The following is a 230,686-nucleotide window of genomic DNA, read 5'->3' on the forward strand; positions in this document are numbered from 1 at the left end:
TCGACACCGACAAGGACATGGCGGGGTTCCGCACCAAGTACCAGGCCTATATCGCCGCGCAATTGAAAAATGCCGGTATTGCCGATGCGGACGACAAAGCCAAAGCAGTCTTCGATCTGGAAACCAAGATCGCCAAGGCGCAGGAAAGCCTGGTCGACAGCGAGGACGTGCACAAGGCCAACAATCCCTGGTCGCTCGCCGATTTCGCCAGCAAGGCGCCCGGCCTGGACTGGGCCGCCTATTTCAAGGCCGCAGGGCTGGATACGCAGAAGCAGATCGTGGTCTGGCAGCCCGCCGCCATCACCGCCGAATCGGCGCTGGTGGCCAGCGAGCCGTTGGAGACCTGGAAGGCTTTCCTGACCTTCCACACCATCAACCATGTCGCCAACCTGCTGCCCAAGGCCTATGCCGACGCCAGCTTCGAGTTCTATGGCCACACGCTGCAGGGCACGCCGACGCAGAGCGAGCGCTGGAAACTTGCGCTTGGCGCGGTGAATCGAGACTTGGGCGATGCGGTCGGCCAGCTCTACGTGAAGCAATACTTTCCCGCGTCGTCCAAGGCCGAAGTGCAGCAGATGGTGAGCAATATCCTGGCCGCGTTCGACAGCCGCGTCGACCAGCTGACCTGGATGACGCCGGCGACCAAGGCCAAGGCCAAAGCCAAGATCGCCACCACCCATGTCGGCGTGGGCTATCCGGAAACCTGGCGCAATTACGCCGATCTCATCATCAAGGCCGACGACCCGGTCGGCAATCGTTTGCGCGCCGAGGCGCACGAATACCAGCACCAGAAGGCAAAACTCGGCGCGCCGGTCGATCGCAACGAATGGTGGATGACGCCGCAGACCGTAAACGCGGTGAACCTGCCGCTGCAGAATGCGCTGAACTTCCCGGCCGCGATTCTCGAGGCGCCGTTCTTCGACCCCAAGGCCGATCCTGCCGCCAACTACGGCTCCATCGGCGCCGTGATCGGCCACGAGATCAGCCACAGCTTCGACAATACCGGCGCCGAGTTCGACGCCAGCGGCAAGCTGGCCAACTGGTGGACGCCAGCCGACCAGGCGCACTTCAAGGCCGCCACGCAGAAGCTGGTGGCGCAGTACAACGCCTACGAGGCGCTGCCCGGCCTGCACATCAACGGCCAGCAGACGCTGGGCGAGAACATCGCCGACGTCTCCGGCCTTACCGTGGCCTATCTCGCGTATCACAAGTCGCTTGGCGGCAAGCCCGCGCCGGTGATGGACGGGCTCACCGGCGACCAGCGTTTCTTCCTCGCCTTCGCGCAGTCGTGGCGGGAAAAGACGCGCGATGCGGCGATGCGCGCGCAGGTGATTTCCGACGGCCACGCGCCCGGCAACTTCCGCGCACAGACGGTGCGCAATCTCGACGCCTGGTATGACGCGTTCTCGCCGAAGCCGGGCGAGAAGCTTTACTTAGCGCCGGATGATCGCGTGCGCATCTGGTAATACGGCGTGTGCAACCGTGCCTCGTCGCCGCGAAGGTCGGTTGCACACCAGCTTGAACGCACCAACCGCCGAGGACTCGCCATGGGACGCTTCGTCATCGTTGCCTACACGCCCAAACCCGGCAAGGAAGAGCCGCTGCTTGCCGCGGTGAAAAAGCATCTAGATGTACTGGCGGCGGAGGAGTTGATCACGGACCGCCCGGGCTACGTTATGCGTGCGGTCGACGGAGGCCATTGCACAAGCACATACCAATGCGGCGGTAGGCGCGCTATGGGCCGAGTTCGGCGCGGCCTGCGATCACACGCCGCTGGCGCAGCTGAAAGAATCGCAGCAGATGTTTGCCGAATTCGATGCCACAGCGCTTTGACCTTCGGCCATGCTGCAGCGTGGCGCGTCCGGCGAGCTGTGCGTGCTAACGTTTGAGCGCAAACGCCGAATCGACATGCCTCCCGAGGGAGATCGTCCGATGTCCGCCAGATTATTTCTCGCCGTCCTGCTGATGCTCTCGATGGGCGCAATGCACGCGCAAACGCCGTCACCGAATTCTTCCAAACCCTCCAGTCCTGCCGCGCTAACCCCGCAGCAGAAATCGCTGCAGGCTATGGTGGACAGGGCGGGGCCCCAGCTGATCAAGGTGGCCACGGAAGTTGCCGAGCTGGTTGATCAAAACAAGGCCGGCGATGTCTGGGACCACGCCTCCGACATTGCCAAGGCCATCGTGACACGTGACGTTTTTGTCACCCAGGTGGGCGCCGCCCGGGCTTCGATCGGCGCGCTGAAATCGCGCAAGCTCGATACCGTGACCAGCTCTGTCTACAATGGCCAGGGCACGTCCGGTAACGGGCCCATTGTTCCCGCCGGCACCTATATCAACGTCGTTTTCGCCACGCAATTCGCCGGCAGCCCGAAGACCGTGCACGAGCTGGTGTCGTTCCATCTCGATCCCGATCAGCACTGGCGCGTGACGGGCTACACCCTGCACTGAGTCATCAAGAAAGACTAGGCGATGCCCAGCCCGTCGATGCCGGCAATGTGCGCGGCGTCGAAACCGGCCAGCTCCGTAAAACGGCGCCCGCGCTCGGCGTAATCCCTGAACTGATCGAAGCTCGGCGCGCCGGGAGAAAGCAGGATCACGCCGCTAGCGTCGGCACGCGCTTTCGCTTCAACGATCGCGGCGTGCAGATCGTCGACGCGCACCACGGGGCAAGGCACGGCCGCCTCGTTCAACAGCGCCTCGATGCGTGGGCCGTTAGCGCCCATGCAGACGATGGCATGCGGCGGCGACTTTGCCACCGCGACCGCAAACTCCGTCCAATCGACGCCGCGATCGTAGCCGCCGACCAGCACGGTCACCGGTTGGCCGTGCACGCTCTCCAGCGCCGCGAGCGTCGCCTGCGGCGTGGTGCTGATGGAATCGTTGATCCACTGAAACGCGTCGCGTTCGCCGAGCGGCTGCAGGCGATGCGGCAGCGGACGAAAGCTCGCCAGTGATGGCGCGGCCGCAACAGCGTCCATCCCGACGTCCCCCAGCGCGGCCAGTGCAGCGCAGGCGTTCAACGCATTGTGTAGACCGGGCGCGGCGAGCTGCGCGAAGGGAAACACGTCATCAGTGCCGCGACGAATGAAACCGTCTGCGACGTGCCAGCCGGACGGCTGCCCGAACAGCAACCGATGCGGATGGTCCCGCGTGCGCTCCATCAGGATCGGCTGCAGCGCATTGACCAACAGCTGGCGTGATGCCGCCGCCAGCCGCAGTTTGTCGGTGACGTACTGCTCGCGCGAGCCGTGCCAGTCCAGATGCTCTTCGTAAAGGCTGGTGATGACGCCGAGCTCCAGCGCACCGGCTTCGCCGGTCTGGAAACTCGACAGCTCGATCACCCACAGGTCCGCTGACTGCCCGCGCAGTTCGAGCAGCGGCAAACCGATATTGCCGGCCAGCGCGGTGCGCACGCCCAGCGATCGCGCGAGGTGCGCGATCATCGCGCTGGTGGTGCTCTTGCCCTTGGTGCCGGTGACGGCAATTACCCGCGCGGACGGATTTTCTGCAAACCACAGCGCCGTGCCCGAAGTGAACTGCGTGCCCTGCGCTTTCGCCGCGAGAATGGCCGGCTTGTAGGCCGAGATACCGGGCGATTTGACGACCACGTCATGGCCGGCCAGATCGGATGCGTCCGGTTCCTTGGCGTGCACGACCAGCGCGCTATCGAAACGGCGCGCGGCGTCGATTTCCGATTCCGTGCAATACAGCGTCAGCGGCAGATCCGGCAGCTGCTCGCGTACGGCCGCGATCGTCGCCCTGCCCTCGCGACCGAAACCCCAGACCGCGACGTGCCGATCGGCCAGCTCGGCAATACGCATCAGCCGATGGTCGCCAGCGCCAGCTGCAGGCGCACCGGCACGCGATGCTCCGCGTCCGGCTGCAGCCACGGCTCCAGCGCCAGCTGCGCCGGATCGAGCTGCGGCAGGATCTCACCGCGGAAGCGCGCGACCAGCGCATCCTCCTGCCACTCCGGTCGCTGGCTCAGGGCGAACATGGCGGCCCGCGCTTCGGCACCTTCACCGACGCATTCGAACGGCTTGTGGTCCTGGTATTCCATCAGCGCATCGAAACCCGCGGACTGCGTTTCATCGTCGAGCAGATTGCGCCCGAAGATGCCGAGCAGGCGCGGCTTGGACAGGAACGGCGCCAGCGCCAGAAACACGAAATGGCATTTCGGGCAGTGCCCGCACCAGCGATCGGCCGGCTTGGGGCCAAGCAGTTTGAAGTTGCGGTTGCAGCTGGAAAACGTGTCGAAGTAAGGCGTGAGCCTGGCGAAGGCGCGGGTGATCGCCAGCTCCGAATACGGGCGCAGCAGCGAGCAGTAATCCAGATCGGCCGCCACGTGCGTATGCAGCCAGTCGCCCAGCAGCTGCTCGAACGCGTAGCCCTTGCTCCACTGGTGGTTCACCTGCAGGCCGTCGTATTCCAGCGTAGCGACCGAGGCCGAACGCTCGTTGGCGAAGGCAATCGAATCGTAGCCGTACAGAACGGCCGCCACCGCGAGGATCGCCGAGTTCACCGCCGTCACCGGAATGTGCCCGTTCCACGCGCCGAGCCGGTTCAGCTCGAACAGCCCGGGCGCCAGCTCGCGCTGGATATTGAGCATCGGCAAACCGGTGCGCTCGGCGCAGGCGGCGATCAAGGGCGAATTGCCGACCCATACGGCGGTCGCGTCGCCGCCGACGGCCTTGATCGCCTCGACCGCCACCAGCGAATCCTTGCCGCCGCCGATCGGCACCAGGGTGCGCTTGGGCAGACCCAACGATGGCGCGGCAGATGGCGCGGAACCGCCGCGCGGAAAAGCTATCCGCCCGTGTAAATCCAGGCCGTTGCGATACGCGAACTCCGCCAGACCATGCAGATACAGCGCGTCGAGCACATTGGCCGTCGCGTCATCCGAGGGACCCGCCGCCACTTCAATCGTTGGCGGCACGCCGGCCTTGTAGTAGCTGACGCCGGCGATTAGATGCAGCATCTTCAAGGCAGCATCGAAGGCTTGTTGGCGCTGAGGCGACCATGTCCCCTCACCTCCGAAGGGCGTTAGCTTCGGAAAATAGATTTTCTCGATCAGCTCGGCGCCGTCGTCGAATGCATAGACCAGCTCGACCACGCCATCGGCGTAGGCGTGACGAACAAAGCGAAACACCTGGGTCAGGCGCGGTTGGATGGTCATCGTCACTCTTCAATCTCCGCCGCTGCCTGCCCCCTCTCCACGTCGGGGAGAGGGCTGGGGTGAGGGGCCGGGCTGGCCAAAGTAGTCAAAATCACCTCAAGCACGCTTTCGGTATCCGTCAGCACATCATTGTTCCAGAAACGCAGAAGGTTGTAGCCCATGATCTTCAGTTGCCGCGTGCGGCGCTCGTCGTATTCCATCTGCCCAAGATGCTGCCCGCCGTCCAGCTCGACAATCAGCATTGCCTCCGTGCATACGAAATCGGCGATGTAACAGCCGATTTGATGTTGTCGGCGGAATTTGAATCCCTGCAGCTGTCGATTGCGGAGATAGCGCCACAACCTTTGCTCCGCATCCGTCATTGTTGCGCGCAGCTCGCGCGCTCGGTCCACGTTGAGGCATTTCATCCCTGAAGCGCTCCGTTTGCCAGTTGGTAATCACTCGCGAGGTTGGCCCCTCACCTCAGTCCTCTCCCCAACGGGGAGAGGAGGTAATCAGTCCAGAATGATTTCTTCTGCCGTACCGCGCAGATTGTACGGTGAAGACATCACCTGGCCGTAGGCGCCGGTGGTGGCGATCAGCACCACGTCGCCCTCGTGGCTCTCCGGCAGGCGGCGGTCGCTGCCGAGCACGTCGCCGGATTCGCAGATCGGGCCGACCACCTGATACATCGCCGTCGCCGGTTCGTTGAAGCGCGTGAGGTTGACGATCTCGTGCCAGGCGTCGTACAGCGCGGGCCGGATCAGGTTGTGCATGCCGGCATCCACGCCGAGATAGCGCCAGCTGCCCTTGCCCTTGAGCTGGGTAACCTTGGCCAGCAGCACGCCCGCCTCGGCCACGAGGAAGCGGCCGGGTTCCATCCACAGCTGATAGCGCGGATACAGTCGCTTGACCTCGGCCAGCGCCTCGCCCACGGCGTCCAGATCCAGCGGCAGCTCGCCGGGATGCGACGGTACGCCAAGCCCGCCGCCGATATTGAGAAACTCCACGCTGGGAATGCGCTCGGCCAGGCTGGCCAGCTGCGCATACACCTCGGCCCAATGATTGGGTTCGAGCACGCCCGAACCCAGATGCGCGTGCAGCCCGACGATGCGCGCGTGGCGCGCGGTGGCCAGATGCACGAAGGCATCGAGCTGATCCAGCGGCAGGCCGAACTTGCTGGTGCTGCCGCCGGTGCGCACCTTGTCGTGGTGACCGGAGCCGCGGCCAAGATCGATGCGCAGGCTGATGTCGTGGCCGTCGAAGGTTTCGACCCAGTGCTCCATCGGGTGCAGCGAATCGAGCGTCACCATCACACCGGCCTCGAGCGCGTCGCGATAGTCGCTGCGCGGGGCGAAGTTGGGGGTGAACAACCGGGGCGTCGCGGCCGGCACGGTGTCGGCGACGCGCGCCAGTTCGCCGGGCGATACGCACTCCAGCCCCAGCCCTTCGTCGGCCAGCGCGCGCAGGATCGCCGGATGCGAGTTGGCCTTGATCGCGTAGAACAAGCGATCCACCGGCAGCTTGGCCTTCAGCGCGCGGGCGCGCTCGCGGATGGTGCCCAGGTGATACACGTAGCGCGGGCTGCGCTGCCCGGCGAGCTGCATCAGCTTCTTGCGTTCGTTGAGCCACCAGGCCTCATCGTGCGGGGCCGTTTCGGCACCGTAGATGCCTTCCCACGTCGGGCCGAACAGATCGGCATCGTCGGTGCGCATGGCACCGGCGCGCACCAGCTGCTCGTGCAGCTGCGGCAGCATGCCGTCGACGACGTTTTCATCGACCACAAAGGTCAAATTGAGGTTGTTCGACGACTGCGAAATCATGTGCACCCGGTGCTGGCCGAACTCGGCCATCACCGGGTTGAGCCGGTGCAGCATCGAACGCATGCCACGCCCGACCATCGTTACTGCGGCGCAGGGCGCGATGACCTTGACCCGACAGACTTTCGCCAGATCGGTGGCCAGCGCGGCCAGCACGTCGGAGTCGAGCAGGTTTTCGGTCGGGTCCAGCGATACGGTGACGTTGGTTTCGGCCGAGCCGATCAGATCCACCGACAGGCCGTGCTGCTTGAACTGGTTGAACACGTCGGCCAGAAAGCCGACCTGCTGCCACATGCCGACCGACTCCATCGACACCAGGGTGATGCCCTTGCGCGTGCTGATCGCCTTGATGCTCGGCGCCTCCTCGCGCAGCTCCGGGCCGATGCGCGTACCGGTCAGCTCCGGTCGGTTGGTGTCCTTGATCAGCAGCGGCACACGCGGCAGCCGCAGCGGCGACAGGCAGCGCGGATGCAGCACCTTGGCGCCGGTGGTGGCGATTTCCTGGGCTTCCTCGTAGTCGAGCCGGCGCAGCAGGCGCGCGCCCGGCACCTGGCGTGGATTCGCGGTAAACATGCCGGCCACGTCGGTCCATATCTCGACCCGCAGCGCCTTCAGCAGCGCGCCGAAATACGAGGCCGAGGTATCCGAGCCGCCGCGACCGAGCAGCACCGTGCGACCACCCTTGTTCGACGCATCGTCCGGATCGACGCCCTCGCGCGCAATGAAACCCTGGGTGATGAACACCTCGCCGCGCGCGGCCAGATGCGCCGACAGCACCGGATCGGGCTGCGAATCGACGATGGCCGACAGCAGACGCGTGCGCTCGTTCTGGTTCGGCAGCGTGAATGCCTCCAGGCATTCGCGCGCGTCCAGCCACTCGGTCGTCAGGCCATTGGCGCTGAGAAACGCCGCGCCCAGCGCGCTGGACATCAGCTCGCCATGCGCCTGCACCTGAGCCTGCCAGGCCAGGTCGCCGTTGCCGTGCGCCGCCAGCCCTTCCAGGTCGTGCAGCCGCGCTGCCAGCGTCTCCGGCAGTGCCAGCTGCATATGCCCCAGCAGCTCATGATGCCGCTGCGCGATGGCCTGCGCCGACAGCAGGCGAAGGTCCGCCGCGGTCTGCGCGCACATCTGTTTCAGCGCATCGGTGATGCCGGTCAGCGCAGATACCACCACCAGCACGCGCGCACCTTCGGCGCGGCGGCTGGCGACCAGCTCGAGGATGTTCTGCCAGCGCGGCAGCGTCGCCACGCTGGTGCCGCCGAACTTCATCACGATCCACGGGGCGCCCGCGGGCAGAGGTGCAAGAGGGTTCTGGCTCACGGTCTTTGATTGTCGGCGATGGGAAAGGTCATCTCACCAGTGTTGCGCTGCACAGGAAAAATGGCAATGGTTTCGATGCAATGGATGTTTAGACGTTTAGACATCCAAAGATGAATGACGCGAAAATGCCGGCAGATCGTTAGGCCACGACCACCGGAATGCGCCCGATCTTCGCCTGCCACTCTTTGGGTCCGGTCTGATGCACCGAGGTGCCGAGCGAATCGACCGCCACCGTCACCGGCATGTCCTGCACGGTGAACTCGTAGATCGCCTCCATGCCCAGGTCGGCAAAGCCGACCACGCGCGATGCCTTGATCGCCTTGGCGACGAGATACGCGGCGCCGCCCACGGCCATCAAGTACACCGAGCGGTGTTTCTTGATCGCCTCGATCGCCGCCGGACCGCGCTCGGCCTTGCCCACCATGCCGAGCAGGCCGGTTTGCGCCAGCACCTGCTCGGTGAACTTGTCCATGCGCGTAGCTGTAGTCGGACCGGCCGGTCCGACCACTTCGTCGCGCACCGGATCGACCGGGCCCACGTAGTAGATGAAGCGACCCTTGAAGTCGACCGGCAGCGGCTCGCCCTTGTTCAGCATTTCGACCATGCGCTTGTGCGCGGCGTCGCGACCGGTGAGCAGCTTGCCGTTGAGCAGCAGCACTTCACCCGGCCTGAAGCTGGCCACGTCTTCCGGCGTCACCGTATCGAGATCGACCCGGCGCGCGTTGGTCGGGTTGTAGGTGAGCTTGGGCCAGTCCTCCAGCGACGGCGGATCGAGTGCGACCGGGCCGGAGCCGTCGAGCACGAAATGCGCGTGGCGCGTGGCCGCGCAGTTCGGAATCAGTGCTACCGGCAGGTTGGCCGCATGCGTCGGGTAATCCTTGACCTTGATGTCGAGCACGGTGGTGAGGCCGCCCAGGCCCTGCGCGCCGATGCCCAGCGCGTTGACCTTGTCGTAAAGCTCGATACGCAGTTCTTCCGCGCGATTGCTCGGGCCGCGGGCGATCAGCTCCTGGATGTCGATCGGGTCCATCAGCGACTCCTTCGCCATCAGCATCGCCTTCTCGGCCGTGCCGCCGATGCCGATGCCGAGCATGCCGGGCGGGCACCAGCCGGCACCCATGGTCGGCACGGTCTTGAGCACCCAGTCGACGATCGAGTCGGAGGGGTTGAGCATGGCAAATTTCGACTTCGCTTCGGAGCCGCCGCCCTTGGCCGCCACGATCACGTCGAGCTTGTCGCCGGGCACGATGCTGACGTTGATCACCGCGGGTGTATTGTCCTTCGTATTGGTGCGCTTGCCGGCCGGGTCGGCCAGAATGCTGGCGCGCAGCGTGTTATCCGGATCGTTATAGGCGCGGCGCACGCCCTCGTTGATCATGTCGTCCAGCGACATCGTCGCATCCCACTGCACGTTCATGCCGACCTTGACGAACACCGTCACGATGCCGGTGTCCTGGCACAGCGGCCGATGCCCTTCCGCGGCCATGCGCGAGTTGATCAGGATCTGCGCCATCGCATCCTTGGCGGCCGGGCTCTCCTCGCGCTCATACGCGGCGGCGAGTCCTTTGATGTAGTCGACCGGGTGGTAATAGCTGATGTACTGCAACGCATCGGCAACGGACTGGATCAGATCGGCTTGCTTGATGATGGTCATGAGGCGACTTTTGAGGAAAGGCCGTGCGGGTCGGCGTGAAGGGGAAAAGTGTCGTGCATCGCCTTGATCGGCCGCGCACCACCCGCCTATTGTGCCGCAAGCGGCCGGCGCGATTCTGACTGGACGATGGCCCCCGCGAGGCGCTTGCCAGCGAGGGCGAGCAAGTGCCATGGTTTCGGGCCTTTCCAGCGCAAGCCATCGCCATGACCCGTCGTTTCCACTACGTCCAGCTCGACGTCTTCGCCAGCCGGCTCTTCGACGGCAACCCCCTTGCCGTGGTGATCGATGCCGACGACCTGGATACCGACACCATGCAGCGCATCGCGCGCTGGACCAACCTCTCCGAAACCGCGTTCCTGCTGAAACCGACCCAGCCGCAGGCGGATTACCGCGTGCGCATTTTCACCACCCGGCAGGAGCTGCCGTTCGCCGGCCACCCTAGCGTCGGTAGCGCGTATGTCGCCATCGCGGCAGGCAAGGTGACCGAAGGCAAGCGCTCGCTGTTGCAGGAATGTGCCGCGGGCCTGCTGCCGGTGCGGGTCGATGGCGAAGGCGATGCGCGCGTCATCCACGTGCAGGCGCCGGCGGCGACGATCGAGCGCTGCGACGACGCCTTTGTCGAAGAAGTGGCGAAGGCGCTGCACACACCTTTGGATGGCGCACGCATGCGCAGGGTCGACAACGGCCCGGTCTGGCTCGTCTGCGATCTTGGCGAAGCGGGCGTAGTGAGGACGCTCAATCCAAACTTTCCCACCATCGCGTCGATCTGCGAAAACGCGCCTGCGGTCGGCGTCTGCGTATTCGGACGCGAGGACGATGGCACCACTGCGATCGCCGTGCGCGCCTTTTGCCCGGCCGACGGCATGCCCGAAGACCCCGTCACCGGCAGCGCCAACGCGGCCATCGCCGCCTACCTGCAGGAAACCGGCGGACTCAAGATTTATGGCCCTCGCTATCTCGCCAGCCAGGGCCGCGAAGTGGGCCGCAACGGCATCGTCGAAGTCAGCGTCGATGTCGCCACATCATCAATCACTATCGGCGGCGCCTGCGCCATCGGCGTGCGCGGCGAGTTGCTGCTGACTTAGCCGATCCGGCACCAGCCACCATAAAAAACAACGGCCGCTTGTGCGGCCGTTGCTGCAGATCACGAACAGGGTGTCTCAGAAGCGGTATTCGGCGAAGCCGGAAAACACGCCGATGCTCCCGTTGCCCTTCACGTTGTCGCTGTTGATGCGTGCGTGGTAACCGTCGTACGCCGCGCCCAGGCTGAAATGCTCGTTGAAATCGTAGCCCACCACCGCACCGAGGTAACCGCCGTTGCCGTGGAAGCGCTCCGAGCCATAGTTGGCGACGTCAACGCTCTCGGAGGAGTGAAAGAGGCCACCGCGCCCTTCGACAAACATGTGATTCTGGAATTTGTACTTGAGGTTCAGACCGACAAGCGATCCGCTCGCCTTGACGCTTACCTTTTCGCTCAAGCCAGGCAAATCCGACGTCAACTGCGTCGAGGCCGTACCGAGATCAACGTAGCCGACTTCCACGCCAAAATCGACGACATCACTCTGCCACACGTAGCCGCCACGAATGGAGCCGCTGGTGTCGGTGTTATTGGTCAGGTCACCCTCGTGATACGTCGACTGGCCCAGATTGCCATTGATGAAAAACGCCCCCGGATCGGCCGCCAGAGCGCTGCCCGAGGCAGCCGCTATCGCGCCAGCAACGGCGATCGATAAAATATGCTTCTTCATGTTTTCCCCTGTGTTGGTGCTTCCCTCCCGCTGCCTCATGCATGCGGGCTCCGCATTTTTGCAAAGTCGGACGCGATAGGGAATCGCGCAAGAACATGCGATGGCTATTGCGCGTCGCGCGATGATGCGGCGACCATGCGGAATCACCTTCGAGGAAGCGCAAGTCCATGTCCACCGCCGAACCCGGTTACCAGCGCAGCCTGCGCCCGTGGGATGCCGCCCTGATCGTGGTCGGCGGCATTATCGGCGGCGGCATTTTTCTCACGCCGGGCATCGTTGCCCAGCGCACTAACTCAGGGCTCACGCTTCTGCTGCTGTGGGTGGGCGCTGGCTTGCTCACCCTGATAGGCGCGCTTTGCTATGCCGAGCTGGGTGCGAGACGCCCGCATGCGGGCGGCAGCTATGTGTATCTGCGCGAAGCCTTCGGGCCGCTGGCCGGGTTTCTGTTCGGCTGGACCATGCTGCTGGTCATTTATTCCGGCTCCACCGCTTTCGTGGCGAAGATTTTCGCCAGTTACGCCAGCACGCTTTTCGGCCTATCCACAGCGTGGGCGATGCCGCTAACCGTCGGTGCGCTGGTGTTTGTGGCGGGGCTGAATCTGTTCGGGCTCAAGCTGGGCGCGCGGATCCAGAACCTTTTTGCGCTGCTGAAGCTGCTGGCCGTGGCCGTACTGGTGGTGTGCGGGCTGTTTCTCGCCGGCGCCGGACATGGGAAGATTTTGGCCGTCGACCCCGCACATCACGGCACCGGCTTCATGAGCGCGGCGCTGCCGGTGCTGTTCGCGTATTCGGGCTTTACCTACCTCAACAACCTCGCGGGCGAAGTACGCGATCCGCAGCGCACGCTGCCGCGCGCCCTGATGCTTGGCATGCTCTTGGTCATTGCAGCCTACGTGCTGGTCAACGTGGCCTACCTCGCGGCGCTGGGCCACGCCGGGCTCGCGGCCAGCCAGGCGCCGGCGGCTGACGTAATGCAGATGGTCTTCGGTTCGTTCGGTGCCAGGCTCATTGCGCTGGGCGTGGCCATTTCGGCGCTGGGTTTCTGCAACATCACCCTGGTGGCCGGCGCCCGCGTGCTGCAGGTGATGGGCGAGGATGGCCTGTTTTTCCGATCAGTGGCGCGGCTGCACCCGCGCTACAAAACGCCGAATATCGCCCTGCTGATCCTGATCGGCTGGTCGATCCTGCTGGCGGTGACAGGCAGCTACAGCCAGTTGCTCGATTACGCCACGTTCGGCGACTGGCTGGCCTGCGCCGTGGGCGTGGCGACACTTTTCTGGTATCGCCGCCATGACGATGCGGCCATCCGCTTTCGCGTACCGGGTTACCCGCTGCTGCCGCTGGTGTTTGTCGCGATCATCGCCTGCGTGGTGTTTGCCACCATGCGCGACAACCCGGTCAATGCCGGGATCGGGCTGATCATCATCGCTGCGGGCGTGCCGGTGTATTTCGTCTGGCGTCGCGTGTTCGGCGGCACGCCTTGATGCTCGCCACAAGCGACGCAAACGTTTCGGCTCGATGCCTCGATGCTTGCCGTGCGCGGCAGCGCCTGTTCAGCGGAACAAGCCGCCGAGATGCGACAATGCCCGCACAGCTTTCGAGGAGATTTTGAATGGCGCTTGCGCAAGCCCAGGCACTGCCGGCCACGGAAACCATTGTGCCGGACACGATCCGTGACGGCATCGACCTGCAGATCAACGGCGAGCACTACCGCCACAGCGGCGATCCGCAGATGCCATTGCTGTGGTATCTGCGCGACGTGCTTCGGTTGACCGGCACCAAATACGGCGGCGAGCACGGCGAGAACGGTGCCGACCTGATCCTGCTCAGGGGCAAGGCGACCTCGGCCATTTCTGTGAGCGTGGCCAAGGCGGCCAACGCGGAGATAGTCACCATCGAAGGGCTTGCCGCCAACGACGGCACCCTGCACCCGGTGCAGCAGGCTTTTATCGACGAGGACGCGATCGGCTGCGGCTACTGCACGCCCGGCTGGATCATCGCCTCGGTCGATCTGCTCAAGCGCAAGAAGCAGCCCAGTGACGACGACATCGATACCCTGCCCAACGTCTGCCGCTGCGGCTGCCAGACCCGCGTGCGCCGTGCGATCAAGCGCGTGGCCGCCGGCAAGGCGGGCCAGCCATGAGCGACGCGAATCGCGGCATACAGCTCTCGCGCCGGCGCTTCCTGCAGGTGCTGGCCGGCACCGCCGGCGCACTGGTCATAGGCATCCGCGCGGCCGAGGCCGCCGATACCAACGCGCCGCTGCCGCCGTCGCTGCTGGGCGACACCTTCTACGGCATCGGCGCTTATGTGCGCATCGATGCCGATGGCAACGTGCTGATCGGCGTGCGCGATCCGGACACCGGCACCGGCGTTGCGACCTCGCTGCCGCGCATCATCGCCGACGAGCTCGACGCCGACTGGAATCGCGTCAGCGTGGTCTCACTGGGTCTGGGCGTCACCGACAACAACGGCCAGCCCAGCTGGATTTACGGCCGTCAGCTCGGCGGTACCGGTGGATCCATTTCGGCGGCGTGGGCCGACCTGCGTCAGGCCGGTGCGGTGGCCCGCTGGCTGCTGCTGCAGGCGGCCGCGCGTCGCCTTGGCGTGCCGGCCGACCGCCTGCGCTGCGAATCGGGCACGGTGATCGCGCTGGACGGCCGCCGCTTTACCTACGGCAGCCTGGTCGAGGATGCGAGCAAGATCGACATGCCCACCAGCGTGCCGCCGCTGAAAACCGCCGAGCGCTATCAGCTGATCGGCAACCCCGCGGGCGACGTCGATGCGCGCGAAATCGTCACCGGCCAGACGCGCTTTGCGATCGATCAGCAGTACGGTGACACGCTCACCGCCGTCGTGGTGCACTGCCCGTGGCCGGACGGCACGCTGGACGGCATCGACTTCACCGATACGCTGGCCGTCAAAGGCGTGCGCAAGGTGCTGCAGCTCAGTCCCGAGGCAGGCCAGCAGGCCGGTACCACGCTCAGCGCCACCGCCGTGGTGGTGCTTGCCGAAGACACCTGGTCGGCGCTCAAGGGCCGCCAGAAGCTCAAGCTGAAATGGAAGCCGGGCGCGAGCAACAGTGAAAGCAGCGACGCGCTGGAGCAGCAGGCCGGCGCCGTGCTTGCCGGCAAGACCGACCCGACCACTCGCGTGCGCAACGACGGCGACTACGACGCGGCCAGTAAAAAGGCCGCGCGCCGACTCGAGGCCACGTATTTCCAGCCGTGGCTGGCACACGCCACCGCCGAGCCGATGAACTGCCTGGTTCGCGTGGAAAAAAACAAGGCGACCCTGGTCGTGCCGACGCAGGCGCCGCAGAAAGCCTGGGCGGTGGTGCACCGAATTACCGGCCTTTCGCCGGATCAGATCGAAATCGGCGTGCCGCGGGTCGGCGGCGGCTACGGTCGCCGGCTCGATCACGACTACCTGGCCGAGGCGGTGATGCTGGCCAGCAACAAGGACATCGATACCTCGGTGCGCTTGATCTGGACGCACGATCAGGACCTCGCGCACGACTACTACCGCTCTGGCAGCGTGCACCAGCTCAGCGTGATCATCGATCGCAAGCGTCAGATCACCGGCTGGTATCAGCGCATGGTCAGCGCCTCCGCCCTGGTCAACCGCGGCGTGCCGGACAGCCGCCTGTGGACCTCCGAGGTGGACGTCGACCAGCTGCCCGCGGCGCTGGTACCCAACTATCGCAGCGACTGGTACGCGCAGACCTCGGCCATACCGCGAGGCCCATCGCGCAGCATGCCGCACCTCAGCAACGCGTTCGCGGTGGAGAGCTTCATCGACGAAATCGCGCACAGCATGAAGGAGGATCCGCTCGACACGCACCTGCGCCTGCTCGGCGAGGCGCGCGAGCTGCCGCTGAGCGGCGGTGGCACCTTCGATACCGGCCGCTTGATTAACGTGCTAAAGCTGGTGGCCGACCGCATCGAATGGAAAAACTGGCTGCACAGCGTCAACGGGCTTGGCATCGCCTGCTGGCACTTCAACGGTGCCTACGTGGCGCACGCGATCGAGGTGGCGGCCCAGGATCAGAAGCTCAGCATCCAGCGCGTCGTGTGCGCCGTGGACGTCGGGCGCATAATCAATCCGCTGGGCCTGGAGGGCCAGGTCGCCGGCGCCACGCTGGACGCGCTGTCCACCGCGCTGAATCTGTCGATCACCTTCAAGGATGGTCAGGTCCAGCAACATGGCGGCAAGGATTACCCGCTGGCCAGCATGGCCCAGCTGCCCGATACCGTGGAAGTGATCACCGTTCCCGGCGACCGCGATCCGGCCGGCGCCAGCTTCCTCGCCATGCCGACGGCAGCGCCGGCGCTCGCTAATGCAGTGTTCCGCGCCACCGCTGTGCGGATTCGACGTCTGCCGCTGACCCGCGAGCTGTCGCGCTTATCGTAAACACCTTCCTCTCATGAAATGAGATAAATGGCCGTCTTTACGGCCATTTATTTTTTACGTAGGAACCGAACATCTCTTTCAGGACTTTTCAGACCGGACATCAGCCATTCGAACCGGTCGCTCCATGAAAATGCGCTCTGGCGTTTCGTGAACCACGCGGAAACCGTGCCTGGCATACAGCGCCTGAGCGCGTGTATTGACTCGCAGCACCCGCAAACGCACCGGCACGCCGCGTCTGTCCGCCTCCTGCAAAACATGCGCAATAACCGCCGCTCCGATGCCCAGCCCACGGAAAGCCGACAGCAGATATAGCTTTGCCAGCCAGACGTGATCGGGCAGCTGCTCCACAGCGACCAAGCCGGCAACCGCGTTCCCGACCTCGATAAGCCTGTGCGTTTCAGGTGTGTAATTGTGCTGGTGCTTCTGACGCTGCCCGCGCTCATCCCAGCGGCCCCAGGTCTGTTCCACGTAAGCGCGCATGGCATCTCTGGTGATCTCGTACGTACGCCCAAGATCATCCCGCGTCGCATCACGCAGTTGGAATGGCTGCATGCGTAAACCTCGATTGCTACGGTCAGTGCATGCACAGATTATCGCCGCGGGCAGGTTCAACAACGCGGCAAATCCATGCCATAAGCATTGCGCCATGTCGGCGTTGACACTGCCCTTGTGTGAAACCAGAATGGTTCCACTTTGGTTGGATACGACTATGCCCACAACGCTCACGCTGAAAAACATCCCCGACGCGGTTTATGAGCGCTTGAAGCGCTCCGCGGAAACCCATCGTCGCAGCATGAACAGCGAAGCCATCGTGTGCCTGGAGGCGATGTTGATTGGCAAGACAGCGTCCGCCGATCGCCTCGCGCGCGCGCGCGAACTGCGCAGCGCGCTCACCAAGGGAAAATTCCGAGCTCGCGACATAGACGCAATGAAACGGGACAGCCGCCCATGATCGTTGTGGACTCCAACGTGCTGGCCTACCTGTATTTGCCAGGCGAACACAGCGCAGCCGCTGACGCACTGCTGGAAAGCGATTCGGAATGGGCCGCACCCATTCTTTGGCGCAGCGAGTTCCGCAACGTTCTGGCCGGTTACATGCGGCGCAAAGCGCTCGACTTCCATCAGGCCTGCGCGTTGCAGAGCGAAGCTGAAAATCTGCTGCAAGGCAACGAGTTCGAGGTCGACTCGCTCGCCGTACTTGAATTGGTCCGCGACAGCGACTGCTCGGCTTACGACTGCGAGTTCATTGCACTGGCGAACAAACTCGATACAAAGCTTGTGACCATGGACAAAAAACTGCTGCGTGCATTCCCGAAAGTCGCTATCGCACTGGTGGCGGGCTGACGCCATATCCACACGCGGCGGATATTTGAACGTGGGTCAACCGCGGACGCGCGTGAGAGCTGTTACTCGAGCTTCGCGAAACGATCGCGTCTTGCTGAGTGACGTTACCCGTGCCAACTCAGCACGTGAATCGGAACACACACAGACAATGCTTCGGAATGCCCGGCGAATCCCTGCTCAATGAAACTGATCGCTCGCCGGTACCCACGAACCTGACGATGATGACGTCGCGGGATGGGCCAGCTTCACCGGCAGGATGATCGACTCGCAGCCCGGCGGCGGCGGTCCTCCGCTGACGCGGGCGGTGGCGCATTCTGCGCTGTTGTCGAGCTTGAGCGGCGCCGCCTTGGCGACCTGCGCCGTGCTGGCTGCGGGCGCGGGCGGCACCAGCGGATTGGCCGGCGCCAGATGCATCCGGTCGTAGACCTTGTCCGCCACGGGCGCGGGCGGCGGATCGCCATTGCCGCAGTTCAACAGCGCCATCGGCAGCAGCGGCGAGAGCGCGCATTTGATGCGCACGCCCCGGGGAAGATGAAAGGTATGCGTCGCCGTGGTTTTCTCGACCGCGTGGCGCAAGGCGGTGTCGACCGAGCTTTCGCCGGGCGGCGTCCAGTCCTTGTCGAAACGGGTGGGCTTGTAGCCGATGTTGGGCGCACGGTGATCCATGATGGTGGTATCGCCGTGCGGCAACACCTGCACGTAGCTGCCCACGTCGCCCTGCTTGGCACCCTGCTCGGCACCGGCCTGGGAAATCGTACCTGTCGGTCCGGTGCCGGTATCGGCTTTGCCTGCGCCGTTATTCTTGCCGTTGGCCTGGCTCGCGCTGGCCGCACCGTGCCCCTGCGTCGACGAGGGTTTTGCCCCCTGCTCTCCCTGGGAGTCCGTCGCGCTGGCTACACCGTTGATCTCGCCGGGCGTTGCGGTGTCACTGCCTTGCGGCGTGGCATTGGGCGCGGTGCTGACATCGCGGTCGCTGCTGCTCTGGCTGGTGCTGGCATCGGGCCGCGCGCTGGTGGACTTGGTGTCAGCCGAATCTGCGGCGACTGACGGACTGGCAGCGTCCGCCTTGCTCGACGAGGGCGCCGCCTGACTGGCGCTGGATGACTGAACGGATGCGGATGCCGGAACGGAAGGCGTCGGCTGCGCACTGAGATCAGGTTTGGGTATGGACGTCTGGACGGCCGAAACCGCTGCCCTGTCGGCCACATTGATCTTCACCGTCGGCGCGACGGACACCACGTTGGGACGGGCGGTGGGCGACACCGGCACCGCCTCCAGCTGGGCTTCGGCCGGCTCCACCGCGGGCGCCTGCACCTGCGGCAGCTCGCGCGGCGCGGCCGGAGCCGCCACGCTCACCGACGCCTTGAGATTGACCGTGGGCGCGGGCTGGGCAGGCAGCGGGATGGCCTGAAGCTCGGGCGCCGGTGGCGCCGCGGGAGTTTCCGCGCGGACGGGCGCCACGCTTGGCGGCACGTTGGCCGGCGGTTCGACGCTGGTCAGTGCGATAGTCGGCTTTTCCACCGCAGGCATGGCCTGAGGCGGCACGTCCGGCAGTGCCTGCGAGGCCGGCGGTGGCATGGGCTGATTGCCCTCGGCCTGCGGTGCACGCACGGGTTCAGGCTGAAACCTTGGCGGCACCGGCGCGTGCAGCGTCGGGGTGGCCAGGACCACAGTGGGCGGCAGACCGGCTACCGGAATCGGCTGCAGCTGTGGCGTGGGCGCCGGCTTGGGCATGCTGACCGGCGGCTTCGGCGCGGCCACTCGTTTGGCCGTCGGCGAATGGCTGACTGTGGCTTTCGCCACGACGGGCGGCGCGGTGGGCGGGCTGGCCTGCGCGAGCGTCATGGTCGACGGCTCGCTGCTGGGCGAGCTGATGCTGGCAAGCTGCTTCGACGCCGATGTGGCCCGGCCTTTGTGTCGAGGCCCCTTTTCTTTCGGCGGGGTGCCGCGGATCGGCGGCGGTGGTGGCGGTTCGGGCGCATCGATCAGACGCACGTGCAGGGCCACGACCTTGGGCTCCGGAATCAGCCGGCCGTCGTCAACCGGCCCGAGTATGAAAACCAGTAGAAAGACGATGTGCAGCAGGACCGCGCCGACGATGCCGATAATGCGGCGCCAGCTTTCGCGTGGCTCCTGGCGCGTCAGCCGACGACGGGAAATCACCCGGGTAGACGTCGCCAGCGGCGATTCCATCAGGATCCGCGCGGGGCGATTGGTGGAATCACCGGCGGCGGCGGGATCGATGGGCGGCAGGGACATGGCCGCCAGTGTAGCGGTGGCCCCGGGTTTCGCCGATACCCGCTGATTCAGCCTACGGCTTGCCCGCGGCAGTCTTGGCAGCAGCCTCTGCTTTTTCCGCATCAACCGCGCGATTGGGCGTATCCACCGGGCAGCCGTGTTCCAGCGGCTTGTTCGCGCGATACATCGCGATGCATGCCTCCAGTGTGGGTGGCGTGGGCGGATGCGGGTCTTTGCCGAACTGCTGCGAGGGCGCCATGCTCAGGCGCTCGTCGCCGTCTTTCTTCGACGGCGGCGGTGGCGGATCGCCGCCGCAACCGCCGGCCAGCATCGCCACCGAAACGGCGCAGTGGATATGCACCCCGCCGGGCAGAGTGAAAGTCTTTTTGACCGTGGTGGCATCGACCGCTTTTTGCAGAGCGCTGTCCACCGTGCTGGTCTTGTGCCAGTACTTGTCGAAGCGCGTCGGCGCGTATTTGATCGGCGTGCCGTGCTGCATCACCTTGTCGCCGTCCGTCGGCAGCCGCTGGACGTAATCCGGCTCAGCGCTGGGCGGCGCACTGGCGGCCGATGCGGGCAGCAAGGGCTGGCCATTCTTGTCGAACAACGTGGGCGGCGGCGCGTCGTCCGGCTTGGTCGCGGGCAGCTGCACGGTCATCGCATCTTTCGACGGCGGCTCCGGTTTGACCACCGGGCGCGGACGTGTGGCTGCCACCTTCGGCGGCGGTGAGCTACGCAGCGGCGAGGGTGGCGGCGGTAACGGTGCCGCCACCGGTTGATCGCGAGGGATAAAGCGGATTTCGATGGCGCCGGCACTCGGCGCCGCGGCGGCGAGGGGCGACATGTCCGGGCGCATCTGCCGCCAGACGAACCAGGCGAAGAACCCGTGCAGCACCAGGGCGGCCAGGATGGACAGCCACAACCAGCCGCGATCGCGCGTCGAGCGGCGCCGCGGCAGCGCACGCAGCATCGCGCTGGTGGACTCATCCAGCGGCACCAGCCCGCGAGCGGGCTGGTCGGTACGTGATGCCCCACGGGGCGAATCGAACTGCGGCGGATGGGTAATGACGGCGTCTCGTGGCGGAGTCAACGGCGAAGCATGCCGCATGACGCTTGAACCTAGCGGGACCGATGCATCTTCTACGCGGAGTGTTCCGCCCAGGGCAGACCTCGAACTGCGCTGGCGGTTCCGCCTGTCGACTGTGATTCAGCCGACGACAGCCGAGCAGGTCGCGTTCATCAACGACATTGGCGGGGCCGGATCAACCGAAAGCGGCCTTGTCGCAGGACGCTTGCCAGCCGCTGTCGTGTAATCGGGCTGCGGTGATCTCTGGCATGACAAACAGGGCAGCTGCGTTCCCGTTGGATCGATAAGGCGACAGGTTCCAGGCCTTCTGGACGGCCAAATGAAAAGCGCCGCACCCGTGGGTGCGGCGGTAAGGTCATCTTCGGATCGACAGGAGCGACCGCAGTAGCTACGCTGCAATCGCCTCGATCAACGTCTTGGTAAAGGCCGGAATGTCGTCCGGCTTGCGGCTGGTGATGAGGTTGCCATCGTGCACGACCTCGCTGTCCTGCCACTTGGCGCCGGCGTTCTCCAGGTCCGTCTGCAGCGACGGCCACGAAGTGATGTTGCGGCCTTTGACCAGCTCGGCATTGATCAGCGTCCACGGACCGTGGCAGATGGCGGCAATCGGCTTGTTGGCTGCACCAAAGGCCTTGATCAGCGCGATGGCCTTGGTGTCCAGGCGAAGCTTGTCCGGATTGATGACGCCGCCCGGCAAGACCAGCGCGTCGTAGTCACTGGCCTGCGCCTGCTCGAGCGCCTTGTCGACCTTGACCGAATCACCCCAGTCCTTCTTGTCCCAGCCCTTGATCTGCTTGGCGCCATCCGGTGCGATGACGTGAACCGTCGCACCCGCCTCTTCCAGCAGGCGCTTGGGCTCCTGCAACTCGCTCTGCTCGAAGCCGTCGGTGGCGAGTACCGCGATGTGGCGGCCGTTCAAATTCTGCTTGCTCATGACGCTCTCCGTGGGGACGAACATCTACTATGTATGAGAGCGCATGCGCACCGCGTGTCGGTAGCGTCTGCAGCGCGTGAGCTCGCGTCACGAGGTGCAGCGGGCTGAATGCGGGGGCTTGAATCAGGCCTGCTTGGTTTTTGATTTCAACAAAGTACCCGTGCACTTCGGCGAGCCGCACAGGCATTTCCAGAGCTTTTTCAGCCGCGCCGTATGCGGCACTTCCAGCACGATGCCGTAATCGTAGGTGAGCTCCTCACCGGGCTTGATGCGTCGAATGGTTTCAATCTTTACCTTGTCGCGGCGCGGATTGCCGCTTGGGCTCTCCTCCACCACCGCGCGGCAGTTGGGCTCGCAGCTGTGATTGATCCAGCGCGCGCCGTTGCCGTTCTGGTTGGCGTCGATGATGTACTCGTCGTTGAGCGTAAACAGGAACGTGTGGCCGGTTTCGCCGCCGTCGCCGTAGAGCTCGTCGGCTTCGTCGTTGGTCAGCAGCTTGCCCTTGTACTCGATCACTTCCTCGCCCTTGGCCAGCGGCTCCACGGCGAACACGCCGTTGCCGTGAATAGGGGAGCGACGGGCGACGATGCGACGGGTCATGTGAGGCTGCCGGTATGAGTGGAAAAGTCGATGATGCCTGCTGCATCGCGCCATGGGAACCGGTCCGGCGCTTTTCCCGTGCGTCAAAACGTTCGCCGGGCCGTCACCGCACTTTTGCGACTTCCTGCTAATATTCAAACAATCGTTTGAGATGATTTCCATGCATCGACTGCTGCGCGGTTCTCTAGTGTTTTTTCTGACGGCTGGGCTGGTTGCCTGCGGGCCGCCAAAGAAGAGCGTGTTTCCGCCGACCGTCAGCGTGCAGCAGCTGAAGGTGCTGCCGGACGGCGAGTGGCAGCTCACTGTGCGCATCCAGAACAACAGTTACGGTGAGATGGATTTCACCTCGCTGGACGGACAGCTGCAGATTTCCGAGCTGATCCCTGTTCGACTGCACGGCACGTTCGAGCTGGATATTCCCGCGCTCACCGGAGATGTGACCACGCTGACCATTCTGCCGACCGCACCGATGTCGAAGGCGCTCCAGGCAGTGAGCGCCAAGGGCAGTGCCGGATCGTTGGGCTACCGCATCAGCGGCAGCTCCAGCGCCAAGCCAGAACAGGAAAAGCAGGCGCGCGATTTCGACTTCAGCGGCAGCGATTCGCTGTCGCCGACGCCCGGCATACCCAACACCTACCGCTGATCGCCTCCACAGACATGCAAGCCAACTTTCTGCACGACGAACCTTCGACCAAGGAATTCCCATGACCGCTTACAAAGCTCCCCTCGACGACCTGCGCTTCACCCTCTTCGACGTGCTGGACGCCGAGAAAACGTTGACCAGCCTGAGCGGCGGCGAAGCGCACAGCCGCGACCTGTTCGACGCCGTGCTGGAAGAAGCCGGCCGTTTCAGCGAGCAGTTGCTGGCGCCAACCAACTGGCCCGCCGACACCGAGGGCTGCCACTTCGACAAGGCCACCCACACGGTGACCACGCCGAAGGGCTTCAAGGAGGCGTTCAAGCAGTTCGCCGACGGCGGCTGGACCGGCCTGACCAACCCCGAGGCCTACGGCGGCCAGGCGCTGCCGGCCGTGCTGGGCACCGCCACCACCGAAATCTTCCAGTCGGGCAACCTGGCCTGGAGCCTGTACCCGCTGCTGTCCGAGGGTTCGACCCACGCGATGGAAATGCACGGTGAGGAATGGCAGCGCCAGCTATACATGAAGCCGATCGTCGAAGGCCGCTGGACCGGCACCATGTGCCTGACCGAGCCGCAGGCCGGCTCCGATCTGGGCATGATCAAGACCCGCGCGGAACCGGCGGGCAAGTCGGGCGAGCACGACCTGTACAAGATCAGCGGCACCAAGATCTTCATCAGCGCCGGCGAACACGACCTCACCGAAAACATCGTGCATCTGGTGCTGGCCCGCCTGCCCGACGCGCCGGCCGGCAGCCGCGGCATCTCGATGTTCATCGTGCCCAAGGTGAAGGTCAACGCGGACGGCTCGCTCGGCGAGCGCAACACCGTGACCGCCGGCTCGATCGAGCACAAGATGGGCATCCACGCCTGCTCCACCTGCGTGATGAACTTCGACAATGCGGAAGGCTTTCTGATCGGCAAGCCGCACAAGGGCCTGGCCGCGATGTTCACCATGATGAATGCCGCGCGCCTGTCGGTCGGCGTGCAGGGCTTGGCACTTGCCGAGCGCGCGCTGCAGAACAGCCTCAACTACGCCCGTGAACGCCTGCAGTCGCGCGCGCTGTCCGGCGCCAAGTTCCCCGACAAGGTCGCCGACAACCTGCTGGTCCAGCCGGACGTGCGCCGCATGCTGCTTACCCAGCGCGCCTTCGTGGAGGGTTCGCGCGCGCTGCTGCTTTACACGGCGCTGCAGACCGACATCGAAGCCCGCGCCACCGACGAGGCCGCGCGCAAGAAGGCCGGCGAGCTGGTCGCGTTCCTGATTCCGATTGCCAAGGGTGTGGTTACCGAGCTGGCGCAGGAGTGCACCAAGGAGGCCCTGCAGGTGTATGGCGGCCACGGTTTCATCGCCGAGAACGGCATGGAGCAGTTCGTCCGCGATGCCCGCATCATCACCTTGTACGAAGGCACCACCGGCATCCAGGCCGCCGACCTGCTGGGCCGCAAGATTCTCCAGCTGCAGGGCGTGGGCCTGAAGCATTTCCTGGAAGAGATCAGCACGTTCTGCCATGCGCAGAAGGGCAACGAGGCGCTGCGCTCGCTGATCGGTCCGCTCGCCACCTTCACCAAGCAGTGGGGCGACCTGACCATGAAGCTGGCGCAGAACATCCAGGCCAACCCGGAAGAGCTCGGCGCCGCGGCAAACGACTACCTGTACTACTCTGGCTACGTCGCGATCGCCTACCTGCTGGCCAAGGGCGTGGCCGCGGCCGAAGCCGGCACGCAGTCCGAAGCGTTCAAGCAGGCCAAGCGCGATACCGCGAGCTTCTACTTCGCCCGCCTGCTGCCGCGCTGCCTGATGCATCAGGCGGCGATCGAGGCCGGCATCGCGACGGTGCCTGAAATCGCCTGAGTCGTCTCGATACAAAAAGTGAAAATTGAAAGAGCCCGGGTTCATGCCCGGGCTTTTTCATGCGCGATGTTCTGCCCGGAGGGATCGCAAGGCTCCCATCACTTGCCACCGCGACATGCGGTTACTCTAGAGGAGCTATCCAACGGGGAGTCATCATGAAGTCGAGTCGTGCCGTCGTCGCGTGGCGCGGGCTGAGGCCTGCGCTGTTCACCGTGCTGCTCACGCTGAGCGGCGCCTTGCTGGCCGCGGATCCGCCTGCCGCCAAATACCCCAACTATCCCAGCGAAACGCCGGCCAACTTCAAGCCCGTCACCGACGGCTACGACTACGTGCGGCGCGAGGTGATGATTCCGATGCGCGACGGCGTGAAGCTGCATACGATCATCCTGGTGCCCCGCGTGCTGACCACCGCCGGCGCCGCGCATGCCGGCATGCTGCTGACGCGCACGCCGTACGACGCCAAGGCGCTGACCACGCACGTTCCCAGCGGACACCTCGGCCCGATGCTGCAAGGCTACGACAACGCGACCGACGTGATTATCGAAGACGGCTATATCCGCGTGGTGCAGGACATCCGCGGCAAGTACGGGTCCGAAGGCGATAACGTGATGAACCGCCCCGTGCGCGGACCGCAGAACCCGACACCGGTCGATGACGCCACCGATACCTACGACACCATCGACTGGCTGGTGAAGCACGTGCCCGAGTCCAACGGCAAGGTCGGCACGCTCGGCATTTCCTACGACGGCTTCGAGCCGCTGATGGCGTTGATCCATCCGCATCCCGCGTTGAAGGTATCGGTGCCGATGAACCCGATGGTCGACGGCTGGATGGGCGACGACTGGTTCCACAACGGCGCGTTCCGCCAGCAGAACATGAGCTACATATACGAGCAGATCGGCAGTCGCGACAACAGCATCAAGTGGGCGAGCAGCTATCACGACGAGTACGACCTGTTCATGCAGGCCGGCTCGGCCGGCGAGCTGGGCCGCCAGTACGGCATGACCCAGCTCGGCTTCTGGAACAAGGTCCTGGCGCACCCCGCCTATGACGCGTTCTGGAGCGATCAGGCGGTCGACAAGGTGCTGGCCACGCTGCCGCTGAAGGTGCCGGTGATGCTGGTGCACAGCCTGTGGGATCAGGAAGACAGCTACGGCGCGCTGGCCGTCTATCGCGCGATCAAGCCCAATGACAGCAGCGGCGACATGGTCAAGCTGGTGATGGGTCCATGGCACCACGGCCAGGAGATCGAACAGGCGAGTTCACTGGGCGCGATCAGCTTCGACAGCGACACCGGCAAGTATTTTCGCGAGCACATCCTGCGGCCGTATCTGGCGCAGTACCTGAAGGACGGCGAGCCCAAGGCCGATCTCGCCCCGGTCACCGCGTTCGAAACCGGCACCAATCAGTGGCGCCGCCTCGACCGCTGGCCGCTAGCCTGCGAAAGCGGCTGCCCGACGAAAAGCCGGGCACTGTATCTGGAGCCGGGGCTGAAACTCGGCTTCAGCGCGCCTGCTGCCGGCGCGCCCTACGACGAGTATGTGTCCGATCCCGCGCACCCCGTGCCGTTCCGGGCGCGGCCGATCCAGCCGGTCGGCTACGACCCCGGCCAGACCTGGTCGCAGTGGCTGGTTGACGACCAGCGCGAAGCCTCGGGCCGCACCGACGTGCTGACTTTCACCGGCGACGTGCTCACCGCGCCGGTGAAAATCAGCGGCGTGCCCGAGGTGCATCTGGCCGCCTCCACCAGCGGCACCGACAGCGACTGGGTGGTCAAGCTGATCGACGTATATCCCGATCAGGTGGCCGACCGACCCGACCTGGGCGGTTATCAGCTGGCGGTGGCAATGGATATTTTCCGCGGCCGCTACCGCGAAAGCTTTGTCACGCCGAAAGCCCTTGTCGCCAACCAGCCGTTGGCCTATCGATTTGCCCTGCCCGCAACCAACCACGTGTTCCTGCCCGGCCATCGCATCATGGTGCAGGTCCAGTCGAGCTGGTTTCCGCTGTACGACCGTAACCCGCAGACCTTCGTACCGAGCATCTTCGAGGCCAGACCCGCGGACTACCAGAAGGCCACCCAGCGGATTTACCACTCGCCGGAGCAGGCCAGCTATATCGCGCTGCCGGTTATCGGAGGCTAGACCCGACTCCCGCCAGGCATCGCAACGGCCGATCCAACAAAAAGCCCGGGACTGCATAGCCCGGGCTCCTGGTGTGTCCACTTCTGGTGTGACCAAGCGTGACCATTTCGAACCTACGCGTCACAAATGGTCATCACGGCGTTGCGGGGCGGAAACGTTGTAGGAACGGGTCGATGCGGGAGCTGCTCACTCCCGACGATGACCGTCCTCCGCCGATGATGCTTCGCTCAGGCTTGTGCCTTGAAGCTGCTGATCTGCATGTATTGGCGGATGAGTTCCTCATGCGCGCTGTCGAGCGCCAGAAGCTCATTGGCCATGGCGGCCTGAGTGGCGGCAGCGCTCTGTTCGGCGGAAACCTTGGCGGCAGACGAAGTCGCTTCGGCTCGTGGAGCCTGCGGCGCCGGCGCACTGAACTTGGCCAGTTCGGCCTCAAGCAGATAGGTGATGTCGTAGGCTGATTCGCTCATGCCAGAGGCAATGCAATAGGCTTGCCAACCTCCGGGGATTGACTGTGCAGGCACTTTTTTCGCCTGAACACCCGCCAATATCAATGCCGCCGGCCTGCCGAGCCTTCCGCCGGTCTGCCTCAGGGTGTAGAAAAGAGCACGCAATCCCCTGAACTCTCGCACTGATGACCGAGCCAAACCTGCTGATCCGTCTTGCCGAAGACGACGACGACTTCATTCTTTCGCTGGTGCCGCGCTTCGTGGATTTCACGCTACCGCCGTGGCGGCGACGGCACGAATGCATCGAGGGCATCCGCAGCGACCTGCTGAAACATCTGGAGGATCAGCCGGCGAACAGCTATCTGTTCGTGGCCGAGAATGCCGACGGCGAGCGGGTCGGCTTTATCCATCTTCAGCGCACCGCGGATTTTTTTACCGGACGCAGCAATTGCCACATCTCCGATCTGGCGGTAGCACCGCAGCACGAGCGTCTTGGCGTGGGCAAGGCCTTGCTGGCGCATGCCGAGAGATGGGCCCGCGAGCACCATTGCCAGCTGGTGACGCTCGCCGTATTCCCCGGTAACGAGGGCGCTCGGGCGCTTTACGAAGCCAGCGGCTACGCGCTGGACCTGCTGCGGCTGGCCAAACCGGTGCGCTAAAAAAAGACGCAGCGCCGTTGGCGCTGCGTCTGCCGCTTGGAACCCAACCCAATTAGTTTCGGGTATCGCTGGCAGGGGCCTCGGCCAGCTCGCGCTGTTCGAGTCGACGCGCCAAGCGGTCGATGTTCGACAGCGACATCAGGTGCGCGTAAATCCAGCCGAACACGCCTTCCTTCGCAAACTGGTGTGCCGTCGCCTCGTCCAGCGTGCGCAGCTTTTCCTCGTTGACTACGAACAGGCCGTTGAGGTTGATCGAGCGGCTGTCCGGGCTGTCCGGCGCGCCGCGGGTGAGGCGGATATTGCGCGGGATCAGCAGGTCATGCTTGTTGAGCTGCTCCATGAACCAGCGCGTACGCGCGATGTTCTGCTGGAACTCGCCCAGAAAGCCGACCGCCTGGGTCAGCATCTCGGTATCGGTGCCGTCTTCCTTGAACAGCCGCTCGCCTTCGGACTTGTTGAAGCCGGCGTAGTCCTCATCGAGGAAAACGGTCAGCTCATCGCCGGGCTGGCCCTCCGGCTTCTCGGCCAGTACGAACGGATACCGGCGGATAAAGGCGGGGACATACGTATCGGCAGCCCAGTGGCCCTCGGCGTCGATGTACAAATTTTCGTCCTGACGCAAGCCGAGCAACGCTACCGGTCCGGCGTCCTTTGCATCGTTGCCGGCGAACACGATCAGCAGATCGCGCGCGGCAATGAAGAATTCGGTGCCGGTGAGGGGCACCGAGTGTGCCTTGGCAGCGAACTTCAGGTTCGGTACGCCCTTCAGGCGCAGATCCTTGTGGTCAATACGATTGAGCGGAACGGGACGCTCGTAAAAAAGGACTTCAGCCACGTTGACTACCTCTGCCCCGCCAGGCCGGGGTCGCCACCGAAGCGTCCCCTCCCATAACCCGGCGCCGGGTGATTGTTGATTGGTCACTATATCAGCGCCGCCGCGGGTGGGCGACTTGCCGCAGCAGGGAATGCCGAGTGCATCGCCGCCGCACAATGGCGGCAAGGCCTGCCCCCAGGGCATGGCTCCGCCCGCTAGCATGCGAATTGCAATGAAAGTGTTCTATGCTGCTGGAAACGACGCATCCTGCATTGTGTAACGCTTTCTGACGCTTTGGCCGAAGGACGATCTGCATGCTTATGGAAGTCCCGCTGACAGATGTGCCCAACCGGGCCGACATCCACGCGACCCGCGTGCTGTCGCTCGATGCCACCGGGCGCATCCTTGACTGGATCAGCTGGCAGGAGGCTGTGTGCCTCTACGTGCGCAACGCAGTGGCCTGGACCCTCGGCGACCCCTGCCTCACCGTCCATGGCGGCATCAACCGCCTGCACGGCGAACAGAGCGTGATGCATCTGCATCCGATCATCGCCAGCACCGGCCACTGCCGCGATCACGCGATCGACCCCGCGCCCGCCCTGACCAATACCGCCCTGTTCGCCCGTGACCGGCACCTGTGCCTTTACTGCGGCAACCACTTCACCCGCGGCGAACTCACGCGCGATCACGTGCTGCCGATTTCCAAGCACGGCGCCGACGTGTGGGAAAACGTGGTCAGCGCCTGCCTGCACTGCAACCTGAAAAAGAGCAACCGCACGCCCCAGCAGGCCAACATGCCACTGCTGGCGGTGCCCTACCGGCCCAGCTGGGTCGAGCATCTGATCCTGTCCAACCGCAACATCCTGGCTGATCAGATGGAGTTTCTGGTCAATCACCTGCCGCGAAACCGTCGCGCCGCGCACGGCTGAGCGTGGCACTGCGTCAGGTTGCAGCGCGCCGCCGACGCAGCGGACAGCACAGCCTCATACACCTCCACTGGGCGATGGCAAACCGGACTTCGCGGTGCGGCGTCGGGAACCGCTTCCGATGGTGCCCGAGGCAATTGGCCGCGTTGGTCCCGCGACCCGGCGATTGCACGGCAGCATGCTGATGGGAACGGCAAGCCGTCGTGCCTGTCTTGTGCGCCAATGAAAAGGCGCTCAAATCGAACGGGTGGTCGAGGCCGTCGGAGATTACAGCCGGGTGATTGCAGTAATGACTCAGGGAATGATTGCCATGTCTCGTATAACGGCAGGTCGCCAAGCCCGGCAGCGCGTTGCCACGAAGCTGCACCGAAGCGTGGGGATTCGCGCTTTCAGCGCCGGCACGCACCTATCAGCGATGAGCCCACGCGCCGATCGCGGCTTCGCCGGGACGAGCGAGAACACTAAATCCAGGCCTGGGCCGTCAGGCGTCGGTGACGGCGTCAATCCCCGCACGGTCACCGTGACCGCGCATAGCTGTGCGCTGAAACCCATTCCCTCTGTGACGCCGTCGCGCAGGTGGGGCATGGATAGGCCGGTGGACTTCTGAAAAAGCCGATGCTCCCGCCGCGCTATCAGGTCCTGCTGATCTACTCGCTGCTCCAGGCAATGATGCAGTTCGAGTGGCTGCGATTTGCGCCAATCACCAGCGAGATCGCGATCCACTATCGGGTATCGCAGAGCGCCATCGGCACGCTGTCGCTGGTGTTTCCCCTGCTTTTCATTCCGCTGGCGTTGCCGGCAGGTGCCTTGCTCGATCGTGTGTCGGTGCGCACGTCGCTGCGCATCGGCGCAGTGGGCATGGCACTGGCGGCCTGGCTGCGCGTCGTCCAGCCGCACTATCACTACCTGCTTGCCGGTCAGGTGGCCTTTGCACTGTTGCAGCCGCTCGTGATGGCCCTGATCGCGCGACTGGGCCTGATCTGGTTTGACGAGGGTGAGCGCCTGCGCGCCACCGAAATCCCCAGCATGGCGATGTTTGCCGGCCTGGGCCTGGCTTTCGTGCTGGTGCCGATGATCGGGTATGAAACGCTGTGGCTGGATGCATGGGTGCTCACTGCGGTGGCAGCCCTCACGTGGCTTGTGGTGCCCGCCGATCCGCGCACGACGGCAGCGCCGGGCCCACGGCCGTCGTGGCGATCGGCCATGCGGGCCATGCTGCGCACGCCGGCCTTCCTGATCATCACCGCGTATTTTTTTCTGGCGAACGGCTACTTCAACGCCATTTCCACCTGGCTGGAATCGATCCTGCACCGGCATGGCATTGACCCGCAAACCTCAGGCATCGTGGCCTTGTGCATGCTGGTCAGCGGCATCGTGGGCATGGCGCTGATCGAACGCGTCTCGCACTGGCTCAGCCTGCGCACGCTGCTGCTGGTGGCTTCAGTGGGCTCGATCGGCGTCACCGTGGCGCTGTTTGTCAGCGGTTCGGCCGGCCTGCTGTGTGTTGCCGGCGTCGCGCTGGGCGCAACGCTTTTGGCGCCCCTGCCCTTGCTGATCCAGGCTGCGGCGAACATCACCAGTGAGGAGCATGCCGGCACCGCGGTGAGCGTGTTCTGGTTGACAGGTAACGCCGGCGCCGCTGTTTTCATTGCCGCTCTTGCGCCGATCGCCGACGCCGGGCAGTGGGCCGTGGGCTGTTTTCTGCTGATCGGCATGCTGATGCTGCAGGGCGTGCTGGCGTTTGTTTTCAAGCCGGCTGAAAAAGCCGCGACAGGCTGATCGGATTTCGTCCGGCGACGGGAATCGCTGCGGCCAGATCAGGTGTCTGGACTGTCGTCGCCCACGAGCGACGATTCAGGTGCGCGGCGTCTCATGGCACCGGGCGCCTCGCCCAGCCAGCGCTTGAAGGCACGGCGGAACGCGCGCGCATCGCTAAAGCCCAGTCGCCGGCCGGCTTCGGCAACCGTGAGGCCTTCGTCGCGCAACAGATGCCGCGCCTGCTCGGCGAGCAGACGCTCGCTCAGCGCGTGAAACGATGTGCCCGCCTCACTGAGCCGCCTCCGCAGCGTGCGCGGGCTCAAGTCCAGCGCTTCGGACACGTTTTCCAGCGACATCACCGCGCTGCCGGCCTGTTTGAGCACATGCTCGACGGCCGCCACAGCATTGGGGGTTTGATGGCTGCGTGCACGCTCCTCCAGCAGGCTGCGCAGTTGGGCGGCCGCCACCGTCGAATGGCTGGCCAACGGTAGTTCAAGCCATGCGCGCGGGAGAAGTATGCGGTTGTGCGGCTGTCCGAAATGCGCTGGGCATTGGAATATTTCCGCATAACGCGGGGCATGTGCCGGCGGCGGGTAAGTCAGGTCGATCGCTTCGAATCGATAACTGTCGCCGAGCAGAATATGGATCAATACGATGAGGCTGGCGAACAGCTCCTCGATGACGCAGATATGCACCATCGGGTCGTGCAGACGCGGCGTGGCAATGAGCACGGCCAGGTCGCCCTGAAGTTGGTAACTCACGTCGACCAGCCCGCCGCCCTGACGCTGGTAGCGCACGCCGATGTCGATCGCCTCACCGAAGGTGCGCGCTGCGGTCATGGCGTAGCCGGGCAGGCCGAAGTGACTGATGTTCTGCCGGCGCCCCAGCTCCAGGCCAAGATCGCTGCGCCCGGTCAACTGCATGGCACGACGGAACAATCGCCAGGCCTGTCGGTTTGAAATCAGTTCGCCGGCGCACATGTCGGCCACCGTGACCCCCACGTCGGCGCACAACCGCTCGGGCGCAATGCCGAGCTCGGCCACAAGATCGATCAACTCCGCCAGTGCCAGCGGGGCGATCTCCGGTGTGAACTGATCGGCAGCGAGCTTTGTGCGCGGCAAGGCAGTTTGGATGGTGGCCGTGATGGTCCCCATTGTACCGCGCCCCCCGGATTATGCTGAAACGGCAAGGCGCGCTGCAGCGGTTGCCGTCACGCGGGCGGCGGTTGAGCACGGAACAACGACGGCATTCGCTCCGACTGACGAGGGACCGGCCATGAACAGATTAGGCATTGCCGGGAGCACCTGCCTGCTCCTGATTGGCTCGGCTCTGGCACAGGGCGCCAACGCAGCGCTGCCGCCACTGGCGCGCTGCGTGATGAAAAGCCCGCGCCTGCACATCGGCAGCACGCCGACACTCACGATCAACGGCGTGACCTACACCACCAGCCATCAGCCCGATGCCCCAGTCCGATCGAACTACCGATCAGCCATCCCGGTCCGCAAGAAGCACCGCAGCCTTATAGGGGGATCAGTCACTCATTTCAGATCGTCGGCACACCTGCGGATTGTCCGTAGCGCATCGTGCGCCGGCTTGACGGCCCACAGCGCGCTGCCCCACGTCGGCGTGTCCGGCAGAGCGGCGTTCGCGTGACGTTCGCCTCCTGCATCAGTCAGGGTCGGCTGCCAGTGCCTCCTCCACGTTGTCTAACTCACTGCGCCCCTTATCGGCCAGCCGGCAGTAGTGACGGCGGATTCGGGCGAGGGTTTCGTCGTCGAGTTCTTCCAGATTGAGCAGCGCGTTGTGCGCACGGCTGCTGCGGATCAGCTCGTCCAGCTTGATCTGCACGGCAGCACCGTCGCGGTTCTGGGTGTTCTGGATCAGAAACACCATCAGGAACGTGATGATAGTGGTCCCGGTATTGATGACCAGCTGCCAGGTATTGCCAAAGTGGAACACGGGCCCAGTTCCGGCCCAGATCAGCACGATCATTACCGCGGCGAGAAACGTGGCGGGTTTGCCCGCCGCAGACGAGGTACCTGCGGCAAAACGGCGGAACATTGACGAGGCGCTCATGCAATAGTCCTTAAAAAGTGGAGGAAGCCCGCCAGCCGGGCGTCCGCAGCCATGGGCGCACTGGCCGGAGGCCACACGATAGCGCCCGCCCGGCCGTTTGCCGCGCCTTGCCCTTGCCCCGCCCCGCCGCTGGACCAACAATACGCAGATGACCGAGCTTTCGCGCTACCCCCACCTCGACACCATCGACACGCCTGTCGATCTGCGCCGCGTATCCGACGATCAGCTGCCGGCTGTGGCCGACGAGCTTCGCCAGTATCTAATCGAGGCGGTCGCCAGCTCCGGCGGGCACTTCGGCGCCGGGCTAGGCGTGGTCGAGCTCACCGTGGCGTTGCATTACGTGTTCAACACGCCGGTCGACCGCCTGGTCTGGGACGTCGGCCACCAGTGCTATCCGCACAAGATCCTCACCGGCCGCCGCAGCCGCATCACCACGATCAAGAAGAAGGACGGCCTGGCGCCGTTCCCGCGGCGCGAGGAAAGCGAGTACGACACCTTTGGCGTCGGCCACTCGTCCACGTCCATTTCCGCGGCCCTGGGCATGGCCATCGCGGCGCAGCGCAAGGGTGACAACCGCAAGGTCGTCGCGGTGATCGGCGATGGCGCGATGACGGCCGGCATGGCCTTCGAGGCGCTGAACCACGGCGGCGACGTCGAGCCGAACATGCTGGTGGTGTTCAACGACAACGGTATGTCGATCAGCGAGAACGTCGGCGCGCTGACCAAGATGATGGCGCGCGCGATGGCCAGCCAGACGCTGAACACCTGGCGCGAGCGGGCCAAGCGGGCGATACCGAAACAGTCGTTCTTCGGCCGCTGGTTCAAGCGCTGGGAGGAGCACGCCAAGGGCATGTTCGTGCCCAGCACGCTGTTCGAGGAGCTGGGCTTTCATTACACCGGCCCCATCGACGGCCACAACCTGCCGCAGCTGCTGCACGCGCTGCGCACGGTAAAGAATCTACCCGGCCCGCAGCTGCTGCACGTGATCACTACCAAGGGCAAGGGCTACGCGCCCGCCGAGCAGGCACAGATCGAATACCACGCGGTCGGCCCGTTTGACCCGCAGGCCGGGCTGGCCAAAAAATCTACGCCGGCCAAACCGACCTATACCGACATTTTCGGCGACTGGCTGTGCGACATGGCGGCCAGCGACGATCGCCTGCTGGGCATTACTCCGGCGATGCGCGAGGGTTCGGGCCTGGTGCGCTTCTCCAAGGAATATCCGCAGCGCTATTTCGACGTGGCCATCGCCGAGCAGCACGCGGTAACGCTGGCGGCCGGCATGGCCTGCGAGGGCGCCAAGCCGGTCGTGGCGATTTACTCCACCTTCCTGCAGCGCGCTTACGATCAGGCGATCCATGACGTGGCGCTGCAAAATCTGGACGTGACCTTTGCGATTGATCGCGCTGGCGTGGTGGGCCCGGATGGCGCCACGCACTCCGGCACCTTCGACCTGTCCTTTCTGCGCTGCCTGCCGAACATGGTGATCATGGCGCCGGCCGATGAAAACGAGTGCCGCATGATGCTCAGCACCGGTTTTCAGTACGCGGGACCGGCGGCGATTCGCTACCCGCGCGGCAATGGGCCGGGCGCCGCCATCCACAAAAACCTGGACACGCTGCCGATCGGCAAAGCCGAACTGCGCCGGCGCGGGCACGGTATCGCCCTGCTGAGCTTCGGCACCATGCTGGCGCCCGCCGCCACCATTGCCGCCGAACTCGACGCCACCCTGGTCAACATGCGCTTCGTAAAACCGCTGGACGAGGCGATGCTGCTGGAATTGGCCAAAACCCACGATGCCTTCGTCACGATAGAAGACAACGCCGTCGCCGGCGGCGCCGGCTCGGGCGTGGCCGAGTGTCTGGCCGCGCACGGCATCGTCAAACCGATCCTGCATCTCGGCCTTCCGGACGTCTATCTGGAGCACGGCAGTCGCGAGGAAGTGCTGACCATGGCCGGACTCGACCTGCCCAGTATCCGCCACGCCATCAAGGCCCGCTTTCCGCAGCTGACGACAATCGCCAGCGCGGGCTGAGCCGTCACGTTCAACTTGAAGCCACGCCGATGCGCGCGGCTTTTATCAAACGCGCCCGCCGCTGACGCGGTCACGCTGTTCCAGATCCTGCGCGGTAAACACCTTGATGTAGCCCGCCGCTTCCAGCAGCTTGCGTACGGCTTCGCCCTGATGCCAGCCGTGTTCGAGCAGCAGCCAGCCGCCGGGCTCCAGATGCGCGAGCGCGTCAGTAATGATGCGGCGAATATCGTTCAGGCCGTCCCTGCCCGAGACCAGCGCACTCGCCGGCTCGAAGCGCAGATCGCCGCGCGCGAGATGCGGATCGTTGGCTTCGATATACGGCGGATTGGAAACGATCAGCGCGAACCGCTGAAAGATCAGCGGCGTCAGCCAGTCCCCCTGAACAAAGTCGATATTGGCGATGCGCAGGCGTCTGGCATTGTTGATCGCTACCGCCAGCGCGGCGGCGCTGGCGTCCGTGGCCGTGACGCCAGCCTGCGGCCGCGCGCTGGCAATCGCCAATGCAATCGCACCGCTGCCAGTGCCCAAATCCGCCACCTGTGCGGTCGTGCCGCGCGGCAGGCGTTCCAGCGCCAGCTCGACCAGCAGCTCCGTTTCGGGGCGGGGAATCAGCGTGTCCGGCGTGACCTCGAGATCCAGCGACCAGAAACCCTGGCGGCCGGTGATGTACGCCACCGGCTCGCCCTTGACCCGCCGCTCGACCAGCGCGGCATACACCGTCTGGACGTCTATATCCACCTCATCATCGGCATGCGAAATAAACCAGCTGCGCGACTTTCCCAGCGCGTGCAGCAGCAATATCTCGGCATCAATGCTCTCGTCGAGACGATGCATGGCGTCGGTGAGCACGCTGCGCACATCGGACATTCGGTGACTCCTCGTTCACGACAAAATGATGATCACTGCAAGCTTACGCACTCCCGCTGCGGCATCGGTAAATCACAGAGCGCGATGCGCCCCAACCTGTTCAAATGAACCGCATGTGCCTGAGCTTCGCACGCCATCGGCAGCCAGATCCGCCAAGACCCCGCCGATTCTTGGAGTCGAGAAACCGGGCAGCCCACTTTGACTGCCGATTTACTCGGCGTCCGCATCGCTCGAAATCCCGAGTCATACACACAGTGTAAGGGCTACACGAGTGGTATACGGGGCGCGCTGCATCCTGCGACGCCGCGCTCACGTATTTATGTCCACACCGAAAGAGACCACCTGCAAGAACCTGCGGCAAGAGCGGTGATCGACTTCAATGAAGCAAGGAAAACGCATGCCGTTTGACAAAGAGGCGCCGCCACCACGCCCGCTCCGCGCGAGCTTTCTTACAGCGATTTTGCTGGCGCTCGGCGCCGGACTGCTGGCCGGGTGCCAGGCGACCTTCTTCGCCGGGCTCAACGCGACCAGCCGGCACGGCGACGTGGTCATCGACCACGACGTGACGTTCGATCCGGAACATGGCCTGGCCATGGATATCTACCGCCTGCCGCATACCGAGCATGCGCCGGTGGTGGTGTATTTCTACGGCGGCAGCTGGAAATCCGGCAAGCGCCAGTGGTATCGCTTTGTCGGCGAGGCGCTGGCCAAACGCGGCATGGTGGTAATGATTCCGGACTACCGGCTGTGGCCGAAAGTGAAACTGGATGGCTTCATGCAGGACGGCGCCCGCGCCGTCGCATGGACGCATGCGCACTCCGGCGAATATGGCGGCGACAGCAATGAGCTGTTCGTGATGGGTCACTCCGCCGGCGCGCATATCGCCGCCTTGCTGGCTACCGACGATGAGTGGCTGGCCGCCGACGGCATGCACGCGAAGCAGCTGGCGGGCTTTATCGGCCTGGCCGGACCGTACGATTTCCTGCCGCTGAAGGATCCGGATTTCGTCGACATGTTTGGCCCCACGCACGAGGCGCAGCTGCGCTCGCAGCCAGTGCATTTCGTCAACGGCGACGAGCCGCCGATGCTGCTGATGCAGGGCACCACGGACAAGATCGTGTGGCCGCGCAATACGCTTTCGCTGGCAGCAGCGATGCGGCGCGAACACGAACCGGTGGAGGTAAAACTCTATCCGGACATTGGCCATTTCGCGCTGCTTTTTTCGCTCTCCGAACAGTTCCGCGGCAAGGCGCCGGCGCTGAACGACACGGTGGATTTCATCCATGCGCAGGTGACGCAGCGGCGTCAGGCGTCAGCACCGACAGCACGCTAAAACGGAACGTCACCATAAAAAACGCCGGGCGTCGAAGCCCGGCGTTTTTGTTTGCGGCGGCCAGTCTCAGCCGAATATCCGAGCGATCAACGCAGAATGGAGGCCGGATCCTGTTTGGCCTTGAGCGCGCTGCAGAGCTGGATCGATTCACTGGTCTGCGCCAGGCCGCGGTCGATGCCTGCCGCGTCGTTCAAGCGCGGCTTGAAGAAGGCCTGCAGACGATCCACCTCGGCGGTCGAACAACCGCCGCCAGCAGCAAAGCGTGGCAGGGCCCCGCCGGCGAAGCTGCCCGTGCGCGCCAGAATCTGCGGGTAGTGCGCGGTAAACCAGGACCACAGCGCATCACGCTGTGCCTGCGTATCGCGACCACCGCGCACCAGCGACGCCATCTCGCCGACCTTGACCGGTTTGCTCAGGGCAAAGTCGCGCACTTCGTTGGTGAGCGCAGGGTCTTCCACGCTGGCCAGACCGGCCAGCATGCTGTTGCGCAGCGCGGCGTCGCTGGTCTGCGGCAGTTCGGCGATCAGCGCGTCGACCACCGGCTTGCCCTTTTCCTGCACGGCCACACCCAGCGCGTCACCGAGCAGATCGGGATCGGCCGCACTGAGATTCAGACGTCCATTCGGCTGACGCTTGAGCGCCGCCTCGCCCTGCTTCAGCAGCTCGGCGCGTACTTCGGGCAGCTTGTACTGCAGTCCCAGCGCGCCGGCCAGGGCGCTGCGCAGCAGCGCATCGTCACCGGGCTCGCCGTCCTTGCGCTGGTAGCCGAGCTGCTGCAGGCGCGGCAGGTAGGCGTCTTTCACCCATGCGGCGAGCTTGCTGCGCTGGGCATCGGTGCTGGCTTCGTTGCGGTAAATCCATTCGACCTGGTCAAGCGGCGCGGTCGCTACCACCAGAATCTTCGACGAGGTCAGCGGCTTCAGCGCGGCCAGTGCGTCGCCGGCGTCGATGTCACCGTGCTGGAAGCTGGCATCGACGGCATCGGCATAGGCCAGCTGCTCGGCGTCGCTGAGCTGGGCCACGTGGGCGGTGAGATCGGCGAACTCTTTCTTGCCCAGGCTGAAGCGGTAGTAGCCGCTGGCATTGGCGTTGGGCATGATCCAGGTCGGCTGGCTGGCGCCCGGCAGCACCATGCTGCCGCTGGCCTTGGCGAGCACGTCACAGCTCACCTTGCTGCCATCGGCAGTACCGTAGCGCACGCATACCGGAATGCCCCACACGCGCTTGCTATCGCCGGTGCTGCCGACCGGCAGGAAGCGGCTCTGGCTGAGTTTCAGCACGGTCTTGCCGCCCTGCTGCTCCAGCGATGTCTGCACATACGGCACGCCGGACTGGTCGAGGAAGCTGTTGAAGGCCTGTTTGAAATCGTTGCCCTTGCCGGCAGCCGCGGCGATCGAGGACACCAGATCGTTCGCCACCGCGTTGCCGAACTTGTGCTTCTGGATATACGCCTGCATGCCCTTCTGAAACGTCTTTTCGCCGACGTAGTTTTCGAACATGCCGATGACGCTGGCGCCCTTCTGATAGGTGATGCCGTCGAAGGCGGTTTCGATGTCGCCATTGCCGGTGATCGGCTGGCGAATCTTGCGCGCGCTGACCAGGCTGTCGTTGGCCATGGCGCCCTGCGCGCCGGTCACGCGATCAAGATCGGCGCGGTACTCGGGATGCACCTGCTCGGTCACCTTCTGCTGCATCCAGGTCGCAAACGCTTCGTTGAGCCAGATGTCGTTCCACCATTCCATCGTCACCGTATCGCCGGTCCACTGGTGCGCCAGCTCGTGCGCCGTGACGTTGAACGAACCGCGCACATTGCGCGCCGGCGAGTCCTTGTCGAGCAGCAGCAGCCAGTCGCGGAACGTCACCAGGCCGGCGTTCTCCATCGCGCCGGCGGCAAAGTCCGGCGCAGCCAGCACGTCGAGCTTGTCCCACGGGTAGCCGAAGCCGTAATAGTTTTCCAGCGCGTGGATGATGCTCGGCGTTTCGCCCAGCACGTGCTGCATGCGGTGCGCCTCGCCATCGGAGGCGATACCGCGCAGCGGCAGTGGCGTGGTGCGGTAGGCATCCGGCGAAATGTCCGGCGCGGTGGCGATGCTCCATGGGCCGACGCCGAAGGCGACCAGATAGGTCGGCAGCGGCAGCGTCGGCGCAAAGTCCAGCGTCTTCCAGCCGGCCTCGGCCTTGGTTTCCTTCACCTGCTGGGTGTTGGCGACCGCGGTGTCCTTGTCGGGAATCGTGAGGCTGATGGTGAACGGCGTCTTGAAGCCCGGCTCGTCGAACCCCGGAAAGGCGAAGCGCGCGCTGATCGGCTCCATCTGCGTCATCGCATACGGCTGGCCCTTGGCCGACACCTTGTACAGGCCCTGCAGCTGCGCGTTGAGCGGCGCGGTGTATTCAAACGCCAGCGTCAGCGTCTGCGGCTTCAGCGTGCTGCCGAAATCCACGCGCGCCACGCCGGCCTTCGCATCGGCCACGGTGTAGGTGCCAGCGTGCGCGGCGCCCGCTGCGTCGGTGATGGTGACCTTGGATACCTTCAACTCGGCGCCGTCCAGCCACAGGTGATCGGAGGCCTTGGAGAGCTTGACGGTGATTTTGGTGATGCCGGAAAAATCCTCTTGCGCAGGATCGACCTTGAACGACAGCGCATACGACTGCGGCACGGCCCACTGCGGCAAGCGGCCCCGCGGCACCTGATCGGTCGTGGCGGCAAACGCGGCGGCACAGCAGCTGGCCAAGGCCGTGAGCAGAAGAGGACGGACAAAACGACGCATGGAAGACCCCGATACCGAAAGAGTGAACCTCCACGCTAAGCGGCGCATGACTTTCGACACAGTGCCAGAAGGCATGCCCAGGCAAACGCGCGCGCACAAAAACCCCGGCCATCGCTGACCGGGGTCGTCGTTGTTACCCAACTCGATGCGGCATCGCCGCGACGAATCAACCCGCCACGTCGGCCTGCTCCAGCGCCACGGCCACCGCGTGGATCACCGCAGCGATGCGCGCGGTGCTCTGAATCGGCTGCGCCGACAGGCCGTGCTTGCGCAGCGTCTTCTCGTGCGACTCCAGGCACATGCCGCAGCCGTTGACGGCCGACACGGCCAGCGAGGCCAGCTCGAAGTCGATCTTGTCACCACCCGGGTTGGCCATCGCATTCATGCGCAGGTTGGCGCGCAGCGTGCCGTATTCGGCATCGCCGACCAGGTGGATGAAGCGGTAGTAGATGTTGTTCATGCCCATGATCGACGCGGCCACGCGCGCGCCTTTGAGCTCGTCTTCGCTGGCGTGCTGCGCGGCCAGTTCGTTGATCGCGGCGGTCAGCGGCTTGTAGCGCGACGCAATCGCCGAGGCCAGGGCGATCACCGCGATCTGCTTCTGGGTCAGGCCGGGCGCGCCGCCCTCGGTCAGCACCGACTCGAGGTTCAGGCGCAAGTCCTTGGCATAGTCGGGCAGCTGGCTTTTCAGATCGGCAAGACTCATGGAACACCTCGGTAGAATTCGGGAATAACAAACAAAATTTTGGGCACGCGGGGAGAGTCCATGGATGGACTCGTTTTGAGGAGCGAGGAAAAAAAACCGGCGGCGAAGCAAACGTCGCCGCCGGTGGTGTAACCCGCGCGTCAGCGGGGGAGGGACAAACTCTGGCGCGCGGGGTGTTGCGAGCAAATCACTGTCAACGCGAGAGCGCTATTAGGCAACGTGCAGGGTCTCTTCACCCTTGCTCCAGTTGCACGGGCACAGCTCGTCGGTCTGCAGCGCGTCCAGCACGCGCAGCACTTCCTGCGGGTTACGGCCGACCGAACCGTCGGTGACATAGACAAAGCGGATGATGCCGTCCGGATCGACCAGGAACGTGGCGCGCTGGGCCACGCCGTCGTCGCCCAAGATGCCCAGGGCCGAGGTCAGGTCTTTCTTGATGTCGGCCAGCATCGGGAACGGCAGGTCGCGCAGATCCTTGTGGTCCTTGCGCCAGGCCAGATGCACGAACTCACTGTCCGTGCTGGCGGCCAGCACCTGGCAGTCGCGGTCGGCGAACTGGCTGTTCAGGTCGCCGAAACCCTTGATCTCGGTCGGGCAGACGAAGGTGAAGTCCTTCGGGTAAAAGAACACCAGCAACCACTTGCCCTTGTAGGTGCCATTGTCGATCGGAGCGAACGCCTTCTCGACGCTCTCGGTGGAGACGGTCGCGAGAAGGTTGAACTGCGGGAACTTGTCGCCGATGGTCAGCATGGTTTTTCTCCAATGGTGGGGTGTGGCAGATTGACGCCCTGCAAAATGGTTGGTCAGTTTCTGAACAACCGCAACGTTTGCAGCGTGTCGCGATGCACCATCGTACGCAGCCGGGGCAGATTGTTCAAATTGATGGTTTACATCACAATCATAGGCACCAACTATCACGGCAACTGACTCTGCTCATGAATCTGCGTGACCTGCACTATCTCGTCGCCCTGGCCGAACACCGCCATTTCGGCCGTGCCGCGGAGGCCAGTTTCGTCAGCCAGCCGACCCTGTCGACCCAGATCAAGAAGCTGGAAGAAGAGCTCGGCGTGACCCTGGTCGAGCGCATGCCGCGCAAGGTGCTGCTCACCGAAACCGGTCGGGAAATCGCGCGCCGCGCACGCATGGTGCTGGCCGAGGTCGACGAGATCAAGGCCACCGCGCAACGCACCCGCGATCCGGAAGCCGGCACGCTGCGGCTGGGCATCTTCCCTACCCTCGGGCCCTACCTGCTGCCGCACGTCATTCCGCTGCTGCGTGATCGCTTCCCGCGGCTGGAACTGCTGCTGACGGAAGGCAAAACCGAGAACATCATCCACATGCTGCGTGACGGCTCGCTCGACGCCGGCATCCTGGCGCTGCCGCTGCACGAGGATTCGCTGCACACGGAGTTCCTGTTTGAAGAACCCTTCGTGCTGGCCGTGCCGAACAACCATGCGCTGGTGAAGCAGAAAGGCCGGCTCAAGCTGTCCGACCTGGCCGCCGAGCGGCTGCTGCTGCTTGAGGACGGCCACTGCCTGCGCGATCAGGCGCTGGAAGTGTGTCAGCTCGCCGGCGCCGGCGAAAAAACCGGTTTCCGCGCCACCAGCCTGGAAACCCTGCGCCAGATGGTGGCTGCCAACGTGGGCATCACCTTGCTGCCCACGCTGGCGACCAAACCGCCGATGGCGCGCACCGACAACGTGCATCTGATCGAATTCGCAGGGCATCCGCCGAGCCGGCGTATCGCGATGGTGTGGCGCAAGAGTGCGTCGATGACGGGCTTTCTCACGCGCCTGGCCAAGGTGTTCCAGGAGCTGCCGGCCGGTCTGTTCGTGCCGGGTATCGAGGCAGCCAGACGGGCAAAGCAGGCCAAGGGCTGATTTCGCCAGACCATGGCGAGCGATAAAGCCGCTCGATAAACCTGTTGATAAGCTCGTCGCGTTTCACCACATCATCGGACCAACCCACACAGGCTTAGCGCGTCATGCGTCGACTACTGATCGCCCTGCTGGTGCTGCTGGTCGGCTGGGGCGCCCTGTCCCACTGGCGACATCGCGCGGTCGTGCCGCCGACCGGCGTGCTGGCGCCCGATAGTCCGCAGCAGGATGACTTCGGCGCCGGCGCGCCGGTGCTGCAGAAGGGCGACGTCACCCTCACCACGCGCGCGCATTTCGTGGTGACCGCGCGTGTGCTTTCCCGCGAAGACTATTCGTGGGGCGCCGATGCCAAGCTGATCCCCGAAGACCTCGCGCTGGGCTGGGGCCGCATGTCGGACAGCGCCGTGCTGGCGAACATCAAGATCACCCAGTCCGATCGCTTCTACTACTGGCGCGTGGAGCAGTTTCCGATTCCCCGCCGCGAGATCGAAACCTCCAGCGCCAACATGCACATGATCCCGGCCGATGCCGGCGTCAAATACGAACTCGAACACGTGCGCGTCGGCCAGGTGGTGCACTTCGAAGGTTTCCTGGTCGACGCCAGCCGTCCGGACGGCTGGCGCTGGAAAACCTCGATGACGAGAGACGATGTGGGCGCTGGCGCCTGCGAGCTGGTGTACGTGGAACAGTTCGCCGTAGTGAGGCCGTAGCTTTCATCGGGCAATTTTGTCCGGCTTGATTCGACAGCCGTCAGTAGCGCAACAGGCTGTGCAGAGGTGAATCGCCCGGCCAGCGGCTTCGCCCGTCCATTGCACCAAGCTCGATCAGCACGCTGGCGCCCGCCACCTCCCCGCCCAGCCGCTGAATCAACGCATGCGCCGCCGCCAGCGTGCCGCCGGTCGCCAGCACGTCGTCGACGAGCAGCGCGCGCTGTCCGGGCTGGAGTACGCCGGTGCTCGCTTCAAGCCGATCGCTGCCGTACTCCAGCTGATAATCCACCGTCATCACCGGCGGCGGCAGCTTGCCGGGTTTGCGCAGCGGCACAAAGCCGGCGCCCAGCTTCTGCGCCAGCCCCACGCCAAAGATGAAACCGCGCGCCTCGATGCCGCAGACCGCCTGCACGTTCTGGTCTGCCCATGGCTCGGCCAGCGCGCTGATGCAGCGGGCAAAGGCGCGGGCGTCGGCCAGCAGCGGCGTGATATCGCGAAAGGTGACTCCCGCTACGGGAAAGTCCGGAACGGCGCGGATCAAAGAGACGATATCGTTCATGGCCTACGGCTTGCTACGCGCTGGCGCGGTTCGATGCTGGAATGGATTGGAGTGCGGCCTAATTGGAGCGTTAACAGAACACAACCAGCGGATCGTCCGGCGCATCCTCCTGCGCCTCCATCGCCAGCCGGGCCTCGCTGAGCTGCGCCTCCACTTCGCGGACAATGTCGCTGGCCGCCGGCAGGCTCGATTCGGGCACCATCACGGCGATGTAATCCATCGCCGGCAGCTGGCCGACGGCACCGGTCAGGTATTCGCCAGCGATGAACGCCGGAATGCCCTCAGCCTCCAGCGCATCTTTCACCAGATGGGCGTCAAATAGATTATCGGCGCGGTAAATGATGTGCATGACTTGCAAGCTAACTCCCGCACGCGCGATCGGCAAGCGATGCCGCGACTGCGCTGCGCGGCCGCTTTCTGCGCCCGGCGGCGGTGACAGGGTAAACTGGCACGTTTCCGCTATTGCCCGCGAGTTTTTGCACGATGTCGACCGAAAACCTTACCGTCGAACCTGTCATCCCGGCCACATCGAACGGGACGCCGGCCGTGCAGCAAAATTTCATCCGGCAGATCGTGCGCGACGACCTCGCCTCGGGCAAGCACCGCGCCATCCACACGCGCTTTCCGCCGGAGCCGAACGGCTATCTGCATATCGGCCACGCCAAGGCAATCTGTCTGAATTTCGGCATCGCCGGCGAGTTCAAGGGCTGGTGCAATCTGCGCCTGGACGATACCAACCCCGGCAAGGAAGACCCCGAATTCGTCGAAGGCATCAAGGACGACGTGCGCTGGCTCGGCTTCGAGTGGCACGACCTGCGCCACGCCTCGGACTATTTCGAGGTGATGTACCGCTCCGCCCTGAAGCTGATCGAGGACGGCAAGGCGTACGTCGATGATCTCAATGCCGAGGACATGCGCGAGTATCGCGGCACGCTAACCACCGCCGGGCGCAACTCGCCCTATCGCGAGCGCAGCGTCGAGGAAAATCTGGACCTGTTCCGGCGCATGCGCGCGGGCGAATTCGCCGACGGCAGCAAGACGCTGCGCGCGAAGATCGACATGGCCTCCGGCAACATGAACATGCGTGACCCGGCGATCTACCGCATCCGCAAGATCACCCACCAGAACACCGGCGACGCGTGGCCGATCTATCCGATGTACGACTACGCGCACTGCCTGTCCGACGCGCTGGAAGGCATCACCCACTCGCTGTGCACGCTGGAGTTCGAGGATCATCGACCGCTGTACGACTGGTTTGTCGACAGCGTCGATCTGCCGAACCATCCCGAACTGTGGAAGTCGCTGCTCGACGCGGGCGTGCGCACACAGCCGGCCAAGCCCCGGCAGATCGAATTTTCGCGGCTCAACCTCAGCTACTGCATCACCAGCAAGCGCAAGCTGGCCCAGCTGGTTGCGGAAAACTTCGTCGACGGCTGGGACGATCCGCGCATGAACACGCTGCGCGGCCTGCGTCGTCGCGGCTTTACGCCAGCCGGGCTGCGCCTGCTGATCGAGCGCGTGGGCGTGAGTAAGCAGAACAGCGTGATCGACTATGCGATTCTGGAGAACTGCATCCGCGAAGACCTCGACGTCACCGCGGCGCGGCGCATGGCCGTGCTTGATCCGATCAAGCTGGTGATCACCAACCTGCCCGCCGATCACGAAGAGACGCTGCGCTTTGCCAATCATCCGAAGGACGAAAGTTTCGGTCAGCGCGACGTGCCCTTTTCGCCCGCGCTGTGGATCGAACGCGAGGATTTCGCCGAAATTCCGCCAAAGGGCTTTCATCGCCTGAAGCCCGACGGCGAGGTGCGCCTGCGCGGCGTCGGCATCATCAAGTGCGAACAGATGATCAAGGACGCCGACGGCAACGTGATCGAGCTGCGTTGCACGCTCGATCCGGAAACGCGCCACGGCATGGCCGGCGCCGATCGCAAGGTGAAGGGCACGATCCACTGGGTCAGCGCCAAGCACGCCGTCGCCGCAGAAGTGCGCATCTACGATCGCCAGTTCAACGTCGCCGCGCCCGAAAGCGAAGAGGATGGCAAGACCTGGCTCGAGCACATCAACCCGCAGGCCAAGCGCGTGGTGCACGCGTGGCTGGAACCGGCGGCGGCGAACGTGGCGCCGGAGCAGCGCTTCCAGTTCGAGCGACTAGGCTATTTTGTCGCCGATCGCGTTGACCACCAGCCGGCGAAGCCGGTATTCAACCGCACTGTCACACTGCGTGATACCTGGGCGAGGCAAGCTGGCCAGTAGACGGACAGGAAGAGGAAGGGACCGCGATGCTGCCACTGCAGATCCATCTGACCTTGCCACCCTGGATGGGCGATATCGTCGATATTGGCCGGACTTACCTCAGTGATGAGGAACGCGTCGGGCTGGCGATCGAACTATCGCGGCGCAACGTGGCCGAGCAAAGCGGCGGCCCGTTCGGCGCGGCGGTTTTCGATGCAGCAAATGGACGTTTGATCGCCATCGGCGTCAATCGCGTCGTGGTGCAGAGTTGTTCGGTCGCGCATGCGGAAATCATGGCGCTGATGGTCGCGCAGCAGCGCCTGACGCAGCACCGCCTGAACCAGAACGGCGGCTGCTACGTGCTGGCGACCAGCGCTCAGCCGTGCTGCCAGTGCTACGGCGCCACCGTGTGGGCCGGCATCGACGAACTGCTGATCGGCGCCCGCGCCGACGACGTCGAGGAACTCACCGACTTTGACGAAGGCCCGCTGCCTAACGACTGGATCGGCGAGCTGGAACGCCGCGGCATCGCCGTGCGCCGCGATATTCTGCGCGACAAGGCGCGTGCGGTCCTGGCCGACTACGGCGCCCGCGGTACGCCGTATTGAATCGCCTGCGCGCCTCGCTGCCGCTGGTCCTGCTGATACTGGCCGGCATCGTACTGTTCGCCTCGGGCGCGCTCGACCGGTTCACGCCGCAGCAGCTGGTGGCGCATCAGGTGCAGATTCATGCCCACATCGCGGCACATCCGTGGCTGAGCCGGCTGGTCTTTGTCGGCCTGCTGACGCTGACCACCTGCACCGGCATTCCCGGCACCATCATCGTGATCCTCGCCGGCGGTTTCGCCTTCGGCGTGGTCGAGGGCACGCTGTGTTCGTCCGTCGCGCTCACACTGGGCTCGCTGGTTCTCTTCCTTGCCAGCCGCTATGCCTTTGGCAGCGGCAGTCGCAGGCCGCCGGTGATCGTGGCCAGACTCCATCACGGCTTCGAACGTCACCCCGTGAGTTACACGCTGTTCCTGCGCTTTCTGCCGATCCTGCCGTTCGGTCCGGTCACCGTCGGACTCGCCTGGCTGCGCTGCCCGCTGTGGCTGTTTATCGGCGCGACCTGGCTGGGCGGCACCATCACGCTGATCTTCGAAACCTCGATCGGCGCCGGCATCGGCACGGTGCTCAGCCAGAGCTCCAGCTTCAGCATGGATCTTTTCATGCATCGCGAAGTACTGCTGCCGTCGGGCGCTCTGGCGCTGCTGGCGCTGCTGCCGCTGCTGATCGAGCGGATCACGCGGCGCTATCGCAAAACTGACAACTCCGCAGACTGAAGCTGCGCTGCCAGACGACCCCGGTATGTCGCAGGCCGATTCAGCACCGTTTTCGCTTAGGACTATTTCGCATTGACACGATGAGCGACGGCAAGCTAATAAAAGTCGGGAGGGAATGATGACGTTTGCCTGCTCTCAGAGAGTGCTGACAGAGCGATGGCATGGATATGGCGCAAAACCCGTTCAGTTCACGGAGGGAGACCGGCATGCTTAAGGGGATGGGGACACGATGGCAGCAGCATTTGCTCGTTGCTCTGCTCCTCTGCGGGGCGTACCTGACAGTGCGCCATCTTTCGCTGATCTATTTCGCCCACTGGATGCCACAGGCCGGAATCTGGCTAGCCGGCGTGTTGCTGCTGCCCCGGCGTTTCTGGCCAACCTTGTTGGTGGCGAATGTCACGGCACTGATTCCAGGCGCCTATGCCTGTTTCGACCAATACGGCTGGGGCGGATCATTGCTACATCTCATTCCGATATCGGCGTTTGCCATGGCGGTGGCATGGCCGCTGCGCATGCGTCTGCCTGGCGCCGTGTCCGGCAAGTGGGTGCTCGAATCGGTCACGGCCAGGCATATGGTGACCTTGCTGGGGCGCATCCTCGGCTTTGCCTTGCTGACAGCCGCCGACGGCACGTGGCAATACGCCTTGACGTTCCTGCCGGGGCAGAACGGCCCCGCCCTGATCCGTCTGTGGGCGCCGCGCTTTGTCCTGGGAAATTATCTCGGCTGTCTGACGGTCGTGCCGCTGGCGCTGGCCATTCACCAAGCCATTCGCCAGGCGGATTCCTGGAGTGCTCTGCTCAGGCAAATGGGCCGCAGCCGCCTGCTGCTCGAGGGCGTTGTCTTGGGCTTGTCCTGTGTCGGGCTGTTGACGGCTATAGGCGCGGGCGTTGCGGGCGACATGTGGCGGCAAGCCGCACGCATGGCGCTGTTTTTGCCCGTGGCGTGGATGGCCGTGCGCTACGGCTGGCAGGGCGCGGCGGTGGGCGGAACTGCGGCGAGCATCGGAATCATGCTGAGCATGCCCGCACAGTACGATCCCGGGATCATCAACGCCCAGAACTTCATGTCGATTTTTCTCTCGGTGCTGCTGCCTCTGGGGGCGAAGATCAACTCGCTCAATGAGCAGGAACAGAAGCTGGTGACCGACCATACACAAGTCCGGCAGGCCGCACAGCGCGAAATCCATCAGGGCGAACTGCGCCTGCGCCGGGGCATGGAAATGCAGGGGCATGCCAACGAGTACATGCAGGAGGGCTATGACCGCCTGTTGGAACGCGTCCGCGACGTGCTTCCCGAAAAAGAGCTGCACTACTTTCGCACGCTGCTGGTTCTGGTCCGGCGCTTCTCGTCCTCGGTGCAGGAAAGCTTTCTTCCCGCGCCCTGGAAATGGCCGCGCCTGGGTTTGCTGACGGCGCTCCGGGCCGGTGCAATCGCCGATGCCATGGAAGAATATGGGGTCACCTTCGATAACCACGTATCGGAGCGGGTTGCCCTGCTGACGCCGGGGGCGCAGTGGACGCTTTACCGTCTGGCTTGCGAAGCGGTGGCTTACACGTTGATGCAATCGCCTGCCACGCCGTGTATTCGTCTCCACGTCCGCGTGGGCATGGTGGGGCCAATGCGCGATATTCCCTGGGCCATGCTGACCGTGGTCGGCGAACCCGAGCCGCCAGCGGCGCCGCCCCTGCTGATCGCGTTACCCCAAAGCAGCCATCTGCTCTTGTCACGACTCGGCGCCATGGGCCTGGACCTTGCCGGCATGCGAGATCGTGCCAGCCTCTACCAGGGCAGGTTGCGCTCCAACAGGCGGCAGCAGCGCGTCAGCGTGTCGTTGCTGGATACGCCGGACATCAAGCCAGATGCCTTGCGCGCCGAAGATAAAAAACGACGCGCGCTCTACGCGGCGTAAGACGGAAAGGCCGCCGCTTGCAAAGCGACAGCGGGATAGAATCCTTCGATACCTAATTGGTTGCATGTGAATTACCCAACAGAGGTGACACCATGATTCGAAACCATGCACAGTGTGCATCATTGCTGGTGGGATTGATCGCCGGCATCGTGGCATTGCCTGCCATGGCACAGCCGCAGACCGCTCCCAGCCAGCCACCGCCAAGTCTGGGCCAGTCGTGGCCGCAGATGGCGAATGTCAGCGCTGCGCCAGGCTGGCGCGTCTACGCATTCGTGCGGGACAAGGTCAAATACATCCAGGTCAATGATCTGGTCGGCACAGTGCGTGCGACGCTGGCCACTGCTGACGGCTATTTTCTCGTGCTCCCGCTCGGTGCCGATGCCCAGCGCGTGTCCACCCCGACAAAACCGCTTGCCGCCGCACTCGACAGTAGCGCGCCAGCCGTCACCGTGTACCAGGATAAGGATGTGCAGCTGACGGCTCGCTACCAGAGCGATGGCAGCACCGTATGGACGGCCATTGCCAAGACATCGCCGAAGGCAACGACCACCCACGCGGCGCCTCCGGCGACCCCTCTGGACTGCCCTCCATGCGGCGCTAGCGGTCAGTGATACCTGACCGATATCTCATCCCCTCATCAGCATAGCCCTCGTGGAACAGGCCAAGTGCTTATCGCACATGGCCAGTTCCATTGCGGCATCCGCCGTTGCGTTTCGCAAAGCAGCAACTCGCCGGAGCCGACCGGGCAAGGTTCACCGTTTCCATTGACCCTGCCCGGCAAAACCGCGCTGGTGAAAAACGGGGAAAGCCGCGCCTGAGGCGAATGCACCACGGAAATACCACCACATGCCGTGCACGCCGCTGGAATACGGTGACGTTTTTTGCCACCACAAAAATGGCAAAACCCACTAGGTACCGGGCTCTGCAGCTGATGCTGAGGCTTGCCTGTTGATATGGTGGGTCGTCCGGGATTCGAACCCGGGACCAATAGATTAAAAGTCTACTGCTCTACCAACTGAGCTAACGACCCGACTAGCGAAAGCCAGCCCGCAATTTTACGGGCTGGGGCGCGTGGGCACAAGCAGACAGACGGTCACACGTAGCGCGTGGGATCGGACAGGCCGGCATCGCGGAAACCCTGCGCGCGCAACCGGCAGGCGTCGCAATGACCGCAGGCTCGACCCTCGCTGTCGGCGTTATAGCAGCTCACCGTCGCGGAAAAATCGATACCGAGGCGCTGACCTTCGCGTGCGATATCGGCCTTCCCCATGCGCATCAACGGCGCATGGATGCGGATGCCCGCGCCTTCGACACCGGCCTTGGTCGCCACATTGGCCAGCGTTTCGAAGGCTTCGATAAAAGCGGGACGACAGTCCGGATAGCCGGAATAATCCACCGCGTTGACGCCGCACCAGATGTCGCTTGAGCCGAGCACCTCGGCCCAGCCCAGCGCGATCGACAGCATGATGGTGTTGCGCGCCGGCACATACGTTACCGGGATATCGGTGTTATCCACGGTGTCCAGCGGCACGTCGATATCGGCGGTCAGCGCGGAGCCACCGATGCTGCGCAAATCCACCGTAACCGTTTTGTGCTCCACCGCGCCAAGCATGCTCGACACGCGCGCGGAGGCAGCTAGCTCGGAGCTGTGACGCTGCCCATAGGCCACACTGAGGGCGTGCACCTGATAGCCCTGCTCGCGCGCCAGCGCGATGGTGACCGCCGAGTCCATGCCACCTGAGACCAGCACGACGGCGCGAGGTAAAGATTTTTCTGACATGAGATGTTCCACACGAAGTCGACCGGTCACCGGCCATAAACGCCACCGGCAGCACAGGCCGGCGCGGGGCTTCCTTTCACTTGCGGCAACATGGCCACAGCGCGGATTTTCTTGAAGCGTGCGGCCACGGATGGCCGCCTGTCGATGTCGATCGTCTCTCTCATGAGCGACGCACAGTCATTTGCCAGCCGCGTCGTCCCATAGCAGCTTGTGCAGCTGCAGCTGGAACCGCACCGGCAGCTTGTCTTCGATGATCCACTCGGCCAGCTCGCGCGGCTCCACTGCACCGTGCACGGGCGAAAATAGCACCATGCAGCGCTGCGCCAGTGCGTGCTCCTCCAGCATCGCGCGCGACCATTCGTAGTCGGTGCGGCTAGCTATCACGATCTTGATTTGATCGTGCGGCAGCAGGTGACCGAGGTTCGACCAGAGATTGCGTCCGCTCTCGCCGGAATCGGGTGCCTTCAGATCCATGACCTTGCGCACGCGCGGATCGACCGGCGCAACATCGATTGCGCCGGAGGTTTCCAGCGACACGTCGTAGCCGGCGTCGCAGAGCTTTTTCAGAAGGATCAGGCAGCGCTTCTGCGACAGCGGCTCACCGCCGGTAACGCAGACATGCCTCACGTCATGCTTGGCGACCTCGACGAGAATGTCGTCGATCGCCCGCCAGTTGCCACCATAAAACGAATATTCGGTATCGCACCACACGCAGCGCAGGGGACAGCCGGTAAGACGGACGAACACCGTGCGCCAGCCGATCGCGTCGGCCTCGCCCTGGATCGAGTGGAAAATTTCCGTGATGCGCAATCGCTCGGCGACGGGCGAGGCTGGCGTAGCGGAAACCAAGCGAGCATTTTCAGCACGCACTGCCACCGCCTCAGTTGGCCGAGGACTGCTGGATCTGGCGCAGCCGCTCCTTGGCCAGGCTCGCCGCCTTGGAGCCGGGATACTTGCTGCCCACCGCGGTAAGCGTGGCCTTGGCCTGCGGCACCTGCTTCAGCTCGATCTGACAGTAGCCAAGCTTGAGCAGGGCGTCCGGCGCTTTTTCGCTCTGCGGAAACTGGCTCAGCAGATGCTGGAACGCCTCGACGGCCACCGGATAATTCATCGTGGCGTAGTACGACTCGCCGAGCCAGTAGAAGGCGTTGGGCGTCAGTGCATCGCTGGGGTATTTTTGGATGAATCCACGGAAATCGCGCGAAGCCGACACGTAGTCGCCCGCGCGGATCGCCTTGAAGGCGACATCGTAAGCAGCCGCCGCACCAGGATCAGCCGCGGCAGGGCTGGCGGCGGCGCCGGCCGGCGCGATCGCAGCGGCGGCCGGTGGCGCAACCGCCGGTGGATTATTCTGGGGTGGTGCGGGTGGCTCGTTGGCCGGCGGCTTGGCGGCATTGGCGCCCGCACCGTTGCTTTCGAGCCGGCTCAGACGCGCATCGATATCGCCGTACTGGGCCTTGTTTTTGTCGTCGAGCTGCTGCTGGCTGTGCTGCAGCTCCTCGATCTGACCCTGCAGCTGCTGCACCTGGGCCTGCAGTTGCTGCATCTGGTTGACCATGCCGATGCCGCCCTGGTCCTTGTTTTGTGCCTGCTGCTCCAGTCGCGTGACGCGGTCGGCCAGACTCAGACGCGAGTCCTGCGCGGTAACCGCGGACGCAAAAAACATGGCGGACGCTAACGCGCCCGCCATGCTTGTTCTGGCTGCAAAGCTGATAGCCAGTTTCTTCTTCATGCGTGCTGATTACTCGGCGGTGTAGACGATCTCGACGCGACGATTCTTGCTCCAGCAATCCTCGTTGTGTTCGCGGCAGACCGGCTTCTCTTTGCCGTTGCTGATCACGTTGATCTGGCTGGCCGAACCGCCGGCAGCCGTCAGCGCATCGGAGACAGCCTTGCCGCGACGCTCGCCGAGGCCGAGATTGTACTCACGCGTGCCGCGCTCGTCGGTGTTGCCTTCCAGACGCATCTGCGAGGTCGGACGATCCTGCAGGTACTTGGCGTGGCAGGCCACGATCTGCTGGAACTCCGGCTTGATCTCGGTCTGGTTGAAGTCGAAGTACACCACGCGCTGGCGCAGGCAGGCGTCGCTCTCCAGATCGCCGAGCTTGTACTTGCCGGCGCCGGTGTCGGGCTGAGTCATGGCGCCGTTGTCGACGGGAGCCGGCTGAGCGGTCGGCTTCACAGCTTTCTTGGAGCAGGCGGCCGCGCTGACGCAAAGCAGGGCGACCAGGGCAATACGTACGGTGTTATTCATGGTGACATTCCTTAACGGTTGAGTTTCCGACAACGATGACGATGAGGTAACGGGACAGCGACGCCGGTGGGCCGGCTGTTATTTTGACACTACTGTAAACGTGATTGTGCATCATCCTGATCAACCACGCGATACAACCGCGACACAGTAAAGTATCGCGGCCTCAATGAAACGTTCGCAGCGCCTCGGCCCCTTCCCTGGCAGAACGACACCGGCGCGTGATCGCAGCCGGTATCACTCAGATATCAACGCTGACGGTACGGCCCCCAGGCGGGTTCACGCACATCGCCGTCGGCCAGCACCAGCCGCTGGCGAACGTTGCCATCTGCCGACACGGAATACAGTACACCGCGGGTCCCCTCGGTGGCGGCATACAGCAGCATGCTGGCATTGGGTGCAAAGCTCGGCGATTCGTCATACGGCCCCGGAGACACAAAGTGCACCTGGCCGCCGAGAGTCTGATCCGCGATGGCAATACGATACACGTTGCCATTGCCCTGCACCATCGCTATCTGCTTGCCGTCGTAACTTACCGAGACGTTCTGGTTGTTCTGACCCTGGAAGCTGATGCGCGTAGCCGTGCCGCCGCTGGCCGGTACCTGATAGATCTGCGGGCGACCCGAGCGATCGGAGGTGAAGTAGATCGTCTGACCGTCAGGCGACCAGACCGGCTGCGTATTGATGGCGAGATTGTCGGAGGTCACCCGGGTTTCCTGACGGGTGGCCATGTTCAGCACATAAATGTTCAAGTTGCCGGTGAACGACAGCGCCACGGCCAGCTTGCTGCCGTCGGGCGACCAGGCTGGCGCACCGTTGATTCCCTTGGGATGCGATTCCACCAGCTGGCGCGCGCCAGTGGTGATGTCCTGTACGTAAATGTTGGAGTTGCCGCTTTCAAACGATACGTAGGCGATTTTCTTGCCATCCGGCGACCACGCCGGCGACAGCAGCGACTCTTTCGAACGCGCGACCACCTGCGGGTTGAAGCCGTCGGAATCGGCGACCAGCAGCGAGTAGCTCGTGTTGTTACCCAGGCCGACGGCCGTGATGTAGGCGATACGGGTCCAGAAGGCCCCGCGCACGCCGGTGATCTTTTCGTAGATCGCATCAGCGATCTGGTGCGCGACGTTACGCAGGTCGCCGACGGGCGCCGGCTGCATCGACTGCGACAGCAGGCTTTGCTGCTTGTTCACGTCCCACAGCTCGTACTCGACCTGGACCATGCCGTTGCCGGCGTCCTTGAGGCGGCCGACCACGATGTAGTCCTGCTTGAGCAGGCGCCAGGTGGCGAACTTGATGTCCGAGCCTTGCGACGGCAGCTCGACGATGTTGGCCTTGTCGAGCGCGCGGAACTTGCCCGAACGGTTGAAATCGTTATGGATAACGTCGGCCACGTCGGTCGGCGGCTGCGCACCTCCCTGCAGGGCGAAGGGCACCACGGTGATCGGGGTGGCCGTCTTGACGCCGCCGACGATGTCAATCTTCAGAGACTGCTGCGCATTAGCGGACGTAGCGAAGATCGCCACGAAGGCCAGCAGGATGAAGGCGAAGCTTGAGCTGAGTTTGCGCATGGGCTTGATCATTGCGGCCTGAAGGTGAAGGTAAGGTTGCGACGGAACACGCTTTCGAAGCCTTTGTAAGGCAAGGTCTTGGTACGAAGGACCGCATTTTCGACCGAACGTTTGCCGGCGTCGTCATACGGACAGTTGGCTGCGGCGGTGGCGCTGATCACGTCGCCGCCCGGAGATTGCACGATATTGACGTCACACGGCGCCGCCGCGATGTTATCCGGCCGCAGCCAGTTCGGCGTGACCGCATTCTGAATGGCGGCCGCATACGCGCTGCTGAGATCGGTGTGATCGCTGTTATTGCCACTCTGCAGCTGGTCGGCCTTGGGCAAATCCGGCTGGCTCTGGTCGCTGGCCAGATCCTCCATCTGCTGCTTGGCCTGCTTCGCCTTGCTGTCGAGCTTTTTGGTCTGGTCGGCCGCCGCATCCATCTTTTTGAACAGCTCGTCGACCTTCTTCTGCTCTTCCTGCTTTTTCTTGACCGCCTGCGCGTCGAGCTCGGACTGACGCTGCTGCTCTTTTTCTTCCTGCAGCTTTTTTGCGTCGTCGGCTTTCTGCAGCGCGTTCTCGACCACTTTCTCCTGATCCACCGTATCCGGATGCTCCGGCGGCGGCGGCAGGGTCTTGATCTTGGGCTCGTCCGGCTTGGGCGGAGTCGGTGGCGGAGGTGGCGTCGTCGGCGGTGGCGGGACCGTGTCTGGCACCTTGGTCTTCACGGTTTTCGGCGGCGGGCTGCCGGTGGGGCCCATCAGCATGGCCTCGATCACCTGCCCCTGCAGATTGAGCGGCGGTGTACAGGTGATCGGATTCATCCACGCGGGCAGGCCCAGCGAAGTGATGAAATTTTCGAAGCTCGAGCACGGCAGCGTCGCGAGAAACAGAAACGCGACGATACCGACGTGCAGGATGGCGGAAAGTATGACCGCCTTCGGCGTGCCCTTACTTTCGTCCATTCGTCCCGCCCGACCCCGGCTGGCTCATGAGGCCGATCTTGGTCACGCCAGCCTGCTGCAGAATCGGCAGGATCACGTAGACCTTGCCGTAGATGGCATTCTTGTCGCCAGCCAGCACGACCTGCAGATCCGGATTGGCCTGCTGAAACGCGGTGATCTTGGTGGTGAATTCCTGCACGCTGACCGGATCGGCCTTGCCGTCGCCGACCTTGAGGAAAATCTGCCCGTTCTGATCCACCGACACGACCAGCGGATCCTTGATGTCCTTCAGCGACTTGGCGTTGCTCTCAGGCAACTGCACCGGCACGCCGAGGCTCTTCATCATCGGCGTGGTCACCATGAAGATGATCAAGAGCACCAGCATCACGTCGATGTACGGCACGACGTTGATCTCGGACTTCAGCTTGTAGCGTTTGCGACGCTGGGAAATGGCCATGAATGCTGCTCCGCTCAGACCGTGTCGTCGGTCTGGATCTGCCGCTGCAGCACGGAGGAAAACTCTTCCTGGAACACTTCGTAATGCGAGGCCACGCGCTCGACCTTGGTGGCGAAGCGGTTGTACGCCCACTGCGCAGGAATGGCGGCGAACAGGCCCATGGCGGTGGCGATCAGCGCTTCGGAAATGTGCGGAGCGACCACGGCGATGGTCACATCCTTCATTTCCCCCAGGCCCTGGAACGCACCCATGATGCCCCACACCGTTCCGAACAGGCCCACGTAGGGGCTGATCGAACCGACGTTGGCCAGAAACTCCAGATTGCGCTCGAGCAGGCCAATCTCCTTGGTGCCGGTGACGCGCATGGCGCGCTCGGAGCTCTCGACGATGGTACGCACGTCGTGCGTCTTGCGCTGGCGCTGGCGCGCGAATTCGCGAAAGCCCGACTCGAAGATGTTTTCGATGCCGCCGGCGCCGCCGCGATTGCTGACCTCGCGAAACAGCTGGGCCAGATCGCCGCCGGACCAGAAGCGCTCCTCGAAGGCCTCGGCGTTTTCCATCGCCGCCTTGGTCTGCGAATGCTTGCGGATGATGATCACCCACGACATGAAGGAAAACACCACCAGCACCAGCAGCACCAGCAGGACTGGAATGCTGGAATTCGCAACCAGGGTAAAAATATTCAGTCCACCGTTCATTGCTTGAGGGTTCTCCGCCGGTCGGCTTGATTGAGGTAAAACCTAGGTTATCGGGATGCACGCCCACGTCGATCGGATGGCTTCCCATCACGCGGGCTTTTATCGGCTGGTTCGGCAGGCAACCGCCGAGCCAGCGTCTGGAATTCAGGCAATGGAACCGGCGGGAAAAAGATCTGCCGGGATTTGCGCCGGCCGCATGCGCTCGAGGTCGACACAGGCGGCCCGAACCGTGGCTCGGATCAGGCAAGTGCCGTCACCGCGCAGCACGGTCTGCGCAAACAGGATACTGGCTGCGCGCCGCTCTTTGACGTCTACCGTTACCGACAGTTCATCATCCAGCAGGGCGGGCCGGACGAAATCGATCTGCATGTCCTTCACCATGAAGCCCAAACCGGTCGCCTTGCGTAGCACCGACTGGTCGATGCCGATGGCCCGCAGCCATTCGCTGCGGGCGCGCTCGAGAAAGCGCACGTAGCTGGCGTGGTAGACCACGCCGCCGGCGTCGGTGTCCTCCCAGTACACGCGCACCGGCCAGTGAAAGGGCAGCAGCGAATCAGACATCGCCGGCATCCGCCTGAAAAAGATCGGCCGGCAGCACCGCGCGCGGCGGCGGCGCCAGCCCCAGATGACGCCAGCCCTTGGCGCTCACCATGCGACCGCGCGCCGTGCGGATCAGATAGCCCTGCTGGATCAGATACGGCTCGACCACGTCTTCCAGCGTGCCGCGGTCCTCGCTCAGCGCTGCGGCCAGCGATTCGACACCGACAGGACCGCCGTCGAAGTTCTCGACGATCAGGCTGAGCAGGCGCCGATCGAGTTCATCGAAGCCTTCCGGGTCGATCTTCAGCATGTCCAGTGCGGCCTTTGCCGCTGCGAGAGTGATCTCGCCTTCCGCCCGCACTTCGGCGTAGTCGCGCACGCGCCGCAGCAGGCGGTTGGCGATACGCGGCGTGCCGCGCGAGCGCCGGGCGATTTCGGTCGCGCCCTCAGGGGCGCAGACAATGCCCAGAATGCGCGCGGCACGCCGCACGATCTGAGTGAGTTCGTCGGTGGAATAGAACTCCAGCCGCTGCACGATGCCGAACCGATCGCGCAATGGCGCAGTGAGCATGCCGGCGCGGGTCGTGGCACCAATCAGCGTGAACGGCGGCAGATCGAGCTTGATCGAGCGCGCGGCCGGACCTTCGCCGATCATGATGTCGATCTGGAAATCTTCCATCGCCGGATAGAGCACTTCTTCCACCACCGGCGACAGGCGATGGATTTCGTCGACGAACAGCACGTCGTTCGCTTCGAGATTCGTCAGCAGCGCGGCCAGGTCGCCGGCGCGCTCCAGCACCGGGCCGGAAGTGGAGCGCACGTTGACGCCCAGCTCATTCGCAATCACATGGCTCAGCGTGGTCTTGCCCAGACCCGGCGGCCCGAAGATCAGCACGTGATCCAGCGCGCCGCCGCGCTTGCGCGCCGCCTCGATATAGATCGACAGCTGCTCGCGCACCGCCTGCTGGCCGAGATATTCGGCGAGTCGCCGCGGACGAATGGTGGCTTCGAGAGCCGCGTCGTCCAGCTGTGCGGCTGCGGTAATGATGCGCGCTTCGGTCATGCGGAAATTATGGCAGGCAGGAACGGGGAACGGGGAACGGGGAACGGGGAACGGGGAACGGGGAACGGGGAGAGCGTAAAGGCCAAAAGCAAAACAGCGACACAACCCATTCCGCCGCAGACGCATTCAAAGGCGGAACGGCTGATGTTCCCCGTTGACTCGCGGCTTCGCCGCGCGCCCTTCGGGCCGCCTTTGGCGTTCGCGCTGCGCGCGTCCCAACTCCCGTTCCCGGCTTTAGCTAGATCTCCACCTGCGCGCCCAGCTCGATCAGCCGGTTGCCCGGAATCTGGAAGAACGCCGTCGCCGGCAGCGCATTGCGCGCCATGAACACGAACAGCTTGTCGCGCCACAGCGCCATGCCGGGTCGACGCTGATCGGCGACGATGTTTTCGCGCGAGAGGAAGAACGTGGTGTCCATCATGTCGAACTGCAGTCCTTCCCGGCTGCAATCCATCAGTGCCTGGGGAATGTTCGGGTACTCAGCGAAACCGAAATGCAGCTCCAGCCCGTAGAAATCGTCGCCCAAGGTGAGCAGGTTGATTCGCTCGGACCTTTCGGCCACGGGCGTTTCCAGCATTTCCACCGTCAGCAGCACGTTGCGCTCGTGCAGCACCTTGTTGTGCTTGAGGTTATGCAAAAGCGCGCTGGGCACCGAATTTTGGTTACCGGTAAGAAATACCGCCGTGCCCGGCACGCGCAGCGGCGGATGCTGGCTGATGTTTTCGATGAAGGGCTTCAACGCAAGGCCCGACTGCTTGATTTCGCGCAGAACCAGCTCGCGGCCCCGCCGCCAGGTGGTCATCATGGCGAAAACCACCACGCCCAGGGCCAGCGGAAACCAGCCGCCGTATTCGATCTTGATCAGGTTGGCGCTGAAGAACGACAGGTCGATCACCAGAAACAGCGCACCCACGCCGATCACGGTGGCCAGGTTCCAGCGCCACTGATAGCGCGCGACCACCAGGGCGAGCAGCGAAGTAATGGCCATAGTGCCCGTCACTGCGATGCCGTAGGCGGCGCTGAGGTTATCCGACGAGCGGAAGCCCAGCACCGCCAGCATCACCATGATCAGGAGGAAGTAGTTCACCCACGGCACGAAGACCTGACCGGACATCTCGTTCGAGGTGTGCACGACCGCCATGCGCGGCGAGTAGCCCAGCGACATCGCCTCGCGCGTCATCGAGAACGCGCCGGAAATCACCGCCTGCGATGCGATCACGGTGGCCATGCAGGCCAGTATGATCATCGGCACCTTCAACAGGTCCGGCACCAGGCGAAAAAACGGACTGTCGATCGTGCTGGGATCGGCCAGCAGCATCGCACCCTGGCCGAAGTAATTCAGCAACAGCGCTGGCAGCACGAAACTGAACCAGGCGAAGCGGATCGGCTGTTTGCCGAAGTGGCCCATATCGGCGTACAGCGCCTCACCACCGGTGATGGCCAGAACCACGCCGCCCAGCGCGAGGAAGCCCTGAAAACCGTGGTGATGAAAAAACCACACGGCGTGGCGCGGATCGACCGCCAGCAATACGTGGGGGTTGAGTATGATCATGCGCAAACCGAACAGCGCGATCACCACGAACCAGATCACCATGATCGGTCCGAACAGTTTGCCCACCCGTTCGGTTCCGCTGCGCTGGATAGCGAATAGGCCCAGCAGAATAACCAGCGTGATCGGTACGACCCAGTGCGCCAGATTGGGCGCAACCACTTTCAGACCTTCCACAGCGGAAAGAACGGAAATGGCCGGCGTAATCACGCCATCGCCATAAAACAGCGACGCGCCGAAAATACCCAGAATCGCCAAGACCCATCGCAGGTTGGGCCGATCGCGCACGCTGCGCTGGGCCAGTGCCATCAGCGCCATGATGCCGCCCTCGCCCTTATTGTCGGCACGCATGATGAAGACCACGTACTTCAGCGATATCACCAGAATCTGCGCCCAGAAAATCAGCGACAGGACGCCGAAGATCGCTTCTGGCGTCGGCTTCATGCCGTCATGCGTGAGCGTGACCTGCAAGGTGTAAAGCGGGCTGGTGCCGATATCGCCGTAAACCACGCCGATCGCGCCCAGTGCGAGCACGGCGAGCCGGCGACGCATATCGGTCGTGCCGTCGCCCTGCGGTATGGCCTGAGTCACGGAATCAACCTCCCAATGCGGCGCGCAGCGCCTTGCGAATAATGGCCTCGGCGGTGTCGCCGTCGGCTGCCACTTTTTGTACCAGCCGCGTCACCTCGGCCGGCTTGTAACCGAGCTGCTGCAGCGCTACTGTGGCCTCGCCAGCCGCATCGAGCGGCGCGTCGGCGCCATTCACGCGCGTACCGGGAATGCTGGTGAGTCCGTCGACGCGATCGCGCAGCTCGATCACGATGCGTTCGGCGGTTTTCTTGCCGATGCCCGGAATCTTGGTCAGCGCCACCACGTCGCCGGTTTGCACCAGTCGCGCGAAATGTTCGGTGGACACGCCGGACAGCACCGCCAGCGCAATCTTGGCGCCGATGCCGCTGACCTTCTGCAGGCTGCGGAACAACGCCCGCTCGGACTCGTGCATGAAACCGTATAACGCCACGCTGTCTTCCTTGACCGCGTAATGCGTGAGCAGGGTCACTTCCTTGCCGGTGGCCGGCAGGTCGTAGATGGTCGACATCGGCGCTTCCAGCTCGTAGCCGACGCCGCCAACCTCGATCATCAGCCATGGCGGCTGTTTGGATATCAGAATGCCGCGAAGACGACCGATCATCGCCGGCGGGTCTCGCTGATCGCTACATCGCCGATCGTAATCTCAGTGACCACATTGGAGAATTTCATCGGCGCCGTCTCCAGGCCGTGCGTGGAATGCCGACGCGAGCGAGACTGGACCGCGTATGCGCGTGCGTCACGGCGATCGCCAGCGCGTCAGCCGCATCCGCCTGCAGCGGCCCCTTGATTCCCAGCAAAATACCGATCATGTGCTGCACCTGAGTCTTGTCGCTGCGACCGCCGCCCACGATGGACTTTTTGACTTCCGTTGCCGCGTATTCGTGCACTTCAATGTCGCGGCTGACCACCGCGCAAATCGCCGCCCCACGAGCCTGCCCCAGCTTCAGCGCCGAGTCCGGATTGCGCGCCATGAACACGCGCTCGATGCCGCACTCGGCCGGCCGATGCGTGGCGATGATGTCACACAGTTCGTCAAAGATGCGTTTCAGCCGCAGCGGAAACGTCGCCTCGCCCGCGACAGCCAGCGCACCGTGAAAGACGTGGCTGAGCTTGCCGGTGTCGTCGACATCGATGATGCCCACACCGGTGCGCTGGCTGCCCGGATCGATGCCGATGATGCGTGTCATGACGGGCGGCTCACGGAGACTGAAAGGACATCATGATCAAGCCTGTCGCGGCGGCGGGAGCGTCCCGCCGACAGCCGCTTACGGATGAGCCTCGGCCGGCAGCAGTGCGTTGTGATAAACGTCGTGCACGTCGTCCAGTTCTTCCAGCCAGTCGATCAGATCGAGCAGCGTCTCCTGCGCTTCGGCAGGCACGGCGCTGCGATTGGCCGGCCGCATCACCACCTCGGCGCGCGCCGGCGTCAGCCCTGCTGCAGCGAGCGCCTGCTGCACGGCGTCGAGGCTGTCCGGCGTGCAGAGCACGCTGCTTTCGCCCGCCTCGTTCACGACGTCGTCGGCGCCCGCTTCCAGCGCGGCTTCGAGAACCTTTTCTTCCAGCGCCTCGTCGCCGGCGGTATCGAACACCAGCTCACCGCAGCGGTGGAACTGGAACGCCACCGAGCCGCTGGTGCCCAGATTGCCGCCGTGCTTGGTCAGCGCGTGACGCACGTCGGCGACCGTGCGCACCGGGTTGTCGGTGACGCAGTCGATGATGAAGGCGACGCCGGCCGGGCCGTAGCCCTCGTAGCGCATCTCGTGCATTTCGGCGCCGCCGTCGGCACCGGAGCCACGCTTGATCGCGCGGTCGATGGTGTCGCGGGTCATGTTGGCCGACAGCGCCTTGTCCACCGCCGAACGCAAGCGGGCGTTTTCGGCCGGGTCGGCGACGCCGGCGCGCGTGGCCACGGTGATCTCGCGGATCAGCTTGGTAAACACCTTGGCGCGCTTGGCGTCTTCGACGCTCTTACGACCTTCGATGGACGGACCTCTACCCATGACGATTCCTGCGCTGCGCGGATGAACGAGCCGGTGATTTTAACGCACTCGTGAGGCAAGACGGCAAAAGCTGTTTCCGGACCGTTGCTGCAGCTCAAACCAAAGGGAGGGAATCGGCTTGCTGCGGCAGGGCTGCCGCCGGCGCGAAAGAGCCCTGACGCAGAAAGCGGCCCGTATGCAGCGCCACATCGGTCGAGAAAAGCAGGCCGGTGTGGCTGGTATCCACCACACAATGATCGGCGAGGCCGGGCAGCCGGGTTTCCTCTACCGCCACCGTGCCGTCATGCTCGCCCTCGATATTGGCCAGCACCGCGCCCAGACCGATCGGCGTGCGGCCGGCGATCATGCCGACCTCGCGCGGCCCGTCCCAGCGGCCAAACCCCTGCTCCAGCAGTTCGCGATTGTGCCCAAGCAGCACCTCGCCGCCGCGGCCCCAGCGGGCGAACCCGCGCGCGGCAGCGCTACCCATCAGGGGCGAACCGAGGCAGACGATGCGGCCCGCCGGCAGCTGACCTTCTTCCTGGCAGACCTGCAGCGCCAGCAGTCCACCCAGGCTGTGTCCGACCAGATGCACCGACACCGAATCCTCGCCGAGCAACTGCATGCGCTTGAGCAATCGACCGAGAATGCGCTCCTGCGAATTGGCCACGCTCATGTAGTCAAAACGATGAACGCGAAAACCCTGCTCGATCATCCGCCGATGCAGCATGGCCAGCGCGAAACCGCGCATCCACAGGCCGTGCAGCAAAATGACATGTTCGGTCATGAGTCAGGGATCGATAAACAACGGAAAAACAGCCGGGGAAGAGTTACCCCGCAGTACGAAACCTGATTGTGCCCGCCGCGCCGATGGCCGATGTCAACGGGTTGTGCAAACGCCATCGACGCCCCTGCATCGGCATCGATGGCATCACTACCAGCAACGCTCAGCTTATCGGGTCGGCGGCCACGCGCACATGCAGCTCCTTCAGCTGCGCGTCGCTGACCATGGACGGCGCATCGGTCATCAAATCCTGCGCGCTGGTGGTCTTGGGGAAGGCGATCACATCGCGAATGGACTCGGTGCCGGCCATCAGCGCGGCAATGCGGTCGATGCCGAAAGCCAGGCCACCGTGCGGCGGCGCGCCGAACTTCAACGCCTTCAGCAAAAAGCCGAACTTCATCTCGGCCTCTTCCGCGCCAATGCCGAGCAGCTCGAACACCGCGCTCTGCATGTCCGGGCGATGGATACGGATCGAGCCACCGCCGATCTCGTTGCCGTTGAGCACCATGTCGTAGCCGCGGCTCACCGCCGTCGCCGCGTTGGCGCGCAGATCGCCGATGTCGTCGACCTTGGGCGCGGTGAACGGGTGATGCAGGGCCACGTAGCGCTTCGCCTCGTCGTCGTATTCGAACATCGGAAAATCGGTGACCCACAGCGGCTTCCAGCTGTCGTCGACCAGGCCGCGGTCCTTGGCAACCTTCAGGCGCAAGGCGCCCATGAAATCGGTAACGGTTTTCCAGCTGCCGGCGCCGAAAAACAGCAGGTCGCCGCTCTGTGCGCCGGTGGCCTTGAGCACGTTTTCCAGCGCGGCGTCGTCGAGGAACTTCGCCACCGGCGAGTTGATGCCCTCACGGCCCTTGGCCAGATCGTCGATGCGCAACCAGGCCAGGCCTTTGGCGCCGTAGCGCGCAACGTATTCGCTGAGCTGGTCGATTTCCCTGCGTGTCAGCGTGCTGCCGCCGGGCACGCGCAGCGCCGCCACGCGGCCGCCGACATCGTTGGCCGGCTCGGCAAAGACCTTGAACTCGACATGTTTCACCGCGTCCGCAATATCGACCAGCTCCAGCGCAATGCGCAGGTCGGGCTTGTCCGAACCGAACCGACGCATCGCCTCGGCCCAGGTCATGCGCGGAAACGCGGCGTCGAGTTCCACGCCCTGCACTTCGCGGAAGACGTGACGAATGAGTTCTTCGACGAAATCCTGCACGTCCTTCTCTTCAACGAAGGCGAACTCCAGGTCGAGCTGGGTGAATTCGGGCTGGCGATCGGCGCGCAGATCCTCGTCGCGGAAGCAGCGCGCAATCTGATAATAACGGTCGAAGCCCGCCATCATGAGAATCTGCTTGAACAGCTGCGGCGACTGCGGCAGCGCGTAGAACTGGCCCGGATGCACGCGGCTGGGTACCAGATAGTCGCGCGCGCCCTCCGGCGTGGCCTTGGTCAAAATCGGCGTTTCCACATCCTGGAAGCCGCGCTCGTCGAGATACCGGCGCAGCGACTGCACCAGCTTGATCCGCTTGCGCATCATCGCCTGCATCTCGGGGCGGCGCAGATCCAGGTAGCGATACGTCAGGCGCATCTCCTCGTTCGGGTTTTCGTGCAGCGCAAACGGCAAATCTTTCGCGGCGTTGAGCACTTCCACCGTCTCGGCCAGCAGTTCGACCGTGCCAGTTTTCAGTTTGTCGTTGACCGACAGACGTCGGCGCAGCTTGCCGGTGACGCGCAGGCAGTACTCGTTGCCAATATCGCCAGCCACGGCAAAAGCCGCCGCATTGTCGCGCTCGATCACCACCTGGGCCAGGCCCTCGTGGTCGCGCAGATCGACGAACGCGACGTGGCTCTGCAGGCGCAGCGTGTTGACCCAGCCGCAAAGCGTGACCGTCTGGCCGATCAGCGACTCGTCGATGAGGCCGCAGTAGTGGGTACGCATGCGCTTGAAACTCCGGACCGCGAAGCGGTTGAATCAGGTGGAAAAGACCGCCAATCTTATCACCGCAGCGGCCTGCCCGGCACGCCGGCCGCTGCCAACCGCCTCATTCAGCGCTGCCGCCGGAAGGTGTCGACGGCGATGACGCCGGTGCGGGCGCGGCGGGCGCAGGTGCCGCGGCAGTAGCGCCTTTCTCGGCAGACTCCGGCTTGGTGCTGGAGGCGCTGACGCCCTCACTCTTGCTGTCGGCAAGGTTGCGTTTCTTGTCGCTGTCAGATTTGAAATCCGTCTCGTACCAGCCGCTGCCGGCCAATCTAAACGTCGGTGCACTGACGCGCCGTTTGAGCTGCGGAGCGCCGCAGCTGGGGCAGATCGTCGGGTCGTCGTCCGACAGTTTCTGCAGGCGATCGAAGCGATGCCCGCAGCTGGCGCACTCGAACTCGTAAATAGGCATCCGGAAAACTCCAACTTCAAGTCGGCGTATGACCGACAGCGCGCCATTATCAGCCCGATCGGCCGAATTTCAACGTCATCTGCGCAACGTCATCGCGACCGGCCCTCCGCCAGCGGCTAGGCGAGCCCCTGTTTGATCCTCGCGACGCGTCTCGCACAGGCGTATGGCTGCATCCTGCTTCAGGCATCTAGACGTCCATTTGGTGTCATCAGTAAGCCAACGTCGGCTGCCTTCGCCCTGAATCACGGTCGTCGTCTAGGGGCCGACGCTGCCGCGGTCATGACCTGTGAACCGCCCAACCCGGCGATCGCTTCAAATTGTTGCAAAACAACATAAGGCAGAAATGGTGCCTTGCGATAGTTTCATGTGTAAGCATTTGTTTTTCATTGGTAAATGCGAAGTGTTTCAGCAATTGTAAATATGTGTGAATTATTTGTTGCGCACCGCATCATTTTCACTTACGGTCGAGGTCAGCGCTGCAGAAGCGTGTTGTCGTGTTGGGGATTGCTATTACTAGCTAGCGAAACTGGGGAGATTTTTACTATGGCAAAACTTCGTCGCAATCGACTGGCCAGCGCGCTCCTTCCGTTGCTTGGGATGAGCCTGTTCAGCACCGCACTTTTCGCACAAGACACTTCCAGCGGCACGCCACCGGAAAGCGCCGCGCCCGCTGCGCCAAAGGACACCAAGCAGCTGCAGCAGGTCGTGGTGACCGGCACCCGTCAGTCCACCCGCACGGTGGCCGACTCGCTGGCGCCGATCGACGTGCTGACGCCCGCCGACCTGACTGCCAGCGGCAGCACGGACCTGGCCAGCGCCATGGCGACGCTCCTGCCCTCGCTGGACTTTCCGCGGCCTGCGATCAATGACGGCAACGACGCGGTGCGCCCGGCCACGCTGCGCGGCCTGTCGCCGGATGACGTGCTGGTGCTGGTGGATGGCAAGCGCTATCACACCACCAGCCTAGTCAATTACAACTCCTCGGTCGGTCGTGGCTCGGCGCCGGTGGATCTGAACTCCATTCCGATTTCCGCGATCGACCACATCGAGGTGCTGCGCGACGGCGCGGCCGCCCAGTACGGTTCGGACGCTATCGCAGGCGTGATCAATATCGTGCTGAAGCACGGCAGCGCACCGGGCAAGAACGATATCAGCATCAACGGCGGCATCATGGACAAGGGTGACGGCGCGCAGAACGGCGTGTCGGGCTCGGTCGGCATTCCGCTCAGCGGGCCGCAGGGCAGCGCGCCGGGCTGGGCACGTATCGCCTGGAACTACCAGGACACGATGAACACCAACCGCGCCGAAAACACCGACCGGTCCAGCAATCTCAATCCGACCAACACCAATGCCGCGGGCATTCCCTACGAGCGCTACGGCGATCCGGCCGTAAAGACCTACCAGGCGCTGCTCAACTTCGGCTACGACCTCACCCCCGACGTGCAGCTCTACGGCTACCTCAATGGCAGCCGTCGCGAGGTCAACTCCAACGGCTACTACCGCGCTGGCGGCAGCGAGGAATTTCCCAGCTACCGCAACGTGGCGGCCATCTATCCCAACGGCTTTCTGCCCCACATCGTCAATCCGACCAACGACACCGCTGCCGTCCTGGGCGTCAAGGGCAAGACTGAAGGTGGGTGGAACTGGGATGTTTCAGGCGATTACGGCCGCAATGATCTAACCTTCGATATCGAAAACAGCCTCAACGCCAACCTCTACCACTCGCTGGGCTACACGCCGACCAGCTTCAACGCCGGGGCCTTCCATACCGAGCAGAGCGTCTTCAACGTCGACATCAGCAAGGACATGAACTGGGGCTTCCTGCCGAACCCGGTGACGCTGGCGTTCGGCGGCGAATACCGCAAGGACAAGTACACCATCGACGCCGGCGACCCGGACTCGTACTATTTCAATCCCGATACGCTCGCACCGGACGGCAGCGTCTACGCCGGTGGCTCACAGGTGTTTCCCGGGCTCTCGCCAGCCGTGGCGGGCAGCTTCAGCCGGCATAGCGAAGCGGCCTATGTCGATATGGAAACGGACCTGACCAGCAAGCTGTCCGCCGGCGTGGCGGCACGCTACGAGGATTACAGCGACGCCGGCTCCACCCGTTCGGGCAAGATATCGCTGCGCTATCAGCTCACCGACACCTTCGCGCTGCGCGGTACGGCGTCAAACGGCTTCCGCGCGCCGTCACTGGCACAGCAGAACTACGAGTCGGTCGTCACCCTGATTCAAAACGGGCAGCTGGCACAGATCGGCACCTACCGTCCGTCGGATCCTGTCGCCATTGCCCTCGGCGCCAAGCCGCTGAAACCCGAGAAATCGACCAATTACGGCCTCGGCGGAGTCTGGCAGCCCACCAACGATTTCAGCGCCACGCTGGATCTCTACCAGATCCGCATCTACGACCAGATCCTGTATTCGGACCAGATTCCGGTGGACCTTGCCGGCAGTCAGGTCACAGGTGCCCAGTTCTTCGTCAACGGCGCCACCTCACGCACCCGAGGCGCCGATCTTATCGGCAACTACCGCATCGACCTGGAGGCCTACGGCAAGCTCAACCTCACGGTCAGCGGCAACTACAACAGCACCAAGATCTTGGAGGTGAGCTCGCCGAACTTCGGACGCGACAGCCAGGGCCTGCTGACCGACGCCACGCCGCGTACCAAGTTCGTGATTGCCGGAGACTGGGCAATCGCCGACTTCAACCTGCACGCCAACGTGACCCGCTATGGCTCGGTCACGCGACTGGGTGACGATGCGAACGGCGACGAGGACCAGACCTTCTCCGCGCGCTGGCTGCTGGACATGTCGGCCAGCTACAACTGGCAGGCCTGGACCTTCACTGTAGGTGGCGACAACCTCACCAATCAGTACCCAACCAAGGCCGCCCTCAACAACGTATACGAAGATCGCGCCGACGGCCTGCAGTATTCCTCGCTGTCGCCGTTCGGTTTCAACGGACGTTACTGGTACGCCAAGGTGAATTACCGCTTCTGATGGCCAACACTGCTCAGGAATCCCGGCGGCAACGCCGGGATTTTTTTGCCTTCACGTTCCTTTCGGTTATCTGTCCCGCCAACCGGTAATGCCCGACACACACCCACAGAATGTATCGGCTCTTGGCGCAGAAATGCGCGCGTCGATGCATAACCTGAAGTTTTATCCTCATGCATGTTTGGACATATAGACGTCCATCGTTGATTGACCGCTTGTTCATTCGTCGTTAACCTGCATTTTCTACTCCAAAAAACAGGTTCAGTGACAGTAATGATCAGCAAGCGTCAAAGCCGTTTTCTACCGGCGTATCTACCTGCCATCATCGCGCTGTCGCTTGCAAATGCAGCAACAGCGCAAGACACCACGCCAGCAAAGGCACCGGCCAAGACCAAAGATCTCAGCGCCGTCATCGTGACCGGCACGCGGTCGGACAGCCGCACCGAAAGCAGCTCGCTCACGCCGATCGACGTCGTCTCGGCCAAAGTGCTGCAGCAGACCGGCACCAATGACTTGCCCACGGCGCTCGCGCGCGTGATCCCGTCGCTGAATTTTCCACGACCTTCGGCGGCCGATACGGCCGACAGCCAGCGCCCGGCCCAGCTGCGCGGCCTGTCGCCGGATCAGGTGCTGGTGCTGGTGAACGGCAAGCGTTGGCATCCGGGCGCGATTCTGCTCAACAACGGCGTCATCGGACGCGGCTCGCAGTCGGTCGATCTCAACACCATTCCGCTCTCGGCCATCGATCACATCGAGGTGCTGCGCGACGGCGCGTCGGCCCAGTACGGCTCCGACGCCATCGCGGGCGTGATCAACATCATTCTCAAGAAAGGCGCCAAGGGCGGCGATGTCGAGGTTACCGGCGGCCAGTATTCGGCAGGCGACGGCCGGCAGTGGCAGGGTTCGGCCGATTTCGGCATACCGCTCGCCGGCGACAAGGGCTGGCTGCGCCTATCCGTGCAGAGTGGCAATGAGGACTACACCAACCGCGCCGGCCCGGACAATCGCCCGGGCTACCCGGCCCTCGGCGTGAACTATCGCCAGGGCGATCCCGCAGTGCATGACACCAACGTGCTGCTCAATACGCAATACGACATCACTCCGAACGTGCAGTTTTATGCATTTGGCCATTTCGGCCGCCGTCAGAGCACGTCACCCGCGTTTTTCCGTTACGGCAACAACGCTCCGACCGCACCGTCCTATCCAGCGTTGATTGGACAGCTCTATCCGAACGGCTTTCTGCCCCTTGAACACGCCGATTCCACCGACCAGTCGCTGGTCACCGGACTGCGCGGCACACTCGACGGCTGGCGCTGGGACTTGAGCGGCAATTTCGGCCGCAACCGGGTTTCCTATCAGACCCAAAACAGCCTCAACTACGCCTACCTGCACGACTTCGGCAGCACGCCCACGACGTTCGACGACGGCATTCTTACTGCCGCCCAGGAAGCCGTTGACCTTGACATCGCCAAGGATCTTTCGCCCAGCTGGCTGCCCAACCCGGTCACGGTGGCCTTTGGCGTCGAATACCTGCGCCAGACCTACGGCATCGACGCGGGCTCGCTGCCGTCGTGGTATGTCGGCACCTCCGGCGTATCCGGCGGCGCGCAGGGTTTCGCCGGCTGGCAGCCGGCCAACGCGGTAAACGCGTCACGGCAGGACGTGGCCGAATACCTCGATCTGGAAACCAATCTGACCGATCGCCTCGGCGTCTCTGCCGCCGTGCGGCACGAGCATTACAACGACTTCGGCAACACCACCTCGGGCTCGCTGGCCGGTCGCTTCGATTTCACCGACCGCTTCGCGCTGCGCGCTAGCGCCTCGACCGGCTTCCGCGCGCCGTCGCTGGGGCAGCAATATTTCTCGCAGATATCGTCGCTGTTCTTTGCCGACGGCAACTCGGCCGGCCTGCCCGCCGGCATCTACAACTCGGGCCTGGTGCCGGTGAATAGCCCGATCGCACGATTGCTCGGCGCACAGCCGCTGAAGCCGGAGAAGTCCGAAAACTTCACCTTCGGCGCGGTGTGGAACCCCACCGACGCGCTGACGCTCAGCGCGGATATCTACCAGATCGATATCCAGAACCGTATTGCGCTATCCGGCGCGATCTCGACGACGAAACCGTCCGTCGTGAGTTACCTGACCGCCAACGGCATCACCGACCTCAACTACAGCAGCCTGAACTACTTCACCAACGCGGCCGATACCCGCACGCGCGGCGTCGACTTCGTCGGCACCTATCTGGCCGATTTCGGCACGGCGGGAACGCTCTCGACCACGCTCAGCGCCAACTACAACCAGAACAAAGTCACCCAGGTCAAAGCCAACCCGGCGGTGCTGGAAAATCTAGGCGTCAATTTCGTGCGCCTGAACCGGCAGGACATCGAGGGTTATCTGGCCAACTCGACGCCGCGCAGCAAACTGATCCTCAGCGAGCTGTACACCGACGGCAACTGGAGCGTCAACGCGACCCTGACCCGTTACGGCAGCTATACCAACTACGTCAGCAACCTGACCAGTTACAACATCGCCAACGGCGTGGTCGATCAGACCTTTTCGCCAAAGTGGTTGCTGGATCTGGCGGTGAACTACCGCTTGAACAACTGGACCTTTACGGTGGGCGCGGACGACGCGCTGGACACCTATCCGGACCGCAATATCGCCAACAACAGCAATCACGGCACGCTGCCCTACTCGACCTTCTCGCCGTTCGGTTACAACGGCGCGTATGTCTACGGCAAGGTTCGCTACAGCTGGTAACGGCAACATCGTTCATAAAAAATCCCGGCGTTGCAGCCGGGATTTTTTTGTCCGCACGTTGTGTCGATAGCCAACAGTCAGCGAGAGTGAAACGCCAGCGCGCCGCTTTCGACGTCCACGCCGATGGTCGAACCGATAGGATAGCGCCCCTCCAGAATCTGCTTGGCCAGCGGATTTTCCAGCTGCTGCTGGATCGCCCGCTTCAGCGGCCGCGCGCCGTAGACCGGATCGAAACCGACGTTGCCCAACAACACCAGCGCATCGTCGCTGACTTCCAGCTTGAGCTGACGCTCGGCCAGGCGCTTTTCCAGATACACCAACTGGATGCGGGCGATGGCGCCGATCTGCTTTTTATCCAGCGGCCGGAACACTACCAGCTCGTCGAGCCGGTTGATGAACTCCGGCCGAAAGTGCGCCTGCACCACGCCCAGCACCGAGGCCTTCATCTGCGTGTACTGCTCTTCGCTGTCCAGATTGCCGCCGTTGTCGGACATGTCCTGGATCACGTTGGAGCCGAGGTTCGAGGTCATCACGATCACGGTGTTGCGGAAGTCCACCGTGCGGCCCTGACCATCGGTAAGGCGGCCGTCATCCAGCACCTGCAGCAGCACGTTGAACACATCGGTGTGCGCCTTCTCCACCTCGTCCAGCAAGATCACGCTGTACGGGCGACGGCGTACCGCCTCGGTGAGATAGCCGCCTTCCTCGTAGCCCACATAACCGGGCGGCGCGCCGATCAGCCGGCTGACCGAGTGCTTTTCCATGAACTCGCTCATGTCGATGCGCACCATCGCATCGGTGGTGTCGAACATGAACTCGGCCAGCGCCTTGCACAGCTCGGTCTTGCCCACGCCGGTGGGGCCGAGAAACAGGAACGAGCCGCTCGGCCGATTCGGATCGGACAGCCCCGCGCGCGCGCGGCGGATCGCGTCGGACACGGCGCGAACAGCCTCGTCCTGACCAACCACGCGGCGATGCAGATCGTCTTCCATGTGCAGCAGCTTTTCGCGCTCGCCTTCGAGCATCTTGCTGACCGGAATGCCGGTCCAGCGCGCCACGACCTCGGCGATCTCTTCGGCGGTGACCTTGTCCTGCAGCAGCTTGAAATCCTGCGTCTCGGCGGCCTGCGCAGCGGCGAGCTGCTTTTCCAGCTCGGGCAGTTTGCCGTACTGGATTTCGCTCATCCTTGCGTAGTCCTGCTGCCGCTGCGCCGCGTCGAGTTCCTGCCGCGCCTGCTCGATTTGTTCCTTCACGCGGGTCACGCCCTGCAGCGCGGCCTTCTCGGATTTCCAGATCTCGTTGAGGTCGGAAAACTCGCGCTCGAGCTTGTCGACATCGGTTTCCAGATCGGCCAGCCGCTGCTTCGACTCGCTGTCTTTTTCCTTCTTCAGCATCTCGCGCTGGATCTTCAGCTGGATCAGCCGGCGCTCCAGCCGGTCGAGCTCTTCGGGCTTGGAGTCGATCTCCATGCGGATGCGTGACGCCGCCTCGTCCATCAGGTCGATCGCCTTGTCCGGCAGCTGGCGGTCGGCGATATAGCGATGCGACAGCGTGGCCGCGGCAACGATCGCCGGATCGGTGATCTCCACGCCGTGATGCACGGCATAGCGCTCCTTCAGCCCGCGCAGGATCGCAATGGTGTCCTCGACGCTGGGTTCGCCCACAAAAACCTTCTGGAAGCGGCGCTCCAGCGCGGCGTCCTTCTCGATGTATTTGCGGTACTCGTCCAGCGTGGTGGCACCGATGCAGTGCAGCTCGCCACGCGCCAGTGCAGGCTTAAGCATGTTGCCCGCGTCCATCGCGCCGTCGGCCTTGCCCGCGCCGACCACGGTGTGCAACTCGTCGATAAACAGGATCACCCGGCCTTCCTGCTTGGCCAGATCGCTGAGCACGGCTTTGAGCCGTTCTTCGAACTCGCCGCGGAATTTCGCGCCGGCGATCAGCGCGCCCATGTCGAGCGACAGCACGCGGCGATTCTTCAGGCCTTCGGGCACTTCGCCGTTGACGATGCGCTGGGCCAGACCTTCGACGATGGCGGTCTTGCCCACGCCGGGCTCGCCGATCAATACGGGGTTGTTTTTGGTGCGCCGCTGCAGCACCTGGATGGTGCGGCGAATCTCCTCGTCGCGACCGATCACCGGATCGAGCTTGCCGCTTTCGGCGCGCTCGGTGAGGTCGATGCAGTATTTCTCCAGCGCCTGGCGCTGCTCCTCGGCATTTTCACTCTGCACTTTTTCGCCGCCGCGCAGCTTGTCGATTGCCGCTTCCAGATTCGGCTTGGTCGCGCCGGCCGCCTTCAGCGCCGCGCCGAGCTCGCCCTTGTCCTCCAGCGCCGCCAGCACAAACAGTTCGCTGGCGATGAACTGATCGCCACGCTGCTGCGCCAGCTTGTCGGTGAGATTGAGCAAGCGGGTCAGCTCGTTGCCGGCGTGGATATTGCCTTCCTGACCGCTGACTTTCGGCAGCCTCTCGAGCAATTCGTTGACGCGCTGCTGCAGCGCCGGCACGTTGACCTGTGCCTGCGTCAGCAGCGGCCCGGTCGAGCCGCCCTGCTGATTGAGCAGCGCGGCCATGACGTGCGCCGGCTCCATCATGTTGTTGTCGCGGCCCACGGCCAGCGACTGCGCGTCGGCCAGCGCCTGCTGGAAACGCGAGGTGAGTTTGTCCATTCGCATTGACGTACCCTCGGTGGATTTGGCGGACGGGCAATCAGTCAGCCGGCCGGCCACTGCTTGCAAGATGCGGACGGCGCTTGGTGAATCAAGACGCGATCACCGTATTCCCGCCGCCCGATGCATCGAAATTGATCGGGATCAAAGATATCTTTCACATAGAAATTGCTACGGTGCAGCAATGGACACACAAGCCACCCACGCCGACCTGATGGAACAGACGCCGCTGCCTGCGCCTGCGCTGCCTTCGCATGACGCGCGCTGGGCGCTGTTTCTGGACGTAGACGGCACGCTGCTGGACTTTCAGGACGATCCGCGCAGCGTCAGGGTCAGTGATGAATTGCTGGGCCGGCTGCACGCTTTGCACGAGGCGCTGGACGGCGCGCTGGCGCTGGTCAGCGGCCGCGAACTGGACGATCTGGACAGGCTGTTTGGAAACCCGCGCTGGGCGGCGACTGGCCTGCATGGGCTGGAACTGCGTCGCGCCGACGGCAGTTTCCGACGGTTGACGGTGGACAGCGATCAGCAACAGCGCATGCGGAAGGCCACTGAGGCGCTGGCCGCGCGCTACGAGGGCGTGGAACGCGAGGACAAGCAGATGGCCGTGGCGCTGCACTGCCGGCGCGCGCCGCAGCAGTTCATGTCGCTGCGCGATGCTGCGCTCGAGCTGATTGCCGAACTTCCCGGCTACGAACTGCAGCCCGGCAATCTCGTCATCGAATTCAAGCCCACCGGCATGGACAAGGGGCGCGCGGTCAGCGAACTCATGGCCAGTGTACCGTTCGCCGGCCGGCTGCCGGTGTATCTGGGTGACGACCTGACCGACGAGCACGCGTTCGCCAGCGTGCAGAAAAAAGGCGGCATCAGCGTATTGACCGGGCCACCCCGCCCATCGCACGCATCGTTCTCATTGCCAGGCCCGGCTGCGGTGGAGATCTGGCTGGCTCGCGTGCTTGACGCACTCTCGCAAGGAACCCCTCCCCCATGACCAACAACCCGCCGAAAGCCCTGCCCGCCAGCCTTGAACTCGGCGTCATCGGTAACGGCAGCATCGCGGCGCTGATTGACGCGCGCGGCAGCATCGTCTGGTGCTGCATGCCGCGCTTCGACGCCGACGCCAGCTTCTGCAAGCTGCTCTCGCCGAAGATCGACGGCGGCGAGTGGGCGATCGAACTGGAAGATTTCGAACGGGCCGAACAGCAGTACGTACCGAATACGGCGGTGCTGATCACGCGGCTTTTCGACAAGCACGGCGGCGCCATCGAGATCGTCGACTTTGCCCCGCGCAACCGCTCACTCGGCCGCGTTTATCACCCGGTGATGCTGGCACGAAAGGTGAGCCCGCTCAGCGGATCGCCGCGCATTCGCATCAAGCTGCAGCCGCTGTGCGACTACGGCGCGCAGCCGGCAGCAACCACTTCTGGCAGCAACCATATCCGCTACATCCTCAGCGAGGTCACCCAGCGGCTGACCAGCGACGTGGCCACCCCGCTGATCGAACGCAGCCTGCCCTTCAGCCTGGATCGCCCGGCGCATTTTGTTTTCGGCCCCGATGAAACCCTGAGCGAAAGTCCGGCGGATTTCATTCACCGCGCGCTGGAACGCACGCAGGCGTACTGGCGCGACTGGGTCCGCAGCCTGTCGATTCCGTACGAGTGGCAGGATGCGGTGATCCGCGCCGCCATCACCCTGAAGCTGTGCCAGTACGAGGCCACCGGTGCGATTGTGGCGGCGCTCACCACGTCCATCCCCGAAGCGCCGGACACCTCGCGCAACTGGGACTACCGCTACTGCTGGCTGCGCGACTCGGCCTTCACCGTGCGCACGCTCAACCGGCTCGGCGTCACCAGCACCATGGAGGATTACATCCGCTACGTGTTCAACCTGGCGGTAGTGGAAGGCGACGATGAAGTTGGCCCGGTCTTCGGCATTACCTTCGAGCGCGAGCTGCACGAGCGCCAGGTCGAAGGGTTGGCTGGCTATCGCGGCATGGGTCCGGTGCGCGTGGGCAACGACGCGTGGCAGCAGCGGCAGAACGACGCCTACGGCTCCGTCGTGCTGTCGTCGGCGCAGCTGTTTTTCGATCGCCGCATCGAACACCGCGGCGATGCCATCATGTTCAAACGGCTCGAGCGGATGGGCGCCCTGGCCTTGCGTATGGCCGAACAGACGGATGCCGGACTGTGGGAATTTCGCGGCCGCGCCTCCGTACATACCTACTCGGCGGCAATGTGCTGGGCCGCCTGCGATCGGCTGGCGCATATCGCCACCGAACTCGGGTTGGACGACCGCGCGCGCTATTGGCATCGCGAAGCGCTGGCGCTGCATGCGCGTATCGAGGAACGCGCGTGGAATGAAAAGCTCGGCTGTTTCGTCGATGCGTATGACGGCGAAAATCTTGACGCCAGCCTGCTGCTGCTGGCGAACATCGGATTCATCGAAGCCAGCGATCCGCGCTTCATCGCCACGGTGGATGCCATCGGCGCCGCGCTGGGCCGCGGCAATTACCTGTTTCGCTATATCGCGCCGGACGATTTCGGCACGCCGGAAACCGCCTTCAACATCTGCACGTTCTGGTATATCGAGGCGCTGGCTGCCACCGGGCGGGAGGAAAAGGCGCGCGCCATGTTCGAAAACATGCTGAGCAAGCGCAACGCGCTGGGCCTGCTGTCGGAAGATCTCGCGCCTGACAGCGGCGAACACTGGGGCAACTACCCGCAGACCTATTCGCTGGTCGGCATGATCCAGGCCGCGATGCGACTCTCGCGCCGATGGGAGGAAGCCCTGTGAGCGAAGAAAAAAGGCCCGGCCGTCTCGTCGTCATATCCAACCGCATCGCGCTGCCGGGCGAGACCTCCACCGGCGGTCTGGCGTCCGCCATGCAGGCTGCGCTGAAGGAGCACGGCGGACTGTGGTTTGGCTGGAGCGGCAAGGTCTCGACCGAAGAAAAGCTCCACCGGATCAGTCACGAATCCATCGACTACGCCACCTTCGACCTTTCGCGCCAGGATCACGACGAATTCTACGCGGGGTTTGCCAACCGCACGCTGTGGCCGCTGCTGCATTACCGGCTGGACATGGTCGACTACCAGCGCAGTCATCTGGACGGCTATATGCGCACCAACGCGCTGTTCGCCGATCACCTGGTCAAGCTGCTGAAGCCGGACGATATCGTCTGGGTACACGACTATCACCTGATTCCGGTCGCCTCGATGCTGCGCGAGCGCGGCGTCAAGAACCGGATCGGCTTTTTCCTGCACACGCCGCTGCCGCCGGCCGCGCTGCTGATCGTGTTGCCGAAGCATCGCGCGCTGCTGGAGACGCTGGCCAGCTACGACCTCATTGGCCTGCAGACGGCCCGTGACCTGCGCGCGCTCGAGGACTACTTCGTCCATGAGATAGGTGGCAGCATGCGCACCGGCGGGCGGTTGCGCGCCGCGGACGGGCGCAGTTTTCGTGCCGGCGTGTTCCCCATCAGCATCGATACCGCGCTGGTCGCCCAGACCGCCAGCAAGGCCGAGTCGCTCGATGAAATCAAGCAGCTGCACAGCAGTCTGGCCGATCGCGCGCTGATCATCGGCGTGGACCGTCTGGACTATTCCAAAGGCCTGCCCGAACGCTTTCTGGGTTATGCGCACCTGCTCGAACGCGCGCCCGAACTGCATCGGCAGATCACCTTTCTGCAGATCGCGCCGACCTCTCGCGGCGTGGTACCCCAGTACCAGCAGATTCGTCGCGATCTGGAGCGCAGTGCGGGCCACATCAACGGCATGTACGCGGCGCCCGACTGGGTGCCGATCCGCTACGTCAATCAGTCCTTCCCGCATAGCGTGCTCACCGGCTACTACCGCAACGCGCGGGTCGGATTCGTTACGCCGCTGCGTGACGGCATGAACCTGGTGGCGAAGGAATACGTCGCCAGCCAGGACCCGAAAGATCCCGGCGTGCTGGTGCTGTCACGATTCGCCGGCGCCGCGTTCGAACTGCCCGAAGCTCTGCTGATCAACCCGGCCGACACGGCCGAGGTTGCCGACGCGCTGGACCGCGCCCTGAAAATGCCGCTGAAGGAACGCAAGCGCCGCTGGCGCGCGATGATGGATGTGCTCGAAAAGCACGACCTCACCGCCTGGCGCAACAGCTTCCTCACGGCGCTGAAGGAGATCCACGCCAAAACCGCCGACGCCCAGACCTGAAATCACGCTTGCTCGGGCGCCAGCCAGATCAGGCTGGCGAATCTGCCGCTGCGCTCACCGTGGCGCCGGTAGGAATAGAAGCGCGGGTCGGTAAATGTATCGAAGCCGCCGCCGTAGATAGGCGACACGCCGGCAGCCGCGAGCCGAAGCCGCGCCAGCGCGGCCAGATCGCACAGCCAATGGCCGGGACGCGTCGGCGCGAAGCATGCCGCGGCAGCCGCGTCGAAACCGACGAAGGCGGCACGAACCTCTTCGCCCACTTCATACGACGACGCCCCGATGCATGGCCCCAGCCAGGCAAGAATGTTTTCTGGCGCAGCGCGCAGCGCGCTCAGGGTTTCTTCCAGCACGCCATTCAACAGGCCGCGCCAGCCGGCGTGGGCGGCGGCAATTTCGCGACCGTCCGCCGTGCAGAAAAGTACCGGCAGGCAGTCCGCCGTGAGAATCGCCAGCACCGTCCCCGGCAGGTGCGACACGGCCGCGTCCGCCTCCGGCTCCTCCGCGCTGGGCAGCGGCCCGAGTTCCGCCACCGTGGTGCCGTGCACCTGACGCAGCCAGCGCGGCGCGGCCGGCAGCGCCAACGCCTGCTGCAAGCCGCCGCGATTGGCCTGCACCACGTCGACCGCGTCGCCGCTGCGCAGGCCGAGGTTCAGCCGATCAAACGGCGCAGTCGACACCCCCGGACCGAGCCGCGTGGTGACCACTGTCCGCACCGCCGACGGCGCCGGCCAGTCCGGAAACACCCAACTATCCGTCCTAGAAATACCGTTTACGATCATGGGCTCAATAATCGTCGGCGCCATGGGCGATGTGATCGGCCCGCAGTGCCTCGATAAGCATCAGTTGATCGGCCGGGCGCTCGGCGCTGAACGACAGCGATTCTTCCGTGACCGGATGCACGAACGAAAGCCGCTCGGCGTGCAGGGCCTGCCGGCGAAAGCCGCGAAGTACGGCAATGAGCTCGGGCGACGCGCCCTTGGGCAGCTTCAGGCCGCCGCCGTACAGCGGATCCCCCAACAGCGGGTGGTTGATATGCGCCATGTGCACGCGGATCTGGTGCGTGCGGCCGGTCTCCAGCTGACACTGCAGCAGGCTGTGGGCGCGGAAGCGCTCGCGCAGGCGGTAATGCGTGACCGCGTGCTTGCCATCCTCCTCGTCGCGCACGGACTGCCGCAAACGGTCGCCCATGTGTCGGCCGATCGGCGCATCGACGGTGCCGCCGGACACCATCGTGCCCAGCACCACCGCCTCGTACTGGCGCTCCACTTCGTGCCGGGACAGCAGATCGACCAGCGCGGTGCAGGTTGGCAGGGTCCTGGCCACCACCATCAGGCCGGAGGTGTCCTTGTCCAGCCGGTGCACGATGCCGCCGCGCGGCAGCTCGGCCAGCCGGGGATCGTGGTGCAGCAGCGCGTTCAGCAGAGTGCCGGCCGGGTTGCCCGCACCCGGGTGCACCACCAGGCCGGCCGGTTTGTTCAGCACCAGCAGGTGCTCGTCCTCGTACACGATCTCCAGCGCAATCGCCTCCGGCTCGCTGGTGACCTCGGCCTCCAGCTCTACCAGCAGCCGCACCTGCTCGCCGCCACGCAGCAGTTGCCGGGGCGGCGCCTGTACGCCGTCCAGGGTCACCGCGCCGGATTTGATCCAGCCGCTGAGCCGCGAACGGGAGTAATCGGGGAACATCTCGGCCAGCGCCTGGTCGAACCTGCGTCCCGCGGCAGCCAGGGGAACGCCGGCCTCGTGCCGTATGGTGGTCATGGCCTTCCCCACGGGCTGTGGCCGGTTTCGGCTATCATGCCTCTTCGATCAAACATCTGAATTCTTTTCCCATGCGTGTAATGAAGCTGCCGATGTCCCAATTGCGTGTTTTCAAGGTGCTGGTCGTGCTCGCCTTCGCGGTGTCGATGAGCGCGTGCTCATTGTTCCATCATAAGCGCGACACGCTCGATACCATGCCGGTGGATGCGCTTTACAACACCGCGCACGACTCGATGGAGAACTCCGACTATACGGCGGCGGTCAAAGCCTACCAGCGCCTGATCGCGCGTTTCCCGTCCGGTCCGTACACCGAACAGTCCCAGATCGATCTGGCCTATGCGCAGTACAAGGACAACCAGCCTGACGACGCTTACTCGACGATCAACCGGTTCATCAAGACCTATCCGGCCAACAAGCACATCGATTATGCCTACTACCTGCGCGGCCTGATCAATTTTGATCGCACCAGCGGCATCATCGAGCGCTATGTCTATCGGGAAGCCGGACAGGCGCGCCGTGATCAGGGCTACAACCTGCAGGCGTTCGACGATTTTTCCGAGGTGACCCGCCGCTATCCCGACAGCGCCTACGCGGCCGACGCGCGCCAGCGCATGATCTACCTGCGCAACAGCCTGGCGCAGTTCGAAATCGACGTGGCCGAGTTCTATCTGCGCAACAAAGCCTATATCGCTGCGGCTGACCGCTCGCAGTATGTAATCGAGCATTACCAGCAGGCGCCGGAAACCGGCGACGCGCTGGCGATCCTCACCCGCAGCTATCTGGCGCTCGATCACAAGGAGCTGGCCGAGCAGACTCGCCAGGTGCTGGCGCTGAACTATCCGAACCACCCCTATCTGAAAGACCCCAAGTGGCCGCATGCGCCCTCGACGCTGCGCAAGATGGTGCCGTTCTCCGGCCACTATTGAGCTCCCCGTGGGGCCTGACGTGAAAAAGCCGGCGATCGATCGCCGGCTTTTTTGTTGCTTTCGTTTCGCTGGTGCGCTCAGCGCCAGCCTGATGTGATCGGATAACGCCGCTCGCGGCCAAATGCCCGCATGGTCACGCGCGGACCGGGCGCGGACTGACGCCGTTTGAACTCGTTGGCCAGCACCAGCCGCGCGACGCGGCGCACGGTGTCGGCATTAAAACCAGCCGCGACGATGTCCGCCTGCGACTGCTCGCCTTCGATAAATCGCTCGAGAATCGCATCGAGCTCGTCGTAAGGCGGGAGCGAATCCTGATCGGTCTGATCCTCGCGCAGCTCGGCCGATGGCGGGCGTTCGATCACGGCCATGGGGATGAACCCCGCGCCATCGGGCTGGGTGTTGCGCCAGCGCGACAGCTTGTAGACCTCGGTCTTGTAGACGTCCTTGAGTGGCGCGTAGGCGCCGCACATGTCGCCGTAAAGCGTGGCGTAGCCGACCGCCATCTCGCTCTTGTTGCCGGTGGCCAGCAGCAAGCGGCCGTGCTTGTTCGACAGCGCCATCAGCATCACGCCGCGGGTGCGCGACTGCAGGTTTTCTTCCGTCGTATCCGCCGGCTTGCCGGCGAACGCTGGCGTCAGCGCATCGATGAACGACGCATAGGTCGGCTCGATCGATATCACGTGATAGTCGACGCCCAGCAGCTGCGCCTGCGCGCGCGCGCCGTCCAGCGACAGCTGCGAGGTGTAGCGCATCGGCATCATCACCGCCGTCACGCGATCGGCGCCCAGCGCATCCACCGCCAGCGCCAGGGTCAGCGCCGAATCGATACCGCCGGACAGGCCCAGCAGCACGCCGCCGAAGCCGTTCTTGTCGATGTAGTCGCGAATGCCGCGCACCAGCGCCGCATAGAGAATCGCCTCGTGCGACGTATCGGTGGCCTGCGGCCAGTCTTCAGCGACCAGGGTGCGCGTTTGGGCATCGAACTGCGCCCATAGCAGCGCCTCGGCGAACGCCGGCGCGCGGGCCGCGATGCGGCCGTCGCCGTTCACCAGCAGCGAAGCGCCGTCGTAGACCACCTCGTCCTGGCCGCCCATCACGTTGACGTAGGCAATCGCGCAGCCGGTTTCCAGCGCTCGCGCCGTCAGAACGGCTTCGCGGGTCGACTGCTTGGCGTCATCCCAGGGCGAGGCGTTGATCACGACAATCAACTCGGCACCGGCCGCCGCCGCCTTCGCCGCCGGCTCGGGCATCCAGACGTCTTCGCAGATCAGCAGACCCACGCGCACGCCGTCGATGGTCACCACCACGCTTTCGTGGCCGGGGCGGAAATAGCGCTTGTCGTCGAATACGCCGTAATTGGGCAGCGCCTGCTTGTGCGCGGTGACTTCGACGGCCCCTTCGCGCAGCAGGCTGGCCGCGTTGAATACCTCGCCCTCGCTGTGCGGATGGCCAACGATCACCGCGGTGCCCGCGGTCGCGGCGGCCAGAGATTGCAGTTCGCTCTCGCAGGCCGCCAGGAAGCTGGGCCGCAGCAACAGATCCTCGGGCGGATAACCGCTCAGCGACAGCTCGGGAAACGCGATCAGCGCCGCATCCTGCGCCTGCGCTTCATTGATAAGCCTGCGCATGCGTTTCGCATTGGCGGCCACCGCGCCGACCGAAAAATCGAATTGCGCCAGCGCGAAGCGTAAGGTGGTCATGCCCAGAAGATCCAACGTCGAATGCCAGAGACGCATGATAACCGAGCGCCGCAACGCCACGGCGCCGCTTCTCAGCCAAAAAGACCCAGCAGCGCGGCCCCCAGTAGGAGCATCAGTGCCGCGACGAGGGCGTCCAGCAGTCGCCAGGCCAGCGCGCTGCGAAACCACGGCAGCAGCAAACGCGCGCCGAATCCCAGCGCGGTGAACCACGCCGCGCTCGCCGTTGCCGCACCGCCGGCAAACCACCAGCGCGCGGCACCTGCATAACGTGTCGATACCGAACCGAGCAGCACCACGGTATCGAGATAGACGTGCGGATTGAGCAGGGTGAAGCCCAGGCAGGCCAGCGCCACACGCCAGCGGTCGCCATCGATATCCCCGCCCGTCGGCTGAAGTCCGGAGGTGCCGCGGCAGGCACGCCACGCGGCCAGCAAGCCGTAGCCGAACAGGAAGATCGCGCCGATATAGCGCAGCCATTGCAGCAGGCCCATATGGTGCTGCACCACCAGCCCCATGCCCGCCACGCCCAGCAGGATGAGCGACATATCCGACAGCGTGCAGATCGCCACCACCAGGCCGACATGGCGTCGCTGCAGCCCCTTCCGCAGCACGAACGCATTCTGTGCGCCGATGGCGATGATCAGGCTTGCGCCGGTGCCGAGACCGGCAAGATACGCTGCGGAGGACATGGTGATTTCCCTTGGACGAACCGCAATCTGGCGCAACGCGTATCATCAGTAAAGCTGAATATTCTTCATCAGTATTAGATTTACTTAATTTGGCGAAAACGCCTAAGCGCTTATTGAAGGTAATGTTGTGACCCTACTGAATCCCCAGCTCACCGCGTTCGCCGCCGTACTTGCCGAAGGCAGTTTCGAGGCCGCCGCCCGGCGACTGTCGCTGACGCCCTCCGCCATCTCGCAGCGGATCAAGGCGCTGGAAGATCGCCTGGGCCAGGTGCTGATACTGCGCCGCCTGCCGTGCCGGGGCACGCCCGCTGGCCAACGATTGCTGCGCACCGTGCAACAGATGCAATTGTTGGAAGCCGAAACGCTGGGCGAGTTTGCCGCGGCCGATCCGGCGAACCGCGCGGCTTCGACCATGGCGATTGCAGTGAACGCCGACTCGCTGGCCAGCTGGCTGCTGCCGGCGCTGGCCGAACTGCATACGCAGCGCGGCATGCTGTTCGATATCCGGACGGAAGACCAGGACCACTCGGCCGACCTCTTGCGCGACGGCTCGGTGCTGGGTGCAATAACGGCCGACGCCAGACCCGTGCAAGGCTGCGCGGTGAAAAAGCTCGGCGTGATGCGTTATCTGCCGATCGCCGCGCCGACCTTTGTCGAAAAGTATTTCGGCGATGGCCTGAATACTGCGGGGCTGGGCCACGCACCCATGCTGATATTCAACCGTCGCGATGCGCTGCAGACGCGATTCATGCGCAGCGTCACGCGTGCAAAGCTGGCGCCGCCCGTCCATTACATTCCCTCATCAACCGCATTCATCGAAGCGGCAGCGCTCGGTCTCGGCTGGGCGATGGCGCCCGCGGCCATGCTGCGCGCTCCGCTTGCCAGCGGCGCTGTGCAAACGCTGGCGCCCGGACGCTGGCTCGACGTGCCGATGTACTGGCAGCACTGGACGATCCGCTCGCCGGCACTCGCCCAGCTCACCGATGCGCTGCTGCGCGCGGCCGCCAGCGGCCTGCAACTTTCCAGAGCAACGAAGCAGCGGCACTGAATCGTATCGAGCAAACGCACATTCCCTGTCCACAAAAAGGCCGCGGCATGACCGCGGCCTTTCGTGTCGCCAAACAGCGGCGACTGTTTCTGCGTCGACTTACTTCGACATCAGCTTGGCGAGCGTCTTGCCCAGATCGGCAGGCGACTTCACCGTGGTGACGCCGGCCTTCTCGAGCGCGGCAAACTTCGCCGCGGCCGTGCCCTTGCCGCCGGAGATGATCGCGCCGGCGTGGCCCATGCGCTTGCCGGCCGGAGCGGACGCACCGGCGATGAACGACACCACCGGCTTGGTCACGTATTCGCCGATGAACTCGGCCGCGTCTTCCTCGGCCGAGCCGCCGATCTCGCCGACCATGATGATGCCTTCGGTCTGCGGGTCGTCCTGAAACAGCTTCAGGCAGTCGATGAAGTTCAAGCCGTTGATCGGATCGCCACCGATGCCGATGCAGGTGGACTGGCCCAGGCCTTCGTTGGTGGTCTGGAACACGGCTTCATAGGTCAGCGTGCCGGAGCGCGACACGATGCCGACCTTGCCCGGCTTGTGGATATGGCCCGGCATGATGCCGATCTTGCATTCGCCCGGGGTGATGATGCCGGGGCAGTTCGGCCCGATCAGCACGATTTCCGGATGCTGCGCCAGCACGTTCTTGACGCGCAGCATGTCCAGCACGGGGATGCCTTCGGTGATCGCCACGATCACCTTGATGCCGGCGTCGATCGCCTCGAGGATCGAGTCGGCCGCGAACGGCGGCGGCACGAAGATCACCGACGCATCGGCACCGGTTTCCAGCACGGCTTCATCGACCGAGTTGAAGACCGGCAGACCAATGTGCTCGGAACCGCCCTTGCCCGGGGTCACGCCACCGACGACCTTGGTGCCGTAATCGATCGCCTGCTCGGCGTGGAAGGTGCCCTGCTGGCCGGTGAAGCCCTGCACGATGACCTTGGTGTTTTTGTTGACGAGAACGCTCATGCTTGCATGTCTCCCTTAGGCCTTGGCCGCAGCCACGGCCTTTTGCGCCGCGTCGTTGAGATCGTCGGCCGGCGTGATCGCCAGTCCGGAATTGGCCAGCAGTTCGCGGCCCTTCTCGACATTCGTGCCCTGCAGGCGAACGATGACGGGGATCTTCAGGCCCACTTCCTTCACCGCGGCGATGATGCCTTCGGCAATCAGGTCGCAGCGCACGATGCCGCCGAAGATGTTGACCAGGATGGCGGTGACCTTGTCCGAAGAAAGGATCAGCTTGAACGCCTCGGTCACGCGCTCCTTGGTCGCGCCGCCGCCGACGTCGAGGAAGTTGGCCGGCTCGCCGCCCGCCAGCTTGATCACATCCATCGTGGCCATGGCCAGACCCGCGCCGTTGACCATGCAGCCGATGGAGCCGTCCATCGTCACGTAGTTGAGGTTGTTCTGCACGGCGGCCGCTTCGGCCGCGTCTTCCTGGGTCAGATCGCGCATGGCGCCCAGATCCGGATGACGGAATTCGGCGTTGTCGTCCGAGTCGACCTTGCCGTCGAGCGCGGCCAGCGTGCCGTCTTCGAGCACGGCGAGCGGGTTGAGCTCGACCAGGGCCAGATCCTTTTCGTTGAACAGCTTGTAAAGGCCCAGCATGATCTTGGTCAGCTGGTTGACCTGCTTGCCGTTGAGGTCCATCGCAAAACCCAGCTGACGGCACTGGTACGGCTGCAGGCCTTCGACGAAATCGACCACGATCGTGTGGATGTCTTCCGGCGTTTCCTTGGCGACCTGCTCGATGTCCACGCCGCCGTGCTTGGAGGCGATGAAGGACACCGACTTGCTGTCACGGTCGACCAGGATCGACAGATACAGTTCCTTGGCGATATTGGTCGCATCGGTCACCAGCACCAGGTTCACGGGCAGCGCGCGGCCGGCGGACTGGTAGGTTTCCATGCGGGTGCCGAGCATGCCTTTGGCTGCAGCGCGGACGTCGTCAAAGCTCTTGCAGAACTTGACGCCGCCGGCCTTGCCGCGGCCGCCTGCGTGGATCTGCGCCTTGACCATCCACTGCGAACCGCCAAGATGCTTGGCAGCGTCGACAGCGGCGTCGGGGGAATTGGCAACCTTGCCCGGCGGCACGGCAATACCGTACTGCGCGAACAACTCTTTGGCTTGGTACTCGTGGAAATTCATTCGATACCTCGAGCGAACGGAGAAACATAAAGGCCGCACGCAAAACCGCGCGTGGGTCGGGAGGGTCGGATGGCGGAGCATCGCGCTGGCGAGATGCGGGCTGCAGACTCGTCAGCGGGGGGAAACCGCGCTATTCGGCCGCCTATTTTCACGGAAGCGGGCGGCAATGGAAAGAGCCGGCGCACCCGGAGCGCTCCGCGCCGCCGTTTGAAACGCCTGTCGGCCGCCGCTGCAGCAAGCGCGCGCGGCTGCGATCTCGCCTCTATACTCGCGCAAACCACCGCCGAGCATGCCCGCACGTGTCCAGCGCTCCATCCGTGATGACCAGCCACACCGGCAACCAGGCCGTCCGCCACGAGCTGACCTTTCTCAACGTGTTCCGTGTCATCCAGGCGCTGGTCTACGTCGGCCTGGCCTTTACGCCGATGGGGCTGGGTTGGCCGCAGCTCGGCTCGCTCAATTTCGCCGGCTACGTGGTCACGCTTTATCTGCTGTTTGCGCTGCTGTCGCTGGCGCTCAACCGCCGCAGCATGGGCTTTGTGACGCTGGCGGTATCCGCTGCACTGGTGGTGGATATCGCCGCCGCCGTGCTGGCCATCTCGGCGATGAACGACACGCGCATCGGCATCTCGATGATGCTGGCGGTCAACCTGTGCGCCGGCGCGCTGATCCTGCCGCTGCGACTGTCGAGTTTCTTCGCTGCATTGGCCACAGTGGGCATTCTTGGGCACACCTTTCTGCAGGCGGCTCACGGCGGGCCCGGCGATCGCGACCTGCTCGAATCGGCGCTTTTCTGCCTGGCCTACTTCGCCGCCACCACGCTCTGCCACGTGCTCGGCCGCCAGCTGCGCGCCACCGAGGCGCTGGCCGAGCAGCGCAGCAGCGACCTGGCCAATATGGCCCAGGTCAACGAGCTGATCATCCGGCGCATGAAGACCGGCGTGCTGCTGGTCGACGATGCCAACCGCATTCATCAGATCAACGAATCGGCCTGGATGCTGCTGGGCAACCCCGGCGCCGATCAGCGCGATCTGGGCCAGCTGGCGCCCGAGCTGTCGCGGCGCCTGTATCACTGGATGACCTCGGGCAAGCTCGACGAAACCGCCACCCAGCTGGCCGACGGCGTGCCCGAAGTGGTGCCACGCTTCAGCCGGCTGGCGCCGAACGACGATTCGCACGTGCTGATTTTTCTCGACGATACCTCGCTGCTATCGCGCCGTGCCGAAGAGCTTACGCTGACCTCGCTGGGCCGGCTGTCCGCGTCGATCGCGCACGAGATCCGCAACCCGCTCGCGGCGATACGCTATTCGGCGCAGTTGCTGGCCGAATCCAAGAGCATGGACCAGACCGATCAGCGCATGGTCGAGATCATCAACAACCACTGCATCCGGCTCAACGAGATCATCGAAAACATCCTGCAGCTGTCACGCCGCGAGCGCTCGCGGCCGGAGACACTGGACCTGGGCAACTGGGCGCAGCATTTCGTGGCCGAATACAGCGAAGGCAACGACCTGGGCGCGGACTCGCTGCGCGTGGTCGCCACGACCGGTGCGCCGGTAGCGGCGGTGGCCGATCCGCAGCAGCTGCAGCAGGTGGTGTGGAATCTGGTGCAGAACGCGCTGCGCTACGGCCGCCTGCCCGGCGAGCCCGCACGGGTGATGGTGGTCGCGCGCCAGGGCGAGCACGGCGTGCCGATTCTGGAAGTGATCGATCGCGGTCCGGGCATCGCGCCCAAGGTCGCGGCGCAGATTTTCGAGCCGTTCTACACCACCAACGAGTACGGCACCGGCCTGGGCCTCTACCTCGCACGGCAGATGAGCGAGGCGAACCAGGCCGCGCTGGAATACGTGCGCGTCGCCGGCGGCGGCAGCTGCTTTCGATTGATCCTGACACCGGCGAGCGGCGCGAAATAATCGCTTGAACAGCGGCGCTCCGCGATTGTGCGTCAGACCCGATCGGGTCGCGTGATCAGGTCGAACGCACAATCAAGGTAACTGGCAAGGTCTCCGAGCTGGCCGACTGCCCGTTGATCAGGGCAAGCACCTTGCGCGCCAGCAGCGTGCCGCCTTCCTGCCAGTCCTGCCGCACCGAGCTGAGCGGCGGCATGAAGCTCGCGCCCATCGGCATGTCGTCATAGCCGACGACCGAGACATCGCCAGGCACCGAATGACCCAGCTCCATTGTCGCGCGTATCGCGCCCATCGCCAGCAGATCGCTGCAGGCAAAAATCGCATCGAAAGTGACGCCGCGAGCGTTGAGTGAATGCACCGCGTCCATGCCCGAGTCGGGCGTGAACTCGTCGCGGCGCATCAGCAGCGGCTTGATGCCATGCAGGGCCAGCGCATCGACGAACCCGTTCAGCCGCTCGAAGATTTCCGGATGACTGGGGTTGCCGATAAACACCGGATGCTGCCTGCCCATCGCCACGAAGTGATCGGCCACGATGGCGCCGCCCAGCCGATTGTCGCCACCGACCACGATCTGCGTATCGCCCTTGCTACGCGAGCCCCACACCACCATCGGCAAACCGAGCTTGTCGAAGCGCCGCACCGCGTCCTGATGGACGCCCTGGCCTAGCAGGATCAGACCATCGGCGGCCTGCACCGCTGCCGCCGTGGCGCCCTGACGCGTGGTCAGCAGCACGCTGTATCCTGCCGCGGTGAGCTCCTGCGAAATACCGCCGAGCAGGACCAGCGGATAGGGGTCGAACATCGTGCGGTCGATCGACGGCTTCATTTCCACGATCACCGCCACCGTATGACTGCGGCGCAGGCGCAGATTGCGTGCGCTGACGTTGAGCTTGTAGCCATGCTCGCGCGCCAGCGCCTGAATCTGCTCGCGCGTTTTCAGGGTGACCAGCGGGCTGTCGCTGAGGGCGCGCGACACGGTGATCTTCGACACGCCGGCCAGCTGCGCCAGATCGGCCATGGTCAGGCTCATCGAACCCAGCGGATCCGGCTGCTTCTTGCCCGTGCGGCTCAAGTCTCCTCCCCCCCGATCTGTGCTCGGCATCGCCTATCGTCGCCCGTTTTGAAAGCTCATGGGTTACCCGCGCCGATTGGCCCATTCGATGGCGCGACGCAACAATGCCTTGCAGTTTGGCTACTTGCGATGCGTTCGTCCATCGGGACGCTGCACGGCAGGTACCTGCGATGAGAACTTGCCTGTCGCGGCATCTAATTCCCCTGCCGCTAGCCCTTGTGTGCCAACGGTTAAGCAAATGATAACGATATCTTGATAACGATATCATTTGCTGGCAAGCTCGCCGCCACTTGACGAAAGACCCTGCGTCTTGGTCGTAGAAAAGTGCCTTCATCGAAAGTCAGCACGAGCTTGTCTGCATGCAAGTAGCAACACAGGGGAAACCATCTGAGCTGGCCGATTTCGACGGATCTTCCGTTGATCCGTGGCAGCTCGTGCGCCGCGGCAGCAACCCCGCGGACTTTGCGCAGGAGGAAAGCCTGTTCGCGCTGGCCAACGGCGCGCTCGGCGTGCGCGGCGGACTCGAGGAATACCCCAGCGCGAGCCAGGGCAGCTTTCTCGCCGCCGTGTGGGAGCGTTCGCCGATCGACTACCACGAGCGCTTTACCGGCTATGCCCGCACCACCGATACGCGCGTGCCGGTTGCCGATGCCACCGGCATTCGCCTGCAGCTGGGCAATGCGCCGGTGCGGCTGGGAGAGGGCGAGTGGCTGGGCTTCGAACGCGTGCTCGATCTGCGCAGCGGCTGCTACCGGCGCGAGCTGAGCTGGCGTTCACCCACCGGCGCGACGCTGGAAATCACCGCCCAGCGCATCGTGGCACTGGACGAGCCCAGCCTGTTGGCCATGCGATATCAGGTGAAGTCGGTCGACTACACCGGGCCGATCGCCCTGGAGTCGACCATCAACACCGCGCACGGCGCCGCCCGCCAGGGTGACGATCCACGCATTGGCGCGCAGCTGCACGGCGGCCTGCAGACGATCGACGCACAGGCAGGCGATGTGCTGAGCTGGGTGAGTCAGCAAACGGCGAACAGCCGCATCCGCGTGGCCTGCGGCCAGCAGCATCAGCTAACGGACGACGGCCTGCGCTTTCAGCACGCGTCATCGGCTGCCGACGGCGTGTCGCAGACGTTCACCGGCATGCTGCTGCCGGGCCAGAGCGTGACGCTGGAAAAATACGTCGCCTATGCCTGGTCGTTGCCGGTGGATAACGAGTCGAACCCGAATCTGACCGGCGAGATCGAGCGCACGCTGAAAGAGAATGTGACCCTGGGCTACGACGCCCTGCTGTCGCGTCAGACCCGCAAGCTGGAACAGTTCTGGCGCGACGCCGATCTGGCGGTGAGCGATGCCCAGATCGAACAGGCGCTGCGCTTCAACCTGTTCCACCTGTACCAGTCCAGCGGGCGCGACGGCCACAGCAGCACGGCGGCAAAGGGTCTCACCGGCGAAGGTTACGAAGGTCACTATTTCTGGGACGCCGAAGCCTTCATGCTGCCCGCGCTGGTATCCACGGCGCCGCAGCTGGCGCGCAGCATGCTGACGTACCGCTACGAAACGCTCGACCGCGCCCGCCTCCATGCGCGCGAGCTGGATCATCCGTGCGGTGCGCTTTATGCCTGGCGCACCATCAGCGGCGACGAATGCTCGTCGTACTTTCCCGGCGGCTCGGCGCAGTACCACATCAATGCCGACATCGCGTGGGCGATACGCCTGTATCTCGATGCCACCGGTGACGAGGCTTTCCTGCTGGCGCAGGGGGCGGAAATGCTGTTCGAAACCGCGCGCATCTGGCTCGACATCGGCCATTTCAGCGCCCGTCACGACGGCGCGTTCTGTATCCACGAAGTCACCGGTCCGGACGAGTATTCCGCGCTGGTCGACAACAACCACTACACCAACCGCATGGCGCAGCGGCACCTGCACGATGCGGCCGCCGTTGCCGCGCAGCTGGCGGCAGCGCATCCGACCGAGTACGCCGCGCTGGCCGGCCGCATCGCGCTGACTACCGATGAGACCGCGCTGTGGCAGCGCGCCGCCGACGCGATGTATCTGCCAGTGGATGCCCGATTGCACATCTTTCCGCAGGACGACGGTTTTCTCGACAAGCCGCGCCTGCCCGCAGCGATTGCCGATGCACCAAACGACAAGCCGCTGCTGCTGCGCCTGCACCCCATGAGCATCTACCGCCATCAGGTGTGCAAGCAGGCCGACACCGTACTGGCGCTGATGCTGGCCGGCGAGGGCATCGACGCGGCTGCCAAACGGCGCAACTTCGACTATTACGAAAGCGTCACCATGCATGACTCGACGCTGTCGGCGTCCACCTTCGCGGTGATGGCGGCCGAGGTTGGGCATGCCGACAAGGCGTACCAGTATTTTCTCGACACCTTGCGTGTCGATCTCGACGATCTGCACGGCAACGCCGCGCACGGCATCCACATGGCGGCGATGGCCGGCAGCTGGCTGGGGCTCGTCTGGGGCTTCGGCGGGTTTCGCGTGCGCGGCGGCGAACCATCGCTCGCGCCGCAATTGCCACAGGCATGGAGCAGCTATCGCTTCGGTCTGCGCTGGCGCGAGGCGCATCTGCGCGTCGAGGTGAGTCGCGATGGCGTGTCCTATTCGCTCACCCAGGGGAGCATCCTCACGTTTCTGCACGGCGGCGTTCGGCAACAGCTGCATGCCGGGCAGTCGCTTCGCCTTGCCTGCGTGGATGCAGCAACCGCGAGCTGCACGTTTCCGCGACCGCTGAAAGCCGTGATCTTCGATCTCGATGGCGTCATCGCCGATACGGCCGTGGTGCATGACGCGGCCTGGAAACAGCTGGCCGATGAGATCGGCATCGCGTTTGACGATAGCGTTGGCGAGCGCCTGAAGGGCGTTGACCGGCTCGCCTCGCTCGACATCATTCTGGAGCGCGCCACGCGGCAGTACAGCCTGGATGAAAAGCTCGAACTGGCCGCACGCAAGAACGATTACTACCGCGAACAGATTCAACATTTCGGGCCGGAAAACCTGCTGCCGGGCGCGCGCGCCGCGATCGCCTCGGTAAAAGCTGCAGGCCTGAAAACGGCGCTGGCTTCGGCGAGCAAGAACGCGCCGCTGCTGCTGGAGCGCCTGGGCATCGCCGAATTGTTCGACTACGTGGTCGATGCCAATCGGATCGCTCGCTCCAAGCCCGATCCGGAAATTTTTCTCGCTGCGGCAAGCGCGCTCGGTGTGGCACCGAACGAATGCCTTGGCGTGGAGGACGCTGTGGCTGGCATCGCCAGCATTCATGCCGCGGGGATGGCGGCGGTGGGAATCGGACGCGCAGACGCGCTGCCCGAGGCGCATGTGGTGTTGCCCGATGTCGCTGCCTTCGACATCGGCCGTTTTGCAGACATCTAAAAAGCAAGCTGGCGTGCCCCCTCACTGTCGACGGGGCGCGATCAAAACCAAAGTGATGGGGAGAGATGAAATGACAAGCACCAAGCGCAACCGGCCACTGGCCATGCTCGTACTGTCGGCGACCATTGCCGGCATTCTGATGTCCGCCGCGGCCAGTGCGCAGACCAGCGCGCCCGCGCAAGACGCTACGCCTGCACCGGCATCGGCTTCGGCCAAGAAAAACGCCGCCGGCACCGATGCAAAAACGACCAAGAACCTTGATCAGGTTGTCGTCACCGGCTCGGCCACCGGCGTCAAGAAGATCGACGCCAGCTACACGATCACGACAGCCAACGCCGAACAGATCAGGGAGGCCAACCCGAAAAGCACGGCCGATCTCCTGAAGATATCGCCGGGACTCTGGCCCGAATCCACCGGCGGCCAGACTGGCGCGAACATCGAAATCGCCGGTTTCCCGGGCGGCGGCGATGCGCCGTTCAATACGGTGCAGCTGATGGGTTCGCCGCTGTACGGCATGCCCTCGCTGTCGTTCTTCGAACAGACGTCCATCTTCCGCCTCGATGACACCATCGAGCGGGTGGAAATCGTGCAGGGCGGTCCGTCGGTCGTGTTTGCTGACGGCCAGATCGGCGCGACGGAAAACTTCATCCTCAAGCAGGGCACCGAGGTACCGTCCGGCAGCATCGGCGTCACCTACGGCTCGGAAGACCTAAAGCGCGTGGACGGCTTTTACGGCTTCAAGATCGCCGACAACTGGTACGGCAGCGTGGGCGGTTTCTACCGCGACTCCTCCGGCGTGCGCGATCCACAGTTTGCCGCCGACAAGGGCGGTCAGCTGACCGGCACGCTGACCCACGATTCGGACAATGGCTCGTTCACCCTGTATGCGCGCAGCCTGGACGACAAGAACCAGTTCATCACGCCGATCCCGCTGCTGCAGAGCGGCAGCGATCACTTCAGCGCCTACCCCGGCTTCGATCCGCTGACCGACACCTACAACAGCAAGTACCTGCAGCACGTGTTCCTCGCCGCCTATCCCAACGGCGGCTCGAACGCGAACCTCGCCAACGGGCGCGGCGCCAAGATGAACTTCTTCGGCGCGAACTTCGACTATGACCTGGGCAACGGCATCACGCTGAGCGACAAGTTTCTGTTCGACGAAGGCGACGTCAACACCAACGCGCTGTTCTCCGGCTCGAACCCGGCCTCGCTCAACGACGAGCTCTACAACGTGCCGGCCAGCCAGAACGGCCTGCTGCTGCCGGCCGGCTCGACCTATACGGCAACCTATGCGGGCCCCGGTGGCGGCGGCCCGGTCAGCGCGAATCAGAGCGTGATCCAGCAGGGCTGGTGGTATATCCACAAACACCTGCGCAACATGAACAACGATTTCCGCCTCAGCAAGGAAATCTTCGACGGCAACACGCTAACCGCCGGCGTCTACCTGGCGCATTACACCGACGATGACGCCTGGGCGCTGGGCAACCAGATGCTGATGACGAACACGCCGAACGCGCGGCCGATCGCGGTGAGCTATCAGCTCAACGGCAAGACGTATTACGTGACCGATCCACAGGGCTTCAGCAACCTCAACGGCAATTACGACATCACCGAACAGGGCGTTTCCAACAACAAGGCGTTTTACCTGTCCGACTCCTGGCATCTGGATCGCTGGCTCTTCGACGCGTCGGCGCGTCTGGAGAATCAGGAGTCGACGCTCAACGTCTGTAACCTGAGCCCAAAAAATCTGGACGGCAACAACTACACGCTGTATGACAATACCGTCCCCGTCTGCAACGGAACTTACGCGCACACGGCTTACGACAAGACCCATACCTCGTGGACGGTCGGCGCCAACTACGAGCTGGCCGACAACATGAGCCTGTACGTGCGTGCCAACAAGGGCGTGCATTTCGGCGACTTCGACAATGCGCTGCGCGGCAACACCACGGGCAATACCGCCCCGCTGCAAAAGATCCAGAACTTCGAAGGTGGTTTCAAATACCAGTCGCCGCTGTTCTACGCCGACATCAGCGTCTATCACAAGCAGTTCAACGGCCTGACCTATCAGCCGACCACTGCCTCGGGTACGCCGATCGGCCCACAGGCGCTGTACGGCTCCGACTCCAAGGGCGTGAACTTCATCGGCTCGGTCACGCCGGTCGAGAACCTGAAGCTGTCGCTGGTGGCCAACTACCTTGATGGCCACTACACGCACAACAACTCCTGCCTGTCGTACACGAACACGGTAACCGGCCAGACTGGTTGCGCGTTCATCGACGGCGTGCAGCTGCAGCGTCAGCCGAAAGTGCATTACGCGTTTACGCCGAGCTACCGCATTCCGTTCGGCTGGGGCGATGTCACCACCTTCGTGACCTACACCCACGTCGGTGCGCACACGCAGGATGTTTCCGGCCTGCAGCAGCTGGGCAGCTACAACACGCTGGACTTTGGCATCGTCGCCAATGTCGAGCAGAACTGGCAGCTGCGACTGCAGGGCACCAACATCACCAACGAGCTGGGCCTGACCGAGAGCAATTCACGCATCTTCGGCACCGGCGTAGCTGGCGGCGTGATTCTGGCCCGTCCGCTGGAAGGTCGTGAAGTCAACTTTCAGGCGAAATACAGCTTCTGATCGAAGCGGCCGGCGTTGATGCGGCTGCGATAAAAGAGCTGAGTTAGTGCGAAAAGCGTGGTCCGACTCTCACCCCAAGGCGGGTCGGACCACGCCATGACCGTTTCGCTGAAAACGAACCAAGAGAGTGCCGTGAACCGATACCGCATGATCGCCGCGCTGGTGTTGATCTACATGATCTTCGCGATTCTGCTCAACAGCGTAGGCACGGTGATATTGCAGTCGATCGCCACGTTCGGCATCGACAAGCCCGAAGCCAGTTCGCTGGAGCGCTACAAGGATTTGTCGATCGCGCTGACCTCGTTCCTGGTGGCCTCGTTCATTCCGCTGGCCGGCTACAAGCGCTCGATGATGCTGGCACTGGTCATCGTCGGCGGCGCCTGTCTGCTGATGCCGCTCTATCCCACCTTTCTCACCACACGGCTGCTGTTCGCCTGCGTGGGCATTTCCTTTGCGCTGGCCAAGGTCGGCGTGTATTCGTCGATTGGCCTGCTCACCGCCGACAGGACCGCGCATTCGCGGCTGACCAATTTCATCGAAGGCATGTTCATGGTCGGCGTGCTGGCCGGCAACTGGATCTTCAGCGGCTTTGTCGACCGCGCGCATCCGGGTAACCCGGTGTGGTTCAACGTTTATTGGGTGCTGGCAACGCTGTGCGCCCTGGTGATCGTGCTGCTGGCCAGCAGCCGCCTGGACGAGAGCGCGGCGCACTCGCATGGGCACAACAATTCGCTCGCCGACTCGTTGATGGAAATGTTCCGGCTGTTCGTACGGCCGCTGGTGTACGTGTTTCTGGCATCCGCCTTTCTCTACGTGCTGATCGAGCAGAGCTTTGGCACATGGCTGCCGACCTTCAACAACGAAATACTGAAACTGCCCAATGCCATGAGTATCCAGTTTGCCAGCATCCTGGCCGGCATGACCGCGCTTGGGCGCATCGTTGCCGGCATCGTGCTCAAGCGCGTGCGCTGGTACACGCTGCTCAATGTCTGCGTGATCGGCATGGGCGTGCTCGTGATCATCGTGCTGCCGCTGGCCCGTGGCGTGGTGGCGCGAGCGGACGTAGGCTGGTTCGACGCGCCGACCGCGGCCTATCTGATTCCCCTACTCGGCCTGCTGATGGCGCCGATTTATCCGGTGATCAATTCAGTAGCGCTGAGCTCATTGCCCAAGCCCATGCATGCGGCCATGACCGGGCTGATCGTGGTTTTCTCGGCGCTTGGCGGCACGCTGGGCTCGTACATCACGGCGCGGGTCTTCGCCAGCTTCGACGGCATCCACGCCTTTTATTTTTCGCTGGTGCCGATGGGTCTGGTCCTGATCACGCTTTTCTTTTTCAAACGCGAGACGGACCGCGCCGGCGGTGCCGCGCCGATCACGCTGAACCTGGCCGGCAAATAATCGTGCGATTGCATGCGCGCCTCAACGCCGCGCCAGCGACTGCGGCCCCATACATACATACGGAAATACCATGACGCTAGCTCATCGACTGCTGTCCCTTCTGATCGTGGCGCCGGCTTTGGCGGCTCCGGCAGCGCACGCCGCGACCGACCCCAGCTTCGTCCTGAGCGCCACCTCGAAGAATTTCGACAACTACTTTCCCAGCTACTTGGCCAACGGCTATTTCTCGACGATGACCTCGGTGCGCGGCACCGAAGGCAATCTCGCGTACATGGTCGCCTTCATGGATTACGCCAAGGACGATATCGCACGACCAGCAGCGATACCCGGGTGGAGCGGCATCGATTACAGCACTGGCAAATCGAGCGCCGGCGAGTTCTGGCTCAATCGCACCCTGCTGAGCGAAAAAGCCTTCGGCGACTACCAGCAGACGCTGGACATGCATGACGGCACCTTGACCACGCGCTACCGCTATACCGACGACGGCGGCAAATCCACGCACATCGCCATCACCACCTTTGTCAGCCAGGCGGACACGCATCTGGCGGCCACGCGCATCAGCGTCACGCCGGAATTCGACGGCACGGTGCAGCTTTCCTTTCCGCTGAATATTTGGGCGCCGCACCAGCCCCGCTTTCCGATCGGAAAGATGACTGGCGACGAGATGCTGGCCGCGGTCGCCGCCAACAACATGTCGGTGACCGAGCCGGTCAACTATCGCACCGCCGACCGCGCGCCGGTCTGGTACCACGGCGACACCGGCGTAACGAACGAGAACGGCAGCACGAAAGATCTTGTCCTGCAGCTCGATGGCAAGGCCGAGCAGGGTCTGCGCATGGCCGAGGCGGCTGCGATCGAATTGCCCAAGGGCATCGAGCCTAGCGCCATCACGCTCGACAAAAGCACCTATCAGCTGGCGCTGAATCTGAAGGTGCCGGTAAAGAAAGGCCAGACCTATACCTTCACCAAATACGTGGCGATGTCGCGCGAGAGCTGGGGCGGCGATGCGGCGGTTACCGCCGCGCTGGCGAAAAAAGCGCGCCGCTCGGGCTTCGACAAGTTGCTCGCCGACCACCAATCCGCCTGGCACGCGCTGTGGCAGTCGGACATCGTGATCGATGGCGACACGAAGGTGCAGCAGGCCGTGCATTCGGATCTCTATTACCTGCTGTCCAACTCCACCACCGGCACGGCATGGCCGATGGGCGCCTGCGCGCTGACGCCGAACTACGCAGGCCACGCGTTCTGGGATTCCGATTCTTGGGTGTTCCCCGCGCTGCTGCTGCTGCATCCGGAGCGGGCCAAGCCGATCGTGATGTTCCGTCACCGCACGATGCAGCCTGCGCGCGAGCGCGCCGCGCAATACGGCGTCAAGGGCACGATGTATCCGTGGGAGGCCGATCCGGAAACCGGCAAGGACTACACGCCGCACTTCGCCTATGGGGTGTTCCGCGAGGTGCACGTCAACGCCGACATCGCCATCGCGCAATGGCAGTACTACCTGGCCAGCGGCGATAACGCGTGGCTGAAGGCGAACGGCTGGCCGGTGATCAAGGCGATTGCCGATTTCTGGGTCAGTCGAGTCACTTACGACAAGGCCAGCGACCGCTACGAAATCCTGCACGTCACGTCGCCCGATGAAGCCTACGACGACGTGCCGAACGACTCGTTCACCAACGCCGCCGCGCGTAAAGCGCTGAATATCGCAACCGCGGCTGCGCTCAAGGTCGGCGCGACGCCCGATCCGCAGTGGGCCGATATCGCGAAAAAAATGTATGTCCCGTTTGACGCGAAGGCGCAGCGTCACCTCGACTTCGATGCCTCGGTGCCGCACGACAAGATCACCTGGATGGGCTCGTCGCTGGCGTGGCTGATGTATCCCAATCTCGATCTGCCGATGTCGGCGGATATCCGCAAAAACGACTTCGCCTTCCAGCTGGACGAGCTGAAAGTGCACGGCAACGACCCCAACGAAATGATGATGGTGATGCTGGCCACCGCCGCCGCCGAGGTGGGCGACGGCAAGACGGCCGGCGAGTGGCTGCAGCGCAACCTGGTCGGCTTTCTCAAGGCGCCCTACAACGTGCGCAGCGAGACCGCCTCGAACAACGCCGGCTACATTCTCGCCACCTCGGCCGGCTTTGTGCAGAGTCTGGTGTACGGACTCAGCGGCCTGCGCATAGACGATAGCGGCCTCAGCGAAGCCTATCCCCCAGCGCTCCCGCCGACCTGGCGATCGATGACGCTGAAGCACATCAGCTTTCGCGGCAAGCTTTACGACGTCACGGTCGATCGCGATGCGGCAGGCAAGGCCCGGCTCACCCGCAAGGCGCTATGACGATCTTCATCATCGCTCGCGCAACCTGCTCTCGCATCGCCGGTGCGGCATTTTCGCATGGCGTTCGGAACAGCTACGGTTGATGGATCCCTTGTCGCCCGCGCTGCTCGAATCCATGCGCCGCGTCGGCGCACTGCTGCTGTCGGGTGACCTGCGCGCCGCGCACGATCAGCTCGCCGAGCTGGTCGCGCAGCATCCCGAGACGGTCGAGCCGCTGCGTCTGCTGGCCGGAACCAAGCAGGCGCTGGGTGATATCGACACCGCCGAAACCCTGCTACGCCAGGCGCTGGCCATGGACCCGCATTGGGCACCAACGCTGGCCACGCTGGGCGAACTGCTGCTCAGCCGCGGCCGCGGCGATGAGGCCGAGCCGCTGCTGCGCCGTGCCGCGCAGCGCATGCCGCACGCCGCGGTGGCGCTGGCGCGCTATTACAACGACGCGCAGCGCGCTAGCGAAGCCCTCGCTGTAATCACGCTATTTTTCAAGGACGAACGCACCGAAGTCGAACTGGTCATGCAGCACGTCACAGCGCTGGCAGCGCTTGGCCGCCACGACGAGGCGATCGCGTTCTACCGTCAACGGTCCGAGCGATTCCCCAACGATGCTGCCGCCACACACGCGCTGGCCATCGCGCTGGATGCCGCGAATCGGCATGCGGAGGCCGAGCGAGTGACCCATTCCGCGCTGGCCCGGGGACATCAAACGGCCGCGGCGTACTTCACCCATGCGCGCAGCCTTATCGGCCTGGGCGAGTTCGATCGCGCCGAAGCGGCGCTACGCGATTGCCTACAGCGAAATCCGCGCCTCGTAGAGGCCCAGAACCATCTGGCCCGACTGGTGTGGATGCGCACCGGCGACACCGCCCAGACCACCGCCGTGCTTGATCGTGCGCTGCAAGCCTTTGCCGACGACGACGCGCTGCGCGCCACCAAGGCAGCGATTCTGCAGGGCGCCGGTGATGCGCGCGGCGCTTATGCCTGTCTGGCAGATCAGGCCGCGAATAAAAATGCAGCGCCCGCGCTGCTGGTGCGTGCAGGCCTGGCGGCAATGGAATTCGACCCGGCGGCTTCGCTGGCGCTCGCCGAGCGCGCGCTGCGCGCGTCACCAGCCAACGAAGCCGCAAAAAATCTTCGCGTGGCGTCGCTGCTCGGCGTGGGTGACGCACGCGTAGCGCTGGCCCAGGCCGAAGAACTTTTGTCGCACACGCCGGACGACCAATATCTCATCGCGCTGCAAACGACGGCATGGCGCCTGCTCGACGATCCCCGCTACGGCGAGCTGTGCGACTACGCGCAGCTCGTCGTTCCACAGCCATTGCAGGCGCCAGCACCATGGGCTGACATGGCCAGTTTTCTGACCGACGTCAAACGCAGCCTCGAACGGCTGCATCCGGCGAACGGACATCCGCTGCTGTTTCAGTCGCTGCGCCACGGCACCGAAACGACCGACGATCTGGCGCGCAGCAGCGACCCGACGATCCAGGCGCTGTTCGCAGCCTTCGACGCACCGATACGTCAATACCTCGTACATATCGGCCAGGGCCACGACCCGATGCGCCGTCGCAACCGCGGCAGCTACCGATTCAACGGCGGCTGGTCGGTGCGGCTGCGCGCGTCGGGCTTCCACAACAATCACGTGCATCCCCGCGGCTGGATCTCGTCCGCCTGCTATATCGACCTGCCCGACGGCATCGCCACGGCATCCACGCCGGAAGGCTGCCTGGTGTTCGGTGCACCGGGCATCGCGACGACTCCGCCGTTAGCCGCCGAACACGTACTGCGACCCGAGGTCGGCATGCTGGTGCTGTTCCCTTCCTACCTGTGGCACGGCACCGTGCCGTTCACCGGCGATCGCACGCGTCTGACGGTGGCCTTCGACGTGTTGCCCGATGCCGGCGAGAAAGGCGCATGACTTCGATACGGCAATTGATCAGCGTGATCACGCTGGCCGCACTGTCCATAGCCGCGCCTTCGTTTGCGGCGACGGACCCGAGCTTTCTGCTGAACGCTGGCTCGAACGATTTCGCCAGGTACTTTCCCGGCCAGTTGGCCAACGGCTACTTCTCGACCATGACCGCGCCGCGCGGCACTGAAGGCAACCTCGCCTACATGGTCGCCTTGATGGATTACACCAGCGACGACTTTTCGCGGCCCGCCGCCATTCCGGGCTGGACCGAGATCGACTACAGCACGGGCAACTCCAGCGCCGGCCATTTCTGGATGAATCAGGTCGCGCTGGCGCCTTCGGTATTCCAGAACTACCGGCAGGTGCTGAATCTGCACGACGCCACGCTGACGACGCGCTATCGCTATATCGATCACAGCCGCGCCACCGACGTCGCCGTGACGACCTTCGTCAGCCAGGCGTCGCCACACTTGGCGGCCACCCAGCTTTCGATCACGCCGGATTTCGACGGCGTGATCGAGCTGTCCTTTGCGCTCAATACCTGGGCGCCGTATCAGCCACGCATGCCGCTGGGCAGGCTGACCGGCGAGCAGATGCAGGAGGCGGTCGCATCGCACAATATGAAGCTGGAGCCGATCGCACCGGCCACCTCCGATCGCGCGGCATTCTGGTATCACGGCGACACCCACGTGCTGACCAGTCACGGTGACGCGACGGATCGGACACTTTCTCTGGATGGCCGCGCGGAACAAGGCCTGCGCATGGCCGAGGCCGCGGCGATAAGCCTGCCGGATCAGCTGAAGCCGATCGACGCCACGTTCTATAAGAGCGACTATCGGCTCGCGTTGAACCTGCGCGTCAGGGTGACCCGGGGCCAGACTTATACGTTTACCAAATATGTCGCCGCATCACGCGAGCAATGGGGCGGCAACGCACAGGATGACCTTGCACTGGCGCGCGCGGCACGCACGCAAGGATTCGACGCGCTGCTCAGCGCGCATCAGGCGGCGTGGCGCAGGCTCTGGCAAACGGACGTCCAGATCGACAGCGATCCGAAGGCGCAGCAGATCGTGCATTCGGACCTCTATTACCTGCTGTCCAATTCCACCGCCGACACCGCGTGGCCGATCGGTGCCTGCGCGATGACGCCGGGTTACGCGGGGCACGCGTTCTGGGACAGCGATTCGTGGGTGTTTCCCGCCCTGTTGCTGCTGCATCCGCAGCGCGCCAAGTCGCTGGTGATGTTCCGCGACCGCGCGCTGCCTGCCGCAAAGCAGCGCGCGCGCGAACGCGGGCTGCAGGGCGCGATGTATCCATGGGAAGCCGATCCCGAGAACGGCACCGAACAGACGCCTTATTTCGCGCATGTGCTGGGTGAGCGCGAGATCCATGTCAACGCCGATATTGCCATCGCGCAATGGCAGTACTATCTGGCCAGCGGCGACGAGGTGTGGCTAAAACAGCACGGCTGGCCGGTGATCCGCGAGATCGCCAAATTCTGGTCCAGCCGCGCAACCTACAACGCGAAAAAACAGCGCTACGAAATCCTGCACGTCACCTCGGTCGACGAGGATTACAACGACGTGCCGAACGACACCTTCACCAACGCCTCGGCCGCGAAGGCGCTCAACATCGCCACGGCAGCGGCGGCGATCGTGCGCGAGACGCCCGACCCGCGCTGGTCGGATATCGCGGCGCGCATGCTGATTCCGTTTTCCACCAAGGAAGGACATCACCTCGACTTCGACGAAAGCGTGCCGCACGACATGGACTCGTGGGGCGGCAGCTCGCTGCCGATGCTGTCATATCCCTCGCTCGACTTTCCGATGACGCAGGCATTGCGACAGCGTGACTACGACTACGCGCTGAGCCCCATCACCCGCTCGCATCGCGACCCCAACAGCATGGGTCTGGCACCCACGTCGATTGCCGCCGCGACGCTGGGCGATGCGGCCGGCGCCAGCGAATGGTTCGAGCGGAATATAACGGCCGACGTGATCAAGCCGCCGTTCAACGTGCGCACCGAAACCGCCACCAACAACACCGGCTATTTCCTCACCGCAAGCGCGGGCTTGCTGCAGAACATCGTTTACGGGTTCAGCGGCCTGCGTATTGACCAGGCGGGCCTGGTCGAGGCCTATGCGCCCGTGCTGCCATCGTCATGGAAATCGCTGACGCTGAAGCACGTTCGCTTTCGCGGCATCACCTACGACATCACCATCGATCGCGATGCCACCGGCAAAACCCGGCTTACGCGAACGGTTCGCTGAAAAAACGATTTCGCATGCCATAAAACGACGAGGAAATGCACGATGAAACGGATCCGCCTGCACACTTTGTCCATCGCGACACTTGCCTTCCTGTACAGCGCTGCGGCGCTTGCTGATACGCCGCCCGCCATCGACAAGAGCGGCACCGCGACGGGACCCGCGTTCACCATTCCCTACTCAAGCTACGCCTCGCCGGAAGCAGCGGCCATGTTTCAGCAGGTGCTGGCGGACGGCAAGAAAACGCCTTCGCTGACGCTCGGCATCGAGGCGAGCCGCACGTTCTACGGCAGGATCAACACCGACCGCGCCAACCGCATGCAGAAGATCTACCCGGTGACAACGCATGCCGAAACCATCGGCGGCGTGCCGACCGATGTCGTGCTGCCAGCAGGTGGAGTAGCCGTGGCGCAGAAACACCGCGTGTTGATCAACCTGCACGGCGGCGCCTTTCTATGGGGTGCGCACAGCGGTGGGCTGGTGGAATCGATTCCGATAGCAAGCCTGGGCAGGATCAAGGTTGTCACGGTCGATTATCGCGAAGGCCCGGAGCACGTTTTTCCCGCCGCCAGCGAGGATGTGGCGGCTGTTTACCGCGCCCTGCTGAAGCAATACCCGGCGAAAAACATCGGCATCTACGGCTGCTCGGCCGGCGGCGTGCTGACGGGTGAAGCCGTGGCGTGGATCATTTCGAAGAAGCTGCCGGTGCCGGGCGCCATTGGCACGTTCTGCGGTTCGGTCGCGGAGTTCAGCGGCGACTCGACTTACGTTGCGCCCATACTCAATGGTCAGGCCGTGCCCACCACGCCCTTGAAAATTGCCGGCCTGCCCTACTTCGCCGGCGCCAAAGCGGACGATCCGCTGGTCTTTCCGGCGAACTCGCCCGATCTGCTCGCGAAGTTTCCGCCGACCCTGCTGATTACCGGCACGCGCGATTTCGCCATGAGCACGGAGATCCAGAGCCAGCGCCTGCTGGCCGCCGCAGGCGTCGACGCCGAGCTGCACGTGTGGGACGGCATGTGGCACTCGTTCTTCTCCGATCCGGAGATGCCCGAGTCGAAAGAGGCCTATGCCGTGATGGTGAACTTCTTCGATCGCCATCTGGGCCATTAACCCATGAGGGCGGACGGCTTTCCGATGGCGAAGTCCCTCACTGAACCGGAAAGCCTCGACGCCGGGCTTTGCCCAGCAACGCCTGGACGGGTATTCTCTGACCAACCTATTGCAGTACGGCGCACCATGAGCTTACAGACCGTTCTGGTCATCGATGACGAACGCGACATCCGCGAACTGTTGACCATCACCCTGGGTCGGATGGATTTGCAAGTGGATGCTGTAGGCACGGTGGCCGATGCGCGCCGCGCCCTTTCCGAGAGAACCTATGACCTGTGCTTCACCGACATGCGCCTGCCCGACGGTGATGGCCAGGAAATCATCGAACTGATTTCGAGCACATCGCCGGACACGCCGGTGGCGATGATCACAGCCTACGGCAACGTGGACGCGGCGGTGAATGCGCTCAAGGCCGGCGCCTTCGATTTCGTCTCCAAGCCGGTCGATATCCAGATGCTGCGTGGCCTGGTGCGCACGGCGCTGAAGCTGGCCGAAGAAAAGCGCAACGGCGGCGGCGACGCGAAAACCGGCGATTCCAGCGACCGCCTGATCGGCGACTCGCCGGCGATGCAGCAGGTGCGCGCCACCATCGGCAAGCTCGCGCGCAATCAGGCGCCGGTATACATCGCCGGCGAATCCGGCGTGGGCAAGGAGCTGGTGGCCCGGCTCATCCACGAGCAGGGGCCGCGCGCCAGCGGTCCGTTCGTGCCGGTCAACTGCGGCGCGATTCCGTCCGAGCTGATGGAGAGCGAATTCTTCGGCCATCGCAAGGGCAGCTTCACCGGCGCCAGCAGCGACAAGGAAGGCCTGTTTCAGGCCGCGCAGGGCGGCACGCTGTTCCTCGACGAAGTGGCCGAACTGCCGCTGCACATGCAGGTGAAGCTGCTGCGCGCGATCCAGGAAAAAGCCGTGCGCCCGATCGGTGGCCGCGACGAGATTCCGGTCGATACGCGCATTCTCTCGGCCACGCACAAGAACCTCGGCCAGCTGGTCGAACAGGGCCAGTTCCGGCAGGATCTTTTCTATCGCATCAACGTGATCGAACTGCGCGTGCCGCCGCTGCGCGAACGCCGGGGCGACGTGCCGCTGCTGTCGGCCTTTATTCTCAAGGCGCTCGCTGGCAAGAGCGGCGAACCGGTCGGGCAACTGCTGCCGGCGGCGAAGCAGGCGCTGGAGGCGTACGAGTTTCCCGGCAACGTGCGCGAACTGGAAAACATCCTCGAGCGCGCGATGGCCATGTGCGACGGCAACAGCATCGATGCCGACGACCTGATGCTGCCGCAGCGCGGGCCGCGCTCCTCGTTTCAGGAGGGCACGCCAGCGATGGGCGGCGTCCAGGCTCCGCCGCCAGCCGCACCGCAGGCCGCCGACAACGGGGGCCTGGACGACTACATCAGCAACCTTGAGCGCACCGCGATCATCAAGGCGCTGGAGGAGTCGCGCTACAACAAGACGGCCGCCGCCAGAAAGCTCGGCATCACCTTTCGCGCGTTGCGCTACAAGCTGAAAAAGCTCGGCATCGACTGACACGTTGCTGCGGCGAGCAGACGTGCCGAAGCCGGATGCGCCATTCGGCTAATTTTCGCCGCCCGCCGCCAGCAGGGCCTTGCGCAGCGTCTTCAGCAGCAGCGGCGTGGTGATCGGCTTGTTGATCACGTAAAGGTGGTCGAACGGCGGCAGCTCGTGCAGATCGGGCGGCGCCTCGGGACGGCCGAGCAGGATAACCGCCCCGCAGTAGCCGTGCTCGGTCAGCGCGGCCAGCGTGCGCACACCGGTGTAGAGGTTCATGTCGGCATCGAGCACCACCAGATCCGGCAGGCCGCAGGCTTCGATCCACTGCAAGGCGGCGGTGCCGCTCTGGCTGGCGTGGGCTTCGTAGCCGTAGGAGTCGAGCGTGTCGACCATCAGCGAGAGCTGGCCGGCCTCTTCGACCACGACCAGCACGCGCTCGCCGGAGCCTTCCAGGCTGTCCTTGCTGCCACCCTGCTCGCTGTCGGCCGCCAGTTCCTCCAGCGGAATATACAGATCGAACCGCGTGCCCTTGCCCGGCTCGCTGTTGACGCGCATCACGCCACCGTGGGTGCTGATGATGCGCTTGCACGACAGCAGGCCGAGGCCGGTGCCGGTTTCCTTGGTCGTGAAAAACGGTTCGAACAGCCGCTCGAGCACGTCCTGGCTCATGCCGGCACCGCTGTCGATCACGCTCATGCGCAGGTAGCGGCCATGGCGCGGATGCTCCTCCGGCAAAAAGAAGTCCGGCGGCAGATGGATCTGCGCGGTTTCGATGCGCAGGTTGCCGCCGTCAGGCATGGCCTGGATCGCGTTGAGGCAGAGGTTGAGCAGGCACTGCTGCAGCTCGGTATGGTTGCCCTCGAACGACAGCTCGGGATCCTCGATCGCCAGCTCCATCGCCACCGAGCGCGGCACGCTGCCCTGCAGGAGCAGGTCGAGGGCGTTGAGCAGGGCGCCCAGGCGCACCTCTTCGGCGCGCCGCGCGCCACGCGCGAACGACAGCATGGACTGCACCATGTCCAGCCCGCGCTTGCCGCAGTCGCGCACGAGCTTGCCCAGCCGCGCCAGCCGCGGGTCGTCCTGGTAATCCTGCAGGCTGTCGCCGGCCAGCAGCAGCGGCTGCAGCAGGTTGCGCAAGTCGTGGCTGAGGCCACCGGCCAGCATGGCCAGGCTTTCGAAGCGCTGCGCGCGAATCAGTTCGGCTTCGGCGCGGCGGCTGGCGCGGCGCGCGTCGGCTTCGGCCAGCGCACGACGCACGGCGCTGGCCAGCCGTGCCGGGTTCTGCTTGAGAATGTAATCGGTGGCGCCGTTGCGCAGCGCCTCGATGGCCGCCTCTTCGCCGAGGGTGGCGGAGACGAAGATAAACGGCAGATCCTCGTCGCGCTGGCGCAGCAGGTCCAGCGCATGCTGGCCGGAAAAGCCCGGCATGCTCAGATCGGACAGCACGATGTCCGGCTTGAATTCGTCAAGCGCGGCCACGAAACGTGGCGCGTCGTCGACCAGGCGCACCTCGTAGGCGATGCTGTCTTCATCGAGCTGCGCGAGCACGAGCTCGGCGTCGAGCGCGCTGTCCTCGACTTGCAGCACGCGGATGCTTGGCGTGGGTTGAATCTGCCGGTTTGGCATGGAGGGTTCCAGGAAACGGGTTCAGCGTGACCAGAAACTGTGCGGCCGGGAGGCTTGAAAACCGGCGTCACAACAATGTTCGGGGCCTTTCGGAAAAATTTTCGCCAGCGACTCACTTTCCGCGACAGGGCTTTCCAGGCCCTTGGTTTGCAGACTAAACCACGTTCTCGGCACGGCTTGCTCGCACCGGGGCCTCTCCGACCTCACTCTTTTTCCGGCGGCTGATTCAGCACCGCCCAGAACTGGCCGAGCGTGCGCACCGCGTCGAAAAACTGGTCGACGTCGACCGGCTTGATCACATAGGCATTGGCACCGAGGTCCCAGCTGCGGGCCAGGTCGCTCTCTTCGCGCGAGGACGAGAGAATCACTACCGGGATACGCCGCAGGCGTTCGTCGGCGCGCATCTGGGTGAGCACGTCCAGCCCGTTCATGCGCGGCATCTTGATGTCCAGCAGCACGACGGCCGGGTCACCGTCCTGACGCCCGGCGTAGGCGCCTCGACAGTGGAGATAATCGAGGCAATCGACGCCATCTTCGACGTGAACCACCGGGTTGGCCAAATGCGCGCCGTGCAGCGCGTCGAGCGCCATCTCGGCATCGGCGGGGCTGTCTTCAACCAGCAGGATGGTACGCAGGTCACGCTTGTTCATACGCGGGTCTCATTCGTTGAAGCCGAAGCCCCGGCCAGATCGGTGGCCGGTAGCGAAAAATGGAAGTTGGCACCCTTGTCCAGCTCGGCATCGGCCCAGACCCGGCCACCATGACGGCTGATGATGCGCCGCACGTTGGCCAGACCGATACCGTTGCCGACAAACTCGGACGCGCGATGCAGGCGCTGGAACACGCCGAACAGCTTGTCCGCATACTGCATGTCGAAACCCGCGCCATTGTCGGCCACGGTGAATTCGTAATCCCCATTGGTGCCCTGCTGCACCGTTACCTTGATGGTGGCGATGTCGCGCTGCGCAGTGTACTTCACTGCGTTGCCAAGCAGATTCTGCCAGACCGTGCGCAGCATGTTCTCGTCGCCGATCACCATCGGCAACGGCGACAGGTCCCACACGATGCGCCGATCCTGCACGCCGGACTCGACGATCGCGCGCGATTCCTCCACCACGGTCTGCATGTCCACCGCCTGCAGCCTGAGTGCGCCGCGACCCAGCCGCGAAAACACCAGCAGGTCGTCGATCAGCAGGGCCATGCGCTGCGCGGAGCTGGAGATCACCTCGATATAGTGCGCGGCCTTCTCGTCGACGTGCTCGCCAAGATGATGTTCGAGCTTGCGCGCGAAGCCGGAAATATGCCTCAGGGGCGCACGCAGATCGTGCGACACGGAGTAGCTGAAGGCCTCCAGCTCGCGGTTGACGTCGGAGATCTGGCTGACCTTGCCTTCGAGCTGGCGGTTGAGCTCGCTGACTTTCTGCTCGACCAGGGCCCGGGCGGTGATGTCGCTCACCGTCAGCAGCAGCGTCGGTGCATCCGTCTCCTGCTGCTGCAGCCGGCGTGCGTTGACCACCACGTGCCGGTCGTCGCCGTCGACCGTGTGCTGGGTCATGTCGTAATCCCACAGCTCGCGGTCGCGCAGCAGCACGTCGCGCAACCGCTGCTGGAGCACGCTGTCGTTCCAGGCGCCGTGACCGATCTCGGCCAGGGGCTGAGCCTGCTGCTCGCCATCCATCTGGTACAGCTCGCTGAAGGCGGTATTGACCAGCAGCGCGTTCAACTTGTCGTCGAAGAGCGCGATGGGCTCGCGCACGGCGTGCAGGATCTGCTGCGAACGCTTCACCGCGCTGCTCTCGCGCGTCTCGGCCACCAGACGCCGGCCGATCTGGCGCTCCGATGCCACCACGATGATGGCCAGCAGCAGGAGCTGCGCCAGCGCCGTCACCGCCAGCACCAGCTTGCCGGTGGTCGCCTCATGGCTGGCCGCCGCCTGCCGCGCGCCGAGCAGGGAATCCTCGTTTTTCACAATGGACAAAATGGTGGGATTGATCTTGAACAGATCGCCGGCGTCACGCAGCGATTGCCGTCCGCCGGCGAGGTCGGCGTGCTCGATCCGTGCGGTCGCCTGATTCATCAGGGTGACGCGGCCGTTGATGCTGCTTTCGAGCGTGCCGACCAGGATCTGCTGATCGGGATTGTCGCGGGTCATGTCGCGCAGCTGCGCCAGCAGGCCCTTCACGCTGTCTCTGGCGCGATCCACGCGCTCCTGCGTGACGCTGGTGCCGTCGCCCGCCAGCATGCGATAGGCCGCCGCCTCGCTGTCACGAACCAGGTAGGCAATCTCGTAAGTGGCGGCCTTGACGGCATTGGAGTGGGCGACCCAGGCCGTGGTCTGCTGGGTTTCGCGCAGATTGTTCAACGTCACCAGATACGGCAGCCCGACGATGATGAAAATGGCGACCAGCAGGCCTGCGATCCGCCAGCTGACGATATCTCTGGCTTTCATGTGAGTCGCATCATCAGTCGATATTTCAGGTCAGGCGATCACGGCATTTTGGCATGTTTTCGCCGAACGCCAAGCGGCGGCCGGCACGCCCGGCGCAACCGTCCCGATTTCCGTATCCATCCAGTCAACGGCCGTACCTGCTGGTTGCCGACGGCCGCGCCGCGGCGGTCGTTCCCCAGCTCGTGTTCGGCTGCGCCTGCATGCTGAAATGCAGCTCGCCGCCGGCCAGCAGCTCGGCGTGGTGCAGGTAGACCCGCTCCAGCGGCTTGCCGTTAAGGGTCACGGCGCCTACGTAAGGGTGGGCGTCGTCCAGCGGATCGGCGCTCACCGTGAAGGTATGCCCGTTGCTGAAGTGGATGGCCGCCCGCGCCACGAACGGCCGCCCGATCGCGTACTCGTCGCTGGCCGGGGTCACCGGATAAAAGCCCAGCGCGGTGAAGATGTACCAGGCCGACATCTGGCCCAGGTCGTCGTTGCCGGTCAGCCCGTCGGGCCGCGGCGCGTACTGCGTATCCATGATCTGCTTGAGCCGCGACTGGGTTTTCCACGGTTCGCCGGCATAGTCATAGAGGTAGGCGATGTGGTGGCTGGGCTCGTTGCCGTGCGCGTACCAGCCGATCAGGCCGGTGATGTCCTCCACATTCTTGAAGCGCTGCGGATCGACCTTGGCGTCGAACAGCTGATCGAGTTTGGCGATGAACTTGGCGTTACCACCGCCCGCGGCGATGAGGCCGGCGACATCCTGCGGCACGTACCACGAGTACTGCCACGCGTTGCCTTCGGTGTAGTCGGTGCCGTAACCGGCGGCTTCGGGATCGAACGGCGTGTGGAAACTGCCGTCGCTGAGCCGGGCGCGCATGAAACCGGTTTTCGGATCCCACGCGTTGCGCCAGTTGGTGGCACGCTTGCCGAAGGTCGCCGCGATGTCGCGCTTGCCCATGGCCTTGGCCATCTGCGCCAGCGACCAGTCGTCGTAGGCGTATTCCTGGGTTTTCGAGGCTGCTTCGGGCTCCTTGTCGATCGGCACGTAGCCGAGCTTCATGTAGTCGCCCAGGTCGCCGTAGGGCGCGTAGGTCGCGCTGGCCACCATCGCTTTCATCGCCGCGTTGGCGTCAAAGCCGCGGATGCCCTTGATGTACGCGTCGGCGATCACCGGCAGCGCGTGGTAGCCGATCATGCACCACGTCTCCAGACCCTGATACGCCCACACCGGCAGGATGCCGAACGGGCTGGCCTCGCGCGCGGCGATCAGCGAGCGGATGAAATCCGTACTGTGCGCGGGGTCGAGCATCACCATCAGCGGCTGCTGCGCACGAAAGACGTCCCACAGCGACCAGCTGGAATAAAAGTTGAAGTCGCCCTTGGCGTCGTGCGCGCGATGCACGGCGTGATCCGGCCCGCGGAACTCGCCGTTGACGTCCATGCTCAGCGTGGGCGAGAGCATGGCGTGATACAGCGCGGTGTAGAACAGCGTGGTCGAGGCCCTGGAGCCATCGACATCGATCACCGCGAGCGCCTTGTTCCAGGCGGCGGTCGCCTCGGCGCGACGGGCGTCGAAATCCCAGCCGGCGCCGTCCTGGTCGAGATTGGCCACGGCGTTGGTTTCGCTGACCGTGGAGATCGCCACCTTCACTTCCAGCGGCTGCTTGATCTGGCCGAAATCGAACGAGGCGACCAGCGCGCGGCCGTTCTGCGCGTCCTTGTCCTGCGGCTGATTGCCGGGTCCGGCGAAGCCCTTGTAGACCGTGTCGGTCTCGCGGTTGTAGAGCTCGCGCGAGGTCATCGGCTGCGAGAAACGCATGGCAAAACACAGCTCGCGCCCGGGCGCCCAGCCGCGCGTGGTGCGGCAGCCGGTGACCGTGCCGTCGCTCTGCACGCGCAGGTGCGCCCACAGCACCTTGCCGGGGTAGTCGTAGATGCTCGGGCGCAGGTCGAGCAATACATGCGCCGGTTTGTCCGCGGGAAACGTGTAGCGATGCCAGCCGATCCGCTGCCCGGCGGTCAATTCGGCGCGCACGCCGTAGTCGGCCAGCGTCACCGCGTAGTAACCGGCCTGCTCGACCTCGGTGTCGTGCGAAAAGCGCGAGCGGTAGCCGCTGCCTGGCTGGGCCGCATCGCCCGGATCAAGCTTCACGTCGCCGGCGATCGGCATCACCAGCACATCGCCCAGATCCGAGTGGCCCGAACCGGAAAAGTGCGTGTGCGAGAAGCCCATGATGGTCGGGTCGTTGTACTGATAACCCGCCGCCCATTTATAGGCGTGCTTGAAGTCCGGCATCGCCGTGTCCGGACTTAGCTGGATCATGCCGAACGGCACCGTGGCGCCCGGGAACGTGTGGCCATCGCCGCCGGTTCCGATGCGCGGATCGACGGCGGCGGCATGGCCGCCCTGCGGAGCCTGGGCTTGCGCCGGGAGGACGGCGGCGGCCGAGACCAGCAGCGCCGAGCCGATCAACCGGGACAACACAGTGCGCGAACACAAGACCATTTCAACCTCGAACCGGGGAGTCGGAAGATCAGCAGACTTCGCACGCTAGCATCCAGCACCCGGCAGGTGCATGCTGCGTCGCGGCGTGTTTAACTGCGTCGATAAGTTACCTTTGGATCGTTCCAAATCTGCATCGACGCCCTCGCAGAGTACCGTGTCCAGCCACCCACCGATCCATCGCAAAGTCACGCTTAACGATATTGCCGCCGGCTGCGCCCTGTCGCGCGCCACGGTATCGCTGGTGCTGCGCGGCAGTCCGCTGGTCAATCGCGAAACGCGGGCGCGGGTCGAACGGGAGCTGCGCCTGCAGGGCTACGTCTACAACCGCGCGGCGGCCAATCTGCGCCGGCGCACCTCGACCAGCATCGCGCTGGTGCTGAACGATCTGGCCAATCCCTTCTTCGCGGAATTTGCCGCGGGTGTGGACGAAGCGCTCGCTGCCGCAGGCTATGTCACCCTGCTCGGCTGCACCGGCGAGTCGGCCAGCCGCGAACAGGCCGTGCTCAGCTCGCTGCTGGAACACGGCCCGGCCGGCATCATCCTGTCGCCGGCCGAGCACAGCAACGCGCAGGACGTGCTCGCGGCCATCGGTCCGCTGTCGCCGCTGCTGCTGTTCAATCGCGAGCTTGGCGGTGTGGCCCCCGAAAAGGCGCGCTGGGATCAGCTGACACTGGACAACCAGCGCGGTGCCCGGCTGGCGACCGAGCACCTGATCGAGCGCGGCCATCGGCGTATCGCCTTTTTCGGCGGTCACCACGACTCCAGCTCGTGCAGCCAGCGGCGCGCCGGCTTCGTCGAAGCGATGCAGGCCGCCCATTTGCCAGTGGAACCGGCATGGCAGATCGAATGCGCGCCGACCCGCCTCGACGCGGCGCACCGCACGGCCGCGCTGTTTGCCGGTGACGCCGCGCCTACGGCCGCCGTGTGCTACAACGATGCGGTCGCCCTGGGCCTGATGCTCGGCCTCAACCAGCTCGGCTTGCGCCCGGGCAAGGATTTCGCCTTGACCGGATTCGACGATATTGCCGAGGCCGCGCTGGGCATGCCGCCGCTCACCACCTTGTCGACCGCCCCGCACGAGCGCGGCATGCAGGCCGCACAGCTGATGCTGCAGCGCCTGCACGAACCGCACACGCCCAATCGCCAAACTATCGCACCGGTAAAACTGGTGATCCGCGCCAGCAGCTGTCCGCCGCCTGCTTTCTGAATCCCCCAGATCGACTCACGCAAAACCCACTCAAGGACTTCCCATGGCTCCAAACATCCCGCCCACGGCCGCCGCATCGGGCCCCAGCAAGGGCAATCGCTACACCGATTACCCGATGGCGCTCGGCGTGCTCACCACGATCTTTTTCATGTGGGGCTTCCTGACCTGCCTCAACGACATTCTGATCCCGCATCTGAAGTCGATCTTCCAGCTCAACTACGCGCAGGCAATCCTGGTCCAGTTCACCTTTTTCGGCGCGTACTTTCTGATGGCGCTGCCCTCCGGCAAGCTTGTCGCCGCGCTGGGCTACAAGAAAGGCATCGTTGCCGGCCTGGCCATCGCCGGCATCGGCGCGCTGGGCTTCTGGCCGGCCGCGGCGCTGCATTCGTATAACGCCTTTCTTGGCGCGCTGTTCGTGCTGGCGACCGGCATCACGGTGCTGCAGGTCGCGGCCAACCCCTACGTGGCGCTGCTCGGGCCGGAAAGAACCAGCTCCAGCCGCCTGACCCTGGCACAGGCGCTGAACTCGCTGGGCACCACGCTGGCACCGCTGTTCGGCGGCCTGCTGATCCTGTCCAACGTGGTCAAGACGCCGGATGAGCTGGCCAAGCTCGCGCCGGCGCAGCAGCTGATCTACCAGACCCAGCAGGCGCAGGCCGTGCAGATGCCGTACGTCGGCCTGGCCATCGTGCTGTTTCTGCTGGCCGTCTTCGTCTGGCTGTTCCGCCTGCCCACGCTGGAAGAAACCACCGAAAAGCCGGGCGCCACCACCAAGCACACGCTGATGGAAGCGCTGCGCCATCCGCACGTGCTGTTCGGCGTGCTGGGCATCTTCTTCTACGTGGGCGCCGAAGTTTCCATCGGCAGCTTCCTGGTCAACTATCTGGCGATGCCGGACATCGGTCACATGACCGAGCAGCAGGCCACGCATTACGTGTCCTTGTACTGGGGTGGCGCGATGGTCGGCCGCTTCATCGGCTCGGCGCTGATGGCGAAAGTGCTGCCGCGCACGCTGCTGTCGATCTTCGCCGCGATCAACGCGCTGCTGGTACTCACCACCATGCTCACCAGCGGCGACGTGGCGGTTTACAGCATCGTGGCGATCGGCCTGTTCAACTCGATCATGTTCCCCACCATCTTCGCGCTGGGCATCGAGCGTCTCGGCACGCTGACCAGCAAGGCATCCAGCCTGCTGATCATGGCCATCGTCGGTGGCGCGCTGATTCCCTACGTGCAGGGCGTGTTTGCCGACCATATCGGCCTGCAGCACGCGTTCTTTCTGCCGCTGCTCTGCTACGCCTACATTCTGTTTTACGGCGTAAGCGGTTCGAAGGTTCGCACCATCAAGTAAATGACCCATCCGAACGAGGCGCCCCGGCGCCTCGTTTTTTTTCGCCCCGTTTTTTTTCAAAACTCAAGAATTCAAGACCGTGACCATGCAACCCATACTGTGTTTTGGCGAAGCGCTGATCGACTTTCATGCGCAGGGCAGCGACGAGCGCGGATTCGCGCAGCAGTTCGTGCCCTTTGCCGGCGGCGCCCCGGCCAACGTGGCGGTCGCCGTGGCGCGACTCGGCGGCGACGCGCGCTTCGCCGGCATGCTGGGCCAGGATCGCTTCGGCGACTTTCTGCTCGACCGCCTGCAGCACGAAGGCGTCGGCACGCAGGACGTGGCGCGGACCGATGAGGCGAATACCGCGCTGGCCTTCGTCACGCACGATGCCGAGGGCGAGCGCAGCTTCAGCTTTTACCGGCCGCCGTCGGCCGACCTGCTGTTTCGTGCCGCGCATTTCAGCAAGACCACCTTTAACGACGTCGCGATCTTCCACATCTGCTCGAACAGCCTGACCGACCCCGATCTCGCCGAAGCCACCTACGAAGGCATGCGCCGCGCGCGCGCGGCAGGTGCGCTGGTGAGCTTCGACATGAATCTTCGCCCGGCCCTGTGGCCGCAAGGCAGCGAGCCGCACGCCGCCTTGTGGACGGCACTGCATCTGGCCGACGTGGTGAAACTCAGCAAGGAAGAATTTGCCTACATCGCCGCTGACGGCGAAGACGCGGCGCTCGAGGCGCTATGGAAAGGCCGCGCCACCTTGCTGATCGTGACCGACGGCCATCAGCCGATGCGCTGGTTTCATCCAGACATGGACGGCGAGCTGCCGTGCTATTCGGTGCCGATGGTCGATGCCACGGCGGCGGGCGACGCCTTTGTCGGTGGCCTGCTGTATCAGCTCGCCACGCTCGAAGGCCAAGGCGTCGAACGCCTGCAGCCGCTGCTCACGTCGCTGCCGCATCTGCATGCGGTGCTGCGCTACGCCGCCGCCTGCGGCGCGATCGCCGTTGGTCGCCAGGGCTCGTTTACCGCGATGCCGACCGATGCCGAAACCCGACATTTCATGGAGACCCACGCATGAGTTCCGACGCCACCCGCGGCACGCCCGATTTCCGCTCCGCCGATTTTCTACGCAAGCATATCGCCCACACCATGGCGTTCTACCATCCGCACGCGATCGATCCGGCCGGCGGCTTTTTTCAATACTTCAAGGACGACGGCACGATCTACGATCGCAGTCACCGCCATCTGGTCAGCAGCACGCGCTTCGTTTTCAACTACGCGATGGCCGCGATGGAATTCGCCGAAGACGCTGCGCTGGCGAAGGAGTACATGGATGCCACCCATCACGGCCTGCGCTACCTGCGCGACGTGCATCGCAACCCGAAAACCGGCGGCTACACCTGGACCATCCGCAACGGTCAGCCGGAGGATCGCACCAACCACGCCTACGGCGTGGCCTTCGTGCTGCTCGCCTACTCGACGGCGCTAAAGGCCGGCATCGGCGAGGCCGCCGCGTGGATGGACGAAACCTGGCAGCTGCTCGAGCAGCGCTTCTGGGATGCCGAAGCCGGCCTCTATCGCGACGAAGCCGACGCCGACTGGAACTTCAGCAGCTATCGCGGCCAGAACGCCAACATGCACATGTGCGAAGCGATGCTCGCGGCGTACCAGGCCAGCGACGATCCGCGCTATCTCGAGCGCGCGCTGACGCTGGCCGATCACATGACGCGCCGGCAGGCGGCCAAGGCCGATGGCCTGGTGTGGGAGCATTACGACAGCGAGTGGAACGTCGACTGGGATTACCACCGCGACAATCCGAAGGACCTTTTCCGCCCCTGGGGCTATCAGCCCGGCCATCAGACCGAATGGGCCAAGCTGCTGATGATCATGGAGCCGCTGCTGCTCGAACGCGGCCGCGAGGAGAACTGGCTGCTGCCCACTGCCATGCATCTGTTCGACACCGCGCTGGCGCGCGCGTGGGATGAAACCAACGGCGGCATCGCCTACGGCTTCGCACCGGACGGCAGCGTCTGCGACGGCGACAAATACTTCTGGGTGCAGGCCGAATCACTGGCCGCCGCAGCTCTGCTGCACGCGCGCACCGGCCTGGCCGCCTATGACGATTGGTACGGAAAAATTTGGGCCTACGCATGGGAGCATTTCGTCGACCACACTTATGGCGCGTGGTATCGCATCCTTACCGTCGACAACCAGAAGATCGACGACGAAAAAAGCCCGGCCGGCAAGACCGACTATCACACCATGGGCGCGTGCTATGAGGTGCTGGCGCTCATCGAGTCCGGCGGCATGCCGTGAGCCAGGCCATGCACAAAACCCGCATACCTATATTGGATCCAAGGCTAGTCGCTGCCGGCTTCGCCCTGCTGATGCTGCCCGCGATCGGCGCATCTTCTGCGGCGGCAGCCGATAAATCATCCGCCTCGCGGTTCGATCCGTCGCAGACGTTCGCGCCTTACGCCTACCCGCAGCCGGCCAACGCCTTTCGCTCCGCCAGCGGCATGCCGGGGCCGCTGTTCTGGCAAAACCGCGCGGACTATACGATCAAAGCCACGCTCGATCCGATCAGTCGAAAACTCAGCGGCAGCGAAGTCGTCGCCTACACCAACCATAGCCCCGACGCGCTCGACGTGCTGTGGCTGCAGGTGGAACAGAACCGCTATCGCAAGGACGCGCGCGGTGCCTTCAGCGCGCAATTCCCGACCGAGTTCACCGACGGCGAACATATCGAGTCGGTGCAGGTCGAAGACGGCACCGGCAAGCTACAGAACGCGACCTGGTTCATTTCCGATACCCGCATGCAGGTGCGTTTGCCGACGGCTTTGAAAGCCGAAGACGGCCAAGTGCGATTACACATTCGCTGGAGCTACACCGTGCCCGGCGAGTTCGGCGGACGCACCGATGTCAACGCCAGCAGGAACGGCGACATCTTTGAAATGGCGCAGTGGTATCCACGGCTCTGCGTCTACGACGACCTGCGTGGATGGGACACCGCGCCGTACCTCAACAGCGAGTTCTATCTGGAATACGGCGACTTCGATTATTCGGTCACCGTGCCGTGGGACATGATTGTGACCGGCTCGGGCGAACTGCTCAATCCCGCCGACGTGCTCACCGCCACCGAGCAGCAGCGGCTGGAGCAGGCGCGGCATAGCGATACTACTGTGATGATCCGCACGCCCGAGGAAGTGACCCAGCCGTCCAGCCGTCCAAAGCGCAGCGGCACCCTGACCTGGCATTTCCGCATGCAGAACAGCCGCGATGTGGCGTTCGGCGCATCGAAGGCCTATGTCTGGGACGCCGCGCGCATCAACCTGCCGGCCGGAAAGACCGCGCTGGCGATGTCGCTGTATCCGGTGGAAAGCGCCGGCGATAAAGGCTGGGGCCGCGCCACCGAATATCTGAAGGCTGCCACCGAATATTTCTCGGCACAGTGGTTTCCCTACCCGTGGCCGGTGGCCGTCAACGAAGCCGGCACCGCCGGCGGCATGGAATATCCCGGCATCACCTTCGACGACAAGACCACCACCGGCGGCGACCTGCACGCGCTGATCGCGCACGAGATCGGCCACAGCTGGTTCCCGATGATCGTGGGCAGCAACGAGCGCCGCGATGCGTGGATGGATGAAGGCTTCAACACTTTCATCGACGTCTACGAATCCGACCACTTCAACCACGGCGAATTCGCGCCCAAGCGCGACGGCGAATACGCGCCCGGCAAAGGCACGCCGGCCGACCAGATGGCTATCGTACTAGCCGATACGAACGCGCCTCCGCTGCTCATCGGCGCCGATATGGTGCCCGAGAAATACCGCCATCCGATCAGCTATTTCAAGGGCGCCTTTGGCCTCACCCTGTTGCGCGAACAAATCATCGGACCGGAGCGCTTCGACCCTGCGTTCCGCCGCTATATCGCTACCTGGGCTTATAAGCATCCCAGCCCGTCGGACTTTTTCCGTTTCATGGAAAGCGAAACCGGCGAAGATCTCGGCTGGTTCTGGAACGCCTGGTACCAGCACAACTGGCAGCTGGATCTGGCGGTGCAAAAAGCCGCCTATACCGGCGGCGATTTCCACAAAGGGCTCGACGTTACCGTGGTCAATCTCGATCAGCTGGTGCTGCCGGCCACACTCGAAGTGCTCTACGACGATGGCAGCAGGCAGGATGTGCGCGTGCCGTGGGAAACCTGGCAGCAGCACCGCACATATCTGATCCATGTCGACGGGGCGCGCAGGGTCAAGTCGATCACCATCGATCCCGCACATGTGCTGCCAGATCACAACCGAAGCAACAACGTTCTCACGATGAAATGAGAGGGCCAGACGCATCCAAATGCCGAATGCGACGCGACCTCACGGGCCAATTTTGGTAGCAACTCGCCGCCCCTCAGGAATGTAAATATGACGAAATTACCGCCGTTGATTTTGAACACTCTTTGGCAACACTGGCTCATGAACATTACGCGCGACGAGGCCCATCGCTTCGATTAAGGCGTATGGTGTTTTGACGTGTTTTTTTGAAAGGATCGTATCGAGTACCACCGCACCAACGCGCGCCTTCGCGTCCCGCGAGCGCTTACGTCTTCCTAAAATAATGAGGTTGGACAGCCATGTTGAAAAACACCTTTCTACGTCCTCGCGTCGTGTCGCTCGTCGGATCCTTAGCATTGATCACCGCCGTCGGCGTATCCGTTACGGCGTGTACCAATACCGGCACGCCAGATTCCGCCGCCAATTCAACCTCTGCCGATACACAGCAGACGGTCAAGGCGTCGAGCGGCCCGGCCTGTTCGCTGGCGGATTACCACGGCAGCAAGATCGACCTGAAGGATGCCGTCGTGGGTTTCTCGCAATCGGAGAAGGAAGACAACCCCTTTCGCATCGCCGAAACCAAGTCGATCAGCGACGAAGCGGCCAAGATCGGCGTGAAGCGGCTTATCAAGACCAACGCGCAGTCGACGCTGTCCAAACAGATTTCCGACATCCAGGATCTCATTTCGCAGGGCGCGCAGGTTCTCATCGTGGCACCGCTCAACTCCGACGGACTGGAGCCAGCCCTTTCGGTCGCCCGCGCGAAAAATATTCCCGTGCTCACCATCGATCGCCAGCTCAACGCCACCGCCTGCAAGGACTATGTCACGTTCCTCGGCTCGGACTTCGTCGAGCAGGGCAAGCGCGCCGCGGATCAGCTGATCGCGGGCACCGGCGGCAAGGGCAATGTCGCCATCCTGCTGGGCGCATCCGGTAACGGCGTGACGACCGGGCGCACCAAGGGCTTTGTCGACGAAATGGCCGCCAAGGCACCGGCCATCAAGATCGTGGCGCAGCAGACCGCCAATTTCGAGCGTTCGACCGCCCAGTCGGTGACCGAACAGCTGCTGCAGGCGCATCCGGATATTTCGGTCATCTACGCCGAAAACGATGAGATGGGACTGGGCGCACAGGCCGCGATCATCGCCGCCGGCAAGAGCCCTGGTAAGGATATCCAGATCTACTCCATCGACGGCACCCGCAACGCCGTGTCGCAGATCATCACCGGCGCCTACAACGGCGTGATCGAGTCCAACCCGCGCTTCGGGCCGCTGGCGTTCTCGACGCTCAAGACCTTTCTTTCCGGATCGCCGGTCAGCGAGAACATCGTTATCGAAGATACCCAGTACGACGCGTCGAACGCGGCCAAGAAAGTCGATTCGGCATTCTGAGAACACGCGCGCTCGCAGCAAGCGCTTCTGCATCTGGCCTCAGATGACGAAGCGCCCGGCTGCGACTTTCGGCTGTTGTCCGACGCCGACGCAATGCGGGAGAGACAAGCATGATAAGGACTGAGTCAGCACCGTGTTCCACCACGCCGGTGCTCGAAGCTCGCGGCGTCACGAAGCGATTCGCCGGCGTGACTGCGCTCAATTCCGTGGACTTCGCCGTGGCTGCCGGCGAAAGTCTCGCGCTGATGGGCGAAAACGGCGCCGGAAAATCCACCTTGATCAAGGTGCTGACCGGCGTCTATCAGCCGGACGACGGCGAGCTGCTGCTCGGCGGCTCGCTGGCAAGGTTCGCCCGACCGCTCGACGCCCAGCGCGTTGGCGTCTCGACGATCTACCAGGAAGTCAACCTGATTCCGCTGATGTCGGTCGCGCAGAATATTTTTCTCGGACGCGAACCGCGCAACCGCTTCGGGCTTATCGACTTCAGCAAGATGTTTGCCGCCGCCCGCGCGTTGCTCGACGTCTACGGTATCGACGTTGACGTTCGCAAACCGCTGCGCAGCCTCGCGTTGGGCGTGCAGCAGATGGTGGCGCTCGCCCGCTCGGTTAGCATCAACGCGCGCATCGTGATCATGGACGAACCCACCTCGTCGCTGGAAGCCCGCGAGGTCGAGACGCTTTTCTCCGTCGTATCCCTGCTGCGCGAGCAGGGCGTCGCGATCGTCTACGTGAGTCATCGCATGGACGAGATCTATCGCGTCGCCGAACGCGTCGTCATCCTGCGCGACGGATCGGTCGTGCACGTCGGCGAGCTGGCCGATATGCCGCGGGTCGAGCTCGTTTCGCTCATGCTCGGTCGTTCGGTCGAAAAGGTCCGACGCAGCGGCAGCACGACCTTCGGTGCAAATCACGCGAGCGCGGCTGAGCCGGTGCTCGTGGCGGAGGATCTCAGTCGCCAGCACCAGATCGAGGGCGTGAGCGTGCAGATTCGTTCGGGCGAAGTCGTGGGGCTGGGCGGACTGCTCGGGTCCGGGCGGTCCGAAACACTCAAGGCGATCGCCGGCGTGATGCAGCTCGATCGCGGTCAGGTGAGCGTGGACGGCAAGCCGGTGCGAAGCGGGTCGGTGCCGGCCGCGATCCGCGCCGGCATCGTCATGCTGCCGGAGGATCGCAAGGTGGAAGGCATCGTGCCGAACCTGTCCGTGCGCGACAACATCGTCCTCGCAGCGCTGCCTCGCCTGTCCCGCGCCGGCTTTTCGTCGCGGCGCAATCAGGACGCCGTGGTGGACGTTTTCATGAAGAGGCTGCATATCAAGGCCTCGTCGCCCGACCAGATCGTGTCGGAACTTTCCGGCGGCAATCAGCAGAAAGTGATGATCGCACGCTGGCTCGCCATGAGCCCCAAGGTCTTACTTCTGGACGAACCGACCCGCGGCATCGACGTGGGCGCCAAGGCGGAAGTGCAGGCGCTTATCGACGAGCTCGCCAGAGAGGGCCTCGCCATCGTGCTGGTGTCCTCGGAAGTCGAGGAAATGGTCGAGGGCTCGGACCGCATCGTCGTTCTGCGCGACGGAGCGATCGAGACCGAACTGCGCGATGCCGATGTTGACGAAACACATCTGCTCGCGGCGCTGGTCGGAGCGAACGCATGACCGAGGCGACCATGACCATGGCACTGCCGAAGGGCGAGGCGCTGCTCGGCCTCCTGCAACGATACGGCGTGTACATCGCCATCGTTCTCCTGCTGCTGTTCAACCTCGTATTCACGCCGAACTTCTTCAACCTCGGAAACTTCCGCACCCAGTTCGTTCAGGTCGTACCCGTGCTGATCGTGGCGCTCGGCATGGCGCTGGTTATCGGCACCGAAGGCATCGACCTTTCCGTCGGCGGCGTGATGGCGCTCGCCGCGGCGATCATGCCGCTGTATATCGGTTACGGACTGATACCCGTGGTGGTGATCGCGATGCTGGTCGGCGCCGTGGTCGGCGTGATCAACGGATCGCTGGTAGCCTTCGTCGGCGTTCAGCCCATCGTAGCGACGCTGTCGCTGATGGTCGCCGGGCGCGGCGCGGCATTACTGATCGCGCACGAGCAGATGGTGTCGATCATGGATCCAAATATCCTTGCGGTCGGACGTGGATCGACTGCCGGTATGCCGTATAGCGTGCTTATCGCCCTCGTTGCCGTTCTACTGGTGGCCGTGCTCGTTCATCGCACAACCTTTGGCAAACAGCTGATTGCGATCGGCGGAAATCGTCGCGCGGCGGAGCTGTCCGGGCTGCCCGTCCGGCGCATCCTGCTGCTGGTCTACGTTCTCTGTGCGGTGCTGGCGGCGATTGCGGGCGTCATCGGCACGGCACGATTGGGCGCTTCCGTACCCTCGACGCTGGGCAACCTGATCGAACTGTCGGCGATTACCGCCGTCGTGGTCGGCGGGACGCCGCTGAGTGGCGGCCAGGTCAAGGTGATCGGCACGGTGGCCGGTGCGCTGCTGCTGCAGTTCATCAGCGCCACGCTGAATCAGCACAACGTACCAGACGCCTATTCGCAGATCACCCAGGCGCTGATCATTCTTTTAGCCGTCTATATTCAGCGCGCAAGGGTGGTCGTCCGATGAGCGTCGTTATGGAAAAAACCGTCAAGCCGGCCGCCGACCAGCGTGCAAGACGCGAGCGTATCGCCGGCATGCTGCAGAGCTACGGCGCTGCGGTGGCGCTGCTTATTCTTATCGTGGTTGGTGCGTTTTCCTTCCCGAGCTTTCTCAGCTTCAGCAACCTCAGCAATATTCTTACGCAGTCGTCGTTCCCGCTGATCGTGGCTATCGGCATGACGTTCGTGATTCTCACCGGCGGCATCGATCTATCGGTCGGCTCGGTGTTCGCGCTCGGTGGCGTGCTGGCGGCCGAGGGGTCCGGCTTCGGCTTTGCAGGCGCGATCGTCCTGCCGCTCGCGGTCTGCGGCGCAATCGGGCTGTTTCAGGGGCTGCTGGTGGCGTACGCGAAAATGGCGCCGTTCATCGTCACGCTGGCTGGATTGCTCGCCGTTCGTGGACTGGTGCTTGCCATTACCTCTGGTGGCGCTACCACGCCTCTGGTCAAAAGCGCAGCGTTCTCCGCCGTCGGTCAAAACGGCCTGTTCGGCATCCACTGGACGGCGGTCATCGCCATCGTCGCCGTGATCCTCGGCACCGTCGCGCTTACTCACACCCGCGCCGGCCAGTCGATCTTCGCCGTCGGCGGCTCGGAGAGCGCATCGACGTTCATGGGTCTACCCGTGGCGCGGGTCAAACTCAGCGTCTACGTGGTGAGCGGACTGTGCGCGGGGTTGGCCGGCGCGCTGAACGCCGGCTACTCGTCGTCGGGCGTGCCCACGGTCGGGGTCGGCCTTGAGCTCAGCGCGATCTCCGCCGTCGTCATCGGTGGCACGCTGCTCGTCGGCGGGCGCGGCAGCCTGGCCGGTACGCTCGCGGGCGTACTTTTGCTCAGCGTCATCCAGAACATGATCAACCAGGTCGGTTCGCTCAACTCGTCGGTGCAGGCGGTGGTTTCCGGCGTGTTTCTGGCGATCGTCGTCGTCATTCAGACGGTGCTAGCAAGATCGCAGCGGCTGTAGATCGGCGCTCGGCCACGACTATGCCGGCGATACGGAACGCCTCCCATCGAGACAAGCCGTGATCCCGTACCGACGGCCCGCGCAGGCATGAAAAAAGTCCGCCTTTCGGCGTAATGCTGTTCACTTAAGCATTGCATCGTAGCCAAGGCGTCCCAAGAATCCGGCCTTCACCTATTGAAGGCCGGATTTTTTGTGTCCCTGCAAAGTGTTCTGTTTGATATCGATGAGCTGCACTCGTTCTCTGATCTGAGTACCTTCGCGCAGCACATTCCTGTCGAGTGGGTAGCCTCGGCGCTGGACCTTTCCTCCTCGGCCACAATTCGCCGCCGGCGTTTACCGTTGGATCAGGTGCTGTGGCTGGTGCTGGGCATGGCACTGTTTCGTAACGAGCCGATCTCGGAGGTGGCTCGTCGGCTGAACATCTGCGCACAAGGCTTGGCCAGCGACAGTCTGTTGGCGCGCAGTGGCGTCTCTCAGGCGCGTCAGCGCCTTGGCGCCGAGCCGCTGCAATGCCTGTTCCGTCAGACCGGCGAGTGCTGGGGCAAGGAGCGCTATCCCGGCGATGACTGGCACGGCTTGCAGGTGCTGGCCGCCGATGGCGCGGTGTTGCGCACCCCGGACACCCCGGCATTGCGTGAACACTTCGGCTCGGGCAATACCGGCACCGATCGCCAGACACCGTTCCCGATGATGCGACTGGTCGCCCTGATGAATGTCCGTTCGCACGTCATGCTGGATGCCCAGCTTAGTCCTTATCGGCGCAGCGAAATTCGCTTGGCCGATGAGTTCATCGACCGCATACCGGACCGCTCAATCACCCTGTTGGACAAGGGCTTCTGGAGCGCTGACCTGCTGCTGCGTCTGGCCGGTGGCGGCCAACAACGGCATTGGCTGATTCCTGCTCGCAAAAATCTGGTGTGCGAGACACGGGAGACTTACCACGCCGATGATCAGTGGGTGCAGATGAAGGTCTCGCCGCAGGCACGCAAACGTAACCCCGAACTGCCTGCGGTCTGGGAAGTGCGAGCCGTGAGCTACATGCACAAGGGACAGCGAAGAACGGTCTACACCTCGCTGCCAGCCGAGCACTACTCCAGCGAAGCCGTTGCACAGTTGTATCGGGAGCGCTGGGAAATCGAGTTAGGCTTCCGGGACATCAAGAGCTCCCTGCAACACAACGCCGTCACGCTGCGCAGCAAGACCGTCGCGTTGATCTATCAGGAAGTCTGGGGTTTGCTCCTGGGCTACAACGTGATCCGTCGCGAGGCCAGTCAGGCCGCCGTGGCGCACGGCCAAGAGCCAGCCCGAGTGCGCTTCAAGTTCGCCTATCAATACATCGCCGCCCAACTCATTGTCATGGCGGCAGCGCAACCTCTATCACGCACCGGAGCGCGACTGGCTGAACTCAGGGCCGGAATCGGCAACCTGTTTCTGGATAGACGACCTCGGCCTTCCAGGCCGAGGTCCGTCAAAATATCCAAGACTCGCTACCCCGTGAATCGAAAGGCTGCTCCGCTTAAGTGAACAGCATTACGCCTTTCGGCGGACTTTTTTTATGCGATCCACGAGAAAATCGGACGGCCGATCAGAACGGTATATCGTCGTCATCAAAGCTGCTGTTGCCGGCCGGTGCCGACGGCGCAGGCGCGCGTTGGCCGTAGTCGTCACCGCCGCGATCGCCGCCGCGCGAGGAACCGCCGCCGCCGCTGCGCTGACCGCCCGAGCTCAACGGACGCTCGCGCTGACCCCCGCCGCTGCCGCCACCACCGCCTTCCATGCCGCCGAGCATCTGCATTTCGCTGGCGATCACGTCGGTGCTGTAGCGCTCGACGCCGGCCTTGTCCGTGTACTTGTCGGTGCGCAGCGAACCTTCGATATAGACCTGACGGCCCTTCTTCAGATAATCACCGGCGATCTCGGCCAGGCGACCGAACAGCTTTACCCGGTGCCACTCCGTGCGCTCCTGCTTTTCGCCCGACTGCTTGTCAGTCCACGACTCGGAGGTGGCGATGTTGATCGTGGTGATCGCGGTGCCGCTGCCGGTATGGCGCATTTCCGGATCACCGCCGAGGTTGCCGACCAGAATGACTTTGTTGACGCCACGTGCCATATCACTAACCTCGCTGTGCGTGGCCGACGCCCGGGCGTCGACCGCTGTCGATAATTGCCGGCTGCGCACAATTTCTGCGCGTCCGACGGCCTCCCATCATAGCTGTCTGCGGCCGTTTTCGGCATTCAGCATGCGCCACGGATGCATCCGCGCGCTGCGGCACCCCGTAACTAAGCCCTGTGACTCTCTGCGGCGGGCAAGCATGCCTGCCCGCCGCAAACCCACCAGCTACGGGAGATAACCCTTGACGATGCCCTTTCATCGCCGCGCTTGTACGCTTGGACTGACGCTCAGCCTGGTGGCGACGGCCGTCGCCGCAGGCAGCAGTCCTGCGGGATCCGATGCGATCCACTACGTCGAAGCCAAGGCATCCGCCTCGGACGGCCACATGATGTACACCGAATCCCACTGGATCTACAGCGACGGCGGCAACCCCTCGCGCCTGGTGCTGTATCGCTGCCCCGATGGCAGACCGTTCGCCCGCAAGACCCTGCACGATGACGGCAGCGCCCAGGCGCCCAATTTCGAGCTGGACGATGGCCGAACCGGCTATCAGGAGGGCGTGCGCAACAACGGCGCCAGGCGCGAGGTTTTCGTGCGCGACAGCACGAACGCCAAGGAGCGCATGGCCACGCTGGACACCTCGCCCATGCCGGTGATCGACGCCGGCTTCGACGCCTATATCCGCGCGCACTGGGACACGATGAGCAAGGACGGCGACACGCTGCCGTTTCTGGTGCCCAGCCGCCTCGGCACGCTCAGCTTTCGGGTCAAGCGCCAGGCCGATACCCGGATCGAAGGCCACGCCGCGCGCCAGTACCGATTGAGCCTGGACAGCGTGATCGGCTTCGCCCTGCCGCATCTGGACGTGGCCTACGATGCCAAGACGCATGAACTGCTGAGCTTCGACGGTATTGCCAATATCCGCAGCAGCAGCGGCAAGAACGTCAGCGCCAAAATCCTGTTCGATCCGTCGAAAAACAAGGACGTTGCGCGCGCCGACCTGGACGCGGCCGCCAAAGCGCCGCTGGACGGGCAGTGCAAGATTCCGTGAGAGCTGGACGTAGCAACGTTGAGCGTAGGTTGGGCTGAGCGCAAGCGATGCCCAACATGGGTTACCAAGTGACGTTGGGCTTCGCTTTCGCTCAGCCCAACCTATGTCACACCTTTCGCCACATCAGCTCCAGCTATCGTCACCGCTGTCATCAAATGAGCCACCGCCGCTGCTGTCGTCCCAGCTGTCGTCGTTATTTCCCATATCGATCGGCTGGTCGCGCAGCTGGTCAAAGGCCTGATCCTGCGGATCGGGCGCGTTCGGCGCGAAGTTGTTGCCGGACTGGAAATCGCCGCGCTCTTCTTCCTCGCGACGTTCGTGATTTTCGTACGCGTTGACCGCGGCCGCGCCGAGCACGCCACCGGCGAGTCCACCGAGAATGCTGCCGCCCACACCCAAGCCGCCCTGCGGACCCGGCTGATAGCCCGGCGGTGGATATGGCCCGTTGCCGTACGGATTTTGCGGGCCGGGCGCGCCATAGCCCTGCTGGCCATAACCCTGATTGCCGTAACCCGGATTGTTCATTACACCCTGCTGGCGGCGACGGAACCAGCCAAACAGCAGCACCACGATCACCGCGCCGATCACCCACGGCCAGATGCTGCCGCTGGAGCGCGGCTGGACTGCCGCGGGCTGCTCAGCCGCATAAGGGGCTTCACGCGCACTCGTCACCGGACGGCGTACGCCCGTCGACGGCGCCAGGGTCTGGTTCAACTCGGCCTGGAAACGGTTGAACTTTGCCGGGTCGGTAAAGCTGATCTTCGGATCGATCGTCTTGGCCTGAGCGGCCTCTTTCTGCGCGTCACCGATATTGCCCTCATGCGCAAGCACCTGGGCCAGCAGGTAGTGCGCCTTGGCGCTCTGCGGATGCTCGTTAATCGCCTGGCGCAAATCCTGTTCGGCCAGCGTGTAATTCCCCTGCTGGATGGCCGCCTCCACTTCCTTCGGACCATCGGCGGCGAAGGCCGATCCGCTGACCAGAAGCACCAACAGTCCTGTCAACAAAAGCTTTTTCACGCGTTTCTCCGATGGCACGACCTTGCGGCCGACGGTTGATAAATCGGGCCGATTCGGCCGGAGCGCAAGGCTAGCATTGCGCCGTCGTTTCGCCGTCAAGGCCACGAGACGCCGCGGGCGGCGGTTCATACTCGCGTCAACCTTCGATGCATCCGTCTGCCGCGGGCAAAAATACGTGGCCCTACGCCGCGTGACGATATCGATGTAACGATCGGTGTAACGGGCAATCAAGCCGCATGAGGCGGCGCGCCAGAGGTGCCCCGGCCGGCGTCAACAAGGCTGCGCAGCGCTCTGGCAATGGACCGACGACTGCCTTACATTCTTGCCCTGAGGCATAGACATCCAGAGGACCAGCCATGGGCGTGACCGGACCCGTAGATCCCGACTTGGCCAACACCCCGCCCGAAGTCAGCCACTCGCCAACGGGCATGCACCATCCGCTGCATGGCGAACTCAATAGCGAAGAAACCGCCTACCAGGATGAGCTCCAACACGACTCGGCGCTGCGCGACTCGGTGCTGCGCACGCCGCGATAGGCTCCGCCAAGGTAGCTCTGCGCTCGCCGCCCAGGAGACCGCTGCACAGACCCTGCGTGACGTGCCTAAGCGTCGATTGGCAGCACGGCGATCGGACGCCTGGTCAGTGGCGACATGATCGCCGTATAGGTCACGTCGTCGCGCTGGAGCGGCAGCGCCAGCAGCGTCTGCGAAGGTTGCCCCGCCTGCAGCCGGCGAAGATAGGCTCGCTGGGAATCTGTGGCGTTCTTCAGCGATGACAGAGGCTTGGCGTGCTTCATCACCGCATCGATCGCCTGATCGTAAGCCACGTAGTATTGCGGAAGCCGATCGATATCCTTGCCGGTCTGCATGACCTGGAGTGCAAAATCTCCAGACGAAACGTCTTTCGGCGGCAGCGCGCCCACCAGTACCGGGCCCGTCAGCGAACGCTTGCGGAACTCGGGCCTGTCGCCCTTGGCAAGATCCGCGTCGCTGAGCTGCTGGGCCGAGACCATCACCAGCCGATCCACTTCGGCCACGATGAATACCGGCCGCGCATCGGTAATGACGTGCACGCCGTAGGCCAGGGCGACGGTCTGCAGCACGCCGATAACGGTCAAATCCAGCCGCAGCAATTTGCGCGCCTTTTGGCGATTCACCACCAGCAGGGTCAAGAGCGGCCCAATGCTGATGTCGACACCCATCAGCAGCAATATCAGCCGGTTCGCTCCCGCGGCGGAAAAGTACGGCGAGGGGAACCACATGAAGTAGAGCCAGGCCAGCATCAGCACCGTCAAAACGACGCTTATCGACAGATGAACGGCAGCGGCTTTCCAGCGATTCATAGGACGAAGGAGACTCGACGCGGGCGCACGAAATATACGACGCCTGATCAAGAAATGCTTGCACTCGCGCCACGCGGCCATGCATTTTCAAACAAGAAAATGCCGGCGCGGGGCCGGCGTTTTCTCAGGGAAGGCCTAGAAAGAGTTACCGCCCAATTTCACGCAGCGGCTTGCCCGCCATTAGTTTGGTCTCGATCTGCTCCAGCGTCACGCCTTTGGTCTCCGGCACGAGCCAGAAGGTGAGGCCGATGAAGATGACGTTGAGCCCGGCGTAAAGCCAGAACGTGTTGGCATTGCCGATGCCGTTGAGCAGGCTGAGGAAGGTCAGACCGACGATGTAGTTGCCGACCCAGTTGGTGAAGGTGGACGCGCCGATGCCGAAGTCGCGGCCCTTCAGCGGCTGCACTTCCGAGCACAGCGTCCAGATCAGCGGACCGGCCGACATCGCGAAGCCGACGATGAAGAGAAGCAGCATGCCGACCGTGAAGTACTGCTCTCCCTTGCCGTTGATGCCCATATGCATCATCGCGCCAACCACGCCCAGGCCAAGCGCCATCACCACGAAACCCGCATAGAGCATCGGCTTGCGGCCGACTCGATCGACGAAGCCGATCGCAATGAAGGTGGCCAGCACGTTGGTCAGGCCGACGATGGCGGTAAACCACAGCTGCGCGTGGGTGTCGTAACCCATGGTCTGGAAGATCTTCGGCGCGTAGTACATCACCACGTTCATGCCCGTGAACTGCTGCATCAGCTGCAGCAGTATGCCCAGGCCGACCGAGCGCCGAAAATTCTTGTTCTGCTGAAACAGATGCCAGCCGAGCTGCGGCTGCTTCAGCTGTTCTTCGATGTCAGCGATCTCGTGATTGACGATACCGTCGTCACCGCGCAGACGCTTGAGCACCTTGATGGCATCGGGCTTGCGGCCGCGCATCATCAGCCAGCGCGGGCTATCGGGCAAAAACAGCACGCCGAAAAGAAACAGCACGCCCGGAATGGCGATAATGCCGAGCATCCAGCGCCAGGCGCCTGCGCTGCTGAAGGCCAGGTCGGAAAGAAACGCCACCAGGATGCCGGTGGTGATCATCAGCTGATAAAGCGAAATCATCGAACCGCGAATTTTCTCCGGCGCGACTTCCGCCAGATACAGCGGCGCCGTAAAGGTCGCTATGCCGATCGCGAGACCGAGCACGATGCGCGCAAGAATCAGCGTCATCGGCGACCAGGCGAACGCGCACAACAGCGAGCCAAGCACGAACAACACCGCGCCGGCGATCAGCGATTTTTTTCGACCCAGTGCCGAGGACATCCACGCGGCACCGAGCGCGCCGATGGCCGCGCCCAGCATCATGGCGCTGACGATCCACTCCACGGTGTGGTCGTTGATATTGAAATCTTTCTGGATGAACTGGGTGGCGCCGGAAATCACGCCGATATCCAGACCGAACATCAGGCCGGCGAGAGCGGCCAGGATGCAGGTAAAAATAACCGTCGTTCGGGCGACGGCTTGCGGTGACTCAGAAGTATTCATGATTTTATTCCTGAAGAGGAAAGCGGATGGGGACGCCGGGTCGAATGGCCGCAAAGCCAATCATCCAGCGTCATCCGTCACGATTCGGTGTACCGGCAAAGCGCGACTCGCGCAGGCCGGTGATGCCGACGTCGTAGGCGAAGAGGTAGCCGGCCTGAGGATCGGCGGCAAGTTGTTCGGGCGTGAGGTCTTCGCTGGCGCTGGTGACAAATAGCGTGTCCAGCTTTGCGCCACCTAACGCCGGCTTGGTCGTGTGCATGGCCGGCAGCGCAATGATGCGATCTTCGCAGCCGTCGGGCAGATAACGCACCACGCGGCCCATACCCCACTGCGCGTTCCATAGCGCACCCTCGGCATCCACCGTGGAGCCGTCGGGCACGCCGCTCATGCCGGTGAGGTCGACGAGCAGGCGCGGCTCGCCCAGCGTGTCGCCGTAGTCGCAGCAATAGATTTTGCGCGTCGGCGAATCGCAGAAATACATGCGATCGCCGGCCGGGCTAAAGGCAATGCTGTTGCTGATCGCCACGTCCGGCAGCGGCAGCCGCTCCAGGCTCAGATCGCGGTTGAGCCGATAGAAGCCGCCGACGGCCTGCTTGCCGCCCTGCGCCGGCTCGTGCAGCGTGCCGAACACGAAGCGACCCTGCCGATCGCAGACGCCGTCGTTGCTGCGCGTCGGCAGTTCTTTTTCCACCGCGTGCAGCTCAATCAGTTCACGCGTGTCGGGATGGAAGAAAGCCAGCCGCGAAGCCAGCGCAAGTAGCAACCAGCCGTCGGCTTCGCACAGGGCGAACGAGGCGAGCCGCTCGGGCATGTCCCAATGCAGCACCCGGCCGTCGTCAGGATGCAGACGCCAGAGCTTGCGCCCGCCGATATCGGTCCACCACAGCGCCTGCAGGCGGTCGTCCCACAGCACGCCTTCGCCCAGCTCGTGCGGCACGGCGTGTGCAACGGTCGGCGATGCGCTCATACCCAACCTCCATCGACAATGAAATCCTGGCCGGTGCACATACGGCTGTCGTCGGCCGCGAGAAACAGCGCCGCGCGCGCCACATCGGAAGGTTCCAGATGTCCGGGCAGGCACTGGCCGCGCTTGATCGAGGCTTCGCCCTCGGCATCGAGCCACAGCGAGAGTTGCTTCTCGGTGATCACCCAGCCTGGCACCAGACAGTTGATGCGTATGTGCTGCGCGCCGAGCTCGCGCGCCATCCCGTTGACGAAACCGCGCACCGCGGCCTTGGCCATCGCATACAGCGGGAAAGCGCCGTTTTTTCTAATCCAGCTGATGGAACCCATGCAGATGATCGAGCCACCGCCCAGCTGCTGCATGTCCGCCATTACCGCCTTGGTCACAAACACCTGATGCCGCAGATTGACGGCAATATTGCGCTCGAAGAACGCCTCATCCACGTCGTCGAGGGCATGGCGGCTGTCATTCGCCGCGTTGTTGATGAGCACCGAGAACGGACCCACCGCGCTACGCAAAGTGTCGATGCTTCGCGCCAGCGCATCGAGGTCGGTGATATCGCCATGCTGGAACACCGGCGTGTGCGCTACCTCTGCGAGCGACTCGATCAGCGTAGCCGCCGATGCGTCATCGATATCGATAAAGCCGACCCGCGCGCCCTGCCGTGCGAAGTGCTCGACCAAGGAGGCGCCGATGCCGCTGGCGCCGCCGGTAATGAGCACGCTGCGATCGGCGAGGCTGGGATAGTTGGCAAAACGTGCCGTCATGATCGGTTGTCCATAAAACGAAGAGGTCGTACGGCGCCAGCTATGCTCACCACTCCGCCACGCTGCCATCAGCGTGCCGCCAGATCGGGTTGCGCCAGCGATGGCCGACCGCCGCGCGCTCGATCACGTAGGCCTCGTTGACCTTGATGCCGAGGCCGGGGCCACCGGGAATGGTGACGTAGCCGTTCTCGTAGGCGAACACGCTGCGATCGGCCACGTAGTCGAGCAGGTCGTTGGCCGCGTTGTAATGGATGCCCAGGCTCTGTTCCTGGATAAAGGCGTTGTGACAGACGGCGTCGAGCTGCAGGTTCGCCGCCAGCGCGATCGGGCCGAGCGGACAATGCAGGGCCAGCGCCACGTCGTAGGCTTCGGCCATCGCGGCGATCTTGCGCGTTTCGGTGATGCCGCCCGCATGCGAGGGGTCGGGCTGGATGATGTCGACGCCGCCGCGCTCCAGCACGCGTTTGAAATCCCAGCGCGAATACAGCCGTTCGCCGAGCGCGATCGGCGCCGGCGAAATGGCGGCCAGCTCGGGGATGCATTCGAGGTATTCCGACAGCACCGGCTCCTCGATAAACATCAGCTTGTACGGCGCCAGCTCGCGCATCAGCACCTTGGCCATCGGCTTGTGCACGCGGCCGTGGAAGTCGACGCCCAGGCCGATGTTCGGGCCCACCGCATCGCGCACCGCCTGGACGTTGGCCAGCACCTTGTCGACCTTGTCGTGCGAGTCGATGTACTGCATTTCCTCGGTGCCATTCATCTTGACCGCGGTGAACCCGCGGCCCACCGCATCGCTGGCCGCGCGCGCGGTGTCGGCCGGACGATCACCGCCGATCCACGAATACACGCGGATGCGATCGCGTACCGGACCACCCAACAAGGTATGCACCGGTACGCCGAGATGCTTGCCCTTGATGTCCCACAGCGCCTGGTCGATGCCGGCGATCGCGCTCATCAGAATCGGACCGCCGCGATAAAAGCCGCCGCGATACATCACGCTCCACAGATCCTCGATGCGGCCGGGGTCTTTGCCGATCAGGTAATCGGACAGCTCTTCCACGGCGGCAGCGACCGTCAGCGCGCGCCCTTCCACCACCGGCTCGCCCCAGCCGACGATGCCGCTGTCCGTCTCGATTTTCAGAAACAGCCAGCGCGGCGGTACGAGATAGGTTTTCAGGCCGGTGATTTTCATGCCGCGTGCTTCTTCGCCTCGACCCACGCCTGGGCGAACTTCTTTGCCCGCTCACCGGTTTCCGCCGCGCTGCGGCCGGGCGCATACAGCGCCGAGCCGATGCCGAAGCCGCGCACTCCGGCGGCCACGTATGGCCCCATGTTTTCCGGCGTGATGCCGCCGACCGGCAGCAGGGCGAGATCCTTGGGCAGCACCGCCCGCCAGGCCTTCACCACCGTCGGGCTGATGTGCTCGGCGGCGAAAATTTTCAGCGCATCGGCGCCGGCATGGATCGCGGCGAACGCTTCCGTCGGCGTGGCGATGCCGGGAATGCAGAACAGGCCGTGACGCTTGGCCTCGGCAATCACCTCCACATCGCCATGCGGCATCACGATGAGCTGGCCGCCGGCGGCCACCACCTGACCCACCTGCGCCTTGCTCAAGACGGTGCCTGCACCGACCAGCGCGCGATGGCCAAAGGCCTCGGCCATCAATCCGATGCTGCGCATCGGATCGGGTGAATTGAGCGGCACCTCGAGGATGCGAAAGCCTGCATCGAGCACGGCATTGCCGACATCGACAGCCTCTTCCGGGGTGAGGCCGCGCAATATCGCTACCAGCGGCAGCGGTTCGAACCAGGGATCGATCATGGGGCAACTCCTGCAGAAGAATGGGACGTGGTGAATCCAAGCAGGCCCGCCGCACGCGCCAGCCACCAGAGTCCGGCAGCGGCGGTGTCGTCGACGGCGGGAGCCAGCGCGATGGAAAATTCGGCCGCGGCCAGGCGATAGCGGGCGCACAGCGCCGCGTCGCCGATCAGCCACAGTGGCTGGTCGGTGGGCATGCGCTGGTCGGCGCGCATGGAACGGAATTCCTCGCCGATCAGCAGGCCGGAGAGATAGTCGGGAATGGAGGCGGGCTGCAGATCGCCATCGAGCATGCGCGCTCGCGTGGTAAATAGACGGCTGAGTGCACCGGCGGCGCCGCTGTCGCGCGCCTGCCGCACGCCGTCGAGAAAGGCGTCGGCGTCATCGACCACCGCCGAGGCATCGACACCGGCCGCAAGAATGGAATGCTGCCGCAGCAGCGCAAACAGCTCGCCGGTCATCAGCGTGCAGAAGTCGACCACCCGGCCCTGGCTTAGCGACGCCCACTTGCTATGCGTGCCGGGCAGCAGCACCATCGCGTCCGCGGCCACCGAATGGAGAGCCATGAGGCCGACAATCTGGGTTTCCTCACCGCGCATCACATCCGGGCCGCGCGGATTGCGCAGGCCCGGCACAATCGTCAGGCCGTCGGCGGTATCCAGCGCGTCGGCCAGCTGATCGCCGCCGGCAGGCAGGTCGAGATAGCCCACTTCCCGCCAGCCGCTGCGGCTACCGATCATGCCGGATGCGATTCGCGTCAGCGGCGGCCAACCCTGGGTGACGGCATCGAGCGCTCCAGCAAAACCGCTGTCCGGCAGCTGCCGGATGCCCCAAGGCTTTCGCCGCGTCTCCAGCACCGTACCGTCGGCGTCCACCAACATGGCGCGCAGGCTCGACGTGCCCCAGTCCAGTGCGATCAGCCCGCTCATGCAATACCTCCCGTGTGTTGAAGGTGGCGCCGCGAGTCGTCGACCATTTTCTGCATGGCCGTGCGCGCCTGTAGGGCGCTGCGCTTGCGGATCGCGTCGTAGACCTTGAAATGCTGCGGCAGCGAATACTTGAAATCGTCCGAGGCGCGCGCCGAGAGCAGAAAGAATCCGTGCAGGGCCGTGGCAATGACGTTGAACAGCGAGCTCATCAGCTCATTATTCGCCGCGTTCAGTACGGCACTGTGAAATTCCGCGTCGGCTTTGGCCCATGCGTCCCGATCACCCGCCTGCGCCATGGCTTGGTAGGCCGCAGCTATGGTGGCCAGCTGGCCACGATCACGCTTTTTGGCGGCGGCCGCCGCGGCAGCCGGCTCGATGATTTCCCGCATCTCGACCAGCTCGGCAATAAAGGCCCGGGTCGGCATGGTGGCGAAGCGCCAGCCCAGCACGTCGGCATCGAGCTGATGCCAGAACCGCCGTTCGCGCACGCGCGCCCCGGTTTTCTGGCGGCTTTCGATCAGGCCTTTGGCGCCGAGCACCTTCATCGCTTCGCGCAGCGCGGAGCGGCTGACAACCAGTTGGCCGGCCAGCAGCTCCTCGCTGGGCAGCGCGTCACCCGGCGCCAGCCAACCGCCTACGATCAATCGCCCCAGCTGGTCAACGACCTGCCGGTGAACCTTGGGCTGCGACGCGTCTGGGGGCATGGCGCTGGATCAAATCTATTTGTAGGACAATATAGTTTTAGCACAATCGGTGGGCCAAAAGCTTGCGGCCGCGGCAATCGCCGGAAGACAAGCCGCTTGGTGCGCAGGGTGGACAAGCGCGTCCCATTCGATCGATCAGCTCTTTTTTCCCGAAAAATGTTCCATCGCGGCAGTCGGCGCTTGACAGCTAGACCATGGAGTAAGATTATCCAACTAGAAAGCTTAACTTAGTAGTTTATCTTTTTATCTGAGGTAACCGCATGGGCGCTCCGCTGCATACGGACGAGCCTGCCAGCGCACTGGCGCTGGCCAGCGAAATACGCATCGTGATCGGCCGCCTGAATCGGCGGCTGCGCGAACAGGCGCACTCCAGCGATCTCACCGCTTCACAAAAATCGGTGCTGCTGCATCTGGAACGCGAGGGCTCGGCGACAGTGACCGCGCTGGCAAAGGCCGACGGCGTACGCCCGCAGTCGATGGGCGCCACGGTCTCGTCGCTGCAGGCTGCGGGCCTGATTGCCAGCGCGCCGCATCCCACCGACGGCCGACAGACCGTTCTTTCGCTAACCGCGAGCTGCCGAAAAATGATCAACGCGTCTCGCGCGGCGCGGGAGGACTGGCTCTACCGCGCCATCAGCAGCAAGCTCGCGGCCAAGGAGCAAGCGAGGCTCGCCCAAGGTATCGCTTTGCTCAAAAGGCTGAGCGAGGAATAGACGCACATCTGCGCGCGCACGGTAGGTTGGGCACCGGTGCGCTCAGCTCAACCTACGCCGCATTCGCCATGCAAGATTTCCAAGGAGAACCCCCATGCCGCTCACCACGCTGGACAAGCACACCGCGCTGATCGTGATCGATCTGCAAAAAGGCATCGTCGGCCTGCCTACCGCGCATCCGATCGACGACGTAATCGGCAACGCTTGCCGCCTGATTGAGGCGTTTCGCCAGCGTGATCTGCCGGTGGTGCTGGTCAACGTCACGGGCGTTTCGCCCGGTCGCGTCGAACAATCGCGGCTGCGCGGCGAGTTCCCGCCCGGCTGGGCCGACCTCATTCCCCAGCTCAATCCGCAGCCGCAGGATCACCTGGTGACCAAGCGGACTCGCGGTGCATTCACCGGCACCGATCTGGACGCTTATTTGAAAGAACGCGGCGTTACGCAGGTCGTGGTGGTCGGTGTCGCCACCAGCGCGGGCGTCGAGTCCACCGCGCGCCACGCGTATGAGAACGGCTTCAACGTTACGCTGCCGGTCGATGCGATGACCGACCTGAGCCTGGAAGACCACACCCACAGCATCGCGCGCATTTTTCCGCGGATTGCCGAAACCGGCAGCACGCAGGATGTGATTGATCTGCTTGAGAGGAGGGCATGACCGTGGCCTGGCCCCCCTATATCGCCTGGTTCTTCGGCGGCGCCTTTCTCGCCAACGCCGTCCCGCATTTTGTCAGCGGCATGCTGGGCCGCGCCTTCCAGAGCCCGTTTGCCAAGCCGTCCGGCCGGGGACTGTCTTCGTCCACGGTGAACGTGCTGTGGGGCTTTTTGAATCTGGTCGTCAGCTATCTGTTGCTGTGTCATGTCGGCGAGTTCGACCTGCGCGCCGCCGACGACGCCTCGGCGCTCGGCCTGGGCATGCTTCTGATGGGCGTGATGATGGCGCGCCACTTCGGGCGCTTTCATGGCGGCAATACGCCGGTCGCCAGGTAAGTTTGCATGAAGGGCACGTTTCGCTCGCTAAGCAATCCCAACTATCGGCTGTGGGCCGGCGGTGCGATCGTGTCCAACGTCGGCACCTGGATGCAGCGCACCGCGCAGGACTGGATCGTGCTGACCCAGCTGACCCACCACAACGCGACCGCGGTCGGCATCGTGATGGGTTTGCAGTTCGGGCCGCAGCTGCTGATGCTGCCCTTCAGCGGTTTTGCGGCCGACCATTTGGACCGACGCAAGCTGCTGCTGGCGACGCAGGCCTCGATGGGCCTGCTGGCGCTTTGCCTGGGTCTACTCACCGTCACGGGGCTGGTGCAGCTGTGGCACGTATACGTATTCGCCTTCCTGCTCGGCTGTGCCGCCGCTTTTGATGCGCCGGCGCGACAAACCTTTGTATCCGAACTGGTGGGCGAGGCGGATTTGTCCAACGCCGTGGGCTTGAACTCCACCTCGTTCAACGCGGCGCGCATGATCGGGCCGGCGGTCGCCGGTTTGCTGATCGCCGGAGTCGGCACGGGCTGGGTGTTTTTGATCAATGCCTTCTCGTACGCCGCCGTGATCCTTTCGCTGTGCCTGATTCGTGTGGACAAGCTGCATCGCGGCGAACGCGCGGTGCGCAAGCGCGGCAGCCTGATCGAAGGGTTCCGCTATGTGTGGCAGCGGCCCGATCTGAAATCCGTGCTGTGCATGCTGCTGTTCGTCGGCACCTTCGGGCTGAACTTTCCGATCTTCATCTCCACCATGTCGGTGACTGCGTTTCACGCCGGCGCCAGCGAATACGGATTGCTGACGTCGATCATGGCGATCGGCTCGGTCGCCGGCGCCCTGCTCGCTGCACAGCGCGCCAAGGCGCACGTTGCCCTGGTCTTTGTCGCCTCCGCCGTTTTTGGATTTGGCCTGGCGCTGGCCGCCGTCATGCCCAACTACTGGTCGTTCGGCGCGGCTCTGGTGATCATCGGCATCGCCGCGCAGACCTTTACGACCACCGTGATCAGCACGGTGCAGCTGTCCACCGCGCCGGCGATGCGCGGCCGGGTGATGGCGATCGTCATGGCCATCGCCCTGGGGGGCACGCCGATCGGTGCACCCATCGTGGGTTGGGTAGCGGATACTTTTGGTCCGCGCTGGGCGCTGGTCGTCGGCGCCGCGGCTGGATTAGCAGCTGCCGCGGTCGGCCTGCGTTACCTCCGCAAATATCGGCAGCTGAGCGTGCGGCTCGACCGTGGCCGAGTCCGCTTCAGCGTGGACAACGGCGCAGCGTTGAGCGACTCGCTGTAAAACATGTTCAGGCGGTACGGCGAGCCCGCGGATAACTTCGGTGCAAAGGTGGATGTCGCCCATTCGTGAGCACTGCGGAAGCCTGGGCGAACTACTCCAGCCACGGCCACTTGGCGAACGGCACAGCGTTACCTATCATCGGGCAGCGCCGGCGGGCGGGCGCTTCGGCGTGAGCTGTGGCGGATCTCTAAAAGCGGTATGACCGCGCAGGGGCAAATCCAAGCTTGATTGTCGATCAGCGGGCTATTACCGGCGGCACGATCAGATGGCCGCTCTACTCGACCGCGCGGTGCGTTCATCTACGGCGAGAGGAATACCTGATAGAACTGCCGCCGCGATTGGCGCGGGGCAAGCAATAGACGAATGCATTCTCCCTACGCATAGGCAGGTTCCGACAGTGAAATTTGCGCCCACACCTAGGCACCTCATTACTGCGCTTGTTGCCATACTTTTGACGCTGACGGCGTGCTCCTCGGTGCGCAGCAACTACGTCAAAAAAACGTCTACCGCGTTGCCACCGGCGGTGGTGACACCGCGAGCCAGAAATATCGCAGCTCAGACCGACGATCACCCCACTGAATCCGGATTTCGCCTGCTGACCCAAAGCGAAAATGCGTTGATGAGCCGCATTACGCTGGCGGATCACGCGCAGCGTTCGATCGATCTGCAGTACTACGTATTCAATAATGACGCGACGGGTCGGCTGGTCATGCAGCACCTGCTCGCAGCGGCCGTTCGTGGCGTACGTGTGCGCCTGTTAATCGACGACATCAACCTGCACGACGAAATCGATGTACTGAATGCACTCAATAAGCATCCAAACATCAAAGTACGCTTGTTCAATCCGTTCATGACGCGCGACCCATCGACCGCATCCAAGGCGTTGCAGTTCGTTATGGACGCGCGCCGGCTCAACCGGCGCATGCACAACAAGTCATTCATCGTGGACAACAATGTGGCGGTGGTCGGCGGCCGTAACATCGGCGACGGCTATTTCTCCGTCAGCAAAGATCTGCATTTTCGCGATCTCGACCTGATCGCCATCGGGCCAGTTGTGCGCGAAGCATCGGATGCTTTCGATGCCTACTGGAATTGCGATGCGGCCTATCCGGTGACAGCATTCAAGGGCAAGCGTGCGACGCATTACGATCTGGCGAAGTTGCGAATCGACCTGACGCACGACGAACGCACGTTTGCGCAGTCGGATTATGCGCAGGCCGCGCTGGACAAACTCCCGGATGGCCCCTTGGCCGACCGTCCTGGAGCCTGGATGTGGGGCGATGCCAAGCTCGTAGCGGACGACCCGCAGAAAGTGACCGAAGAAAGCAGTAGCGGAGCACTGCGCATCGGGCCGCAGGTCAAGGCGATGACGGCACAGGCACAGCAAAGCGTGCTGCTTATCTCGCCCTATTTCGTACCCGGCGAGCAGGGCGCGCAGTACATCACCGATATGGCCCGTCGACATATCGCGGTAAAAGTGCTCACCAACTCGCTGGCGTCCACCGATGAACCAGCGGTGCATGTTGGCTATTCGCGCTATCGACGTCAGTTGCTGGCTAGCGGCGTGCAGATTTTTGAACTGCGGCCTGACCCGCATGCCAAACAAAAAACAACTGCGCGTGGACGATCGTCGGGTGTCAGCCTTCACGCCAAGGCGATCGTAGTCGACCAGAAGCAGGTCTTCATCGGCTCGATGAATCTCGATCAGCGGTCAAAAAATTTGAACACCGAGATGGGCATCATCGTGCAGTGCCCGGCCCTTGCTGCCGCAGTCACGCAGTTTTTTGACAAGGCCACGCAACCGAAGAACGCCTACGCGGTTGCCCTGGTCGGCCACGACGAGGCACACGCGGGGACGCTGCAGTGGACCGCCAGCGATGGCGACAGCATCGAAACCTTCCACCGCGATCCGGACGTCACATTGAAGCGCAGAGTAGAAGTGGTTTTTCTGAGATTGCTGCCCATCGAAAGCTTGCTCTGAATCCGGTGGTGAATACCCCGCATCCATGCGATATGCGAAGGCGATCGCTTAGACGAAAAGATCCTGCTGGATACGCCCATCCAATGACGACCAAATAGGGTCTGGAAACTCGCATATCGGAATTAAATCGTGACGAGCAAAGAGTCCATCAAGATGCGCTTTGCACCCACGGGCGTTCTACGAGCATCGATCAATCTGGGCAACCCGATACTCGCCAGCCGCGATCCGGCGACGGGAAAACCCCTCGGGGTTTCGATCGATCTGGCGATGGCCTTGGGGCGGCGTCTCGGCGTCGATGTCGAATGGGTCACCTTCGATACGGCGGGAAGATCCGTACAGGCCGTCGCCGACGAGAATGCCGATATCGGTTTCTTCGCCATCGATCCGGCGCGTGGCGAAAAGATCGCGTTCACTGCGGCCTACGTGCTGATTGAGGGCTTTTACCTGGTCCGCAACGCGTCACTCATAAAAACCAACGCAGATGTGGACAGACCGGAACATCACGTCGTCGTTGGCCAGGGTAGCGCCTACGATCTTTACCTCAGCCGCGAGCTCAAGCACGCGCAGATCGTCCGTGCACCGAGCTCACCGACCGTCGTCAGAACATTTCTCGCGCAGCAGCTCGAGGTCGCTGCCGGCGTCAAACAGCAGCTGGTGCAGCAGGCCGCTGGAGAAACGGGACTGCGCTTGTTGCCCGAGCGCTTTATGGTGATCCAGCAGGCGATGGGTATGCCCAAGAGCCGCGGCGATGAAGCCGCGCTGTTTCTGAGCCAGTTCGTCGAAGAGATGAAAGCCTCAGGCTTTGTCGCCGATGCGCTGGCCCGACACGGCATTCGCGGCGCGTCGGTGGCGCCGCCTTTCGAATAAATACCTCGCGCCTGGGGAGGTTGGGATGAACGTCAGCGAATCCCAACATCGCGGCTTGGACATGTTGGGATTCGCTTGCGCTCATCCCAACGTACTAACTGCCAGAGCGCTTTGGTGATCAAGCAGGCTCCCGGGCGCGCCCAGGAGCCTCGGCAAGGAAGCCGCCGTGTTTTTTGCTACAGTTCGCCGAAGAGATGAAAACCGCGGGCTTTATTGCCAATGCGCTGGCCCCTCCCGGCATCCGCGGCGCATCGGTGACGCCGCCTTGGTAGCTTGGGATGAGCGTTAGCGAATCCCAACATCGCGGCGCCAGCATGTTGGGATTCGCATGCGCTCATCCCAACCTACCAAGAGGCCTAACCCAGGCCATCGGCCTTGTTGCTCAGCCGGCGCCGAGAAAGCGGTAGCCGACGCCGGGCTCGGTTTTCAGCCAGCGCGGCGCGGCGGCATCGTCACCGAGCTTCTGGCGCAGCTTGCCCAGCACGATGCGCAGGTAGTGGGTGTCCTGCACGTGGGTGGCGCCCCACAGTTCGCGCAGCAGCTGCTGCTGGGTGACGACGCGCCCGGCGTGGCGCAGCAGCAGCGCCAGCACGGCGTACTCCTTGCGCGTCAGCGACAAGAGCGCACCGTCCAGATGCACTTCCCGCCGCGCCAGATCGATGCTGAGATGCCCGTCGTCGTAACGCTGCTGGGTCGCCGGCTCACCGGGGCGACTGCGCAGCAGCACGCGCAGTCGCGCCATCAGCTCCTGGATGCCGAAGGGCTTGGTCACGTAGTCGTTGGCGCCACCGTCCAGCGCGCGCACTTTTTCCTTTTCGGCATCGCGCACCGTCAGCATCATCACCGGCACCTGCGTCCACTGACGCAGCTCGGCCAGCACGTCGTGGCCCTCGCGATCGGGCAGGCCGATATCGAGAATCACCAGATCGGGCGACTGCGTCACTGCCAGCGCCAGCCCTTCCGCCGCGTTGGCCGCGAGAAACACCTCGTAACCTTCCGCGCGCAGGCCGATATCGAGGAAGCGCCGGATCTGCGCCTCGTCGTCGATCACAAGAATGCGTGGAGAAGCCGAGGTCATGGCAGATCGATCGTCATAAGGTCATGGCAAGGTTCGTCGTTTGAATCCGCTGGCGAGCCAGCGTCACGGCTCCGAGCCCGGCGGCGCCGGCAGCGGCAGACTGATACGGATGGTGGTGCCGATCCCATCGCCTGGCAAGGCCTCGACGCTGCCGCCGTGCGCGCCGATCATGCCGCGGCAAATGGCCAATCCAAGGCCGGTGCCCTGCGGCGCGCGATCGCCGCGCGAGACGGAATAAAACATATCGAAGATCTGCGCGCGCTCGGCCTCGGGAATACCGGGGCCGCGGTCGCTGACGTCGATCAGCAGGCGCTCGTCCTTGGTCTGCACGGTAACGCGCACGGCTTCATCGGCGGGCGAGAAGCGCGCCGCGTTCTCCAGAATGTTGAACAGCGCCTGCTCGATCAGCGCCGGGTGCACGTACAGCAGAATCGGCTCGTGCGGTGTCACGGTTTCCACGCGCAGATCGGGAAACAGCTTGCGCAGGCGCGTGATAGCGGCCGCGATGATCTCGCTGCTGTCGGTCCAGTCGCGGCTGAGCTTGAGCGTGCCGTGGCCCAGCCGGGTCATATCGAGCAGGTTCTGAATATAACGATCCAGCCGCTGGCCTTCACCGAGGATCGATTGCAGCAACTCGGTGCGTTCTTCCTGCGGCAGCTTGGCCTCATAGCTGATCAGCGTGCCCGCGGCGCCGATCATCGAGGCCAGCGGCGAGCGCAGATCGTGCGAGACGGAGGACAGCAGCGCGTTGCGCAGGCGCTCGGTTTCACCCTGCACGCGGGCACCTTCCAGCTCGTCGGACAACCGTGCGCGCTCCAGCGCCTGGCCGATATCCTGCGCCATCGCCAGCGCCAGGCTGCGGCGGTCGGCGTCGGGTTCGCCCTCTTCCGGATCGAAGCGCAGGCCGATTACGCCAAGCTGCCGGGTATCGCTGCCAAGGGGAAGCACCCAGCACGGCGCGGCGTTCAAGGTGTCGGTAAAGCGGCCCGCCTGCTCGCCGTGGCGATCGCTCCAATCCGCCGCGGCCATGTCCTGCGCCGTGAATGCGCGCTCGCCGGGCGCGCTGGCGACGACGCGCAGCACCTGCTCGGAGTCGCGCGCCAGCATCGAAGCCTCGCAGTGAAGCACGCGCGCCATGGCCTTGCTGCCGACATCGCGGATGCCATTGGCGTCGGTGCTGGTACTCAGCTGTTGGCCCAGCGTGAGCAGTGCCCGGGTTTGCGCATGCGCGGAGCGCAGCGATTCCACCTGGCTGGCCAGCCGCGTTGCCAGCCGGCTGCACACCAGGGCCGCCACAAGGAACAGCGTAACGGCAAGCACGTCGTCGAAATTGGCGATTTCCAGCGTGTAACGCGGTGGCGCGAAGAAAAAGTTGTAGCCCAGAAAACACAGAATCGCCGTATAGACGGCCACTGTCATACGCGTTCGAACCGCCACTACCTGCACAGCCGTAAGAAAGATCAGCGACAGATTGGCGACGGACAGATAGCGGTCGGCGATGAACGAAAGCCCGAAGGCCACGAAGGTCGCCAGCGTGGCGTACACGTATTCGCCGCGGCTGCCGCGATCGCGCGGCAAGCGCAGCCGACGGCGCGCCTTGGCGCGTTCGGCCGGCGTGGCGATGATGGTCAGCTCCATATGCGCGCCGCGGCGCAGCAGCATCTGGGTCAGCGAGCGGCCCAGCATGCGGGCGAACGGACGCTCGCGCGTTCGCCCGAGAATGATCTGACCCACGCCCTCGCGGTCCGCGTGTGCCAGCAGCTCATCGGCTATCGAGTGGCCGCGCAGGATGATGGTCTCGCCACCGAGCCGACGCGCCAGCCGCATCGCCGCATCGCGCTGCTCGCGCCGCGCCGGATCCAGCCGCGTGCCGGTGTCGACGTAGGCCACGCTCCACGGCGCACCGCGGCGCTCGGCGATGCGCCGCGCGACACGCACCAGATAGTCGCTTTGCGCATGGCCGTCGATCGCCGCGAGCACGCGCCGACGCACGGTCATGGCGCTGCCGCGCGCCAGCATGTGCTCGCGCAGGTCGCTGTCGACGTGATCGGCGATCGTGCCCAGAGCCAGTTCGCGCAGCGCGGCCAGATTCGTCGGCGAGAAGAAGGCATTGAGCGCTGCCGCCGCCGTTTCCGGCACGTAGACCTTGCCCTGCTTCAGCCGTGCGATCAGCTCGCGCGGCGGGAGGTCGATCAAGACGATGTCGCGCGCGTGATCCAGAAAGGCATCGGGCACGGTTTCGCGCACGGTGATGCCGGTGATGCGCTGCACCTGATCGTTGAGGCTCTCCAGATGCTGCACGTTGAGCGCGGTGTAGACTTCGATGCCGGCGTCGAGCAGCTCGGCGATATCCTGCCAGCGGCGCTCGTGGCGGCCGCCCGGCAGATTGCGATGGGCCAGCTCATCGACCAGCAGCACGGCCGGCTTGCGCGCCAGCGCGGCGTCGAGATCGAACTCGCTGAAGTCGCGCTCATGGTAGCGAACGGGCCGCCGCGGCAGCACCTCCATGCCTTCGAGCAACGCGGCGGTTTCTGCGCGGCCGTGGGTTTCGACCAGACCCACCACCACGTCGACGCCCTGGCGTTTCAGCTCGCGCGCGGCGGAAAGCATGGCGTAGGTTTTGCCGACGCCGGGCGCGGCACCGAGAAAAATCTTAAGCCGGTGGCTTTGCTCTTCGTGCGCGGTATTGAGCAGCGCATCGGCACGGGCTTCGCGGGAAGGTTCGGTCATGCGGCGCAACTCCGGTCCAGGGCGTCCCGACCTAGGTCAGGTTCTCCGCACGACCGGTTGCCGGCCTGCGCTATGAAGCATGGTAGCCCCCGCGTCATGAAAACCAATGCCGTCACGCGCGGATCAATAAAAATCGAAAACAAAAAACTGCGAGACGAAAGCCCGCCTCTCGGCTTGCGTCTTGCAGCATTCCCCAAGACCGGTTTCGGATCGACCGATCCACCAAGAGCCCTCAACCGCCGTGCGGCGCGTCCAGCGCGAGGTTGAGCTTGAGCACGTTCACGCGCGGCTCGCCGAGTATGCCCAGCGTACGGCCGCTGGTGTACTCATCGACGAGCGCCTGCACCTGCGACACGCTCAACTTGCGCGCCTGTGCCACGCGGGCAAGCTGGTACTGCGCCGCGGCCGGCGAAATTTCCGGATCCAGACCGCTGGCCGACGCGGTGATCAGATCCACCGGCACCGGCGCCTTGTTACCGGGATCGACCGCATGCAGCGCATCGATGCGCTGCTTGATCGCGTCGATCAGCGCCGGATTGGTCGGACCGGTGTTCGAACCGCTGGACGAGGCCGCGTTGTTCGGGTTCGGCGACGTGGCCGACGGCCGACCCCAGAAGTACTTCGCATCGGTGAACGACTGGCCGATCAACGCCGAGCCGACCGGCTTGCCGTTCTTCTCGATCAGGCTGCCGTTAGCCTGCCCGGGAAACATCACCTGCGCCAACCCGGTGGCGAGCAGCGGATACGCGATGCCGGTGATAACCGTCATCAGCAGCAGCATGACGATGGATTGACGCAGTAATTTGGCCATGATGTTTCTCAGTAGTGAAGAATGGCGTCGAGCAGCGCCGTGGTCTGGTAGTTTTTCTTGCCGTTGTTATAGGCAGGAAAATCGTACGCGTGCTCGTAGCGGAATTCCGGCCGAATTTCGACGTCCGGCGTGACCCAGTGCGTCAGCCCGATCGTGTGGCTGGAATAACGCGTGGCAAAACCCGTGCGCTGCCCCTGCTCGTCGTTGTAGAACTCGTTGCGAATCGAGATCATGTTGCTCGGGTTCAACTCGATGTTGAAATAGTTGACGATGCCGAACGCCGGGTTGTGCCCGAGCGGGAAGTTAGGCGCCTCGCCCAGCGGGTAACCCGGCTCGCCTAACGGCGCATGCGCCTGCGACGGATCGGTGGCGAGCGACTGATTGCGCACGAACATGCGGTACGCCTCGGTCAGCATGTGCACGTTCGGCGAGAAGCGATGCCCCCAGGTGAGCACGAATTCCTGCAGGTTGTTGTAACTCTGGTTGCTGTGGTTGTACGACTCCACGCAGGGGTAAAGCATGTCGTCGTTTGACTTTGAAACCCAGCGAACGCAGGCCTGCGCGCTCAGTCGGCTGGTGTCATCCCAGATGGCGGAATCATCGCCACCATGAACGCCCAGCTGCACGGTCCACTGATCGTTGAGCTTGGTCGTCGTGATGATGCCCATATTCGTATACGCATCGACCGTGTAGAGAATCGAATGCGTCAGCAGGTAATTGTTCGGCGAGAACTGCGCCTCGATATCCGGCAGCGACAGGTAACGACCAGCCGTGATCACCATGCCCTGTGCCACCCAGGGAATGTACAGATCGACATACCCGATCATCGGGTCATTGCCGTAGACAAGCCCGCCCTGCGGACCGTTGGAATTGGGGTGGTTCAGCAGCTGATCGCTGGTGACGCCCTTCATCGTGGTGTAGTGGTAGTCGTAGCCGTACAGATCGTCAAAGTGAAAGCCCCAGTCGATGTGATCGGTCTGCACCGTATCGGGTAGTCGCTCGATCCGAAACAATGCCTGCTGGAATTCCACCCGGTTCGGCCGCGTGGCATAGGACAGCGGATAGTTGGTGAAGCTCGATGAGCTGAGGTTCATCGACGGATTGATCCAGCCATACATTTCGATGCGGTTCTTCTGCATCCAGTGACCGAAACCGGTGCACGCCAGGGCTTTTTCCAGCGGGTACTGCGAGTTGGTATCCGGCACACCGATCGGGTTGTCGACGCCGCCAAGCTGCCACTCGCTCGACGGGAAGGGCGGCGAGCTGAAAGGCGCATCCATACCGCGCCGGGCCGGCGACGCGGCGTTCGGATCGGCTGGCTCGGCATCCTCGCGGTAGGCGGCCACAAAACGGCTCAAAAATCCGGCCGAACAATCGCTGCTCGATACCTTGGCCGTCGCCGGCGCGGACATGGCCGACTGCGAATCCGAAGTGAGCGCTGCGCCGGCCGAGGCGTCGACCGTGGCCATGGCCTGACCGACCGGCATTATCGCCATGAGGATCGCGCCGGAAAGAAGTGTCTTGTACTGCATAAATGTCAAAGCCCCTGCAACTGCGGTCCGTGCCGGACCAGACTGGTGGTGAAATAAGTGAATGGTTAAGTGTGTCGCGGTAAGTTCTTTTGATCAGATGCCGGCGTAACCGCCGAGCTCGTAGTCGTCGTTGACCGCGCTGAGCGGATTCACGCTCACGACCGCTGGCTTGGCCAGATCAATTCGCGTGCCCGAGGGCAGTGCGATAACAACTTCGCAGTCCGAATCATTGGCCGACAGGCGCAGCTCCATATCAGGATGGGTTGCGTCGGGTAGCGAGACAGAAAGCTTCAGGGTTTGCATCGACAGACTCCAGGGAGAAGGAAGTCGTCATGTCAACTCAGGCATGACGGTGAAAATGAATCAGGCCGGCTACGCTCAGGCAAATCCGCAAACGACGAGCAGCATGTCGATGATCTTGATGCCGATGAACGGCACCACGATGCCGCCCAGGCCGTAGACCAGCAGATTGCGACGCAGCAGCGCCCCTGCGCCCAGCGCGCGGTACTTCACGCCCTTCAGCGCCAGCGGAATCAAAAAGATGATGATCAGCGCGTTGAAGATCACCGCCGACAGAATCGCGCTCTGCGGCGTGGCCAGATGCATCACGTTCAGCGCGTTGAGCGCGGGATACGTGGTGGCAAACGCCGCCGGAATGATCGCGAAATACTTGGCGATATCGTTGGAGATCGAGAACGTGGTCAGCGCGCCGCGGGTGATCAGCATCTGCTTGCCGATCGCCACCACTTCGATCAGCTTGGTCGGGTTCGAATCCAGGTCGACCATGTTGCCGGCTTCCTTCGCCGCCTGCGTGCCGGTGTTCATCGCCACTGCAACGTCGGCCTGAGCCAGCGCAGGGGCATCGTTGGTGCCGTCGCCGCACATCGCGACCAGGCGGTTTTCAGCCTGCATGTCGCGGATCAGCTTCAGCTTCGCTTCGGGCGTGGCTTCGGCGAGGAAATCATCGACGCCGGCTTCGGCCGCAATCGCCGCGGCCGTCAGCGGATTGTCGCCGGTGATCATGATGGTCTTGATGCCCATCTTGCGCATCTCGGCGAAGCGCTCCTTGATGCCGACCTTGACGATGTCCTTGAGCTCGATCACACCGAGCGCGCGCGCACCTTCAGTGACGATCAGCGGCGTGGCACCGCGACGGGCGATGTCCTCGGCCATGCGCTTGACCAGCGGCGGCAGGTGGCTGCTCTGCGCTTCCAGGTGACGCTCGACCGCATCCAGCGCGCCCTTGCGGATCTGGCGCGAGCCAATGTCGACACCGCTCATGCGGGTCTGCGCGGTAAACGGCACGAACTGCGCTTCACCCTCGGCCAGCTGCGGTTCGCTCAGACCATGCTTGTCCTTGGCCAGCACGATCACGCTGCGACCTTCAGGCGTTTCATCGGCCAGCGAGGCGAGCTGCGCCGCTTCAGCCACGACGTGATCGGCAATACCCGGCGCCGGATGAAACTGCACGGCCTGACGGTTGCCCAGCGTGATGGTGCCGGTCTTGTCCAGCAGCAGCACGTCCACGTCGCCGGCGGCTTCCACGGCGCGACCCGACGTGGCGATGACGTTGGCGCGAATCATCCGGTCCATGCCGGCAATGCCGATGGCCGACAGCAGCGCGCCAATGGTGGTGGGAATCAGACAGACCAGCAGCGCGATCAGCACCGTCAGCGTGATCGGATGGCCGGCGCCGGCTACTTTGACGCTGTAGATCGAATACGGCAGCAGCGTGGAGCACGCAAGCAGAAAGATCAGCGTGAACTTGGCCAGCAGAATCGTCAGCGCGATTTCGTTCGGCGTCTTGCGGCGCTTGGAGCCTTCCACCATCGCGATCATGCGGTCGAGAAAGCTCTCGCCCGGGTTGCTGGTGATGCGCACCACTACCCAGTCGGACAGCACCTTGGTGCCGCCGGTAACGGCGCTGCGGTCGCCGCCGGATTCGCGGATCACCGGCGCAGACTCGCCCGTGATCGCGCTTTCGTCGACGCTGGCAGCGCCCACCACCACTTCGCCGTCGCCGGGAATTTGCTCGCCCGCCATCACCATCACAAAGTTGCCGGTGCGCAGTTCGCTCGATGGCGTCATGGTGATCGCGGCGTTGCGATCGGCGCTGGCGAGCTTGTTGGCGAGTACGTCCTTGCGCGAGCTGCGCAGCGCGTCGGCCTGGGCCTTGCCGCGGCCTTCGGCCAGCGCTTCGGCAAAGTTGGCAAACAGCAGGGTGAACCACAGCCACAGGCTGACCCAGAAGATGAAGGCGGTCGGCGCCTCGCCGTGGCCGGCCAGCGCCTGCACCCACAGCAGCGTGGTCAGCACGCTGCAGACGAACACCACAAACATCACCGGGTTGCGGAACTGCAGCCGCGGCGACAGCTTGCGGAACGAATCACCGAGCGCGGCAATCACCAGCGCGCGGTTGAAGTTGCTGACGGGCGCGTTGCCCATCGTTTCAGTATGCGAAGTCATGCAATCAGTGTCCCGATAAGATCGATGGCGAGTGCATCAGTGGGCGGACATCAGGTATTCGGCGATCGGCCCCAGGGCCAGCGCCGGCAGAAAGGTCAGCGCGCCGATCACGATCACCACGCAGGCCAGCAGCGTGACGAACAGCGGCGTATGCGTCGGCAAGGTGCCGGCCGTGGCGGGCACGTGACGCTTGGCGGCCAGGGCACCGGCCATCGCCAGCATCGCAATGATCAGCGGGAAGCGCGCGAGGAACATGCAGATGCCGAGCAGCACGTTCCAGAAAGGAGTGTTGGCCGACAAACCACCGAACGCGCTGCCGTTGTTGTTGGAGGCCGAGCTCACCGCGTAAAGCATTTCGGTGAAGCCATGCGCGCCGGGGTTGGCCACACCGGCAAAGCCAGCCGGCACCATCACCGCAATCGCCGTGCCGATCACCACCAGGGCGCACGGCAGCAGTACGGCGAGGCTGGCCATTTTCATTTCGTAGGCCTCGATCTTCTTGCCGAGGTATTCCGGCGTGCGGCCGACCATGAGCCCGGCGATGAATACCGCGACCACCGCGAAGGCAAGCATGCCGTACAGGCCGCAGCCGACGCCGCCGAAGATCACCTCGCCCAGCTGGATCAGCCACATCGGAATCAGGCCGCCCAGCGGGGTGAACGAATCATGCATCGAGTTGACCGAGCCGTTCGACGCCGCCGTGGTTGCCGTAGCCCACAGGGTGGAATTGACGATGCCGAAGCGCGTCTCCTTGCCTTCCATATTGCCGCCGGCCTGCAGCGCAGAGGCCGTCTGGTCGACATGCAGCGCGTTGAAGGCCGGGTTGCCCGCCTGTTCGGCCGACGTGCAGGCAATCAGCAGCGGCACAAAGATCACCAGCATCACCGCCAGCAGTGCCCAGCCCTGGCGTTTGTCTTTCACCAGCTCGCCAAAGGTGTAGCAGAGTGCGGCGGGAATCAGCAGGATCGACAGCAGCTCGAGGAAATTGCTGAAGGGTGTGGGGTTTTCGTACGGATGCGCCGAGTTGACGTTGAAGAAGCCGCCGCCGTTCGTGCCGAGTTGCTTGATCGCGATCTGCGAGGCGGCCGGGCCCATCGGCAGGGTCTGCGTCGACACTTCGGTCGGTTTCATCACCGGGTTGCCGGCCTTGTCTTTCACCGCGGCGCCAGACGCGTCCAGCACCGGTTCGCTGACCGTGGTGGTCTGCACCACCGGCACGTCGACGTAGGACTTGAAGTTCTGCACCACGCCCTGCGACACCAGCAGCAGCGTCAGGATCAGCGACAGCGGCAGCAGGATGTACAGCGTGCTGCGCGTCATGTCGACCCAGAAATTGCCCAGGCCCAGCGCGCTGCGGCGGCTGAAGCCGCGGATGATCGCGATCAGCACTGCGATACCCGTGGCGGCCGACAGGAAGTTCTGCACTGCCAGACCGAGCATCTGGGTGAAGTAGCTCATCGTCGACTCGCCGCCGTAGCCCTGCCAGTTGGTATTGCTGGCAAAACTGATCGCGGTGTTGAGGGCGGAGTCGGGCGAGACGGCCGCAAAGTGCTGCGGGTTCAGCGGCAGCCACTGCTGCAGCCGCTGCAGTGCGTAGACCACCAGCAGACCGAGGATATTGAACACGAGCACGGCCAGCGCATAGCGCTTCCAGCCCATGTCTTCATCCTGTTGAATGCCGCACAGCCGATAGATCAGCCGCTCCGCACTGCCGCCGAAACGCGTGAGGCGATTGGGGGTGTCGGAAAACACGCTGGCCATGTAGCCACCCAGCGGCTTGACCAGCAACAGCAGAATGACCAGGAAAAACCCGATCTGGATAAAGTCATTTGTGGTCATTCGAACCACTCCGGCTTGAGAAGGGCCACGCAGAGGTAGCCGGTCAGCGCCACAGCGATCAGCCCGGCGAGGACATAGAGGACATTCATAAGAAGGGACTCAGTAACATTGCTGAAGAAGCCGTGTCGATCGAGGCAGCGGCGGATGCTTTTGGCGGGGTGCCCGCCAATCACGATTACTTGCGCGGACTCAGTCGATCGCAAATCAGCAACAAGCCCAGGGTGGCTGCGCACAGCACGATCAGCAGCAGGAGGTAGATGAAATCCATCGGCGCAGGCTCGGTAAAGTAAGGAGCGCACTGTAGGAATTGCCGCATAACAAAGGGGTATCGATTCGGCGCCAGGGCGTAAACAAGCCGTAAAGTTTTCGCAAGAGGCTGCTGGGCAGGGCTCGCCGGCGCTCGCGGCGTCGTGTCACGGCGTAATTACCTGTCGCACCCTATAATTACCGCACACGCCGATTTGAAGCCTTAACTCGATGCCAGCCGACGCCAGCCGCCCCGCCGACTTCACCCAAGTGCGCGCTCTCGCCGCTGGCGACATGCAGCGGGTCGACGCACTGATTCGTCAGCGGCTGTCGTCCGACGTGGTGCTGATCAACCAGATCGCCGACCACATCATCGCCAGCGGCGGCAAGCGCCTGCGTCCCATGCTGCACGTGCTGGCCGCCGGTGCTGCCGGCTACCGCGGCGACCAGCACACCAAGCTGGCGGCGATCATCGAATTCATCCACACCTCGACCCTGCTGCACGATGACGTGGTGGACGAATCGGACCTGCGCCGCGGCCGCAAGACCGCCAATGCGCTATGGGGCAACGCCGCCAGCGTGCTGGTCGGCGATTTTCTGTATTCGCGCTCGTTCCAGCTGATGGTGGAACTGGACGACATGCGGATCATGCGTATCCTGGCCGACACCACCAACACCATCGCCGAAGGCGAGGTGCTGCAGCTGCTGAACATCGGCAACGCCGATGTCAACGAGTCGGCGTACCTGGCGGTGATCGAGCGCAAGACCGCGGTGCTGTTTGCCGCCGCCACCGAGCTGGGCGGCATCCTCGGCGGCCTGCCGGAAAACCAGATCGCCGCACTGCGCGAGTACGGCATGCAGCTCGGCTACGCCTTCCAGATCGCCGACGACCTGCTCGACTACGTCTCCGACGCCGATACCCTGGGCAAAAACATCGGCGACGACCTGGCCGAAGGCAAACCCACGCTGCCGGTGATCTACGCGCTGGAAAAATCCAGTCCCGAGCAGGCGCAGTCGCTGCGCCACGCGATCGAGCACGGCGGGCTGGATTCATTGGACCGGATCATCGCCGCCATCCGTGACTCCGGCGCACTGGACCGCACGCATCAACGCGCGGTTTTTCATGCGGACGCCGCGCGCGCCGCTCTCAAGTTTCTGCCGCATTCCGAGCATCGCGATGCGCTGCTGGCGCTGGCCGCCTACGCGGTCGAGCGCTCGCATTGATCGCATGTGCGGACCCGGATTGCCGGCCATGCCATCGGCGTTATCGACATCGCAAACACCATCGCGCCGGAAATTTCCAAGGACCCTCGTCCATTGAAGCAGACTTCACTATTTGAGCCCTCCAGCGGTTCGGACGACACCAGTCTTGCTCTGATCGTTCGCGCGCCCACCCTGAACCGCGCGCAGAAGCAGTTCAACAAGCTGCTCCGCGAGATTGCGCAGCAGGAACAGGCGTTGCAGCGTTGGCAGGACTACCTTCCGCGCTATCGGCAACGGGTCGAGGCAGAGTTCTGGCCGCTGCGTGATCGCGAACGGGAGTGCCGTATCGCGCTGGTGCGCCTGCTCGATCACGCGATCACGACCAAGCGACTGTCCGCTACATACAAGGCGACGGCGAGCGATTTGTTGATGGAGATCGTCGACAGCCTGCTCGCAAACGGCGACGAGCCCGAGCTGATCGCCCTGCACGACAAATACAGCGCCACCAGCCATGCCGATCTCGTGAACGAAGAACGCGAAGAGCTGCAGGCGGCCGTCGACGAGATCTTCGGCGACGAATCCGCCCCCGATCTCGACCAGACATCGCCGGAGGAATTTGCCGCGCGCATGGCCGAAAAAATGGCCGAGCAGGAGCAAGCCGAGCGGGCGCGCGCCGGCGCGCACAAGCCGCGTCGAAAAAGTACCAAGGCTAACGCCAAGGCGGAACTGCTGGAGCAAACGGCGCTCGATGCGAGCCAGGCGTTGCGCGAGGTGTACCGCAAGCTGGTGCGCGAGTTGCATCCGGACCGCGAAACCGATCCGGCCGAGCGCCTGCACAAAACCGATCTGATGAAACAGGCCAATCAGGCGTATGCCGCGCGCAACCTGCCGGTCTTGCTGCAATTGCAATTGCGGCTGGAGCAGATAGATCCGACGCAGCTAGCCGAGCTCACGGACGAGAGGTTGCTTCATTTCAACCACGTATTGAAGGATCAGCTGCACAGCTTGCGCCGGGAGATTGACGACATCGTTGCGCCGTTTTCGGCAAGCATCGTTGGCGTGCGGCCAGCCGATCTGCAGCCCGCGCATGTCGAAAGCGCGCTGGATGAGGACCGCGCCGAACTGGAAAGGCAGTTGCATGCCGCGGAAAACGACTTGCATCGTTTGGCCGATGTAGCTGCGTTGAAGCGCGAGCTCAAGCAATATCGCGCCGCGGCTGCTCAGGAAACCCTCGACGAGATGATCCAGGACATGCTGCTTGCAGAGCTCCTTCAGTCAGGCCCCAAGCCCGGGCGCAAGGTCGGAGCCAGGAAACCCAAGGCCAAGCCAAAATCCAAGGTAAAGCCCAAGCACTGACGACCGCTGCACGTGGACTGACGCAGCGGCTCGCTCTGCTGCCCTCAATCAATCGTGATCCAGCAAAACATACTTGCGGCAATGTTCGAGATAGCCGCGCTCGTGTTCGGCGACCAGGTCGACCACGCTGGACCATAGCCAGGACGGCGCATCCAGGGTCTTGGAGCGGTTGCGCTGAAGCTCCTTGCGCCAGGCGCCGCGGGTTTTTGCATCCATCTGCCGGCAGTGGGCGTGGCCGACCACGCTGGCCAGGAAGCGTGCTGCCTTGATGGCTTCGTCGCGATCGAGATGCTCGATCTCCAGCTTCAGATCCTGTGGCAGCAGTTCGCGAATGATCACCGGCGTGTCCAGCAGCGTGGCGCTGCGCATGCGATCGCCCAGCGCCGGCGACAGATGCCGCGCACCTTCGACCACACGCCGCGCCTGATCACGCGGCATCACGGCGCCGGCCGCATGCGGGGCGGCAGCCTTGTTGGCCTGCTTGATGTCGATCAGGCAAAGGTCGTCGCCGTTGACCTCGCCACCGTCGACATCCAGCAGCACCGCGTAACGCAGTTTGCCCAGCGAGCTGCAGCCCTTGCGCCAGTAAGCCGCGTCAATCACCTTGACGCGTGAGCCGTCGGTGCGATGGTTTATCTGTGTCACCAGCTCATCCAGCGCCGGCGTGCTGAAGAGCTCCTCAATCGCCCGGCGCTCGTCTTTCGCCAGCGGCCAGAAGCGCTTGCCCAGCGGGATCACCGGCTTGGGATCGTCGATGCGTTCGCGCGCCAGCTGCTTCCAGGTGCGCTTCATCGCCTTTTTCATCACCAGCTTCACCGCCTGCGGCTTTTCCGGATGCGGCTCGTCGGTTTCGGGGAAGGCCGATTCGTAGCCTTCCATCAAGGTCTCGATCATGCGCACGGTGGTGATACCCGGCAGATCCGAGCCGCGCGCAGCGGTAGCGAGGGACAGGCCAAGCCGGATGAGATCGTGCGCGGGGTTGCCGATCACAGTCTGATCCAGATCGCGTATCTGCACCTGCACGCGGCCCTCGGTATCGGCCAGCGGCCCGAGATTGCCGAGGTGGCAGTCGCCGCAAATCCAGATGGCCGGACCCTGCGGAATCGACCAGCTGTGGTTCGCTTCCAGCCACTGGTAAAAGCGCACGGTGGCGCCGCGCACGTACGCGTGCGCGGATGCCGCCATCTTGGCGTTCTGCAGCGCGCGCAATACCGCTGCGCGATCGTCGACTGTTACCGCACCCTTGCTGGCTTTCATCAATGCTTCCGGAAAATCGACTCGACCGTCGATGGGTTGAACAAATCAGGGCTGCTTTGCGAACGACTCGCGCAGCCAGTCATGCATCAGCCGATAGCTGCGCTGAGCGACTTTTTCGTCGTAGCGGCAGCCGTCCGAGTTCTCGCCTTTCTCGGTAAAACAGTGCACCGCGTGACCGATCACCACGAACTGCCAGTCGGCCGGGCTGCCGCGCATCTCGTCCATGAACTTGTCCGCATCCGGCATGGTGCTCTTGTCGTCCGCGCCGTTCATGGCCAGCACGCGCGCCTTGATGTTCTTCGCCAGCGCGGGGTTGTCGGTGGTCAGGCCGCCGTGGAACGACACGACCGCTTTGACATCAGCGCCGCTGCGCGCCAGATCGAGCACGGCCGAACCACCGAAGCAGAAGCCGATGGCGGCCAGACTATTCAGATCGATCGGCGCACTGCCCGCCTGCGCCTTCAGCTGCGCCAGCGCTTCGTCGATGCGCTTGCGCATGAGCTCGCGATTGCCGTACAGCGGCTTGACCGCGGCCATCGCCTGATCGGCGTTGCCCTGCGTGGGCCGAACGTTCGCGCCGTACATGTCGGTGAGCAGAATCACGTAATCCTTGCCGGCAATCATCTCGGCCTTCTGGATGGCCACATCGTTGATGCCGTACCAGTTCGGCACCATCACCAGGCCCGGGCGCTTGGCTTTGGCCGCATCGTCATACACCAGCACGCTGTGGAAACGCGTGCCGTCCTGCGTCCATTCGACCGGCTTGTTGACCATCCTGGCCTGGGTCGCCGTGGCGACGGTGCAAAGAACGAGCGCGCAGCAAAGTCGAACGAGTCGCATGACGAAATCCTCGATACGTTAATGGAATAAGTGTGTCGCAAGTAGAGCGGTCGTCGCAGGCCCCGTGCGGATCAGATCCCCGCCGCGTGATCGGCTATCCGGCGCTTGATCGGTGAGAGACGATCGAGCAGCCGTACCCCAAACCCTCGCGCCGCGACCAGCGGCGCCGACTGCCACGCATAGATACGTGCCAGCGCGTCAAGGCCGAGTGCATCGAGCGTATCGGCGCTGCGGCGGCGGCGCGCGTATTGCCGCAGCACGTGTCCGGCACCGATATCCCGACCGGCGCTGCGGCCGGCGACAAGCGTGTCGCGCAGCTCGGCAACGTCGCGCAGGCCTAGATTGACGCCCTGCCCCGCCAGCGGATGCACGGCGTGCGCCGCATCGCCCAGCAGCACGAAGCGTTCGGCCTGGTAACTCCGGGCCAGCTGCAGCTTCAGCGGGAAAGCGGCGCGGGCGGACGTTGCCGTGATCCGGCCCAGCCGGAAATCGCTGGCGATACCCAGTTCGCCGAGAAACGCGTCGTCATCCAGCGCCAGCACGCGTCGCGCTTCGTCCTCCGGCAGCGACCACACCAGCGAACTGCGGCCGTCGGCCAGCGGCAGCAGGGCCAGCGGACCGGTCGGCAGGAAGCGCTGCCACGCGGTGTTCTCATGCGGCCGCTCGGTCTGCAGATGCGCGACGACGGCGCTCTGTTCGTAATCGCGGCCGCGCGTGGCGATGCCGGCCAGCTGGCGCAGCGGCGAGGCCGCGCCGTCGGCAGCGACCAGCAGACCCGCGCTGAGCGATTCGCCGTCGGCCAGTTCAAGCTGGATGCGATCCCCGCGCGCCTCGAAGGCCTGCACCTGCGCCGGACACAGCAGCTGGACGCCGCACAAGGATGTGCCAGTGCCGCGAGCGCAGGATGCGCTGGAGCGGCCGCCGGCGGATTCCAAGGCCTGCCACAGCGTCCATTGCACCAGAGCGTTTTCGACGATGTAACCGAGCTGCTGGCGGCCTTCGCTGGCGGCGTCGAAGGAAATCGACGCCCCGCTCTCGGCGTCCCATACGTGCATATGCGCATACGCACAGCCACGCGCGTCGCGAATGGACGTCCAGACGTCCAGATCGTCGAGCAGCTTGATCGACGATGCCGCGAGGCCGACCACGCGCAGATCGACCTCGTCATTCACCTGCCACGGTTCCGGCGCACGCGCCTCGATCAGCGCGGTGGCAAAACCGGCGCGAGCCAGGCTCAACGCAGCGGCCGCGCCGACCATGCCGCCACCAACCACGGCCACATCGAGTGCCGGCGGTCGGCGTCGGGTTGAAAGATCCGGTGAAGAAGCGTTCATGGCAGTCGCTCCAGCACTGCAAGCGGCGGCTCGCCGCGAAAACCCATGCCGCGCCGGGCCATCGCATCGCGCAGCGGCGGCAGGCGGTCGAATGCCAGCAGCGCCAGCGAGCGCAGCGGTGCGATCAGCGGCTGCGGCAGGCAGGCCAGGCGCACCAGGCTATGGCTCATCGCGATGGTGCCGTCGCGATCCGGCGCGCGGCGAGCTGCATAGTTGGCGAGCAAGTCCGCCGAACCTGGATCGTTTGATGGTGCAACCAGCTCGGCCAGCGTCAGCGCATCGCGCAGGCCGAGGTTGAAGCCCTGCGCGCCGATCGGATGCACGGTCTGCGCGGCGTTGCCTACCAGCACAGCGCGCGGCGCGCTCAGCGATTGCGCGGTCAGCGCGCGAATCGCATACGGGTGGCGCTTGCCCGGCCGGCTGAGCCGACCCAGCCGCCAGCCGAAGCGCCGCTGGGCGAAATCGATAAAGCCTGCGTCATCCAGTGATGCAATGGCGTCGGCTTCTTCTGCTGCCACGGTAATGACAAGCCCGCAGCGGCGCTCGGCCAGCGGCAGGACGGCAACCGGACCACTGTCGGCAAACCGCTCGTACGCGCGGTTGCGGTGCTCACGCTCGGGCGTAATCGTGCAGACGAACAAGGTCTGCGCGTAATCGTGCCGCTCGGCGTCGATGCCCAGTCGGGCGCGCACAAAGGAGTCCGTACCGTCGGCACCGACCAGGAGCGATGTCTCGATGACCTGCACGCCCTCGGCCGTCTTGATGTCGGCACGCCAGCCGTCGGCTAGCGGCTCCAGCGCTACCAGGCTGGCCGGGGCAAGTCGCGTGAGCTGCGTGCACTCGTCCAGCCGGCGCAGCAGCGCGGCACCGAGTTCGCGCGCGGGCAAGGTCCAGCCCAGGGCATCGACGCCCTGGCGGTCCGCATCGATGCGCGCGCTGCCGAATTCGCCGGATCGGCTGACGTGAATGTGCTCGATCGGGTTGGCGCGCGCCGCGGCGTGTCGCCACACCCCGATGGCGTCCAGCCCGTTGACGGTGGCCCGGGCCAGGGCGAGATTGCGCTCGTCGTAGCTGGGCTGCGCGTCGGTGCGCGGCGCCGCGGCCTCGATAAGCGTGGCGGCAACGCCCGCCGCATCCAGCGCAATGGCCAGACTGGCGCCGACCAGTCCGCCGCCGATGATCAGCACGGCAGTTCGACTGCAGGAAGAAGACTGGGTGGCATTCATCTGGCGATGATACCCGTTCGACCGGACCGGATCGCGGCCGGTGGGCTAGACTATCGGTCTGACCTGACCCGCATGAAACGATCTCACGGAGCAACGCATGGCCAAGACGCACACCCAACGCCTGGGCATTTTGCTCGCCCTTGCCCTGGTGATGGCGGCCACCCGCATACATCATTCCTTTCTGCATCACTTTGACGCACTGCCGGACGCGTCGTGGGGGGTGTTTTTCCTGGCCGGCCTCTGGCTGCGCGGTTCGGCACGCTGGGCCTTCCCGTTATTGATGCTTGAGGCAGTGCTGGTCGACTACGCCGTCATTACGAATCAGGGTATGGATTTCTGGAGCCACTACTGCGTGTCGGTGGCGTACTGGTTCCTGATTCCGTCGTATTTCAGCCTGTGGCTGGGCGGCAGCCTGCTGGCGAAACATCAACGCGGCCTGAGTGTTGCCACCCTTGGCATGGCCGCAGTGGCGCTGCTGGTCAGCGTCTCGGTGTGCTATCTGATTTCCAACGGCAGCTTCTACTGGCTCAGCGCCAGCGTGCCGGCCGCCGCGCGCAGCCTCGGCGGCTGGCTGGAGAATCTCGGCGACTGGTACCTGCCCTTCCTTGAAACCACCGCCGCATGGGTGGCCATGGGCGCCGTGATGCACGTGCTGGCCGTTCAGCTGTCGCGCATGCGCCAGCGCGGCGCGCTGCTGCGCTGACATGGGTAACCGGCTTTCCAAGATCTACACCCGCACCGGCGATGACGGCACGACCGGCCTTGGCGACGGCTCGCGCGTGGCGAAGGATTCGCTGCGCGTTACCGCCTACGGCACGGTCGACGAACTCAACAGCACCATCGGCATGGTGCTGGCCTGCGAAGGCATCGACGACGCGGTGCGCGAAACGCTGACCCAGGTGCAGCACGAGCTGTTCGATCTGGGCGGCGAGCTGTGCATACCCGGCATGGCGATGATCGACGATGCCGATATCGAACAGCTGGAAACCGTGCTGGACGGCCTCAACGAGCCCCTGCCCGCACTGAAGGATTTCATCCTGCCCGGCGGCGGCATGGCGGCGGCCACCTGCCACCTGGCGCGCACGGTCTGTCGGCGCGCCGAGCGCGACGTGGTGGCGCTGTCGCACGTCGAAGACGTTCGTCCGCAGGCATCGCGCTACCTGAACCGGTTATCCGATCTGCTGTTTGTGCTCTGCCGCGTGCTGGCCCGCGCCAGCGGTCACGGCGAGGTGCTGTGGCAGCACGAGCGGCGCCGCAAACCCGCCGCTGCGAAATAACCCGACCTCGAAACCTCCGGGCGCCACGCCATGCTCCAGCTCTATACCCACGCCGACTGCCTGCTGCACGATCCGGGTGCCGGCCACGCCGAGCGTCCGGCGCGACTGTCGGCCGTGCTGCACGCGCTGGATCTGGACCGCTACGCCGCGCTCGACCGCATCGAGGCGCCGCTGGCCACGCGCGAACAGCTGCTGCGGGCGCACAGCGCCGAGTACCTCGACAGCATTTTTGCCAGTGCACCGAAGGAAGGCGCGCACCGGCTCGACGAAGATACGGTGATGTCGCCCGGCTCGCTCGATGCCGCCCTGCGCGCTGCCGGAGCCGTGGTAGCGGCGGTGGATGCGGTGATGAGCGGACACCACGGGCAGCGTGCATTCTGTGCCGTGCGCCCGCCCGGCCATCACGCCACCCGCGATCGGGCGATGGGCTTCTGCCTGTTCAACAGCGTCGCGGTGGCCGCCGCGCACGCCATGTCGGCATACGGCCTCAAGCGCGTGGCGATCGCCGATTTCGACGTGCATCACGGCAACGGCACCCAGGCCATATTCCAGGCGGACAAGCGCGTGCTGTTCGCCTCCAGCCATCAGTCACCGCTGTACCCGGGCACCGGCTTCGAGAGCGAGCAGGGCGTGGGCAATATCGTCAACGGCACGCTCTCGCCAGGCGACGGCTCGCACGAATTCCGCGAGCTGTGGAACGACCTGCTGCTGCCGCGGATGAACGCGTTCAAGCCTCAGCTGGTGCTGGTGTCGGCCGGCTTCGACGCGCACAGCAGCGATCCGCTGGCCGATATCCGGCTCGGCCAGGACGATTACGTGTGGATCACCGAACAACTGGTGGCTATCGCCCGCCGCCACGCGGATGGCCGGCTGGTGTCCACGCTGGAAGGTGGCTACGACCTGGCCGCACTGGCGGCCAGCGCATCGGCCCACGTCGCAGCGCTGATGGAGTAGGCGCCACCGCAGGTTTCGCCGCCGGCAACCACCGAATCAAACCCCTGCGGGCGGCGCAAGAAGGCACCAGCGGGATCGGCCCCGGTCCACATGCCACCCTCACCTAGCTGAATCCGGCAGCGCGAGGGTCATGTATGCCTGCCGTACACGCGGTCTTTCTGTTAGCTTAACGAGCCTTCGAAGCCGACAGACTTTGCCCGTGACGCATAAGCTCCCTCCGCGCCGCCTTCTGGCCGTCGCCGCCGCACTCGCCCTGATCGGTAACCACGCCGAGGCCAAGGATCAGGCTCGCCCGAAATCGTCGCTGGACGGGTCGGAGACGGTGTGCCCGCTGGGCACCTTCACTTGCGCACCGCGGCCATATAACTACGCGATCTGCCGGCCGAACGCGCTGCTGGATTTCTACGATCCGACGCTTGGCAAGGACCCGTCGGTTCGCAACAGCAGCAAGACCTATGTGAAATCCGACCACGTCGACAGCTCCAACCAGACCGTCTATCACCTGGAAGGCAACGTGATGCTGCAGCGCGCCGACCAGAAGCTGCAGGCGGACACGATCGACTACAACGACGGCACGACTGACTACGATGCGCGCGGCAACGTGCGCTACCAGGAAGCCAGCCAGCTAATTGCCGGCAGCCACATGCGCGGCAACAACAACGACAGTCGCGGCATCGCCGACAACGTGCACTACCAGATGCTCGAGGAGCGCGGCAACGGCGTCGCCAAGCAGGGTCAGATGTTCGACGACATGCACACGCGCTATTCGATGGCCACCTATTCCACCTGTGACGTCGGGCACCATGTCTGGGAGTTCCGCGGCAAGTCGATCACGATGGACAAGGTCAACGGCGTCGGCACCGCGCGCAATGCGACCATGCGTGTGGGCAATTTTCCGTTCATCTATCTGCCGTACTTCACCTTTCCGATCGATCACCGGCGCAAGAGCGGCTTTCTCGATCCGATGCTGGGAAACACCAGCCGCTCCGGCTTCGAGATCAGCACACCGTACTATTTCAATCTTGCGCCGAACTACGACGCCACGCTGGACCCGCGCTACTACGGCTCGCGCGGTCCGATGCTGGCCGGCGAGTTCCGCTACCTGCTGCCCGGCGACCATGCCAGCAACGGCCAGCTCAACGTCGAGTACGTGCCCAACGACAACGGCACCAGCGACGGCACGACCAATACCAACGGCCAGTCGCGCTACCTGATCGACTACAGCGACACCACGCACCTGTGGGACAGCTGGAGTTTCGTGGGTTCGTACAACCACGCATCCGACAGCGCCTATCTCTATGATTTCGGCAACGCCTTGTCGAGCACGGTGATCTACACCCTGGCCTCCAACGCGGCGATTATCGGCGGCGGCACGTGGTGGAATGCGGCGTTCGGCGGGCTGGTTTACCAAAACACCAACCCGTTCGCGACGGACGCGGTCAATCCGTATGACAAGCTGCCGTACGCCACGTTGAATCTGAACGTGCCGATCTCGCGCTGGCTGGAGTTCGGCGCGAACAACGAGTTCGACGATTTTCACAAGGCGAACTTCGTCGAAGGTGAGCGTCTGGATCTATACCCCTACATTCAGGCAGATCTGGGTAACTCGGCGTGGTTCGTGCGGCCAAGGCTGGCGTATCGCTACACAGGCTATGACCTCAGCGGCGGCTACCAGAATTACGGCTACTACGGTTTGCTGGGAACGGGAACGCCGTCGCCGTTCACGGACAAGTCGCCGAGCCGTTCGCTGCCGATTGTCAGCCTGGACAGCGGCCTGGTCTTCGATCGCAGCATCTCGCTGTTTGGCAACAGCTATACCCAGACGCTGGAGCCGCGCGCCTATTACCTGTACGTGCCGTATCGCAATCAGGACAACCTGCCGCTGTTCGACAGCACGCTTACGTCGTTCGACTACTACCAGCTCTTCACGCCCAACCAGTTTGCCGGCGCCGACCGCCAGATGAATGCCAATGACCTTACCGGCGCGCTGACCACGCGCCTGCTGGACGAAAACGGCGCGGAGAAATTTTCAGCCAGCTTCGGACAAATCCGGTATTTCACCCCGCAGCGCGTACAGATTCCCACCGGGCCCAATACCGTTCCGGCAGCCACCAATTTCAACGGCTCCGATTACGTCGCGCAAATCGACATGCAACTAAACGACCGTTGGCGTGTCAATACGGCGTACCAGTGGAGCCCGAATACGCACCAGACCGATATGGCCGCCTTCGAGCTGCAGCATCGGCTGGGCAACGACGGCATACTGAATTTCTCCTACCACTATCGTCGCGGCCTGCTGGATCAGTACAGCGTGTCGGCGGTGTATCCGATATCCGCCTACTGGCGTCTGATCGGGTCGTGGAGCTACGAGGAGCCGATCAAGGGTCTTGAAAATACGGCAACGGGAACGGTGGAAGCGCTGGCCGGCATCGAATACGACAGCTGCTGCGTGACGCTGCGGCTGGTCGATCGCAACTACGTCAATCAGACGTATTACGGCACCATTGCCGTGCCCACCGCCAGCAATACCAATCTTCGCGACAACGCCATCATGTTCGAAGTGGTCTTCAAGGGCCTGGGCTCGACCGGCGGCCAAATCGATCCCACCCTGCGCCGTGATATTCTCGGCTATCAGTAACGGGCTTTTACTTCTTTTGTATCCACCCATGTTGTCAGCAATCGCGACAACCCAGGCTTTTCACCGATGAAGCAATTCTCCGCATTTCTCCTGCTGGCGCTCGCGACGGCGCTCCCCGTGCACGCCCAGCTGTTGCCGGGCGCGGCCGCAGCAGCCAGTCAGCCGATCGACCGCATCGTCGCTGTGGTCAATGACGACGTGATTCTGCAGAGCGAGTTGAACGAGGCCACCCGTGCGGTACAGCAGCAGTACGCCAGCCAGCCCGGCCAGCTGCCGCCGCAGGACGTGCTGCAGAAGCAGGTGCTCGATCGCCTGATACTCAACCGGCTGCAGATTCAGAAGGCGGACGACCAGGGTATCCACGTGTCCGACGCGGACGTCGACCAGGCCGTCAACGGCGTGGCCCAGCAGAACAAGATGACGGCCGACCAGTTGCGCGCTGCGGTGGAGCACGACGGCGGCAGCTTCGCCGCGTTCCGGCAGCAGCTGGCCGATCAGATCACCATTCAGCGGCTGCACCAGAGCGTGATCCAGGATTCCGTATCGGTCACCGACAGCGAAGTGACCAATCTTTTGAACAGCCCCACCTACAAGGCTGGCGAAGTGCATCTGGCGCACATCCAGATCAGCACCCCGGCCGGCGCCGACGCGGCCGCCATCCAGGCGACCCAGGCCAAGGCCGAGCAGGCCGAGGCCGCGCTCAAGGGCGGCATGGATTTCAGCGCCGCGGCGATCCGCTTTTCCGACGCGTCCGATGCGCTGGAAGGCGGCGACCTTGGCTGGCGCCGGATGGATGCCATTCCGCCGGCTTTCGTCGACACCATTGCCGCCATGAAGCCCGGTGACGTGAGCCCGGCGCTGCGCGGCCCGACCGGTTTCAACATCATCAAGCTTGTCGGCCAGCGCGAGCCGAGCCGCCAGGTCGTCACCGAGTATCACGCACGCCAGATTCTGATCAAACCGAGCGAACTGATCAGCCCGGAACAAGCGCAGCAGAAAGCCCAGGACATCTATAACCGCATCGTCAATAAGCATCAGGATTTTGCCGCCATCGCGAAAAAGGATTCGGCCGACCCGACGACGGCAAATGCCGGTGGCGACATGGGCTGGTTCAAGCAGCAGGACTGGGGTTCGACCATCGCGCAGCAGCTCGATGCGCTGAAAGACAATCAGGTCTCCCAGCCGTTCCAGACCGAAGCAGGCTGGCACATCATCGAAAGGCTGGGCACGCGGCAAAGCGATGTCACTGACGAAACCGCCCGCAACGAAGCGCGCCAGGCCATCGGCAACCGCAAATCCGAACAGGTCTATGACGATTACCTGCGCGACATGCGTTCGGGCGCGTATATCAACATCCTGGTGCCGGAGCTTCGCTCGGCGGACGATCAGGCTGCCTCGACCAGCACGACGCCCTGAGCCGGCTTGAACGGGATTCCCCTCCCGCGACTCGCCATCACCGCCGGTGAGCCGGCGGGCATTGGCCCGGAACTGCTCATAAGACTGGCCGCCACGCCGCTGGCGGCCAGTCTTGTCGCAATCACCGACCGCCACCTGCTCGAGCGAGCCGCCGCGCGCTGTGGCACGAGCATCGCCCTGATCGACGACGACGGCAGTGCGCAGCTGCAGCGCCAGCCTGGCACGCTGCGCATCTGCCATGTGCCGCTCGCTATGCCGGAACAGCCTGGTCATCCAGACCCTGCCAACGCCAGCCACGTACTCGCCACGCTGGCGGAGGCGGCCGACGGCTGCATGGCCGGCCGCTACGACGCGGTGGTTACGGCGCCCTTGCAGAAGTCATCGATCAACGACGCGGGGATCCGCTTCAGCGGACACACCGAATATTTCGCCGAACGCACGCACAGCGACGTGGTGATGATGCTGGCCAGCCCCGAGCTGCGAGTGGCGCTGGTCACCACGCACATGCCGCTGCTGGCGGTGTCCGCCGCGATCACGTGCGACGCGCTCACCCGCACACTGCGCATCGTGCACGCCGAGCTGCGCGACAAGTTCGGGCTGGCCGAGCCGCGTATCGCCGTGCTGGGGCTGAACCCGCACGCCGGCGAGGCTGGCCATATGGGCCACGAGGAAATCGACACCATCCTTCCCGCCATGGATGCGTTGCGCGCCGAAGGCATGCATCTGCTGGGACCGCTGCCGGCTGATACCGCCTTCGTGCCGGCGCAGCGGGCGCATTACGACGCGGTGCTGGCGATGTATCACGATCAGGCGCTGCCGGTGCTGAAAAGCGAAGCGTTCGATCGCACGGTGAACCTCACGTTGGGCCTGCCGTTTATCCGCACCTCGGTCGATCACGGTACCGCGCTGGACCTCGCCGGAACCGGCAAAGCCGACCCGGCCAGCCTGATCGCCGCCGCGCAGATGGCATTGGACCTGGTGGCGCGCCGCGCCACGCGTCCATCCTCTCCCCTGGGGGGAGAGGACCGAGGAGAGGGGCCAACCTCGCCGGGAACCGCATGAACGCTCGCCCCAAGAAAAGTTTCGGCCAGCATTTTCTGCACGACCAGCGCTATATCAGCCAGATCGTCAGCATGATCTCGCCGCGTAGCGACGACGTGGTGGTCGAGATCGGCCCGGGCGAAGGTGCGCTGACCCTGCCGCTGCTGAAGGCGGCGGGCAAACTCACTGCGATCGAACTCGATACCGATCTGATTCCGGGTCTGCAGGCGCGCGCGACCAGCGTCGGCGAGCTGCAGATCATTCAGGCCGACGTGCTGAAGGTGGATTTCACCGCGCTGGCGCAGCGACTGGGCGTGCCACGGCTGCGCATCGCCGGCAACCTGCCTTACTACATTTCCAGCCCGATTCTGTTTCATTGCGTCGATCATTTCGATGCGATCCAGGATCTGCATTTCATGCTGCAGAAGGAAGTCGTCGATCGCATGGCCGCCGAACCCGGCAGCAAGGTTTACGGACGGCTTTCGGTCATGCTGCAGCTGGCATGCCGGGTCGAGCCGCTGTTCGACGTGCCGCCCGAGGCGTTTCGTCCGCCGCCGAAGGTGGAATCCTCGGTCGTGCGGCTGCTGCCGCTGTCGGCCGAGCAGAAGCACGACGCCGATCCGGCGCACGTCTACGCCGTGGTCAAGGCAGCCTTCGCGCAGCGGCGCAAGACGCTCAGCAATGCGCTCAAACAGCTGCTTGACAGCGACGCCATTCGCCGCGCCGACGTCGACCCCACGGCTCGCGCAGAAACGCTGGCACCGGAAGATTTTGTGCGCCTGGCAAAAATCTACGGCGCGCAGTCGCTCGCATAGATTTCAAATAGATTCATCGCGCGCGTTTCGTCACAGACGTGAAGGCTGCGCCCCATTCACGGTGGCAGGCCTTACAATCGGTGTATGAATGAAAAAACTTCCTACACAATCGATGTGCAGGTCGAAACGCGCTTCGTCCCCGATCAATCGAAGCCCGGTGACAATCGCTACGTTTTCGCCTACACGATCACCTTGCGTAATGCGGGCGACATGCCTGCACGCCTGCTGACCCGCCACTGGATGATCACCGACGCCAACGGCAAGGTTGAAGAAGTACGTGGCGACGGTGTGGTCGGCGAGCAGCCGTGGATGCGTCCTGGCGACGATTTCGAATACACCTCCGGCGCCGTGCTGGAGACGCCGGTGGGCACCATGGGCGGCAGCTACCAGATGCTGGCCGACGACGGCACCCGGTTCGATGCACCGATACCGACCTTCACCCTGTCCATCCCGCGCACGCTGCATTGACCGGGCGATCGTGATGGATTCGCTTCGGCCCTACCACGCCGCCACGGACGCGGACTGACATGGCAACGTACGCCATCGGCGACGTACAGGGCTGCTATCCCGAACTGCAGCGGCTCCTGGAAAAACTGCGCTTCGACCCGGCGCTGGACCAGCTTTGGTTCTGCGGCGACCTGGTCAACCGCGGCGGCCAGTCGCTGGAAACGCTGCGGCTGATCCACGAGCTGCGCGAGTCCTGCGTGGTGACGCTGGGCAACCATGACCTTAGCCTGCTGGCGATTTCGCAGCGCCGACCCGACGCGCAAGCGCGGGTGAACCCCGAGCTGCGGGAAGTACTATTCGCCGCCGATGCGCCGGTGCTGTTTGAATGGATGCGCTCGCAAAAACTGCTGCACCACGACGAGCAGCTCAACTGGACCATGGTGCACGCCGGGCTCGCGCCGATGTGGACGCTGAAGCAGGCGCAGCGAGCGGCACAGGACGTCGAGCGCGAGCTGTCCAGCCCGCGCCACCCGCGGCTGTTGCGCAACCTTTTCGGCAACCGTCCGGCGGTTTGGTCGAGTCGGCTGCAGGGACTGGACCGACAGCGCGCCACCATCAACACAATGACGCGGATGCGCTACTGCGACGTCAACGGCCGCATCGACTTCGATGCCAAGGATATTCCCGGCACGCAGAAGCCGGGCCTGTATCCGTGGTTTGAGGTGCCCGGCATGCGGCGGCGCGATACGCGCATCGTCTGCGGCCACTGGTCGGCGCTGGGTCGGTTTGCGGGCCTCGGCGTGCATGCCATCGATACCGGCTGCGTCTGGGGCGGCAAGCTGACCGCCCTGCGCATCGACGAAGAGGAGCCGCAATACATCACCGTCAACGCCGAGCCGCACCGGCATCGACCGCCCGGCGGCGAGGACTGAGTGAGCTTCAGCTAAAAAAAACCCCGCGGAAGCGGGGTTTTTTGCCTTCGAACGACGCTTGATCAGGCCAGCTGACCGTGGCAGTGCTTGTATTTCTTGCCCGATCCGCAGGGGCAAGGATCGTTGCGGCCAACCTTCGGGCTGTCCGGCTCCGGCAGGCGCTGGTAGCTGCCGGCATCGCCGCCGGCTGCCGGCAATGCTGCACCGAAAGCGCTCTCCGACGCGCCGCCACCGGTCGCCAGCATCTGCGACTGCAGGCGTTCGGCCATGCGCTGCTGCTCGGCCTCCATCGCGGCGACTTCTTCCTCGCTGCGAATGCGGATACGCGCCAACATCTGCACCACTTCGGTCTTGATGCGGTTGAGCATGTCGGAAAACAGCTTGAAGGATTCGCGCTTGAACGCCTGCTTCGGATCCTGCTGGGCGTAACCCACCAGGTAGATGCCCTGACGCAGGTAATCCATATTGGCCAGGTGATCTTTCCAGGCATTGTCGACCACGGTCAGCATGATGTGCTTTTCCAGCTGGCGCATGGTTTCGGCGCCGACCTGCGCTTCCTTCGCCTGGAAGAATTGCTCCACCGATTCGCGCACGTGGTTGAGAATCATCTCGGCGTCGATCTCGTGCTGCTGCTCGATCCACTTCGGCAGCTCGAGCGACAGGCCGAACTCGCTCTCGAGCTCGCGATCCAGCGCGGGGATGTCCCACTGCTCGTCGATGCTTTCGGCAGGCGCGTGCGCGCGCACCATCGACTGCACGACATCCTCGCGGATATCGGCCACGGTGGCGGACACGTCCTCGCCTTCCAGCAGCTCGTCGCGCTGGCGGTAGATCACCTTGCGCTGGTCGTTGGCAACGTCGTCGAATTCCAGCAGGTGCTTGCGGATGTCGAAGTTGTGCTGCTCGACCTTGCGCTGGGCCTTTTCGATCTGCCGGCTGATCATGCGATCTTCCAGCGCGTCGTCGTCCTTCATGCCGAAGCGCTTCATCCAGCGGATCAGGCCTTCGCCGCCGAAGATGCGCAGCAGGTTGTCTTCCAGCGACAGATAGAAGCGCGACGAACCCGGATCGCCCTGGCGGCCTGAACGACCGCGCAGCTGGTTGTCGATGCGGCGCGATTCGTGACGCTCGGTACCGATGATGTGCAGGCCGCCGGCCGCCAGCACCTGCTCGTGCAGCTTTTTCCATTCGGCCTTGACACGCTGACGGTCGATCTGGGTGGCGTCTTCCGGCAGCTTGGCCATGGCCGCCTCGAGGCTGCCGCCGAGCACGATGTCGGTGCCGCGGCCGGCCATGTTGGTGGCGATGGTCACCTGACCCGGCGCACCGGCCTGGGCGACGATGTGCGCCTCACGCTCGTGCTGCTTGGCGTTGAGCACCTCGTGCGCGACCTTGGCCTGGGTCAGCAGGCCGGACAGCAGCTCGGACACTTCGATCGAAGTGGTACCCACCAGCACCGGCTGGCCGCGCTCGTGGCAGGCCTTGATGTCTTCGATCACCGCGCGGTATTTCGGCTCCTGCGACAGGAAGATCATGTCCGAGTTGTCCTTGCGGATCATCGGCTGGTGGGTCGGAATCACCACCACCTCCAGGCCGTAGATGCTCTGGAACTCGAACGCTTCGGTGTCCGCCGTGCCGGTCATGCCGGCCAGCTTTTTGTACATGCGGAACAGGTTCTGGAACGTCACCGTGGCCAGCGTCTGGTTTTCACGCTGGATCGGCACGCCTTCCTTCGCCTCGACCGCCTGATGCAGGCCATCGGACCAGCGGCGCCCGGCGAGGGTGCGGCCGGTGAATTCGTCGACGATGATGACCTCGCCGTCGCGCACGATGTAATCCACGTCGCGCTGGTAAATGCCGTTCGCCCGCAACGCCGCGTTGAGGTGATGCACCACGGCCAGATTCTTCGAATCGTACAGGCCGCTGTCCTGCTCGATGACGCCGGCCTCGCGCAACAGTTCGTCGGCGTGCTGCATACCCTCTTCGGACAGGTGCACCTGCTTCTGTTTCTCGTCGACCCAGTAATCGCCCGGGCTGTTCTCGTCCGCCTGGCGGATCATCCGCGGGACGATCTTGTTCACCGCCAGATACAGTTGCGGTGAATCCTCGGCCGGGCCGGAAATGATCAGCGGCGTGCGCGCTTCGTCAATCAGGATGGAGTCGACCTCGTCGACGATCGCGTAGTGCAGGCCGCGCTGGTAACGCTGCTCCTTGCTCAGCGCCATGTTGTCGCGCAGGTAGTCGAAACCGAATTCGTTGTTGGTGCCGTAGGTGATGTCGGCCGCGTACGCCGCGTGCTTGTCGGCGTGGTCCATGCCCGGATACACGACGCCCACGTTGAGGCCGAGAAAGTTGTACAGCTTGCCCATCTGTGCGGAGTCGCGGCGCGCCAGGTAATCGTTGACCGTGACCACATGCACGCCGTTGCCGGCCAGCGCATTGAGATACACCGGCAGCGTACCGACCAGGGTCTTGCCCTCACCCGTGCGCATTTCGGCGATCTTGCCCGAATGCAGCACCATGCCGCCGATCATCTGTACGTCATAGTGGCGCATGCCGAGCGTGCGCTTCGCCGCTTCGCGGACTACTGCAAAGGCTTCCGGCAGCAGCTTGTCCAGCGTCTCGCCGCCGGCCACGCGCTGCTTGAATTCGGCGGTCTTCCCACGCAGGGCGTCGTCACTGAGCTTTTCGAACTCCGGCTCGAGCGCGTTGATGCGGGAAACGCTGCGGGAGAGCTGGCGCAGCACGCGGTCGTTGCGGCTACCGAAAAGACTCGTCAGGGCACGGTTGAACATCGATCTTCCGGATTGGGAAACAAGTTGCCTGCAACGGACGCAAGCCAGTCGGGCATATTACTACATGCCCAAGTCCGACATGCCGCACGCCATCTTGCCTGGGACCTGATACCAATCTGTCCTTCGAGCGGATGGCTGCGGTTTACAGTGCGGGCGCGCGCAGCGGATGCAGACAGCCATCGCCTGCCATCCTACTACTGGCATCGGATGGCGGCTGAGTCGACTGGATTCAAGAGCGCGAAGGGCGTTTGGAGCCCTTCATTCAACGGTGGTTGCGCGCAAACGCCAGCGGATTGACGACGCGGCCGTCGTACCAGACCTCGAAGTGCACGTGCGAGCCGGTCGACCGACCGGTAGAGCCTGCCTGCGCTATCACGGTACCTACCTGAACATGCTCACCGGCGTGTACGTCCAGCGCGCTGTTGTGCGCATAGCGGGTCATATAGCCGTTGCCATGGTCGATCTCGATCACGTTGCCATAGCCGTTGCGTACTCCGGCATAGGTGACCATGCCTTCGGCGACGGCGTGCACCGGGGTGCCGTAGGGGGTCGAGATATCGATGCCGGTATGGCGGGCGGCGCGGCCATCGAACGGATCAGGCCGCGCGCCGAAGTACGAAGAAATGTAGCCCTCGACGGGCATGCCGGTCGGCTTTAGGTTCGATTCGATTTTGGCGTTCAACAAAAGACTTTGCAGCGCGGACAGCTGCGCCTGCTGCGTGTCGAACTGGCTGGCCAGCTGGCTGATGCTGCTGTCGAGCGTCTGCGGCAGCGCGTAGGCGCTACCGCTGACGTCTTCCACGCCACCGACCGCCGGCGGCTGATCGAAATTGAATTCGGTCGCGTCAAGCTTGCCGACCTCGGTCAGACGCTCGCCCAGCGCGTTCAGCCGCGTCGACTGCGCCTGCAGCTGGCCGAGCTTGACCGCCAGTGCGTCGAGATCGCGCTGGGAATCGGCGCGCAAGCCGCCGAGCTGGGCGTTCTGCTGCTTCACCTGCTGCTGCAGTTCGTGGATCTGCGACAGCGCCCGATCCCGCGGACTGGCTACGGTGAGCGCCAGCGCCATGCCCGCCCCGATGCACCCCACGACGCTCAGTGCCAGCAGTGAAATCAGCTTCCAGCGCAAGCGCCGGTCGGCCAGATCAAGGGTTTTGGGCAATTTGCGCGAACGTGAGACGAGTATGATCTGCATATGTTTCCAAAATCGAATGCCGGCACCATGCAGCGCGCCTCACCAGCTATTGCTCGCCGCAGCGGCAATGGACCGAAGTCCATCGTCGACTGTGGCTCCTTCGCCACGCTGGCCAAGAGGGCCGGCGTGCTCGAAGCGCTGGACCGCGCCCTGCGTCAGACGTTGCCGTCGCCGTTGCGCGAGCAGGTTCGTTTCGCCGACCTGCGCAACAGCCGCCTCGTCTTTCTGGCGTCTTCACCGGCTTGGGCAACACGCCTGCGGCTTATGCAGACGCAGATTCTCGCCGCTGCCCACGCCATCGGCACGAGCGCCAGTTCCGTCACCGTGAAAGTGGTTCCCCAACCGCCGCCCGTGGTCGAGCCGGATCGGTCAAAACCGCTTTCTACCGCCGCGGCGGCCCATCTCCAGGCCACCGCTGCCGCGCTCTCAGACCCTGAACTACGGGATCTGTTCCTTGGGCTGGCGTCCCTCGCCGAAACCGCTGATTCCAAAGCAAAAAACCTGGATTGAACCGCCTTTGCAGGTGAAACTCGGGCTCGCGCTCGATCCATGGAAGCCGGGGTTCGGTGCGCGCCAAGTCTCGATTTATAGCACGCGGCTCTCGCCTTTTGGCAACAAATGTCTAAAAGCGGTGAAGGAAAACGGCGATGCCGGGCGGACGTCACAAAAGCAAAAGGCCACGTCCCGGGACGTGGCCTTTTGCTTGAAAACGTTCGAAAAGCGAGGAATTGAGCCGCGGATCAAATCGCCTGCGCGGGATGCGCGTAGGAGATGGGCGAGGTGGCCGGATCATCCTGGTAGCTGACTTCTTCCCATGCCGTGACATCGGCCATTAGCGTGCGCAGCAGCTTGTTGTTGAGCTCGTGACCGGATTTGTGCGCGCTGTAGGCGCCGATCAGGCTGTGGCCGAGCAGGTACAGGTCGCCGATCGCGTCGAGAATCTTGTGCTTCACGAATTCGTCCTCGTAACGCAGGCCATCTTCGTTGAGCACGCGGTAATCATCGAGCACCACCGCGTTGTCCATCGAGCCGCCGAGCGCGAGGTTCTTCTCACGCATCATTTCGATGTCGCGCATGAAGCCAAACGTACGGGCGCGGCTGACCTCCTTGACGAAGGACGTGGTCGAGAAATCAATTTCGGCGCGCGAGGTGCGCTTGCTGATGATGGGGTGATTGAAGTCGATGGAAAAACCAACCTTGAAACCTTCGAAGGGCGAGATACTGGCCCACTTGTCGCCTTCCTGCACTTTGACCGGCTTCTTGATGCGGATAAAGCGCTTGGCGACGTTCTGCTCTTCGATGCCAGCTGACTGCAACAGAAACACGAAGGGGCCTGCGCTGCCATCCATGATAGGAACTTCCGGCGCTGAAAGGTCCACGTAAGCATTGTCGATGCCTAATCCCGCCATGGCGGAAAGAAGATGCTCGACGGTCGACACTTTGGCTTCGCCATTGACCAGCGTGGTCGACCAACTTGTGTCGCCGACGTTGTCCTGGCGGGCGCGAATGTCGACCGGCGGCTCAAGATCCGTGCGGCGAAAAACGATACCGGTATTTGGTGCTGCGGGCCGCAGGGTCATATAGACCTTGTCGCCTGTGTGCAGACCGACGCCCGTGGCGCGGATGATGTTTTTAAGCGTGCGCTGCTTGATCATTTTTGTTGGTACCCGTGTAGGCACAGCCAATTAGGAGCGGATGCTAACACAGTTTTAACCTGCGGCAATAGCAAACCATACCGTACAGTCTGATTAAGCCTTCATGCTTCCTTCATCACTGAAGGCGGCTGTCAGACAACCTCCTGCTCCCGATAACCTTGCAGCTCGACACAACACCCGTACCTGGGACGGGAATCCGGCACGGGTGTTGAACCGACAATTCAGACGAGGCCTGACTTGTCAGCCATGCGCCACTCCGGACGCATAGTCCTTGCTGCCACACGCACAAACCCTAGGTCCGAACGTCTGGCCAGCAATACTTGGCACAAAAAAGCTGCCAAGCCGCCATTCTCAGCGCGTGCGGGCACGCGCAAAGAATGCGATCTCAGATGGACAGGCTAAACGGACGTTTGTTCAATTTTTCACGCCTCCTTAGCGAATCTTTTCAATCAGTCGGCCTGACGACGAAGAAATGCCGGAATATCGAGATAGTCGAAACCCGGTTCAGCACTCTTCGCTGGCGCACTGTTGGCATCGGTTCGGGCGTTGTGGCTGACGGCGGTAGTTTCCGGCTGAGCGTAGTCGACCACCTCGTTGCCGGTACCTGTGCGCAGCACAACCGGACGCGGACGCATCTGCACCTGCTGGGTTTCCACCATGCGCATCGGCTGACGCGAGGCGGCGGCGCGGTTCAGGCCTGTGGCGACCACGGTGACGCGGACGTCGTCCTTCATGTCCGGATCGAGCGAGGTACCGATCACCACGGTGGCGTCTTCGCTGGCGAAGTCGTGGATGATGCGGCCGATCTCGTCGAACTCGCGCATGGTCAGGTTGGTGCCGGCCGTCACGTTGACCAGGATGCCGCAGGCGCCGTTGAGGTTGACGTCCTCCAGCAGCGGGTTCTTGATCGCCGCTTCAGCGGCCGCCTGGGCACGATCGTCACCACGGGCGGTACCCGAGCCCATCATCGCCAGGCCCATTTCGGACATGACGGTGCGCACGTCGGCAAAGTCGACGTTGATCAGGCCTGGCGCCGTGATCAGATCCGCAATGCCCTGCACGGCGCCCTGCAGCACGTCATTGGCGGCCTTGAACGCGTTAAGCAGGGTCACGTCACGGCCCAGCACGCTGAGCAGCTTCTCGTTCGGCACGGTGATCAGTGAATCCACGTGCTGGGACAGATCCTCGATGCCCTTCAGCGCGACCTGCATGCGCCGACGGCCTTCGAACGGGAACGGCTTGGTGACCACCGCCACGGTGAGAATGCCCTTTTCCTTGGCCAGCTGCGCCACCACCGGCGCCGCGCCGGTGCCGGTACCGCCGCCCATGCCGGCGGTGATGAACACCATGTCGGCGCCTTCCAGCATGGCTTCGATGCGTTCACGATCTTCCAGCGCCGCCTGACGGCCGACTTCCGGATTGGCGCCGGCGCCGAGACCCTTGGTCACGTTGCCACCCAGCTGCAGGTGGGTACGCGAGCCGCAGCTGGTCATGGCCTGCGCGTCGGTGTTGGCGACGATGAATTCGACGCCTTCGATGTTGGCATTGAGCATGTGGGCCACGGCATTGCCGCCGCCACCGCCTACGCCGATGACTTTGATGACTGCATTTGGTGCGAGCTTATCGATGAGTTCAAACATTTCCCGTCCTCCTAAAGAGTTGTTGTCGTTGTAACCAGGGAACGCGACTCCGTGTCGGTCCATGGTGGTGGGCTGGTTCCTTCTGCCCTGGGTGACAACTCCATGCGTCACCCGGTAAAGCGTTTCTCAACCTCAAAAATTCTTGGTGATCCAGCCGCGCAGCTTGTCGACGAAACCGCCGACGCTGCCGCCAGACGGTCCGGCGACGCGCATGCCGCCGGCGCGCGCGCCATGTAGCAGCAGGCCCACCCCGGTGGAATGCAGGGGGCTGGCGACCACTTCGCCCAAACCGGTGATCTGCTGCGGCACGCCGATGCGTACCATCTTGTGGAAGATCTCTTCAGCCAGCTCCAGCGCGCCTTCCATCTTGGAAGCGCCGCCGGTCAGCACCACGCCGGCTGCGACCAGGCTTTCGTAGCCCGAGCGGCGCAGCTGGTCCTGCACCATCTCGAAGATTTCCTCGTAGCGCGCCTGCACGCTCTGCGCGAGCGACTGTCGGGCCAGACGACGCGGCGGGCGATCGCCGACGCTGGGCACCTGGATGGTTTCTTCCGCGTGCGCCAGACCGGTTTGGGCGCAGGCGTACTTGATCTTGATCTCCTCGGCGTGCGCGGTCGGCGTATGCACGCCGTAGGCGATATCGCTCGTCACCTGATCGCCGCCGATCGGCAGCGAGGCGGTGAAGCGGATCGAACCCTGCGTGTAGATCGCGATATCCGTTGTACCCGCGCCAATGTCGACCAGGCACACGCCCAGCTCGCGCTCGTCGTCGGTCAGCACGGCCTTGGCGCTGGCCAGCGCCGAGGGCACCAGCTCGTCGACCGAGAGCCCGCAGCGCTGGATGCACTTGGTGATGTTCTGCACCGCCGCAGCCGCGCCGGTGACCAGATGCACGTTGGCCTCCAGCCGCACGCCGCTCATGCCGACCGGTGAACGGATGCCGTCCTGGCCATCGATGCGATATTCCTGCGACTCCTTATAAAGGACCTTGCGATCGGCGGGGATCGCCACCGCGCTGGCCGCTTCCAGCACCTGCTCCAGATCGCCCGCCGTCACTTCGCGGTCGCGAATCGCCGCGTTGCCATGCGAGTTGCGGGTTTCCAGATGGCTGCCGGAAATGGAGGCGACCACCGAGCGGATGTCGCAGCCGGCCATCAGCTCGGCTTCTTCCACCGCGCGCTGGATCGAGTGCACGGTTGATTCGATGTCCACCACCGAGCCGCGCTTCATGCCGCGCGAGACGTGGGTGCCGATGCCGATGACGGTAATCGGCTCGCCGGGCTCGTACTCGCCCACGATGGCCACCACTTTCGAGGTGCCGATATCGAGGCCGACGACCAGCTGTTTATCATTACGCGGCTTCATAGGGAGATGCTCATATGCGGGTCGGGCCTCCAGCAGCGTGGGTGGCGATCGGCGGTTGCGGCCAGCGCACGGCAAATCCATTGGTGTAGCGAAGGTCGGCGTAGGCGAAGGCGTCGGTATGACCGGCCGTCATCTGCGGATAGACGTCGAGGAAGCGGCGCAGCCGGTGACCGGCCTGGTCGCGATCCCCGATGACGATCTGCGCGCCGGTCGCGGTGGTAACGCTCCAGCTGCCGCGCTCGGTCAGCGCCACGCCGGTGATATCCAGATGCGTACCGGCAAACGCCTTGTGCGTTTCGGCGTAGAAGCTCACCACCTCGGCCAGCCGCGCGTCCGGGCCGCTTAGTTTGGGCAGCGCGCTGGTGTCGTCGCTGTCCGGCGCATCGAAGACCAGACCCTGACGGCTGATCAGCTGTTTGTCGTTCCAGCGTGCGAACGGCTGACGCTCGTAGATGCGCAGCAGCAGCGTGTCCGGCCAGCGCTTGCGCGCCTGTACCGATTCCACCCACGGCAGCGCCGCGACCGCCTTCTGCACCGCATCGAGATCCAGCGCGAAAAAGCCCTTGCCCAGGCGCGGCAGCACCACCGCGCGCAACTCGTCGGGCGTAACGTGCTTGAACTCGGCCTGCACGGTGAGCTGGGTTACCGGCCAACGGTTGGCCGCAAACCACCCGCGCAGCACGCCGACGATCGGCAGCGCGACCAGCCCAATAGCCAGGCACCAGGCGACAAGGCGGACCGTACCCCTCATGTTTGACCTCCGGTGGAGGTCGGGGAACGGGGAACGGGGAGCGGGGACTGTGCCGGCTCATGCGAGCCGCCAGCTTTTGGCTCGATGGACGTCATGGGCGAAGCGGAATTCATGGCCTGCGGCGAACCGGATGTTCCCCGCCGGGCCACCTCGGGTGGTTCCCCAGTCCCCGTTCCCCGCTCCTTATCGAAGCTCGTCTCGAGGACACGCCAGCACAGCTCCTGATAATCGATGCCGGCTTCGGCCGCGGCCTTCGGCACCAGCGAGTGCGAGGTCATGCCTGGCGCGGTGTTCACTTCCAGCAGCCAGTTGCGGCCGGCGGCATCGCGCATCACGTCGACGCGGCCCCAGCCGCTGCAGGCCAGCGCATCGAAGGCGCGCAGCGAGAGGGCGCGCAGCTCCTGTTCGGCATCGCCTTCCAGCCCGGGGCAGATGTACTGCGTGTCGTCGGCGATGTATTTGGCGTTGTAGTCGTAGTACTCGCCCTTGGGCACGATGCGAATGCTGGCCAGCACCTGCCGATCGAGAATGCCGACGGTGAATTCGCCGCCGCCTTCGATCAGGGTCTCCATCATCAGGTCGCCCGGGTATTTGGCAGCCAGCGCCACGGCGGCATCCAGATCCTGCTCGTTGAACACGCGAGAGACGCCCACGCTGGAACCTTCCCAGGCCGGCTTCACCACCAGCGGAAAACCGATTTCGCGCGCCGCGGCGTGCATGTCGGCGCCGCGCGGCAGCGCCTTGAAGATCGGCGTGGGCAGACCGATCGCCTGCCACACCTGTTTGGCGCGAATCTTGTCCAGCGACAGCGCGGAACCAAGCACGCCCGAGCCGGTGAACGGCACGCCGAGCGACTGCAGCGCGCCCTGCAGCTCGCCGTTCTCACCGCCCGCGCCGTGGAGAATATTGAACACGCGGGCAAAGTGGCCTGCGCGCACGGCGTCGAGCAGCGCCGGAATGCCGTCGATCGCGTGTGCATCCACGCCGCGTGCCTTAAGCGCAGCAAGCACGCCGCGGCCGGAATCCAGCGACACCTCGCGCTCGGCCGAGCTGCCGCCCATCACCACGGCGACGCGACCGAACTGAGCGGGATCTGTGATTTTGTTAGGCATGCTTGCTGGCTGACTCATGATTTATGCGTCCTCAGTTCGCCGAGCTGCGAGAGCTCCAGCGCTGCGGCACCGATATCGCCCGCGCCCAGCAGCAGCAGCAGATCGCCGTCGCGCAGCAGGGTGGGCAGGGTGTCCTTGAATTCGCGCGGATGGTCGATCAGCACCGGATCGACCTTGCCGCGTGCGCGCACGGCGCGCGCCAGCGCGCGACCGTCGGCGCCGGCAATCGGCGTTTCGCCGGCGGGGTAGACGTCGGTCAGCACGAGCACGTCCGCCTCGGCCAGCACGTTGGCGAAGTCGTCCAGCAGATCGCGCGTGCGGCTGTAGCGGTGCGGTTGAAAACCCACCACCAGCCGGCGCTTCGGCCAGCCGCCGCGAGCCGCCTCGAACACCGCGGCCAACTCGCGCGGGTGATGCCCGTAGTCGTCGACCAGCAGCACGCTGCCCTTATCCAGCGCGATCTCGCCGCGCGGATGGAAGCGACGACCGACGCCCTGAAAGTGCTGGAGCGCGTGCGCCATCGCGTCGGCTTCGACACCGAGCTGCCAGCCGATGGTCACCGCGGCCAGCGCGTTCAGCACGTTGTGACGGCCCGGCAGATTGAGCTTCATCGGCACCGCGGCGTCGCGCCCCGGCAGCACGACGTCGAAATGCATCTCGAATCCGTGCTGGCTGATGTTGACCGCCCGAACGTCGGCGTCCGGCGTATCGATGCCGTAGGTCATCACGCGGCGCGTGGTGGTTTTGGCCAGCTCGGCCACTTCCTCGTCATCCACGCACAACACGGCCAGCCCGTAGAACGGCAACCGGTGCAGAAAATCGGCGAAGGCCTTTTTCACCTGCGCGAAATCGCCGCCGTAATTTTCGAGATGGTCGGCGTCGACGTTAGTCACCGCCGCGATCACCGGGGAGAGCAGCAGAAACGAGCCGTCGGACTCGTCCGCCTCGGCTACCAGATACTGGCCCGTGCCGAGGCGCGCGTTGGCGCCCGCTGCATTGAGCTGTCCGCCGATCACAAAGGTCGGATCGTAGCCCGCCTCGGCCAGCACGCTGGCGGTAAGACTGGTCGTGGTGGTCTTGCCGTGCGTGCCCGCGATGGCGATGCCGCGCCGAAAGCGCATCAGCTCGCCCAGCATTTCCGCGCGCGGAATCACCGGAACACGCACTGCGCGAGCCGCGACGAGCTCGGGATTTTCCTTGCCGATCGCGCTCGACGTCACCACCACGTCGGCGTCGCCGATATGTTCGGCCGCGTGGCCGACATGCACATGGATACCAAGCTGCTGCAGCCGCTGCGCCGTCGGCGAGTTGGCGCGATCGGAACCGGACACCGCGTAGCCGAGATTGTGCAGCACCTCGGCGATGCCGCTCATGCCGACGCCGCCGATGCCGATGAAGTGCACGCGACGAAACGTGCTCATCAGATCCTCGTGTGCATGCAGGCGACGCAGCGTCATGCGGCGACCTCCATGCAAGCACGCGCGATCACCTGCGCGGCGTCGGGTTTGGCCAGCGTGCGCGCCGCCACCGCCATTGCCGTCAGGCGAGTGCGGTCGTGCAGCAACGTCGAAAGCCGCTGCGCGAGCTGCTGCGCGTCGAGATCGCGCTCCTGAATCAGCTCCGCCGCGCCGATCGCCACCAGCGCTTCGGCGTTGTGCGTCTGATGGTCGTCCACCGCGTGCGGATACGGCACCAACAAAGCGCCCAGTCCGGCCGCGGTCAATTCGGCCAGCGTCAACGCGCCTGCGCGACACACGGCCAGATCGGCCCAGCCGTAGCTGCCGGCCATGTCGTCGATAAAGGGAACAACCTGCGCATCGACGCCAGCCTTTGTATAAGCATCACGCGCCTCGTCGAGGCCGCGGCTGCCGCACTGGTGCAGCACCTCCGGCCGCTCGGCCAGCGTGAGCTGCGCCAGCGCCTGCGGCACGGCGAGATTCAGCCCGCGCGCGCCCAAACTGCCGCCGAGCACCAGCAGCCGTGGCTTGCCCGAGCGAGTGCCGATACGCTGCGCGGGTTCGGGCAGCGAAGCAATGGCCGCGCGCACCGGATTGCCCACCCATTCCGCGTTCGGCAGCGCGTCGGCGAAGCCTGCCAACACGCGCTTTGCCAGACCCGCCAGCTGACGATTGGTGAAGCCGGCCACGCGATTCTGCTCGTGCACCAGCAGCGGCCGGCGCAGCAGCCACGCGGCCAGTCCGCCGGGGCCGGCAACATAGCCGCCCATCGACAGCACGCTGCGCGGCTTGATTTTCTGCAAGGTCACCAGCGAAGCGAAAAGCGCCCGCAGCAGCATCAGCGGCGCGAGCAGCCGCGTGCGCCATCCTTTGCCGCGCAGGCCGCCCACGGCGACGGTATGCAGCTCGATCTGATTGGCCGGCACCACCCTGGTTTCCATGCCGCCCACGGCACCTAGCCAGACGACCGGCACGCCCTGCGCGCGCAGGCATTCGGCCACGGCCAGTCCGGGGAAAATATGTCCGCCGGTGCCGCCGGCCATGATCAACACGGGCGAGTTGGCGGTCATGCAGCCAACGCCTCGGCCGGTCGAACGGCAGCATTGGCATCGGGCGCGGATACGGCCAACGACATGCGGTTGCGGACTTCGCGCGCATCGAGCGCGCGGTTGATTTCGAAGGTCGCGCGCAGCAGCACGCCGGCCATCGCGCAGGTCAGCGCCATCGACGAGCCGCCGTAGCTGATCAGCGGCAGGGTCAGGCCTTTGGTCGGCAGCGCGCCGAGGTTCACGCCCACCGATACGATCGCCTGCATCGCAATCATCAGCGAAATGCCGAAGGCCACGTAGCCGGCAAAGCGCTGGCCGATCTCCACGCCTTTCAGACCCAGATACAGACCGCGTCCCACCACGATCGCGAACAGGCCCATCACCAGCACCACACCGGCCATGCCCAGCTCTTCACCGATCACGGCGAAGATAAAGTCGGTATGCGCTTCAGGCAAATACGACAGCTTGAGCACGCTCGAACCCAGGCCAACGCCGGTCCACTCACCGCGGCCAATCGCCATCAGCGACTGGGTCAGCTGGAAACCGTCGTTGAAAGGATCCTTCCACGGATCAAGAAACGAGGTCAGCCGCTTCATTCGGTAGCTCTCGCCCGTCGCCGCGATATACAGCAGCGGCATCAGCGGCAGGCCCATCAGAAAGAGGAAGATCGGCCGCGCGCCGCCAAGCCAGACCATCGCAATGCTAACCGCGATCACCAGGGTGGCCGAGCCGAAGTCCGGCTGCGCAAGGAGCATCAGCACGATGATGCCGGCCACCGCAATCGGCTTGATCAGGCCCATGAAGCGCGTCTCGACGCTCTCGCGATGGCGCACCAGATAGCTGGCGATATAGATCACCAGAATCAGTTTCACCGCCTCGACCGGCTGAAAGCTGGTCACCAGCAGGTTCAGCCAGCGGCGCGCGCCGTTGATGCGCATGCCCAGATGCGGCACGAATACGGCGAGCAGCAGAATGAAAGCGAGCGCCAGCAGCGGAAAGGCGTACTTTTCGAACAGCTTCAGTTCCGTGCGCATCGCCATGCCGGCGGCGACCATGCCCACGGCAAGAAACAGCAGATGCTTCTTGAGGAAATAGAACTCGCCCAGGTGCTGGCTGTCGGCCACCGCGATCGAGCTCGACGTAACCATCACCACACCGACGCTTGCCAGCCCGATCAGGCCGATCAGCAACAGCATGTCGAAGCGGCCGCGTGGGCCTTCGCGGCGTTTGGCTTGCGTGTTGTCGAAGTCGAACATGGTGCCGGCCCTCATGACCCAATTACTCCGCGTTGCTTTGCGGTGGTCGTCAGATGGTGGAGTGGGCCGCAGGGCATGGTGGCGCCATGTTCAAGGACCAGTCCGCCGCATGGCGGCCACCGCAAAGCAACCCTTCGGGCCGGGTCGTTCTGCCCGCAGGCCTGCGTCATCGTTCGATCATGTATCGACATACATTCACTCACTCTTCCTTGTCCTGCGGGCAGAACGCTCCCGGCGCGACGCACTTGGGTCATGAGGGCCGGCACTAGCGCACCTTCAACGTGGCAAGACCGACAAGCACCAGCACGACGCTGATGATCCAGAAACGCACGATGACGCGGGGCTCCGGCCAGCCCTTCAATTCGAAGTGGTGGTGGATCGGCGCCATTCGGAAGATCCGTTTGCCGGTCATCTTGAAACTGGCGACCTGCAGCATCACCGACACCGTTTCCATGACGAACACGCCGCCCATGATGATCAGCACAATTTCTTGCCGCACGATCACCGCGACGCAGCCGAGCGCCGCGCCCATCGCCAGCGCGCCCACATCGCCCATGAAAACCTGCGCCGGATACGTGTTGAACCAGAGAAAACCCAGACCCGCACCCGCTAGCGCACCACAGAAAATCGCCAGCTCGCCCGCGCCGGGTATCGATGGAATGCCGAGGTATTCGGAGAACACCTTGTTGCCGGCCAGATACGCGAACACGCCCAGCGCACCGGAGACCAGCACCGTCGGCATGATCGCCAGACCGTCGAGCCCGTCGGTGAGATTCACCGCGTTGGAGAAACCGACGATCATGAAATACGTCAACACGATGAAGAACACACCCATCGGAATGACGACGTGCTTGAACACCGGCACATACAGCGCGGTTTCCGCGACGGGCAAGTTGCCGACCGCATGCGGCGCGCTGTAATAGAGAAACAGCGCTGCGCCGACGCCGAACACCGACTGCCAGAAATACTTCCAGCGGCTGGCCAGTCCACGGCTGTCCTTCAGTACCAGCTTGCGGTAATCGTCATAGAAGCCGATCGCGCCGTAGGCGATCATCACTGCCAGCACCGTCCACACATAGCGATTGTGCAGGTCGGCCCACAGCAGCGTGGCAACAGCGACGGACAGCAGCACCATCACGCCGCCCATCGTCGGCGTACCGGCCTTGATCAGATGGGTCTGCGGACCGTCCGTGCGAACCACCTGCCCGGCTTTCAGCGCACTCAGTTTACGAATCAGCGCCGGTCCGAACAGCAGCGACGTGGCCAGCGCGGTGAGCGCTGCCATGATCGTGCGGAAGGTGATGTACTGAAAAAGGTGCGGGGCAGTGAAATGCCGGGCCATCCAGTCCGAAAGTTCAAGCAACATCGGATGCCCTCCCCTTGCCGGTGTCTTGCTTGGGCATCTGATCGGCGTCGGCCAGGGCGGCCACGACCTGCTCCATACCGGCCGAGCGCGAGCCCTTGATCAGGCAGGTGACGCCTTCGTGCAACTGGGCTTTCAATGCAGAGATCAGCGAGGTCTGGTCGACAAAATGTTCGGCGCCGGCCCCGAACGCTTCGACGGTAGCGGCGTTCAGCGGACCCACGGCGAACACGCGCTCGACACCACGCTCGCGCGCACGCTGGCCAATGCCCGCATGCAGCGCGCGCGTGTCGGCGCCGAGTTCGGCCATGTCGCCGAGCACCAGCCAGCGCTCGCCGGTGGCCAGCAGCAGGGTATCGATGCCTGCAGCCATCGAACTGGGGTTGGCGTTGTAGCTGTCGTCGATCAGCGTCCAGCCGCCGCGCGTCGTGATGCGCCGCAGCCGCCCCGCAACGCCGCTGGCCTGTTCGAGGCCTGCGACGATGGTGTCCAGCGGAATATCCAGCGCCAGCGCAATCGATGCAGCGGCCAGCGCGTTGGCGATGTTGTGGCGACCGGGCAGCGGCAACCGGACCTCGGCATCGCCCTGCGGCGTGCTGAGCACGAAATGCGAGCCGGTGAGCGCCTGCTCGATGATGTCGGCGCCGACGTCCGAGGCATGATCCAGCCCGAAGCGCAGCACCCGACGCGAACCGGCCAGCCCGGCGAAAAAGCTGGCAAACGCGTCGTCGGCGTTGATGATCGCCACGCCGTCGGCCGGCAGCGCCTGATACAAGGCACCCTTGGTTTCCGCCACGCCTTCCACGCTGCCCATGCGCTCAAGATGCGCCGGCGCGATGAGCGTGATCAGGCCAACATCGGGCCGTGCGATGGCCGCCAGATAATCGATATCGCCCGGCTTGCCCGCGCCCATTTCCAGCACGGCGTATTGCGTGTCCTGCGGCATCGACAGCAGCGTCAGCGGCAGGCCCAGCTCGTTGTTGTAGTTGCCCGAGCTCACGTGCGTGCGGCCGTGCCGCGACAGAATCGACGCCGTCAGCGTCTTCACCGTGGTCTTGCCGTTGGATCCGGTAATGCCCACCACGCGGGCGTTGTGCCGCGCACGCGCGGCGCTGGCCAGGTCGCCCAGGGCCAGGGTCGCATCCTTCACCAGTACCTGCGGCAGCGGGCTGTCGATCACGCGCGTCACCAGCGCGGCAACCGCACCACGCGCCGCGGCGTCGGCGAGAAAGTCATGGCCGTCCACGTGCTCGCCCTTGATCGCAACGAACAGGTCACCCGGTGCAATCTTGCGGGTATCGATGGCCACGCCGTGGATGTCGGCATCGGCGCCAACCAGGCTGCCGTGGGTCCACATGGCGATAGCGCTCAGGCGCATCATGCGCGCGCCTCCCGGGTCAGCCGTTCCAGCGCTGCATGGGCGTTTGCCAGGTCGTCGAACGGACGCTTGCCGGCGGCGCCTTCCTGATAGGTTTCGTGTCCCTTGCCAGCGACGAGAACGACGTCGCCGGCGCGCGCGAGCTGAAGCGCCTGGGCGATCGCCTTGGCGCGATCGCGCTCGATGGCCATGGAACGAGCGGCATGCATGCCCTCAACAATCTGCGCCACGATGGCATCGCCGTCTTCACCGCGCGGGTTGTCGTCGGTGACGATGGCCACATCGGCCAGACGCGCGGCGATCTCGCCCATCAGCGGCCGCTTGCCGGCATCGCGCTCACCGCCGCAGCCGAACACGCAGATCAGCCGACCCGCGCAATGCGCGCGCAGTGCGTTCAGCGCCTGCTCCAGCGCATCGGGCGTGTGCGCGTAATCCACCACGACGAGCGGCATGCCGTGCACACCACCGAGCCGGCTCATGCGTCCGCTGACCGGCTGGAGGCTCTCGAGCGCGGCCACAATGCGGGCAAACGGTTCACCCAACGCACCAAGGCAAGCGGCTACGGTCAACAGATTGGCAACATTGAAACGTCCCAGCAAACGGCTGTTTACCGTGCGAATACCCCACGGAGTACGCAGCTGGAATACTAGGCCTTCGGCCGATGTCACCACGGTGCTGGCGACCACGTCGGCATCGCTAACGTCCGCGCTGCTCACACGAAGTGCCTGCACGCCAACGGGCAAGGTTGCCGCCAGATTGGCACCGAATGCATCGTCAATATTGATGACGGCCGACTGCAGACCCGGCCACGAAAACAGCTTGGCCTTAGCATCGCCGTAGGCCTCCATGCTGCCGTGATAGTCGAGATGATCGCGGGTGAGGTTGGTAAACCCCGCCACTTCGAAATCGACAGCCGACACGCGGCCCTGCGCCAGCGCGTGCGATGACACTTCCATTGCCACATGGCTGGCGCCGGCGTCCCGAAAGTCGGCCAGCTGCTGTTGCACGGTGATGGCATCGGGCGTGGTCCGCTCGCCTTCAAGCAGCTTGCCGTGCATGCCTGCGCCCAACGTACCGATGGTCGCCGTGCGATGGCCCAGAAAAGTCAGCGCCTGCGCCAACAGCTGTACGCAGGAAGTCTTGCCGTTGGTGCCGGTGATGCCGATCACGCGCATCGCTTCGGTGGGGCGATCGTAGAAGCGCGCCGCGATTTCGCCGACCTGATCGCGCAGACCGTCGATCCACAGCACCGGCACGTCCAGCGGCGCCACGTCGACCGCTGGCGCTTCGGCCAGCACCACCTGCGCGCCGCGCTGTACGGCGCTGGCGGCAAATTCGATGCCGTGGCCCTGCGTGCCGCGCAGCGCGAAGAAGGCATCGCCTCGACGCACACGCCGCGAATCCAGCGCAAGGCCGGAAACGACGATGCGCGCCGCGCCGCGCGCCTGCGCCACCTGCGCATCGGCAATACCCATCAGCAGCTGGTCGAGCTGGCCGGTGCTCATGGCGTATCCCCGCTATCGACCGGGGCTTCTTCGATGTTCGGCGCATCCGGCGCCTTATTGCCGATCAGCCCGTTCTGCTCCTGCATCGGGCCACCGACGTACCACCGGCCGATATTGTCCGGCGGAATATCGAGCAGGCGCAGCGCGCCATCCATCACCTTGGCGAATACCGGGCCGGACACTAGGCCGCCGTAGTAGCTTCCCTTCTTCGGATTGTCGATCACCACAGCAGCTACAAGCCGCGGATTGGTTGCCGGCACCATGCCAGCGAAGGCCGCGCCGTAGTTGTCCTTCGAATAGCCGCCGGCGGTCGCCTTGTGCGCCGTGCCGGTCTTTCCTGCCACCGTATAGTTGGCGATCCACGCGTAGGGCGCCGCGGTGCCGCCCGGCTGCGTGGTGGTTTCCAGCATGTCGATGAGTTCTTTGGCGATCTGCGGCTCGATGATCGTTTTGGCGTCGTTCTCACCGCCCTTGATGAAGGTCGGCGGATGCATCACGCCGCCGTCGGCGATCGTGGCGTAGGCGTTGGCCAGCTGCAGCACGGTCACGTTCAGACCGTAGCCGTAGCCGAGAATGGCCTTTTCGCGCAGACCCCAGGCGCTTCCGGGCTTGAGATGGCCGGAGGCTTCGCCGGGAAAGCCGCTGTTGGTGCTGGAACCGAAGCCGAACGCGCGGTAGGTGTCGTACATCAGGCCGGTGTCGAGGTCGGCGGCGATGTGTGCCGCGCCCACGTTGCTGGACTTGGTGATGATGCCGGTCGGCGTCAGCACGCCCCAGTTGTGCGTATCATGGATGTCGTGGCCGAGAAAAAACCAGTGTCCGCCGGTGGTGTCGATGAGCGGACGCGTCGGCGTGATCTTGCCGCTTGATAGTGCCGCCGCCATCAGGAACGGCTTGATCGTCGAGCCCGGCTCGAACACGTCGGTCATCGAGCGGTTGCGTCGATTGGCGGGCGGCGTGTTGGTCAGCGCATTCGGGTTGTAGGTCGGCAGGTTGACCATCGCCAACACTTCGCCGGTTTTGACGTCGAGGATCACCATCGAGCCGGAATCGGCGTTCGATTTTTCGATCGCCGCCTTCAACTCGCTGTAGGCGAGAAACTGCACGCGGCGATCGATGCTCAGGGTGAGGTTGCGGCCAGGCTGCGGTGCATGCACCTGTTCGACGTCTTCTACGATGTGGCCCATGCGATCGCGGATGACGCGCTTCTCGCCCGGCTTGCCGGACAGCCAGTCGTCGTACGCCAGCTCCAGACCCTCCTGCCCGTGATCGTCGATATTGGTGAAGCCGAGCACATGCGAGGTCACTTCGCCGGATGGATAAAAGCGGCGAAATTCGCGCTGGCCGTTGACGCCCGGAATACCCAGATCGAGCACCGCCTGGGCCGCCTCCGGCGACATCTGCCGACGCAGGTACAGGAATTCGCGATCGGAGCGCTGCTCGAGCTTGCCCTTCAGGTCGTCGGCATCCACGCCCAGCGCCTGCGCCAGCTGGGGAATGCGGTCTTCGTTGTCCAGTAATTCGGACGGATTGGCCCAGATCGACATCACCGGCGTCGACACCGCCAGCGGCTCGCCGTTGCGATCGAAAATCGTGCCGCGAGAAACGGGTATCGGCATCTCGCGCAGAAAGCGCGCATCGCCCTGGCGCTGATAGAACTGCTTGCCAATCACCTGCAGATCGAACGCGCGCGCCATCAAACCGATCGAGGCCAGCCCGAGCAGGCTGACCACCACGATCATGCGCTTGCCGACCACCGGACCACTGCCATGGCGGCGACCCTGCCGCGAAGTTGGCTGGCTCTGCTTGCGCGGCGCCATCAGTGCAGCAACCGGATGTCTTGCGGGCGCGGATTGACCATGCCCAGCTTCTGCCGCGCCTCGTCGTCGATGCGACGCGGTTCGGCGTAAGTGGCCTGCTCCAGTTCGAGCTTGCCGTATTCAATATTCAAGTCGTCGCGCTGGTTCTGCAGCGTCGTGAGAATAACGAACAGCACACGGCTCTCATGCCGCGTCCACACCACGCCGAGCGCGCTGCCCAGCACGGCCGCCAGCAGGACCAGCATGATGAATGTGCCGACAGCCTTCATGCGTAGCCCTCGACCGACGGAACCTGGTCGGCCAGCTTTTCCGCCACGCGCAGCACCGCGGAACGCGAACGTGGATTGGCGGCGAGCTCCGCATCGGATGGAAACCGCGCCTTGCCGACAGCCACCAGCCTTGCGGCAACCGCCATCACAGGGGGACCCCGGCGGCTGTTCTGCACGCGACCGGAATGATCGCGGATGAACGTTTTCACCGCGCGGTCTTCCAGCGAATGAAAGCTGATCACCGACAAGCGACCGCCCGGACGCAGCCGCTCCAGCGCGGCGTTCAAACCGTGCTGCAACGAGTCGAGCTCACCGTTGACGTGGATGCGCAGCGCCTGAAAGCTGCGCGTCGCCGGATGCTTGCCCGGCTCGCGCCGGCCGACGATGCGCTCAATCAATGACGCCAGCTGACCGGTGCGGGTAAACGGCTTCGCGTCACGGTCTTCGACGATCGCTCGCGCAATGCGGCGGCTGTGCCGCTCTTCGCCGAAGTTCCACAGCACGTCGGCAATTTCACGATCGGTTGCGCTGGCCAGAAAGTCCGCCGCGCTTTCGCCCTGCGTGGTGTCCATGCGCATGTCCAGCGGCGCATCGGCCATGAAGCTGAAGCCGCGCGCAGCCTCGTCGAGCTGCGGCGAGGACACGCCCAGATCGAGCAGCACGCCGTCCAGACCTTCGATGGTTTCGTCCCATTCGACCAGCGAGGAAAAATTGGCATGCCGAATCGATACGCGCGGGTCGGCGGCAAACTCAGCCTGCGCGGCGGCGATAGCCTGCGGATCGCGATCCATCAGCAGCAGCCGGCCGTGCGCATCGAGACGCGACAGCACGGCGCGGGCGTGACCGCCGCGTCCGAACGTACCATCGAGATAGCGTCCCCCAGACTGCACCGACAGCCCCTCCACCGCTTCATCCAGCATCACCGGGATGTGCCGCAATTGCTGCTCGGCCATGTGCACTCCCGCTCCCATCCTGCGTCTGTTGCTGCACCCGTCAAAGGCGCAGATCTGCCATCTGTTCGGTAACGTCGTCCTCACCAATGGTTTGGCGAATCTTGGCGAGATGCGCCTGTTCGCTCCAAAGCTCGAATTTGTTGCCCATGCCCAGCAGCACGGCTTTTTTCTCGATGCCGGCCGCGGTGCGCTGGCTGGCCGGCAGCAGAATGCGCGCCGCGCCGTCCGGCTCGACTACCGTCGCTGCACCGACCAGCTTCATCTGCATGTCGCGATGCGCCGCCTTGACCTTGGGCAGCGCGTTGACCTGATCGCGCACCTGCTCCCACTCCGCGTACGGAAACAGCCACAGGCAGCCCGACTCGAAGGGGTTGTAGGTGATCACCAGCCGATTGGCGCACTCGCCCGCGACCTGGTCCCGATACGCGGTCGGGATGGCCAGGCGGCCCTTGTCGTCGACGGTGATGGCGGTCTCGCCCTGGAACACGATGCATAGACTCCACTAAAACCCACAATTTCACACGTGAACCCACGATAGTCTCGCGACATGAGACTGTCAAGGAAATTTCGCTTGTGAATCAAGGAGAAAGGCGAGTTTGTGTTCGTAATTCCAGCGCTTTCTTACAAACCTCTGCAAGGTGCTTGAATACAGAGGTTTTTTCGAAAATACAGGCGCTGTCAGTCGGTGCTTTCCGCCCCGCGAGGGGAGTAAATCCACGCGGAAGAGCGCAAACACCTGAATCGAAAGGACGTGAGGGTGTCCACCCGCACTTTCCCACCGACAGGGCCTGGGGCCATGCCGGTGGGAAAACCTGCGAAGAGGTGGAGTCGGCCTGTAAGCCGGGTTCTGTACGTCTTGCGACGCGACAGTCATTCCTCTCGGCCAGACGTCACCGTCTGGCTCCAGCAACCTACCCGGGAACAACGCGGGCCGCGTTATCGTTCCCCTATTTGGTCTTGCTCCGAGTGGGGTTTACCGTGCCGTACGACGTTAGCCCCGTACGCGGTGCGCTCTTACCGCACCCTTTCACCCTTACCACGCGCATCCGGAGATGCCGTTCGGCGGTCTGCTCTCTGTTGCACTGGCCGTCAGCTCACGCTGCCCAGGCGTTACCTGGCACTCTGCCCTGCGGAGCCCGGACTTTCCTCGATACGCTTGCGCGCGACGCGACTGTCCGGCCGACTCCGTGGCGGAGTATAGGGGAAGCCGGCTCGAAGAGCGGCGCGCGACATGCGAACACGAAACGTAGGTTGGCGGTGAGCGTCAGCGAACCCCAACATTTTCGGCGAAACAAGTACTTGTTGGGGTTCGCTGGCGCTCACCACCAACCTACGCGCAGGCTTAGGTTGCACCTTGCCTATTCCGCACTCCCCGCCTGATAAAGCAGCTTGCGCGGAGCCCCGCTGATCACCGCCGCCAGCTTGGCCGCCTTCGCCGGCGGCAGCTCATCGCGCAAAATGGCAAACACGCGCTGACCTTCGGCCAGTTTGGCATCGGCTTCCTCACCGCGGCCAGCCACCAGAATCACGTGCTCGCCGCGCTGCTGATCGGGATCGGCAACCACCTTCGCCGCCAGATCCTTCAGCGGTTCGCCGATGACCGTCTCGAACATCTTTGTCAGCTCGCGCGCCAGCACCGCCTCGCGCTCGCCGCCGAAAATATCGCGCATGTCGGCCAGACTTTCGGCCACACGATGAGAGGACTCATAAAAGATGACCGTGCGCGCATCACCGGCCAGCTCCTGCAGGCGCGCGCGCCGTGCGGCCGCCTTGGCCGGCAGAAAACCCTCAAATACAAAACGATCGCTGGGCAGACCAGCCACCGAAAGGGCCGCAATCGCCGCGCAGGCGCCGGGCACGGGAATGCAGCGCACACCCGCCGCACGCGCCGCGCGAACCAGGCGAAAACCGGGGTCGCTGATCAGCGGCGTGCCGGCGTCGGAAATCAGCGCCACCGAATCACCGCCCAGCAGCCGGCGCACGATGGCATCGACCGCATCGCGCTCGTTGTGCTCGTGCAGCGCGATCAGCGGCGTATCGATGCCGTGATGTACCAGCAGCGGACGGCTATGCCGCGTATCCTCCGCCGCAATCACCGCCACGGCGCGAAGCGTCTCGATGGCCCGCGCGGAAAAGTCGTCACGATGGCCGATAGGCGTCGCCACCACCCAAAGGCTGCCTGGCTGAACTGATGACATCGGAGAACTCCTACGCCGCGAGCCGGCAAGTTGATCGGCTATGATCGCGCATTGCCGACCATGACGATCAAGGGATTTCTCATGCGCCTCATGCGCCCCACGCGCGCCGCTGCGATCGGACTGCTTGTTTCACTGGCCCTGAACGGCTGCGTGCCGGGCAACGTGCAGCCTTCCTCGACCGATGTCGTCGCCGAACAGAGCGCCGCGGCGCTGGCCAACCAGGGTCAGTTCGATCAGGCGGCACAGGCCTATCTCACGCTGGCCGGGCAATCATCCGGCAACGCCGATCACTATCGCCTGCTTGCCGCCGAGGCATGGCGACAGGAAGGTCAGATTCAGCAGGCGGCGCCGACGCTGGCGTTGATCAAGCGCGACCGACTTTCGGGCAACGAGCCGCTGCGCCTCGATCTTCTGCGCGCCGAGCTCGCCCTGAGCCAGCATGACGCCGCGACCGCCCTTCAGCTCACCGCCCAGGTCAACGTGGCGGTGCCGCCGGAATTTCAGCTGCGCCTGCTGGAGTTGCGCGCACGTGCGATGACCGACAGCGGTGATTACTGGGGCGCGGCGCGTACACGCGTGCAGATGGATGATCAGCTCACCGGCATCGATCACTCGCAGAACCGCAAGCAGATCCTCGATCTGCTCGGCAAAGTGGGCGTGGAGCCTTTGAAACAGCGCGCCGCCGCCATGAAACCGAGCGACCGCATGCTGACCTGGGTCAACGAAGCGCTCGCACAGCTCGGCGTGGCCGTGGCTCGACCGCAGCCATCGCTGCAGCAGCCGGTGGGCACCTTGTTGCCGGGCGCCGATGCGAACGTACGCGAGGGCTACAAGGTCCCGCAGCAAATTGCCCTGCTCCTGCCCGGCGACGGCAACTTTGCCGCCGCGAGCGAATCGGTGCGCGAAGGGTTTTTCGCTGCCTACATCGACGCCGGCCACAATCACGCCCCGCGCCCCAGCGTGCGCGTCTACAACAGCCACGGCACCGCCGACGGCGCGGTGAAGGGCTATCAGCAAGCGGTCACAGACGGCGCGCAACTGGTCGTCGGGCCACTCACGCGCGGCGAAGTCGCCGCCGTGTTCAGCCAGAAAAGCCTGCCGGTGCCGCTACTCGCGCTGAACCATCCCGACGACAAGCAGTTGCCCGGCAATGACACCAGCGAATTCGGACTGCTCCCCGAGACCGAGGGGGCACAGGCGGCCGACCATATCGTCGAGCGCGGCCTGAAGCATGCCTACGTGCTGGTGTCCGGCGACGACTTCGCCCAGCGCGCGGCCGGTGCGTTCAAGGCCGAATTCACGGCGCGCGGTGGCCAGATCGTCAACATGACGACATTGACCACATTCACCAGTGCGCTGGCCGGCATCAGCTTCGACAACGCGCCCAGCGATGCGGCCATTTTCATCAGCATGCGCCCGAATCAGGCACGCCTGCTGATTCCGCAGCTGGCCGTTGCCAACGTGCACCTGCCGGTATTCGCCACCTCGCATATCTACGAAGGTAGCGACGACGCCGCAACCAATCGCGACCTGGAGGGCGTGGAATTTTCGGACGCGCCCTGGCTTTTCAATGCACAGCCGGGCCTGCCCGATCACGACGGCATCGCGACACAGCTGCCCGCGGCACAGGGCAGCGCCGCGCGCCTGTTCGCCTTCGGCATGGATGCGTGGAATCTGGTGCCGTATCTCGACTGGCTGCGCGCGCACCCCGGCAGCTACCTGCCGGGCGCCAGCGGCCAGCTTACCGCGGACCAATTCGGCCGCGTTCGCCGCGTGCTGATCTGGGCCAAATTCCAGGACGGTCTGGCTCGACCGATCGGAGGAAGCCTGCAGATGGATGACGTGCCATCGGCGGCGCCACCCGCCGGAGATCCGGTGAATTTCCCGGCCGACAGCGCCGCCCCCGCCGGCGCTGCCAGTAGCGCAGCGCCGGCCACGACGAGCCAACCTGCCGGCCACTGATGCGCGCCCTTGGGGATGTTTTCGAGCTGCGCGCCTGCGCCGAGCTGGAACGCGCCGGCCTGAAACTGCTCGATCGCAGTTACAACACGCGTTTTGGCGAGCTCGATCTGGTCATGTGCGACGGCGAAATCGTCGTCTTCGTGGAAGTGCGCTATCGAAAACACGCATCGCACGGCACGGCCGCGGAGTCCGTCACGGCCAGCAAAAGGCTGAAGCTGATCAAAGCCGCAGAGCTGTGGCTGGCGGCGCATCCGAAAAAGTCCGATGCCAGTTGCCGCTTCGATGTCATAACCTTCGATGGGCCTGTGGACGAGGCTCGATACGCCTGGCTGCGCGGCGCATTTGAGACCTGATCGATATAACGGATATATAACGCTAGCTTTATGTAATTCCTTGCGGCAGAATCAATTTAAGCATTGTTCAGGGTACTTCCCTGTTAACTCGGAGGTCGACAGTTCCAAGCTGTTGATTTCCAAACACAATAGTTTTTGTGGCGTTGTTTTGCGGCGGCTAGATGCCTGCCGGGGGGCAGTGGAATGGAGTCAGAAAGTTTTGCAGGGCGGAGGCCAAGTCCTCCGCGGCAACGGTGCCGAGTCGTAGGGAATAACCCTACAACTGTTTCAGCTTATTCCCGTCACCCTTCGCTGACGCGGGCCGTATTGGCACGGCGACCACTTACTTATGCTTCACCGCCGCGACCAAGCGCAGTGGCGCACATCGCTGTGCGCCATGGTTTTGCAATGCCCCCATAGCTGACTGCCCGCCCTACTCATTTCCTTTCAACACTATTTGCGAGCGCGATGTGAATAAGGTCTTTTCAACCATCGCCATGATTGGCATCCCGCTGGCTCTGACTTTTGCACTCGCCGGCTGTGGAACGCCCGCGGCAAAGGACTTCGGCGGGTCCTGGAAACCGGTGAACCGCTTTCAGGACCAGACCACCGAAATTCCGCTGGCGCAGGCCTACACCTTCTACGCCTCGCCGATGGACGGCACGCTGAAAACCATGCTGACGCGTTGGTCGAAAGATACCGGCATGACGCTCTCTTACCAGCTCATGTCCGACTACACGCTCTACAAGCCTGTCGCCCAGATCCGCACACGCGATGTTCGATCCGCCGCCGCCGAGCTCAGCTCGATTTACGGTGCCGAGGGCATTCTCGTCACCGTCAATGACAAGCAGATCCTGGTCACCGTCGCCAATGTCTCCAGGCGGGACGCCTCGGAAACTAAGGCCGGGTCAAGCCCGATAAATCCGGCAGCTGCCACGGGCAGCAAGCCATGAAAACAAACCCTCACTCTGCCGCCGACCGTCTGGATACTCGCTAATGGCCGACAAGAAAACCGCCACTCGAAAAATTGACGACACGGTCAAACGATCGGTCAGTTTCGAGCTGACCATTGCCGACCTGGCCAAGCGCAGCGAACGACGTGCGTGGTGGGTTGCGTTTTCCGCCGTCGTCGTGGCGCTGATCCTTTTGGGCGGCTATTTCTACATGCTGCCGTTAAAGGAAAAGGTCCCCTACATCGTCATGGCGGATGCCTACACCGGCACCAGCACGGTGGCGCGGCTGACCCAGAGTCTTACCGACAGCCAGATTACGCCCAGCGAAGCGATCAACCGCAGCAACGTCGCCCATTTTGTGTTGGCACGTGAGTCGTACGACATTCCAATGATGAATCTGCACGACTGGCCCACCGTGTTGACCATGGCTTCGCCGGGAGTCGGTGGTGCCTACCAGAATTTGTATGCTTCCAATAACCCAGACAATCCTTTCAAAACTCTGGGAAGAGACAAGGCGATACGAGTAAAGATTCTCAGCATTGTTCTGACTAGTGGAGGGCTTGATGAGAGGCCCAAAGGCGCAACGGTGCGCTTTCAGCGCAGCCTGTATGACAAGCAATCCGGCATATCGCGCCCAATGGATAGCGAAATCGCCACGCTTACCTTTGTCTACAAAGCCAATCTGAAAATGGATGAGCAGTATCGAATCGAAAATCCGCTCGGCTTCCAGGTCACCGACTATCGCGTGGATGCCGATGCATCCGTCGCGCCGCCAGAAGCCGTGCTAGGCGCGCCGTTGGTGGCCCCTCTCGCACAACCTGGCGCTGCAACCTCGCCAGCACCGACGTCAACGTCGGCAATCCCCCCATCCAGCGTCATTTCGCAGCCGCCTATACCTGAGCATGAGGCCCCTAGCGCCGCTGCTCCGGCCGCAGCGCCTGCGACGAACAACGTCTCCAACGGAGTTAGCCACCGATGAACCGACCAAGCAAACTGGGTCTGGCTGGTGCCGTGTTTCTGATCGCGGCTGGCGTGACGCTGTCCAGTCACGCCCAGGTCGTACAGCAATACGAATACCAGACTGAACGCATTTATCCGGTGCGAACCGGATTGGGTATCACTACCCAAATAGAGCTGAGCAAGAACGAGAAGATTCTCGACTACAGCACCGGCTTCAGCAACGGCTGGGACATAACGCGTCGGGACAACCTGTTTTACCTGAAACCCAAAAACGTCGACGTCGATACGAACATGATGATCCGCACGGCGACGCATTCGTACATCTTCGAACTGAAGGTCGTCGCCACAGACTGGAAGACGCTGGAGCAAGCCAAACGCGCCGGCGTTCAATACAAAATTGTCTTCACCTACCCCGGCGACACCACATTCGCAGCCGAAGTCACGAAGGCTGCCGATGTGCCCGAGCTCGACACGTCGTTGGTGAAAGACCGCAGCTACAACTTCGACTACGACTACGCCAAAAAAAGCAGCACCGCGCCGTGGCTGGTCCCCGTCAACGTGTATGACGACGGACGATTCACCTACATCAAGATGAGCGATCTGAAACAGTTCCCCACCGGAAACTTTCCTACCGTTTACATGCGCGAGCGCGAGCACGGTGAAGATGCGGTGGTGAACACCACGATCGAAGGAAACACGATCGTGGTTCACGGCACCTATCCGTTTCTGGTCATTCGCCACGACAAAAACATTGTCGGCCTGAGAAGGAATACGAAAAAGTGAGCTCGAATACTCCCAATCAACCCGGCGATGGCTCGGACTACGGCAGCGTTCCACCTAACGAATCGCGTCCCGGCCGTGCCGATCCGCTGGCCGGCAATCCGTACTCCACGCAATACCGGCAATCAGAAGCACCCGACCTGGATGCTGGCGCACCGGAGCTAAGATCAAACGATCTTCGTCGAATGAACCGACGCGCCCTGGTTTTTCTTGGCGCGATCGTCGTTCTGTTGATTATCGTCGCATTTTGGATGTTGAAAGGCGCCTCCGGTAAGAACGAGGCACCGGCAAAACAACGGGAAGAAACCATTACCGTACCCGAAGCACCGAAGCAAACACCGCGCCCACTGCCGAGCCTGCCGCCGCAGCCGATACCGTTGGCCCCGCCGCTGCCACCTCCGCCGCCGACGGCAGCCGAGACAGAAGCCAAAGCGCAAATGCAAGCTCCACGAGGCCCGACACTGCTTGAGCGTCGAATCGGAGCAAACGACTCCGCCGGCGGCGGTTATGGTCAGCAGGCATCAGGTCAACAGGGCGCGGGCGTACCCGGCTTCCCCGGTCAACCGGGCGCGGCGCGTCCCGGCGGCTTGGGAGGCGAGCAGCCTGACGTCGCTACAAGCGCGCAGCCATTGCTGAATGCCGACACCCTGATGCTCCGCGGAACATATATTCGCTGCGTTCTCGAGACGCGGATTATCAGCGACATTCCGGGCTTCACTTCGTGCGTAGTGACCGAACCCGTTTACTCGTTCACCGGTCGCCGATTGCTGCTGCCGAAAGGTTCCAAAGTCCTAGGCAAATATGATTCCGGCCCGACAGGCGATCGTGAGGCTGTTATCTGGGATCGCGTAGTCACGCCCAACGGCATCGACGTGAATATGGCCAGCCCCGGAGTGGACAACCTTGGCGGCTCCGGCCACCCCGGTTATCTCGATTCGCACTGGGGTAGCCGCATAGGCTCCGCCCTGCTGATCAGCATGCTCAGTGACGCCTTCAAATACGAGGGAGAAAAGCATGGCCCTACCAGCACCACCATCAGCGACGGCGGTGTCGCGACGCAGTCGCCATACCAGAGCAATACGGCGCAAACGCTGCAGGATCTCTCCAACCAGGCGGTTCAAGCATCGGCCAATCGCAGACCAACGCTGACCATCAATCAGGGCACCGTCGTCAACATTTACGTCGCCAAAGACGTAGATTTCAGCGGTGTGGTTGCGCGGCTCTAGGTTTTTTCAAGAGTAATTAGACGAATCAAGACGGATATGGACGACGGCTCAGTCATTGCAGAGGTTTCCAATGAATTCCTGGATTACCAGTACGAAGTGCTGGGCATCCGCGAGTTGATGACGTCGACAGACGTCACGGAAATCTGCATCAATCGTCCGGGCGAGCTGTACCTGGAAAACAAGAGCGGTTGGCAACGTGTCGCCGTGCCTACGCTGACCTTTGAACGCGCGCGTCAGTTTTGTACGGCCGTCGTCAACGAGAGCAACACAGGTCAGCGCCTCACCGACACCGATCCTGTTGTGTCGCTTACCTTCCCTACCGGCCAGCGCGCGCAGTTCGTCATTCCACCAGCCTGCGAAGCCGGGCACATATCGATCACCATCCGCCTGCCATCCAAACATACGAAAACGCTGACCCAGTATCAGGAGGACGGATTTTTCGACCAGATTCTGGAAGTCGCCGAAGGCGTGAACCCGCATGACCGCGAGCTGCTTGAGCTGCGCGCCATGCGTCAGTACGCTGATTTTTTCAAAAAAGCGGTGCTCAATAAAAAGAACATCGTCGTATCCGGCGCTACCGGAAGCGGCAAGACCACCTTCATGAAGTCGCTTGTGCATCACATACCGGCTAACGAACGACTGGTCACCATTGAAGACGCGCGCGAGCTGTTCATCGATCAGCCAAACGTGGTGCATCTGCTCTATTCCAAGGGCGGCCAAAGCGCTGCCAACATCACGGCGAAGAGCTGCATGGAAGCCTGTCTTCGCATGAAGCCCGATCGCATCATCCTTGCCGAGCTGCGCGGTGACGAATCGTTCTACTTCATCCGAAACTGCGCGTCCGGGCACCCTGGCTCGATCACCAGCTGCCACGCGGGCAGCAGCGAACAAACCTGGGATCAGCTGGCGCTGATGGTGAAAGCCTCATCCGAAGGTGCAGGCCTGGAGTTTTCCACCATCAAACATCTTCTGATGATGACCATCGACATCATCGTGCACATCAAGGCACACGCCGGCAGTCGCTATATCACCGGTATCGACTTCAATCCCGAACGGCGCTTTGCGTCCGACAATCGGTAACGACCAGGAGATCGCGCAGTGATAACCGGAATGGAAATAGCAGCGTGCCAGCACATGGCGGTCCCGGCTGAGGTGATGCAGCACGTGGTCAATGTCGAGTCGGGTTACAACCCGTTCGCCATTGGCGTGGTGGGTGGTCAGCTGGTCAGGCAGCCGCAGAACTTGGGCGAGGCAATCGCCACTGTGCACATGCTGGATTCCAAGGGCTACAACTATTCGCTAGGCCTTGCACAGGTCAACCGCGCCAACCTCAGCAAATACGGGCTGACATCGTATGAGCAGGCGTTCGATATTTGCCCCAACTTGACGGTGGGGGCACGCATTCTTTCCGAATGCTATGCCAGTTCGGGTAACGACTGGGGAAAATCCTTCAGCTGCTACTACTCGGGTAACTTTGTCACGGGCTATCGCGACGGCTATGTGCAGAAGATCTACGATTCGATCAACGGCAGTACGACGGCCAATGCCCCCGATGGTGCCGCCGCCATTCCGCTCTTGGCGGCCAATGGTCCATCCCCATCAGCGTTGCGCGTCTCCGCCAATGGCGTGACCCCGATCGTCGCTACTGATAGTGCGAGCTATCGTCTGGCCATCCGTAGCAGCATGCTGGATACCGCGGCTACGGTTGCCACGCGCTCTATCGCCAATGCATTGTTGCCAAAATTCATACCTGACCCACAAACGTCTACGCCCTCCGCTGTCACACAGGCACCTGTAGCACCAGCAACGACCGGTCAGTCCCCCTCCCCCACTGAGGCGTTGGCATCCGCAAGCAACGATGTATTCGAGCCTCAAGTACGAAAAATCGGTGATACCCCACAGGCCGCCGCAACCAATGCGGGCGTTCCGGCGCCACAGATGGCGACCTTGCCATCTGCACCGGCAGTAGCTGCATCTGACCAAGCCGATCTTCGCGAAGTGAGTAGCGACAGTGCATTCGTATTTTGAAATTTTAACGTCACTGGCTCCGAGCCCCGGCGAAACCGATCCATTGGTCTTACGGCCTCACGGCCAATCCACCGTCCCGACCTGCCTCGGGACGATCTGCGGTAAACCTCGGTCGCACATACGCAACCGATTTTGAACTTGAAACCCACTGATAGAAGGAAACTTGACATGACATCGCCCCAGCATCCCATTCACTCCATCAAAACAACGCGCCTTCTCGGACTGTTTTTTGGCATCGCCGTTATCGCTTCACTAACCATGCCGGGTATGGCATTCGCGTTCCAGGCCGATGGTGGACTGGGTGATACCGCCTGCGGCTTCCTCTCGAATATCACCGGGGTGCTCAACGCCGTGTCCATTGTCGTTGTCACCATTGCCGTTATTTTTTCCGGCTATCAGATCGCCTTTGCGCACAAACGCATTTCCGAAGTCGCCCCGGTAATGATCGGCGGCATCCTCATTGGCGCAGCCAGCCAAATTGCCAAGCTGTTTCTTGCCAACAGCTCGAAGGTCGGTGGCATCACCACCTGTACCCCAAGCGGCGGCGCAATCATGACTCACATAATGGATCACTACGCCGTTGTAATGCACTTCCTGCACCACTATGCATAAAAACCCGCTTTTTCGCGGCTGCACCCGCCCGGCCATGTTCCTGGGTGTCCCCTACATCCCGTTTTTCATGGGGGCGGGCAGTTGCTTGCTGATGTCTATGTATTTCAATCTGCTTTTTCTGTTGCTGATACCGCCGGTCATCTTCGTCATGCGTCAGATGGCGAGACGGGACGAAATGATCTTTCGTCTGCTCGGCCTCCGTATTCAGTTTCGGACACGCGTGCGGAACCTTCAACAAAACGACGGCATGTGGATGTTCACGCCAAACATCTACCGTGAAAAACAGACGCGAAAATAGGACGTTTTATTCAACGGTGTGTTTGGCAGCCTTTCCAAGGACACCCTGTTTTATCCACTCGGTACTCGAATCATGTTTAGCCCAGACGCTTCCATCAGCGAGTTCATTCCGCTGTCCACTCACGTCTCGCCCACGGTGATCAAGACGACGGGTGGGGACTTCCTGTTGGTCTGGCGCCTGGAAGGCCTGCCGTTCGTGGGGCGTGAGGAGTGGGATCTCGAATACCGCCACAACGCCTTCAACCGCATGCTGCAGACGCTGCGCGCGCCCGATTTCGTGAACGTGGCTTTCTGGGTGCACGACGTACGTCGCCGACGCCGCGTCACCGATCGCAGCAAGTTCGCCCATGCGTTCAACCAAGACCTTTCCGACGCCTACTTCGGAACGCTATCGGCGCAAAAGCTGATGCAGAACGAGCTGTATCTGACGATGATTTATCGTCCCGTCGTCAACGGGAAACGCTTTGTCGAAAAATCGGCGGACGTCACGCGACTCGAAACCGAACAGACTCAAGCCATCAATACGCTGCTTGAACTGGCCGGCAACGTCGAAGCAGTGCTGAAGGACTATGCACCCTATCGCCTGGGCATGTACGAAGCGAGCAATCGCGTGGTCTTCTCCGAGACACTCGAGTTTTTCGGTTATCTCCTCAATCGCATCGAGGAGCCGGTACCGGTGCTGAAGGCGCCGATCTACAACTACCTGCCGATCAGCAAACAGCGCTTTTCCGCAAAAACCGGAGATTTCGTCGTCACTACGCCGGATGGCTTGAACCACTTCGGCGCCATTCTCAATATCAAGGAATTCACGGATGGCACTTACCCGGGCATCCTCAATGGCCTGAAATATCTCGACTTCGAATACGTCGTCACCCATTCGTTCAGCCCGATGGGACGACAGGATGCGCTGAAGGCGCTGGATCGAACCAAGGGCGCGATGATTTCTTCGGGCGATAAAGCCGTTAGTCAGATCATCGAACTGGACCAGGCCATGGATCAGATCGCCTCCGGTAATTTCGTGCTGGGCGAATACCATTTCAGCATGACGATTTACGCACCGAATCAGGAGCTTCTATCGCAACAGATCGCCACGACGCGCGCAGAACTCTCCAACGCCGGCTTCGTTTCGGTAAAAGAGGATCTGGCAGTAACAGCAGCTTACTATTCGCAGTTTCCTGGCAACTGGAAATTCCGTACGCGGCTTGCCAACGTCAGTTCGCTGAATTTCCTGGGCCTCTCGCCGCTGCATAATTTCGCTACCGGCAAGAAAGAAAACAATCCTTGGGGCGATTGCGTCACTACGCTGCAGACGACCAACGGGCAGGCTTACCACTTCAACTTCCACGCCACGCATCCGGCCGAAAATTCTCTTGGTGAAAAAGCCATTGCCAACACCATGGTCATCGGCAAGTCAGGCACGGGCAAAACCGCGCTGATCAACTTTCTGCTCAGCCAGGTACAGAAGCTCAAGCCCTCTCCCACCATTTTCTTTTTTGACAAGGACCGCGGCGCCGAAATTTTTGTGCGCGCCTGTGGCGGCAACTATCTGGCGCTGGAGAACGGCAAACCCACCGGCTTCAATCCGTTCCAGTGCGAAAACAACGAGTCCAACACCCAGTTTCTCGCCGACCTCATCAAGGTGTTGGCCGGAAAAACGGTCTACAGCTCGCGCGAGGAGGAAGACATCTACCGCGGCGTGGCCAACATGCTCGATACGCCAATGCGCCTGCGTAGTATGACCAACTTCCAGAAGAGCCTGCCCAACATGGGCGACGACGGCCTGTTCGCGCGAATGCGCCGGTGGACGGCGGGCAACTCGCTGGGCTGGGTGTTTGACAATCCTCTGGACACCATCGACCTGCAGAAAGCCAACATCATCGGCTTCGACTACACCGACATCATCGACAACCCCGAAGTGCGCGTGCCGGTCATCAACTATCTGCTGCACCGGCTGGAGGCGCTGATCGACGGCCGTCCGCTCATCTACGTGATGGACGAGTTCTGGAAAATTCTCGATGGCGAGGGCGGCCTGAAAGAGTTTGCCAAGAACAAGCAGAAAACCATCCGTAAGCAAAACGGTCTCGGCATCTTCGCCACCCAGAGCCCGGAGGACGCGCTGGCCAGCGATATTGCCGCATCGCTGATCGAGCAGACCGCCACCATGATCCTGCTGCCCAATCCCAACGCCAGCAAGGAGGACTATATCAATGGCCTCAAGCTGACCGAGGCCGAATACCAGGTCGTGGTGAGCCTTGACGAGCGGTCACGCTGCTTTCTGGTAAAACAGGGCCACGCCAGTTCGGTCTGCCAGCTCAACCTGCGCGGCATGGACGATGTGCTCTCGGTCATCTCGGCATCCACTGACAACATCGAAATCATGCACGACATCATGCAACAGGTCAGTGCAGCCAAGGATATTCCCGTGGACGATCTGCAGCCCGAACACTGGCTCAAGATTTTTTACGAAAACCGCAAGGGCAGCGGCAAAGCCAAATCGGCGCAGCCGTTACGTACGCGGCCATCCACGCCAACAGCCATGCAGCCATGAAGATCGTCATCCATTTCATCTCACCCGGCACAACTCAAGGAAAGGAGAAAAACATGAAAACCACCTCTCTCCTGCGCGCGATCCCCTGCGGCGGCGCACGCCGCGCACGGTGCGTACTTTTGCTGGCCTCGCTGTGGCTGACCGCACCGCTCGCCCTGCATGCGCAAAGTATGGACGACACCGATGGCTGGCACGTCACGGACAAAAGCACCCATGACAAGCTCGATGCGCTTTACAACAAGAACAAGGACGGTGTGCAGGATATCGACACGCACACCCGCAACATCGACTCCAACTTCAAGATTGGCAGCTACGTTTCGCCCGGCGATCGACTGGCCGACCCAACATCAACCACCGCCGCTCCGGCAGGCGCATCGTCCTCGCAAAGCCCCTTTGCAACCGCCACGATGGAGGACGGTATGGACCAGTGCGCCAACGTCGCCAAGGGGCAGCAGGACACCTGCAAGGAAATCGTGCATACCCAGAACGCCCAGTACATGTACATGACAACCGCCTATGCCAACACGGCCACGCGCAACACGGCTCTGCAGGCGCTGCTCAAAGAGAGGCAGAACATCAAAAGCAGCAGCTGCAGCAGCAGCGGAAGCAGCAGTAGCGGCAGCACTGGCAGCGGCGGAGACACCAGCACCTGCATCGGCCTGCTGGAGGACAACACCAACAAGCTCATGGCCTTGTACAGCTTGATGACGCTGGACCGCCAGCAGATGGAATCGGCCAATCACGCCTATGAGGCCCGCTTGCGCTACCTGCTTAACTATCAGGCCCGACTTGCCAATGCGGCCGCAACCGGCGGGCCGACGCCCAGCAGTGGAGGCAGCAGCGGTTCGGGGCTCCCCGGCTCTATTGATATAGGCAACCTCATCTCCACAGCAGTTGCCGGCGGCGTCATGGCTGGCGCGCTCACCACGTCTTCCGTCAACGGTCCTACGCTGGGTATCGAAAAGAGCAATGGATTTTGATCGATTCCTCCGCCCACATTTCGCCTTCGTCCGTGCGGCGAAGCCAACCGGCAACGGTGACCTATGAGTAGCATCCTGGCCCACCTGGCCTCCAATTTCGGATCATCGGCGGCCTTTGCAGGTTTGTCAGACCCCGTAGGTGACGCGACAAATTTTGTCTTTTTCTCGCTGATCGACACGTACATCAGCAACAAGATCGAACAGTTCCAGTGGGATCTGCTCGGCCGCACCGCGACCTGGGTCGGCGGCATTGCGCTGGTGATGTGCACATTCTGGATCATCGTGCAGGGCTTTCGGGTCATCACCGGCCAATCGCGCACACCAATGATGGCCCTGGTCGGCGACTCGCTGAAGGCCGTGCTGATCATCGGCGTGGCCACGGCGGCCGCGGCCAGTTCGTCGTCGCTGTACTGGTCACTGACGGACGGCATCTCCGGGGAGATCTCCCAGGTTGTCGCCGGCACCTCCTCGCCGATGCAGTCCATCGACAGCAACCTGGCCGCCATGCAGGCGTCCATGATCATGATCGATACGCTCGACGCCGGCCGCGACGCCACCATCGAGAGCACCAAGACTCAGGACAAATGGTTTACCGGCGTCGGCGTAGCGGGGCCCGGCGTGATTGCCGGCTCCATGCTGCTGCTCAACAAGGTCGCGCTGGCGCTGTTTATCGGCTTTGGCCCGCTGTTTATTCTGGCGCTGCTGTTTCCACAGACCAAACAGCTTTTCAGCAAGTGGCTCTTCTATGGCATCGGCACGGTGTTTTCGCTGGCGGTGCTGAGCGTGATGATTGGCATTGCAACCAACATGGTCTACCTCGTCACCGCCGCCTTCGCCGCCAAGTACGCCACCCTGCAGGCGCTGCAGGCGGCCGGCATCACCGATGCCTCCGCGTCCGAAGGCATAAACTCCATGGCCATGCAGCAGGGCGGCCTGGGCTTGATTCTGTCCGCCCTGATCATCTCCACACCACCGATGGCCGCCGCCTTCTTCCAGGGCGTGCTCGGCCAGTTCCAGTCGTTCTCCTCCTTCGGCAATATCGGCGCTGGCGGCGCCATGGCCGCCGCGGCCCAGCAGCAGCGCATGATGGGTAATCCGGCGGCGGCGTTGCCGCCGCCACCAACTCCCCAGCAGTTAGGACCAGGTAACGCATACAGCCAGACGAATCCGAACCCCTTCACGACTCAGATGGCGCAGGCCAATCGTCCGAATGCTTCTACGAATGCGGAACAGATCCCACAAAGGCAATCGCCAGCATCACCATCGGGAGGGCAAAATTCATGAAACTTTTTGCCGCATGTGCACTATTGGGTTCTCTATATGCACCGCTGGCTTGGTCACAATGCTCGGGAGTCAGTGCCGGAGGTTCATGTGTACCACCGCCATGCACCCCAGGATCGCCACTACCTTGTAACCAACCGCAACAAGAGCAACAGCAGATTGCTCCGCAACCTCAAGCGCTATGGGCAGACCGTTGGGGGGCCATTGTCATAGACAGTCAAACGGGCCGCGGCAAAGGAACTGTGACCGGATATGCCAGTAAAGACGCCGCCATTAATGCAGCGATGAGCGAATGCACCGCACAAGGCGCGCCCCACTGCAAATTAGATCTTTTGTTTCATAACCAATGTGCAGCTGTTGCTTGGGGCGCAACTTTTAATATTTCCGTGGGCGACCCTAGTCAACAAGGGGCAGAGGCGGCTGCTTTGGAGCAATGCAATAAGGCAACAACCAACTGCCAGATCGTCTACAGCAAATGCAGTTACGCCGAAAGAATCCGTTAACTGTTAATTCCCACCACCGATATCGCGACTGAAGCCATCCAAGCCACGCCAACACCACACTCACCAGGAAAGAGCCTGCATGAAACACTGGATCGTCATGATGGCGCTGATGCTCGCCCTGCCCGCATCCGCACAGGTCGGCATCGGTGGGCTCACCTATCGTCAGGGCGATCCGTTTCTGTTCTGCACCCAGGGACAGTTCGTGCCCGCCGAATCGCTCAAGGGGTGCTGGTGGCCGCTCGACCCTGCCAGCGGCACGTTCACCGTGAACCCCTCATGCGACCCGCCCAATACCTATGGCCGGCCGTGGTCGTCCGACGACTATGCGTCACTGGCCCAGTACCAGTCGATCTGTCCCCAGGCCATAAAGAGCGGTTCGTGGAAAGGTGCCGGCGATGGGTCGGCGGTGCCTTTCAGTCATTGATGATGGGCGACTAGTAGGCCATGAAGGAGCATCAGGGATGAGCCGCTTTTCAGGTTTTTATTCGGCCGGCGTCTCAGCCGGAAATACCTCTATTGATCGAGTACCGGCTTTCATCACGCTTGATGGCGTGGACCTCATCCCGTCGCCTGTCCTCTTTCATGTGGGCGTTCGACGAGAACACTACGTGCTGATGACCTCTCTCGTCGGCGACTCGCTGAAGGCCGTGCTGATCATCGGCGTGGCCACGGCGGCCGCGGCCAGTTCGTCGTCGCTGTACTGGTCACTGACGGACGGCATCTCCGGGGAGATCTCCCAGGTTGTCGCCGGCACCTCCTCGCCGATGCAGTCCATCGACAGCAACCTGGCCGCCATGCAGGCGTCCATGATCATGATCGATACGCTCGACGCCGGCCGCGACGCCACCATCGAGAGCACCAAGACTCAGGACAAATGGTTTACCGGCGTCGGCGTAGCGGGGCCCGGCGTGATTGCCGGCTCCATGCTGCTGCTCAACAAGGTCGCGCTGGCGCTGTTTATCGGCTTTGGCCCGCTGTTTATTCTGGCGCTGCTGTTTCCACAGACCAAACAGCTTTTCAGCAAGTGGCTGTTCTATGGCATCGGCACGGTGTTTTCACTGGCGGTGCTGAGCGTGATGATTGGCATTGCGACCAACATGGTCTACCTCGTCACCGCCGCCTTCGCCGCCAAGTACGCCACCCTGCAGGCGCTGCAGGCGGCCGGCATCACCGATGCCTCCGCGTCCGAAGGCATCAACTCCATGGCCATGCAGCAGGGCGGCCTGGGGTTGATTTTGTCGGCGCTTATCGTCTCCGCTCCGCCCATGGCCGCCGCCTTCTTCCAGGGCATGCTCGGCCAGTTCCAGTCGTTCTCCTCCTTCGGCAATATCGGCGCCGGCGGCGCCATGGCCGCCGCGGCCCAGCAGCAGCGCATGATGGGTAATCCGGCGGCGGCGTTGCCGGCACCTAATCAGGCACAACCAGGTCAATCCGACGTAGGTGCAGTCAATATGTCGGCAACTCGCACGCCATCATTCTCTAGCGCCAACACGCCGAACGAGCCAATCCCGCAAAGACAGACACCTTCATCGCCATTGGGAGGCTAATAATCATGAAATCACTCGCTACATTGGCAGTGATTGGCTGCCTATATGCGCCACTGGCTTGGTCGCAGTGTTCCGGGGTTAACGCAGGAGGCGGATGTGTCCCGCCACCTTGTACGCCAGGATCGCCATTGCCATGTAACCAGCAGCAACAAGCGCCACAGCAAGCTGCTCCGCAGCAACCACAGGCCGTCTGGGCAGATCGCTGGGGAGCGATCGTTTTAGGCGTAGAGACAGTGAACGTGAGCACTGCGACAGGACGAGCCAGTCGATCAGAAGCCGTGGAAGCTAGCATGGCCGATTGTGCTGCTCATGGGGCAAAGCATTGCAAGCTTGAACTTGCTTATTACAACCAATGCGCTGCGATGGCTTGGGGCTCTAAAAATATAGGTACCGCCGGAGCGCCTACTGAATCACTCGCTCAATCAAACGCCATGAAATATTGCGGGGAAGCTAGCTGCAAGATTGTCTACACCGCCTGCAGCATGGCCGAACGCGTTCAGTAACTAATCGAGACGTATGAAATTCCTTTCCACACTAGCCATGATGGGATGTCTGTATGTGCCGCTCGCGTGGTCGCAGTGCTCTGGAGTGAACGGCGGTGGCGGATGTGTGCCACCACCATGCACACCAGGATCGCCGCTGCCTTGCAATCAGGCGCAACCACAAGAGCAGCAGATGGCTCCACAGCCTCAAGCGGTATGGGCCGATCGTTGGGGAGCAATCGTCATAGACAGCCAAACCGGCAGGGGCAAAGGCACTGTGACCGGATATGCCAGTAAAGACGCTGCGATTAATGCCGCGATGAGTGAATGCGTCTCGCAAGGCGCGCCGGCCTGCAAATTGGTTCTTTCTTACTATAACCAATGCGCAGCGGTTGCTTGGGGATCTACTCATCACTTTACGGCGGGAGACGCGAATCAATCCGAAGCAGAATCGGACGCCTTGCAGCATTGCAATGAAAAAACAACCAACTGCAAGATCGTCTACAGCGCGTGCAGCATGGCCCAACGGATTCGTTAATCACTAACTGCACGCAGCGACGCCCATTTCGAACACAGCCATCAAAGCACGCCAACACAACACTCACCAGGAAGGAGCCCGCATGAAACACTGGATTGTCATGATGGCGCTGATGCTCGCCCTGCCCGTATCCGCACAGGTCGGCATCGGTGGGCTCACGTATCGCCAGGGTGATCCGTTTCTGTTCTGCACCCAGGGACAGTTCGTGCCCGCCGAATGGCTCAAGGGATGCTGGTGGCCGCTCGACCCTGCCAGCGGCACGTTCACCATGAACCCCTCGTGCGACCCGCCCGATACCTATGGCCGGCCGTGGTCGTCCGACGACTACGCGTCACTGGCCCAGTACCAGTCGATCTGTCCCCAGGCCATCAAGAGCGGTTCGTGGAAAGGCGCCGGCGATGGTTCGGCGGTACCGTTTAACCACTGAGGGTTGACTCGTTATAAAGCGTGTGACGATTTAAGCGCAACGCCGTAGCGGCCACTGACATCGCTGCCCCTGCATGCAGCCTCCCCCAACGAATTCTCTGGTCCTTATGAAAACAATCTACTGCTGCATTCTTGCATCAAGCCTGCTCCTTTCAGCCTGCGGGAATGATCACGGTGCTGGCCAATCATCGCCTGTGCTTTCGGCGACGGCGCAGCACGCGTTCTCCGCCACCGTAGCCACTGCGCCCACCGCGCCCACCCCGGCTGCGGCCTCCAGCGCAGGGGTCATGCCCAGCCCATCCACTCCACATCAAGGAAGCACGATGGATGATTTCAAAAGTTTCGCCACCGGCGGCGCCAAGCTGCTGGACTCCAAGACAGGCGATCTCAACGGGGATGGCAAGCCGGAGGCGCTGCTGGTCATTGACCCACCCGTCACTGGCAACGAGAAGCTGGGCGAAGGCCCGCCACGCGTGGTGCTGCTACTGGCGCGCGATAACGCCGACCAATGGCAGAAAGTCGCACAGAACGACAAGATCGTGCCGTGCGCGCAATGCGGCGGCATCGCCGGCGACCCGTATAGCTACGCGCAGATTGCCGACAATCGTTTCACCATCGTGACCGAAGGCGGCTCGAGCCAGCACTGGTCCAACGAATATACCTTCGCCTATTCGGCCGAAAAAAAGGACTGGCTGCTGCATGAGGTCAAGCGCGAGGTCACCGATCAGAACAGCGGCAAACAAAAACAACTCGACCTGACGTCGAAGGATTTCGGCGAGGTGACGTTTAAGGACTTTGATCCCTCGACGCTGCCGCAGGTTGAACTGCCTTGAGTGAGTTCCCGCCATGGCTGGCGGGGATGCGGCAGACAGGGAGCCGAGTCGTTTTTTGAAAATTAATCAGGAGTTACATCGATGGCTATGGATCGAGAAACACAGCTGTTGCAGGACGCCATCAGGGCGGGCATCACCTCACCCAAGGAACTGGCCAATTTCATGGCGCAGGTCAGCGCGGAATCCAACGGACTGAGCCGACTGGAAGAAGGGTTCCGCTACACCCGCAACAATGCGCAAATCCCCGTAAAGTACGCACACCGCGAAGGCGAGCAAGTGCTGGATGCCGCGCGCCTCGAAGCGCTGCGCGGCAAGCCCGAGAAACTGGCCGAGTTAATGTACGGCGGACGCATGGGCAACGATCAGCCGGGTGATGGTTATACCTATCGCGGGCGCGGCTACATGCAGCTGACCGGCAAGGAGAACTACGCGGCGGCCGGCAAAGCGCTCGGACTGGATCTGGTGAAGCACCCGGAGCTGGCCGCCGAACCGGAGAACGCGTCGAAGATCGCTACGTGGTATTGGGAAAATCGCGTACCCAGCGCGGCGCACGAGGATGTGAAAAAGGCGACACTGGCCATCAACGGCGGCTACAACGGGCTGGACACGCGCGAGACGCAGTTCGCGAAGTGGGAAAAGACCTTGACCCCGGAAGTGATGCAGCATCTGGGCAAAGGCGAAGCTGCTGCATTGCCCGGCACAGCGTCCGCGCCCCACGCCTCGAAGCCAGTGACCGGACTCGATCAAAACACTCGCGACGCCGGCGTCCACGACCTGCAAGCCAACCTCGCCAAGCTCGGTTACAAGGACGGCCACGGCCAGCCTCTCCAGGCCGATGGTCATTTCGGCCTCGACACCCGCCACGCGGTGGAGCGCTTCCAGCAAGATCACGGTTTGACCGTGGACGGCATCGCCGGACCGAAAACGCTGGAAGCCATTCAACAGGCGCAGACCAAACACGCCGCGCCCAATCTCACCGATCCGAAGAACCCCGACCACGCGCTGTACGAACAGGCACGCAGCGCTGTGCACAAGCTCGACGCCAGCATAGGCCGCACCCCCGATCTGCAGAGCGACCAGTTGGCGGCGTCATTGGTGGTATCCGCCAAACATCAAGGCATGACCGCCATCGACACCGTCGTGCTCAGCGAGGACGGATCGCACGCCTTTGCTGTGCAGGGCCGACATGACTCGCCACTGCGGCAGATCGCCTTTGTGCCGACAGCCGAGGCGGTGAACACGCCACTCGACAAAAGCAGCGCAGCGGCGCAGGCGGTGCACCCCGAACCGGTGCAGACGCCGCCCATCACAGCGCCGGTGCAGTCGGCCCCAGGCATGGCGCTATAGCGATGCAGGCCACGACGGGCCCGGTTGAACTCACCGGCTGCGCGCGCGAGCGCGCGGCCGGTGCCGCGTGCGTGTGGATCGTCATCACCGGCCAGTCGTTTATCCCTTCTTCGGGGCGCACGCCAATGATGGCCCTGGTCGGCGACTCGCTGCGGGCGGTGCTGATTATCGGCGTGGCCACCAGCATGGCGGCTACGTCTCAAGGGCTTTACTGGACGCTTTCCGACGGCGTCTCTACCGCCATCGTCCAGCTGGTTACCGGCAAAAGCGCCAGCCCTTTTCAGTCCATCGACGATAACCTGGCCGTCATGCAACTGGGCCTGAGCACCATCGATACCATCGAGGATGGCGGCAACGGTAACGTCGCCAGCGACCTGGCGCGCGACAAGTGGATGTCCGGTGCCGGCGTCGCCGGTCCGGCGGTCATCGCCGGCGCGTTGCTGCTGCTCAACAAGATCGCCCTGGCGCTGTTCATTGGCTTCGGGCCCCTATTCATCATCTGCCTGTTGTTCAAGCAGACCGCGTCGCTCTTCAGCCGCTGGCTGCTCTACGGCATAGGCACGTTATTTTCCCTGGCGGTGCTCAGCGTCATGATCACCTTCGCCATGCAGATGCTGACCGCCATCACCGCCGCCTACATCGCCCAATACGTCGCCTCGATGGCCACCAACGGCGCACTGTCAACCGACGGCCTCAACTCCATGGCCCTGCAGCAGGGCGGCATCGGTTTGATTCTCACTACGCTGATCATCTCTGCTCCGCCCATGGCTGCGGCGTTCTTTCAGGGCACGCTGGGGCAGTTCCAGTCCTACTCACCGTTCGGCATGGTCGGCCGCGAGTCCGCGGTATCTGCGGCGCAGCAGCAGACGGCTCTGGGGCAGTCATCAAACTCGGCCCCTCCAGCACCTAGCAGTCCTCAAAGGGGAAATGTAATTCCCCAGCCAAACAGCACACCTCAAATTACGGGCGCTAGCAGCTACTCCAACAACAATCCCGGAATCAAGCAAGGCAGCACTATCGGCAATGCAAACGGATCGGGATCTCAAGGGCCGGGCTCATGAAAACTACCTACGCATTAATTCCATTGTTTTTTGTCTTCTGCACGGCAATTGCAGCCGCCCAATGCGCTACAGGGGTGGATACCGGCGGGGAGTGCGTACCTCCCGACGAGCTGAGTCCACAGCAGGCGCCTATTCCACGTCACCAGCCACAACAACCTCGTACTGTTTGGGCCGACCGATGGGGTGCGATCGCCATCGACAGCGGTACATCGAGCGTCGGTGTCTCAGAGAATCAAACCAGCAAATCCGCCGCCAGCGCGGAGTCACTGCAGCGTTGTGCATCGAAGAGCAATAGCCAGCACTGCAAATTAGAACTGGCTTACGGCAATGGATGCGCAGCCTTGGCTTGGGGAGCAACAAACGTCGGATTTGCAAATGATGAAACACAGACCAAAGCGCAGAATTCTGCGATGGAAACCTGCCAAGCAAATGGTTCGTCCGGCTGCAAGATCGTCTACAGCGCCTGCAGCCTCCCCGTCCGCGTCCAGTAACCACCACGTCTGAAAATCATTTCATACAAGGATCACAAGGATCAGGAGACCCTCCATGAAACCGCATGCCCTGCTCGCCACCGTAGTTATCGGCGCCACCGCCAGCCTCACGGCCACGTCGATCTATGCCCAAAGCACCTGCCCCAGCTTTTTGTGCATGGCCGGCAAGGTTCAGGGCAAACAAAACGTGCCTGGCTGCGACGCTCCTATCGAGGCGTTTTTTTCGCCCATGCTTTATGTCTACGACGAGGAAGGCATCGATTGGCCGGCCACCGCCGTGAACCGGCAACAGTGGCTTAGCCAGTGTCCCGGCAGCCTGGGCGGACAGAACGGCGCCATTCTGACTGCCATCATTGCCGAGTACGGCATGCGGGCCGAGTAAAAGCGATGCTGTGCAAACCGGTGCGGGTAGTGTGCATCGTGACCTGCCAGTCCCGCGAACCGATGATGGTCCTGGTCGGCGACTCCCTGCGTGCCGTGCTGATCATCGGCGTCGCCACCAGCATGGCCGCTACCTCCCAGGGACTCTACTGGACGCTTTCCGACGGTGTCTCTACCGCCATCGTCCAGCTGGTTACCGGCAAGAGCGCCAGCCCTTTTCAGTCCATCGACGATAACCTGGCCGCCATGCAACTGGGCCTGTCCACGATCGACACCATCGAGGATGGCGGCAACAGCAACGTCGCCAGCGACCTGGCGCGCGACAAGTGGATGTCCGGTGCCGGCGTCGCCGGACCGGCGGTCATCGCCGGCGCCTTGCTGCTGCTCAACAAGATCGCCCTGGCCCTGTTCATCGGCTTCGGCCCCCTGTTCATCATCTGCCTGCTGTTCAAGCAGACCGCTTCGCTGTTCAGCCGATGGCTGCTCTACGGCATAGGCACGTTATTTTCCCTGGCCGTGCTCAGCGTCATGATCACCTTCGCCATGCAGATGCTGACCGCCATCACCGCCGCCTACATCGCCCAATACGTCGCCTCCATGGCCACCAACGGCGCACTGTCCACCGACGGCCTCAACTCCATGGCCCTGCAGCAGGGCGGCATCGGTTTGATTCTCACTACCTTGATTATTTCCGCTCCGCCAATGGCGGCGGCTTTCTTTCAGGGCACGCTGGGGCAGTTCCAGTCCTACTCACCGTTCGGCATGGTCGGCCGGGAATCCGCCGCTTCCGCGGCACAGCAGCAGACGGCGCTGGGGCGCAGCGCTGCAGCAGGGGGTGGGTCAGCGCCAACAAATCAGTCGTCGCAAAATGCTTACCAAAGCGGAACCTCACTTAGTGCCTTGAGCAGCAGCGGATACCAGAATACGAATCCCGGGATTAAGCAAGGTAGTGCTATTGGTCAAGCAAATGGATCGGGATCTCAAGGGCCGAACTCGTGAAAACTATCCATGCATTAATTCCTTTGCTTTTTGTCCTCTGCACAACAGTCGCAGCAGCCCAATGCGCAACCGGTGTGGATACGGGTGGCCAATGCATTCCTCCCGAAGAATTGAGCCCACAGCAGGCACCTAATCCACGTCACCAGCCACAGCAACCCCGCGCCGTCTGGGCTGACCGATGGGGCGCTATCGTAGATGACCCGGATGGCGGTGCTGGCACCGCAGAGAACCAGCCATCAAAGGATCAAGCCATCCGGATCGCGACCTCCATCTGCAGCCGTAATGGAGGACAGCATTGCAAAGTATTTATTACTTACTACAACCAGTGTGCAGCTGTCGCAGTAGGTGGAGAGCACACGAACGGTTCTAGTGCGCCCAGCAAAGAACAAGCAGAACAGCAAGCGCTAGATCATTGCGGCGGCTCAAATGCCTGCAAAATTGTCTACAGCGCCTGCAGCCTCCCTGTCCGTATTCAGTAACCACACGCATGAAAGCGCGCCGCCAGATTTCAGGAGACCTGTCATGAAACTGCACTCCCTGCTCGCCACTGTCGTTCTTGGTGCCGCCGCCAGCCTGACGGCCGCTCCAGTTCATGCCCAGGATGTGTGTGCCAGCTTTTTGTGCATGGCAGGCAGGGTTCAGGGCAAGGAAAACGTACCCGGCTGCGATGCTCCGGTCGAGGCGTTTTTTTCGCCCACGTTATATATCTACGACGAGGAAAGCATCGATTGGCCGGCCACTGCCTTGAACAGGCAACGGTGGCTTAGCGAATGTCCCGGGAGCCAAGGCGGACAGAACGGCGCCATCCTGACCGCCATCATTGCCGAATACGGCACGCGGCCTTCCGGCTGAGGCACATCAAGCGAAAACGGCTATACCGAGCTAGTCAACAAACGCGCCGGGCAACACAAAACATCACATCTTGTCTCCAACAGCGATAGTCGATTGATGAAAAGAAATTACGCACTCGCATTGACGCTACTTATCGCGTTGCCTTGTTTATTACCAGGCGCCGGGCGCGCGCAATCGGGTTCGGCCCACCAGCCATCCTCAGCGCAAGCATTAACCCACAACCCCTACAGCCAGGCCGCATCGGCGCATGCGATGCGGCCGACGCTCCCCGATCGGTTTACTGCTTATGCATCTGAGTCCATTGGCAACAACCAAATATGCGTAGCTGGACGCACGACCGACGTGGACGGCATCAACCAAAAGCCCGTCGTCTACGTGGCAGAGCAAGCCAGCAAACGCCTGCTCTGGATAACGTCACTCGATGTGCCGCCGGAGATGTATCAAAGCCGCGCAACGCATTGCACACGGCGGGGCGAGTCAGTTTACGTTCTGCTGCAGTCCGATACACAGTCAGAGCAGTCGCTTTCGCAAACCCTGCTGCGCGTGGTGAAGTTGGGAGCCACAAACGGAAAAGTGCAAATCCAACAGGATATCGACGTACCGACCGCTTATTCCGCATGGGTCGACGAAGGCGCGACCCATTTTACCTGGCACGCTGATCGTCTTGTCGTTGAAGGACATGACCGACTGGACGCCGACCATGAGCAGCAAGGAACGTTTACGCTTCGTTTGAACCGGCGTGCGTCAAGGTAGTTGTCGCGTCGTGCGTTATGCCGCGTGCTTCAGTTCGGTTCGTTCTGGGTTGAGATAGACCTCGTTGGCGAGTGTCCAGTCGCGCGTATGCCGCGCCCAGCGCGCGGGATGTCGTTGACGTGCCTTCGCATAGAGCTCGGCACGTGCGGCCAACAGGCGTTCTGCATGACCGCAGTGGCGCTGGCTGGGCGTGACGTAGTTGAGTGCGCTGTGGCGGTGCTCGTGGTTGTACCAGGCGACGAAGCGGTTGACCCATACGCGCGCCTCGTCGATCGTGTCGAAGGGGCGTTCGGGCCAGAGCGGGCAGTACTTCGCCGTGCGGAACAGCGCTTCGGCGTAGGCGTTGTCGTTGCTCACCCGCGGACGACTGAACGACGAGGCGACGCCAAGTTCGTGAAGCGTGGCGAGCATGACGGCACCCTTCATCGCCGAGCCATTGTCCGAGTGCAGCACCAGCGGCCGACCGACGATGCGTTCGCGCAAACAGGCCTTCCTGATCAAGTCACTGGCATGATCGGATGACTCGGCCTCGTGCACCTCGTTGGCCACCAGCAGGCGGCTGTGGATGTCCTTGACCATGTACCAGTAAAAGTAGCGGCCCTTGACGGTGCTGGGCATCCAGGTGATGTCCCAGCACCAGACCTGGTTGGGGCCGGTCGCCCTATGGGTGGTGGGCGCACGACGCTGGGGCGCCTTGCTGCGTCCCCGATGCGCGGTTTGACTGGCCGCTTTGAGCACGCGGTAAAACGTCGACTCACTGGCCAGGAAGATGCCTTCATCGGCCAGTTTCGGCACGATCTGGTGCGGCGTCATCTGGGCATGGGCCGGTTCGTTGGCGGCGGCCAGAAGGTGCCGACGTTCTTCGTCACTGAGCTGATGGGCCGGTGCGGGCCGATGCGCCTGTGGGCGCGCATCTTCGGGCTTCTGCCGCCATCGCTGCACCGTGCGGATGCTCAGCGCCAGCATCGCGCAGGCTGGCGCAAGCCGCGCCCCGGCAGCCACCGCGTCATCGAGAAGAGCCAACGCCTCGCGGCGATCTGAGGGAGAGGTCATGCGTCCTCGTCCTTGCCCCAGATCGCCTCGGCTTTTTTCGCAGCACCAACAGCGCGGCGGTTTCCGCCAACGCCGCATCCTTGCGGCGCAGTTCGCGCTCCAACTGCCTGATGCGCTCGCGCGCCATGCCGCTATCGGGCTTCACCACACCTTGGGCGGTGGTCATCGGCGCATTGGCCTGCTCGCACGCCACGCGCCATTGCCGGATCTGCTCCGGCAGCAACCCTATCCGGCGACAGTACTCGGAGAGCTCTGCCTCATTCATCGGCGCACTTTCCACCACGATCCGAAATTTCTCCGGACCGGACCAACGCTCGCTTTGTCCGCTGTCCTTACGCACCAGCGATCCCTCGATCAGCGCTGCATTTCGCCACGTCCGCAGCGTGACTTCCGTAATGCCCGACGCCAAGGCCAACGCACGGATTCGGCGGTTCGTCGGTGGCCCCATCTGTTCGATCGCCCATTGCCGCTGTTCGGCTGTGTAACGTACCCATTTCATGCTCTCGCTCGCTGCCGCCTTCCAGTGTGATTGATCAAATCAAACGAGGCGACAACTAGTCTGACGTGGAGGGGAACGATGATTTAAAACCCTAAGGAGAACCTTGTCATGAACGACAAAGAGCAATTCATCGCAGATCTGTACCCCGCCGCTACCAAGGTATCGCAGGAGACAGGGATGTCCAAAGAGTTGATTCTAGCGCAAGCCGCTTTGGAAACGGGCTGGGGCGAAAAGGTTCTACCAGGAACAAACAACATTTTTAACATCAAGGCATCGCCGGACTGGCACGGTCCCACAAAGTCCTTCCTTGTACCCGAGTTTGAGCACGGCAAGCGGGTGATGGTCAATGCGGAATTTCGCGTTTATGGTTCTGTGGAGGAATCACTGCGTGACCGCGTAAAGTTTTTGCAAGAGAACCCGCGCTATGCCAAAAGCGGTTTGTTCGATGCCGACACCAAGGGCCACCTCGAGAAAGAAGCCAACGCGTTGCAAAGAGCCGGTTATGCCACCGACCCAAAGTATGCCGAGCAACTCGCTGCTGTGTACAACGGACCGACGATGCAACGTGCCATCAAAGAGGCACAGGCGGGCTATGCAAACACGCTAGCAAGCCATTCAGACGCATCGCACAGCGATCACGTGAATGTCGCACGTGGATTGTCAGGTGGGAGCACGGGTCTCACCGTCACCCAACTGCAAACCGACCTCAACCACCTTGGCTACACCGATGCGCAGGGCAAAGCCTTGCATATAGATGGCCACTTCGGGCCTGCCACCAAGGCTGCCGTCGAGGCGTTTCAGCACGATCACCATTTGGCCGTCGATGGCAATGTGGGGCCGAAGACGCTGGAGGCTTTACATGCGCAGACCCAGGCTGCCGCCAAAGTGGCATCGCCGGGACTCGACAATCCGAGGAATTCCGACCATGCCCTCTTCGAACAGGCACTCGCCGGCGTGCGCCAACTCGACGCCCAGGCTGGCCGTACCTCCGACCAGCACAGCGCCAACCTCGCCGCGGCGCTGGTGGTAGCCACCAAGCAAGAAGGCCTGACGCGTATCGACACCGTCGCGCTCAGTACCGACGACGGTTCGCACGTGTTTGCCGTGCAGCACGGAATGCCAGCGCCGAAGTATGCGCAGGTGCCGACCCTGCCCGCGCTCAACACGCCGATCGAACAGAGCAGCAAGGCGGCGCGACAGGTGAATCAGCCGCAAGCACAGCCGCCGATGCAGGCAGCGCCAGTGCCAACGCCGAGTGCGCCATCCTTTTCTCTCGGAACAAGCGCGCATGCGCGTCGAGATCGCGGCGTCGAACATCATCAAATCAATGCGGCCAGCTTTACCGCGATATAACTTTAGCCGAAGCGTGTCGCTGAGTGGCGTCCAGCTAAACACTCGATAAGTTTACGATCTGCCAGCGCAGGCGCAGGTTGCCCTTGCCTGCCGCAGACTCTACCCTTCGACAAACTAAAGGCTGCCCGGCGTGTGCCGCGGCATGGGTAAAGCGTGTGGTGAAGTAGGGCTACCACGATGGGGAATCGATGAGTATCAAGTCGCGCCTGATCGCCATGAACTTTCTGCAGTTTTTTGTGTGGGGTTCGTGGCTGATCACGATTGGCGCTTACTGGTTTCAGAACCGGCACTGGTCGGGCGCGCAGTTCGGTGCGATTTTTTCGACGATGGGCATTGCGTCGATGTTCATGCCGTCACTGATGGGCATGGTGGCCGACAAGTGGGTCAATGCCGAAAAGCTGTATGGCCTGCTGCATTTGGGCGGCGCCGCCGTGCTTTTTGCCACGCCGTTGATCGACAACCCGACGACGTTTTTCTGGGTGATGCTGCTCAACATGATGTGCTACATGCCGACGATATCGCTGTCGATCGCGGTGGCGTATTCGGCGCTGAAGGCTGAGGGGCGCGATGTGGTGATCGACTACCCGCCGATCCGCGTGTGGGGCACGATTGGCTTTATCGCGGCGCTGTGGGTGGTGAGCCTGCTGCATCTGGAAACGACGACGGGCCAGTTCTATGTTGCGTCCGGCGCGTCGCTGCTGCTGGGCGCGTATGCGTTCACCCTGCCCCCGTGTCGGCCCAAGCTAGACCAGCTGCGCGGCAAGTCGCTGCTGGATACGCTGGGGCTGACGTCGTTCAAGCTGTTCCGCGATCGCAAGATGGCGATCTTCTTTTTGTTTGCGATGCTGCTGGGTGCGGCGCTGCAGTTGACCAATGCCTATGGCGATACGTTTCTGCACGACTTCGCCACGGTCGGTGCGTACAAGGGCACGATAGCGGTGCGCTATCCGGCGATCATCATGTCGATTTCGCAGATATCGGAAACGCTGTTCATTCTGGCGATTCCGTTTTTCTTGAAGCGCTTCGGCATCAAGACAGTGATGCTGATCAGCATGCTGGCGTGGACGCTGCGCTTCGGGCTTTTTGCCTACGGCAATCCCGGCCCGCAGCTTTGGATGATCGTGCTGTCGTGCATCGTCTACGGCATGGCGTTCGACTTTTTCAACATCTCCGGTTCGCTCTTTGTGGAGGGGCAGAGCGATCCGGCTATTCGGGCCAGCGCGCAGGGCCTGTTTATGCTGATGACCAACGGTGTCGGCGCCGTGCTGGGCAGCTCGCTCAGCGGCCTGATTATCGATGCGTGGTTTATCCGTGCCGATGGCAGCAAGGACTGGCACGACATCTGGATCGCCTTTGCCCTGTACGCGCTCGCGGTGGCGGTGCTGTTTTCGATCCTGTTCAAGCACCGGCATGATCGTGGCGCCGTCATGCATCCGCACGGCGCAGGAGATACCGCAACGGGTGCCATCGCCGACTGATCAGTCGCCCGGCAGCAGATGCTCCTGCACCAGATGGCTGGTGGACGGAATCAGCTGGCCGCGATCATCGAAGCGCAGCACGATGAGCCAGTTGTAAACGTCGCCAGGCCACTTGTCCTTGCCCACCAAGGTTTTCAGATCGCCGCCGAACGCGTTGATCAGGTTGCCCAGCTCGCCGTGATGCCAGGCGATAAGCACCACGCCGGCTTGGTTCTGCCAGCGCAAGGACTCGACAAGCTTGTCCACTTGCTTGTCGGCAAACGGCTGTTCCAGCGGAAGCTGCAGGCGCGTTGCGAGCGGCGTCAGCGTCAGCCGCGGGCGCTCGCTGTTCTTGCTGTCGCTGGTGGCAATCAAACGCTGCGGATGCAGCGTCTGGCCGTCGATGCGCAGCGGGTCGAAATAGTTGGCGTAAGCCTCGGCGCGCCGCTCGCCGCGTGGCGTGAGGCCGCGGCTGTTCGGACCATCGTCCTGGTCGGGTTTTTCGGCATGGCGAACGATTAGTACAGTGACGTTGCGCAGACCGCGGGAGCCGTCGTCGGCATGCCTTTGCGAGTGATGCGCCGAAGCCAGCGCGGGGAGTAACAGTAATCCGCAAAGAAATCGGCGCAGCATGTTCTCGCATCCAACGAAGGGGGCGTCAGGATACCAGCGTGCTCGCCACCACTCGATCGCGACCGTATGACTTCGCCGAATACAGCGCGGTGTCCGCCGCACGCATCCAGCTTGAGACGTCGTGGCAGCGCTCGCCGTCGAACAGCGCGACGCCGATGCTGATGGTGATCTGCGGCACGCCGAGCTCTTCGGGCAGCGCCAGCGAAGCGACGCCGGCGCGCAGCGTTTCGGCCAGCCGCATGCCATCTTCCGCGCCCAGCTGCGGGCACAGCACAATGAATTCTTCGCCGCCGATGCGGGCGAGGTGACCCGCAGCCCCAATGGCGCGCCGCAGGTAATCGGCCACCAGCACCAGCACGCGGTCGCCCTGCTGGTGACCGACAGTGTCGTTGATGTGCTTGAAGTGATCGAAGTCGATCAGCATCAGCACGTGCAGCGGATCGCGCATATCGCGATGGCTTGCCAGCAACGCCGTGGCACGCTGCTGAAACGCGCGGCGGTTTGCAATGCCGGTAAGCGGATCGCACAGCGCCTGCGCGCGCATTTCCGACGCGTGCCGCCGCTGCCCACGCAGCAGCATGAAAAGCAGCCCGGCGAACAGCACCAGCCCGACCACCACAATGGTCACCACGAGATTGGCCAGTTTTTGGCGCTGCTGCATTTCATCCCGTCGTGCCGCCTCCGCCTGTGCGGTTTTCAACTCCAGTTTCTGATCGTGATTGGTGCGCTCCAGATCATCGATGCGCAGTTCCTTTTCTCGCGCGGCGTAGCGCTGCTCGAGCTCCGCTTCGATCGCGCGCAGTGCCGGCGTGTTGGTCGCGTTTTCCAGTTTGACGACCTCACGCTCGTCGGCAAGCGCCTGGCGCAGGTCGCCGGCCTGTTCGGCCACGCTGCTTTCCACTTCCAGAAGATCGCTGAGCTGGCCGTTCATGCCAGCCGTGCGGGCCTTGGCGACCGTCGCTTTCATCAGCGCATAGGCCTGGCGGTACTCGCCCAGTGCCGCCATCGCGCGGGCGATATCGGTGCTGGAGCCTATCGAGTCGCTGATGCGACCATCCGCCAGCTCCTGTTTGAGCGAGGTCTGCGACAGCTGCAGCGCCTCGCGCGCGCGCCCCTGCTTCAGGTACATCTGCGAAAGATTGTCGCCAACGGAGACCGCCATGCGCGGGCCGCCGGCCAATTTGAAATGTCGACGCGAGCTTTCGTAGGATTTTGCCGCTTCACCGACCCGATTGAGCGTGGCCAGCGCAATGCCTTCGTCGTTCTCGGCGTCGCCCACGCCCCATTCGTCGCCCAGCGCCAGATAATCGCCTTTCACTTGCCGGCACAGCGGCAGCGCACGATCGGGCTTTTCGTCCAGCGTGTAGGCATCGCACAGCTGGAAGCGCGCCCACGCGACCAGTTCGGGATCGGCGTTGCCCAGCACCTTGTCGGCGGCGCGCAAGGCCTCGCCCATGCCGTCGCCGGTGCCGTTGGCGATGTCGTGGCGTGAACGAAGGAACCCGGCCGCGGCGGCGGCGACCGGATCATTGCTGGCGCTCGCCAGACCGTCGAGGCGCAGGGTCGCCTCGGCAAAAGCCGCGTCGTCGTTGGCGTTGATGGCCGCGGTACCCATGCCCCACAGCAGCGCCCGTTCCTGTACCGCGGTCAGGCCCGAACCCGAACGATCAAGCTGCTGGCGGACGTCGTCAATCACGCCATGCGGATCGCTGACCGCGCGGCCACGCAGGCTGTTCATCGGCGAGGCGGCCGCGGCCAGCGCCGGCAATAGCAGCGCCATTACAAGAACCGGCAGTCCCCTGATTCCCCGCGTCATCGGCTACTCACTTCAGGCGCCCGTGGTTTCATGATAATCAACCAGACGCATTCCGGCGCGACCTTTACAATGCGACCATGCAGATAGGCCCTTACCGCATCGACCCGCCCGTGGTGCTCGCGCCCATGGCCGGCGTCACCGACAAGCCTTTCCGCCTGCTGTGCAAACGGCTGGGCGCCGGACTGGCGGTGTCGGAAATGACCAACGCGGACCCCCGTCTCTGGCACACGCGCAAATCGATGCAAAGAATGGACCATTCCGGCGAACCGGAGCCGGTCAGCGTGCAGATCGCCGGCTACGACCCGACCATGCTGGCCGAAGCGGCGCGCTTCAATGTCGCCAACGGCGCCCAGCTGATCGACATCAACATGGGCTGCCCGGCCAAGAAGGTGTGCAACGTCTGGTCCGGTTCGGCCTTGCTACAGGACGAACCGCTGGTGGCGCGCATCGTCAGAGCCGTGGTCGAAGCGGTTGATGTGCCAGTGACGTTGAAGATCCGCACGGGCTGGGACCGGCAGAATAAAAACGCGCTGACGATCGCGCATATCGCCGAAGACAGCGGCATCGCCGCGCTGGCCGTACACGGCCGCACCCGCGCCGACAGGTACGAGGGTGAGGCCGAATACGACACCATTCGCGCGGTGAAAGCGGCGGTGCGCATTCCGGTGCTGGCCAACGGCGACGTCACCACGCCGCAACAGGCCCGGCACGTGCTGGATAGCACCGGCGCCGACGCGGTGATGATCGGCCGCGGCGCGCAGGGGCGGCCGTGGATCTTCCGCGAGATTGCGCATTACCTTGCCACCGGCGACCTGCTGCCCGAGCCGACGCCGTCGGAGGTCGGCGCAATTCTGCTCGGTCACCTCGAACAGCTCTACGCGTTCTACGGCGAACTGGCCGGCGTGCGCATCGCGCGCAAGCATCTGGGCTGGTATGCCAAGGACCGACCGGAGAACGTCGCGTTTCGACAGGTCGTCAATCAGGCCGAATCGGCCGAGGCGCAGATGCGGTTGACCCGGGATTATTTCGAAGCGTTGAGCGCTGGCGAGCGTTTGGCCGCCTAGACGCGCCACCGTATCGCGGCCGCCGCAACCACTTGCAACCGGATTGGCGCATCATCGGCGTCCTTCGCACCGCGGTTATCGCACCTGTCGACCATGACGTTGCACCTGCCACACTTCGCCCGTTTGTCACGGCCCCTGCGCTGCTGCGCGTTGCTGGCCAGCCTGCTGCTGCTCGGCAGTTGCCGGGCGACGCTGTTCGCCGGACTCAACAGCACGGACCAGCATCGCGGCATCGAGCAGCAGCGCAATATCGTGTTCGATGCCCCACACGACCTGGCGCTCGACGTTTATCTGCCGGCAAACGCCGGGCCGCTGACTAGCAGCCGTGCGCCGATGGTGGTGTTCTTTTACGGTGGTGACTGGACCCACGGCAAACGCCAGTGGTATCGCTTTGTCGGCACGGCGCTGGCGGCGCAAGGCATCCTGGTGGTGATACCCGACTACCGCAAATACCCCCATGTGACGATGGACGGCTTTATGCAGGACGGCGCTCGGGCGGTGGCCTGGGCCCACACCCACGCTACCGAAATGGGCGGCGATCCGAACAACCTCTTCGTGATGGGCCACTCGGCCGGGGGCCAGATCGCGGCGTTGCTGAGCACCGATCCCGAATGGCTGAAGCCTTACGGCATGCGGCCGCGCGATCTGGCCGGATTTATCGGGCTGGCCGGGGTTTACGATTTCATGCCGATTCCCGCTAGCGAAAAAGACATGCTCGGCACCTTCGGCCACACGCTGGCCGAGCAGGCCCGTGCGCAGCCCGTTCGCTACGTCAGCGGGCACGAGCCGCCGATGCTGCTTTTGCAGGGCACCGGCGATCACGAGGTCGATCCCTCCAATGCGCTGTCGCTGGACAAGACCATGCTGGCGGAGCACGAGGACGTCACCCTCAAGCTGTATCCCGGCATCGGCCACTCGCCGCTGCTGTTCTCCATATCGCGACCGCTGCGCCATCACGCGCCGACACTGGCTGACATCGTCCGCTTTATCCGCGAGCACGAAGCCATGCGTGACAAGGGCGAACAAGCCGCCCTCCATAGCCGCTGAGTGGATCAGCGCCGCATCTGGCCGAAACGCATCATTGACTTGAGTCCGGCACCGGACTAACTTCAGCCCCGCTGAAGGTTTTCATCTTTCTATGCGAATAGAGAGATGAAATGAAAAGGGAAGCCGGTACCAAGCCGGCGCTGCCCCGCAGCGGTAGGTGGAAACGAACTCCGTCACACGCACTGGGCCAATAGCCCGGGAAGCGGCGGACAGTAGGCGCAAGCACAACGTCCACGAGCCCGAATACCTGCCTCAGCCGAAAGTGCGGCAACGCACTTCCGCCCGACCTGGCGTTTCCGCGGGGAAGCACCGGAGCCATCGCGTCGCCGTGTCCGCGGCCGCCGCGCTGTCTTCGCACGCCCCGCGCAAGCGTCGGTTCGCCCGCGGGGGCGAAGGTCAACGGCGCGGCGCGGTTGCCGGCCACCCTTCGTTCCTCTTTGCCCATCATGCAAGAGGAATTTTTATGTCACTCGTTACTTATTCCGGTTTTCCACGCATCGGACTCAAACGCGAGCTGAAACGCTCGCTCGAATCGCACTGGCGCGGCGACAGCAGCGCCGAGGCGCTGCTCGACACCGCCGCCATGCTGCGGCGGCGGCACTGGAAGCTGGCGGTGGATGCCGGTGCCGACGTGGTGCCGTGCAACGACTTCAGCCTGTACGACCACGTGCTGGACACCGCGGTGCTGTTCGATGCGATACCGGCGCGCTATCGGCCCGTATTCGATGAAAATCCTTTGGACGGCTATTTCGCCATGGCTCGCGGCCACAAGCGCGGCGGTCACGATCTGCACGCGCTGGAAATGACCAAGTGGTTCGACACCAACTACCACTACCTGGTGCCGGAACTGGAGGCCGGCCAGCGCTTCGCCCTGAATGCCAACAAGCCGCTGGCCGAATTCCTTGAGGCGCAGGCGCAAGGTCACACCACGCGGCCGGTGCTGCTGGGGCCGGCATCGTTCCTGCTGCTGTCGAAAAGCGTCGACGGCAGCGATCGCCTGGATTTGCTGGATGATCTGGTCCGCGTCTACGTCGAATTGCTCGGTCAACTGGCCAATGCCGGCGCGGCGTGGGTGCAGCTGGACGAACCGTGCCTGGTGCTCGATCTGGACAGCGACGACCATGCCGCCTATCGCCAGGCGTACGCCGCGCTGGCCGCCGCGCGCACGCCGCGGCTGCTGCTGGCCAGCTACTTCGGCGCGCTGGGGGACAATCTCGCGCTGGCGACCAGCCTGCCCGTCGACGGCCTGCACATCGATCTGGTCCGCGCGCCGGAACAGCTCGATGCCGTGCTCGATGCGCTGCCCGAGGGCAGCGTGCTCAGCGCCGGCGTGGTCGATGGGCGCAATATCTGGCGCAGTCGCCCCGAGCGCGTCACCGCGCTGCTGAAAAAGGCGCAGGCACGCGTCGGCAGCGAACGCCTGTGGGTCGCGCCGTCGTGTTCGCTCCTGCACGTGCCGATAGATCTCAAGGCGGAGACCGCGCTCGATCCATCACGTCTCGTAGCGATGGCCTTTGCCCGGCAAAAGATCGAAGAGCTGCGCGTGTACGCCGATGCGCTGTACGGCATCCCGGAAGCGGCCGCCGCGCTTAGCGCCCAGCAATCGCTACTCGATGCGCAAGCGCATGCGCCCGGCGTCGTCGATAGCGGAGTGCGCGCGCGCTTACGCACACTTGGACCCAAGGCAACGCTGCGCCGGTCGGCGTATGCCACACGGCAGATCGTTCAGTCCGAAACACTCACGCTCCCGCCACTGCCGACGACCACGATTGGCTCCTTTCCACAGACCGACGCGCTGCGCAAGGCCCGTGCCGCACACCGCGCAGGCCAGCTCGATGACGCCGGCTACGACGCAGTACTCGAGGCAGAAGTCGAACGCGCCGTTCGTTTTCAGGAACACATCGGCCTGGACGTGCTGGTGCACGGCGAGCCGGAGCGCAACGACATGGTCGAGTATTTTGGTGAGCAAATGGACGGCTATCTGTTCACCAAGCTGGGCTGGGTGCAGAGCTACGGCTCGCGCTGCGTGAAACCGCCGGTGATCTTCGGCGACGTTGCGCGGCCCGCGCCGATGACGGTGCGCTGGTCGCAATACGCGCAGTCGCTGACCGACAAACCCATGAAGGGCATGCTGACCGGGCCGGTCACCATGCTGCAGTGGTCGTTCGTTCGCGACGACCTGCCGCGCGAGACGGTGTGCCGGCAGATCGCGCTGGCGTTGCGCGATGAGGTGCACGATCTGGAAAGCGCCGGCATCCGCGTGATCCAGATCGACGAGCCGGCGCTGCGCGAGGGCCTGCCGCTGCGCCGCGCGGACTGGCCGGCGTATCTGGCGTGGGCGGTGGAATGTTTCCGCATCACGGCCGGCGGCGTGCGCGACGCCACGCAGATCCACACGCACATGTGCTACTCGGAGTTCAACGACATCATCGAGGCGGTCGCCGCCATGGACGCCGACGTGATCTCGATCGAGACCAGCCGTTCGCGCATGGAGCTGCTCGACGCGTTCGTGCGCTTCCGTTATCCCAACGGCATCGGCCCCGGCGTTTACGACATCCACTCACCGCGCGTGCCCGATGCCTCGGAAATGATCGATCTGCTGCACAAGGCGCTGGACGTGCTGCAACCGGAGCAGCTGTGGATCAACCCCGACTGCGGCCTGAAAACGCGGGGCTGGCCCGAGGTGGAACAGGCGCTGCAGCATATGGTTCACAGCGCACGGCAGCTGCGTGCGGAATTGGAGCTGGCGGTGTAAACGAAGTCGTCATGAGCCTCCCGCCAGCCACGGATGCGGGAGGCTCTTTTCACGCGACAGCACGATCTGCGTGGCAGAATCCCCGCGATGCAGCCTGTCATCGATGTCACTTATTCTTCGATGGCGATGCTCATGAGGTCTCTGCAAAGCACTGAACAG

197 protein-coding genes, 1 tRNA gene, 1 other RNA gene, 1 pseudogene and 1 riboswitch (1 of these 201 cut by a window edge) are annotated in these 230,686 nt (G+C 63.5%); of the genes and pseudogenes, 104 read left to right on the forward strand and 96 right to left on the reverse strand.

Features of this window, described 5'->3' with window-relative positions; translation table 11 throughout:
- From ACDK93_RS15510 to ACDK93_RS15520, 3 genes are all read left to right on the forward strand, one after another.
- Positions 1 to 1,466: the 3' portion of a M13 family metallopeptidase gene (locus tag ACDK93_RS15510; protein ID WP_458069813.1), read on the forward strand. It extends 586 nt beyond the left edge of the window; the window shows 1,466 of its 2,052 coding nt (coding positions 587-2,052); its start codon lies off the left edge, out of view; it ends in the stop codon at positions 1,464 to 1,466.
- A 214-nt stretch (positions 1,467 to 1,680) separates the two neighbouring features.
- Positions 1,681 to 1,833 (forward strand): hypothetical protein, encoded by a 153-nt coding sequence (locus ACDK93_RS15515; protein WP_458069814.1) that lies wholly within the window; start codon positions 1,681 to 1,683, stop codon positions 1,831 to 1,833.
- Positions 1,834 to 1,932: 99 nt separating this feature from the next.
- Positions 1,933 to 2,451, forward strand: a complete 519-nt coding sequence (locus tag ACDK93_RS15520) for a DUF4019 domain-containing protein (protein ID WP_458069815.1) — start codon at positions 1,933 to 1,935, stop codon at positions 2,449 to 2,451.
- A 14-nt stretch (positions 2,452 to 2,465) separates the two neighbouring features.
- Here ACDK93_RS15520 and murD read toward each other — a convergent pair whose 3' ends face one another.
- From murD to ACDK93_RS15545, 5 genes are all read right to left on the reverse strand, one after another.
- Positions 2,466 to 3,824 carry a UDP-N-acetylmuramoyl-L-alanine--D-glutamate ligase gene (murD, locus tag ACDK93_RS15525; RefSeq protein WP_458069816.1) on the reverse strand — a complete coding sequence of 453 codons (1,359 nt, stop codon included), beginning with the start codon at positions 3,822 to 3,824 and terminating at the stop codon, positions 2,466 to 2,468.
- Positions 3,824 to 5,185, reverse strand: coding sequence for a UDP-N-acetyl-alpha-D-muramoyl-L-alanyl-L-glutamate epimerase (murL, locus tag ACDK93_RS15530; RefSeq protein ID WP_458069817.1), 1,362 nt, complete (start codon positions 5,183 to 5,185; stop codon positions 3,824 to 3,826). Before murL ends, murD begins: the two co-directional genes overlap by 1 nt.
- Positions 5,182 to 5,586, reverse strand: a complete 405-nt coding sequence (locus ACDK93_RS15535) for an endonuclease domain-containing protein (protein ID WP_458069818.1) — start codon at positions 5,584 to 5,586, stop codon at positions 5,182 to 5,184. The genes murL and ACDK93_RS15535 overlap by 4 nt, the downstream gene beginning before the upstream one ends.
- 87 nt (positions 5,587 to 5,673) lie before the next feature.
- Positions 5,674 to 8,247 carry a bifunctional aspartate kinase/diaminopimelate decarboxylase gene (locus ACDK93_RS15540; protein ID WP_458072489.1) on the reverse strand — a complete coding sequence of 858 codons (2,574 nt, stop codon included), beginning with the start codon at positions 8,245 to 8,247 and terminating at the stop codon, positions 5,674 to 5,676.
- Between the two features lie 190 nt (positions 8,248 to 8,437).
- Positions 8,438 to 9,952 (reverse strand): fumarate hydratase, encoded by a 1,515-nt coding sequence (locus tag ACDK93_RS15545; protein ID WP_458069820.1) that lies wholly within the window; start codon positions 9,950 to 9,952, stop codon positions 8,438 to 8,440.
- Positions 9,953 to 10,155: 203 nt separating this feature from the next.
- On the opposite strand from ACDK93_RS15545, the gene ACDK93_RS15550 reads away from it, so the two are divergent.
- Positions 10,156 to 11,037, forward strand: a complete 882-nt coding sequence (locus ACDK93_RS15550; RefSeq protein ID WP_458069822.1) for a PhzF family phenazine biosynthesis protein — start codon at positions 10,156 to 10,158, stop codon at positions 11,035 to 11,037.
- 75 nt (positions 11,038 to 11,112) lie between these two features.
- On the opposite strand, the gene ACDK93_RS15555 is transcribed toward ACDK93_RS15550, so the two are convergent.
- A complete protein-coding gene (locus ACDK93_RS15555; RefSeq protein ID WP_458069824.1) occupies positions 11,113 to 11,700 on the reverse strand; it encodes an outer membrane beta-barrel protein in 588 nt (195 codons plus the stop codon).
- A 167-nt stretch (positions 11,701 to 11,867) separates the two neighbouring features.
- Between ACDK93_RS15555 and ACDK93_RS15560 the strand changes: the two genes are divergently transcribed.
- The 3 genes from ACDK93_RS15560 (at position 11,868) to ACDK93_RS15570 (ending at position 16,113) form a co-directional block, all read left to right on the forward strand.
- Positions 11,868 to 13,184 carry an APC family permease gene (locus ACDK93_RS15560; RefSeq protein WP_458069825.1) on the forward strand — a complete coding sequence of 439 codons (1,317 nt, stop codon included), beginning with the start codon at positions 11,868 to 11,870 and terminating at the stop codon, positions 13,182 to 13,184.
- A 128-nt stretch (positions 13,185 to 13,312) separates the two neighbouring features.
- A complete protein-coding gene (locus ACDK93_RS15565; RefSeq protein WP_458069827.1) occupies positions 13,313 to 13,843 on the forward strand; it encodes a (2Fe-2S)-binding protein in 531 nt (176 codons plus the stop codon).
- A complete protein-coding gene (locus ACDK93_RS15570; RefSeq protein ID WP_458069828.1) occupies positions 13,840 to 16,113 on the forward strand; it encodes a molybdopterin cofactor-binding domain-containing protein in 2,274 nt (757 codons plus the stop codon). Before ACDK93_RS15565 ends, ACDK93_RS15570 begins: the two co-directional genes overlap by 4 nt.
- A 78-nt stretch (positions 16,114 to 16,191) precedes the next feature.
- Here ACDK93_RS15570 and ACDK93_RS15575 read toward each other — a convergent pair whose 3' ends face one another.
- On the reverse strand, positions 16,192 to 16,665 hold the full coding sequence (locus ACDK93_RS15575; RefSeq protein ID WP_458069829.1) for a GNAT family N-acetyltransferase: 474 nt from the start codon (positions 16,663 to 16,665) through the stop codon (positions 16,192 to 16,194).
- Between the two features lie 157 nt (positions 16,666 to 16,822).
- Here ACDK93_RS15575 and ACDK93_RS15580 point away from each other — a divergent pair, with 157 nt between their 5' ends.
- Positions 16,823 to 17,065 carry a FitA-like ribbon-helix-helix domain-containing protein gene (locus tag ACDK93_RS15580; RefSeq protein ID WP_458069830.1) on the forward strand — a complete coding sequence of 81 codons (243 nt, stop codon included), beginning with the start codon at positions 16,823 to 16,825 and terminating at the stop codon, positions 17,063 to 17,065.
- Positions 17,062 to 17,457, forward strand: coding sequence for a type II toxin-antitoxin system VapC family toxin (locus tag ACDK93_RS15585; protein ID WP_458069831.1), 396 nt, complete (start codon positions 17,062 to 17,064; stop codon positions 17,455 to 17,457). Before ACDK93_RS15580 ends, ACDK93_RS15585 begins: the two co-directional genes overlap by 4 nt.
- Positions 17,458 to 17,634: 177 nt before the next feature.
- On the opposite strand, the gene ACDK93_RS15590 is transcribed toward ACDK93_RS15585, so the two are convergent.
- The 4 genes from ACDK93_RS15590 to ACDK93_RS15605 form a co-directional block, all read right to left on the reverse strand.
- Positions 17,635 to 19,716, reverse strand: a complete 2,082-nt coding sequence (locus ACDK93_RS15590; protein ID WP_458069832.1) for a hypothetical protein — start codon at positions 19,714 to 19,716, stop codon at positions 17,635 to 17,637.
- 52 nt (positions 19,717 to 19,768) lie between these two features.
- Positions 19,769 to 20,785 (reverse strand): hypothetical protein, encoded by a 1,017-nt coding sequence (locus ACDK93_RS15595; RefSeq protein ID WP_458069833.1) that lies wholly within the window; start codon positions 20,783 to 20,785, stop codon positions 19,769 to 19,771.
- A gap of 385 nt (positions 20,786 to 21,170) precedes the next feature.
- The gene (locus tag ACDK93_RS15600) at positions 21,171 to 21,716 is read right to left on the reverse strand and encodes a type 1 glutamine amidotransferase domain-containing protein (RefSeq protein WP_458069834.1); all 546 of its coding nucleotides are present in this window, start codon (positions 21,714 to 21,716) and stop codon (positions 21,171 to 21,173) included.
- Between the two features lie 123 nt (positions 21,717 to 21,839).
- Positions 21,840 to 22,316 (reverse strand): SET domain-containing protein, encoded by a 477-nt coding sequence (locus tag ACDK93_RS15605; RefSeq protein WP_458069835.1) that lies wholly within the window; start codon positions 22,314 to 22,316, stop codon positions 21,840 to 21,842.
- Between the two features lie 160 nt (positions 22,317 to 22,476).
- Here ACDK93_RS15605 and ACDK93_RS15610 point away from each other — a divergent pair, with 160 nt between their 5' ends.
- The 3 genes from ACDK93_RS15610 (at position 22,477) to ACDK93_RS15620 (ending at position 26,952) form a co-directional block, all read left to right on the forward strand.
- On the forward strand, positions 22,477 to 22,959 hold the full coding sequence (locus tag ACDK93_RS15610; protein WP_458069836.1) for a hypothetical protein: 483 nt from the start codon (positions 22,477 to 22,479) through the stop codon (positions 22,957 to 22,959).
- 61 nt (positions 22,960 to 23,020) lie between these two features.
- Positions 23,021 to 24,808 (forward strand): acyl-CoA dehydrogenase C-terminal domain-containing protein, encoded by a 1,788-nt coding sequence (locus ACDK93_RS15615; RefSeq protein WP_458069837.1) that lies wholly within the window; start codon positions 23,021 to 23,023, stop codon positions 24,806 to 24,808.
- Between the two features lie 155 nt (positions 24,809 to 24,963).
- Positions 24,964 to 26,952: a CocE/NonD family hydrolase gene (locus ACDK93_RS15620; RefSeq protein ID WP_458069838.1), complete on the forward strand. Its 1,989-nt coding sequence runs from the start codon at positions 24,964 to 24,966 to the stop codon at positions 26,950 to 26,952.
- Positions 26,953 to 27,179: 227 nt separating this feature from the next.
- Here ACDK93_RS15620 and ACDK93_RS15625 read toward each other — a convergent pair whose 3' ends face one another.
- A complete protein-coding gene (locus ACDK93_RS15625; protein WP_458069839.1) occupies positions 27,180 to 27,563 on the reverse strand; it encodes a hypothetical protein in 384 nt (127 codons plus the stop codon).
- Positions 27,564 to 27,583: 20 nt separating this feature from the next.
- Here ACDK93_RS15625 and ACDK93_RS15630 point away from each other — a divergent pair, with 20 nt between their 5' ends.
- Positions 27,584 to 28,057 carry a GNAT family N-acetyltransferase gene (locus tag ACDK93_RS15630; RefSeq protein ID WP_458069840.1) on the forward strand — a complete coding sequence of 158 codons (474 nt, stop codon included), beginning with the start codon at positions 27,584 to 27,586 and terminating at the stop codon, positions 28,055 to 28,057.
- A 52-nt stretch (positions 28,058 to 28,109) separates the two neighbouring features.
- Here the strand turns inward: ACDK93_RS15630 and ACDK93_RS15635 are convergent, their stop codons facing one another.
- Positions 28,110 to 28,892 carry a SapC family protein gene (locus ACDK93_RS15635; protein ID WP_458069841.1) on the reverse strand — a complete coding sequence of 261 codons (783 nt, stop codon included), beginning with the start codon at positions 28,890 to 28,892 and terminating at the stop codon, positions 28,110 to 28,112.
- A 293-nt stretch (positions 28,893 to 29,185) separates the two neighbouring features.
- Between ACDK93_RS15635 and ACDK93_RS15640 the strand changes: the two genes are divergently transcribed.
- Together ACDK93_RS15640 and ACDK93_RS15645 are read left to right on the forward strand one after the other, a co-directional pair.
- Complete coding sequence (locus tag ACDK93_RS15640; protein ID WP_458069842.1) at positions 29,186 to 29,800, forward strand: HNH endonuclease; 615 nt, start codon at positions 29,186 to 29,188, stop codon at positions 29,798 to 29,800.
- 612 nt (positions 29,801 to 30,412) lie between these two features.
- Complete coding sequence (locus tag ACDK93_RS15645; RefSeq protein ID WP_458069843.1) at positions 30,413 to 31,576, forward strand: MFS transporter; 1,164 nt, start codon at positions 30,413 to 30,415, stop codon at positions 31,574 to 31,576.
- Positions 31,577 to 31,614: 38 nt separating this feature from the next.
- On the opposite strand, the gene ACDK93_RS15650 is transcribed toward ACDK93_RS15645, so the two are convergent.
- Positions 31,615 to 32,709 (reverse strand): AraC family transcriptional regulator, encoded by a 1,095-nt coding sequence (locus ACDK93_RS15650; protein ID WP_458069844.1) that lies wholly within the window; start codon positions 32,707 to 32,709, stop codon positions 31,615 to 31,617.
- A 121-nt stretch (positions 32,710 to 32,830) separates the two neighbouring features.
- Here ACDK93_RS15650 and ACDK93_RS15655 point away from each other — a divergent pair, with 121 nt between their 5' ends.
- Positions 32,831 to 33,208 (forward strand): hypothetical protein, encoded by a 378-nt coding sequence (locus ACDK93_RS15655; protein ID WP_458069845.1) that lies wholly within the window; start codon positions 32,831 to 32,833, stop codon positions 33,206 to 33,208.
- A 15-nt stretch (positions 33,209 to 33,223) separates the two neighbouring features.
- Here the strand turns inward: ACDK93_RS15655 and ACDK93_RS15660 are convergent, their stop codons facing one another.
- Complete coding sequence (locus ACDK93_RS15660) at positions 33,224 to 33,631, reverse strand: low affinity iron permease family protein (RefSeq protein WP_458069846.1); 408 nt, start codon at positions 33,629 to 33,631, stop codon at positions 33,224 to 33,226.
- 148 nt (positions 33,632 to 33,779) lie between these two features.
- Here ACDK93_RS15660 and dxs point away from each other — a divergent pair, with 148 nt between their 5' ends.
- Positions 33,780 to 35,666 (forward strand): 1-deoxy-D-xylulose-5-phosphate synthase, encoded by a 1,887-nt coding sequence (dxs, locus tag ACDK93_RS15665; protein ID WP_458069847.1) that lies wholly within the window; start codon positions 33,780 to 33,782, stop codon positions 35,664 to 35,666.
- Positions 35,667 to 35,711: 45 nt separating this feature from the next.
- On the opposite strand, the gene prmC is transcribed toward dxs, so the two are convergent.
- Complete coding sequence (gene prmC / locus ACDK93_RS15670; RefSeq protein WP_458069848.1) at positions 35,712 to 36,533, reverse strand: peptide chain release factor N(5)-glutamine methyltransferase; 822 nt, start codon at positions 36,531 to 36,533, stop codon at positions 35,712 to 35,714.
- 397 nt (positions 36,534 to 36,930) lie between these two features.
- On the opposite strand from prmC, the gene ACDK93_RS15675 reads away from it, so the two are divergent.
- Positions 36,931 to 37,866 carry an alpha/beta hydrolase gene (locus tag ACDK93_RS15675; RefSeq protein WP_458069849.1) on the forward strand — a complete coding sequence of 312 codons (936 nt, stop codon included), beginning with the start codon at positions 36,931 to 36,933 and terminating at the stop codon, positions 37,864 to 37,866.
- A gap of 86 nt (positions 37,867 to 37,952) precedes the next feature.
- On the opposite strand, the gene ACDK93_RS15680 is transcribed toward ACDK93_RS15675, so the two are convergent.
- From ACDK93_RS15680 to ACDK93_RS15690, 3 genes are all read right to left on the reverse strand, one after another.
- Positions 37,953 to 40,634 (reverse strand): M1 family metallopeptidase, encoded by a 2,682-nt coding sequence (locus tag ACDK93_RS15680; protein ID WP_458069851.1) that lies wholly within the window; start codon positions 40,632 to 40,634, stop codon positions 37,953 to 37,955.
- A gap of 166 nt (positions 40,635 to 40,800) precedes the next feature.
- Positions 40,801 to 41,340, reverse strand: a complete 540-nt coding sequence (locus ACDK93_RS15685) for a carboxymuconolactone decarboxylase family protein (RefSeq protein WP_458069852.1) — start codon at positions 41,338 to 41,340, stop codon at positions 40,801 to 40,803.
- Between the two features lie 210 nt (positions 41,341 to 41,550).
- Positions 41,551 to 42,090, reverse strand: coding sequence for a peroxiredoxin (locus tag ACDK93_RS15690; RefSeq protein WP_458069853.1), 540 nt, complete (start codon positions 42,088 to 42,090; stop codon positions 41,551 to 41,553).
- 185 nt (positions 42,091 to 42,275) lie between these two features.
- On the opposite strand from ACDK93_RS15690, the gene ACDK93_RS15695 reads away from it, so the two are divergent.
- Both ACDK93_RS15695 and ACDK93_RS15700 read left to right on the forward strand, forming a co-directional pair.
- Positions 42,276 to 43,220 (forward strand): LysR substrate-binding domain-containing protein, encoded by a 945-nt coding sequence (locus tag ACDK93_RS15695; RefSeq protein WP_458069854.1) that lies wholly within the window; start codon positions 42,276 to 42,278, stop codon positions 43,218 to 43,220.
- Positions 43,221 to 43,324: 104 nt separating this feature from the next.
- Positions 43,325 to 43,927, forward strand: coding sequence for a hypothetical protein (locus ACDK93_RS15700; RefSeq protein WP_458069855.1), 603 nt, complete (start codon positions 43,325 to 43,327; stop codon positions 43,925 to 43,927).
- Positions 43,928 to 43,967: 40 nt separating this feature from the next.
- Here ACDK93_RS15700 and ACDK93_RS15705 read toward each other — a convergent pair whose 3' ends face one another.
- Positions 43,968 to 44,486: an adenine phosphoribosyltransferase gene (locus tag ACDK93_RS15705; protein WP_458069857.1), complete on the reverse strand. Its 519-nt coding sequence runs from the start codon at positions 44,484 to 44,486 to the stop codon at positions 43,968 to 43,970.
- 70 nt (positions 44,487 to 44,556) lie between these two features.
- Positions 44,557 to 44,835 carry a putative signal transducing protein gene (locus tag ACDK93_RS15710; protein WP_458072490.1) on the reverse strand — a complete coding sequence of 93 codons (279 nt, stop codon included), beginning with the start codon at positions 44,833 to 44,835 and terminating at the stop codon, positions 44,557 to 44,559.
- A gap of 134 nt (positions 44,836 to 44,969) precedes the next feature.
- On the opposite strand from ACDK93_RS15710, the gene ACDK93_RS15715 reads away from it, so the two are divergent.
- The 5 genes from ACDK93_RS15715 to ACDK93_RS15735 all read left to right on the forward strand — a co-directional run bounded on the left by ACDK93_RS15715 (position 44,970) and on the right by ACDK93_RS15735 (position 50,566).
- Positions 44,970 to 46,745, forward strand: a complete 1,776-nt coding sequence (locus tag ACDK93_RS15715) for a glutamine--tRNA ligase/YqeY domain fusion protein (RefSeq protein ID WP_458069858.1) — start codon at positions 44,970 to 44,972, stop codon at positions 46,743 to 46,745.
- 26 nt (positions 46,746 to 46,771) lie between these two features.
- On the forward strand, positions 46,772 to 47,332 hold the full coding sequence (locus tag ACDK93_RS15720) for a nucleoside deaminase (protein WP_458069860.1): 561 nt from the start codon (positions 46,772 to 46,774) through the stop codon (positions 47,330 to 47,332).
- Positions 47,329 to 48,045: a TVP38/TMEM64 family protein gene (locus ACDK93_RS15725; protein ID WP_458069861.1), complete on the forward strand. Its 717-nt coding sequence runs from the start codon at positions 47,329 to 47,331 to the stop codon at positions 48,043 to 48,045. The genes ACDK93_RS15720 and ACDK93_RS15725 overlap by 4 nt, the downstream gene beginning before the upstream one ends.
- Positions 48,046 to 48,206: 161 nt before the next feature.
- Positions 48,207 to 49,955, forward strand: a complete 1,749-nt coding sequence (locus ACDK93_RS15730) for an MASE1 domain-containing protein (RefSeq protein WP_458069863.1) — start codon at positions 48,207 to 48,209, stop codon at positions 49,953 to 49,955.
- 92 nt (positions 49,956 to 50,047) lie between these two features.
- Positions 50,048 to 50,566 carry a hypothetical protein gene (locus tag ACDK93_RS15735; RefSeq protein ID WP_458069864.1) on the forward strand — a complete coding sequence of 173 codons (519 nt, stop codon included), beginning with the start codon at positions 50,048 to 50,050 and terminating at the stop codon, positions 50,564 to 50,566.
- Positions 50,567 to 50,909: 343 nt separating this feature from the next.
- Here ACDK93_RS15735 and ACDK93_RS15740 read toward each other — a convergent pair.
- From ACDK93_RS15740 to ACDK93_RS15825, 18 genes are all read right to left on the reverse strand, one after another.
- Positions 50,910 to 50,985 (reverse strand) — tRNA-Lys (locus ACDK93_RS15740).
- A gap of 63 nt (positions 50,986 to 51,048) precedes the next feature.
- A complete protein-coding gene (gene queC / locus ACDK93_RS15745) occupies positions 51,049 to 51,735 on the reverse strand; it encodes a 7-cyano-7-deazaguanine synthase QueC (RefSeq protein ID WP_458069866.1) in 687 nt (228 codons plus the stop codon).
- Positions 51,736 to 51,912: 177 nt separating this feature from the next.
- Positions 51,913 to 52,605: a 7-carboxy-7-deazaguanine synthase QueE gene (queE, locus tag ACDK93_RS15750; RefSeq protein WP_458069867.1), complete on the reverse strand. Its 693-nt coding sequence runs from the start codon at positions 52,603 to 52,605 to the stop codon at positions 51,913 to 51,915.
- 10 nt (positions 52,606 to 52,615) lie between these two features.
- Positions 52,616 to 53,467: a tol-pal system protein YbgF gene (gene ybgF / locus ACDK93_RS15755; protein ID WP_458069869.1), complete on the reverse strand. Its 852-nt coding sequence runs from the start codon at positions 53,465 to 53,467 to the stop codon at positions 52,616 to 52,618.
- 9 nt (positions 53,468 to 53,476) lie between these two features.
- Positions 53,477 to 53,989: a peptidoglycan-associated lipoprotein Pal gene (gene pal / locus ACDK93_RS15760; RefSeq protein WP_458069871.1), complete on the reverse strand. Its 513-nt coding sequence runs from the start codon at positions 53,987 to 53,989 to the stop codon at positions 53,477 to 53,479.
- A gap of 245 nt (positions 53,990 to 54,234) precedes the next feature.
- Positions 54,235 to 55,572: a Tol-Pal system beta propeller repeat protein TolB gene (gene tolB, locus ACDK93_RS15765; RefSeq protein WP_458069873.1), complete on the reverse strand. Its 1,338-nt coding sequence runs from the start codon at positions 55,570 to 55,572 to the stop codon at positions 54,235 to 54,237.
- Complete coding sequence (locus tag ACDK93_RS15770) at positions 55,569 to 56,510, reverse strand: cell envelope integrity protein TolA (RefSeq protein WP_458069874.1); 942 nt, start codon at positions 56,508 to 56,510, stop codon at positions 55,569 to 55,571. Before ACDK93_RS15770 ends, tolB begins: the two co-directional genes overlap by 4 nt.
- Positions 56,497 to 56,946: a protein TolR gene (tolR, locus tag ACDK93_RS15775; RefSeq protein ID WP_458069875.1), complete on the reverse strand. Its 450-nt coding sequence runs from the start codon at positions 56,944 to 56,946 to the stop codon at positions 56,497 to 56,499. The genes ACDK93_RS15770 and tolR overlap by 14 nt, the downstream gene beginning before the upstream one ends.
- A gap of 14 nt (positions 56,947 to 56,960) precedes the next feature.
- Positions 56,961 to 57,644, reverse strand: a complete 684-nt coding sequence (gene tolQ, locus ACDK93_RS15780; RefSeq protein WP_458069877.1) for a protein TolQ — start codon at positions 57,642 to 57,644, stop codon at positions 56,961 to 56,963.
- A 144-nt stretch (positions 57,645 to 57,788) separates the two neighbouring features.
- On the reverse strand, positions 57,789 to 58,205 hold the full coding sequence (gene ybgC / locus ACDK93_RS15785; RefSeq protein WP_458069878.1) for a tol-pal system-associated acyl-CoA thioesterase: 417 nt from the start codon (positions 58,203 to 58,205) through the stop codon (positions 57,789 to 57,791).
- A complete protein-coding gene (gene ruvB / locus ACDK93_RS15790; protein WP_458069879.1) occupies positions 58,198 to 59,247 on the reverse strand; it encodes a Holliday junction branch migration DNA helicase RuvB in 1,050 nt (349 codons plus the stop codon). The genes ybgC and ruvB overlap by 8 nt, the downstream gene beginning before the upstream one ends.
- Positions 59,248 to 59,485: 238 nt before the next feature.
- Entirely contained in the window at positions 59,486 to 61,348 is a 1,863-nt protein-coding gene (locus ACDK93_RS15795; RefSeq protein WP_458072492.1) for a potassium transporter Kup, read from the reverse strand.
- Between the two features lie 43 nt (positions 61,349 to 61,391).
- Entirely contained in the window at positions 61,392 to 61,988 is a 597-nt protein-coding gene (gene ruvA, locus ACDK93_RS15800) for a Holliday junction branch migration protein RuvA (protein WP_458069881.1), read from the reverse strand.
- Between the two features lie 64 nt (positions 61,989 to 62,052).
- Positions 62,053 to 62,574, reverse strand: coding sequence for a crossover junction endodeoxyribonuclease RuvC (gene ruvC / locus ACDK93_RS15805; RefSeq protein ID WP_458069883.1), 522 nt, complete (start codon positions 62,572 to 62,574; stop codon positions 62,053 to 62,055).
- Positions 62,575 to 62,652: 78 nt separating this feature from the next.
- Positions 62,653 to 63,387, reverse strand: coding sequence for a YebC/PmpR family DNA-binding transcriptional regulator (locus tag ACDK93_RS15810; protein ID WP_458069884.1), 735 nt, complete (start codon positions 63,385 to 63,387; stop codon positions 62,653 to 62,655).
- Between the two features lie 94 nt (positions 63,388 to 63,481).
- Positions 63,482 to 64,153 carry an esterase/lipase family protein gene (locus ACDK93_RS15815; RefSeq protein ID WP_458069886.1) on the reverse strand — a complete coding sequence of 224 codons (672 nt, stop codon included), beginning with the start codon at positions 64,151 to 64,153 and terminating at the stop codon, positions 63,482 to 63,484.
- Positions 64,154 to 64,313: 160 nt separating this feature from the next.
- Complete coding sequence (gene aspS / locus ACDK93_RS15820) at positions 64,314 to 66,080, reverse strand: aspartate--tRNA ligase (protein WP_458069887.1); 1,767 nt, start codon at positions 66,078 to 66,080, stop codon at positions 64,314 to 64,316.
- 103 nt (positions 66,081 to 66,183) lie between these two features.
- Positions 66,184 to 66,531: an FmdB family zinc ribbon protein gene (locus ACDK93_RS15825; protein WP_458069888.1), complete on the reverse strand. Its 348-nt coding sequence runs from the start codon at positions 66,529 to 66,531 to the stop codon at positions 66,184 to 66,186.
- Positions 66,532 to 67,128: 597 nt separating this feature from the next.
- On the opposite strand from ACDK93_RS15825, the gene ACDK93_RS15830 reads away from it, so the two are divergent.
- Positions 67,129 to 69,534, forward strand: a complete 2,406-nt coding sequence (locus tag ACDK93_RS15830; RefSeq protein ID WP_458072494.1) for a TonB-dependent receptor plug domain-containing protein — start codon at positions 67,129 to 67,131, stop codon at positions 69,532 to 69,534.
- A 270-nt stretch (positions 69,535 to 69,804) separates the two neighbouring features.
- Positions 69,805 to 72,291 (forward strand): TonB-dependent receptor plug domain-containing protein, encoded by a 2,487-nt coding sequence (locus ACDK93_RS15835; RefSeq protein ID WP_458069889.1) that lies wholly within the window; start codon positions 69,805 to 69,807, stop codon positions 72,289 to 72,291.
- 77 nt (positions 72,292 to 72,368) lie between these two features.
- Here the strand turns inward: ACDK93_RS15835 and clpB are convergent, their stop codons facing one another.
- Positions 72,369 to 74,966, reverse strand: coding sequence for an ATP-dependent chaperone ClpB (clpB, locus tag ACDK93_RS15840; RefSeq protein WP_458069890.1), 2,598 nt, complete (start codon positions 74,964 to 74,966; stop codon positions 72,369 to 72,371).
- Positions 74,967 to 75,144: 178 nt separating this feature from the next.
- Here clpB and otsB point away from each other — a divergent pair, with 178 nt between their 5' ends.
- The 3 genes from otsB to otsA are packed head-to-tail and all read left to right on the forward strand — an operon-like array spanning position 75,145 to position 79,156.
- Positions 75,145 to 75,951, forward strand: coding sequence for a trehalose-phosphatase (gene otsB / locus ACDK93_RS15845; RefSeq protein ID WP_458069892.1), 807 nt, complete (start codon positions 75,145 to 75,147; stop codon positions 75,949 to 75,951).
- Complete coding sequence (locus ACDK93_RS15850; RefSeq protein WP_458069894.1) at positions 75,948 to 77,753, forward strand: glycoside hydrolase family 15 protein; 1,806 nt, start codon at positions 75,948 to 75,950, stop codon at positions 77,751 to 77,753. Before otsB ends, ACDK93_RS15850 begins: the two co-directional genes overlap by 4 nt.
- Entirely contained in the window at positions 77,750 to 79,156 is a 1,407-nt protein-coding gene (gene otsA / locus ACDK93_RS15855) for an alpha,alpha-trehalose-phosphate synthase (UDP-forming) (protein WP_458069896.1), read from the forward strand. The genes ACDK93_RS15850 and otsA overlap by 4 nt, the downstream gene beginning before the upstream one ends.
- Positions 79,157 to 79,158: 2 nt before the next feature.
- On the opposite strand, the gene pgeF is transcribed toward otsA, so the two are convergent.
- Both pgeF and rluD read right to left on the reverse strand, forming a co-directional pair.
- The gene (gene pgeF / locus ACDK93_RS15860) at positions 79,159 to 79,935 is read right to left on the reverse strand and encodes a peptidoglycan editing factor PgeF (RefSeq protein WP_458069898.1); all 777 of its coding nucleotides are present in this window, start codon (positions 79,933 to 79,935) and stop codon (positions 79,159 to 79,161) included.
- 4 nt (positions 79,936 to 79,939) lie between these two features.
- Positions 79,940 to 80,914, reverse strand: a complete 975-nt coding sequence (gene rluD / locus ACDK93_RS15865) for a 23S rRNA pseudouridine(1911/1915/1917) synthase RluD (protein WP_458069899.1) — start codon at positions 80,912 to 80,914, stop codon at positions 79,940 to 79,942.
- 92 nt (positions 80,915 to 81,006) lie between these two features.
- Between rluD and ACDK93_RS15870 the strand changes: the two genes are divergently transcribed.
- On the forward strand, positions 81,007 to 81,840 hold the full coding sequence (locus ACDK93_RS15870) for an outer membrane protein assembly factor BamD (protein WP_458069901.1): 834 nt from the start codon (positions 81,007 to 81,009) through the stop codon (positions 81,838 to 81,840).
- Between the two features lie 77 nt (positions 81,841 to 81,917).
- Here ACDK93_RS15870 and ACDK93_RS15875 read toward each other — a convergent pair whose 3' ends face one another.
- Positions 81,918 to 83,540, reverse strand: coding sequence for an NAD+ synthase (locus tag ACDK93_RS15875; protein WP_458069902.1), 1,623 nt, complete (start codon positions 83,538 to 83,540; stop codon positions 81,918 to 81,920).
- Positions 83,541 to 83,611: 71 nt separating this feature from the next.
- The gene (locus ACDK93_RS15880; protein WP_458069904.1) at positions 83,612 to 84,229 is read right to left on the reverse strand and encodes a LysE/ArgO family amino acid transporter; all 618 of its coding nucleotides are present in this window, start codon (positions 84,227 to 84,229) and stop codon (positions 83,612 to 83,614) included.
- Positions 84,230 to 84,356: 127 nt separating this feature from the next.
- Here ACDK93_RS15880 and ACDK93_RS15885 point away from each other — a divergent pair, with 127 nt between their 5' ends.
- Entirely contained in the window at positions 84,357 to 85,277 is a 921-nt protein-coding gene (locus tag ACDK93_RS15885) for a LysR family transcriptional regulator ArgP (protein WP_458069906.1), read from the forward strand.
- A gap of 99 nt (positions 85,278 to 85,376) precedes the next feature.
- On the opposite strand, the gene sucD is transcribed toward ACDK93_RS15885, so the two are convergent.
- Complete coding sequence (sucD, locus tag ACDK93_RS15890; protein ID WP_179477745.1) at positions 85,377 to 86,252, reverse strand: succinate--CoA ligase subunit alpha; 876 nt, start codon at positions 86,250 to 86,252, stop codon at positions 85,377 to 85,379.
- Positions 86,253 to 86,267: 15 nt separating this feature from the next.
- Entirely contained in the window at positions 86,268 to 87,512 is a 1,245-nt protein-coding gene (gene sucC / locus ACDK93_RS15895; RefSeq protein ID WP_458069908.1) for an ADP-forming succinate--CoA ligase subunit beta, read from the reverse strand.
- 239 nt (positions 87,513 to 87,751) lie between these two features.
- Here sucC and ACDK93_RS15900 point away from each other — a divergent pair, with 239 nt between their 5' ends.
- Complete coding sequence (locus tag ACDK93_RS15900) at positions 87,752 to 89,344, forward strand: sensor histidine kinase (RefSeq protein WP_458069910.1); 1,593 nt, start codon at positions 87,752 to 87,754, stop codon at positions 89,342 to 89,344.
- Between the two features lie 55 nt (positions 89,345 to 89,399).
- Here the strand turns inward: ACDK93_RS15900 and ACDK93_RS15905 are convergent, their stop codons facing one another.
- On the reverse strand, positions 89,400 to 90,359 hold the full coding sequence (locus ACDK93_RS15905) for a LacI family DNA-binding transcriptional regulator (RefSeq protein WP_458072495.1): 960 nt from the start codon (positions 90,357 to 90,359) through the stop codon (positions 89,400 to 89,402).
- Positions 90,360 to 90,772: 413 nt separating this feature from the next.
- Here ACDK93_RS15905 and pgmB point away from each other — a divergent pair, with 413 nt between their 5' ends.
- The 8 genes from pgmB to ACDK93_RS15945 all read left to right on the forward strand — a co-directional run bounded on the left by pgmB (position 90,773) and on the right by ACDK93_RS15945 (position 106,992).
- Positions 90,773 to 93,805, forward strand: coding sequence for a beta-phosphoglucomutase (gene pgmB, locus ACDK93_RS15910; protein ID WP_458069911.1), 3,033 nt, complete (start codon positions 90,773 to 90,775; stop codon positions 93,803 to 93,805).
- A 70-nt stretch (positions 93,806 to 93,875) separates the two neighbouring features.
- A complete protein-coding gene (locus tag ACDK93_RS15915; protein WP_458069913.1) occupies positions 93,876 to 96,440 on the forward strand; it encodes a TonB-dependent receptor in 2,565 nt (854 codons plus the stop codon).
- Between the two features lie 147 nt (positions 96,441 to 96,587).
- Positions 96,588 to 97,841, forward strand: a complete 1,254-nt coding sequence (locus tag ACDK93_RS15920; RefSeq protein WP_458072497.1) for an MFS transporter — start codon at positions 96,588 to 96,590, stop codon at positions 97,839 to 97,841.
- A gap of 70 nt (positions 97,842 to 97,911) precedes the next feature.
- Positions 97,912 to 100,179 carry a glycosyl hydrolase family 95 catalytic domain-containing protein gene (locus tag ACDK93_RS15925; protein WP_458069915.1) on the forward strand — a complete coding sequence of 756 codons (2,268 nt, stop codon included), beginning with the start codon at positions 97,912 to 97,914 and terminating at the stop codon, positions 100,177 to 100,179.
- Between the two features lie 82 nt (positions 100,180 to 100,261).
- A complete protein-coding gene (locus ACDK93_RS15930) occupies positions 100,262 to 102,091 on the forward strand; it encodes a putative 2OG-Fe(II) oxygenase (RefSeq protein WP_458069916.1) in 1,830 nt (609 codons plus the stop codon).
- The gene (locus ACDK93_RS15935) at positions 102,088 to 104,355 is read left to right on the forward strand and encodes a glycosyl hydrolase family 65 protein (protein ID WP_458069918.1); all 2,268 of its coding nucleotides are present in this window, start codon (positions 102,088 to 102,090) and stop codon (positions 104,353 to 104,355) included. Before ACDK93_RS15930 ends, ACDK93_RS15935 begins: the two co-directional genes overlap by 4 nt.
- 42 nt (positions 104,356 to 104,397) lie before the next feature.
- A complete protein-coding gene (locus tag ACDK93_RS15940) occupies positions 104,398 to 105,465 on the forward strand; it encodes an alpha/beta hydrolase (protein WP_458069920.1) in 1,068 nt (355 codons plus the stop codon).
- Between the two features lie 126 nt (positions 105,466 to 105,591).
- Positions 105,592 to 106,992 carry a sigma-54-dependent transcriptional regulator gene (locus ACDK93_RS15945; RefSeq protein WP_458069922.1) on the forward strand — a complete coding sequence of 467 codons (1,401 nt, stop codon included), beginning with the start codon at positions 105,592 to 105,594 and terminating at the stop codon, positions 106,990 to 106,992.
- 48 nt (positions 106,993 to 107,040) lie between these two features.
- Here the strand turns inward: ACDK93_RS15945 and ACDK93_RS15950 are convergent, their stop codons facing one another.
- From ACDK93_RS15950 to ACDK93_RS15965, 4 genes are all read right to left on the reverse strand, one after another.
- Complete coding sequence (locus ACDK93_RS15950) at positions 107,041 to 108,603, reverse strand: response regulator (protein WP_458069923.1); 1,563 nt, start codon at positions 108,601 to 108,603, stop codon at positions 107,041 to 107,043.
- A gap of 203 nt (positions 108,604 to 108,806) precedes the next feature.
- Positions 108,807 to 109,253 carry a response regulator gene (locus tag ACDK93_RS15955; protein ID WP_458069925.1) on the reverse strand — a complete coding sequence of 149 codons (447 nt, stop codon included), beginning with the start codon at positions 109,251 to 109,253 and terminating at the stop codon, positions 108,807 to 108,809.
- The gene (locus tag ACDK93_RS15960; protein ID WP_458069926.1) at positions 109,250 to 111,052 is read right to left on the reverse strand and encodes a sensor histidine kinase; all 1,803 of its coding nucleotides are present in this window, start codon (positions 111,050 to 111,052) and stop codon (positions 109,250 to 109,252) included. Before ACDK93_RS15960 ends, ACDK93_RS15955 begins: the two co-directional genes overlap by 4 nt.
- 124 nt (positions 111,053 to 111,176) lie before the next feature.
- Positions 111,177 to 113,540 (reverse strand): GH92 family glycosyl hydrolase, encoded by a 2,364-nt coding sequence (locus tag ACDK93_RS15965; RefSeq protein WP_458069928.1) that lies wholly within the window; start codon positions 113,538 to 113,540, stop codon positions 111,177 to 111,179.
- A gap of 154 nt (positions 113,541 to 113,694) precedes the next feature.
- Here ACDK93_RS15965 and ACDK93_RS15970 point away from each other — a divergent pair, with 154 nt between their 5' ends.
- From ACDK93_RS15970 to ACDK93_RS16015, 10 genes are all read left to right on the forward strand, one after another.
- Positions 113,695 to 114,747, forward strand: a complete 1,053-nt coding sequence (locus ACDK93_RS15970) for a LacI family DNA-binding transcriptional regulator (RefSeq protein WP_458069929.1) — start codon at positions 113,695 to 113,697, stop codon at positions 114,745 to 114,747.
- 115 nt (positions 114,748 to 114,862) lie between these two features.
- Complete coding sequence (gene fucP / locus ACDK93_RS15975; protein ID WP_458072498.1) at positions 114,863 to 116,098, forward strand: L-fucose:H+ symporter permease; 1,236 nt, start codon at positions 114,863 to 114,865, stop codon at positions 116,096 to 116,098.
- A gap of 85 nt (positions 116,099 to 116,183) precedes the next feature.
- Positions 116,184 to 117,161: a carbohydrate kinase family protein gene (locus tag ACDK93_RS15980; protein ID WP_458069931.1), complete on the forward strand. Its 978-nt coding sequence runs from the start codon at positions 116,184 to 116,186 to the stop codon at positions 117,159 to 117,161.
- Complete coding sequence (locus ACDK93_RS15985; protein WP_458069932.1) at positions 117,158 to 118,399, forward strand: AGE family epimerase/isomerase; 1,242 nt, start codon at positions 117,158 to 117,160, stop codon at positions 118,397 to 118,399. The genes ACDK93_RS15980 and ACDK93_RS15985 overlap by 4 nt, the downstream gene beginning before the upstream one ends.
- A gap of 8 nt (positions 118,400 to 118,407) precedes the next feature.
- Positions 118,408 to 120,414 carry a M1 family metallopeptidase gene (locus ACDK93_RS15990; protein WP_458069933.1) on the forward strand — a complete coding sequence of 669 codons (2,007 nt, stop codon included), beginning with the start codon at positions 118,408 to 118,410 and terminating at the stop codon, positions 120,412 to 120,414.
- Positions 120,415 to 120,767: 353 nt separating this feature from the next.
- Positions 120,768 to 121,802, forward strand: coding sequence for an ABC transporter substrate-binding protein (locus ACDK93_RS15995; RefSeq protein ID WP_458069935.1), 1,035 nt, complete (start codon positions 120,768 to 120,770; stop codon positions 121,800 to 121,802).
- A 188-nt stretch (positions 121,803 to 121,990) separates the two neighbouring features.
- The gene (locus ACDK93_RS16000; RefSeq protein WP_458069936.1) at positions 121,991 to 123,454 is read left to right on the forward strand and encodes a sugar ABC transporter ATP-binding protein; all 1,464 of its coding nucleotides are present in this window, start codon (positions 121,991 to 121,993) and stop codon (positions 123,452 to 123,454) included.
- The gene (locus tag ACDK93_RS16005) at positions 123,451 to 124,419 is read left to right on the forward strand and encodes an ABC transporter permease (protein WP_458069938.1); all 969 of its coding nucleotides are present in this window, start codon (positions 123,451 to 123,453) and stop codon (positions 124,417 to 124,419) included. The genes ACDK93_RS16000 and ACDK93_RS16005 overlap by 4 nt, the downstream gene beginning before the upstream one ends.
- Before the next feature lie 8 nt (positions 124,420 to 124,427).
- On the forward strand, positions 124,428 to 125,414 hold the full coding sequence (locus ACDK93_RS16010; protein WP_458069939.1) for an ABC transporter permease: 987 nt from the start codon (positions 124,428 to 124,430) through the stop codon (positions 125,412 to 125,414).
- 192 nt (positions 125,415 to 125,606) lie between these two features.
- Positions 125,607 to 126,938, forward strand: coding sequence for an IS4 family transposase (locus tag ACDK93_RS16015; protein WP_458069940.1), 1,332 nt, complete (start codon positions 125,607 to 125,609; stop codon positions 126,936 to 126,938).
- 61 nt (positions 126,939 to 126,999) lie between these two features.
- On the opposite strand, the gene ssb is transcribed toward ACDK93_RS16015, so the two are convergent.
- Positions 127,000 to 127,524 (reverse strand): single-stranded DNA-binding protein, encoded by a 525-nt coding sequence (ssb, locus tag ACDK93_RS16020; RefSeq protein WP_458069941.1) that lies wholly within the window; start codon positions 127,522 to 127,524, stop codon positions 127,000 to 127,002.
- 244 nt (positions 127,525 to 127,768) lie between these two features.
- On the opposite strand from ssb, the gene ACDK93_RS16025 reads away from it, so the two are divergent.
- Positions 127,769 to 128,578, forward strand: coding sequence for a hypothetical protein (locus ACDK93_RS16025; protein WP_458069943.1), 810 nt, complete (start codon positions 127,769 to 127,771; stop codon positions 128,576 to 128,578).
- A 123-nt stretch (positions 128,579 to 128,701) separates the two neighbouring features.
- On the opposite strand, the gene ACDK93_RS16030 is transcribed toward ACDK93_RS16025, so the two are convergent.
- Positions 128,702 to 129,595 carry a tetratricopeptide repeat protein gene (locus ACDK93_RS16030; RefSeq protein WP_458069944.1) on the reverse strand — a complete coding sequence of 298 codons (894 nt, stop codon included), beginning with the start codon at positions 129,593 to 129,595 and terminating at the stop codon, positions 128,702 to 128,704.
- A 362-nt stretch (positions 129,596 to 129,957) separates the two neighbouring features.
- On the opposite strand from ACDK93_RS16030, the gene ACDK93_RS16035 reads away from it, so the two are divergent.
- Positions 129,958 to 130,131, forward strand: a complete 174-nt coding sequence (locus ACDK93_RS16035; protein WP_458069946.1) for a hypothetical protein — start codon at positions 129,958 to 129,960, stop codon at positions 130,129 to 130,131.
- A gap of 65 nt (positions 130,132 to 130,196) precedes the next feature.
- Here ACDK93_RS16035 and tfpZ read toward each other — a convergent pair whose 3' ends face one another.
- The 8 genes from tfpZ to ACDK93_RS16075 all read right to left on the reverse strand — a co-directional run bounded on the left by tfpZ (position 130,197) and on the right by ACDK93_RS16075 (position 137,653).
- The gene (gene tfpZ / locus ACDK93_RS16040) at positions 130,197 to 130,937 is read right to left on the reverse strand and encodes a TfpX/TfpZ family type IV pilin accessory protein (RefSeq protein WP_458069948.1); all 741 of its coding nucleotides are present in this window, start codon (positions 130,935 to 130,937) and stop codon (positions 130,197 to 130,199) included.
- A 145-nt stretch (positions 130,938 to 131,082) separates the two neighbouring features.
- Complete coding sequence (locus ACDK93_RS16045) at positions 131,083 to 132,468, reverse strand: sugar porter family MFS transporter (protein WP_458069949.1); 1,386 nt, start codon at positions 132,466 to 132,468, stop codon at positions 131,083 to 131,085.
- Between the two features lie 70 nt (positions 132,469 to 132,538).
- The gene (locus ACDK93_RS16050) at positions 132,539 to 133,435 is read right to left on the reverse strand and encodes an SMP-30/gluconolactonase/LRE family protein (protein WP_458069950.1); all 897 of its coding nucleotides are present in this window, start codon (positions 133,433 to 133,435) and stop codon (positions 132,539 to 132,541) included.
- Positions 133,432 to 134,199, reverse strand: a complete 768-nt coding sequence (locus ACDK93_RS16055) for an SDR family NAD(P)-dependent oxidoreductase (protein ID WP_458069952.1) — start codon at positions 134,197 to 134,199, stop codon at positions 133,432 to 133,434. The genes ACDK93_RS16050 and ACDK93_RS16055 overlap by 4 nt, the downstream gene beginning before the upstream one ends.
- Before the next feature lie 46 nt (positions 134,200 to 134,245).
- Positions 134,246 to 135,394 carry a galactonate dehydratase gene (dgoD, locus tag ACDK93_RS16060; RefSeq protein WP_458069953.1) on the reverse strand — a complete coding sequence of 383 codons (1,149 nt, stop codon included), beginning with the start codon at positions 135,392 to 135,394 and terminating at the stop codon, positions 134,246 to 134,248.
- Complete coding sequence (locus ACDK93_RS16065) at positions 135,391 to 136,023, reverse strand: 2-dehydro-3-deoxy-6-phosphogalactonate aldolase (protein WP_458069954.1); 633 nt, start codon at positions 136,021 to 136,023, stop codon at positions 135,391 to 135,393. Before ACDK93_RS16065 ends, dgoD begins: the two co-directional genes overlap by 4 nt.
- Complete coding sequence (locus ACDK93_RS16070; RefSeq protein ID WP_458069956.1) at positions 136,020 to 136,949, reverse strand: 2-dehydro-3-deoxygalactonokinase; 930 nt, start codon at positions 136,947 to 136,949, stop codon at positions 136,020 to 136,022. Before ACDK93_RS16070 ends, ACDK93_RS16065 begins: the two co-directional genes overlap by 4 nt.
- The gene (locus tag ACDK93_RS16075; RefSeq protein ID WP_458069958.1) at positions 136,946 to 137,653 is read right to left on the reverse strand and encodes a FadR/GntR family transcriptional regulator; all 708 of its coding nucleotides are present in this window, start codon (positions 137,651 to 137,653) and stop codon (positions 136,946 to 136,948) included. Before ACDK93_RS16075 ends, ACDK93_RS16070 begins: the two co-directional genes overlap by 4 nt.
- A gap of 260 nt (positions 137,654 to 137,913) precedes the next feature.
- On the opposite strand from ACDK93_RS16075, the gene ACDK93_RS16080 reads away from it, so the two are divergent.
- From ACDK93_RS16080 to ACDK93_RS16105, 6 genes are all read left to right on the forward strand, one after another.
- Positions 137,914 to 138,366 (forward strand): MarR family winged helix-turn-helix transcriptional regulator, encoded by a 453-nt coding sequence (locus ACDK93_RS16080; protein ID WP_458069959.1) that lies wholly within the window; start codon positions 137,914 to 137,916, stop codon positions 138,364 to 138,366.
- A gap of 94 nt (positions 138,367 to 138,460) precedes the next feature.
- On the forward strand, positions 138,461 to 139,021 hold the full coding sequence (locus ACDK93_RS16085) for a cysteine hydrolase (protein ID WP_458069960.1): 561 nt from the start codon (positions 138,461 to 138,463) through the stop codon (positions 139,019 to 139,021).
- Between the two features lie 2 nt (positions 139,022 to 139,023).
- Positions 139,024 to 139,353 carry a hypothetical protein gene (locus tag ACDK93_RS16090; protein WP_458069962.1) on the forward strand — a complete coding sequence of 110 codons (330 nt, stop codon included), beginning with the start codon at positions 139,024 to 139,026 and terminating at the stop codon, positions 139,351 to 139,353.
- Positions 139,354 to 139,359: 6 nt separating this feature from the next.
- Positions 139,360 to 140,634 carry an MFS transporter gene (locus tag ACDK93_RS16095; RefSeq protein ID WP_458069963.1) on the forward strand — a complete coding sequence of 425 codons (1,275 nt, stop codon included), beginning with the start codon at positions 139,360 to 139,362 and terminating at the stop codon, positions 140,632 to 140,634.
- A gap of 475 nt (positions 140,635 to 141,109) precedes the next feature.
- Positions 141,110 to 142,615 (forward strand): phospholipase D family protein, encoded by a 1,506-nt coding sequence (locus tag ACDK93_RS16100; protein WP_458069964.1) that lies wholly within the window; start codon positions 141,110 to 141,112, stop codon positions 142,613 to 142,615.
- A 129-nt stretch (positions 142,616 to 142,744) separates the two neighbouring features.
- Positions 142,745 to 143,482 (forward strand): ABC transporter substrate-binding protein, encoded by a 738-nt coding sequence (locus ACDK93_RS16105; protein ID WP_458069966.1) that lies wholly within the window; start codon positions 142,745 to 142,747, stop codon positions 143,480 to 143,482.
- 382 nt (positions 143,483 to 143,864) lie between these two features.
- On the opposite strand, the gene ACDK93_RS16110 is transcribed toward ACDK93_RS16105, so the two are convergent.
- The 8 genes from ACDK93_RS16110 to kdpF form a co-directional block, all read right to left on the reverse strand.
- The gene (locus ACDK93_RS16110; RefSeq protein ID WP_458069967.1) at positions 143,865 to 144,560 is read right to left on the reverse strand and encodes a response regulator; all 696 of its coding nucleotides are present in this window, start codon (positions 144,558 to 144,560) and stop codon (positions 143,865 to 143,867) included.
- 63 nt (positions 144,561 to 144,623) lie between these two features.
- Positions 144,624 to 147,290, reverse strand: a complete 2,667-nt coding sequence (locus ACDK93_RS16115; protein WP_458069968.1) for an ATP-binding protein — start codon at positions 147,288 to 147,290, stop codon at positions 144,624 to 144,626.
- 232 nt (positions 147,291 to 147,522) lie between these two features.
- Complete coding sequence (gene kdpC / locus ACDK93_RS16120) at positions 147,523 to 148,101, reverse strand: potassium-transporting ATPase subunit KdpC (RefSeq protein ID WP_458069970.1); 579 nt, start codon at positions 148,099 to 148,101, stop codon at positions 147,523 to 147,525.
- Positions 148,102 to 148,109: 8 nt separating this feature from the next.
- Positions 148,110 to 149,597 carry an outer membrane beta-barrel protein gene (locus tag ACDK93_RS16125; RefSeq protein ID WP_458069971.1) on the reverse strand — a complete coding sequence of 496 codons (1,488 nt, stop codon included), beginning with the start codon at positions 149,595 to 149,597 and terminating at the stop codon, positions 148,110 to 148,112.
- 129 nt (positions 149,598 to 149,726) lie between these two features.
- On the reverse strand, positions 149,727 to 149,936 hold the full coding sequence (locus ACDK93_RS16130; RefSeq protein WP_458069972.1) for a hypothetical protein: 210 nt from the start codon (positions 149,934 to 149,936) through the stop codon (positions 149,727 to 149,729).
- A gap of 75 nt (positions 149,937 to 150,011) precedes the next feature.
- On the reverse strand, positions 150,012 to 152,099 hold the full coding sequence (kdpB, locus tag ACDK93_RS16135; protein WP_458069973.1) for a potassium-transporting ATPase subunit KdpB: 2,088 nt from the start codon (positions 152,097 to 152,099) through the stop codon (positions 150,012 to 150,014).
- 36 nt (positions 152,100 to 152,135) lie between these two features.
- A complete protein-coding gene (kdpA, locus tag ACDK93_RS16140; protein ID WP_458069974.1) occupies positions 152,136 to 153,938 on the reverse strand; it encodes a potassium-transporting ATPase subunit KdpA in 1,803 nt (600 codons plus the stop codon).
- Positions 153,935 to 154,027: a K(+)-transporting ATPase subunit F gene (gene kdpF / locus ACDK93_RS16145; protein ID WP_179477788.1), complete on the reverse strand. Its 93-nt coding sequence runs from the start codon at positions 154,025 to 154,027 to the stop codon at positions 153,935 to 153,937. Before kdpF ends, kdpA begins: the two co-directional genes overlap by 4 nt.
- Before the next feature lie 388 nt (positions 154,028 to 154,415).
- On the opposite strand from kdpF, the gene ACDK93_RS16150 reads away from it, so the two are divergent.
- The gene (locus ACDK93_RS16150; protein ID WP_458069975.1) at positions 154,416 to 155,408 is read left to right on the forward strand and encodes a polyprenyl synthetase family protein; all 993 of its coding nucleotides are present in this window, start codon (positions 154,416 to 154,418) and stop codon (positions 155,406 to 155,408) included.
- A 108-nt stretch (positions 155,409 to 155,516) separates the two neighbouring features.
- On the opposite strand, the gene ACDK93_RS16155 is transcribed toward ACDK93_RS16150, so the two are convergent.
- Complete coding sequence (locus ACDK93_RS16155) at positions 155,517 to 155,759, reverse strand: hypothetical protein (protein ID WP_458069976.1); 243 nt, start codon at positions 155,757 to 155,759, stop codon at positions 155,517 to 155,519.
- Here ACDK93_RS16155 and ACDK93_RS16160 point away from each other — a divergent pair.
- Positions 155,742 to 156,743 (forward strand): hypothetical protein, encoded by a 1,002-nt coding sequence (locus ACDK93_RS16160; protein WP_458069978.1) that lies wholly within the window; start codon positions 155,742 to 155,744, stop codon positions 156,741 to 156,743. The two genes, ACDK93_RS16155 and ACDK93_RS16160, sit on opposite strands and share 18 nt — an antisense overlap.
- Before the next feature lie 48 nt (positions 156,744 to 156,791).
- Here ACDK93_RS16160 and ACDK93_RS16165 read toward each other — a convergent pair whose 3' ends face one another.
- The 4 genes from ACDK93_RS16165 to ubiH form a co-directional block, all read right to left on the reverse strand.
- On the reverse strand, positions 156,792 to 158,000 hold the full coding sequence (locus tag ACDK93_RS16165) for a DUF2252 family protein (RefSeq protein WP_458069979.1): 1,209 nt from the start codon (positions 157,998 to 158,000) through the stop codon (positions 156,792 to 156,794).
- 45 nt (positions 158,001 to 158,045) lie between these two features.
- Complete coding sequence (locus tag ACDK93_RS16170; protein WP_458069980.1) at positions 158,046 to 158,840, reverse strand: dienelactone hydrolase family protein; 795 nt, start codon at positions 158,838 to 158,840, stop codon at positions 158,046 to 158,048.
- A 71-nt stretch (positions 158,841 to 158,911) separates the two neighbouring features.
- Positions 158,912 to 160,174 carry a UbiH/UbiF/VisC/COQ6 family ubiquinone biosynthesis hydroxylase gene (locus tag ACDK93_RS16175; RefSeq protein ID WP_458069982.1) on the reverse strand — a complete coding sequence of 421 codons (1,263 nt, stop codon included), beginning with the start codon at positions 160,172 to 160,174 and terminating at the stop codon, positions 158,912 to 158,914.
- Positions 160,171 to 161,400 carry a 2-octaprenyl-6-methoxyphenyl hydroxylase gene (gene ubiH / locus ACDK93_RS16180; RefSeq protein WP_458069983.1) on the reverse strand — a complete coding sequence of 410 codons (1,230 nt, stop codon included), beginning with the start codon at positions 161,398 to 161,400 and terminating at the stop codon, positions 160,171 to 160,173. Before ubiH ends, ACDK93_RS16175 begins: the two co-directional genes overlap by 4 nt.
- A 97-nt stretch (positions 161,401 to 161,497) precedes the next feature.
- Between ubiH and ACDK93_RS16185 the strand changes: the two genes are divergently transcribed.
- From ACDK93_RS16185 to ACDK93_RS16225, 9 genes are all read left to right on the forward strand, one after another.
- Positions 161,498 to 162,103, forward strand: coding sequence for a hypothetical protein (locus ACDK93_RS16185; RefSeq protein ID WP_458069984.1), 606 nt, complete (start codon positions 161,498 to 161,500; stop codon positions 162,101 to 162,103).
- Between the two features lies 1 nt (position 162,104).
- A complete protein-coding gene (locus ACDK93_RS16190; RefSeq protein WP_458069986.1) occupies positions 162,105 to 162,677 on the forward strand; it encodes a cob(I)yrinic acid a,c-diamide adenosyltransferase in 573 nt (190 codons plus the stop codon).
- 30 nt (positions 162,678 to 162,707) lie between these two features.
- A complete protein-coding gene (locus ACDK93_RS16195; RefSeq protein WP_458069987.1) occupies positions 162,708 to 163,631 on the forward strand; it encodes a histone deacetylase family protein in 924 nt (307 codons plus the stop codon).
- Between the two features lie 199 nt (positions 163,632 to 163,830).
- The gene (locus tag ACDK93_RS16200) at positions 163,831 to 166,269 is read left to right on the forward strand and encodes an LPS-assembly protein LptD (RefSeq protein ID WP_458069989.1); all 2,439 of its coding nucleotides are present in this window, start codon (positions 163,831 to 163,833) and stop codon (positions 166,267 to 166,269) included.
- Positions 166,270 to 166,335: 66 nt separating this feature from the next.
- Positions 166,336 to 167,685 carry a peptidylprolyl isomerase gene (locus ACDK93_RS16205; protein ID WP_458069991.1) on the forward strand — a complete coding sequence of 450 codons (1,350 nt, stop codon included), beginning with the start codon at positions 166,336 to 166,338 and terminating at the stop codon, positions 167,683 to 167,685.
- 15 nt (positions 167,686 to 167,700) lie between these two features.
- Positions 167,701 to 168,747, forward strand: a complete 1,047-nt coding sequence (gene pdxA / locus ACDK93_RS16210) for a 4-hydroxythreonine-4-phosphate dehydrogenase PdxA (RefSeq protein WP_458072500.1) — start codon at positions 167,701 to 167,703, stop codon at positions 168,745 to 168,747.
- The gene (gene rsmA, locus ACDK93_RS16215; RefSeq protein WP_458069993.1) at positions 168,744 to 169,541 is read left to right on the forward strand and encodes a 16S rRNA (adenine(1518)-N(6)/adenine(1519)-N(6))-dimethyltransferase RsmA; all 798 of its coding nucleotides are present in this window, start codon (positions 168,744 to 168,746) and stop codon (positions 169,539 to 169,541) included. Before pdxA ends, rsmA begins: the two co-directional genes overlap by 4 nt.
- A gap of 84 nt (positions 169,542 to 169,625) precedes the next feature.
- Entirely contained in the window at positions 169,626 to 170,009 is a 384-nt protein-coding gene (gene apaG / locus ACDK93_RS16220; RefSeq protein WP_458069994.1) for a Co2+/Mg2+ efflux protein ApaG, read from the forward strand.
- 59 nt (positions 170,010 to 170,068) lie between these two features.
- Positions 170,069 to 170,920, forward strand: coding sequence for a symmetrical bis(5'-nucleosyl)-tetraphosphatase (locus ACDK93_RS16225; RefSeq protein WP_458069996.1), 852 nt, complete (start codon positions 170,069 to 170,071; stop codon positions 170,918 to 170,920).
- A 62-nt stretch (positions 170,921 to 170,982) separates the two neighbouring features.
- On the opposite strand, the gene secA is transcribed toward ACDK93_RS16225, so the two are convergent.
- Positions 170,983 to 173,715: a preprotein translocase subunit SecA gene (secA, locus tag ACDK93_RS16230; RefSeq protein WP_458069997.1), complete on the reverse strand. Its 2,733-nt coding sequence runs from the start codon at positions 173,713 to 173,715 to the stop codon at positions 170,983 to 170,985.
- Positions 173,716 to 173,977: 262 nt separating this feature from the next.
- Entirely contained in the window at positions 173,978 to 174,907 is a 930-nt protein-coding gene (locus tag ACDK93_RS16235) for a M23 family metallopeptidase (RefSeq protein ID WP_458069999.1), read from the reverse strand.
- 27 nt (positions 174,908 to 174,934) lie between these two features.
- Between ACDK93_RS16235 and ACDK93_RS16240 the strand changes: the two genes are divergently transcribed.
- Entirely contained in the window at positions 174,935 to 175,417 is a 483-nt protein-coding gene (locus tag ACDK93_RS16240) for a DciA family protein (protein WP_458072501.1), read from the forward strand.
- Positions 175,418 to 175,647: 230 nt separating this feature from the next.
- Here the strand turns inward: ACDK93_RS16240 and lpxC are convergent, their stop codons facing one another.
- From lpxC to rsmI, 17 genes and pseudogenes are all read right to left on the reverse strand, one after another.
- On the reverse strand, positions 175,648 to 176,562 hold the full coding sequence (gene lpxC, locus ACDK93_RS16245; RefSeq protein ID WP_179477805.1) for a UDP-3-O-acyl-N-acetylglucosamine deacetylase: 915 nt from the start codon (positions 176,560 to 176,562) through the stop codon (positions 175,648 to 175,650).
- A gap of 449 nt (positions 176,563 to 177,011) precedes the next feature.
- Entirely contained in the window at positions 177,012 to 178,202 is a 1,191-nt protein-coding gene (gene ftsZ / locus ACDK93_RS16250; RefSeq protein WP_458070000.1) for a cell division protein FtsZ, read from the reverse strand.
- Between the two features lie 132 nt (positions 178,203 to 178,334).
- Positions 178,335 to 179,567, reverse strand: coding sequence for a cell division protein FtsA (gene ftsA / locus ACDK93_RS16255; protein ID WP_458070001.1), 1,233 nt, complete (start codon positions 179,565 to 179,567; stop codon positions 178,335 to 178,337).
- 10 nt (positions 179,568 to 179,577) lie between these two features.
- On the reverse strand, positions 179,578 to 180,318 hold the full coding sequence (locus ACDK93_RS16260) for a cell division protein FtsQ/DivIB (RefSeq protein ID WP_458070003.1): 741 nt from the start codon (positions 180,316 to 180,318) through the stop codon (positions 179,578 to 179,580).
- A gap of 188 nt (positions 180,319 to 180,506) precedes the next feature.
- Positions 180,507 to 181,430, reverse strand: a pseudogene (locus ACDK93_RS16265) (D-alanine--D-alanine ligase); the annotation flags it as partial.
- A gap of 14 nt (positions 181,431 to 181,444) precedes the next feature.
- On the reverse strand, positions 181,445 to 182,887 hold the full coding sequence (murC, locus tag ACDK93_RS16270) for a UDP-N-acetylmuramate--L-alanine ligase (RefSeq protein WP_458070005.1): 1,443 nt from the start codon (positions 182,885 to 182,887) through the stop codon (positions 181,445 to 181,447).
- The gene (murG, locus tag ACDK93_RS16275) at positions 182,884 to 183,957 is read right to left on the reverse strand and encodes an undecaprenyldiphospho-muramoylpentapeptide beta-N-acetylglucosaminyltransferase (protein ID WP_458070007.1); all 1,074 of its coding nucleotides are present in this window, start codon (positions 183,955 to 183,957) and stop codon (positions 182,884 to 182,886) included. The genes murC and murG overlap by 4 nt, the downstream gene beginning before the upstream one ends.
- A complete protein-coding gene (gene ftsW / locus ACDK93_RS16280) occupies positions 183,954 to 185,192 on the reverse strand; it encodes a putative lipid II flippase FtsW (protein ID WP_458072502.1) in 1,239 nt (412 codons plus the stop codon). The genes murG and ftsW overlap by 4 nt, the downstream gene beginning before the upstream one ends.
- A gap of 265 nt (positions 185,193 to 185,457) precedes the next feature.
- On the reverse strand, positions 185,458 to 186,558 hold the full coding sequence (gene mraY / locus ACDK93_RS16285) for a phospho-N-acetylmuramoyl-pentapeptide-transferase (protein WP_458070008.1): 1,101 nt from the start codon (positions 186,556 to 186,558) through the stop codon (positions 185,458 to 185,460).
- On the reverse strand, positions 186,548 to 187,936 hold the full coding sequence (locus ACDK93_RS16290) for a UDP-N-acetylmuramoyl-tripeptide--D-alanyl-D-alanine ligase (RefSeq protein ID WP_458070009.1): 1,389 nt from the start codon (positions 187,934 to 187,936) through the stop codon (positions 186,548 to 186,550). The genes mraY and ACDK93_RS16290 overlap by 11 nt, the downstream gene beginning before the upstream one ends.
- Positions 187,933 to 189,408: a UDP-N-acetylmuramoyl-L-alanyl-D-glutamate--2,6-diaminopimelate ligase gene (locus ACDK93_RS16295; protein ID WP_458072504.1), complete on the reverse strand. Its 1,476-nt coding sequence runs from the start codon at positions 189,406 to 189,408 to the stop codon at positions 187,933 to 187,935. Before ACDK93_RS16295 ends, ACDK93_RS16290 begins: the two co-directional genes overlap by 4 nt.
- Positions 189,409 to 189,434: 26 nt before the next feature.
- A complete protein-coding gene (locus ACDK93_RS16300) occupies positions 189,435 to 191,258 on the reverse strand; it encodes a peptidoglycan D,D-transpeptidase FtsI family protein (RefSeq protein ID WP_458070011.1) in 1,824 nt (607 codons plus the stop codon).
- Positions 191,258 to 191,527 (reverse strand): cell division protein FtsL, encoded by a 270-nt coding sequence (ftsL, locus tag ACDK93_RS16305; RefSeq protein WP_458070012.1) that lies wholly within the window; start codon positions 191,525 to 191,527, stop codon positions 191,258 to 191,260. Before ftsL ends, ACDK93_RS16300 begins: the two co-directional genes overlap by 1 nt.
- A complete protein-coding gene (gene rsmH / locus ACDK93_RS16310) occupies positions 191,524 to 192,480 on the reverse strand; it encodes a 16S rRNA (cytosine(1402)-N(4))-methyltransferase RsmH (protein WP_458070014.1) in 957 nt (318 codons plus the stop codon). Before rsmH ends, ftsL begins: the two co-directional genes overlap by 4 nt.
- Before the next feature lie 40 nt (positions 192,481 to 192,520).
- Positions 192,521 to 192,967: a division/cell wall cluster transcriptional repressor MraZ gene (mraZ, locus tag ACDK93_RS16315; RefSeq protein ID WP_458070016.1), complete on the reverse strand. Its 447-nt coding sequence runs from the start codon at positions 192,965 to 192,967 to the stop codon at positions 192,521 to 192,523.
- 333 nt (positions 192,968 to 193,300) lie between these two features.
- Positions 193,301 to 193,667, reverse strand: an RNA gene (rnpB, locus tag ACDK93_RS16320) — RNase P RNA component class A.
- 171 nt (positions 193,668 to 193,838) lie between these two features.
- The gene (gene rsmI, locus ACDK93_RS16325) at positions 193,839 to 194,678 is read right to left on the reverse strand and encodes a 16S rRNA (cytidine(1402)-2'-O)-methyltransferase (protein WP_458070018.1); all 840 of its coding nucleotides are present in this window, start codon (positions 194,676 to 194,678) and stop codon (positions 193,839 to 193,841) included.
- A gap of 81 nt (positions 194,679 to 194,759) precedes the next feature.
- Between rsmI and ACDK93_RS16330 the strand changes: the two genes are divergently transcribed.
- The 28 genes from ACDK93_RS16330 (at position 194,760) to ACDK93_RS16465 (ending at position 218,850) form a co-directional block, all read left to right on the forward strand.
- Positions 194,760 to 196,640, forward strand: a complete 1,881-nt coding sequence (locus ACDK93_RS16330) for a penicillin-binding protein activator (RefSeq protein ID WP_458070019.1) — start codon at positions 194,760 to 194,762, stop codon at positions 196,638 to 196,640.
- Complete coding sequence (locus ACDK93_RS16335) at positions 196,640 to 196,993, forward strand: YraN family protein (protein WP_458070021.1); 354 nt, start codon at positions 196,640 to 196,642, stop codon at positions 196,991 to 196,993. The genes ACDK93_RS16330 and ACDK93_RS16335 overlap by 1 nt, the downstream gene beginning before the upstream one ends.
- Positions 196,994 to 197,442: 449 nt before the next feature.
- Positions 197,443 to 197,925 (forward strand): hypothetical protein, encoded by a 483-nt coding sequence (locus ACDK93_RS16340; RefSeq protein WP_458070023.1) that lies wholly within the window; start codon positions 197,443 to 197,445, stop codon positions 197,923 to 197,925.
- A 43-nt stretch (positions 197,926 to 197,968) separates the two neighbouring features.
- Complete coding sequence (locus ACDK93_RS16345) at positions 197,969 to 198,904, forward strand: virB8 family protein (RefSeq protein WP_458070025.1); 936 nt, start codon at positions 197,969 to 197,971, stop codon at positions 198,902 to 198,904.
- A complete protein-coding gene (locus ACDK93_RS16350; protein ID WP_458070026.1) occupies positions 198,901 to 199,668 on the forward strand; it encodes a TrbG/VirB9 family P-type conjugative transfer protein in 768 nt (255 codons plus the stop codon). The genes ACDK93_RS16345 and ACDK93_RS16350 overlap by 4 nt, the downstream gene beginning before the upstream one ends.
- Complete coding sequence (locus tag ACDK93_RS16355) at positions 199,665 to 200,891, forward strand: TrbI/VirB10 family protein (RefSeq protein WP_458070027.1); 1,227 nt, start codon at positions 199,665 to 199,667, stop codon at positions 200,889 to 200,891. The genes ACDK93_RS16350 and ACDK93_RS16355 overlap by 4 nt, the downstream gene beginning before the upstream one ends.
- Positions 200,892 to 200,927: 36 nt before the next feature.
- Positions 200,928 to 201,971 (forward strand): P-type DNA transfer ATPase VirB11, encoded by a 1,044-nt coding sequence (gene virB11, locus ACDK93_RS16360; protein WP_458070028.1) that lies wholly within the window; start codon positions 200,928 to 200,930, stop codon positions 201,969 to 201,971.
- Positions 201,972 to 202,001: 30 nt separating this feature from the next.
- Positions 202,002 to 202,919: a transglycosylase SLT domain-containing protein gene (locus tag ACDK93_RS16365; RefSeq protein WP_458070029.1), complete on the forward strand. Its 918-nt coding sequence runs from the start codon at positions 202,002 to 202,004 to the stop codon at positions 202,917 to 202,919.
- 168 nt (positions 202,920 to 203,087) lie between these two features.
- On the forward strand, positions 203,088 to 203,531 hold the full coding sequence (locus ACDK93_RS16370; RefSeq protein ID WP_458070031.1) for a TrbC/VirB2 family protein: 444 nt from the start codon (positions 203,088 to 203,090) through the stop codon (positions 203,529 to 203,531).
- Complete coding sequence (locus ACDK93_RS16375) at positions 203,524 to 203,829, forward strand: VirB3 family type IV secretion system protein (protein ID WP_179477829.1); 306 nt, start codon at positions 203,524 to 203,526, stop codon at positions 203,827 to 203,829. Before ACDK93_RS16370 ends, ACDK93_RS16375 begins: the two co-directional genes overlap by 8 nt.
- A gap of 72 nt (positions 203,830 to 203,901) precedes the next feature.
- A complete protein-coding gene (locus ACDK93_RS16380) occupies positions 203,902 to 206,376 on the forward strand; it encodes a VirB4 family type IV secretion/conjugal transfer ATPase (protein WP_458070032.1) in 2,475 nt (824 codons plus the stop codon).
- A complete protein-coding gene (locus ACDK93_RS16385; RefSeq protein WP_458070033.1) occupies positions 206,373 to 207,356 on the forward strand; it encodes a hypothetical protein in 984 nt (327 codons plus the stop codon). The genes ACDK93_RS16380 and ACDK93_RS16385 overlap by 4 nt, the downstream gene beginning before the upstream one ends.
- A gap of 63 nt (positions 207,357 to 207,419) precedes the next feature.
- On the forward strand, positions 207,420 to 208,640 hold the full coding sequence (locus tag ACDK93_RS16390) for a type IV secretion system protein (protein WP_458070034.1): 1,221 nt from the start codon (positions 207,420 to 207,422) through the stop codon (positions 208,638 to 208,640).
- Positions 208,637 to 209,140 (forward strand): DUF4189 domain-containing protein, encoded by a 504-nt coding sequence (locus ACDK93_RS16395; RefSeq protein WP_458070035.1) that lies wholly within the window; start codon positions 208,637 to 208,639, stop codon positions 209,138 to 209,140. Before ACDK93_RS16390 ends, ACDK93_RS16395 begins: the two co-directional genes overlap by 4 nt.
- A 79-nt stretch (positions 209,141 to 209,219) precedes the next feature.
- Positions 209,220 to 209,564: a hypothetical protein gene (locus ACDK93_RS16400; protein ID WP_458070037.1), complete on the forward strand. Its 345-nt coding sequence runs from the start codon at positions 209,220 to 209,222 to the stop codon at positions 209,562 to 209,564.
- 37 nt (positions 209,565 to 209,601) lie between these two features.
- Entirely contained in the window at positions 209,602 to 210,687 is a 1,086-nt protein-coding gene (locus ACDK93_RS16405; protein ID WP_458070038.1) for a type IV secretion system protein, read from the forward strand.
- A gap of 5 nt (positions 210,688 to 210,692) precedes the next feature.
- Entirely contained in the window at positions 210,693 to 211,190 is a 498-nt protein-coding gene (locus ACDK93_RS16410) for a DUF4189 domain-containing protein (protein ID WP_458070039.1), read from the forward strand.
- A 13-nt stretch (positions 211,191 to 211,203) separates the two neighbouring features.
- On the forward strand, positions 211,204 to 211,707 hold the full coding sequence (locus tag ACDK93_RS16415; protein WP_458070040.1) for a DUF4189 domain-containing protein: 504 nt from the start codon (positions 211,204 to 211,206) through the stop codon (positions 211,705 to 211,707).
- An 82-nt stretch (positions 211,708 to 211,789) separates the two neighbouring features.
- Positions 211,790 to 212,134: a hypothetical protein gene (locus ACDK93_RS16420; protein ID WP_458070042.1), complete on the forward strand. Its 345-nt coding sequence runs from the start codon at positions 211,790 to 211,792 to the stop codon at positions 212,132 to 212,134.
- Positions 212,135 to 212,456: 322 nt separating this feature from the next.
- The gene (locus tag ACDK93_RS16425; RefSeq protein ID WP_458070044.1) at positions 212,457 to 212,966 is read left to right on the forward strand and encodes a hypothetical protein; all 510 of its coding nucleotides are present in this window, start codon (positions 212,457 to 212,459) and stop codon (positions 212,964 to 212,966) included.
- Positions 212,967 to 213,047: 81 nt separating this feature from the next.
- On the forward strand, positions 213,048 to 214,313 hold the full coding sequence (locus ACDK93_RS16430; RefSeq protein WP_458070045.1) for an XVIPCD domain-containing protein: 1,266 nt from the start codon (positions 213,048 to 213,050) through the stop codon (positions 214,311 to 214,313).
- Positions 214,314 to 214,384: 71 nt separating this feature from the next.
- A complete protein-coding gene (locus ACDK93_RS16435; RefSeq protein ID WP_458070046.1) occupies positions 214,385 to 215,374 on the forward strand; it encodes a type IV secretion system protein in 990 nt (329 codons plus the stop codon).
- Positions 215,371 to 215,865: a DUF4189 domain-containing protein gene (locus ACDK93_RS16440; RefSeq protein WP_458070047.1), complete on the forward strand. Its 495-nt coding sequence runs from the start codon at positions 215,371 to 215,373 to the stop codon at positions 215,863 to 215,865. Before ACDK93_RS16435 ends, ACDK93_RS16440 begins: the two co-directional genes overlap by 4 nt.
- 55 nt (positions 215,866 to 215,920) lie before the next feature.
- On the forward strand, positions 215,921 to 216,247 hold the full coding sequence (locus ACDK93_RS16445) for a hypothetical protein (RefSeq protein ID WP_458070049.1): 327 nt from the start codon (positions 215,921 to 215,923) through the stop codon (positions 216,245 to 216,247).
- A 5-nt stretch (positions 216,248 to 216,252) separates the two neighbouring features.
- Positions 216,253 to 217,245 carry a type IV secretion system protein gene (locus ACDK93_RS16450; protein ID WP_458070050.1) on the forward strand — a complete coding sequence of 331 codons (993 nt, stop codon included), beginning with the start codon at positions 216,253 to 216,255 and terminating at the stop codon, positions 217,243 to 217,245.
- Positions 217,246 to 217,319: 74 nt separating this feature from the next.
- Entirely contained in the window at positions 217,320 to 217,724 is a 405-nt protein-coding gene (locus ACDK93_RS16455; protein ID WP_458072506.1) for a DUF4189 domain-containing protein, read from the forward strand.
- 43 nt (positions 217,725 to 217,767) lie between these two features.
- A complete protein-coding gene (locus ACDK93_RS16460; protein WP_458070051.1) occupies positions 217,768 to 218,097 on the forward strand; it encodes a hypothetical protein in 330 nt (109 codons plus the stop codon).
- A 96-nt stretch (positions 218,098 to 218,193) separates the two neighbouring features.
- A complete protein-coding gene (locus ACDK93_RS16465) occupies positions 218,194 to 218,850 on the forward strand; it encodes a hypothetical protein (RefSeq protein WP_458070053.1) in 657 nt (218 codons plus the stop codon).
- A gap of 15 nt (positions 218,851 to 218,865) precedes the next feature.
- On the opposite strand, the gene ACDK93_RS16470 is transcribed toward ACDK93_RS16465, so the two are convergent.
- A protein-coding gene (locus tag ACDK93_RS16470; RefSeq protein WP_458070055.1) for an IS3 family transposase occupies positions 218,866 to 220,402 on the reverse strand; the annotation gives its coding sequence in 2 pieces (ribosomal slippage) (positions 218,866 to 219,934 and positions 219,933 to 220,402; 1,539 coding nt in all).
- 108 nt (positions 220,403 to 220,510) lie between these two features.
- Between ACDK93_RS16470 and ACDK93_RS16475 the strand changes: the two genes are divergently transcribed.
- A complete protein-coding gene (locus ACDK93_RS16475) occupies positions 220,511 to 221,755 on the forward strand; it encodes a glucosaminidase domain-containing protein (RefSeq protein WP_458070056.1) in 1,245 nt (414 codons plus the stop codon).
- Between the two features lie 188 nt (positions 221,756 to 221,943).
- Positions 221,944 to 223,233 carry a nucleoside permease gene (locus ACDK93_RS16480; protein ID WP_458070057.1) on the forward strand — a complete coding sequence of 430 codons (1,290 nt, stop codon included), beginning with the start codon at positions 221,944 to 221,946 and terminating at the stop codon, positions 223,231 to 223,233.
- Here ACDK93_RS16480 and ACDK93_RS16485 read toward each other — a convergent pair whose 3' ends face one another.
- A complete protein-coding gene (locus ACDK93_RS16485; protein ID WP_458070058.1) occupies positions 223,234 to 223,845 on the reverse strand; it encodes a flagellar basal body-associated protein FliL in 612 nt (203 codons plus the stop codon).
- A 25-nt stretch (positions 223,846 to 223,870) separates the two neighbouring features.
- Positions 223,871 to 225,625: a diguanylate cyclase domain-containing protein gene (locus tag ACDK93_RS16490; RefSeq protein ID WP_458070060.1), complete on the reverse strand. Its 1,755-nt coding sequence runs from the start codon at positions 225,623 to 225,625 to the stop codon at positions 223,871 to 223,873.
- Between the two features lie 113 nt (positions 225,626 to 225,738).
- Here ACDK93_RS16490 and dusB point away from each other — a divergent pair, with 113 nt between their 5' ends.
- The 3 genes from dusB to metE all read left to right on the forward strand — a co-directional run bounded on the left by dusB (position 225,739) and on the right by metE (position 230,527).
- Positions 225,739 to 226,725, forward strand: coding sequence for a tRNA dihydrouridine synthase DusB (gene dusB / locus ACDK93_RS16495; RefSeq protein WP_458070062.1), 987 nt, complete (start codon positions 225,739 to 225,741; stop codon positions 226,723 to 226,725).
- 93 nt (positions 226,726 to 226,818) lie between these two features.
- Positions 226,819 to 227,772, forward strand: a complete 954-nt coding sequence (locus ACDK93_RS16500) for an alpha/beta hydrolase (RefSeq protein WP_458070063.1) — start codon at positions 226,819 to 226,821, stop codon at positions 227,770 to 227,772.
- Between the two features lie 57 nt (positions 227,773 to 227,829).
- Positions 227,830 to 228,041, forward strand: a riboswitch (cobalamin riboswitch).
- A 194-nt stretch (positions 228,042 to 228,235) separates the two neighbouring features.
- Entirely contained in the window at positions 228,236 to 230,527 is a 2,292-nt protein-coding gene (gene metE / locus ACDK93_RS16505; protein ID WP_458070065.1) for a 5-methyltetrahydropteroyltriglutamate--homocysteine S-methyltransferase, read from the forward strand.
- Positions 230,528 to 230,686 lie beyond the last annotated feature (159 nt).

This window comes from Rhodanobacter sp. BL-MT-08, assembly GCF_054161255.1.

What these genes read in the sequence shown, in the direction of transcription:
- ACDK93_RS16390 (WP_458070034.1), top strand. Translation starts at nt 207,420, where the DNA reads ATGAGTAGCATCCTGGCCCACCTGGCCTCCAATTTCGGATCATCGGCG.
- mraY (WP_458070008.1), bottom strand. Translation starts at nt 186,558, where the DNA reads ATGTTGCTTGAACTTTCGGACTGGATGGCCCGGCATTTCACTGCCCCG.
- virB11 (WP_458070028.1), top strand. Translation starts at nt 200,928, where the DNA reads ATGGACGACGGCTCAGTCATTGCAGAGGTTTCCAATGAATTCCTGGAT.
- ACDK93_RS16005 (WP_458069938.1), top strand. Translation starts at nt 123,451, where the DNA reads ATGACCGAGGCGACCATGACCATGGCACTGCCGAAGGGCGAGGCGCTG.
- ACDK93_RS16380 (WP_458070032.1), top strand. Translation starts at nt 203,902, where the DNA reads ATGTTTAGCCCAGACGCTTCCATCAGCGAGTTCATTCCGCTGTCCACT.
- ACDK93_RS16365 (WP_458070029.1), top strand. Translation starts at nt 202,002, where the DNA reads ATGGAAATAGCAGCGTGCCAGCACATGGCGGTCCCGGCTGAGGTGATG.
- murC (WP_458070005.1), bottom strand. Translation starts at nt 182,887, where the DNA reads ATGACGCTGCGTCGCCTGCATGCACACGAGGATCTGATGAGCACGTTT.
- ACDK93_RS15945 (WP_458069922.1), top strand. Translation starts at nt 105,592, where the DNA reads ATGAGCTTACAGACCGTTCTGGTCATCGATGACGAACGCGACATCCGC.
- ACDK93_RS16385 (WP_458070033.1), top strand. Translation starts at nt 206,373, where the DNA reads ATGAAGATCGTCATCCATTTCATCTCACCCGGCACAACTCAAGGAAAG.
- ACDK93_RS15990 (WP_458069933.1), top strand. Translation starts at nt 118,408, where the DNA reads ATGCACAAAACCCGCATACCTATATTGGATCCAAGGCTAGTCGCTGCC.
- ACDK93_RS16125 (WP_458069971.1), bottom strand. Translation starts at nt 149,597, where the DNA reads ATGGCGATAATGCCGGTCGGTCAGGCCATGGCCACGGTCGACGCCTCG.
- ftsL (WP_458070012.1), bottom strand. Translation starts at nt 191,527, where the DNA reads ATGAAGGCTGTCGGCACATTCATCATGCTGGTCCTGCTGGCGGCCGTG.
- ACDK93_RS15965 (WP_458069928.1), bottom strand. Translation starts at nt 113,540, where the DNA reads ATGGTCTTGTGTTCGCGCACTGTGTTGTCCCGGTTGATCGGCTCGGCG.
- kdpA (WP_458069974.1), bottom strand. Translation starts at nt 153,938, where the DNA reads ATGACCACAAATGACTTTATCCAGATCGGGTTTTTCCTGGTCATTCTG.
- ACDK93_RS16195 (WP_458069987.1), top strand. Translation starts at nt 162,708, where the DNA reads ATGCTCCAGCTCTATACCCACGCCGACTGCCTGCTGCACGATCCGGGT.
- ACDK93_RS15640 (WP_458069842.1), top strand. Translation starts at nt 29,186, where the DNA reads ATGCTTATGGAAGTCCCGCTGACAGATGTGCCCAACCGGGCCGACATC.
- ACDK93_RS15675 (WP_458069849.1), top strand. Translation starts at nt 36,931, where the DNA reads ATGCCGTTTGACAAAGAGGCGCCGCCACCACGCCCGCTCCGCGCGAGC.
- ACDK93_RS15875 (WP_458069902.1), bottom strand. Translation starts at nt 83,540, where the DNA reads ATGACCACCTTACGCTTCGCGCTGGCGCAATTCGATTTTTCGGTCGGC.
- ACDK93_RS15690 (WP_458069853.1), bottom strand. Translation starts at nt 42,090, where the DNA reads ATGCTGACCATCGGCGACAAGTTCCCGCAGTTCAACCTTCTCGCGACC.
- ACDK93_RS15610 (WP_458069836.1), top strand. Translation starts at nt 22,477, where the DNA reads ATGCATCGACTGCTGCGCGGTTCTCTAGTGTTTTTTCTGACGGCTGGG.
- ACDK93_RS16425 (WP_458070044.1), top strand. Translation starts at nt 212,457, where the DNA reads ATGGATGATTTCAAAAGTTTCGCCACCGGCGGCGCCAAGCTGCTGGAC.
- ACDK93_RS16300 (WP_458070011.1), bottom strand. Translation starts at nt 191,258, where the DNA reads ATGGCGCCGCGCAAGCAGAGCCAGCCAACTTCGCGGCAGGGTCGCCGC.
- ftsZ (WP_458070000.1), bottom strand. Translation starts at nt 178,202, where the DNA reads ATGTTTGAACTCATCGATAAGCTCGCACCAAATGCAGTCATCAAAGTC.
- ACDK93_RS15590 (WP_458069832.1), bottom strand. Translation starts at nt 19,716, where the DNA reads ATGTCCCTGCCGCCCATCGATCCCGCCGCCGCCGGTGATTCCACCAAT.
- tolR (WP_458069875.1), bottom strand. Translation starts at nt 56,946, where the DNA reads ATGGCCATTTCCCAGCGTCGCAAACGCTACAAGCTGAAGTCCGAGATC.
- ACDK93_RS16075 (WP_458069958.1), bottom strand. Translation starts at nt 137,653, where the DNA reads ATGCCCCCAGACGCGTCGCAGCCCAAGGTTCACCGGCAGGTCGTTGAC.
- murD (WP_458069816.1), bottom strand. Translation starts at nt 3,824, where the DNA reads ATGCGTATTGCCGAGCTGGCCGATCGGCACGTCGCGGTCTGGGGTTTC.
- ACDK93_RS15735 (WP_458069864.1), top strand. Translation starts at nt 50,048, where the DNA reads ATGATTCGAAACCATGCACAGTGTGCATCATTGCTGGTGGGATTGATC.
- apaG (WP_458069994.1), top strand. Translation starts at nt 169,626, where the DNA reads ATGAATGAAAAAACTTCCTACACAATCGATGTGCAGGTCGAAACGCGC.
- ACDK93_RS15850 (WP_458069894.1), top strand. Translation starts at nt 75,948, where the DNA reads ATGACCAACAACCCGCCGAAAGCCCTGCCCGCCAGCCTTGAACTCGGC.
- ACDK93_RS15695 (WP_458069854.1), top strand. Translation starts at nt 42,276, where the DNA reads ATGAATCTGCGTGACCTGCACTATCTCGTCGCCCTGGCCGAACACCGC.
- ACDK93_RS16045 (WP_458069949.1), bottom strand. Translation starts at nt 132,468, where the DNA reads ATGAATACTTCTGAGTCACCGCAAGCCGTCGCCCGAACGACGGTTATT.
- pal (WP_458069871.1), bottom strand. Translation starts at nt 53,989, where the DNA reads ATGAATAACACCGTACGTATTGCCCTGGTCGCCCTGCTTTGCGTCAGC.
- rluD (WP_458069899.1), bottom strand. Translation starts at nt 80,914, where the DNA reads ATGACCACCATACGGCACGAGGCCGGCGTTCCCCTGGCTGCCGCGGGA.
- ACDK93_RS15520 (WP_458069815.1), top strand. Translation starts at nt 1,933, where the DNA reads ATGTCCGCCAGATTATTTCTCGCCGTCCTGCTGATGCTCTCGATGGGC.
- ACDK93_RS16205 (WP_458069991.1), top strand. Translation starts at nt 166,336, where the DNA reads ATGAAGCAATTCTCCGCATTTCTCCTGCTGGCGCTCGCGACGGCGCTC.
- ACDK93_RS15655 (WP_458069845.1), top strand. Translation starts at nt 32,831, where the DNA reads ATGAACAGATTAGGCATTGCCGGGAGCACCTGCCTGCTCCTGATTGGC.
- ACDK93_RS16225 (WP_458069996.1), top strand. Translation starts at nt 170,069, where the DNA reads ATGGCAACGTACGCCATCGGCGACGTACAGGGCTGCTATCCCGAACTG.
- metE (WP_458070065.1), top strand. Translation starts at nt 228,236, where the DNA reads ATGTCACTCGTTACTTATTCCGGTTTTCCACGCATCGGACTCAAACGC.
- ubiH (WP_458069983.1), bottom strand. Translation starts at nt 161,400, where the DNA reads ATGAATGCCACCCAGTCTTCTTCCTGCAGTCGAACTGCCGTGCTGATC.
- ACDK93_RS15810 (WP_458069884.1), bottom strand. Translation starts at nt 63,387, where the DNA reads ATGGGTAGAGGTCCGTCCATCGAAGGTCGTAAGAGCGTCGAAGACGCC.
- ACDK93_RS15580 (WP_458069830.1), top strand. Translation starts at nt 16,823, where the DNA reads ATGCCCACAACGCTCACGCTGAAAAACATCCCCGACGCGGTTTATGAG.
- murG (WP_458070007.1), bottom strand. Translation starts at nt 183,957, where the DNA reads ATGACCGCCAACTCGCCCGTGTTGATCATGGCCGGCGGCACCGGCGGA.
- ACDK93_RS16070 (WP_458069956.1), bottom strand. Translation starts at nt 136,949, where the DNA reads ATGAGCGGGCTGATCGCACTGGACTGGGGCACGTCGAGCCTGCGCGCC.
- ACDK93_RS15880 (WP_458069904.1), bottom strand. Translation starts at nt 84,229, where the DNA reads ATGTCCTCCGCAGCGTATCTTGCCGGTCTCGGCACCGGCGCAAGCCTG.
- tolB (WP_458069873.1), bottom strand. Translation starts at nt 55,572, where the DNA reads ATGATCAAGCCCATGCGCAAACTCAGCTCAAGCTTCGCCTTCATCCTG.
- ACDK93_RS15565 (WP_458069827.1), top strand. Translation starts at nt 13,313, where the DNA reads ATGGCGCTTGCGCAAGCCCAGGCACTGCCGGCCACGGAAACCATTGTG.
- ACDK93_RS15620 (WP_458069838.1), top strand. Translation starts at nt 24,964, where the DNA reads ATGAAGTCGAGTCGTGCCGTCGTCGCGTGGCGCGGGCTGAGGCCTGCG.
- ACDK93_RS15905 (WP_458072495.1), bottom strand. Translation starts at nt 90,359, where the DNA reads ATGGCCGATCTGGCGCAGCTGGCCGGCGTGTCGAAGATCACCGTGTCG.
- ACDK93_RS16295 (WP_458072504.1), bottom strand. Translation starts at nt 189,408, where the DNA reads ATGGGTATTGCCGATGCGCAGGTGGCGCAGGCGCGCGGCGCGGCGCGC.
- ACDK93_RS16330 (WP_458070019.1), top strand. Translation starts at nt 194,760, where the DNA reads ATGCGCCTCATGCGCCCCACGCGCGCCGCTGCGATCGGACTGCTTGTT.
- ACDK93_RS15960 (WP_458069926.1), bottom strand. Translation starts at nt 111,052, where the DNA reads ATGAAAGCCAGAGATATCGTCAGCTGGCGGATCGCAGGCCTGCTGGTC.
- ACDK93_RS15935 (WP_458069918.1), top strand. Translation starts at nt 102,088, where the DNA reads ATGACTTCGATACGGCAATTGATCAGCGTGATCACGCTGGCCGCACTG.
- ACDK93_RS16260 (WP_458070003.1), bottom strand. Translation starts at nt 180,318, where the DNA reads ATGAGGGGTACGGTCCGCCTTGTCGCCTGGTGCCTGGCTATTGGGCTG.
- ACDK93_RS16190 (WP_458069986.1), top strand. Translation starts at nt 162,105, where the DNA reads ATGGGTAACCGGCTTTCCAAGATCTACACCCGCACCGGCGATGACGGC.
- ftsW (WP_458072502.1), bottom strand. Translation starts at nt 185,192, where the DNA reads ATGTTCGACTTCGACAACACGCAAGCCAAACGCCGCGAAGGCCCACGC.
- clpB (WP_458069890.1), bottom strand. Translation starts at nt 74,966, where the DNA reads ATGCGAATGGACAAACTCACCTCGCGTTTCCAGCAGGCGCTGGCCGAC.
- prmC (WP_458069848.1), bottom strand. Translation starts at nt 36,533, where the DNA reads ATGTCCGATGTGCGCAGCGTGCTCACCGACGCCATGCATCGTCTCGAC.
- ACDK93_RS16185 (WP_458069984.1), top strand. Translation starts at nt 161,498, where the DNA reads ATGGCCAAGACGCACACCCAACGCCTGGGCATTTTGCTCGCCCTTGCC.
- ACDK93_RS15705 (WP_458069857.1), bottom strand. Translation starts at nt 44,486, where the DNA reads ATGAACGATATCGTCTCTTTGATCCGCGCCGTTCCGGACTTTCCCGTA.
- ACDK93_RS16350 (WP_458070026.1), top strand. Translation starts at nt 198,901, where the DNA reads ATGAACCGACCAAGCAAACTGGGTCTGGCTGGTGCCGTGTTTCTGATC.
- ACDK93_RS15950 (WP_458069923.1), bottom strand. Translation starts at nt 108,603, where the DNA reads ATGCCAAACCGGCAGATTCAACCCACGCCAAGCATCCGCGTGCTGCAA.
- tfpZ (WP_458069948.1), bottom strand. Translation starts at nt 130,937, where the DNA reads ATGAATCGCTGGAAAGCCGCTGCCGTTCATCTGTCGATAAGCGTCGTT.
- ACDK93_RS16130 (WP_458069972.1), bottom strand. Translation starts at nt 149,936, where the DNA reads ATGCAAACCCTGAAGCTTTCTGTCTCGCTACCCGACGCAACCCATCCT.
- dusB (WP_458070062.1), top strand. Translation starts at nt 225,739, where the DNA reads ATGCAGATAGGCCCTTACCGCATCGACCCGCCCGTGGTGCTCGCGCCC.
- dxs (WP_458069847.1), top strand. Translation starts at nt 33,780, where the DNA reads ATGACCGAGCTTTCGCGCTACCCCCACCTCGACACCATCGACACGCCT.
- ACDK93_RS15545 (WP_458069820.1), bottom strand. Translation starts at nt 9,952, where the DNA reads ATGACCATCATCAAGCAAGCCGATCTGATCCAGTCCGTTGCCGATGCG.
- ACDK93_RS15715 (WP_458069858.1), top strand. Translation starts at nt 44,970, where the DNA reads ATGTCGACCGAAAACCTTACCGTCGAACCTGTCATCCCGGCCACATCG.
- ACDK93_RS15535 (WP_458069818.1), bottom strand. Translation starts at nt 5,586, where the DNA reads ATGAAATGCCTCAACGTGGACCGAGCGCGCGAGCTGCGCGCAACAATG.
- ACDK93_RS15795 (WP_458072492.1), bottom strand. Translation starts at nt 61,348, where the DNA reads ATGCGTCGCCGGCTCGCCGTGCTCGCACTGGGCGCGATCGGCGTGGTT.
- rsmI (WP_458070018.1), bottom strand. Translation starts at nt 194,678, where the DNA reads ATGTCATCAGTTCAGCCAGGCAGCCTTTGGGTGGTGGCGACGCCTATC.
- ACDK93_RS16370 (WP_458070031.1), top strand. Translation starts at nt 203,088, where the DNA reads ATGACATCGCCCCAGCATCCCATTCACTCCATCAAAACAACGCGCCTT.
- fucP (WP_458072498.1), top strand. Translation starts at nt 114,863, where the DNA reads ATGGCGCTCGGCGTGCTCACCACGATCTTTTTCATGTGGGGCTTCCTG.
- ACDK93_RS15650 (WP_458069844.1), bottom strand. Translation starts at nt 32,709, where the DNA reads ATGGGGACCATCACGGCCACCATCCAAACTGCCTTGCCGCGCACAAAG.
- ACDK93_RS16080 (WP_458069959.1), top strand. Translation starts at nt 137,914, where the DNA reads ATGGGCGCTCCGCTGCATACGGACGAGCCTGCCAGCGCACTGGCGCTG.
- ACDK93_RS15980 (WP_458069931.1), top strand. Translation starts at nt 116,184, where the DNA reads ATGCAACCCATACTGTGTTTTGGCGAAGCGCTGATCGACTTTCATGCG.
- dgoD (WP_458069953.1), bottom strand. Translation starts at nt 135,394, where the DNA reads ATGAAAATCACCGGCCTGAAAACCTATCTCGTACCGCCGCGCTGGCTG.
- ACDK93_RS16150 (WP_458069975.1), top strand. Translation starts at nt 154,416, where the DNA reads ATGCCAGCCGACGCCAGCCGCCCCGCCGACTTCACCCAAGTGCGCGCT.
- kdpC (WP_458069970.1), bottom strand. Translation starts at nt 148,101, where the DNA reads ATGGCCAAATTACTGCGTCAATCCATCGTCATGCTGCTGCTGATGACG.
- ACDK93_RS16175 (WP_458069982.1), bottom strand. Translation starts at nt 160,174, where the DNA reads ATGAACGCTTCTTCACCGGATCTTTCAACCCGACGCCGACCGCCGGCA.
- ACDK93_RS15915 (WP_458069913.1), top strand. Translation starts at nt 93,876, where the DNA reads ATGACAAGCACCAAGCGCAACCGGCCACTGGCCATGCTCGTACTGTCG.
- ACDK93_RS15570 (WP_458069828.1), top strand. Translation starts at nt 13,840, where the DNA reads ATGAGCGACGCGAATCGCGGCATACAGCTCTCGCGCCGGCGCTTCCTG.
- ACDK93_RS16240 (WP_458072501.1), top strand. Translation starts at nt 174,935, where the DNA reads ATGCAGCGCGCCTCACCAGCTATTGCTCGCCGCAGCGGCAATGGACCG.
- ACDK93_RS16400 (WP_458070037.1), top strand. Translation starts at nt 209,220, where the DNA reads ATGAAACACTGGATCGTCATGATGGCGCTGATGCTCGCCCTGCCCGCA.
- ACDK93_RS16055 (WP_458069952.1), bottom strand. Translation starts at nt 134,199, where the DNA reads ATGACGGCACGTTTTGCCAACTATCCCAGCCTCGCCGATCGCAGCGTG.
- ACDK93_RS15540 (WP_458072489.1), bottom strand. Translation starts at nt 8,247, where the DNA reads ATGAAGTTCGGCGGCACCAGCGTGGCGACGCTGCCGCGCTGGCAGAAC.
- ACDK93_RS16165 (WP_458069979.1), bottom strand. Translation starts at nt 158,000, where the DNA reads ATGAAAGCCAGCAAGGGTGCGGTAACAGTCGACGATCGCGCAGCGGTA.
- ACDK93_RS15685 (WP_458069852.1), bottom strand. Translation starts at nt 41,340, where the DNA reads ATGAGTCTTGCCGATCTGAAAAGCCAGCTGCCCGACTATGCCAAGGAC.
- ACDK93_RS15645 (WP_458069843.1), top strand. Translation starts at nt 30,413, where the DNA reads ATGCTCCCGCCGCGCTATCAGGTCCTGCTGATCTACTCGCTGCTCCAG.
- ACDK93_RS16475 (WP_458070056.1), top strand. Translation starts at nt 220,511, where the DNA reads ATGAACGACAAAGAGCAATTCATCGCAGATCTGTACCCCGCCGCTACC.
- ruvC (WP_458069883.1), bottom strand. Translation starts at nt 62,574, where the DNA reads ATGACACGCATCATCGGCATCGATCCGGGCAGCCAGCGCACCGGTGTG.
- rsmA (WP_458069993.1), top strand. Translation starts at nt 168,744, where the DNA reads ATGAACGCTCGCCCCAAGAAAAGTTTCGGCCAGCATTTTCTGCACGAC.
- ACDK93_RS15825 (WP_458069888.1), bottom strand. Translation starts at nt 66,531, where the DNA reads ATGCCTATTTACGAGTTCGAGTGCGCCAGCTGCGGGCATCGCTTCGAT.
- ACDK93_RS16445 (WP_458070049.1), top strand. Translation starts at nt 215,921, where the DNA reads ATGAAACCGCATGCCCTGCTCGCCACCGTAGTTATCGGCGCCACCGCC.
- ACDK93_RS16480 (WP_458070057.1), top strand. Translation starts at nt 221,944, where the DNA reads ATGAGTATCAAGTCGCGCCTGATCGCCATGAACTTTCTGCAGTTTTTT.
- ACDK93_RS16395 (WP_458070035.1), top strand. Translation starts at nt 208,637, where the DNA reads ATGAAACTTTTTGCCGCATGTGCACTATTGGGTTCTCTATATGCACCG.
- kdpF (WP_179477788.1), bottom strand. Translation starts at nt 154,027, where the DNA reads ATGAATGTCCTCTATGTCCTCGCCGGGCTGATCGCTGTGGCGCTGACC.
- ybgC (WP_458069878.1), bottom strand. Translation starts at nt 58,205, where the DNA reads ATGTCTGATTCGCTGCTGCCCTTTCACTGGCCGGTGCGCGTGTACTGG.
- ACDK93_RS15770 (WP_458069874.1), bottom strand. Translation starts at nt 56,510, where the DNA reads ATGGACGAAAGTAAGGGCACGCCGAAGGCGGTCATACTTTCCGCCATC.
- otsB (WP_458069892.1), top strand. Translation starts at nt 75,145, where the DNA reads ATGGACACACAAGCCACCCACGCCGACCTGATGGAACAGACGCCGCTG.
- aspS (WP_458069887.1), bottom strand. Translation starts at nt 66,080, where the DNA reads ATGCGTACCCACTACTGCGGCCTCATCGACGAGTCGCTGATCGGCCAG.
- ACDK93_RS15925 (WP_458069915.1), top strand. Translation starts at nt 97,912, where the DNA reads ATGACGCTAGCTCATCGACTGCTGTCCCTTCTGATCGTGGCGCCGGCT.
- ACDK93_RS16085 (WP_458069960.1), top strand. Translation starts at nt 138,461, where the DNA reads ATGCCGCTCACCACGCTGGACAAGCACACCGCGCTGATCGTGATCGAT.
- ACDK93_RS16430 (WP_458070045.1), top strand. Translation starts at nt 213,048, where the DNA reads ATGGCTATGGATCGAGAAACACAGCTGTTGCAGGACGCCATCAGGGCG.
- pgeF (WP_458069898.1), bottom strand. Translation starts at nt 79,935, where the DNA reads ATGATCGTAAACGGTATTTCTAGGACGGATAGTTGGGTGTTTCCGGAC.
- ACDK93_RS16345 (WP_458070025.1), top strand. Translation starts at nt 197,969, where the DNA reads ATGGCCGACAAGAAAACCGCCACTCGAAAAATTGACGACACGGTCAAA.
- ACDK93_RS15615 (WP_458069837.1), top strand. Translation starts at nt 23,021, where the DNA reads ATGACCGCTTACAAAGCTCCCCTCGACGACCTGCGCTTCACCCTCTTC.
- rsmH (WP_458070014.1), bottom strand. Translation starts at nt 192,480, where the DNA reads ATGGCCGAGCAGCAATTGCGGCACATCCCGGTGATGCTGGATGAAGCG.
- ACDK93_RS15870 (WP_458069901.1), top strand. Translation starts at nt 81,007, where the DNA reads ATGTCCCAATTGCGTGTTTTCAAGGTGCTGGTCGTGCTCGCCTTCGCG.
- ACDK93_RS15830 (WP_458072494.1), top strand. Translation starts at nt 67,129, where the DNA reads ATGAGCCTGTTCAGCACCGCACTTTTCGCACAAGACACTTCCAGCGGC.
- ACDK93_RS15835 (WP_458069889.1), top strand. Translation starts at nt 69,805, where the DNA reads ATGATCAGCAAGCGTCAAAGCCGTTTTCTACCGGCGTATCTACCTGCC.
- ACDK93_RS15730 (WP_458069863.1), top strand. Translation starts at nt 48,207, where the DNA reads ATGGATATGGCGCAAAACCCGTTCAGTTCACGGAGGGAGACCGGCATG.
- ACDK93_RS16465 (WP_458070053.1), top strand. Translation starts at nt 218,194, where the DNA reads ATGAAAAGAAATTACGCACTCGCATTGACGCTACTTATCGCGTTGCCT.
- ACDK93_RS16170 (WP_458069980.1), bottom strand. Translation starts at nt 158,840, where the DNA reads ATGCGACTCGTTCGACTTTGCTGCGCGCTCGTTCTTTGCACCGTCGCC.
- ACDK93_RS16115 (WP_458069968.1), bottom strand. Translation starts at nt 147,290, where the DNA reads ATGACCGAACCTTCCCGCGAAGCCCGTGCCGATGCGCTGCTCAATACC.
- ACDK93_RS16050 (WP_458069950.1), bottom strand. Translation starts at nt 133,435, where the DNA reads ATGAGCGCATCGCCGACCGTTGCACACGCCGTGCCGCACGAGCTGGGC.
- ruvB (WP_458069879.1), bottom strand. Translation starts at nt 59,247, where the DNA reads ATGACCGAAGCGCGCATCATTACCGCAGCCGCACAGCTGGACGACGCG.
- ACDK93_RS15900 (WP_458069910.1), top strand. Translation starts at nt 87,752, where the DNA reads ATGACCAGCCACACCGGCAACCAGGCCGTCCGCCACGAGCTGACCTTT.
- ACDK93_RS15710 (WP_458072490.1), bottom strand. Translation starts at nt 44,835, where the DNA reads ATGCACATCATTTACCGCGCCGATAATCTATTTGACGCCCATCTGGTG.
- ACDK93_RS16450 (WP_458070050.1), top strand. Translation starts at nt 216,253, where the DNA reads ATGCTGTGCAAACCGGTGCGGGTAGTGTGCATCGTGACCTGCCAGTCC.
- ACDK93_RS15940 (WP_458069920.1), top strand. Translation starts at nt 104,398, where the DNA reads ATGAAACGGATCCGCCTGCACACTTTGTCCATCGCGACACTTGCCTTC.
- ACDK93_RS16235 (WP_458069999.1), bottom strand. Translation starts at nt 174,907, where the DNA reads ATGCAGATCATACTCGTCTCACGTTCGCGCAAATTGCCCAAAACCCTT.
- ACDK93_RS16410 (WP_458070039.1), top strand. Translation starts at nt 210,693, where the DNA reads ATGAAATCACTCGCTACATTGGCAGTGATTGGCTGCCTATATGCGCCA.
- ACDK93_RS15575 (WP_458069829.1), bottom strand. Translation starts at nt 16,665, where the DNA reads ATGCAGCCATTCCAACTGCGTGATGCGACGCGGGATGATCTTGGGCGT.
- ACDK93_RS15720 (WP_458069860.1), top strand. Translation starts at nt 46,772, where the DNA reads ATGCTGCCACTGCAGATCCATCTGACCTTGCCACCCTGGATGGGCGAT.
- ACDK93_RS15660 (WP_458069846.1), bottom strand. Translation starts at nt 33,631, where the DNA reads ATGAGCGCCTCGTCAATGTTCCGCCGTTTTGCCGCAGGTACCTCGTCT.
- ACDK93_RS16335 (WP_458070021.1), top strand. Translation starts at nt 196,640, where the DNA reads ATGCGCGCCCTTGGGGATGTTTTCGAGCTGCGCGCCTGCGCCGAGCTG.
- ACDK93_RS16460 (WP_458070051.1), top strand. Translation starts at nt 217,768, where the DNA reads ATGAAACTGCACTCCCTGCTCGCCACTGTCGTTCTTGGTGCCGCCGCC.
- kdpB (WP_458069973.1), bottom strand. Translation starts at nt 152,099, where the DNA reads ATGACTTCGCATACTGAAACGATGGGCAACGCGCCCGTCAGCAACTTC.
- ACDK93_RS15985 (WP_458069932.1), top strand. Translation starts at nt 117,158, where the DNA reads ATGAGTTCCGACGCCACCCGCGGCACGCCCGATTTCCGCTCCGCCGAT.
- sucD (WP_179477745.1), bottom strand. Translation starts at nt 86,252, where the DNA reads ATGAGCGTTCTCGTCAACAAAAACACCAAGGTCATCGTGCAGGGCTTC.
- ybgF (WP_458069869.1), bottom strand. Translation starts at nt 53,467, where the DNA reads ATGAAGAAGAAACTGGCTATCAGCTTTGCAGCCAGAACAAGCATGGCG.
- pgmB (WP_458069911.1), top strand. Translation starts at nt 90,773, where the DNA reads ATGCAAGTAGCAACACAGGGGAAACCATCTGAGCTGGCCGATTTCGAC.
- ACDK93_RS16500 (WP_458070063.1), top strand. Translation starts at nt 226,819, where the DNA reads ATGACGTTGCACCTGCCACACTTCGCCCGTTTGTCACGGCCCCTGCGC.
- sucC (WP_458069908.1), bottom strand. Translation starts at nt 87,512, where the DNA reads ATGCTCCGCCATCCGACCCTCCCGACCCACGCGCGGTTTTGCGTGCGG.
- ACDK93_RS16010 (WP_458069939.1), top strand. Translation starts at nt 124,428, where the DNA reads ATGGAAAAAACCGTCAAGCCGGCCGCCGACCAGCGTGCAAGACGCGAG.
- ACDK93_RS16415 (WP_458070040.1), top strand. Translation starts at nt 211,204, where the DNA reads ATGAAATTCCTTTCCACACTAGCCATGATGGGATGTCTGTATGTGCCG.
- ACDK93_RS16490 (WP_458070060.1), bottom strand. Translation starts at nt 225,625, where the DNA reads ATGGCGCTGCTATTGCCGGCGCTGGCCGCGGCCGCCTCGCCGATGAAC.
- secA (WP_458069997.1), bottom strand. Translation starts at nt 173,715, where the DNA reads ATGTTCAACCGTGCCCTGACGAGTCTTTTCGGTAGCCGCAACGACCGC.
- ACDK93_RS15550 (WP_458069822.1), top strand. Translation starts at nt 10,156, where the DNA reads ATGACCCGTCGTTTCCACTACGTCCAGCTCGACGTCTTCGCCAGCCGG.
- ACDK93_RS15680 (WP_458069851.1), bottom strand. Translation starts at nt 40,634, where the DNA reads ATGCGTCGTTTTGTCCGTCCTCTTCTGCTCACGGCCTTGGCCAGCTGC.
- ACDK93_RS16485 (WP_458070058.1), bottom strand. Translation starts at nt 223,845, where the DNA reads ATGCTGCGCCGATTTCTTTGCGGATTACTGTTACTCCCCGCGCTGGCT.
- ACDK93_RS15815 (WP_458069886.1), bottom strand. Translation starts at nt 64,153, where the DNA reads ATGACCGAACATGTCATTTTGCTGCACGGCCTGTGGATGCGCGGTTTC.
- ACDK93_RS15630 (WP_458069840.1), top strand. Translation starts at nt 27,584, where the DNA reads ATGACCGAGCCAAACCTGCTGATCCGTCTTGCCGAAGACGACGACGAC.
- queC (WP_458069866.1), bottom strand. Translation starts at nt 51,735, where the DNA reads ATGTCAGAAAAATCTTTACCTCGCGCCGTCGTGCTGGTCTCAGGTGGC.
- ACDK93_RS16110 (WP_458069967.1), bottom strand. Translation starts at nt 144,560, where the DNA reads ATGACCTCGGCTTCTCCACGCATTCTTGTGATCGACGACGAGGCGCAG.
- ruvA (WP_458069881.1), bottom strand. Translation starts at nt 61,988, where the DNA reads ATGATCGGTCGTCTTCGCGGCATTCTGATATCCAAACAGCCGCCATGG.
- tolQ (WP_458069877.1), bottom strand. Translation starts at nt 57,644, where the DNA reads ATGAACGGTGGACTGAATATTTTTACCCTGGTTGCGAATTCCAGCATT.
- ACDK93_RS16405 (WP_458070038.1), top strand. Translation starts at nt 209,602, where the DNA reads ATGAGCCGCTTTTCAGGTTTTTATTCGGCCGGCGTCTCAGCCGGAAAT.
- ACDK93_RS15600 (WP_458069834.1), bottom strand. Translation starts at nt 21,716, where the DNA reads ATGAGCAAGCAGAATTTGAACGGCCGCCACATCGCGGTACTCGCCACC.
- ACDK93_RS15930 (WP_458069916.1), top strand. Translation starts at nt 100,262, where the DNA reads ATGGATCCCTTGTCGCCCGCGCTGCTCGAATCCATGCGCCGCGTCGGC.
- ACDK93_RS16440 (WP_458070047.1), top strand. Translation starts at nt 215,371, where the DNA reads ATGAAAACTACCTACGCATTAATTCCATTGTTTTTTGTCTTCTGCACG.
- ACDK93_RS15555 (WP_458069824.1), bottom strand. Translation starts at nt 11,700, where the DNA reads ATGAAGAAGCATATTTTATCGATCGCCGTTGCTGGCGCGATAGCGGCT.
- ACDK93_RS15585 (WP_458069831.1), top strand. Translation starts at nt 17,062, where the DNA reads ATGATCGTTGTGGACTCCAACGTGCTGGCCTACCTGTATTTGCCAGGC.
- ACDK93_RS15605 (WP_458069835.1), bottom strand. Translation starts at nt 22,316, where the DNA reads ATGACCCGTCGCATCGTCGCCCGTCGCTCCCCTATTCACGGCAACGGC.
- ACDK93_RS16375 (WP_179477829.1), top strand. Translation starts at nt 203,524, where the DNA reads ATGCATAAAAACCCGCTTTTTCGCGGCTGCACCCGCCCGGCCATGTTC.
- ACDK93_RS16420 (WP_458070042.1), top strand. Translation starts at nt 211,790, where the DNA reads ATGAAACACTGGATTGTCATGATGGCGCTGATGCTCGCCCTGCCCGTA.
- ACDK93_RS16065 (WP_458069954.1), bottom strand. Translation starts at nt 136,023, where the DNA reads ATGATCGATCCCTGGTTCGAACCGCTGCCGCTGGTAGCGATATTGCGC.
- lpxC (WP_179477805.1), bottom strand. Translation starts at nt 176,562, where the DNA reads ATGATCAAGCAGCGCACGCTTAAAAACATCATCCGCGCCACGGGCGTC.
- ACDK93_RS16290 (WP_458070009.1), bottom strand. Translation starts at nt 187,936, where the DNA reads ATGATGCGCCTGAGCGCTATCGCCATGTGGACCCACGGCAGCCTGGTT.
- ACDK93_RS15560 (WP_458069825.1), top strand. Translation starts at nt 11,868, where the DNA reads ATGTCCACCGCCGAACCCGGTTACCAGCGCAGCCTGCGCCCGTGGGAT.
- ACDK93_RS15700 (WP_458069855.1), top strand. Translation starts at nt 43,325, where the DNA reads ATGCGTCGACTACTGATCGCCCTGCTGGTGCTGCTGGTCGGCTGGGGC.
- ftsA (WP_458070001.1), bottom strand. Translation starts at nt 179,567, where the DNA reads ATGAAGCCGCGTAATGATAAACAGCTGGTCGTCGGCCTCGATATCGGC.
- ACDK93_RS16095 (WP_458069963.1), top strand. Translation starts at nt 139,360, where the DNA reads ATGAAGGGCACGTTTCGCTCGCTAAGCAATCCCAACTATCGGCTGTGG.
- ACDK93_RS15955 (WP_458069925.1), bottom strand. Translation starts at nt 109,253, where the DNA reads ATGAACAAGCGTGACCTGCGTACCATCCTGCTGGTTGAAGACAGCCCC.
- ssb (WP_458069941.1), bottom strand. Translation starts at nt 127,524, where the DNA reads ATGGCACGTGGCGTCAACAAAGTCATTCTGGTCGGCAACCTCGGCGGT.
- ACDK93_RS15920 (WP_458072497.1), top strand. Translation starts at nt 96,588, where the DNA reads ATGATCGCCGCGCTGGTGTTGATCTACATGATCTTCGCGATTCTGCTC.